The sequence below is a fragment of the Collimonas sp. genome (assembly GCF_039923675.1).
Classification (GTDB): domain Bacteria; phylum Pseudomonadota; class Gammaproteobacteria; order Burkholderiales; family Burkholderiaceae_D; genus Collimonas.
The window spans coordinates 1-230,686 of the sequence record NZ_JBDTCG010000056.1 but is presented as its reverse complement, the minus strand read 5'-3'; the positions used below and the strand labels follow the sequence as shown (position 1 = coordinate 230,686).

Here is a 230,686-nt window from a genome sequence, read left to right as displayed (position 1 = left end):
GCCGCTGGTAGCGGCGAATTTGACGAAGAAACCGTCCGGATCATACTGGTCGCAGGTTTGCGAATACACCATGAACGGCGAGCCGATCGCACCTTGCTGGATTTTTCTATACGCGTCCTGATAACTGGCGTCGAAACGCCGAACAAAACCGATCATCACCTGGAGTTGCGGATGGCGTGCGGCTTCAGCGCTGACGCGGCGGCAATCCTCCAGATCCAGCGACAAGGGTTTTTCACAAAACACGTGCTTGCCAGCCTGCAAGGCCAGGATGATTTGCTGTGGATGCAAAGACGTCGGCGTTACCAAGAATACCGCATCCAGCCCGTCATGCGCCAGCAAGGCGGCATAATCCTCATAGAGATACGGCACTTGCAGTGTATCGCGGGCCCATTCCAGTTCGTTTTGCAACGGACTGCAGGCTGCTACCAGCTTAGCCCCCGGCACCCGCGACATCAGGTTTTCGGCATGACGCCGCCCTAGCCTGCCAAGACCGACGATGCCGACCTTCAATATCGGCGCATGGTTTGATGCATTGCTTGGCGCGTCGCTCATTTTGCCAACTCGATTGTGCGGTTTTCACGCCAGGACAGGGTTGCCGCCTCGGCCAGTTCCAGCGCTTTGACACCGTCTTCAATCGTAGTGCGAACCGCCACTTTATTCACCACGGCATCGAAGAAATGGGCGATCTCGCGGGCATAGGCGGCGCGATAACGCTCCAGGAAAAAGTGTTCCGGCTTGTCGTAGCTGACGCTGTGTCCGCTAGAAGCGACGACTTCGGTCGGCTTGTGGTTTCCCGCTTGCAGCATGCCTTTGCTACCCAGCACTTCAAAACGCTGGTCGTAGCCGTAAGCGGCGCGGCGGCTGGTATTGATCTGGCACAGGCGGCCGCGGCGGCTGCGGATGGTGACGGCGGCGCAATCGATATCGCCGGCCTCGGCAATCGCCGGGTCGGTCAGACAGCTGCCGGTGGCGGAGATGCTGACGGCTTCATCGTCGAGTATCCAGCGGAAAATATCAAAATCGTGGATCAGCATATCCTTGAAAATGCCGCCCGAGCTTTTGATATACGACACCGGCGGCGCGCCCGGGTCACGGCTGGTGACGATCAGCATTTCCGGATCGCCGATTTCACCGGCGGCCAGACGCATCTTGAGCGCATCGAAAGTAGGATCGAAACGGCGCTGGAAGCCGATCATGCAAGTCACCCCGGCGGCGGCAACCGCACTGGCGCAGGTCTTGGCGCGTTCCAGCGTAAGATCGACCGGTTTTTCGCAAAAAATCGCTTTGCCAGCAGCGGCGGCGCGCAAGATCAGGTCGGCATGGGTATCGGTACTGGAGGCAATCAACACTGCGCCGATGCTCGGATCGGCCAAGGCGTTGTCGATGTCGGTCACTTGCGCGCCGTGCTGCGCAGCCAGTTCTTGCGCTGCCTGGGCATTCACATCGCTGACATATTTCAGGTTGGCGCCTGGCTGCAGCGCCAGATTGCCTGCGTGGATCTTGCCGATACGACCGGCGCCGAATACCGCAACATTCATCATGTCTCATCTCCGTTTATGGTGGTGCTTTCAATTTCGCTTTCTCTTATTGTAGACATGAAACGGCTTATTTAGAAACAATTTTTCGTTTATTTTTTTAATCGAATATTTTTTGCATGACAGACATGCCGCATTACCCGTCATGCAATCCGCTAACGCATTTAACGCAAACGCAGCTTGTAACGCGCAGCAAGCGTAGCGATCACGCTCAGTAATGCGCCGCCGATGACATAGAAAGTGACCGCCAGCTTGTTATCGGTCACCGCGATCAGCCAGGTGATTGTCATGCCGGCGAAACCGCCGAAAATCATCACTGCAATGTTGTAACTCAGAGACATGCCTGTGCCACGCGTCTGGACCGGGAAGATGTCCGACAGCAGCGCCGGCATCGCGGCGAAATACATGGTCATCAACAAACCGATCACGCCTTGCACCAGCAGCAGATTGAAAAAACTGGGATTGAACGATAGCCACGAAAACAGCGGATAGGTCAGCAAGACGAATAACACGCTGCTAGCCAGCATGAAAGGCGTGCGGCCATATTTATCGGAAAGCTGGCCAACCAGAGGCGAGAACAGCAGCATGATCAAGCCCGCCAGGACCGTGGCGCTGAAGGAGGCAGTCGATGTCATGCCCAACTGCTTGACCGCGTAGGTCGGCATGTAGACCACAAGGTAAACCGAGACGGTGGCCATGATGACGCTGCCTGAGCCGATCAGCAAACGCAGTTTCTGGTCGCTCATGATGTCGCGCAATGGCGTGCGAGTGGCATCGGCTTGCGCGAACTCGGGCGACTCTTCCAGGTTGCGGCGGATGTAGTAACCGGCCGGTCCGATCAACAGGCCGAACAAAAACGGCAACCGCCAGCCCCAGGATTCCAACTGACCGGTGGAGAGCTGCGACGACAAGATCGCGCCAAACAATGCCGCCAGTACGATGCTCATGCCTTGGCTGGCAACCTGCCAGCTGGAGAAAAAGCCGCGCCGGTGCGGGGCGTGCTCCACCAGGAACGCGGTCGAGCTGCCGAACTCGCCGCCGGCGGAAAAGCCTTGCAGCAAGCGCGCCACGACGATGCCGGCCGGCGCCCACAATCCGATTTGCGCGTAGGTCGGCATGATCGCGATCAGCAAGGTGCCGATCATCATCAGCAAGATGGAGAGCGTCAATGCCGCTTTACGGCCGACGCGGTCGGAATAGGCGCCGATCACTATCGCCCCCAGTGGCCGCATGAAAAACGATACGCCGAACGTGGCGAAGGTAATCAGTAGTGAAACGGTCTGGTTTGCAGTTGGAAAAAACAGTTTGGCGATGGTGACCGCCATGGCGCTGTAGATCAGGACATCGAACCATTCGAGCGCATTGCCGATGGAGGATGAAATGACCGCACGCCAGGTTTGCGGATGCTGCTTGAACGATACTGCTGCGTTATTGCTAGTGCTGCCACTGTTGTCTACCGTGCTCCCCATGCTGCTCATAGTCATATCCTTTTATATTGTTTGACCACTGTAAAATCCTGGCGTCGCCACCAAGCTCATGCTGTGACGAAAAACAAATTACCACCACCTGCAACCACCTGCACCGGGTCTTTTATTTTCAGCCCTTGCACGACACATTACCGCTTGCGCCCCTCTTTCTACGTGTTTTTTTGATCCGGCATGATGTTGCATCACAGCATGAATTAATCTTGCCAGCCGCCCTGCGAGCACGTATAAACCAAATGTAATCGATTACATTTATATTTGCCACAGCATTTACCAACTCAGCCGATCTCATCCCATGCCATCCAAAACCACGCCCGCATCGATTGCCGCCGTCGCCGCCCACGCCGGCGTATCGGTGGCGACGGTGTCGCGTGTGATGAATGACCTGGACGGCGTGCGGCCGCCGACGCGCGACAAAGTACTGGCCTCCGTGACCGCGCTCGGCTACCGCATGAATCACCTGGCGCGCAACCTGCGCACCGCCGCCAGCCGCTTGCTGCTGACCATGGTGCCGGACGTAGGCAATCCGTTCTACTCGGAAATCGTGCGCGGCATCGATAGCGTGGCGCGCGAACACGGTTACTTCGTCATGCTGTGCGATACCGGCGCCGATGAAGGCCGCGAAAGCGCCTATTTCGACCTGCTGCGTACGCACCGCGCCGACGGCGCAATCTGCCTTGATCCCGACACCGTGCAACACGCCCTCGCCAATGAATCTACCGCTTTGCCGTGGGTGGCTTGCTGCGAATTCGATCCCGGCATCGCTGTCCCCTATGTCGGCGTGGATAATTACCGCGCTGCAGGCGACGCGGTGCGGCATTTGATCGAACGCGGCCATCGCCGCATCGGCCTGATTAATTCGGACCAGCGCTATCGCTATGCACGCGAGCGCCAGCGCGGCTATCTCGACGCCCTCCAGGCCGCCGGCCTGCAAGCCCAGGCAGGCTGGCGTCGTCAAGTGGAGAGTCTCGACTACGATGCAGGCAAGCTGGCGACATTGCAGATGATGGCGCAACCGGATGCGCCCACTGCGGTGTTTGCCGTATCGGATACGCTGGCGATCGGCGTTCTCAGCGCCATGCGCCAGCTGAACAAGCGCGTGCCCGAAGACGTCGCCGTGATCGGCTTCGATGATATCTCCCTGGCCGCGCAAAGCTGGCCGCCGCTGACTACCGTCGCCCAACCCATGCGCCTGCTCGGTGAAACCGCCGCCAAGCTGCTGCTGCTAAGGCTGGCCGATCCGGAAGCAACGGTGCGCGGCGTGCTGCTCGATCATCACCTGGTCAAGAGAGAAAGCAGCTAGCCATGAACGTTACGATCCGCTTCGATAATATTCGCAAGGATTTCGGCGCGGTACGTGTGTTGCATGGCGTCAGCTTTGAACTGCAGCCGGGTCTTGAATCTGACAAAACATCTGGCAGCGCATCTGGCAAAACATATGGCTTGCTAGGCGAGAACGGCGCCGGCAAATCAACCTTGATGAAGATACTGGCGGGTTACGAAAGCATTACCGAAGGAGAACTGGTCATCGATGGCGAGAGCCGCCGTTTCAGCGGTTCGCGCCAGGCAGAGACGTGCGGCATTGTGCTGATCCACCAGGAATTCAACCTGGCAGAGCACCTGACCATCGCGCAGAACATTTTCCTGGGACACGAAAAGCGCAAAGGCTGGCTGCTGGACGATGTTGCGATGCGCGCTGAAGCAGCGTCCTATCTGGCGCAGGTCGGCCTGGACGTTAGTCCGGACACCAAGGTCAGCGCCTTGATCGTCGCGGAAAAGCAACTGGTCGAAATCGCCAAGGCCTTGTCGCGCAAGGCACGCTTGCTGATCATGGACGAGCCGAGCGCAACGCTGACTTCCAGCGAAACGCAAAAACTGTTTACGTTGATGGCGCAACTCAAGCAGCAAGGCGTCACCATCATCTACATTTCGCACAAGCTGGATGAAATCGAAAGCAATACCGATGAAGTCATCATCATGCGCGATGGCCGCTTCATCACCCGCGAACCGACCGCCAGCCTGAGCCGCCACCAGATGGCAAACCTGATGGTGGGGCGCGATGTCTCCGACATGTTTCCAGCCAAGGCGATGCTGGCGGCGGATGCGCCGGTGCGGCTCAAGGTGGATCATCTCACCGTGCCTGGCTGGACCAGCGATCTCAATTTTGAAGTAAGGGCCGGCGAAATCCTCGGCTTTGCCGGCCTGGTCGGCGCCGGCCGCACTGAAGCCATGGAAGCTATCATCGGCCTGCGTCCACGCAGCAGCGGCCAGATCGCCATCGACGGCGATCCGCTGGATTTGCGCAATCCGCGCCAAGCCATGCAACACGGCTTGACCTATCTGAGCGAAGACCGCAAGGGTAAAGGCCTGCACGTTGATCTGGGCTTGCGTGAAAACCTGACCATTATGACGCTGGAGCGCTACTGCCACCCTTGGCTTGATCTAAAATCAGAAAAACAAGCGCTCACCCAGGCGCTGCAAGACTTCAACATCCGCGCCGGCAATCCACAAGTGAAGGCCAGCATGCTCTCCGGCGGCAACCAGCAAAAGCTGGCGCTGGCCAAATACCTGCATGCCGGTCCCCGTGTGGTGATCCTGGATGAGCCGACCCGCGGCGTCGATGTCGGCGCCAAACGCGACATCTATTTCCTGATTCACAAGCTCGCTGCCGAAGGCCGGGCAGTCATCGTTATCTCATCCGAACTGATCGAACTTATCGGCCTGTGCCATCGCGTCGCCGTGATGCGCGCCGGCATTTTACAAACCACGCTGGCCAATGACCAACTGAGCGAAGAGGAGTTGATTTCCCATGCTACCGGCACCCGCTGATTCCCGTGCATCTGCCCGGCTTTTGCATTACTTCAATCATCTGAAGGGTTTCGGACCGGTAGTCGGGCTGATCGGCCTGTGCATTGCCGGCACCTTGCTCAACGCTGAGTTTGCCACGGTCGAGAACCTGATGAATGTGCTGACGCGCACCGCCTTCATCGGCATCATCGCGGTCGGCATGACATTCGTGATTATCTCGGGCGGCATCGATCTCTCGGTCGGCTCGATGGCTGCGCTGATTGCAGGCAGCATGATCTATGTCATGAATACCCTGGCTGGCGGCATAGCTGGCATCGCTCTGGGGCCCTTGGCTATCGTGATGACGGGTATCACGATGGCGTTGCTGCTGGGCCTTGGCTTCGGTTTCCTGCACGGCTTGCTGATCACCAAGGGCAAGATCGAAGCATTCATCGTTACGCTCGGCACGCTGGGTATTTTCCGTTCCGTACTGACCTACCTGGCCGACGGCGGCGCGCTGACCCTGGACAACAAGCTTTCCGACCTGTATAGCCCGGTCTACTACACCGCCCTGCTCGGCATCCCGATCCCGATCTGGGTGTTCCTGACGGTAGCGCTGGGCGGCGCGCTGATCTTGAACCGCACCGCTTTCGGCCGCCATGTGCAAGCGATCGGTTCCAATGAACAGGTGGCGCGCTATGCCGCCATCCGCGTCGATTTCGTCAAGACCTGCAGCTACATGCTGCTCGGGGTGTGCGTCGGCATCGCCACCGTGTTGTATGTGCCTCGGCTCGGTTCTGCCTCGCCGACCACCGGCCTGTTGTGGGAACTGGAAGCGATTGCTGCGGTAGTGGTCGGCGGCACCGCGCTCAAAGGCGGTTCGGGCCGCATCGTCGGCACCGTGGTGGGGGCGATCCTGCTTTCTGTCATCAGCAACATTCTTAACCTGACCAGCATCATCAGCGTCTACCTGAACGCAGCAGTACAAGGCGTCGTCATCATCGCAGTGGCGTATTTTCAGCGCGGCCGTCGCTAAGGGTGTTTTCAAAAACCTTGCCTGCGCCATATCGTTTGTGGATTTCATTATTTCAAACCGGACGCCGATAACGGCGCCGTCACCTGGAGGAGATACCATGTATTCGATCAAACAGTTTTTTAGCAGAGGTCTGCTGTCTGCAGCAGCACTGGCATGCTGCACCCTGCCCGCCCATGCGGCCGAAAAGGTGGTGCTCGGCGTCGCCATTCCTACCGCTACCCACAGCTTTACGGCCGGCATCGTCTGGTGGGCCAATCAAGCCAAGAAAGATCTGGAGAAAGCCCATCCGGATCTGAAGATCATCGTCAAGACATCTGCTGCTGCGTCGGAACAAGCCAATCAATTGCAGGACATGCTGACGGTTAACAAGATCAATGCACTGGTGATCTTCCCGCTGGAATCGGCATCCCTGACCCAACCGGTGGCGCAGGTAAAGAACAAGGGTGTGTATGTCACCGTGGTCGACCGCGGCCTGACCAACACCGCGGCGCAAGATGCCTATGTCGCCGGCGACAATACGGCATTCGGCAAGCTGCCTGCACAATACCTGGCAAAACAGTTGAATGGCAAAGGTAACATCGTGGTGTTGCGCGGTATGCCGACCACCCTGGATAACGAACGCTTCGAAGCCTTCAGCGCAGTCATGAAAGAACATCCGGAAATCAAGGTTCTCGACGCCAAATACGGCAACTGGAATCGGGACGACGCCTTCAAGGTGATGCAAGACTATCTGACCCGTTTCCGCCAGATCGATGCAGTGTGGGCGGCGGATGACGATATGGCGGTCGGCGTGCAAAAAGCCATCGACCAGGCCAAGCGCAACGACATCAAGGAAATTTTCGGTGGCGCCGGCGCCAAGGGTGCGGTCAAGAAAATCATGGATGGCGACGACAAGCTGATCAAGGCCGACGTTTCCTATTCGCCGAAATTCATCTATGACGCCATCAAGATGACAGCTGAAGCGCGGCTCAAGGGTGAGAAACTGCCGGCCAACACGATCATTCCATCGGTCCTGATCACCAATCAGAACGCCAAGCAGTTCTACTTCCCTGACTCGCCGTTTTAATTTGCCGTTTTAATGCAACGCGCCGTGCGGCTTGACCCACGGCGCACGGCTAAAGAAAGCCTTGCAAGAAAGGAATTGCAGCGTGAAAACGATACTCGGTCCGGCCCTGTTTCTGGCCCAGTACATGGGCGATAAAGCACCGTTCGACACTTTGGAACATTTGGCCGAATGGGCCGCCCCCCTCGGCTACAAGGCTTTGCAGCTGCCTACCGACGTCCGTCTGTTTGATTTGAAAACAGCAGCGCAAAGCCAGTCGTACTGCGACGACATTGCCGGCATGCTGGCGCAACATGGCCTGCAAATCAGCGAATTGTCTACGCATCTCCAGGGCCAGTTGCTGGCGGTGCACCCTGCCTACGATAGTTTGTTCGACGGCTTCGCGCCGACAGAGATGCGCGGTAATCCGGCGGCACGCAGCGCCTGGGCCAACGATCAACTGCATTGCGCGGCAATCGCCTCGCGCCGTTTGGGCCTGCGGGCGCACGTGACTTTTTCCGGCGCGCTGGCATGGCCCTATCTTTACCCCTGGCCGCAACGTCCGGCAGGCTTGATCGAAACCGCATTCGCCGAACTGGCGCGGCGCTGGCGCCCGGTGCTCGATGCTTTCGATGAGGCTGGCGTTGATCTTTGCTACGAACTGCATCCTGGCGAAGATCTGCACGATGGCGTCGCTTTCGATCGTTTCCTGGAAGCGGTCGATCATCATCCGCGCGCAAATATCCTGTATGACCCCAGCCACTTCCTGCTGCAGCAGCTGGATTACCTGGCGTTCATCGATATCTATCACCAGCGCATCAAGGCTTTCCATGTCAAGGACGCGGAATTTCGTCCGAATGGCCGACAAGGCGTATATGGCGGCTATGCCAGCTGGCAGGATCGCGCCGGACGTTTCCGTTCGCTGGGCGACGGCCAGATCGATTTCAAGGCGATTTTTTCAAAGATGGCGCAGTACGATTTTCCCGGCTGGGCGGTACTGGAATGGGAGTGCGCGCTGAAGCATCCGGAAGACGGCGCCGCCGAGGGCGCTGCATTCATCCGCAGTCATATCATCCGCGTCAGTGAACGCGCTTTTGACGATTTTGCCGGCGGCCAGGTGCAACAAGCGCAGATCGCGCAACTATTGGGATTGGACTAAGCATGGGAATCAATCACGGCAAACAAGACACCAGGCTGCCGCGGCGCCTGCGGCTAGGCATGGTCGGCGGCGGCGATGGGGCTTTCATCGGCGCCGTGCACCGTATGGCGGCACGCCTTGACGATCACTACGAACTAGTCGCCGGCGCCTTGTCCGGCAATCCTTTGCGCGCTGTATCCAGCGCTGCCGCGCTGCGCCTCGAACCAGGCCGCAGCTATACCGATTACCAGGAAATGGCGAAACAGGAAGCTGCCCGTACGGATGCCATCGACGTTGTCGCCATTGTGACGCCGAATTATTTGCATGCGCCGGTCGCTGCGGCATTTCTGGAAGCCGGGATTCACGTTATCTGCGACAAGCCGCTGGCGATTTCCCTGGCGGAAGCACAAGCGCTGGCCGCGCTGGCGCAACGGAAAAACCTGGTGTTCGCACTGACCCATACCTACACCGGATACCCGATGGTGCGCCACGCTAAAGAGCTGGTGGAGTCCGGCGCGCTAGGGGAATTACGGCTGCTGCAGGTGGAATATTCGCAGGACTGGCTAGCCGATGAAATTCCTGCCGCTGCTGCGGCTGCCGCAAGCGGTGCGCAAGATCCAGGTGCTCTGGTCTGGCGCTCCGACCCTGCGCGCAACGGCCCGGCAGGCACTTTGGGCGATGTCGGCAGCCATGCTTATCAACTGGCGCAATATATCAGCGGCGCCACCCCAACGCAGTTGCTGGCCGAACTGCACACCTTTGTGCCGGGACGCCGTCTTGACGACCATGTGCAAGTGATGCTGCGCTATGCCAACGGTGCGCGCGGAACGCTCTGGGCCAGCCAGGTCGCCACCGGCTGCGAGAATGCGCTGAGGCTGCGTATTTACGGCAGCAAAGCCAGCCTGGCGTTTGACCAGGAACAACCGAACCAGCTGTGGTTCACGCCGCAAGGCGGCCTGGCCCAATGCCTGACGCGCGGACGTGTCGCCGGCCAGGCGGCTGCACACGCCACGCGCGTACCGGCAGGGCATCCGGAAGGCTATCTGGAAGCTTTTGCCCAACTCTACGTTGACGCCGCATTACAGATCGCAGCGTTGAACGACGGCCGTCCTGCGCCGGACAGCAGCCGTTTCCTGACCACGGTCAGCGATGGCGTGCAAGGTATGGCGTTTATCGATGCCGTACTGCATAGCCACGCGCAGGATTCCAGTTGGGTCAATCTGCAGCAACAAGCGTAAATTGGCGGCCGCCGAAATGAAAAAGCCTCGTTGCGCTTTGCAACGAGGCTTTTTTTCAAGCGCGGCCGATTATCTCGATACACCCTTTTTACTCCATGCTTCCAGCTGATGCGGACGCAGGCTGTCGTACTCTTCGAACGGCTGGTGGATCCAGGGATTGGTCGGCAGGTAATCGACGTAAAAATCCGGCTTCAACGACGAGCAGGCTTTCCACCAGATTACTGCAGACTTGACCTCGGTCACCGGCGCATAGTTTTCCTTCAGGTGGTGCAGCACTTTATCCAGCGTGACACCGGAATCGACCAGGTCGTCCACTACCAGGACACGGCCGGACAAGGCACCGCGGCTCATGGTGATGTGCTTGCCGATATCCAGTTCACTGCGCACCGTCCCGGCATCTTCGCGATACGAGCTGGTCGAGAGGATCGCCAACGGCACATCGAAAATGCGCGAAAACACGTCGCCCGGACGCAAACCGCCGCGCGCCAGGCATAGCACCTGGTCAAACTGCCAGCCGGAGGCATGGACATTGAGAACCAGTTTTTCGATTACGCTGTGATATTCATCCCAGGAGACCCATAGGTGCTGATCATCTGATTTATTCATATTGTTTTTATTTAAATGGGTGGCGCAAAACGATGGTTTCTTCGCGGTCCGGACCGGTCGAGACCATATCGATAGGCACGCCTACCAGTTCTTCGATACGTTTGATGTAGGCACGGGCGGTGGCCGGCAAGGCATCCATGGATTTGGCGCCGACTGTCGACTCGCTCCAGCCTGGCATTTCTTCATAGATAGGCTGGCACAGCGCCGCTTCTTCAGCGCCGACCGGGAAGATATCCACGGTCTTGCCGTTGAGCGTATAGCCGGTGCACAGCTTCAGCGTTTCCAGGCCATCCAGCACGTCCAGCTTGGTCAGGCACATGCCGGAGACGCCATTGATCTGTACCGAACGCTTCAACAGCGCGGCATCGAACCAGCCGCAACGACGGGCACGGCCGGTGACCGTGCCGAACTCGTGGCCGACGCTGGACAAATGCTTGCCGACGCCTTGGTCGGTCGGCAGTTCCGACGGGAACGGACCGGAACCGACGCGGGTGGTGTAAGCCTTGGTGATGCCCAGGATGTAGTGCAGCATGTTGGGGCCGACACCGCTGCCGGCGGCGGCATTGCCTGCCACGCAGTTGCTCGATGTGACGAACGGGTAAGTGCCGTGGTCGACGTCCAGCAGGCTGCCCTGCGCGCCTTCGAACAACAAGCTGGCGCCGTTGTTGTAGGCTGCGTACAGGTCGCTCGATACATCCGCCACCATCGGCCGCAGGCGTTCGACGGTTGCCAGGGCGTCGTCCAGCGTCTTTTGATAATCGACTGCCGGCGCCTTCAGGTAGTTGGTCAGCACGAAATTGTGGTATTCGAGATTGGCTTTCAGCTTTTCGGCAAAACGCTTCTCGTTGAGCAGGTCGGCCACGCGAATCGCGCGACGGGCAACCTTGTCTTCGTAGGCCGGGCCGATGCCCTTGCCGGTGGTGCCGATCTTGGCGTCGCCGCGCGCCGCTTCCCGCGCCGCATCGAGTGCGGTGTGGTAAGGCAGGATGATCGGACAAGCTTCGGAGATCTTCAGGCGCGACGCGACTTCGACGCCGGCAGCTTGCAATTTATCGATCTCGCGCAACAAATCGGGCACCGACAACACGACGCCGTTACCGATGTAGCAAGCGACGCCTGGGCGCATGATGCCGGACGGGATCAGTTGCAACGCCGTCTTGTGACCGCCGATGACCAATGTGTGGCCAGCGTTATGGCCGCCCTGAAAACGCACAACTGCTTGTGCGTGATCGGTCAGCCAGTCAACGATCTTGCCTTTTCCTTCGTCGCCCCATTGGGTGCCAATCACAACGACGTTTTTTGCGGTGCTTTTCTGTAACATCACTTAGTCCAAATTTTTGATAATCCAGTTTCCATTTTCGAGTACAACCACGCGGTCGCAATCGAATTCGTCTTGATCGTTTTCATGACCGGGCAGACTCTGGATCACAACTTCCCCAGCCTTGCGCAATTCAACGATCTTTTCCTTCAAACCTGCTTCAACGCCCCAAGGCGCATGAATCGCGCGCTTGCGGATTGCTACCGGAATCAGTCTTGCCAGCTCTCGCAAATCCATCGAGAAACCGGTCGCCGGCCGCGAACGGCCGAATGCAGCGCCAACGTCATAGCGCCCGCCACGCAATATTGCGTTCGGCAGACCAGGCACGTAGGCGGCGAAAATCAAACCACTTTCGTAATGATACCCGCGTAAATCAGCTAAATCGACAGTTACACAATCTTTCCCGGCAGCTTCGGCCAGGGTTTCCAGTTCGTCAAGCGCTTTGGCGATGGCTGGCGAGGCTGGCAATTGCTGCCGCGCCTGTTGCAGCACACTGGAGTCGCCGTACAAACCTGGCAACGCCAGCAAGGCGACCCGGGTTTCCGGTTTGTAATTCACGCTGATCGTACGCAAACCGGGCAAATCCTTGGCTTCCAGCAATGCTACCAGCGCACTTTCATCCACTTTGGCCGCTTCATCGCCGCCGACAATGGTGCGCAAGATGCCAACATGGCACAAATCCAGGCGCACTTGCGTGATGCCGGCCAGAGCCAGGGTCGCCAGCGCCAGTTCCTGGATTTCCGCATCGGCTTCGAGGCCCAGATGGCCATAGATTTCAGCGCCGATCTGTAGCGGTTCACGGGTTGCATGCAAGCCGATCTGGCGGGTATGCAAGACGCTGCCGACGTAACACAGGCGGGTCACCGATTCGCGATTCAGCAGATGGGCGTCGATACGCGCCACCTGGGTGGTCATGTCGGCACGAATGCCGAGCGTGCGGCCGGATAGCTGGTCGACCAGCTTGAAGGTGCGCAGATCCGTATCCTGGCCGGCGCCGGCCAGCAAGGATTCCAGATATTCCAGCATCGGCGGCATCACCAGCTCATAGCCGTACAAGCGGAAATTATCCAGTATCAGACGGCGCAAATCTTCAATCTTGCGCGCCTCGGACGGCAGGACGTCGGCGATATTTTCAGGGAGAAGCCAATTTGGCATAGGAAAATGAGTCTTTGGAAGGTTACTTTTCAGCGATTTTCGCGAATCCGAAGATCGGTGAATCGATATTATTCATTGATATTACTTAATTTAATCTGCAGCCGTCGAAAATAAGGAATGGCGCCTCAAGCGAGGGCGCCATTCCCGGACTACATCATCCTTACTACGGCTGGCTTATTTCTTGGTCGGCGCTGCCGCCGCACCGCCTGCCGGACTACGGAAATATTTAAAGAATTCCGAATTCGGATCGATCACCATCAAGTCCTGACGTGTCTTGAAGCTGGCGCGATACGCTTCGAGGCTGCGATAGAACTTGTAGAACTCCGGATTCTGACCGAATGCCTGGGCGTAAACCTGCGAAGCCTTGGCATCGCCCTCGCCGCGCATCTTTTCCGCATCGCGATAAGCTTCCGCCAGGATCACGGTACGTTGCTTGTCGGCATCAGCACGGATCTTCTCGGAATCTGCGGAACCGGTGGAACGCAATTCATTAGCGACCCGTAAACGCTCCGATTTCATGCGGTCGTACACCGAGGCGTTGATCTGGTCGACATAGTCAACCCGCTTCAGGCGTACATCGATGATGTCGACCCCGATCTGCTTGGCTTCTTCCGCCACCTTGGTGCGAATCGAATCCATTACCTTGCCGCGCTGGCCGGAGATGACTTCGCGCACGGTGCGCTTGGTGATTTCATCGTTCAACGCTGCCTTGACGATTTGCGACATGCGGTCTTGCGCACGCTTTTCATCGCCGCCGAAACTGACGAAATACAATTTCGGATCGACAATGCGCCATTTGGTGAAGGCGTCGATCAGGATGTTCATCTTTTCCGCCGTAATGAAACGGTCGGTGTCAGGCGGATCGATAGACAGGATCCGCTTGTCCAGGAACAGCACATTCTGGAACGGCGGCGGCAGCTTGAAATGCAAACCTGGCTGGTTGATCACCTGCTTGACTTCGCCGAAAGCGAACAAAATCGCGTACTGGCGCTGGTCGACCACAAAAATGGTCGAAAACAACAGCCACAGGGCGGCAAAGATAACTACCAGCAACGAGATAAGACGATTCATTATCGGCCCTCCCGATCGCGGGAGTCGCGGCTATCGCGCGAACGATCATCCGACTGCGGCCGCTGCTCTACCGTACTGGCGCCGTCTTTCATGACAGTCGACGGCAACGTGGCAGTGCTGCTTGCGCTGCCCGAAGCGGCGCTGGCTGTAGCGCTCGAAACGGATTGCGAAATCAGTTTATCCAATGGCAAATACAATAAATTACTCCCGCTTTTAGCATCAACCATCACTTTTGTCGTATTCGCAAAAATCTGTTGCATCGTATCCAGGTACATCCGGTCCCGCGTCACGGCAGGCGCTTTCTGGTACTCGGTCAACACTTGTTTGAAACGCGAGGCATCACCTTCGGCATTCGCGGTAACACGGGCGCTGTAGGCTTCCGCTTCCTGCAGCAAGCGCGATGCGGCGCCGCGGGCTTTCGGAATCACATCGTTGGCGTAGGCCTGGCCTTCATTCTTTTGCCGCTCGCGGTCCTGGCTGGCCTTGACTGCATCGTCGAATGCCGCTTGCACCTGCTCCGGCGGTTGTACGCCTTGCATCGTCACATTGGTGATTTGCACACCAACCTTATAGCGGTCCAGGATCTGTTGCATCAGTTGCTGAGTGTCGAGCGCCACTTTTTCGCGGCCTTCGTACAACACAAAATCCATCTTGCTCTTGCCGACCACCTCACGAATCGAGGTTTCCGCCACTTGGCGCACGGTTTCTTCCGGATCGCGCACGTTGAAAATCCAGTCGGACGCGCTCTTCAGCGTGTATTGCACAGCGAACTGGATGTCGATGATGTTTTCATCATCGGTCAGCATCAGGGCTTCTTTCGGTTGCTTGTTCTTGGCATTGGCGCGATAGCCGATTTCCACCGTACGCACCTGCGAAACATTGACGATTTCGTGGCTTTGGATCGGATAAGGCCAGCGCCAGTTGAAACCTGGCGTGGTCGAATGGCTGTACTTGCCGAACGTCATCACAACGCCGGTCTGGCCTTCTTGCACGGTAAAGAAACCGCTTGCCAGCCACAGCAAGGCCACCACCACGGCAATCGCACCAACGCCGACACCGGCGCCCTTCATGCCAGGATTGAAACCACCGCCACTGGAATCGCCGCCTCCACCGCCGCTTTTATTGCCGAGCAGGCGCGTCAGACGCTGGTTGAAGTCTTGCCACAGCTTATCCAGGTCCGGAGGGCCGTTATTCGGCTTTTTGCCGTCGTTGTTTTGCTTGTTGTCATTTTGCGAATTACGACCCCATTGCGGGTCGTTCAGCGAAAATTTCAAGCCAAGTTTTTTAAATAGGGTGCCAAGCATTCGATCGTTATCTTTAAGTAAATAAAACAAATAGGTTGGAATGCTCGTTAGAGGCGTTTAATTCGTTGCGCCGATTACTTTAATTGTTTGATAAGAACTTGTAAGAATTTGTTTAAAACTGCTGCACGCCCGCTATATCTGGTTATTCTCAAGATCCGCGGCAGGAATGACCGAATAGGCTGGCGCAGCCGGATTCAGGGTCACAAATTCTGCAATTGCCTGGCGCAATAAATCCAGACCGATGCCCTTTTGCGCGCTAATGAAAACTCGTTGAATTTTATCATACTCATCACGCTCGACCGAAGGCTCCAGTTCCGCTGCGTCAATCTTGTTCCACACCAGAATCTGCGGAATATGATCGGCGCCGATTTCCTTCAGCACCAGATTCACTTGCTCGATCTGCTCCATGCGCGCCGGACTTGCTGCATCGACCACATGCAATAGCAGATCGGCATGGATGGTTTCTTCCAAGGTGGCCCGGAATGCGGCCACCAGCTGATGCGGCAATTCACGAATGAAACCTACCGTATCGGAAATCACCACACTACCCGCCTCGCCCAGATAGACCCGTCTGGTAGTAGTGTCCAGCGTAGCGAACAGTTGATCCGCTGCATACACGCCGGCTTTGGCCAGCGCATTGAACAAGGTTGATTTGCCAGCGTTGGTATACCCTACCAGCGAAATCGAAATTGTTGCGCTACGTCCGCGCGCCCGCCTTTGGGTTGCGTGCTGCTTGTGCAACTTGTCCAGCCGTGCACGCAAGGCCTTGACCCGGTCGCCGAGCAAACGGCGGTCGGTTTCGAGCTGGGTTTCACCCGGACCGCGCAGGCCGATACCGCCCTTTTGCCGTTCCAAGTGAGTCCAGCCCCGTATCAGCCGCGTCGCCAGATGCTGCAATTGTGCAAGTTCAACCTGCACTTTACCTTCATGGCTTTTGGCTCTTTGGGCAAAGATATCGAGGATGAGACTGGTACGATCCAGCACCCTGACTTTGAGTACACGTTCAAGATTGCGCTGCTGGGCCGGCGACAATGCGTGGTTGAAAATGACGATTTCAAGGCCATCGTCAAACACCGCATCGGCGATTTCCTGGGCTTTGCCGGAACCGACAAACAAGGCGGCGTCCGGGCTGCTGCGTTTGCCGGTAATGGTAACAAACGGCAACGCGCCGGCAGACTTGGCCAGCAGGGAAAGCTCTTCCAGACTCGCGGCAAAGTCACCTTTGCCGAAGTCCACTCCGACTAGCGCTGCGCGCATGGGAACGATCTAGTAGCCGTCCCGCTTTGGGACAAAGCGGCCGGCAAATGGTTATTCTGCTTCAGATTCAAGATTCAGATTGACAGCGCGAGCAGGAACTACGGTTGAGATGGCGTGTTTGTATACCATTTGGGTAACGGTATTACGCAGTAAAACGACGTATTGATCGAAGGATTCGATATGGCCCTGGAGCTTGATGCCGTTGACCAGATAGATCGACACCGGAACATGCTCTTTGCGCAAGGCGTTCAAAAACGGGTCTTGTAACAATTGCCCTTTATTACTCATGGCTACTCCACTGTGTTGTTGTGATTAGAAGTCAAATGCAAAACGCATATAGAACCAAAATGATTCTAAGTGAATGACTCGGTGGGTGTTTTACGAATGTATACGATTTTCAGATTTACTGCTTAGAAAAAAATATTTTTAAAAGATTATTTTTCCTGGCGCGCGTAAGGGTTTCTACTAGATCTGAATTCGATACGTAATGGAGTCCCAACCAGCGAAAAAGTTTCCCGGAAATGTTTTTCCAGATAACGTTTATAGTTATCCTCGATGGATTCCAAGGCATTGCCATGGATGACGACGATAGGCGGGTTCATACCGCCCTGGTGGGCATAACGCAGCTTCGGACGGATCGAACCCTTGCGCCGCGGCTGTTGATGCTCTACCGCTTCGATCAGGGCCCGCGTCAGCTTCGGCGTGGTCAGGTTGGACATCGCTGCCGCATACGCGGAATCGATGGATTTCATCAGCGGCGTGATGCCGGTCGATTTCAATGCAGAAATAAAATGGAATTTGGCGAACGACAGGAAGTTCAGCTTGCGGTCCATGTCTATCTTGATTTCATCGCGACGGTCGCTGGTCAGGCCATCCCACTTGTTGACGCCAACCACCAGTGCGCGGCCGGTTTCAAGCACGAAGCCGGCGATGTGGGCATCCTGCTCGGAGATATCCTGCTGCGCATCGAGCAACAGCAACACCACGTTGGCTTCTGAAATCGACTGCAGCGTCTTGACCACCGAAAACTTCTCGATGGCTTCAAACACCTTGCCGCGGCGGCGGATACCGGCGGTGTCGATCAGGGTATATTTCTTGCCGTCGCGCTCAAACGGAATCTCGATCGAATCGCGGGTTGTACCCGGCATGTCGAACGCAATCACGCGCTCCTCACCCAGCAAAGTATTGACCAGAGTCGACTTGCCGACATTCGGACGGCCGACGATGGCGATCTTGATGCCGCGATCCTTGCTTTCCGGTTCTTCCACTTCCGGCGGACGCTGCGCGAACGCCAGATCCAGCGATTCTTCCACCAAGTCGGCGACACCGTCGCCGTGGGCGGCGGAGATCACATAAGGATCGCCCATGCCCAGTTCGTAGAACTCGGCGGTGACCGAGGTGTACTTCATACCCTCTGATTTGTTCACAACCAGCATCACCGAGCGTCCCGATTTGCGCAGGAAATCGGTGATGGTCTTGTCATGCGGCGTCAGGCCCTGGCGGCCATCGACGATGAAAATCACGATGTCGGCTTCGGCCACTGCCTGTTTGGTCTGCTTGGCCATTTCAAACATGATGCCGTCTTTGGCAACCGGCTCGAAACCGCCCGTGTCAATCACCAGGAATGGCCGCTCGCCGACCCGCCCTTCGCCATAATGGCGATCGCGCGTCAAGCCGGGCAAATCGGCGACCAAGGCATCGCGTGAACGCGTCAGGCGATTAAACAAGGTCGATTTGCCGACATTGGGACGTCCTACAAGTGCAATTACTGGCTTCATTAAAATCTTACTCTGTCGCAATAGCGATCAATGTTCCTGCTTTGGTTTGAAAAATCACATTAGAGCCAGCCACTACCGGATTCGGCAGGACCGGGCTGCTATCTGCACGGATCCGTGCTTTCAGTGCGCCATCTTCACGCGACAAGAAGTGAATATACCCTTCAAAATCACCGACAACGACTGTATTGCCCAATACTACCGGAGTAGTCAGGACGCGATTGGCCAACTGCTTGTTTTGCCATATTACCGTACCACTGTCCTCAGTGAACGCGGATATTGCGCCACGTTCGTCAGCCGCATAGATGTTTTTACCATCGCTACCGACGCCGACATCGCTGGAGAACGGCTTGATCCAATGGGCGTTGCCGCTGCCGGCGTCAAAACAGCCGACCCGGCCTTGATAGGCAACAGCGCAAACATCACGGCCGACGATCACCGGCATGCCGGAAGCATCTGCAACCCGCTCCAGTTCGGTCGTGCCGCGCGGATCGCCGATCGCCATTTCCCACCATGGACCGCCGTTAGTCAGGTTCAACGCTGATAAACGACCACCTGGCAACGACAAAAATGTTGCTTGCGGAACAATCAGAATGCCCGGCGCCGTGCGCAAGGTCAGCGGCGGCAAGGTGCGCAGCACGGTCCAGCGGCGCTCGCCGGTTTCGGCATCGAATGCGGCGATACGGTTATCCTGGCTGCGTACGATGACCAGTCCCTGGCCGACTGCCGGCGCCGACAGGATCTCACTCGTAGTCTGTGCCTGCCAACGCTTCTTGCCCTGTGCGTCAAACGCCAGCAATATACCCTTTTCGCCGGCTACCGCGACAGTCGTACCGTCAGCGCCCACGCCGCCGGTCAGATGGTTGCCTGCACTGATCTTCCAGGTGACCGTACCGGTCGCCGCATTGATGCGGGCCACGGTGCCGTCGGCTGCTGCGGCATACACGCTGTCGCCGGCAACAGCCGGGGTGAACGTGAAGATGTCGGATTTACCCAGCGACAGCGTCCAGGCCGGATGCACTTTGAGGCTTTGCGTGAATTCCACCAAAGCTGCTGGCGGGTTGCTTGGCGCCTTGCCCTTGAACAAGGAGCAGCCACCCAATATCAGCAGAGCGCCGGCACAGACAGAAGCTACCTTCACCGCTCGCATAGTCATTGGTATAGTCATAACGCGCATATTCTTCCTTTTTCGGATGTTCTTGGATTATCAGGCTGCAGCCTTGGCTGGAGCTCCGCCAATCGCATCCAGTTTCAATTGAATCAGTTGTTTGCCGGGATTCTTGCTATCCATCTTGTCCAAAGCGAGCTGGTAAGCGGTGCGCGCTTCGTCCAGCTTGTTTTGCGCGACCAGGATATCGCCCTTGCGGTCGGCGGCAGCGCTGGCGAAAGGCGCAGGCAAATCGGCTGCCAGCACTTTCAAGCCATCGTCATAAGCCTTCTGGTCCAGCAAGATACCGGCCAGCCGGATTCTTGCCAGCGCTTTGTAGTCGTCATCGCTACCGTGATCGACCACCCATTGCAACTGGTCTTTTGCGGCGTTCAGGTCATTGCCGTCGAAGGCAACCTTGGCGGCGGACATGGCCGCCATGGAAGCGTATGCAGTACGGCTGAATTTCTGCTGGATATCCGCGGCGGCGCGCTGCACCTTGGCGCTGTCCTTGGCCGTCACAGCCTTTTGCTGCTCGTCGTAAAGCTGCGACGCCTGGATTGCCTGACTGCGCTGGTAGTAATTCCAGCCGGACCAGCCGGCGTAGGCCGCCAGGGCGATAATCAGCGTCCAGGTGGTCAGGTTGCCGTATTTATTCCACCAGTCCTTAAGCGTTGCCAGTTGTTCCTGTTCGTCGAGATCGAATGCCATATGATTTTTAGTTTTTAGTGTTGATGATAGTGACAGGTGCGCTGCTGATTTCAGTGATGATAATGCACATGATCGCCATGATCGTGGCCGTGGTCATCGCCAGAGCCGACGATCTGGTCAACCAGATAATCGCTTACCGCATCGAAAGGTACGACACTTTGATTGCCGGAACCAGCTTTTTCGCCAGCGACCACATGGTCATGCCCATGCCCCGCGTCATTGTCGGCACGCAGGGTCTTGACGGTAGCGGTATGGTTAGCGACTTCATCGTCGCCGATGATGATGGCGTACGCGGCGCCGCTGGCGTCAGCCCGTTTCATCTGCGACTTGAAACTGCCGCCGGCATTCGACGAGGCGCAATGTAGCACAACATCCAGCCCGGCATTGCGCAAACGCTCCGCCAGCACGAACGACTGCAGCTGCGCTGCCTCGCCCTGATGCACCAGATAAATGTCGCATTCGTTGCGTTGAGCCTGTTCGCCGTTGGCGCGCATCAATTCCAGCAAGCGCTCGACGCCCATCGCAAAACCGCAGGCCGGCGTCGGCTTGCCGCCGAACATTTCCACCAGCGGATCGTAGCGGCCGCCGCCACAGACCGTGCCTTGCGAGCCGAGCTGGTCGGTTACCCACTCGAACACGGTACGGTTGTAATAGTCCATGCCGCGCACCAGGCGCGGATTGATGGTGAACGGGATATTGTTGTGGTTCAGGATCTTTTGCACGCCTTCGAAATGCGCGAGCGATTCCGTACCCAGATACGACAGCAGTTGCGGTGCAGCATCGACCATCGCCTGCATGGCAGGATTCTTGGTATCCAGGATACGCAGCGGATTGGTATGCAAGCGACGCTGTGCATCCGCATCCAGCAACTCCTGATGCTGTTCAAAATAAGCGATCAGGTCAGCGCGGTGACGATTGCGCTCTTCAGCGTCGCCAATCGAGTTCAGTTGCAGCTTGACGTCCTGCAAGCCAAGGTCATCCCACAGCCGCTGACACATCATGATCAGTTCGGCGTCGATATCCGGACCGGTAAAGCCGAGCGCTTCAGCGCCCACTTGGTGGAACTGGCGATAACGCCCGCGCTGCGGCCGCTCGTGGCGGAACATCGGACCGTTATACCAGAGCCGTTTCGGGCCGTCGTAAGTCAGATTATGTTCGATTGCCGCGCGCACCACGCCGGCGGTGCTTTCCGGACGCAAGGTCAGGTTGTCACCATTCATCGAATCGGTGAACGAGTACATTTCCTTTTCGACGATATCGGTGACCGCGCCGAGGCCGCGCGCAAACAAGGCGGTCGGCTCGACGATAGGCGTGCGGATTTTCTGGAAGCCATAGCTCTTCAGCACCGACTCAACCGTGTTTTCAAACAATTCCCACAAGGCCGCATCGGCCGGCAGGACATCGTTCATACCTTTTACGCCGACGATTTTTTCGGCTTTCTTATTTTCTGACATTCTTTTTCAAAGCACCAGTGGTGATTAATAGTGTGATTAATTTTATTCGGATCAGGCTGCCTGCGGGCCGTAATGGCTTTTTACGTAATCCAGCACCACCGCCTGAAATTCTTCGGCAATCCGCTCGCCGCGCAGCGTCAATTTTTTCTCGCCGTCGATGAACACCGGCGCCGCCGGTGATTCGCCGGTGCCAGGCAAACTGATGCCGATATTCGCATGCTTCGATTCCCCTGGGCCATTCACGATGCAGCCCATCACCGCCACATTCATGCCTTCGACGCCGGGATACGCTTTTTTCCAGACCGGCATCTGATCGCGCAAATAGGTCTGGATCTTGTCCGCCAGATCCTGGAACACCGTCGATGTGGTACGACCGCAGCCCGGGCAGGCAATCACCATCGGCGCGAATTTGCGCAAGCCCATGGTTTGCAGAATTTCCTGGCCGACGATCACTTCCCGCGTGCGGTCGCCGCCCGGTTCCGGCGTCAGCGAAATGCGGATGGTGTCGCCAATGCCTTCCTGCAGCAACACCGACAAGGCCGCAGTCGAAGCGACGATACCCTTGCTGCCCATGCCGGCTTCGGTCAATCCCAGGTGCAGCGGATAATCGCAACGTCGCGCCAGTTCGCGATACACCGCGATCAAGTCCTGCACGCCGGAAACCTTGCACGACAAGATAATCCGATCGGCCGCCAACCCCAGTTCTTCCGCTCTTTGCGCGTTTTCAATCGCCGAAGTCACCAGCGCTTCATACATGACTGCCTGCGCCGGCCATGGCTGGCTGCGCGTGGCATTTTCGTCCATGATGCGCGCCAGCAGCGCCTGGTCCAGGCTGCCCCAGTTGACGCCGATGCGCACCGGCTTGTCATACTTGCAGGCGACTTCGATCATTTGCGCATACTGGGTATCACGCTTGGCGCCCTTACCCACATTGCCCGGGTTGATCCGGTATTTCGAGAGGGCCTGGGCACACTCTGGATAATCGTTCAGCAAGGTATGGCCGTTGTAGTGAAAATCTCCCACCAGCGGCACGTCGATGCCCATTTTATCGAGCTGCTCGCGGATCGCCGGCACCGCTGCGGCAGCCTCCGGATTGTTCACTGTAATGCGCACCAGCTCGGAACCGGCGCGCGCCAGGTCCTTGATCTGGATCGCAGTGCCGATGGCGTCGGCGGTATCGGTATTGGTCATCGACTGCACCACCACCGGCGCGCCGCCGCCGACCATGATCTTGCGCTCGCCGTAACTGATCACCGCGCTGCGGCTAAGGCGTCGCGCGCTGGGGCCTGAGCCGATCGGTAGATTCATGGACATCTCTCTTTCAAGCTTATTTCAGGTTCAATCTGGCGACATTGGTCTTGGAGCCGGTCTTCAGATCCAGCGGCGCGCCGCGCAATGTCGCGTCAACGCCTGCCAGATTACCGATAATGATGCTGACCGGCTGCGACATGTCGACCGTTTCCGTGCTGCCGGCTTTCACCAGGCGCGAAATCAGCACGGTGTTGTCGGCGCGCTTGACATCGACCCATGAATCCTGGCGAAAGTTCAGATTCAATTCACCGCCGCTGGCCGCAGCCGGGGCTGTTGCTGCCGAGGTTGTCCCGGCATTGACACCGACTTCGGCAACTGCAGCGCCATTTTTTGCGGGAGTCGCGAGAGTCGCAGTTGGCGCAGCCGTCAACGCGGCATTCGCCTCCTTGTCAGCCGCCTGGATATCGCTACTGGCAGACGAGGCGACTGCTTCTTCGCTAGCCGCCGAAGTAGCCGACGCCGCCGCTTTTTCGGTCAGCGCGTGCAAGGCGTTCTGCACACCCGGCACCACATCAAACCGTATCGCCACTGCCAGCAGCAACAGCAGCACAGCCAGCACCACCAACCATTTATAGGCAAACTTACTGCGCCCCATCAAGCTGAAACGGGATTCCGAAAAAGGCGTCGACAACTGTCCCGGTGCGGCGGCTCTGATCGGTTGCGCGGACACCGCAGGCGAAATGGCGGCCAGCGATGCTGTCACGTCCAGGCCGAGCAATTTTGCATAGGAACGGATAAACCCGCGCGTCATGACCATGGTTGGCAAGGCTGCATAATTATCCGCTTCCATTGCTTCTATCTGACGCGGCGCCAGCTTCAAGTGGCTGGCCACTTCCGCCACCGACCAGCCAAACTGTTCGCGCTTGCCGGCCAGTTGAGCGCCGAGCGTGCTCGGACCCGTGCTTGCGGGAGCTTGCCCTGCCAGATTATCCGGATTGTGGATTTCGCCGACGCTCTCCGACTTCAACTGTTCCGGCTCACTCATTAAACGCCCCGCGCTGATAAGCTGCGAACTCCGGGGAACCGGCAAAACGACGGCGTAATTGCGTCACCAAACTTGTTTCAGCAGCTGTGTCACCCAACTTTCGCTCCACTTTGATTGCTGTCCATAATGCTTCCGCATTTTGCACATCTATTTTTAATACGAGTCCGATATAAAACCGGGCACGTTCATAATCGTTGCGGTCATACGCCAATTGCGCCAGCTTGGCATTGGTCAGCGGGTTGCTGGCATCAAACTGGAAAGCCTGCAGCAGATAACGCTCTGCCGCCTCGGTATCGTTTAACTTGAGACTGCACACGCCGGCGTTGGTCAATGCTTTTGCCGGCGACTGGTAACTGCGGCTTTTCAGCGCAGTCTGGAAATGGACTATCGATTCCTTGGCGCGGCCGTTCTGACACAGGAACCAGCCATAGTTATTGGCGAAATCAGGATTATTCGGATCCAGGCGCAAGGCCCGTTGAAAATTTTCATCGGCCAGCCGGTTCTCGCCCATCTCCATGTAGATCAGGCCGCGTACGCTATAGGCATCGCCCATATCAGGGTCCGAGGCCAGCGCGCGCTTGATCTCGTCCAGCGCCACATCCAGCTGATGCTGCTCGTAATAGCCGACCGCCAGCTGCAAACGGATGCCGGCGCGGCGTTGCGCCTCGGTCTGGTCGGAGCTGGTCGCCAGTTCGCGGCTCGAACCGGCTTCCTGGTCACTGCTGACAGGCGGATTGGCGCAACCGCTCAAACCGGCCAATAACGACAAGGCCGTCGCGGCAAATGCGATACGGCCACTCCAGTTACCCAATTTGCTGCTCATTTGATCTGTCACTCAGACACCTCGATGATGCGGCCAAAATTCTTTCCGAATTTCTGCTGATATTCGGTCATTTTCTGCATACGTTCCTGCACCCGCGTACGGTCTTGTACTTCACCTGCCAGTTGGCCGCAAGCGGCATCGATATCATCGCCGCGCGTCTTGCGCACGGTGGTGACGATGCCCGCGTCGATCAAAATCTGGGCGAAGGCCTTGATGCGCGGATTGTTAGAGCGTTTCAGACCCGATTCCGGGAACGGATTGAACGGGATCAGATTGAATTTGCACGGCACCACCGGGCCGCCTGTGTGGCCTTGCACCAGCGCGATCAGTTCGCGCGCGTGGGCGTCGGTATCGTTGACGTCGTCCAGCATGCAGTATTCAAAGGTGATGAAATCGCGCGGCGCGAATTCCAGATAGCGCTTGCAGGCAGCCATCAGATCGCGCAGCGGATATTTTTTATTCAGTGGCACCAGGCCATCGCGTAAGGTGTCGTTGGAGGCGTGCAAAGAGACCGCCATCGCCACGGCGCAGTCTTGCGACAGCTTGTCGATCATCGGCACCACGCCGCTGGTGGACAAGGTCACGCGGCGGCGCGACAGGCCGTAGGCGTTATCGTCCAGCATCAGCTTCAGCGCCGTCACTGTCGGTTCATAGTTCAGCAAAGGTTCGCCCATGCCCATCATCACCACGTTGGTGATCTGGCGTTCGCCTTTATGGCCGGGTTCGACGCCTTTGGACTTGCGCAACTCGAATTCAGCCATCCACAGCTGGCCGATGATTTCACCGACAGTCAGGTTGCGGCTGAAGCCTTGTTTGCCGGTGGAGCAAAAGCGGCAATTCACCGCGCAGCCGGCCTGCGTCGAAATGCACAGGGTGCCGCGGTTTTCTTCGGGGATAAAAACCGTCTCTACCGCATTGCCTTGGCCGACATCGAGCAGCCACTTGCGGGTGCCGTCGGTCGAGGTGTGATCGCTGATCACAGCGGGAGCGGCGATCATCGCCCGGGTTGCCAGTTTGTCGCGTAATGACTTCGCCAAATCGGTCATTGCGTCGAAATCGTGCGCGCCGAATTGATGTATCCAGCGCAGCAGTTGTTTGGCGCGAAACGGCTTCTCACCCAACTCGCCGCAATAGGCGGTCAGTTGTGCGGGATCCAGATCCAGCAGGTTGGTGAGAGCAGTCATGGCATTTCCAATTTTCTATATTACGCAGGGCAGTTACGGCTTGATGCACAAGCCGCGCCCACCCCGCAACAACAATTTAAGCAGCCAGGGCCGGGAAGAAATAAGCGATTTCAACTTTGCCGGCTTCAACTGCATCCGAACCGTGCACTGCGTTCGCATCGATCGAGTCAGCGAAGTCAGCACGGATGGTGCCTTTTTCTGCCTTCTTAGGATCGGTTGCGCCCATCAGGTCGCGGTGCTTCAACACGGCGTTTTCGCCTTCCAGGGCTTGGATCATGACTGGACCGGAGATCATGAAGTCAACCAGGTCCTTGAAGAAAGGACGTGCGCTGTGAACAGCGTAGAAGCCCTCAGCTTCTGCGCGCGACAGTTGGGTCATGCGGGCAGCAACGATCTTCAAGCCAGCGTTTTCAAAACGGGTGTAGATTTGGCCGATTACGTTTTTTGCTACTGCGTCTGGTTTGATAATCGACAGGGTGCGTTCAATTGCCATCTGAAAAACTCCAATAAAAAGAAAGGGTTAAAGTGTTTTATGAAAGGATTAAATGAGTGACTGGCTAATAGTTCAATCAACCTTTGATTTTAACACGAAACACCCGTATAGAATCGTCACAACTAGCCAAAACGCAAGGTGCTTATCCTATAAAATCGGTAAGAAGCGCCGGGAAAGCGCTTCAAAACCCGTCGAGAACCACTTTGCCGGTTTGCTGTCTGATGTAAAGATGTCGTTAGCAAGTGCTATGATCGCAACAGTTTAATACTTTTGCAATTTCCAAAGGAGTCCTTAATGAACCCAAACCTGCAACCAACCTATTCACCAGGCAGCACTGCGCTCAGCGCGCAACATCGCGTGCTGCGCAACACTTACTGGCTGCTGGCGCTGTCCATGCTGCCGACGATTGCCGGCGCCTGGCTTGGGGTCCAGATGGATTTCACGTTCTTCCGGAACAGCCCGCTGATCGGCTTCATGGCATTCATGGCCGTAGCGTTTGGTTTCTTTTATGCAATTGAAAAGACCAAGAACACCGGCTGGGGCGTACTGCTGCTGCTCGGCTTCACTTTCTTCATGGGCTTGATGCTGTCGCGCCTGATTGGCCATACGCTGGTTGGCTACTCCAATGGCGCAACGCTGATCATGATGGCTTTCGGCGGCACCGCCAGCGTCTTTGTCGTTATGGCAAGTATCGCTACTGTCAGCAAACGTGATTTCTCGAATATGGGAAAATGGCTGTTTGCGGGCGTGGTTGTATTGCTGCTGGCGTCGCTGGCCAATGTTTTCCTGCAAATCCCAGCGCTTTATCTGGCAGTATCGGTCATTGCGATTGCGATTTTCTCGGCTTACATCCTGTATGACGTGCAGCGCATCATCAACGGCGGCGAGACAAATTACATCTCAGCAACCTTGAGCCTGTACCTTGATGTCTACAACATCTTTGTCAATCTGCTTTCCTTGCTGGGTATTTTCGGCGGCAACCGGAATTAAGCAAACCACGATGGATAAAAGAAAACCGGCTCTTTAGCCGGTTTTCTTTATTTATAACCAGGAAACTCAAGCCAGTTCGAACACCGCGATCGATTCCACGTGCGCGGTATGCGGAAACATGTTTACCACCCCTGCCTGGCGCAAACGATAGCCGCCCGCGATCAGCAAACCGGCATCGCGCGCCAGCGTTGAAGGATTGCAGGACACGTAGACAATCCGCCGTGGCATGAAGCTCTTGTCGATGGCGGCCAGGCCGACGATTGCCTCGCACACAGCCGCAGCGCCATCACGCGGTGGATCGATCAGCATGCGGTCGAACTTGCCCAGGGCGATGAAATCTTCAGCCGTCGCCTCAAACAGGTTGCGGCAATAAAAGGTTGTCTTGCCGGCCAGTTGGTTCACGGCGGCGTTCTCGCCGGCGCGGTTGATCAACGCCTGGCTGCCTTCGATGCCCACAACTTCACGCGCCTGCGTCGCCAACGGCAAAGTAAAATTTCCCAACCCGCAAAACAGATCGGCCACGCGATCTTGCGGCTGCACATCCAGCAAACGCAGGGCGCGCGCCACCAGGACGCGATTGATCTGATGATTCACTTGCGTGAAATCGGTCGGCTTGAACGGCATCCGCACGCCGAATTCCGGCAAGGTGTAATACAGCTCACCCTGCGCCGGATAAAACGGATACGCGGTATCAGGGCCGCCTGCTTGCAACCACCAATGCACCTGGTACTGATCGGCGAAGGCTTTCAACTTGGCTTCGTCGTCACCTGCCAACGGCGCCATGATGCGCAGCACCAGTGCGGTAATTTTGCCTTGCGGCCCTTCGCCGACCGCCAGCTCGATCTGTGGAATATCCTCAATCAAGGTCAGGGAAGCAATCAGCCGCCGCAGCGGCAGCAGCATCGCCGAAACATTCGCCGGCAATATGTCGCACTGCTTCATGTCCGTGATGTAGGAGGATTTCCGCTCATGAAAACCGACCAGCACGCCGCCCTTTTTCGGCACGTTACGCACCGAAATACGGGCGCGATAACGGTAACCCCAGGTCGGCCCGTAAATCGGCCGCAGCATCGATTCCGCCTTGACCTTGCCGATATGCCACAGGTTATCTTCCAACACGCGCTGCTTGATCGCGACCTGGGCCGAGGCCTCCAGATGCTGCATGGCGCAACCGCCGCAAACGCCGAACACGGCACATTGCGGCTTGACCCGCATCACCGATTCCTTGTGCAAGGCGGTCATGGTCGCCGCTTCCCATTTGGCTTTCTTGCGATACGACTGGAAGCTGACGCGCTCGCCCGGCAAGGCGCCTTCGACGAAGATCACCTTGCCTTGCGTACCATCTTCATTTTTCAAATGGCCGATCCCGCGCGCGTCCATGTCGAGGGATTTGATATCGATAATGTCTTGTTGCATAGGAGGCAGTAACAGGTCGCCCTATATAGAAATCGGGGACAACCCTGGAAATAGAAAGAAAATAGCTCGAAATTATAGCCTCATGCGAGGCAACACAGATCAGGTTGGCAAGCTAAAACCTGCTTACAGGAACGAATCCTTGCCCACACCCTTGGCGCCCAGCAAGCGTTTCAGCTTGAGCAACGCCTCTTGCTGGATTTGCCGCACCCGCTCGCGCGTGACGCCGATTTCCGCAGCCAGCTCTTCCAGGGTGGACGGATCGTCATTATCCAGCCCGAAGCGACGCATGATCACATTGCGCTGCTTGTCGGTCAGCTTGTCCAGCCAGACCCGCACCAGGATCGAGGTTTCTTGCTGCTCGGCACGGGAATCGGGATTTTCTTCGGTAGCGCTAGGCAACAGATCCATCAGGCTGGCCAGCGGATCCTGGTCTAGCGGCGCATCCAGCGAGGCGGCATGTTCGGACAGCGCCAGCACGTCTTGCACGTCTTCCACCGGCCGGTCGACCAGATGCGCAATATCTTCGGCGCTGGCGTCCTTGCCATCGTGATGCTGGGCTTCCAGGTGATATTTGGCGCGCAGGATCTGGTTCAGCTCGCGCACCATATGGACCGGCAAGCGCACCGTGCGCGCCTGGTTCATGATGGCGCGCTCTATGCTCTGGCGTATCCACCAGGTCGCATAGGTAGAGAAACGGAAACCGCGCTCGGGCTCGAACTTGTCGATGGCCCGCATCAGGCCGAGATTGCCTTCCTCGATCAGATCAAGCAAAGCGACGCCTCGGTTGATGTAATGCTTGGCGATCGACACCACCAGCCGCAGGTTGTGTTCGATCATTTTCTGCCGGGCGTCGAAATTGCCCTGCTTCGCCAAGGTGGCGAAATGGACTTCTTCGGCCACTGTCAACAGCGGCCGCGTGCCGATCTGGTTCAGGTAGTGTTGGGTGGTGTCGGTGGACAGCTCGGCCGCCAACACCTTCTTCAGTTCCTCGACGCCATCAACCACCACCACGACGCCGTCAACCACCACCTCGTCATCGCTATCCCGCTCGGCGGCGACAGCATCGACGTCGTCGTCATCACGCCCATCATCGGCCAGTTGCTCCGATGAGACCTCATGCTCTTCGTCTTGATGATCTGCCGGCCGTTTGCTCATTTAGCGATTTGGTAGGAATTTCGATGGATCGACAGGTTTGCCTTGCTGGCGAATTTCGAAGTGCAACTTGACCACGTCGCTGTCCGAATTTCCCATCTCGGCAATTTTCTGGCCCTTGCTCACAGTCTGGCCTTCCTTCACCAGAATGGTCTTATTATGCGCGTAAGCGGACAACAAGTTATTAGTATGTTTGATGATAACCAAATTACCGTAGCCGCGGATACCGCTACCCGCATACATCACCTTGCCGCCAGCCGCAGCCACCACAGCCTGCCCTGATTTACCGGCAATATCGATACCTTTCTTGCCCTGATCGAAGGCGCCAACCTGCTTGCCTTCGGCCGGCCACATCCAGTCCACTTTATCTTCATCGCCCGACGACGCTGCCGCCGGCGGTGTTGCGGTGCCGGCGGCAGCTACGGCGGCGGCCGGAGCCACTATAGCCGGCACGGAGGCAGCTCTAGGAACATCTGAGAATGACGCGGCATCCGGCTTCTGCAATTCCGCCAACGCCGCATCGGAATACGGCCGTTTATCGCCACGCGGCCCGCTCTTGTTGACGCCATTGCCGCTGCCACTCGAGGCTGCCGATGGCGACGAGCCCAACGACCTTACTTCGACCCCCGAACCGGTTGCCACACTGCCGATCTGGGCACCGCCAGCCGTTCCAGAACCGCTATCTGGCGGCTGCACCCGCAACACTTGGCCGACCTTGATGTCGTTGGCGTTGTCCAGCTTGTTCCAGGCTACGATGTCACGATAACTCTGGCCGAATTCAAGGGCAATCCGGTACAAGGTATCGCCCTGCTTGACGGTGTAAGAACCGCGTCCGTCAGCCGCACGCGGCGTATCAGGTGTGGCTGCGCCGGTGGTGGCGACGCTGCCGCCGGAGCGGCGCTCGACGACCGGAGCGGGGGTACGCGGAGTGGTACATGCTGCCAGCGTACCGATCATTACTCCCAAAGCGATAAAGCGAGTTTTCTTCATTCTCATTACATTAAAATTAGTATGGCGACTTGGTCGCTGATTGTTCGTCAATTTATTCGTCAATATTTTTCGCCAGCTACAGTGCAATTACCGCGCCAACAGACAATTCTCAAGCCGTGCCGGCGCGCAAAGGCACAAAATGACAGTCTTCCAGTGTGGTGCTGGTCCAATCAAACTTACTGGTTCGCTGGATCAGCTGCAGTACTTGATGACGGGAACCGACCGGCGCCACCAGGCGGCCGCCGATCGTCATTTGATCCAATAACGCTTGCGGCACTTCAAGTCCCGCTGCCGCCAGAATGATACCGTCGAACGGCGCCACTTGCGGCAGCCCAAGCATACCATCTCCGTAATGCAAACGGATGTTGGCAATCCGCAGCGGGCGCAAGTTGCTGCGCGCCAGTTCATGCAGCGGCTTGATACGCTCGATCGAATACACTTCCTTAGCCACCAGCGACAGCACGGCCGCCTGATAACCGCAACCGGTGCCGATTTCCAGCACCCGGTTCAAGACCCCGCCGTGCTGGTTGTCGCGCATGATCTCTATCATGCGAGCGACGATATACGGTTGCGAAATGGTCTGATGATGGCCAATCGGCAAAGAAGCATCAATATAGGCCTGACTCGACAAACCCGGCTCCATGAACATATGGCGCGGCACGGTCTCCATCGCCGCCAAGACTTTGACATCGCTCACACCTTGCTTGGCAACGCGCGCCACCATGGCCTTGCGCACGCCCTCGGAAACCATCGAACTGGAACGGTCGACATGACTGGCGGTCTGGCTCGCACGCGCCATCGGCATGCTTGCCGCCGGCTTCGGCGGCGATGAAGCCGGCGAAGCTCCCGATCCGGCGCCGGACCGAGGCGTGTTGCGGGAATTTTCCCAGGCAGCGTTCTTGGTCGCAGTCTGCGGCGTCGCCACGCTGCGGTTACTGCGGTCAGCGTTGGGTTTTTTATCGACTACCGATGACAGCGGCAACGGAAAACGCTTGGCCTTGTCGGTCATGACAAATCTTTCCTCAGCGCATCCAACTGAGCCGCGTGCGTCAAGTCTATTTGCAGAGGCGTAATCGAGACGTGGCCATTGGCCGTGGCATGGAAATCGGTGCCCTCGCCCGCATCGCGCGCGCCGCCCGGCGGCCCGATCCAGTAGATGTCGCGGCCATGTGGATCTTGCGCCTTGATCACCGATTCCGATTCATGCCGCTTGCCGAGCCGGGTCGCCTGCGCCGGCTTCAACTGAGCGTAAGGCAGGTTAGGAATATTCACATTCAACAGATAAGGCTGCGGCAAATTATCAAAGCGCCGCTCGACGATATCGCGCGCCACCATGGCCGCCGCTTCCAGCTCATCCCAGCCTTTGTGCAACTGCGAAAAAGCGATGGCAGGAATCCCGAACAGAAAGCCCTCGGTAGCCGCCGCCACGGTACCTGAATACAGTGTATCGTCGCCCATGTTCTGGCCCTGATTGATGCCGGAAACGATCAGGTCTGGACGAAAATTCAACAAGCCGGTTAACGCCACGTGAACGCAGTCGGATGGCGTGCCGTTAATGAAATAGAAACCGTTTTCGGCGCGCTGGACAGATAAAGGACGATCCAGCGTTAATGAATTGGAAGAGCCGGAACGATTGCTGTCCGGGGCTACCACGACGATTTCGGCAATCGGCGCCAGCGCGTTTGCCAGGGCAATGATACCCGGCGCCAAGTAGCCATCGTCGTTACTGATCAGAATTTTCATACTGGGATTTTACCTGAAGCAATGTTACTGATTTATGAAGATTTGGGAAATTTAACGAACTGCACGAGAGAGACACTTTTCACAGTGTATTAGTTGCTTTTCATATACCAAAACAACGCAATTGCAAAATTATGTTGCGCCGCCGCATAAAATCCACAATGCTTGAATAAAAACAGGTATTGTTAGCGCTATCAAGACTACTCGGATGAGCACACCGGTGTTTGCCGTCGTCAGACCACCAAGGAGTCACCATGAAATCGTATCGCATCCGCAACCCTATCACCGCCAGCCCGGATAGTTCAAGCAACCCCGCCGCCTCCATCAGCGCATGGGCCGACCTGATGTTCAAGGCAGGAGAAATGATGAGCGCGTCGGCCCAGGTAATCGGCCACCGCACCGCACGCATGGCAATGGCCGGCCCCGCGCCAAGCCAGCGCGACCGCAATGAATTCAATCTGATGAGCCAGGAAAAAATCGAAGCGATCACCGAATCCGCCCACGCAATGGCAATCCGGATGATGAGCATGCACCAGGAAACCGCCCGCCTGGCGATCCAGCAAATGCTGAACGGCACCGCCAACCTGATGTCGGTCGCCAGCAGCAACAGCTTGCACCAGTCGGGACATCGCCAAAGCAAACTGGCGCATGACACCATGCTCGATTCTGCTGAGGCAGTCTCGCAGTTCAATACTTCGCTGGCGAATATTGCGCAGACGGGGTTGCAGCCGCTTCATGCACGGGCCACTGCGAATGCTAAGCGGCTGAAGAAACTTTGAGGGCCGGTAGTCGGCAAGAGGGGTATCTCGGCTGTTTATTCATCGCAGATGAGTGACGCAGCTTGAGGATTCTCTCTTTTATACACTACCTGCAAGACCGGATCAAACACTGCTTGGTCAGATGCAATAATTATCGAAAGAATCAAGCATGCCGCCAATACGGCTGGCAACCAATGGTTATGAGTGAAGTTTTTCAACTGGAGCTTCATTTCAGAGGCATGTTGGGAGCAATCCAGCGCTTCCAGCCGGACTGTTGAATTGATTGAAGCAAAGCGTAAAATTTAAGCCGGGCATCGCCATGTAGTACATTGTTCCTAGGAGGCACTGCATCGTCCTCGATGCGCGTGATGCTGCCGAGGCTGAGCTGGCTGCTTTGGTGGTCGCTCTTTAGCTGCGCCTGGATCTTGGAATTGGTGTCGTCCAGGATCAAATGATTTGACCGCCCGCCGGCGCGGTTGCCGCCGTTCGGCGTCAGTTCGCGGCTGCGGATGCCCATCAGCGATTGCTGGGTCGCCAGTTTCCAGGGCGGCATGTTGCGCTGGTTGTAGACGCTGCCTGTGATGATGGGCCGGTCGGGATTACCGTCCAGCCATTGGAGAATCACTTCAGCTCCCACCCGGGGGATTGCCGCTGCACCGAGCTCGCTGCCGGCCCAGCTGGAGGCAACCCTTACAAAGGCTGAGCTCTTCTCATCGTTGTTACCGATGCGGTCCCAGTGGATCTGGACCTTGATGCGGCCATATTCATCCGTGAAAATACTATCCGGACCCGATGGTCCGACCACGGTGGCGGTTTGCGGGCCGAGGATACGGGTGAGATGTGAATGGTACTGGCGGCCAGGATGCCAAGGAATGGTTTTGCGGAGGCAGGTAAAACTGTTGCTGTAGTCGGCCTTCTCGCTGGCTTGCTGCAGATAATTATTGGTAGCGACGTGGCGCACTTCGAGGATCAGGAACTCGCTCTTGGCGGCGTCGTCACGGCCGCCGAAGGGGTTGTAGGCGAAGTGGTTGATCAAGCGGAACCAGCGGCCTGGCAGCAGTGAGCGGTTCTTGCCTTTGGCTTCGAAGTGCTTGCCGGCGGCTTCGATTTCTTCCATGCGCAGCCGCGACAATTTGTCTGCGTCCTACGTGTTCTTGACGCCGTAGGCGCCGGCATATTCGTAGGATTCGACGTTGAGAACGCTACTGCCTTGCACGTTCAACGTGGGTACGCCGGCAGTGATCGGAATGGGACTCTTGAAATTGAAACCGCCCAGGGTGACGCTGCTCGGTACGATCTCGCGTACTGGTGAAAACTCACCGATACCATCTTCCTCTGTTGCGCCGCCATGGCGCTGGAAGCGGATTTCCGGGCCGTTGTCGATCGCTGCGGCTTGCGTCGTGTCGTCGGTCAGGATCAGTTTGTGGCCCTTCTCGGCGTGCTCGTACCAGTACGACCAGCCGATGGCTTCCCAGCGTCTATGGAGATAATTATGGTCCGACTCATCGAACTGGAAAGTGTCGGTCATTGGTAAATCTTCACCGCGTACCTGGACGTCCCAGTCGGGCAGCGTCGAATAGTCGGCGAAGATCAGCTCGGACTGTTCGCGCAGGGTCTTGCCGTGGAAAATGTAGTTATCCCTGCGCAGGCGCAGATAGCGTACCCAGGGACCCAGCTCGGCGTGGTAAAACGCAACGCCACCATCGGTCTTGGCAAGGCGGAACTCGAAGCAATAGCCTGTGAAGTAACGCAGGCTGCCGTCGGCCCGCACCAGTTCCACGCACAGCAGCTTGCCTTGCAGGTCTTTCAATGAAATCTTTGTGTCATCCGGTAGCAGTTCGACGGAAAACGAGAAGTCCCGCGACATGCTCTCGACGGCGTCCAGCTTGTTGACTAGCAGTGACGCTTGCGGACCGTCTCCATGCGGAAAAGATAAACGAAGGATCCGGTTGTTCTGGCGGCCGTTGATGAGGCCCTGCAAAGTCTGGATGGCATTGATGCTCATGCGGTTTTCCTATGACCACACAATATTTCACAGAAGAAATAAACAGTGTGATTTTAGCAAACCAATTCAAGACGGGCATGTTTATGTTGCATCGGCAAACGATATACAACGCCAACGACTTTCAGTTTGGGGGAAATACAGGTGGTGATGTTGAAAACTCAATAATATCGTTTATACAACGACACTGATGGCGGCGCAACGCCGGGGGCCAACTCTTTTACTACGCAGGAGCATATTTACGCTGCCAGCTGTTGTTGCCACATGGCCGGCGTGGGACCGGTCAGACAGATTTGTTCGACCGTAGTCAACGCTTTGCTGCTGCATAAGGAAATTGCGAAACCTTGCTGCGACCAGGTACACGCTTGCCAATCTGATCCTGACTGCAAACGCTCGCCGCCAGCCACCAGTTCGGGCAATGCGGCTTCACTAGCCTGATTGGAGATCAGTTTATACAGCGCCTCTTTGCTGCTCCACAAAGCATAAAAGGCTTCTATCCGATCGGCGGCAATACACCCCGATAGCCAGTCGCTCTCCGCCACAGAAAAAGCGCTGCGAGCGAGCGCCTCGACATCGCGCCCTGCATCCAGTGCCTCGATATCGATTCCCAGAGGCGTATCAGCGCTGGTTGCACACGCGATCCAGCCACGGCTATGGGACAAGCTGAAATGCGGGTTGACCACACAGCTATCTGGCAGTCGCACCAGCGGCGCATGGCCCTCGCGTTCGATGACCTGGACCGTCTCGAAGCCGATTCCGGCGAGGCGCGCAACCGTAAATCGCAGCAGGATCCGCCCCAGCAAAAACTCGCGCTGGCGCAGCGGCCGCACAAAGCGCCGGTAACGCAGCAGTTCAGCTTCACTCAGACAAGCAAGAAATCCATCGAAGTCAGCGTCGTCCAATGCATTCGCATCGAGCAGCCAGATGACAGCGGAGCGCATGAGCGAGATTAATCCAGGCGTTTGAAAATCAGCGAGGTATTGATACCGCCGAACGCAAAATTATTCGACATCACATATTCGCACTCCAGGCTGCGGCCCTGGTCGACAATGTAATCCAGCTCGGCGCACAGCGGATCCAGCTGCTTGAGGTTGATGGTCGGTGCGAACCAGCCGGAACGCATCATTTCGATGCTGACCCAAGCTTCCAACGCACCGCACGCACCCAGGGTGTGGCCGGTGTAGCTCTTCAGCGAACTGATCGCGGTTTGTTGATTGAATACTGCCGCCGTAGCGTGCGATTCAGCGATATCGCCTTGCTCGGTGCCGGTGCCGTGAGCGTTGATATAGCCGATGGCCGAGGCCGGCAGCCCGGCGTCCGCCAGCGCCAGCGTCATCGCTACTTGCATGGTGTCGGCGTTCGGATGAGTAACGTGGCAACCATCGCTGTTGGTGCCGAAGCCGACGATTTCGGCGTATATCCTGGCGCCTCTGGCGCGCGCATGCTCGAAATCTTCCAGGATCAATGTTCCGGCGCCCTCACCAATCACCAGGCCGTCGCGACTGCTGTCGAACGGGCTCGGCGTCATGGCCGGGGTGTCATTGCGGATGCTGGTAGCGAACAAGGTGTCGAACACGGCCGCTTCGGTGGCGCACAGTTCTTCAGCACCGCCGGCGACCATGACTTGCTGGCGGCCGCTGCGGATCGCTTCATAGGCATAACCGATGCCCTGGCTGCCGGAAGTGCAAGCACTAGAGGTGGTTATCACGCGGCCGGTAATGCCGAAAAACACACCGATGTTGACCGGCGCGGTGTGCGCCATCATCTTGATATAGGTGGTGGCGTTGATGCCGCGGGTGCTGCGTTCTTCCATCATGCGGCCGAAATCCCCGATTGCCGCCGGCGTGCCGGCGGAAGAGCCGTAGGCAACCCCGCAGACACCGCTTTTCAGCAAGGGATCGTCGATCAGGCCGGCATCGGCCAAGGCCAGTTCGCTGGCGCGGGTCGCCATCAGCGCCACGCGGCCCATGCTGCGGGTGGTCTTGCGGTTATAGCGCTCAGACAGGGAAAACTCGGCGGCCGGCGCACCCAGCTGGGTGTTCAAACCATCGTAGTCGGCCCACTCATGCATGCGTACGATGGCGTTGCGGTAACTGCCGAGATGGGCGCGGATGGCGTTCCAGTCGTTGCCGATCGGGCTGATGCCGGCCATGCCGGTGACTACCACCCGGCGTCCTGTCGTTGAGTACGTCGAATACGTCATGCCATGCCCCCATTCACCGAAATGACCTGGCGCGTAATATAGGCGGCATCAGGATGCAACAGGAAAGCCACGGTCGACGCCACTTCTTCCGGCTTGCCGACGCGACGCGCCGGAATCATCTTGAGCGCCTCGTCCAAAGGCACCTCATCGATCATGTCGGTTTCTATCAGCCCCGGCGCCACGCAGTTCACCGTGATGTTGCGCTTCGCCAGCTCTATCGCCAGCGCCTTCGTGGCGCCGATGATGCCGGCTTTGGCGGCGCTGTAGTTGACCTGGCCGCGATTGCCGATCAAGCCAGATACCGAAGCCAGGGTGACGATACGGCCAGGCGCACGACGCTGCACCAGCGGCATGACCAGCGGATTGAGTACATTGTAGAAGCCGTCCAGATTGGTCTTCAGCACCAGGTCCCAGTCTTCGCCCGGCATCGCCGGAAACGCATTGTCGCGGGCTACGCCGGCATTGCACACCACGCCGTAATAACAACCGTGCTGCTCGATGTCGGCCAGCAGGATATCGGCAGTGGCCTGGCGCTCGCCTATGTCGAATTGCAATACGCGCGCTTGCGCACCCAGCTCGCGCACGGTCTGTGCCACCGCATCGGCAGCCGCACGCTGATGATGGCAGTGCAAGACGATATCGTAGCCGTCGCGCGCAAGGCGCAAGGCGATGGCCTTGCCGATGCCGCGGCTGGATCCGGTAACCAGCACGGTTTTATTCAGCCGCACGGTTGGCGCGCCCGGCGCGGCGGCAATGTTCAGTTCCGACGTCATGCAGTACTTCCTTCTAGAAAAACAGCCGCATCAGCCGGCTGGAAAACGGTAATCGTGGCGCTGGCCAATGCCAATGCTTGCGCGCCGTCGCGGATGTGGCATTCGAACGATCCGATGCCATTGTCTGCTTGCAGCAGCTTTTTTACGTGCACCTGCAACACGCTGCCGATGGCGAACTCGGCGCAGGCGGCCTCGTAACGCCGGGTGCCCAGCAGAAAGCCGATCCTGACACCCTCCCCCCGTTGTTGCGCCGTATAGCCCGCATACGCTGCGATCGCCTGCGCCATGTATTCGACGCCGACCCAGGCGGGCATGCCGTGCTGTTGGCAAAACAGGCTGCCCGTGCGGATCGTCACCTCTGCTCGCAGCTCTTCGGCGCCGACTTCCAACAGGCGATCCAGCAACACCATCACGCCCGAATGCGGCAGGAAACTACGGATATCCAATTTGTCGAGCGCTATCAATTCACTCATCATTCTCGCTCCAATACCAGGCTGGCATTGGCGCCGCCAAAGGCAAAAGAATTGCTCAAAGCCGAGCGCAAGGGATGCCCCAGCCTGGCGCCAACCGCTTGCAGATTGAGCTGCGGCAGTTGCAGATCTCTGACGCCGTCCCACAAATGCGGCGGCAAATAGCCCTGCGGATTACTGTCCTGCATCGCCAGCCAGCACAAACCTGCTTCCACCGCACCGGCGGCGCCCAAGGCATGCCCGGTGAACGGCTTGGTCGAGCTGAGCGCCACCTGATCACCGAACAAGGCGGCAATCGCGCGCCCTTCCATAGCGTCGTTTTGCTGCGTGGCGGTGCCATGCAGGTTGACGTAATCACATTGACCCGGCTTCAAGCCGGCGCGCGCCAACGCCTGTTCCATGGCGATCCGGGCGCCGTTGCCCGACGGGTCCGGCGCTGAAATATGATAACCGTCCGAGGATTCGCCCCAACCGCGCAAACTGACCGTCGCCTCCGCCCCCGTCATCAAAAACAGCGCCGCGCCTTCGCCGATATTGATGCCATTGCGATTAGCGCTGAAAGGATTGCAACGGGCGGCGCTGACCGATTCCAGCGCGGCAAAACCGGCAATGGTAAACGCACACAAGGAATCGACGCCGCCGGTCAGCACCGCGTCGCAGATGCCCATCTTGAGCAAGCGCGCTGCGCTCGCCATCGCCTTGGCGCTGGAAGCGCAGGCGCTGGAGTGCACATACGACGGGCCGCTGACGCCCAGCTCAGTGGCCAGCATCGCCGTTGGCGACGCCATCTCCTGTTGGGCGTAACTGAAATCCGCCGGCAGTTCTCCGTTTACCAGGCGATAGCGAAATGCTGCCTCGGTCTGGGCAATCCCTGAAGTGCTGGTGCCAAGCACGATCGCCACCCGATTCGCGCCAAAACGCTGGATGGCGGCATCCACCTGCGGCCGGATCTGCGCCAGCGCAGCCAGCGCCAGCTGGTTATTGCGGCTGCGATGCTTGAGCGGCAGGCTCTCGATATCAGGTAGCAAAGACTCTACACAACCCAGCGCCAGTTCCCGCTCGGGCGAGTAACGGCGCGTCATGGCGACGCCGCTGTCGCCTGCAAACAGGCGCCGGCTGATCTCGGCATGGTTATCGCCGAGAGCACAGATCATGCCGAGTTGATTGAGATAAAACATGGTTATGGCGCCGTCGCTGGTACCGCATCAACAGCATCGCTGACGGATTCGATCGTCAGGCGATAGTGATAACGCAGGTTGTTCAACTCCATCTTGCCGCGCCATGGCGCACTCTTGCTATCCGAGCTGTAGGTGATGACCATTACCTGCTCGCCCTGTAGCGACAGGGTACGCGTCAAGCCTTGTTGCCGGATCTCCCAACCGGCCGGCAGCGCCTGGCGGATTGCCGCCAGCGGCCACAAGGTCAGCTGAGTGTCTTCCAGCACATCTTCAACCCGCACCTGGGACGGCAACATCGGATGGCGCCAGGATTGCAGAGTCTGGCCATCATAATGGATGGTCAGGACGCGCTGGCCGAACGCCAGCCCGACCATGTTGAATTGCTGCTGGTCGATTTCCAGCGCGGCATCCAGCTGATCGGTGCGGCCGTTGCGCTCAACCGTCAAATGCTGCTGCAAGCTGATATTGGCGCCAAGCGTCGCCGGCGCCAGTTTCAAACCGAGCCGGGCTGGCGCTTGCGGAGCCGGTGCGGTCGCGCAAGCGGCTATTGCCAGCACGCTCGACAACGCAGCCAGGCGCTGCCAGCGCGCAATCCGCTTCAGCTGCATATTTCCTCCAAGGTGTTCAGGCGGCGCTTGCTTTCCTTGACATACGGATTGCTCTCGTCCCAGGCATAGCCGGCCAGGATAGCGGCGATCATGCGGCGTACTTCAGGTTGCTGTTGTTGGTAGAAAATCACTTTCTGGAAACCGCCTGAATACCAGGATTCGACAAAGGTACGGAAAGCGTCGACGCCTTTTTTCAGCGGCACGGCATATTCGCGCTCCCAGTCGACGGCGTTGCCGGCAAACTGGCGTTGCAAGGCCGCTGCAGCCAGGCTGGCGGATTTGACGGCAATAGTTACGCCGGAAGAAAACACCGGGTCGAGGAATTCGCCGGCGTTGCCGAGCAAAGCGTAGCCTTTGCCCCAGAGCGCTTTGACGTTTGACGAATAACCGACGATCTGGCGCGCCGGCGTATCCCAGCGCGCATTCTTCAACAATTCGCGCGATGCCGGATCCTGCATTACCAGTTCCTGCAGACGCTCGGTTTCGCTACCTTTGAACTGCTCCAGGAACTTGGTTTCCGCCACCACACCGATAGAGCAACGGCCACCGGCAAACGGGATCAGCCAGTACCAGACATCGCAATGTTGCGGATGGACTGTGATGCGGATCTTGTTGCGGTCGAAGCCGGCACCGGCGATACCGTCTTCGATATGGGTGAAAATCGCGCCGCGCACTGGAAAATTCGACGGCATTTCCAGATCCAGCAGGCGCGGTAGCACACGGCCGAAGCCGCTGGCGTCCAGCACAAAACCGGCTTCCACAATGTATTCGCTGCCGTCGGCATGGCGCACCGTGACGCGCGGTGTTGCCGCTTCCTGGTCGAATGCAACGACGGTGTGCTGGTAACGCACTTCCGCGCCCTGGCGTTCGGCTTCATTCGCCAGCACCTGGTCGAAATGGGCGCGCTGGACCTGGTAGGTAGTTCCCCAGCCGGCGGAATGCTTGTCGCGAAAATCGAAGTCCGTGTAGCGATCGCCGCGGACAAACGCGGCGCCGTTCTTGTACTGGAAGCCGGCCTGCACTACCGCCTTCAGCATACCCGCTTCTTCCAGGTATTCCATGCTTTGCGGCAGCAGGCTTTCGCCGATGCTAAACCGTGGAAATTGCTCGCGCTCCAGCACCAGCACTTGCCGGCCTTGCTTCAACAACAATGCTGCCGCTACCGCCCCTGCTGGACCGGCGCCGATCACCAGAACATCGCACTGCTCAACTCTTGCATTCATTATTCTTTTTCTTCCTGTGGATAATCCTGGCTAAAACATGGGGCGATCAGCCAAACGACCGCAATTCCGATCAACATCGTGAATCCGAAGGCATGCAGCGGCGGGGTTCCCGACAACGCCAGTAAACCGAATGACAACAAGGCACTGGCAGCCGACAAGCCGACCGTCAGCCAGGCGAAGCGGTCGCGCTGCATGCTTTGTTCTTGTAGAAAAATGCCGTAGTCGACACCGAGGCCAAGAATCAGCATCAGCGCCAGTACGTGAAATAGCTGTAAAGGCTGGCCGATGATGCCCAGCAAAGCCAGGGTGGCGATGCTGGCCACCGCCGGCGGCGTCAGGACGCGCCAGGCGGCGAACCGGTAACGCGCAAACAGCAGCAGATAGATCGCGGCATAGGCGCCCAGCAAGACCCAGCCCATGTATTGCCGATAGCGTCCCAGCACTGAGGAAATTTCACTGACTTTGTCGACCCACTGCACACCATCCAGCAGCTCGCCAGCCTGCTTCAAAATCGGCAAGTTGGCGTAACTGTTGACGCCACGCAGAGCAACAATGCTGGCGTACACGCTGCCTTGCGGGCTATCCACCTTGCCCAGCCAGAGATGACGCGACGGTTCACTGGCGGCAGTTTTAAGAAATTCGTCAGGCGTCAGAGCGTGCCCGCCGTTGGCGCTGGCGTTGGCAGCGCTGCCGAGAGCACGCTCGCGCATCTGTTGGATCCAGCTATCGTCCTCGCCCAATTGCGTTGCCAGCGCTTTCAACGGCCCGTCCGCAGACAGCAATGCCTTGGTCACCAACCCGCGATTCGCCTCTTGCGCCTGTTTCGATGGCGTCCAGTTAGACATCGCCTGATAGCCGCTGATGATATGGCTGGCTACCAGCGGCTCGAGTTTTTGCTTGAGCGTTTCTTCGCGCTGCAATACCTGCTCTGCGCTGGCGCCGCGCACCAGGTAGAACTGCACCGGGGTCGGCGCATCGAGCAATTTTCCGAGCTTGATCTGATCCGCCAGCAGCGCCTTCGGCGGCGTTTGCAACGAGCGGATATCGTCGTTGGTTTTCAAGCGGACGATGCCGGTCAGCGCAAATGCACCGAATAGCAGAACCGCCAGCAATGTGGCGCGATTCCATTTCAGCAATGGCCAGTGGCGGCGAGTACGGCCAAACCAGGCAGCGAAGCTGGAACTGTTCAAGGTCGACGCACTCAACAACGAAGGGAACCAGAAAATGACTGTGAGCCAGGCAAACAGCAGGCCGATCACGGAAAATAGCGCCATTTGCCGCAAGCCGGGGAACGGCGTCAGTGCCAGGCCGATATAGCCGATCACCGCCGCCGCCAAGGTCAGTATCAAGCCTGGCATCAGCCGTCGTAGCAATTGCCATGAATCCAGCTTGCGGTCGGCCGCAACTCTGCTGCATAGAAAGTAGATGCCATAGTCCTGCGCCACGCCGATCAGACTGGCGCCGAACACCAAAGTCAGCAGATGCACTTGGCCGAACATCAGCCAGCACAGGGAAAACGCCGCCAGGCAACCGACCGAGATCGACAGCATGATCAAGCCTATCGGCCGCAGCGAACGGAAAGTCAGCCACATCAGCAGGATAATGCCCAGCAACGAACCGATGCCGATGGTCGACATTTCACGGCTGGCCTGGGCGCTGCCGGCTCCCGCATGCAAGACCACGCCGGCGCTGACCAGCTCGACCGCCGGCACCGCCTGGCGGGCGGCTGCGCCGGCCTGTTCCAGCAAAGGCAATACGGCGCGCTGGGTCGACATCGAAAACGCCGGCTGGCGCAAGGTCATCAGCAGCACGATATAAGGGCGGCCTTTGTCTTCGACGAACAGATAGCCGTCGCGCGGACGCACCGGGGTTTCCTGCGCGCGCGCCTGCACCCAACCGCTGAACAAACCGAACGGATCGTCTTGCCAGGCGCCCAGCTTGGGTCCCGAAAACGGACTGTAAAGCTGCTGCAAAGCGGTATCGCTCCAGTACTTGGACGGCTGCTCGCGCAGCGCGGTCTGTTGCGCCGGCGTCAGCAAGCTGAGACGCATCTGTTGCGACGGCGCCAGCCAGTCTTGCTGGCTTTGCTCCGACAATTGCATGCCGGTCTGCAGCAACGCCGGATGCTTGGCCAGCACGGCGTTGTAGGCATCGGCTGCACTGCGGGCATGTTCCCAGTCATCGGCGCCGACCAGTACGATCAGGCGTTGCTGGGCAGCGTCGACCATATGAGTAAACGCCTGCTGCAGCACCGGATCGCGCTGCTCCACCGGCAATAGCGCCAGGATGTCGGTATCCGGCACCACGCCCTTGACTAGCCACAGATAGCCGTCATGCGCCAGCAGCAGGCCCACCGCCAGCACCCACATCAGCGCCAGGCGTTTGGGCCAGCTGTGCCAGCTGTATTTCGCGCTCGTACCTGGGCTGGAATTACTCAAGCGCGGCACCTTCTTCCGCCGTCATTGCCTGGTCGCCGCTTTGCAGATTGGAAAAGGTGATTTCCGTACGGTCGCCGCTGGCTTCGCTGATGGTAACTGTCTTCACGTAGGCGCCGCCGGTCAAAGCCAACGTCCCGATCGCCTTGGCCAGCGCCGGCTGGCGCGCTTTCAGCGCCACGTTCCAGCTATTACCCTGGATACTGCCATCCAGTTCAAACAGGGTTTCCAGTTGGCTCAGATCGCCGGCAAGCAATGAAAACAGCACGCCGTTGATCATCCTCACCACCGGTTCCTGCTTGGCATCCATGCGCATGGCGACCCGGTCGCCTTGCATCTGCACGATTTCATCGCGCTTCAAGCGCAGGGTATTGGGAAAAGGCTGCAAGGTACGCCACAGGACGCCCTTTCCATTCACTACGCAAAAACGGCCGTTCGACAGCAGCGGCTTCCTGATGCCGACCAGTTGCTTGCTTTGATCGAAACGACCGCACAGGACCGGCGGTTTCGCCAGCATCGACTGGATTTTCTCTACCGGCCCGGCGGCGTGGGCAGACATTGCCGCGCAAGCCAGGAGAGCGGCAGTGAGGATACGTTTCATCATATTGGTTCAATTCCTAATTTTTGAAATAGCACTGGCGGCGAGGCAAAGCACATCTCGCGCGTCGCGATGTCCACCGCAACCTGGGTGGTAGTGCCGCGAGTCAGGCGCTGGCCGCTGGCGCTGTCGGTAATCACGTATTCGATCCTGAGACGGTTTTCCCATTCGATGATGGCGGCGCGAATCTTGATGCACTGGCCGAAGGTCGCCGGATGTGCATAACGCAAATGCAAATCGATGATCGGCCAGCTGTAGCCGGACGCCAGCATCTGCGGATAGTTATAGTGAATCGTATCCAGCAGCGCGCAACGGGCCACTTCCAGATACTTGACGTAATTGCCATGCCAGACGATTTCCATCGGATCGAGATCGTAGAACTGCACTTGCAATTCCAGTTCGACCGACCAGCGGCTGCGTGGCTTGTCATTGAATGTAGTCATGGTCTTTATTGGTACAACTGCCAGTGCTGCAGGCGAATCCGCTCCAGCAGCAAACGCAGGTCTGGCTCCAGCATGCGGTCCTCCTGTACTACGGCAATGTCGGCCGCCAGCAGTTCCATCATCTGCTGCAGATTCTGTTGCGGCTGCGCTGCGCCGTCCTGCCGGCTTCGCAACCAGACGCCCTGGCGCACGCTGATCAGCAATGCGGCCACCACCTGCTCGGTCAACTGCAGCACGCGCAGGCAATCACGGGCGGCGATGGTGCCCATGCTGACCTTGTCCTGGTTATGGCATTCGGTGGAACGGGAAAATACGGATGCCGGCATGGTCTGCTTGAGCGCTTCGGCGGTCCAGGCGGAGGAACTGATCTGCAACGCCTTCAAGCCATGATTGATGCTGGCGCGCGCGCCGTCGGCGCCGGACAGGTTGGCCGGCAAGCCGTGGTTGTAGCGGCTGTCGACCAGCAAGGCCATCTGGCGGTCAAGCAGGTCGGCGATGTTGGCCACTGCATTTTTCATGCTATCCATGACGAAGGCGATGTGTCCGCCATAGAAATGGCCGCCGTGCAGCACGCGCTCGTTTTCAGCATCGATGATCGGATTGTCGTTGGCGCTGTTCAACTCGTTTTCAATCGATGTGCGCATCCACGGCAAGGCATCCGCCAACACGCCGATCACATGCGGTGCGCAGCGAATCGAATAACGGTCTTGCAGGCGCTTCTGGTTGCGCGGGGCGTCGTCAGTCGGCAGATCCTGGCGCAACCACGCCGCCACCTGTTGCTGGCCGGCGTGCGGTTTGACGGCAAACAGCGTCTCGTCAAAATGATGGGCATTGCCATCCAGCGCAAAGCTGGCCATTGCCGTGATGCGGGTGGCGATGCGTACCAGATATTCCGCACGGTCGTAGGCCAGGCAAGCGAGAGCGGTCATCACTGCGGTGCCGTTCATGATTGCCAGGCCTTCTTTCGGACGCAGGCGCAGCGGCGTGATGCCGGCTGTAGCCAACGCTTCCGCAGCAGCTATCTTGACGCCGTCGCGCCAGACCTCACGCTCACCGCATAACACCGCCGCCAGATAGGACAATGGCGTCAGGTCGCCGCTGGCGCCGACCGAACCTTCCGAGGGAATCAGCGGCAGCAGATCTTCCTTCAGCAGGCGCGTAATCTGCTCCAGCAAACCGACGCTGACGCCGGAATAGCCTTTGCTGAGCGACGCCAGCCGCGTCGCCATGATGGCGCGCGTTTGCGGCGGGCTGAACAACTCGCCCAGGCCGCAGCCGTGATAGGCGTACAAATGATGCGGCAACTCGGGAATCAGTTCGGCGGGGACATTGACGGTGCAAGAATCGCCATAGCCGGTGGTGACGCCGTAAATGGTGCCGTCTTCGCTTAGCAGCCGATCCAGAAAATCGGCGCCGCGGCTGATCGCGGCACGAAAAGCCGGCTGCTCGGACAAAGTCACCTGCGCGGCGCCTGAAGCGATGTCGACGATATCTTCAATCGTCAGGCGGCCCTGGTCGAAACAAACGGTGCGGCGCTGGTCTGCAGCCAACGGCTGCTCAGGGGCGGACAAGTCTTTCAGTTCAGCGAGATGCATCTTTGTACCCAGATAAATGCCAGAAATCGTAAAAATTGAACCATTGCAGCGGAGCTCTCAGGCAAAAGTGCTCCAGCCTTGCCGCATAGGCGGCAGCCAGGTCATTGAGGATTTGGTCGCGATCCTTGCGCGGCAGCCGGATCGTTTCTCGAAACAGTTCGAAATGGCACTCGGAATGGCCATTCTTGGTCATGGAAAACAGCAAATAGACCGGGCACTGGAGCAAGCTCGCCAGCACGTAGGGGCCGACCGGAAATGCGGCGGTTTGCCCGAGAAAGGAAGCGCGCGCGACCCTCGGTGTGGCCGACACCGGAATGCGGTCGCCGGCGATGGCGACAAATTCGCCACGCTCGACCTTTTCCGCCAGGATCATCGCGGTGGCCGGCGTCATCTCGCTGACCTGCATCAGGTTAAGCTGGCTGTCCGGATCGAGCTTCGCGAGCAGGCGATTGAATGCCTGTGCATGTTTGGTATGCACCAGCACCGTGATCCGCAGCGCCTTGCGCTGGCGCGACAGTACCCGGCACAGCTCCAGATTGCCCAGATGCGCGCAGATCAGCAAACCGCCGCGCTGCGCCTGGATATTCTCCAGCATCTGTTCGCGGCCGAAGGACACGACATCGGCGGTCTTGAACATCCCCCCCCACAGCAGCATCTTGTCGAGAATATTTTCAGCGAAAGAAGAAAAATGCTGGAATACTCCACGCAAGCCTGGCCGAATCCGGTTGACCCTGCCGACCACGGGGTCGAACGCGCACAAACGCTGCAAGTAAGTCATCGACGCTTGCCGCGCCGCCGGCTTGCTTAGCAAATACCAGCCCAGCACCGGATACAAAGCGAGGCGAAACGGCCAGCGGCCGGCGATGCGGTAAATCCAGAACAGCAACCGCATGCCGCCGACAAAGCTGGCTTCATTGATCTGCGCCCAGTGATGCTGTTGTGGCTGATCCGTGCTCATGCCGCGCCTCGTTTGGGCAGCAAGCGGCGCGCCAGCAAACGCGGGGCGCGCCACAGCATGCCGAAGAACAGCGTTGCGTGCAGGCGTGAAATCAGCAGGTTGTCGAGGCCGGCGCGAAAATGCGAAATGCCATCCATCGGATAGGCGACCCTGGTCGGCAAGTTGACGATAGAGACGCCATCCCAATACAGACGCACCAATACTTCGATATCGAAATTCATCCGTTCGCCCAGTTTTTTACGCTCCACCAGACGGATCAAGGACGGCAAGGGGTAGACCCGGAAGCCGCACATGGAATCCTTGATATCCAGCGACAAGGTATTAATCCAGACCCAGACATGCGTCAGATAGCGCGCATACAACCGCAAGGAAGGCACGCTGTCGTCGTATTGCGGGCAGCCGGCGATCAGGCTTTGCGGCCGGGCGGCGGCCTGCTGCAGGAAACGGGGAATATCGTCGGTGCAATGCTGGCCATCGGCGTCGATCTGCAGCGCATGGCTGAAGCCGGCCTCGGCAGCATGACGGACGCCGGTCAGCACCGCCCCGCCCTTGCCGCGATTAACGGCATGTCGCAACAAGGTAATCCGGCCAGGATCAGCCGTTGCCAGGGCATCAAGCACCGCCGCGCAAGAGGCGGAACTGGCATCGTCCACCAGCACGCAAGGCAGGTCGCGCGCCAGCACCGCGGCCACCACGGCGCCGATGGCGTGCTCATGGTTATAAACCGGGATCACTGCGCACGGCTTGAATTTGCTTGTGGTAGAGGTAACGCCTGATTCAGTCAACTGCATGGCCGGCTCCAAAAATAATTCGACCACTGGCATGCTGTCCGGCAGCGGAGACCATGCGAAACGTCAGGTTGTTTTTTTGCTGATCGTGCAACAACTCCAGCTGCACCACCATGCCAGGCGTAATCACGCGCTGGAACTTCAATGCCTGCATCCCCATGAATTGCGGCGCCAGGGCGAAATATTCGCGACCGTAATTGATTGCCCAATCGACCTGCACCACACCGGGCAATATCGGCGCACCTTCGAAATGGCCGTCAAAGTACAAAAGATCGGACGGCACCGCCAACTCAAGCAGCACCCGATGCGGCTCTTGTTCGAGCACTTGCCGCAGCGGCCTGGTGGGACGCGCCGCCAGATCGACTGGCGCCGACGGCTCCTGCGGCTCAAGCAATGCCAGCAAGCCTGCCCGGGTGGTCTTGCCTTGGGCATTGAGCGGCAGCGCATCCAGATAGCGCCAGCTACGCGGCAACGCAACCGGTTCGACCGCCTGCGCCATGCCGTCACGCAGCAAGCGATTCAACGTCAGTTTGCCCTGTGCCGACAACATCTGCCGGCCGGCGGCGGAAAGCACGACAAAGGCGGCGATCCGCTGCCTTTGCTGAGATTGAGACTGAGATTCCGATTGTTCCAGCAGCAAAACTCTTGCATCTGCCACCGGGGCCAGTGACTTCAATTGCCGCTCCAGCGCATCCAGGGAAATACGTTTTTCTTCAACCTTCACGATCCGGTCGACTCTTCCTTTCAGGCGAAAGCGTTGCAGATCGAGCGCCTGCACCTGATCGGCCATCGCGTACCACTCGGTATCAGGCAGATGCGGCGAGCGAATTTCCAGCAGTTCGTCGTTGGCCGCCACACGCCATGCGATCGCCGGCATCACCCGCCAGCTGTCATCGGCGCCGGCAAGTCGCTGACGCCAGGCGACGCCTCCGGTTTCCGAGCTGCCGTACACTTCTACCGGGACTGATCCCAGCAGGCGCCCTGCTTCGGCGGCAACCTCCGGCGGCAACGGTCCGCCGGATGAAAATATGCTGCGAATGGTGGAAAACGCTGGCGATGTCTGATGCGGCGACAATTCCGCCGGCAGCCGTTTCAGATGGGCCGGGCTGGAAACCAGTACCACAGGCCGGTCGCCAGGCTGCAGTTCTTCCAGAAAATTGGTTTGCTGCGCATGGATCGCGCGGCCCATGGTGATCGGCCATAGTACTTTGAACAGCAAGCCGTAAATATGCTGGTGCGATACCGTCGCAAAGATCTCAGCATCGCCGACCCTGTCGCCAAACAATTGTTCGAGCGAGGCGACTTCAGTAGCGAGCTGCGACAGGAATTTGGGGACGGCTTGCGGTTCGCCGGTGCTGCCGGAGGTATAGATCACCAGCCCGGGAAAATCAGGCGCCAGCGTTTTGAATCCATGTCCTGCCGGGATATTGTCTGTTGCAGCGACTGTCAATGGCGTGCAGTGGGCAGGGAATTCGCCCAGGTAACCATCCACCAGTGCGCCCAGATTGGCGCAAGTGGCCGGCAACACATCGCCCGGCAAATAAACAGTCTTGCCGGCCTGCCAGGCGCCGAACAGGATGCAGGCAAAGGTCGCGCTATCGCTTGAGTACAAGGCAAAGCGGGTTCCAGCGTGGCGTTCCAGCAAGCTGCGCCAGCCTTCGACTTGCGCCAGAAAATAAGCCAGGCTGAGCGGCCGGCCATCGCGCCAGGCGAATCGCCTCAACTGGTCGCGAGCGGGCAGCTGCTGCAACAGCGTCAGCAAATTACTGGAATCAGACATGCTGCCCGTCCTGTGGCAAGCCGGATTGAGCATCAAGCCGCCGATGATTCCGCCTGACCAGCACGCGCACCAGGTATTCGCCGGCAAACAGGCAACCCATCAGTACGTAGGCGACGACGCCGTTGTATAGCGACCAGACGGCGGCGGAGCAACACAACGCAGTAAACAAAGCCAAGCCGCCATTGATGACGAAAAAGCCGCACCATACTTGGGTAACCCGACGCGTGTAGGCGATCGCATAAACGGGCAAGTCAGGATCGGTCAGGCGTGCCATGCGCTCGATGATCGATGGCGGCGCGTACAAACTGTAGGAAAATACCGCCAGCATGCCGAGATTCACCAGCACCGGATACAGTTTCAACGGCAACAGCGCATTGTTCCAAATCGCCAGCGCCGCCAGCAGCAAGGCGCCTGCCAGCCACCAGCGACTGCTGCGCTTGAGCTTCAGGCTCGGCAAACGTGTGGCAGCCGCCAATACCAGCAGCAAGGCCAACAGGCGCGGCTCTACCCGGCCGTGACCGAGCCAGATCGCGAGCGGATAAAGCAAGGTGACAAGTACGCTCGCTGCGGTCGGTAAAAGGCGCCTGATATTGTGCATCCCGGGTCGTATCCTTGAACGCTTTACTTGCTGTCTTCGGCCAGCAAGGCGGCCAGCGCATCGACCACGTCTTGCACCGTGCGCACCGCCTTGAACACATCCGGCTGCAAACGCTTGCCGGTCAGCTGCTTGAGCTTGACCACCAGGTCGACAGCATCGATGCTATCGATATCCAGATCGGTATACAGATTGGCTTGCGGCGTCACCTTGTCCTTGTCAATCTCGAACATGTCATGCAACACATTCACCAGCCACAGGTAAATTTCTTCCTTGCTCATCGAATTGGTCAGCATCGTCACACCGTCATTTCTTTCTGTTACTGGCGATCATCGCAGCCAGCGTGCGCACCGAAGCGAAATGATTGCGGGTCTCGGCCGAATCCGCCGACAGCGAGATGCCGTAGCGTTTCTGGATCGCGACGCCGAGCTCCAGTGCATCGATCGAGTCGAGGCCGAGGCCGTCGACAAACAGCGGTGCGTCGCTGACGATGTCGGCCGGCGTAATATCTTCCAATTGCAGGACATCGATGATGACCTGCTTTACTTCTTCTTCAAGCTGCTGCATGGACTTGACTTTCTTTCCTAAAATAATCTTGCAGGTACACGGTCAAATGCCTGGCGGCCAATACTTCGCTACCCGATTTTGCAAGAAACGCCTGTACATCGATATCGTCTTTTACTTCAATGCTGAAATGCGCCGCGACCGGCGGCACTTGCCACCATTTGACGCCTTTGCCCAGGGTCGGGGGTAGACAACGGATCACCACCGGCGTCACATTCGACAGGCTGCGCACCGCGATATTGGCGGCGCCGCGCTTCAGATGAATCTGGCCGTCGCCGGCGGTGCGAGTGCCTTCCGGGAAAATGATCAGGTTGCTGCCGCGCCGTAAAGAGCTGATGCAATCTTCAATCAGGCCGCTGCCGTAATCGTTGCTGATATAGCCTGCGGCGCTGACCGGGCCGCGTGTAAACGGGTTATCCCACAGTCGGCCCTTGACGATGCAATCGGCGCGCTTGACGAAAGCCATCAAAAACACCGTGTCGATGAGGGTCGGATGATTAGCCAGGATCAGCAAGCCGCGCCGCTCCAGCCGCTCCAGCCCGCTGATATCGTAGTTCAGCACGCCGAGCCGGCGCATGAATCCGACAAAACCGCGAAACACCCAGCGGATCACGCGGCGCGCTATCAAAATGCGCAGCTGACGCTCCCAGATCAACAAATTTAGCACCGGAAACACTGTGGCCCGTAACAGCAGGCCGCCGAGCGCAAACACCACGAAACTGACCCCGGTCGCCAGCACCCGCCAGTAACGGTTCAAACGCTTCAGCACGATGCCTCCGCAAGGCGCTGCCAGCACCAGCGCTGGCCATCGGCGGCACGCACCAGCTGCGGCTCCTGGCGCAGATAAAAAGCCAACACTTCCAATCCTGCGGGCTGGCGATGGCGATGTGATTCCTGCGGCATGACGGCCATCTCGTCCTCAAGCTCGCCAGCCAAGGACAGCGCCATGACATCACCGGACTCCGTGGTGGCGGGCCGCAATAGCCAGGCCCAGGAAAAAGGCTGCTCCTGGCAATCTTCAAAATCCTGAAACAGTTCCGGCAACATGCCGTCATACACCACCAGCAGAACCTCAGGCGCGCCGTCAGCCAGCAAGCCGCAAGCTTCAATCACCGCATGCTCAACCCCGTGATGCCCGGCCGCCAGCGCCGCATGGCTGGCCTGATCCTGACGGGCGATCGAAAACAGGCCGGCAGCGGCATTGTGAACTGACAAGCTGAAAGAAGCGGGAGATAGAGGCTGCCCCTCTGCGAGATCGGCGAGCAGATCGATCGAACGCATGCATTCGCCATGGCGCGAACAGAATACGGTAGGTACGCCGACCCGGCCATCGAGACAGTGGTAGGCTGTCTCCAGCGCCATTTTGCCGAGAAAACCGGCGCGCCGGCGCAGCATCGCCGGCATCGCGGCAACCGCAGCTTCGCTATTGCCTGCGATGACGAACGGCTCGTCGGCCCATGCCTGCCATGCAGCGGCCGTAGCCAGCCCCGGCGCCCATGCCGCATGCGACGCAATTGAAAACCTCACTCCCGCGAGCCCCATTCATCACTCCCCGATACCCATTAATATGATTTTATTTTTGCCTGCAACCTAGGGAGCTGAATCGACGGCAATTTATCTAATTTGCGCGGCATTATAAACTATATGCCACAGAGAAATGTTGCCAACTGCGCACCATCGCGTTCTTTAACCATTGTTTGCAATTTTCCACGATCCGGCGCGTTTTTACGCCGAAATATACAGTAAGTTACAGTATGTTCGCGCACCACAATACCCAAAAAAACTCGCAAAACTGATCAATTATTATAAATAACCATTAATTTGACGATCAAAAACAACACTATGTTTGTCGTTAGTATCGAAGATGATGAAAGCGCGCCTTTGAGCCTGGTGCCGGCAGCTGTCGCAGGAAGTATCTTCAAGAGGATGATGTGGATAACCGGTTTTCGCTCCCGGCCCATATCTAGGCAAACTCTAGGCAAACAGTTGCATCACCCTTGCCGGCGTGGGTAGCCTTCGGCGGTAATCCGTTCCCAGACCTTGTTTTTTTCTTCGTCGGTCATGAAAACCCAATGGGCTACTTCGTTCACGGTACGACCGCAACCACGGCAGATATCGTCGAAAGTGGTTGAGCAGACCGCTACACAGGGCGTATCGGGACGTTTCGGGGGAGAATCTGACATGCGGGCCTTTTTAAAAAATAGAGCATGGGCGCACTCGTCTTCGGCGCTGCCCGGCCCTGCATTTTATAACAGTGACCACGCGCCTGATCCTGTTTTGGTAGTCCGTGACAGCGAAAACAGGAAGTTTGCGCAGAATAAAATAAATGGTATTACTATCATTTCAGCAATGCAGCTACGACGGCAGGCGCGAAGCAATATACAATCTTTGCTGAGCCAATTTATCAATCTGGTAAGAACGGCATTGCGGACTGAATAGCAGAAAGAAAACAAGTCATGGAGCAAAAGGCGCCACGTCGCACCCGCGAAAAAATCATGGATCTGTCGCTGCGACTCTTCAACGAGTTCGGCGAACCCAATATCACTACCACCATCATCGCCGACGAGATGAAAATCTCGCCGGGAAACCTGTATTACCACTTCCGCAACAAGGACGATATCGTCAATTCGATTTTCGTCACGTTCGAAGAAGAAATCAGCCGCATGCTGGCCATGACGCAAGGACAGCGTCCCACCATGCATGATGTCTGGCATTATTTGCATCACATGTTCCAGCTGATCTGGCGCTACCGCTTCTTTTACCGCGACCTCAATGACCTGCTGTCGCGTAACCGCACACTGGAGCTGCACTTCAAGGAAATCTTCGGCCACAAGATCGCTGTGGTCAGGGAACTGTGCCAGGGCTTGCATGAGGACCATGCGCTGGACGCCAGCCCGGCCGAGATCGACGCCCTGTCGTCGAACATGGTGGTGGTCGCCAGTTATTGGCTGTCTTACCAGTACGTCCTGAATCCGCGCCAGTACACTGAGCAGCCGGTCGTGGACCATGCGCTGGCGAGCGGCTGCTATCAAGTGCTGGCGCTGATGCAGCCGTACCTGCGCGGTGAAACGCTGACGCATTTCGAACAATTGAAAACCAAATATTTGCAAAGCAACGTCTGATTGCCTGCTCTGCAAAACCTGATCTGATGACATCGATGAAATCACTCTGTATCTATTGCGGCTCCTCTCCCGGCGCCACTCCGGTCTATGCGCAAGCGGCGCGCTGCCTGGCGCAAGCCATGGTTGCGCAAAATATTTCACTGGTATATGGCGGCGGCAATGTCGGCCTGATGGGCATCATTGCCGATGAAGTCATCCGCCTGGGCGGCCAGGCTACCGGCGTGATTCCAGAGGCGTTGTTGAATAAGGAACTAGGTCACAAGGGCCTGACGCAACTACATATCGTCAAGGATATGCATGAGCGCAAGGCGATGATGGCGGACTTGTCGGATGGATTCATCGCCATGCCGGGCGGTGTCGGTACGCTGGAAGAACTGTTCGAGGTGGTGACCTGGGCTCAACTGGGCTTTCACCAGAAGCCGATCGGCTTGTTGAATGTGGATGGCTTTTATGACGGCTTGCTGCAGTTTATCCAGCATATGGTGTCGCAACGCTTCCTCAAGGCTGAACAGGCTGAACTGATGATGGCGGAAGCGCAGCCGGCGGACCTGCTGCTGCGTTTCAAATCGTTTGTGCCGCACCATGTGCCGAAATGGCTGGATCGCACTACCATCTGAATACACAAACGGGGCGGATACATAGTATTCGCCCCGCGTCGCTTCCCATCCTGCCTTGGGCCGTATCAGGCCTGCAGCGCTTGCCTGAAATCTTCCACCAGGTCCGCTGTATCTTCAATCCCGATCGATACCCGGATCAACGATTCGCTGATGCCCATCGTAGCGCGGCGTTCTGCGCCCATCTCATAGAAAATGGTATGCGCAACGGCAATCACCAGGGTGCGGTTATCGCCCAGATGCGTGCCGGAGATTGCCAGCTTCAGCCGGTTCAGATAGTCGAAGCAATCGATTTCCGGCTTCAGCTCGAAACTGAACAGGTAGCTGCTGGTGCGGAACAGCTCCCCGGCCAAAGCATGCTGTGGATGCGATTCCAGGCCGGGGTAATGCACCGCAGCCACCCGCGGGTCGGCTTCCAGCATACGCGCGACGGCAAGCGCGCTGGCGCTGCTGCGCTCCATGCGCAAGGCGATGGTCTCGGCGCCGACAGCAATATGATGTGCGGCCTCCGGCCCCAACGACGCGCCGAAATCGCGCAGGCTCTTGGCGCGAATCTGCGCCAGCGCCCACTGTGCTTGCGGATTACGCTTGTAGGCATCGTAGATGTTGGGGAAACTGCTCCAGTCAAACAAACCGGTGTCGGTCAGGGCGCCGCCCAGCGCATTGCCATGGCCACCGATCGATTTGGTCAGGGAGTTGACCACCAGGCCGGCGCCGACCGCTTTGGGCTGGAACAGATAAGGCGAGGTCATGGTGTTATCCACCACGAACAAGATCCCGCGCGCACGGCACAGCTCACCGATGCGCTTGAGATCCGCCACCTGGGTACGCGGATTGGCGATGGTTTCGACGAACACCATGCGCGTCGCCGGCGTCAGCGCCGCTTCGACCTGCGCCACATCGGTGGCGTCAACCATGCTGACCTTGCCGCCCTGCCCGCCAAATGTCTGCCACATGCTGGCTGTGTTACCGAACAAGAATACCGACGACACCACATGATCGCCTTCGCGCAGCAATGCCTGGATCAGCGCGCCGATAGCCGCCATGCCTGAGGCGAAACAGATGGTGGCGAGACCGCCCTCCATCTTGGTGACTTTATCTTCCAAGGCAGTCACAGTCGGATTGCCCTGGCGGCCGTAACGATAGCCGGACTGCTTGCCCTGGAATACTTCGGCCAGCTGGCGCGCATCGCTGTAACCCCAGGTTACCGAGGTATGGATAGGCTTGTGCGGCGCGCCGTGCTCGATGGTTTTCTGGCGATCGCTATGCAGGATAGTGGTGGTGAAGCCGTATTTTTGAGTCATTTTTTTGCGCTTTTACTTGTCAGGTTTTTTTGTCAACGAAAAACAAAAAAAGCACGGAAATATCCGTTAATGAATTGCCTCATCCGGTTTTTCCGTGCTTTCCGCGGGCCAGGTTTTACACCGGACACCGCATACGTTCAAAAAAATCAGTCGACTTGCGCCAGACTCAAATTCAACTGCGAACGCACCGCATCTTCGCTTTCAGGCTTCGGGTTATTACGGGCGAACTCAATACGGTCGAGGTAGTCGCGCGAAATGTCGCCGGTGATGTAGTTGCCGTCAAAGCAGGATGCCTCGAAATTTGTCAGCAACGGGTTGGTGTCGGAAATCGAACGCTTGAGGGCATCGATATCCTGGTACACCAGCGCATCGGCCGTGATTTCGCGGCAGACTTCTTCATCGCTGCGGCCGTAGGCGATCAGCTCGCCGCGGGTCGGCATGTCGATGCCGTAGACATTCGGGAACTTGACCGGCGGCGCGGCCGAGGCGAAGATCACGCGCTTGGCGCCGGAATCGCGCGCCATCTGCACGATCTCGCGGCTGGTGGTGCCACGCACGATCGAGTCGTCGACCAGCAACACGGTCTTGCCCTTGAACTCGGAGCCGATCGCATTCAGCTTCTGGCGTACCGATTTCTTGCGGATTGCTTGTCCCGGCATCAGGAAGGTGCGGCCGATGTAACGGTTCTTGATGAAGCCTTCGCGATACTCGATATTCAGCTTGAGCGCCAGCTGGATGGCGGCAGGACGTGAAGAATCGGGAATCGGCATGACGACGTCGATATCGCCGCTGGAGAATTCGCGCTTGATCTTGTCCGCCAGGTATTCGCCCATTTTCAGGCGCGTGGCGTAAACCGAAGCGCCGTCGATGATTGAATCGGGACGCGCCAGGTAAACGAACTCGAACGCGCATGGATTCAAGGTTGGATTTTCAGCACATTGCTGGTTGTACATCTGGCCATCGATATCGATGAAAATGGCTTCGCCAGGCATGACATCGCGCAGGAAGCGGAAGCCCAAGCCTTCGAGCGCCACCGACTCGCTGGCGATGACGTATTCGGTGCCCTTGTCGGTTTCGTTCATGCCGATGCATAGCGGACGGATGCCGTACGGATCGCGGAACGCCAGCAAACCGTGACCGGCAATCTGCGCCACCACGGCGTAGGAACCGCGCACGCGCTTGTGAACATTGGCGACTGCCTTGAACAGCACGCCCGGATCAAGCGAATAGCCGATCGTGGCTTGCTGGATTTCATGCGCCAATACGTTCAGCAGGACTTCGGTATCGGAATCGGTATTGATGTGCCGGCGATCGTTCTTGAACATCTCGATCTTCAGCTGCTCGGCGTTGGTCAGGTTGCCGTTGTGCGCCAGGATGATGCCGAATGGCGCATTGACATAGAACGGTTGCGCTTCTTCCGCGCTGGCGGTGCCTGCGGTCGGGTAACGCACCTGGCCGATGCCGAAATTGCCCGGCAAGGAGCGCATGTTGCGGGTCCGGAAAACGTCGCGCACCAAGCCGTTGGCCTTGTGCATGAAAAATCCGTTGCCGTGATTGGTTGCGATCCCCGCTGCATCCTGACCGCGATGTTGCAAAAGCAACAAAGCATCATAAATGAGTTGATTGGCGGGGTTCTGGGAAGCGATGCCGACTATGCCACACATGGTGGACTCCTAAACAATAAACAATCCGGTACAGCTCGATGGCGCTTGCGCAAACTTGGGCGCACGTCCATTACAGCAAATTCAAAACTTCAAATGGCTCGCAAACTCCCCCGGCAAATAAGGGATGACAGTCCGCGCGGCGGTTTCCGCCAAGGGGCTCAGCATCGCATCGCGCCAGAAAGGCTGTTGCGGAATTGCCGTAGCACCACATACCAGGACCGCCGCCAGCACAAACACCAAGCCGCGCGCCAGTCCGAACAAGACACCCAGCCCATGATCCACCAGTCCCAAACCGCTGGCCTTGATCACGGCGTTGAGCGCCATGCTCAGCAACATCATTAATAACCTTACGCCAATAAACAGCGCCAGGAAAGCCGCGATTAAGCGCGTTACATTTCCAGGAATCGCATCGGGGAGCAATTTTGCCAGATTTTCGCCATACATGTTGGCTACCACCAAGGCAATCACCCAGCTCGCCAATGACAGGACTTCCTTCACCAAACCGCGCAAAGTGCTGATCACGACTGAGCAAATCAGCACAAACAGGACCAGATAATCGAAAATTGTCACGCGGCTTGTGGGTTTCTGATCAGTAGTCTATATGGCGCAAATGGGGTAAAAATCAAGCCGCGCCTGGTTAACCAGGGATCAAGCTGCCGCTAAGACCCAGCTTGGCCAGCTTGGCACGGGTTTTTTCAGCTTCTTCCTTGCTGCTGAACGGACCGACGCGAATGCGGATGCGTTCACCCGCAGAGGTCGGCACTTTTTGCGTATACGAGCGGATACCCGCCTCTTTCAACTTGCCTTGCAATTCATCGACCTTGTCTTGCGACGCCAGCGCAGCTACCTGCAGCACGAACTTGCCCGGCTTCTTTTCAGGCGCAGCAGCCGGAGCCGCATCGCTGCGGCCATCCAGAATCGCCAGCGCACGCGCCGAATCATCATTCTTGTCGGCAACTGGAGCCGATTCCGGTTTAGGCTTGGATTCAGGCTTAGGTTTGATTTCCGGCTTTGGCTTGGTGGCCGGCGGTACTGCGGCAACCGGAGGCGGTGTCGCTACGCTTGGCATCGGTGGTGTTACAACGTCAGGCGCGGCAGGCTTGCCGGCGGCTGGCGCGTTACCGGCCGCTGCTGGTGGTTTGACCGGCACCGGAGTCGCCGGCGTGCTGCTGGCTGGGTCGACGATTTCTTCTTGCTGATCGAGGCCGCTACTGTTGACTGAGGCTGCAGCGCTGGCTGAGGCGCCGGCTTCAGGTTTGTCGCGCGCCGGGATTTGAATCGCAATATCGTCCGCCAGCGGTTTCGGCTCGGAATCCAGGATCATCGGCAGCACGATCACAACCGCCAACACCAAGGCAACCGCGCCTACCAGGCGTCGGCGGGCGCGTTTTTTTTCCGGCAAGACCGGATCCGCCGCTTCATTCTGCTGATTGACCACCTTGCCGGTCCTGGCCTTGCGCGCACGTAAAGGCAGCTCTGCCTGTTCCGCGTCAGGTCCGATTCCGGTGTCGGCCTTGGAACGATAAACACCCTGGTCAGGGTCGGTTTGCTGCTTGTTTTTACGAAGAAAAGAGAACAAACCCATGCGATGTATTTAGCTAGCAAGTAAGCAGGCGAAAATATCGCCCACAGATCAATCGTCAGTGAAATCCGGACTTTCTCGCCGCCATTACGCCGGCAACAGTCAGGAACGATCCGAAAACCACAATTCTATCATTCTCGCCTGCCCTGCCTAAGGCATTTGCATAGGCTTCAGCGGGAGAATCGAAACAGGCGATGCTGGATTGCGCATCTGCCCCATCCTCTGGATGGACACCCGCCTCCAGCAAACGTTCTTTTATTTGCTCACCGCTGGCCGCGCGCGGCAGCGGCAAAGCAGTCAGGCACCAGTGGTCGATACGAGTTTTCAGTTGCGCGACGATGCCTTCGATATCCTTGTCCAGCATGGCGCCGAACACCGCGTAGGTGTAGGGATGAAAGCCCATGTTGTCGAGATTTTGCGCCAGCGTGGCGGCTGCATGCGGGTTATGCGCCACATCCAGGATCACCAGCGGCTGGCCTGGCAACACTTGGAAGCGGCCCGGCAAATCCATCATCACAAAGCCGCTGCGCACCTCTTGCGCACCGACCGGCAATTCCTGCCGCAGCGCCTCCAGCGCCGCCAGCGCCGCCGAGGCGTTCAGCAGCTGGTTGGCGCCGCGCAAACTGGGGTAAGCCAGCGAATTGCGGCGCTGGCCGCGACCGCCGTAGTTCCACTGCTGCTTGTCGCCGGTGTAGTTGAAGTCGCGGCCTAGCAGCCAGAGATCGGCGCCAATCGCGTTGGCATGGTCGATCAGGGATTGCGGCGGCACCGGATCGCTGCAGATGGCGGTTTTGCCGGGACGGAAAATACCGGCCTTTTCAAAGCCGATTTTTTCGCGGGTGTCGCCCAGGTATTCGATGTGATCGATGTCGACGCTGGTGACGATGGAGACATCGGCATCGACGATATTGACAGCATCCAGGCGGCCGCCAAGGCCAACCTCCAGGATCACCACATCGAGCTTGGCCTCGGCCAGCAAATGCATGATGGCCAAGGTGGTGAATTCAAAATAGGTCAAGGAAATATCGCCGCGCTGCGCTTCCACCGCTTCAAAGCTGGCGATCAGGGCTGCGTCCGAAGCCGACTCGCCGCCAATCCGGGCGCGCTCGTTGAAATCCAGGAAATGCGGCTTGATATACAGGCCGACCTTGTAGCTGGCGCGCAACAGGATCGACTCCAGCATGGCGCAGGTAGAGCCCTTGCCGTTGGTGCCGGCCACCATGATGACCGGGCAGGCAAACTGTAATTGCAGCCTTTCCTTCACCTGCACCACGCGGTCCAGACCCATGTCGATGGTTTTGAAATGGCGCGATTCGAGCAGAGAAAGCCAATCGGCTAGCGTCACTGGCGCGGCGGAAATATTTGACATTTTGACATCCAACTAAAAACAAAAGGCCCGAACCGGCGACAGTTCAGGCCTCGATATGCAAAATCACATCACGCGATGGATTCAGCTGGCTGGTCTTGCAGCAACGCCAACAGACGCGCAATTTCTTCGCGCATCTTGCGACGGTCGACGATCATGTCGACTGCCCCTTTGGTGACCAGGAATTCGGCGCGCTGGAAGCCTTCAGGCAGCTTTTCACGCACAGTGTTTTCAATCACGCGCGGACCGGCAAAACCGATCAGTGCCTTCGGCTCGGCAATCACGACGTCGCCCATGAAGGCGAAGGAAGCGGAAACGCCGCCCATGGTCGGATCGGTCAGGACGCTGATGAATGGCAATTTCTTTTCCGACAACTTGGTCAGCATCGAGGTCGTCTTGGCCATTTGCATCAGGGACAGCAAACCTTCTTGCATCCGTGCGCCGCCGGTGGCGGTGATGCAGATGAACGGTACTTTTTGCTCCAGTGCAACTTGGGCGCCGCGCACAAAGCGTTCGCCGACCACGGAGCCCATCGAACCGCCCATGAATTCGAATTCAAACGCCGCCACGACGACTGGCAGGGTCATGATCGAACCGCCCAGCACGATCAGGGCGTCGGTTTCGCCGGTGGCGTCCATCGCTGCCTTGAGGCGATCCGGGTATTTCTTGCTGTCTTTGAATTTGAGCGTATCGATCGGCAGTGTTTCCTGGCCGATTTCATAGCGGCCGCCGGCATCCAGCAGCGCATCCAGGCGTTCCCGGGCACGTATCCGCATGTGGTGATTGCACTTCGGGCAAACATGGATGTTCGACTCCAGATCGGTGCGATACAGCACTGCTTCGCATGATGGGCACTTTACCCACAGGCCTTCAGGGATGGACTTGCGGGTTGCCGAGTCACTGCGCTGAATACGTGGGGGTAGTAATTTTTCTAGCCAACTCATAGAGCGACCTCCTTCAGATTTTTTTCTTGCCGAATTTTACCTTTATCCCTGCATCAGCGAAATAGCTAATCAAAGATAGATTACATGCCATTACGATATCAAACGACTTCAAAAATCACGCATCCAGCGCTTTTCTGATCCCGGACAGGAAGCTTTCCACAGCCGCCACAGCCTGTTCCTTCGGCGTATTCTCCAGTTCCTGGATAATCCGGCTGCCGATCACAATCGCATCCGATACCTGCGCCACCGCCTTGGCAGTCACCGCATCACGGATGCCAAAACCGACGCCAATTGGCAATTTGACATGCCTGCGTATCGCCGCCACACGGGCTGCGACTTCGGCAGTATCGATATTGGCGGCGCCGGTCACGCCTTTCAAGGACACATAATACGTGAATCCGCTGCCGACCTTGGCGACCTGCTCGATCCGCTGTTCGGTCGAGGTCGGCGCCAGCAGAAAGATCGGATCCATACCGTTGGCCTGCATTTTTTCAGCAAACTCTTCACATTCTTCCGGCGGATAGTCGACCACGATACTGCCGTCGACGCCCGCCTCTTTCGCTGCAGCAATAAAAACATCGATGCCCATCCGCTCCAGCGGATTGGCGTAGCCCATCAGCACCACCGGCGTCGTCGCATTGGTTTTACGGAATTCACGGACATAGCCCAGCACATCATGCAAGCTGACGCCAAACTTGAGCGCGCGTTCACAAGCGCGCTGGATCACAGGGCCTTCCGCCATTGGATCGGAAAAAGGCACGCCCAGTTCCAGGATATCGGCGCCGCCGCGGACCAGCGCATGCATCAGCGGCACGGTCAGCTCCGGCGCCGGATCGCCGGCGGTGATGAAAGGGATCAGGCCTTTTTTATTGTTGGCGGCGAGTGCCGCGAAGGTAGTCTGGATTCGGGACATAAGATCTATCAAAAAGGGTTATGGGGGCTTCGAACAGCCCCCGCCGCGTCATTCCCGCGTTCGCGGGGGATGACAGCGTTTTTTAAAAACTCACCTTAGGCCAGCTTCAAACGCTCGGCAACGGTGTGCATGTCCTTGTCGCCGCGGCCGGACAGGTTGGCCAGGATGATTTTATCCTTGGGCAGGGTCGCCGCCAGCCGGGCCGCATACGCCAGGGCATGGCTGGACTCCAGCGCCGGGATGATCCCTTCGATGCGGCAACAGGTATGGAATGCCGCCAGCGCTTCATCGTCGGTCACGGTTTCGTAGGTGGCGCGGCCGGAATCCTTGAGCCAGGCGTGCTCGGGGCCAACGCCCGGATAATCGAGACCGGCGGATACCGAGTGGGTTTCGATGATCTGGCCGTTATCATCCTGTAGCAGATAGGTGCGGTTGCCGTGCAGCACCCCTGGCGAACCCAAGGTCAGCGAGGCAGAATGCTTGCCGCTCTCCAGTCCCTCGCCCGCCGCCTCAACCCCGATCAGCGCGACATCGTGATGATCGATGTAAGGATAGAAAATCCCCATCGCATTGGAACCACCGCCAACGCAGGCCACCACATAGTCTGGCTGGCGCCCGGTCATTTCCGGCATTTGCGTCAGACACTCATTGCCGATCACCGACTGGAAATCGCGCACCATCATCGGATAAGGATGCGGCCCGGCTACCGTGCCGATGATATAGAAGGTATTTTCGACGTTAGTGACCCAGTCGCGCATGGCTTCGTTCAGCGAATCCTTCAAGGTCTTGGACCCCGATTCGACCGGCACCACCTTGGCGCCCAGCAGGTTCATGCGATAGACGTTTTGCATCTGCCGCTTGACGTCTTCACTGCCCATGTAGACCACGCATTCGAGGCCGAAACGGGCACAAATCGTGGCGGTAGCGACACCATGCTGGCCGGCGCCGGTTTCAGCGATGATGCGCGGCTTGCCCATGCGTTTGGCCAATAAAGCCTGGCCGATGACGTTGTTGATCTTGTGGGCACCGGTGTGGTTCAGATCCTCGCGCTTGAAATAGATCTGCGCGCCGCCCATCTGCTCGGACCAGCGTTTAGCGTGATAGATCGGACTGGGGCGGCCGACGAAATGCTTGAGTTCGCTGTGGAATTCCGCCAGGAATTGCGGTTCGTTCTGGTATTTGGCGTAAGCCTGCTGCAGCTCGCTCAGCGCCAGGGTCAGGGTTTCCGAGACAAAGCTGCCGCCGTACATGCCAAAGTGACCTCTGGCGTCGGGTAAGTTGTATTGCGCACTCTGACGCAAGGTGCTGGAGGCGAGCGGCTGGCGCTCGGCGTGTTGCTCGAACGGGGTGAATTCTTTCATGGTATTTCTCTCTTATTTGTCTGCTGTGCCGGGTTGCCGTCCGAGAGATGCAGCTAACTGCTATCTAGCTACTGCATCTCGCTCGAATCGGCATCCGCCTGCCTTATCGCGGCAATGAATGCGCGAATCTTGGCGGCGTCCTTGATACCCTTGTCTTGTTCGACGCCACTGCTGACGTCGACCGCAAAGGGACGTACGCGTTTTACCGCGTCAGTCGCATTGTGCACGCTCAAGCCACCACTTAAAACGACCTGAGGCGCGAGTTCTTTTGGGATGAGAGACCAATCAAATACCTTTCCACTGCCACCATAAGCTTCTACCAGGGTATCCAGCAGCAATCCAGTATATAAACCGCTGCCGGCACGGTAGGAGTTGGCATATTCTAACAAATCTGCGGCTACCGTAGCGGTTCCGATGCGCATGGCGCGAATAAATGGTCGATTCACGGCTTCTGCCAGCGTGGCGCTGTGCTGCACGGTTTCATCGCCGTGGAACTGTAGCAAGGATACCGGCGCTTCGGCCACGATGTCCTGTAATTGCACCGGCTCGGCGTTGACGAACAGGCCTACGGTGGTGATGAACGGCGGCACCGTGGCGATCAGGGCGGCGGCTTGTCGGGGCGTGACATAGCGCGGGCTTTTCGGATAGAACACGAAACCCAGCGCATCGGCGCCGGCTGCAATGGCAGCTTGGACGTCCTGCTCGCGGGTCAACCCGCAGATTTTGATTCTGGTGCGATGGCTCATAAGGCTGGTCTGATCAAGAAAATGTCCATAGGCGCAATATATCATCTTGACGGCATGATAAATACACAACCACCCAGCATTTACAGCCAGGCCAAGAGCTCTGCCGGCTGCTGCGGCAATTGCCATTTCCGGTCGTAAGCCACCTGCGCCAGATAGAGACCATCCGGCATGAAGGTCGGTGCGGCCTGGCTGCGGTCACGCTGTAACAGCAACTCGGCGATCCATTCCGGCGCCTTGCTGCCGTTGCCGGCGTAAATCAGAGTGCCGACGATGTTGCGCACCATGTGATGCAAGAAGGCATTGGCGCGCAAAGTGAATACGATCAGGTCGCCGCGCCGCTCTATGCCGATCTGATCCATCGTGCGCACCGGTGATTTGGCCTGGCACTCGATGGCGCGGAACGCCGAAAAATCGTGGGTGCCGATCAAGTATGAGGCAGCCTGGCGCATCAGTTCGACATCGAGTGGACGGAATACCCAGCCGGCCTTCCCTTCCAGCAGCGGTGAACGCACCGGGTTGTTGTATAACAGGTAGTGGTAAGTCCTGGACGTAGCGCTGAAACGCGCGTGGAAATCATCCTGCTCCCCGCTCTCGTCAGCTACGGGCAGCTCATGCGCCCAGCGTACCGCGATGGATGATGGCAAAAAGGCATTCAAGCCGCGCACCCAGGAAAATATCTCGCGCGACAAACCGGTGTCAAAATGCACAACCTGCTCCAGCGCATGCACGCCGGAATCGGTGCGGCCGGCGCAAGTGGTGGCGACCTCGCCCTGGGTGAATTTTTGCAAGGCGGCTTCCAGCCGGTCCTGCACGGTCTTGCCGCTAGGCTGGGTCTGCCATCCTTGCCAAGGTGTGCCGTCATACTGCACGCCGAGAACGATACGTTTCAAACCAACTCCCGTTATTTTCGTTATTGCCAATATTGCCTATATTGCCGCTACAAAGGCAAACGGGCGCTAGCATAACGCTGCGCCCGTTCTTTGGCAAAATGCTACGGCGATTTTATCAGTGAGCCGCGTTCCCTGTCAGGAAGCAACGCCTTGATTCAATTCGTGATTACAGCTTTGCGATCAACAGCTTGGCGGCATCTACCTGTTCTGCACTACCGCCCTTCAATACTTCTTCCAGCAACTCGCGGGCGCCTTCCTTGTCGCCGATTTCCTTGTAGGCGACAGCGAGGTCGAGCTTGGTCGCCATTTCAGGGTTGGCGCTGGCCGAGGCTGGCGCCAGCTCTGGCGCTGCGTGGACAGGCGCACTGGCGGCCGCCGGAGCATGTGCCTGGACAGCATTGTCCAGATCCAGGTTCATTCCGGACAAGTTGAATTCCAGCGGCGCCACCATCTGTTCAGCGTGTTGCGCGTAGGAAGGAGCCACAGGCGCCTTCACCACTGGCTTGGTCTCGAAAGGCAGGTCGATATGGGCGTGCGCCGGTTCGTAGTTCGAAGGCTGACCGCCGGCCGGGAAATCCAGTGCATCGAATGCCGCCACTGCCGGCGCGACCTTCTCCACTACCTTTGGCGCCGCAGCAACTGCCGGAGCTGCCGCTTTATGATCCAGTTCGAAATCAAGCGAATCGAGCATCGACTTGCCGGCTTCATGGACCGGCGACAACAATACCGTGTTCTGGTTGGCGGACGACGTGCTGCCAAGTTCTTCCAGATCGAAATCCATGTCGCTGATCTGCGCCTTGGCTGCGGCATTACCTTGCTTGCCTAGTTCATTCTGCGTCAAAGGCGCCAGCAATTCTGTCGGCGCGGTATGCACCAGCTCCGGAATCGGCACAGCTTGCGGCTGGGTCGGCGCTGTCAGTGAGTTGAAATCGAGGCCATCCATAGGCTGGGTCGGCGCCGTGATGGCGTCGGCCTTGGCGATCACCTGATCTTGCAGCTTGCCGCCACCGTACAGTGGATTGGCAGGGTCGACATTCAGGCCCAGCGCAGCGGCTTGTTGCCAATCCTCGCCCTCACCGCGGGTCAGGCTATACAACTCGCTGGCCAGGATTTCGAACGAGCGCGGATCCTTGCGATTGGCATAGATTTCCAACAGCTTGACGCGAATTGCGTTGCGGCTTGGCTGGTTGCGCAGCGCTTCTTTCAGGATTTCTTCGGCTTGGGCATCACGGCCGTAAGCGATATACACGTCCGCCTCGGCGACCGGATCGACATTGGTATCGAGATGGCTGACCGATGGCACGAAATTCGAATTGAAAATACTGTTCTTGGTGTCAACGCTTTGGCCACCGGTCGATCCAAACAGAGAATTACCCTTCAGGCTCGAGTTCGTCATCGGCGCACCGCTGCTATCCAGGAACGCCTGTTGACGCGCCCGGTTGCGGCGATAGCGGAACAGGCCGAGCCCGGCCAGCAAGGCTACCAGAACGCCGCCAACCGGCAGCAGCAATGGATTTTCGGTCAGGCTTGCAATGAAGCCTGGCTCGGGCGGCGGTGGCGCAACCACTTTCGGCTTGACCACAGGCTTGGGTGCTTCGGCCGTTGGCGCTGGTACTTGCGCTGCCGGGGTAGCGGCAGCGGCGGTGGCATCAGTCGCCGCTGAAGTTGCCGGCGCAGCCGCAGCACCGGTGGCGACGATAGCCGCGCCGCCAGCCGGGACGGCATCAACCGACTCAACCTTGGCAGGAGCCGCAGTTGCCGGCGCTGGTGTGGCCGCAACTGGGGCCGGCGTTGCCGGTACCACTGGCGTCACGGCCGCAGGCGCAGCAGGCTTCACGCTGGTTGCCTGATTTTGCAGGTCAGCCAGGTTCTTGTTCTTCAGCTCCAGCGTCTTTTGCAAATCGCTGACATTCTTTTCCAATTCCTTGACGCGCGCCTGGGCTTCAGCCGCGGCTTTTTCACGGGCGATCTTTTCTTCAGTCGCCGCGGTAGCTGTCGCCTTGGCGTCAGCTGCGCCGGCGGCAGCCGCGCCGCGTGACAGTTTCAGCTTGTCGCGGGCTTCGCTGGCTGGCGTGGCTTGTTCTTCCACCTTGGCGGTAATCTTGCCGCCGCTGCTTTGGCGCGATTCTGCCGCAGCAGCCGGCGCTGCCGACTCAACCATGCCGGCCAGTTTGTTGCGATAGCTCTTGAAGTCGCTCGACTGCGCCAGCACCACGCTCTTGGCTTCCGACTTGCCGACGCTGCCTGCGCTGGCGGCATCCGGAATCGACAGGATCTGGCCGGAACGCAGACGGTTCATGTTCTTGCCGACGAATGCGCCTTCGTTGCTGCGGTACAGCGCGACCAGCATCTGGTCCAGCGAGATGCCGGCAGGCAGATTTTCGCTGGCGATACGGGCCAGCGTGTCGCCCCGCTTGACGTGATAGTCGCCGCCCGATGACGCCGCTGCCGGAGCCGCTTGTGCGGCACGCGCGGAGTTGCCGGAGTTGCTTGCACCAGCTGGCTTGCCGCCAGGTGCGCCGGTAGCGCCGCTGGCCACCGCCCGGGTTGCTGCAGCGCGGGTGGCGTCTGTAATGGTGGAACCTGCTACTGTCGGCGACTGCGCGGCCTGACCTTGGCTTGGCGCCGAACGGGCGACAGGTGCGGCGCCGGCGCGCGCAGGAGCGGCCATCTGGGCCGGCTGAGCCTGGCGCTGACCGGCCGGATCCAGCAACAGGGTATATTCACGCACCAGGTGCGACTTGGTGCCGCCGAGTTCCATCAGCATGTCGACAAACGGCTCGTTGATCGGCTGGGTCGACGTCACCCGCACAAAACGGCGATCGCCGCGCTGATCGATGGCGAACTGCAAGGACAACAAGGCTGGATTGAAATCGATATTCGCGTTTTGGTAAGTCTCCGGGCTCGCCAGCTTGGCGACCAGTCCACCCGCCTCATCCTGGCTCACCGAAGTCAGCTCGATTTCCGCACGTAACGGTTGCCCCAGCGAGGACAGCACGGTTAATTTACCCAACCCGGCAGCCTCAACATTAGACACCATCAGCAGGGTAGAAACCACAGCCGCCGTGAGGGTCTTTAAACCGGTGGAAATAAATTTATTCGATGAATTCAGGTGCATGTTGTGTGGCATGAAGGACTATCCGTTAGCGTATAAGGAAACAAATCTTGCTGAAAGCAAATACTGTACCCAGTTTTTTTAAAAATCAATATGCAGATTGACATGCAAGCGCAACTATATGCGGAAAACATGTGCAAATAATAATAAATCCCGGTAGATACCGCTAGATACATCAAACCCGCTAAGACTTTCTTTAGGAAAATACTTAGCGGGCTTTATTGCAAGTCGGCAACAATATCACAACTGCCGCAACAAGTCAGGCTATCAGTGGATCAGTTGTCCAGAACAATCCGCAACATGCGGCGCAACGGTTCTGCCGCCCCCCACAATAGCTGGTCGCCGACAGTAAATGCTGACAAATAATCGCCACCCATCTGCAATTTACGCAGACGACCGACAGGAATTGTCAGGCTGCCAGTCACCGCCGCCGGCGTCAGATCGCGCATTGATGACTCTTTGTCATTAGGCACGACCTTAACCCATTGGTTATTACTGGCGATGATGTCATTGATTTCATCCAGCGGCACATCTTTTTTCAGCTTGATGGTCAATGCCTGGGAATGGCAGCGCATGGCGCCGATGCGGATGCACAGGCCATCCACCGGGATGACCTTGCCGCCATTCTGAAAACCTTCGCCGCGGCCGAGGATCTTGTTGGTTTCCGCGCCGGCTTTCCATTCTTCCTTCGACATGCCATCGCCCAGATCCTTATCGATCCATGGAATCAGGTTGCCGCCCAACGGTACGCCGAACTGTTTGGTTTCATCAGCCGACATCGAATGCTGCTTGGCCAGCACCTTGCGGTCGATTTCCAGGATTGCCGATTTCGGGTCGTCGAGCAGGGCCTTGACTTCGGCGTTGATCGAGCCGAATTGCGTCAGCAGCTCGCGCATGTGCTGGGCGCCGCCGCCGGAAGCCGCCTGGTAGGTCATGGAAGTCATCCACTCGATCATATCGTGCTGGAACAGGCCGCCCAGGCCCATCATCATGCAGGATACGGTGCAATTGCCGCCGATGTAGTTCTTGACGCCGCGCTTCAGACCATCCTTGATGACATCCAGGTTGACCGGATCCAGCACGATGATGGCGTCGTCTTTCATGCGCAGGGTCGATGCCGCGTCAATCCAGTAGCCATTCCAGCCGGCCGCGCGCAGCTGCGGGAAAATCTCGCTGGTGTAGTCGCCGCCTTGGCAGGTAATAATGATGTCGCATTTTTTCAAAGCTTCAATATCGCCGGCATCTTTCAACGTTGTTTCGTTTTTTGCCAGCGCCGGGGCTTTACCGCCGGCGTTTGAAGTTGAGAAAAATACCGGTTCGATATGGGCGAAATCGCCCTCTTCCTGCATACGCTGCAACAAGACCGAACCCACCATGCCACGCCAACCGACTAAACCAACCAGCTTCATTATTGTTCCCCACAATAAACGGGAAAATTCCCGCACTCCATATTAGGGCAGACCACCCGCCAAAATTCTATTACCCAAGTGCCTTAACCACCGCAGCGCCCATTTCCTTGGTGCTGACCTTGGTCGTGCCCGCCTCATAAATATCCGCGGTACGCAGTCCTTGCGCCAGTACTTTCTTGACCGCATTTTCGATGCGGTCGGCCTGCTCCGCCTTGTTCAGCGAGAAGCGCAGCATCATGGCGGCCGACAAGATGGTCGCCAGCGGATTGGCGATGCCTTTGCCGGCGATATCCGGCGCCGAACCGTGCGACGGCTCGTACAAGCCCTTGTTGTTGGCGTCCAGCGAAGCCGATGGCAGCATGCCGATCGAACCGGTCAGCATGGCAGCCTGGTCCGACAGGATGTCGCCGAACATGTTGCCGGTGACGACGACGTCGAATTTCTTCGGCGCGCGCACCAGCTGCATCGCGGCGTTATCGATATACATGTGATCCAACGCAACGTCAGGATATTCCTTGTGAACTTCCGTGACGATGTCTCTCCAGAACTGGAAAGTCTCCAGCACATTGGCCTTGTCGACGCTGGTCAGGCGCTTGTCGCGCTTTTGCGCAGCCTGGAACGCCACATGCGCGACACGGCGGATTTCCGATTCGGCGTAGCGCATGGTGTCGAAACCTTCGCGCTCGCCTTTGAAAGCACCGTCCGGCGCGATGCGGACACCACGCGGCTGGCCAAAGTAGACGTCACCGGTGAGTTCGCGGACCAGCAGGATATCCAGGCCGGAAACCACTTCCGGCTTCAGCGTCGAAGCGCCGGCCAGCTCAGGGTACAGGATTGCCGGACGCAGGTTGGCGAACAGGCCGAGGTTCTTGCGCAGGCCCAGGATCGCCTGCTCCGGACGGAGCGAACGCTCCAGCGTATCGTATTGCCAGTCGCCAACGGCGCCAAACAAGATCGCATCGGCTTCTTTTGCCAGTTTCAGGGTGCCTTCCGGCAGCGGATGACCATGCGCCGCATAGCCGGCGCCGCCGACCGCCGCGGTTTCCATTTCAAACTGTTCGCCAAGCACGTTCAACACATTGACCGCTTGCTCGACGATTTCCGGACCGATGCCATCACCTGGCAAAATTGCTATTTTCATTTTTTCCTGAATTTGAATGATTCAAAAATATCGCTTATGTCGCTTATATCGCTTATATCGCTTGTCAGCCAAGCTTCGGCCGATTAAATGGTATTGCTCAACCACGGCTGGGCAAACAGATGGCGCTCCTCGAAGTCGCGGATCTTGTCCGACTGGCGCAGAGTCAGGCCGATATCGTCAAACCCGTTCAGCAGGCAGTATTTGTGGAATTCGCCGACTTCAAACGGGAAAGCCAGGTTGCCGTTGGCGGTGCTGACCAGTTGCTTTTCCAGATCGATGATCAGCTTGTAACCCGGGAAAGCCTTGACTTCATCAAACAGGCGATCGATCTGCGCCTCCGGCAACACAATCGGCAGCAAGCCGTTCTTGAAGCAGTTATTGAAAAAGATATCGGCGAAACTCGGTGCGATGACAGCCCGGAAACCATACTGGTCCAGCGCCCACGGCGCATGCTCTCGCGATGAACCGCAACCGAAATTCTTGCGGGTCAGCAAAATTGAAGCGCCTTGATAACGCTGCTGGTTAAGCACGAAATCCGGGTTCAGCGGACGCCGCGAATTGTCTACGCCCGGCTCGCCGTGATCCAGATAGCGCCACTCGTCAAACAGGTTGGGACCGAAGCCGGTACGTTGGATCGACTTCAGGAACTGCTTGGGAATAATGGCGTCGGTATCGACGTTAGCGCGATCCAGCGGCGCCACCAAACCGTCCAGCACAGTAAATTTATTCATACATTCATTCCAATAATGGTGCGGCGCCCGGGAGCGCCGTCACATGCAGCAATTACTTGCCTTGAATCTTTTCGCCGACGTGTTCCACATCTTTGCCAAAGCCCTGGAAAGTATTGCAGGCACTCAGCGCATAGACACTAGCCATCAACATACCTAGGGCGACTAATTTCTTCATCATTTTTTTATCCTTCTGTCTTTATTTATAGCTACGGATATCGACGAAATGACCAGCGATACCTGCCGCTGCCGCCATCGCCGGACTGACCAGATGTGTGCGTCCGCCCGCGCCCTGGCGGCCTTCGAAATTACGGTTGGAGGTGGAAGCGCAACGCTCGCCCGGCTCCAGCCGGTCGGCATTCATGGCCAGGCACATCGAGCAGCCCGGCTCGCGCCATTCGAAGCCGGCATCCTTGAAAATCTTGTCCAGGCCTTCGCGCTCGGCTTGTTCCTTGACCAGGCCGGAGCCAGGCACCACCATCGCCAGCTTGACGTTGGAAGCACGGAACTTGCCGCGCACCACTGCCGCCGCGGCACGCAAATCTTCAATCCGCGAGTTGGTGCAGGAACCGATGAACACTTTGTCGATGCGGATATCTTCAATTGCGGTATTCGGCTTCAGCGCCATGTAGGCCAGCGCCTTTTCCATGCCATCGCGCTTGGTAGGGTCTTTTTCCTTGTCGGGATCCGGAATCCGGCCGTCCACCGCAACCACCATTTCAGGCGAGGTGCCCCAGGTCACTTGCGGCTTGATGTCGGCGGCGTTCAGGGTCACCACCATGTCGAATTTGGCGCCGGGATCGGAATGCAGGGTGCGCCAGTATGTCACCGCGCGCTCCCAATGCGGTCCGGCCGGAGAAAACGGCCGGCCCTTGACGTAATTGACAGTGGTGTCATCGACCGCAATCATGCCGGCGCGTGCGCCGGCTTCAATCGCCATGTTGCACACCGTCATACGGCCTTCCATCGACAAGGCGCGAATCGCCGAGCCGGCAAACTCGATCGCATAGCCGGTGCCGCCGGCGGTTCCGATGCGGCCGATCACAGCCAGCACGATATCCTTGGCGGTGACGCCGTTGGAAATCGCGCCGTCGACCTGCACCAGCATGGATTTGGATTTCTTGGTCAGCAAGGTTTGCGTGGCCAGCACATGTTCAACTTCCGAGGTGCCGATACCGTGCGCCAGGCAACCGAAGGCGCCATGGGTGGAGGTATGCGAATCGCCGCAGACCACGGTCATGCCCGGCAAGGTCGCGCCCTGCTCCGGCCCGATCACGTGGACGATGCCTTGGCGGTGGTCGTTCATGCCGAAATAGGTCAGGCCATAGCTTTTGGCGTTGGCGTCCAGCGTTTCGACCTGCAGACGCGATATCGGATCGGCAATCCCGTCGGCGCGGCCGGTAGTCGGCACGTTGTGGTCGGCCACCATCAGGTTGGCCGGCAGCCGCCATGGCTTGCGCCCGGCCAGCTTCAGCCCTTCGAATGCCTGAGGACTGGTGACCTCATGCAAAAGATGTCGATCGATATACAAAATCGCCGTGCCATCCTGTTCGGTATGGACAACGTGGGATTCCCAGAGTTTGTCGTAGAGCGTTTTAAGCATGATTAAGCGTGACCCAGGGCGGTTTGGAGACCGCGCAAAACAGTGAATTTAGCTCTTGATTATGCCATAGAAGCAGCCCGCCAATACGCTAGAACGTCACGAAAGTGCCATACTTGCCCCGGGGCTGTTGCATATATTCACGCATTTGCTCAGCCTGGAGCGCCAAACCGGAAATTATTTAGCCCTTTATTTGCATCGCTCTCCGGTCGCTTGCCTGGCTGTTTATTCGCTTGGTTTGGCGCGTAAATAATTTGACAGATTAAGTTTACCGGTCGCCAATGCCGTTCCCAGCAAGATGATCAGGCAGCCGAAAATCATACCAGGCGTCACCTCTTCTTTCAGGAAGATGGCGCCCCAGATCACCCCGAAGATCGGGATCAGAAAAGTCACCGAGGCGGCATAGGCCGAGCCGACGCGATCCAGCAAACGATAGAAAATCACGTAGGCGACACCGGTGCACAGCACACCCAAGGCCACCACTGAATACCAGGCCGTACCGGATACCGGCGCCGCCGGCCAGTACAGCAATGCCAGCGGCAACAGCACCAGGGTCGCCGCTAACTGACTGCCGCAAGCGACCACAAATGGTGGCACGCCGGCCAGACGGGTCTTTGAATAATTGATTGCGAAACCGTAGGACAAAGTGGCCAGCAGCACCGCCGCCGTCGCCAGCCAAACGCCGGGCCGGCCTTCGCCGATCTTGTCCCATACCAGCACGACCACGCCCGCCATGCCGACCAGCATGCCGATGACTTGCGGCCGGCTCATGGGCGTTTTCAGCCACACGAACGCAATCAAGCCGGTCCACAAAGGCACGGTGGCATTCAAGACCGCGTCGAAACCGGCATTCACATACAAAGTCGAGTAGGCAAACAGCGAAAATGGCAACGCCGAATTGGTGACCCCGACCACCAGCATCGGCCACAACTTGCTGCGTAAGTGATTGCGGGCGACGGCGGAACGCAATACCGGCAACAGCACCAGCGCAGCGATGCCGACGCGCAAGGCAATCAACGGCACCGGCCCGAATTCCGGCGCGCCGATGCGCATGAAGAGGAACGATGCGCCCCAGATGGCCGCGAGAGAAAACAGTTCAACAAAGTTCATGACTGGCTTTTCGATTGGGTTTGAATTGCGCGAAAGCATCCGGTGCCGAGATGCAAATTAACATGCGGCAATATATCTGATTATCGTCGCCGCGTAAAAACTTCGCTCAGCTGATGTAGCCTGCAAATCTCCTGCAATACATCAGATCCACCTCGCCTTGCTCCATACAAATTCCGCTCGACAATCAAACTTTCACAAGTTGTTTCGAGATTTCCACACACAAGATTTTACGCCTTGTCAAAAACGGACATCACGTTTCCGAGATAGTTTTTCCGTGCGCCATTATTCGCAGCGACGCAATTTCGAGCGCTGTGAATGACGTGGATTTTTTTATATTTTTTTGTTAGCGCTCACATGATGCAGCACGGAAAAACACTAGCCAAATCGGCCAACTTATCTGTCCGAAGCTGACAAGGTTTTGTCGTAAACACTTCAACTTGCAATCCTATTATCAGATCAACGCAAACGAGCAGCACTTCTAAACGGAGCGGCAGCCGGAACTATTTACACCATTTCGCATCACGCGCGTCTGTCGAAAAGAGACATCGGCGCTTGTTGCCGGCAGCACAGTTTCAATTTTTCGGATTACGCAATTCTTGTCTATTAATCGGGGCGTATATAGACGAGACAACACGGTGAATGGCGCCCCTACCTTAAGGAGAATCAAAATGTTACGCAAGACAACACTCGCAATCGTGGCTTCCGTGCTTTGTGGTTATGCAGCAATGGCAGGCGCAGTCACCGTAGTCGGTGCCGGCACTGCAGGCAATGCCGGCGCTTCTTCCTCATCGGGTTCAAGTTCCGGGGGTGGATCCGGGGCACTCAGCGTGGGCAATGGCTTCCATGCCGCCACCACTACCAATAGCAGCGGCGGCACGGCAACTTCATCCGCTGTATTTGGCCCAAATGGCGTGGCTACTGGGTCCCAAACCGGCACTTCATCGACAAATACTAGCGCAGCGGGCGGCTTCGGCCATGGCGGTTCGGCTGCCGGCGGCACTTCTGGCTCGAATACCGGCGCAGCAGCAGGCGCCAATACAGCCAGCGGCGCATTCTTCTTCCATTTCTAAAACCGGCGTTACCTGCTACCCAGTCGTAGCTCCAGGCCAACCGTTCGTAAGGGGCGAAAGGAAAGCAATTTCCCGGTAGCCCCGCTAGGAGAAAAAAAATGAAACGCGCATTTAAAGCAACGGCGCTCTTGATCGCTCTCTCGGCGACGAATCTGGCGCTGGCGGATATCATATCCGGCTCTACCTCGGACTCGGGTTCCAATTCAGGCTCGACTTCCACCTCGACTTCCCAAGGTGCCGGCTCAAGCGTCAACACCATCGGCACCAACAGTAATTCATCCAGCGGCTCCACCAGCGGATCCAACGCGTCGGCTATCGGCGGCGGCGCATCGCACTCCACATCGACCGGCGGCAACTCCACCGCAGCCGGCGGCGCTGGCGGCAATTCACGCTCGAACTCGGCTGGCGGCAATTCAACGGTCAGCGTATCCGTATCGTTGCCAAGTACAGCCGCCGGCACCACCAGCGGCGCAACCGGCACCACCGCAGCAGCGGGCGAGCCCGGTAGCAGCCCTAACAACACCATGACCACGGTCGACTACGGCGGAACCTATACCGTCAAGACGGTACCGAATATTGTCGCGCCTTCGCTGACCACCACCTTGTCTGATACTTGCATGGGTTCGGCATCATTCGGCCTGTCGTTCACCGGCTTCGGCGCTACCGGCGGTACTACCATGGTCGACCAGGCCTGCGTGCGGCGGCTGGATTCCAGGGAGTTTCGCGCGATGGGACTGAACGATGTAGCGTTGGCCCTGCTCTGCCAAAGCGAAGCCAATCGCAAGGCGGTCGAATCGACCGGACGCTCCTGCCCAGGCATGGAAAGAGCCGCAGCACCTGGCGCACCAGCCGCGCCTTCGGCAGAAAACAATGCCGTCAGCCAAAACCTGATGAACATCGGCGATCAATATAAAGACCCGTTGATCCGGGCTCGCCTTGGCCTGGATAAGACGTCGGATTTGACCGCGTTAAAAGATCGCTAAACAGAATGCGAGGGAATGCCATGAAGCGTTCGCCATTCTCCAGCGACCAGATCGCTGCGGCCCTGAAGCAGGAGGAACTGGGCATGCCATTGGCAGATGTGATCAAGCAAGCCGGGATTACCGAGCGCACCTTCCACAACTGGAAGAGGCAATACGGCGGCATGCCGGACTATCCGCAAGACTTGAAATGCCTGCAGGAAGAGAACGCCAAGCTGAAACAGATCGTGGCCGAGCTGACGTTGGAGAACGCTCGCCTGCAAGATGCGCTGGATGACAAGAGGAATAAACACGAGCATTACAGCTCATCGAATTGAACGCGTCCAACCCAGAAAACAGTCGTTAAAAAAAGAAGTAAATCATAATATTATTTATACGCAATTGTTTAAAAACGAGTTCCGGTTAAAAAAGTTCCAGATAGAAATTAACATTGGTGGACATACAAAATCCGGATGCATGGTTTTCTGTTGCCATAGAAAATCATGTGTTAACGCGCCACAGATATAACTAAATTTAACAATCGATTACTGGACAATGCGTAATTTTGTAGCAGAATGGGGAATAGTAATTTACCAATAAAAAATTGCGTCAGGGCAATGCACAACGGTAAATTGGCGGCAGGGAGAGTCTCATGGATATCGAGTGCACAAAGACACTTGAGGTGATAGACAACAGCAGCTCAATCAGACATATAGGGATCATCGTTTTTGACGGAGTAGTGCTGGCTGACGTGGTTGGCGCGGCGGATGTTTTCGGGGTCGGCGACAAACTGATTTCGACGGTATTTCCAGGCACCACACGCTATGCAGTATCGATCCTCTCCATCTCGGGCGGCATGGTCATGTCCTCGGCATCGGTGCAGATAATGACTTCTCCGCTAGCATCTTTCGGCAGGAATCATTTTGACACCCTGCTGATCGCCAGCGGCACCGGCAACTTCGATGCCTACCGGGATCCCGTCCTGATCGCCTGGCTGCAGCAGATGCGCAGCAGCGTGCGCCGTATAGCAGCAATCTGCACCGGCGTGTTCGTGATCGGCGCCGCCGGTTTTCTTAACAATCGCCGCGCCACCACGCATTGGGCTTTGCTGGACAAGCTGGCGCGTGAATTTCCCCTCATCAAAATCGACCGCGAAGCGCAGATCAGCGAAGACGACGGCATCTTCACTTCTTGCGACGTCGGCATGGCCACTGATCTGGCGTTGCGCCTGCTGGAAAGCGACCTGGGCCCGGCTGTTGCACGGCGTGTAGCGCAAAGCCTGGTGGTCTGCCAGCGCCGCCGCGACACGCCGCCTGCCAACCAGGCATCGCCAGCCAGTCTGCCGATCAAGACCAGCAAGATCCAGCGTGCCTCGCTTTGGTTTGTCGAACATCTGGCGGATTCCATCAGCGTGGTCGACGCTGCCAATTTCGTCTCCATGAGCGAACGCAATTTCGTGCGCCAATTCAAGCGCGAAACCGGACAGACGCCACATGATTTCCTGCTCAACCTGCGGCTCGAAGCGGTGCGCCAGCAACTGACCGAGACCGACCTGCCGGTAGACAAGATAGCCAGGCGTTGCGGCCTGTTCAGCGGCGAGCATGTCGCTAAATTGTTCCGCAAGCATATGTGGACTTCCCCCACAGAATATCGCAAAGGCATACGGCCAAACTGAGCCATGGACCAGGACGCGCTATTGTCTGGAGCATTGATGAGTCTCCCCACTACAATAGCGCCACGTCAACCGCGTTTTAATCTCGGGCGGCTGCCCATCACTTTTCTGGCGACGCTGTTCGTGGTGCTGGTGTGCGTGTCGCTGCTGACGGTGGAGGCCTGGCGCAGCTGGAATGCGCGCAATGTCGAACTGCAGGAAACTGAAGTTGCAACCACCAACCTGGCCCGTGCTCTGTCAGAACATGCAGGCGATACCATCAAGCAAGCCGATACGGTGTTGGTGGGTGTGGTCGAGCGCCTGGATCTGGATGGCAACAGCACGCCATCGCAGGAACGTTTACACAAACTGCTGATGCAATACATTGCAGAATTACCGCAATTGAATGACATATCTGTTTACGATGAGACCGGGCTGTGGCTGGTCAACGCCCGCAACGGCATGATCCCGGTCGTCAACAATTCCGACCGCCAGTACTTCCGCTATCATCGCAGCCACCTCGAACGCGAAGCCTACATCGGCCCACCAATACGCAGCCGCTCGACAGGCGCCTGGATAGTCACGGTCTCGCGCCGCTACAATCATGCCGACGGCAGTTTCGCCGGCGTTGCGCTGGCCACCATCAACATCACCTACTTCAAGAATTTCTACGACAGCTTTGATATCGGCCGCGCCGGCTCGATCTTTCTCAGCCTGAATGACGGCACGATGCTGGTCAGGAGTCCGATGCTGGACAGCTCCATTGGCAGAAATCTGTCCAACTATCCGATCTATCGCGACTACGCTTCCAAGAATGCGGTCGGCACCGCCGTGATGCGCTCTGGCCAGGACGGCATCGAACGACTGATTGCGTATCGACACCTGGAGCAATACCCGTTGTTCATCACTGTCGCCCGCTCCAAGGATGAAGTGCTGGCAGACTGGCGCTCCGACACCTATCTGCATGTGCTTGGCGCCTTGCTGCTGACATTGGCGCTGGGACTGCTCGGCTGGCGCCTGATCCACCAGATCCAGCTACGCCTGGCAGCGGAGGCCGGTTTGCTGCAAGTGCAAGAATCATTGCGCACCCTCAACCAGCACTTGGAACAGCTTGCGCTGCAAGACGGCTTGACCGGCCTCGCCAATCGTCGCCATTTCGACAGCACGCTTCGCGACGAATTCAGCCGCGCCATGCGCAATGCGAATTCATTGGCACTGGTGATGATCGATGTCGATTATTTTAAACAATACAATGATATCTACGGACATCTGGCCGGCGACGAGTGTTTGCGGCAGATCAGTGAAATCGTCAAAGCCAGTAAAAACCGGCCTGGTGACCTGGCAGCGCGTTACGGCGGCGAGGAACTCGCAGTATTGCTGCCGGATACCAATCTGGCAGGAGCGATAGCAGTAGCGGAAAAAATCCGTCTGGCGATTTACAATCTGCATATGGAACACGCATTTGGCCCGGTCGGCCTGATCACCATCAGCGCCGGCGTCGATGCTTTCGTTCCGATCAGGGATGACAACATTCCTTTTGAATTGATTCAGGCGGCAGATAAAGCGATGTATGCGGCTAAGGCAGCCGGCCGTAATTGCGTGCGCTCCAGCGCTGATTTGCGCTAAACCGCACGTGCTTCATACGCGGCCGCGGCGCCCTCTTTCGTAGACCAGCGAACCCACCGCGATCAACCGGTACAGCTCCTGCTCCGTGAGCTTATAAGACAGTGCGGCAATCTCGCGTGCCAGCATGCCAATCAGCAGATCATTTCCCGGCACCTGTGCCTGCGGGCTGGCGCAGGCGATCAAATCGACTATCTGTTCGGCTCTCATGATCCCACCTCGGAAAGATTAAATATCGGACTTCAGTCTTCGCTTGCCTTGCTTGAAAACCTTGCTGCTCAACGGTGTCCCGGCAGATTCAAAAACGCTTCAACTGCTGGTCTGCTGCTTAAACTGTTGGGGAGTTGGCCTTTGAAGTAGGGTTCAACCTGGAGTCTGTGGTCAAGGCGGCCTTTCGATTTGCGTTCAATGACGAAACCAGCGCTGCATCTCATCAATATGTTCTATTCAACTCTGCGACAAGGAAGCCTGGCCGGCGGCCAATGCTTCCTTGCGACAGAACAGCGTGGCAAGATTACTTCTTACCGGTTCCTCCCAACAAGCCATTCAGCAAGCCGGTCACCGGGGCCAGCGGATCGCCGGTCGTCCCTGTAGCGCCTTTGCCGCCAGTCAAGCCTGCCACCAGGTTGGTAACCGGGGCCAATGGGCTGGCGCCAGCGCCGGCAGTACCGCCGACTGCGCCAGTCAAACTACCCAACAAACCAGTCACTGGAGCCAATATACCGCCACCTGCACCCGTAGCACCGCCGGCAGCGCCAGTCACGCCGCTCAACAAACCAGTCACTGGAGCCAGTGGGCCACCGCCACTGCCGGTTGCACCGCCGACAGCGCCAGTCAAGCCGCCAAGCAAACCGGTTATTGGAGCCAATGGACCGCCACCACCACCAGTTGCGCCACCGACAGCGCCAGTCAGGCCGCCAAGCAAACCGGTTATTGGAGCCAATGGACCGCCACCACCAGTTGCGCCACCGACAGCACCGGTCAAACCGCCTAGCAGTCCGGTCACTGGGGCCAGTGGGCCACCAGCGCCGCCAGTTGAATGGCCGAGAGCGCCGGTCAGACCGCTCAACAGACCTGTTACTGGCGCTAGCGGACCTCCGCTGCCGCCTGCTGCACCGCCGATGCCGCCAACCACGCCGCTTAACACGTTATCCAATGGTTGCAGCAAACCGCCAGTCTTGTTGCCTAGCAGAGGTTGGCCAGTGCCGACCAGTGCGTTGGTGCCAACGCCTGCAACTGTGCCACCCAAATCATTAAGCACGCCACCCAGGCTGCTGACGCCAGGAACTTTTGCGCCGGTCAAGGTATTGCCCAGCGTGTTGACGGTTCCGCCCAAGGCCACCAGCAAGGAATTCACGGGCTGGTTGAGGCCAGTCGCATTGCCGACGGTCTGGGTCAAGGTAGTCACGGTGCTGGTCAACGGCACAATTGCCTGACTGACGGTTTGCGTGATCTGTTGTACGGGCCCGGTGGTCAACAGTGCTGTAACAGGAGCTCCCAATCCGGAAACGGTAGCGCCCACCTGAGTCACCAGATTGCCCACCGGCGTAGTCACCGCTCCCAACGGCGCCAAGGGTCCGGTTCCCAGCCCTGTAACCACTTGCCCCACACCTTGCACGGCATTACCCGCCTGGGTGACGACACCGCCGACGCTGCCGACTGTGGTGCCGAGCGAATTCGGATTGGTACCGATCTGACCCAAACCGTTGGTGACGCCCACGCCCAGTGTGTTGATAATGCCGCTGCCGCTATCCACCACGGTAGCCAGTCCGCCCTTGGATTGCGGCGAAAGCAGCGGCACGTTGTTGATTACGGTATTGCCTATCGCATCCACTGCAGCGCCGGTGCCGGACACCGTGGTACCGACGTTTGAAAGGAAATTGCTGGAAGCGCCGCCTGTACCACCGCCGCCTGTACCACCGCCGCCTGTACCACCGCCACCTGTACCACCGCCACCTGTACCACCGCCACCTGTACCACCGCCACCTGTGCCACCACCACCTGTGCCACCACCACCTGTACCACCGCCACCTGTGCCGCCACCGCCATCACCTGTGCCGCCGCCCGAACCACCACCTGAGCCGGCGCCACCGCCAGTGCCGCCACCGGAGCCGCCACCGGAGCCGCCACCGCCGTCAGTACCGGTTCCTCCACCGGCGCCGGTGCCCGCTCCGGTGCCGCCGGCTCCCTGGGTAGTTCCGGATCCGGAGCCCAATGATTTTCCCAGGTCGCCGCCGCCGCTGGCGCAACCGGCCAGCAAACTTGTCAACAACAACGATGCTGCAACCAGGCCAGTTTTTTGCGATGTGTTCATGATGTTTTTCCCCTTTGTGAAAGTTCGAACCACACGTTCCTGCATGTCTATTCCGCAAAGAACATGCCAGCATGAAAACGTCGAAACAAGGGGCGGGATACGGCGTTGATTTTTTATCAGATATTAAAATAATTCCTTTAAAATCAAATACGTAGGAAATTTAAAAACAAGATAGAAAAATTCGGGATGTGGCGGATCCGGCAATGTTTGATACGTTACATGTAACGTAACGTCCGGTACGACAGCGGCACGACTACTTGTCGTTTAATTACTGAAATTAAAATTTTCAGCGACGCAATTCAATCCGGAAAATGCGTTTTTTTTCGCCCCGCTTGCCAGCCTCATTTACCCGACAGCCCGAATTGCGATATCCTCGGTCTCTAGAAAAAACGGCAACAGGTGGCTTTACAGGCTGGCGGCGATCCGGTCGACGCAACTAGTTACGCCAAACCCGGTCAGAGGATGCACGCCAGGCAAGTCCGGCCTGGCGGCCTTAATTAATCGAAGTCAGATCTATCAGAGGAATAATATTGTTGGTCCAGAACACAGGGACATCCCGCTCGCATCATCCAGACAGCGTCAAGAATTCCCGCCTTTCCCGCACGCTCGCGCGGATTGCGTCTCCTGCGCTTTCGTTAGTCTTCCTGCTAGTCCTGGGTGCCTGCAGCACGCCGTCCGGTCCGAGCGCCGGCGTCCAACCTAGCGGCCCCGGTTACTACACTGTGCAAAAAGGCGACACCCTGTCCAGCATTGCGCGCAAATTCAGGCGCAGCAATAGCGAGATCATTGCCTGGAACAAACTGTCGGATCCGAATGACATCAAGGTGGATCAGGCGCTGCGGATAGCACCGGAAGGCGCACGCGCCGGCGGCAATGCCGTGGCAAGCCGCAATCGCCGTCCAGTTGAAGACGATGGCGCAGATGCCGCTGCGGCAGCCGCCGACCGCAAGGATCCGGTCGACTGGACCTGGCCGGCCAGCGGCCAATCCAGCAGCGGCGCCGGCCAAGGAAAAAAAGGCATCGACATCTTAGGCCAGCTCGGGCAGCCGGTGATGGCGGCCGCCGCCGGCAAGGTGATGTATTCCGGTAGCGGCATACGCGGCTACGGCAACCTGGTGATCGTCAAACATAACAGCAACCTGTTATCGGTCTACGCGCACAACAAGATCATCGTGGTCAAGGAAGGCCAGATGGTCGCCAAGGGCCAGAAAATCGCTGAAATGGGAAAATCCGACAGCAATACGGTCAAACTGTATTTCGAAATCCGTCGCCAGGGAAAAGCGGTAGATCCTTCTCGCTATCTGCCTAGCCGCTAGAGACCCGGCACTGGAATGAAAAAGGGGCGCATCGCTGCGCCCTTTTTGTATCGGTAGAAATCAACCGGTTCGCTGCAGTTTATTTAGTAAGCAACATAAGGTCCGACGGTGCCGGCCGCAGAAACGCCCTCAAGCGCGGTGTACACCGATCTGCCGAAGAAGAATGGCAGGCCCCAGTCAAAAAAGGAAGCGAAAGCCGCGCTGCCGCCCAGATTGTTGAATGCAGTGTTGTTCGGATTCGACTGGAACAACGTGTTGGCGTTGGCTATGTTAATGCTGACAATGTTGCTGCGGCCGTTGAGGCCGGTATTCGTGACATTCCGGGTTACGCTAGATAAAGGACAATAAAACCCGGAGCCGTTGCTACAAGCAGGGATGGTCGAATCGGTAAAGAACAGGCCGTTCGAACCGCTGTCAAAGAAAGCCTGCATGACTTGTCCCTGATACAGCACACTCAGGTTGCCCGAGCTATTGAGCGTGTAGACGCCGGCACTGCCAAGGGCATTGTTGGCTTGCGTACCGATGCCGAAAATCAGCGATCCGGTGACGCCAGCTGCGCCGGTGGCGCCGATGGCCGGCATCTGGATTACCGTGCCGTTATTATCGGTGGTGAAGGCGGCTACCGGATTCGCCACCTGGCTCGACACCGGCAGCGTGGTCGCGGTGCAGTTCGCGCCGCCCGGGCAAGAGTAATACCAACCCTCAAGCGCCTGGCCGGCACAGGCGCTGCCGCAATCCTGGATAAATGTACTGATGCCGATCAAGCCATTGGCGTGGAAAGCAGCCACCGTATTTTCCGCCACCAGGCTGCCGGAACAACCGCTTGGCACCGATGGAAAAGCGCTATCGCCGATGATATGCACCGGAATACTGCTGGCGACTTCGCCTGCGATACGGACATCGGCCTGCTTGACCGAGCCCCAGCTGTAACCATCGGCAAAACGCGCACATTCAGCCAGCGGGTTGCCGCTGGAGGACGTCAGCGCCGGCAGCGTCATGCTACCGGACAAAACCGACGAGATGATGCGCAAACCGCTGGAGCCGGTATCCACCAGGATATGGTCGATGGTCTGGCACTGCGTGGTGCTGCCGGGCTGGCAAATGGTCACGGAGATATAGGGTGAATTGACGGCGTTGACCGATTGCCCGGATGCTGCCAGCGGACCGCTGTCGATCACGATGGCCTGGACATTCTGGGTTGGTTTCGGCGTCGGGGTCGGGGTGTTGTTGTCGGAACCGCCGCCACCGCCACAGGCCAGCAGGAGTGAACTGCTGAGCACACAAAGCAGGTAAGTCAAAGAACGCATGGTCATCCTCCGTTCAGCGAATATCACTAGGGGTCACGCCTTGCGGCAGCAAGGATGGCACATAGGCGCTGCCGGCAAAGGAGCGCATATGACCGCCTGAATGCAATACCAGCTGATCGGACTGAATCGTCACCGCCCGCCGGCCCGCATGGGGGACGCTCGCAGCGCTGACATATTGGTCGGCATAGGTGCCCAGCACTTCCTGCAGATTCGGCATGTCTGGGCCCTGCCAGCTCACCGCAAACACGATGTTGGCAGGTGAAATATATTCCCGCACCGTGGTGCCGGACGGATTGACTGTTTCGCTAACCGTATAGCCGTTGTAGCTGGAAACACGGGCGCTGGCCTTGGCGCGAGCACTGGCAGCCTGTTGCACCGTGCCGTTGGCAGCAGCAGGCCCGGCGGCGGCGCCAAGCGCCGCCAACGCCGGCACAGATTGCGCGAACAGCAATGCGCATACGACAGAAACGGAAAATCTCATATTCATGTCCCACCTCACCTCTGTTCGATTAACAAATGTCTGCTAAATAATAACCGATGCCGCGCAGCAATTTGCAAAGATGTTTTAACACCCCCGCTCTCACATAACAATCAAAATGTGCTAGAGATTTACGTTATTTACAATGATTAACTGTCTCATCGCGCCAGTTTCGTTTAACTTCGCTCAATTTTTACCGAGCAGGCGGGAACGGACGAAGCCGATATGTTCCCGCAACACATAAAACTGGTCGGCAAACGCCAGCGGCATTTTCATCCGGTTAACTCCTTCTTCGATATGATCCAGCCGCTTCAGCAATTCTCCGTGCTCCTCCTCGGTATCGGTGGCGATTGCGCGCTCCAGCGCGATCAGCGCGCCGTACCAGCGATAGATGCGCGACTTGATGCGCCAGCCGTACAGCAGCGGCACCAGCTTGAAACCGGGAATCAGCAGCAGGATGATCGGCAGCAGTACCACCAGGGTCCGGTCCACCAGGCTGGCAAGCCAGAACGGCAAGCCGGAGCGATAGAAGAAACTTTTGCCCGATTTGTAATAGCGCGTGGCGTCTTCGCTGATGGGAAATTCATGGGCCAGCGGCGCCGGGAATTCACCGGCGTGCTGCAGCACGTTGGCGCCACTATGCACTTCCTTGGCGGCGTCGATCAGCATATCGGACAGCGCCGGATGCAGGTCGTCGCGAGCAATCAGCTCAGCGGTGGGAGCAATCAGGTGAATGTCGCGGCTCGGGATGTTCTTGCCGAAATCGAACAAGCCCTTGGGGATCTTCAGCTCGTTCAGGTAGCTGAAACGGCGCGCATAAGCGCCAGCCTGGGAAAAATCGAGCAGATTGATGCCCGGCGTGTGCAGTAGCTTGACCATGGTCGGCGGCGAAGCCGAATCGCCCATCAGGAAGGCGGCGTCGATCTTGCCGTCGGTCAGGGCTTGCGCCGCTTCGTCGCCACCCATGTCCAGCAGCTCGGTGCTGCCACCGAGTTCAATCTCGTTGGCTTTCAGCAGCGTCAGCGCCAGCACCCGCGAACCGCTGCCGGGAGCGCCGATCGCGATCCGTTTGCCACGCAACTCGGACAAACGGTCCAGCCTTTCGGGGTTGGCATGACTAACATGGCTGCCGCGGCTATCTTGGTTACGATAGAACACTGACACCGGCACATAGGAAATGCTGCCCAGCGACACCAGTCCGTCGATCGGCATGTCGCCCGCCACACCGCCCTGGACAAAGCCGACATCGATGCCGGAATGGGGATCGCTCAGTTTTTTCAGGTTATCCAGAGAACCTTCCGAGCTGACGATTTTCAGCTTGATGCCGTTGCGCGCCAGGATAACCCGGTATTTTTCCGCGGTTTTCCAGAAACTGCTGTTCTCGGCGCCGGTGGTGATCGTCAGGGTATTCGGCGGCGCCGGATGGATGAACCTGATCGCCAGCCAGATGGCAAGGATCGCCAGCAAGGCAATCGGCCCGAAGCTGATCGCCAGGTCGCGCCAGGAAATTGCGACGAAACGTGTCTTGATGTTTTTAGCGGATTGTTTCAGGTCGGACGGTTTTAAAGGATTAGCCATGTGCTTGATTCTATCGTTGATGACCTGTGGCAATGGGTTTTATTCAATTTTCTTTGATCACCGCTGGCGCAAAGGTTCCAGCAAATGCGACAAGGCATTGTGATCCAGCTCGTACATCAGCGCCAGCAGGCCGCCCAGTTCTCCTGCAGGAAAACCTTCGCGCGCAAACCAGGCCAGGTAATCGCCCGGCAAATCGGCGATCAGGCGGCCTTTGTATTTCCCGAAAGGCATCTGGCGCGTGACTAATAATTGCAGGTGTTCGGGACTCATGATGGATGGCGGCGGCAATTTTCTTATCGGGGCGGTCGGGACCGAAGCGTAACGTCAGCGCACAGAGTCGGCAGAGGCGCGTATTGTGCCAAAATTTATGCCGCCATGCGATCTTTGCTGAAATAAGATCCGGCGCAGGTCTCCAGGCTTGTCGGCAGATGCACCCGACTACCCGGGTGAAATCATCTACACTGCTAAATATTCTCTCATATCAACGTACTTAACCTGTCCATCCTGCATGCAGACCAATCCGACAACACCCTCTCCCGCCAACGCCATTCCAGCACTGGAATGCCGCGGTCTGCGCAAAACCTACAGCCATGGCCGGGTGGTGATGGCGCATCTCGATTTCAGCCTGGCAGCCGGCGAATACGTCGCCATCATGGGCGACTCGGGGGTTGGCAAATCCACCCTGCTGAACCTGATCGCCGGTCTCGATACCGCCAACGGCGGCGCGATACTGATCGACGGCGTCACCATGTCGAGCCTGGACGACGATGCCGCCACCCGCCTGCGCCGGCAAAAGCTGGGCTTCATCTTCCAGGCTTTCCATATTTTGCCGCATCTGACTTTGCAGCAGAACGTCGCCCTGCCGTTACTGCTGAATGACGCGCCGCAGGAACGCGCTCTGGAGCTGCTGGCGGCGGTCGGCCTGGATGGCCGCGGCAATGACTTTCCACGCCAGCTGTCTGGTGGCGAGCTGCAAAGAGTCGCCATCGCACGGGCACTGGTGCACCGGCCCAAGCTGATCCTGGCCGACGAACCGACCGGCAATCTCGATCCCGACACCGCGCACGAAGTGCTGGCGCTGCTGCGCCAGGAAATCAAGGCCAACGGCGCTTCCGCCATCATGGTCACCCATTCTGCCGCCGCCGCAGCCAGCGCCGACCGTATTCTGATCATGACCGCCGACGGTTTGCGCGCGCTGCCAGAAAACGCGACTCTGCCGCTGCTGCAATGATCCCCGGCGTCCCGGCAACTGCGCGCGCAGTCCGATCAGGCAAGCGGCGGCGTACGCTAGCGCGCTGGCTGTTGCTGGGCGAATGGCGTGCACATCCGGTGCGCGCACTGGTGGCGATTGCCGCCATCGCGCTCGGCGTCGCCCTCGGCTACGCGGTCGACCTGATCAACGATGCCGCCTTCAATGAATTTTCGGCCGCCACCCGCAGCTTGTCCGGCCAGTCCGACCTGCAGGTGCGCGGCGCGCAAGCCTGGCTCGATGAAGGATTGTATCCACAACTGGCGCAGCGGCCGGGAGTCGCCGTAGCCAGTCCGGTGCTGGAACTCAGCGTTACCTTGCCGGGCCGGCAGAGCGCGCTGAAAGTGCTGGGCATCGATGTCTTTCGCGCTTCCCGGATTGCGCCTGACCTGGTCGGTGTGCCGGCTCCAGAGCGGCCATTTGACAGCCTCGCCGACGACGCCATTTTCCTGTCGGCCGCCGCGCAGGAGTGGCTGCAAGTCAAACCGGGCGACCAGCTGGCGCTGCGCAACGGCACCGGCATCGTCCATTTGCGGGTGGCTGGCGGTCTGCTGAGCGCGCGTGCCGGCCAACGGCTTGGGGTCATGGATATCGGCGCTGCGCAATGGCGCTTTGAGCGCATCGGCAAGCTGTCGCGCATCGATCTCAAGTTGCAGCCAGGCGTCAACCGAGAAGCATTCGAGGAAAAGCTGCGGCAACAGCTGCCGGCCGGTGCACAGGTATCGGAAAGCCAGGATCAGGACAGCAGCAACAATAATATGTCACGCGCCTATCGCATCAATCTGAATGTACTGGCGCTGGTGGCTTTGTTTACCGGCGCTTTCCTGGTGTTCTCTACCCAGGCGCTGTCGGTCATCCGCCGTCGTCCGCAGTTCGCCCTGCTGCGCGTGATGGGTTTGCGACGCGCCCAACTGTTGCGCCAGGTGTTGCTGGAAGGTGCGCTACTGGGTTGCCTGGGAGCGTTGCTGGGACTGGCGCTGGGATATGGCCTGGCGGCGACGGCACTGCATTTTTTAGGCGGCGATCTCGGCGGCGGTTATTTCCGCGGAGTCCAGGCCAGCGTCAGTTTCGACTGGCCGGCGGCTCTGGTTTTCTTTGCCCTGGGTAGCGGCATTGCCTTGCTCGGCAGCCTGGCGCCGGCATTGGAGGCGGCCAAGGCACAGCCGGCGGCGGCGCTCAAATCGGGCAGCGAGGAAACCACGTTGGCACGGCTGGCGACGCCGTTGCCGGCGCTTGGCTGTCTGTTACTGGGCGCGCTCCTGACGCAATTGCCGCCACTGTTCAATCTGCCGATCTTCGGCTATCTGGCGGTGGCGCTGCTGCTGATCGGCGGAATTACCTTGATGCCGCGGTTGGCGGCGCTGGCTTTTTCCGCGCTGCAAAAATTCAGCTTGGGACGCCGCACCGGCGTCGTCAGGACGCTGGTACTGGCGCGCCTCGCCAATGTTCCCGGCCAAGCCGCGATCGCGCTGGGCGGCGTACTGTCCAGCTTCAGCCTGATCGTGGCGATGGCCATCATGGTCTCCAGCTTCCGCATCTCGGTCGACGACTGGATGCAGCAGCTGTTGTCGGCGGACTTGTACGTGCGCTCCGCCGGCAGCGGCGAAACCGGCGCCATGCGCGTTTCCGAACAGCGTTTGCTCGCCGCCGCGCCGGGCGTGGCGCGCGCCGACTTCCTGCGCACCTCGCCGCTGGCGCTGGACCCGGCGCGGCCGCCGGTGATCTTGATCGCGCGCGGCATCGACGCCGCAGATCCGGGACGCAGCCTGCCCATGGTCGGCCCGCTGCTGCCACCTGCGACAGTCAGCGCCGCCAACGCAGCCGGTGAATTGCCGGTCTGGATCTCGGAAGCCATGGTTGATCTCTACCACTATCGCCTGGGCCAGCGGCTCATGCTGCCGCTGGCCGGACACCGCTATCCTGCCGTGGTTGCAGGAATCTGGCGTGACTATGCGCGGCAAACCGGCGCCATCCAGTTGCGCCTGGCGGACTATCAGCGCTTGAGCGGCGATACCGAAGTCACCGACGCTGCCCTCAGTGTGCAACGCGGGGTTGATCCGGCGACCGTGATTGCAACGCTGCGCAAGCTGCCGTTCGGCGCGGCGCTGGAATTTTCCCAGCCGGGAGAAATCCGTGCGCTCACCCTGAAGATTTTCGACCGCAGCTTTGCCGTCACTTATCTGCTGGAAATCGTCGCCATCGTGATCGGCTTGTTTGGCGTCGCCGCCACTTTTTCCGCGCAAACCCTGGCGCGCGCCCGCGAATTCGGCATGTTGCGCCACATAGGCGTCACGCGCCGCCAGATCCTGGCCATGCTGGCGCTGGAAGGCGGCCTGCTGACGGCGCTCGGGATGGCGGTGGGTTTCCTGCTGGGCTGGGTGATCAGCCTGATCCTGGTGTTCATCGTCAATCCGCAATCGTTTCACTGGACCATGGATTTGCACGTGCCTTGGCTTGGACTGCTGATTGTGGCGCTGCTACTGCTGGTTTCCGCCAGCGCGACGGCCTTGCTGGCCGGGCTGCGCGCGGTGTCTATCGATGTGTTGCAAGCAGTGCGGGAGGACTGGTGATGTTGCGCGTGATGTTTTACAGATGGAACGAACGGCTGGCAAGTTGCCTGCTAAGCGTAAGCGTCGCGCTGTTGTGGATGCCATCGTCATTTGCCGCGCCGCCCCGGTTTGCGCAGGTAACCCCTGACCACGCGCTGACGCTGCCGCAATATAGCGGCGCTCATCCCGATTTTCGCACCGAATGGTGGTACGCCACCGGCTGGCTGGCCATGCCGGACGGTAAGCCGCTCGGTTTCCAGATCACTTTTTTCCGCTCCGCCACCGAACACGACCGCGCCAACCCCAGCGCCTTCGCGCCGACCCAGCTGATCATCGCCCACGCGGCGTTGTCCGACCCCGGCCTCGGCAAACTGCTGCACGATCAGAAAAGCGCGCGCGCCGGTTTCGACCTGGCTTACGCCAAGACCGGCAACACCGACGTCGCGCTAGACAATTGGCGCTTGCTGCGCAATGCCGATGGCAGTTATCAAGTCAACGCCGCAGCCCGTGACTTTACACTGGAGCTCAATTTGAAGCCGACCCAGCCGCCGCTGCTGCAAGGCGATGGCGGCTATTCCCGCAAAGGTCCGCAGGCGGCGCAAGCCAGCTACTACTACAGTGAACCGCAGCTGCAGGTCAGCGGTAAAGTGAGCCGCAACGGCCAAGCCGGACAACCACAGATAGTCAGTGGCAGCGCCTGGCTCGATCACGAATGGTCGACCAGCGTGCTGGATGCGAATGCAGTCGGCTGGGACTGGCTCGGCGCCAACCTGGACGATGGCTCGGCCTTGATGGCGTTCCAGATCCGCGATCGCAGTGGCAAAAAAATATGGGCGCATGCAGCCCTGCGCGATGCGCGCGGCCAGGTCACCCAGTTCGCACCCGAGCAGGTTAGCTTCGTGCCGCAGCGCAGTTGGCGTTCGCCGCGTACCGACGCCAGCTATCCGGTACAACCCTTATTGCATACCGGCGCGATCACATGGTCGCTGCTGCCGCTGCAAGATGACCAGGAACTCGACTCCCGGCTATCGACGGGATCGGTCTACTGGGAAGGCGCGGTCACCGTAAACCGTGACGGCAAACGCGCCGGCCGCGGCTACCTTGAACTGACCGGCTATCTCAAGGCGCTGACATTCTGAAAGCGGCGCCGTCCCAGCTGAAACAGTGCTTTTATGGTTCAATATGAAGCCGAAAAATCACTCCCAGGAAAAAGCATGATCGACCTCTATTACTGCCCGACCCCGAACGGCCACAAGATGACCGTGTTTCTGGAGGAGGCAGGATTGCCTTACAACCTGATCCCGGTCAACATCAGCGCCGGCGACCAGTTCAAGCCGGAGTTCCTCAGTATTTCACCCAACAACAAAATCCCGGCCATGGTGGACCATGCCCCTGCCGACGGCGGCAAGGCCATATCGCTGTTTGAATCCGGCGCCATGCTGCTGTACCTGGCTGAAAAAACCGGCCGTTTCCTGCCCGCCGACCTGCGCGGCCGCAATGAAGTGATCAAATGGCTGTTCTGGCAAGTCGGCGGACTGGGACCGATGGCCGGACAGAACGGCCACTTCAATGTGTACGCTCCCGAAAAAGTACCCTACGCAATTGCCCGCTACACCAATGAAACCAACCGCCTGTACGGCGTACTGAACCAGCGGCTGGCGGAGCGCGAGTTTTTGGCAGGAGATTATTCGATTGCCGACATGGCCAGTTACCCGTGGATCGTGCCGCATGCATCGCATGGCCAGAACCTGGACGATTTCCCGCATCTGAAACGCTGGCTCGACAGCATCGCCGCCAGGCCGGCCGTGATCAAAGCCTACAACGGCGCCAAGGATGTGTATGCGCGCAATGTGGCGCCGATCTCGGACGATGCCCGCAACGTCTTGTTCGGGCAAACTGCGGCGTCGGTCAAACGCTAAGCCATACACCGCCACGGCGCGCACCCGCGCCGTGCAGTTGCGGTCGCCATCGCCAACTGGGGCGGCGGCATCCTGGAACTCCGCCTGCCGCTCGCCTTCGGAGCCGTTACGCTGTTCGCAACCGCATGGGCATTGTCCCGGGTTTCTATTTTTGCCAGCGCAGGCTACACTTAAAGCCGGGCTCGGCATTGCCAAAAGGTGATACATTTACCTCAGATATTGCATATTCGACTTGATACAATTTTTATTGGGAGACGCATGAAAAGTCCATCGACAGGCCTGTTTATCGCCATCGCCACTATCCTCCTCGCGGGCTGCGTGCTGCAGCCAAACGTGCGCAACTATACGCCGCCGCGCAGTTCTACGCCGCCGCCAGCGGAGGCGCCGGTATCGCTGTCGGAATCGCTCGGCCCGTCGGAACAGATCATCGACATGCCGCAACAAACTCCAGCGCCTAAACGCGGCGAGCTATCCGATGTGGTGGAACGCATGGCGCGCAGGAGCGCATGTGCACCTGCGGCCGGCGCCAAGCTGATCGCCAGGACCAGCGCGGTGGAAACCTATCAGGTCAGCTGCGAAGATGGCCAGCAACAGCTTTACAAGTGTGAACTGCGGCAGTGCCGCTTGATGAACTAAAACCAGACCGACAGGTGGTTTTCATGAAAACTGCACTAGGAGCATTGGGGATACTCTTCTTCATTTCACTATTGACCGGCTGTGCCTATCCGCATTTGAAATGCGACGACCCCGATGCGCGCCCCAGCTGGTGTGACGATACCGGCGGCATGCGCAACGCGACGCACCCGCAATAACGCCGGCGCAATCGCCTAAAGACAGCAGTTACGCTGGCCGGCAGCGATTGCAAGCACAAATCACAACGGCGGCGCGGCAACGAATTCCGCCAGATGTTCAGCCTTTTCAGAAAACGCCTGCAGGGTCGGGTAATCGGCTGCGATGACGATTTCCGGCAGCATCATCTGTGTGAAATTCCAAGCCACCGCAGTGGTCACTCCAGCTTGGTTCATGGTCCGGCTGGTCGCTTCCAACGGTTTTTTACGCAGTTCGCTTTCCAGCGCCTGATAGGCGGAAAACAGCTGGCCCTGGACCCGCTCGACCCACGGCGCATGCTGCTTTTCCGGCGGCCGCAAGTTGCGCTCGTAGACGATCTGCACGCTCTTCTCGCACGCCGCCAACCCTAGCCCGACAATCCGCAGGACATGCAAGCGTTCGCCAATCTCCGCCGGCATCAGGCTCTTGCCCGACGCGGCCAGGGCTTCGGCATATTCCAGGATCAACGAGGAATCCATCAGTACGCCGCCATCGTCGCACACCAGCGACGGCGCCTTGACTACCGGATTAATTTTCCGGAACTGTTCGAAGGTACTGAATACCGAAATCGATTGATGATCGAATGGAATGCCAAGCAGCTGCAGGGAAATCGCGACGCGACGGACATAAGGTGAGTCAAGCATACCAATAAGCTGCATGGTTTCTCCTGTTGAGGACGCTGCGGCAAACGCCGCAGCAAGCGGCCACCCCATGGGGAAGATCGCGTTTATCGGATGGGAATCGTAGCACGAAATAATGCAAAGAGATGCAAGCAAGGGGCGGCGGATCGCGACTGCGGCAGAGCCGCAAAATCCGCAGATTCTCTCAATCGGCAATCCGCTCTAGGATTGCGCATCAATCCAGATTTTTGCCCATTCAATGCCGAGATGTTGTGCATCGGTCTCGCTTGCCGCCGCAATCGGGGGCTTGAAGACCAGTTCAATCGCCCTGTCCGGGCCTGATATCGCTACCATCACAATGAGTACTTCGAAGTTGCCGTTGACAAGTGGATTGATTGTCAGGGAGTACCTGAAATTTCCACGTTCACGCTGTGTTGCGAATAACATAAAATGTAAAACCAGAGAATAAATTCTTTACGCGTTTGATGCCTATCGCTACAACAACGTGCTGAAGCCATTCACATCACGCTTCTTCTACCTCGCGCTTGGCGGGGGTTGCGTAGATATCGATACACTTGAAAGTATCGGCATAACGCTTCGGGTCGCCGCCGGCTTCCAGGCTTTTCTTGAATTCCGCTGCTTCGGCCGTGCTGTCGAATTCGTAGGCAAGCCCTTTAAAAATGACGGTCGCCTCAGTGAGCCTAACCATTACAATCTCCTTCAGTGTGTAGTAAAAGGATGCGCTATCCTAGCATCGCTAAAAGTATCCTTTTGCCCCTTATTGCAAGAAAAGGTAACGACGCTTGTTTGGCCGTTCACGCCCGCCGCCGACGCTCGCCGACCACGCAAATCCGCCGGATACGCAACGCCGCGACAAGAATGCAAAACCGGTGCAGCCGATGCCGGCAGCCCGCTTGCTCAGATTGATATTACGCTTTTGAAGTTCCCTGTTGAACTGTCATTATTGGCAGTGATTTGTATCTGCGCGGCAGATGTCTTCAGACCGGCCGACAAGGTTCCGCGCAACTGCCTCCCTGACCTAATCACTTTCGTCGACGAAACGGCATCTGTCAAACAGCCAAATGTTATTGAATTGTTGAGTTCCATCACAAAAAACTAAAGAGCATCCAGCCGCTCCGGAAAAACACGCGCCGCAAAAGAAAGAGCCCCGACGTCGCCGGGGCTCTTTCTTTACAAATGACGCTTCGCGACCGATACCTGATATCTGCTGCGTCGCAAAAAAACGACTACTGCGTTTTTTCCGGCGTCACCTCGGGTGCGGCGACAGGCGCTGCTTCCGCCTCTTTCGGCTCCGGTTCGTCCGCCACTTGATAGGATGGATCGCGCACCCAGCGGCTCAGGTCCTTGCCAATGGCGGCAGCGCTGCGGTCGAGAATGGTGCAGGTCCCCTTGAAAGCGCCGAACATCCCGCCGACAGACCAGCGGTTGATTTTGGTATGACGCAGTACTTTGCCGCTAGGGTCCAGCAAATCCGCCGTGACCGTAATGGCTTTGGGGCCGCTCCATGCACCGCCGCCAACCCCCAGCACATGGGTAATCTGCAAACGCAGCAAAGTGGCGCCGCCTGTTTCGGCGCCGGTAGAGACTGTACCGTCGCCGCCCTTGTTCAGCTTGGCCAGCACCGGACCGATGCGATGCGACAACATGCTCTCTATCTGGCACTCTTCCTTGACCTTATCTACCACACCGGCGTCCGGGTGATAAGTTACCGGCACCTCCAGCAACGTGCCGCCGGCGCCGGCGAAAGCAGCTGTGCCATAGCTCATCAGAGCAATCAAAAAAAGCTTTTTCATCAATATTTCCTAGGGAGTGAGATAAAAGACAACATCTTATCGAGAATGCACCGCCGGCATTGTACAGTGTTGCAAGATGAACATTTGTTCTCAAAGGAAATAAATTTGCCCGAAGTCCTGGCTTATTGCCGCACCACCGATCGCACCATGTCGGCAAATTGCTGCAGATCAGCGGCAGCCAGATCCGATGCCGTCCAATAATTCATGCCGTCCCAGGTCCAGTGCACCAGATGATAGCCTTGCCGGCTCTGTGACTGCGGCGGCGCATCGCGGTCGGTGGTGGGCCAGATATATAAATTAATCGGATGCTTCGCATGCCGGTACACAAGCGCCGCCACCGGCCGGCCGGCAAGATAATCGAGACGGCCGCCAATTAGCGGAAAGCCTTGAGGCGCCAGATCGACCACCGGCGGCGAAAAATTCAGTTTGCCGTTGAACCAGGGCTTGACCGTGTGCTGGTCGGTGGAGACAACGTCCGACAGATGATCGACCTGAAGTGACCGCACATGACTGGCAATCACTTCTTCGGTGAGCTTGTCCTGATCAGATGGCAGATTGAGATACAGGCCGACGCTCCAGGCCAGCGCCAGCATCGTCGCCATGGCGGCGCCGACATTGCGCCATCTGAAATTGCGCCAGTTCACGTGCCAGAACCTGATGCTGGCCGCATCTTGCGGCAAGGCGGCGATGATGCGCTGCGCCAGATGCGGCGGCGCATCAAAGTAGCCGGCCTCTTTTTTGAACCGCGCGCTGACGATACATTGCGCCGTATACTCGCGCTGGCAATCGGCGCAACCATTTAGGTGACGCTGGATCTCAAGCGTCTCTACTATGCCGAGCTCCTGATCGGCATAGGCGGGCAATAGTTCCTGCACTTCCTGATGGTCCATCATCGCTCCTGCTTGGACGGGGTGGTCGGTGTTGCGATTGCGGGCGCCAGAATCGTCGCCAGCAATTTACGGCCGCGACCGAGGCGCGACATGACAGTGCCGATCGGTATGCCGACAATGGCGGCGATTTGTTTATACGATAATTCTTCCAGTTCACGCATCACCATCACCTCGCGAAATTCCAGCGGCAAGACTTGCAGCGCGCGCTGCAACTGCTGCTCGCTGTCTTTGCGTATCAGCAGCGCCTGCGGATCGTTGTCGGCGGCGGCCTGGCCAATGGCGTCGCCAGCCGCGGTCTGATGCAAGTCTTCGTCAAACGGCGTTTCCTGGTGCTGTTTCCGGTTGTCCTGATGCCAGTTGTAAAAAGTATTGCGCACAATCGTCAGCAGCCATGCGCGGCCGTCTTCGCCATGAAAGCCGTCGAAGAACCTGAAAGCCCGCAGATACGCCTCTTGCACCACATCCTCTGCATCCTGGCGATTGTGCGTGAGCCAGCACGCCAGGTTGAACGCCGAGTTCAGATGTGGCAGCACGACAGCTTGGAACCGCTTCTTTTTTATCAAGTCGCTCATTCACGCGTTTCCAGGGTTCATGCAACACAAGACCGTCAACATGAAGAATATATTCCCGAAAATAGAAATAAAAACGGGAATAAATGACAGGGTACACCGGTATAGGGTTTTGTCGATCAAGTGATCGCCATCAACACGGACCACGGAGGAATCATGAAACCTACCTACACCGGCGTCAATGCCATCAGTCGCCGCAGCTTTCTCAGGCTGGCAGGACTGGGCGGCGCCATCTACGTTTCCGGCCTGAGCGGCTGGGCCAGCGCTGCCGACCAGTCAGGAATGCAGAGCGAAGACTTCTTTTTCATCCAGCTGTCCGATAGCCACTGGGGCTTTGAAGGCGCGCCCAATCCGGATGCCCATGGCACCCTGAAGAAGGCGGTGGCTGCGGTCAACAGCCTGGAACAGATGCCCGATTTCATCGTCTTCACCGGCGATCTGACGCATACCACCGACGATCCGCAAGAACGACGCACGCGGCTGCGCGAGTTCAAGGAGATCGTGGCCGAGCTCAAGGTAAAGACGGTGCATTTCATGCCCGGCGAGCACGACGCCTCGCTTGACCATGGAGAGGCTTATCAGGAATTTTTCGGTAAAACCCACTACAGATTCAACCACAAAGGCGTCAATTTCATCGTCATCGACAACGTCTCGGATCCCACCGGCAGTATCGGCGAGACCCAGCTGGCGTGGCTGGCGGACGAGCTGCGGCAGTTGCCGCCGGAGGCCCGCATCGTGGTCTTCACGCACCGGCCTTTATTCGACCTGTATCCGCAATGGGACTGGGCTACGCGCGATGGCGCCAAGGCCGTCGATCTGCTGCTGACGCATGCCAACGTGACTGTGTTCTACGGCCATATCCACCAGGAGCACCACCACATGACCGGCCATATCGCCCATCATGCGGCGAAATCGCTGATCTTCCCCTTGCCGGCGCCAGGCTCGCAGCCCAAGCGCACGCCGCTGCCATGGGACGAGGCCTATCCCTATCGCGGTCTCGGTTACCGCAAAGTGGAAACGTCGGCGGCGCAGCCGATGAACTACAGGTTGATTGAACTACCGGTACTGAAAGGCTGACCATGAATCACCAACACAAACGCCGGCTGCTGCTGGCCGGTGTCGCGGCCGGCGGCCTTGCCGCCGCCACCGGGCTGGCGCTCGCGCAATCGCAACCCCAAGAACGGGTGATCAAGATCGTCGCCAAAAAGTTCGACTACACGCCGGGCGAAATCCGCTTGAAAAAGAATGTACCGGTAACGCTGGAATTCACCACGCTCGACGTCGTAATGGGCTTCAGCTTGCCAGACTTTGCGCTACGCACGGATATCCTGCCCGGGGCCACCTCGCGCTTGCGCTTCACACCCGACAAGAGCGGCCAGTTTGCCTTCCACTGCGATGTGTTCTGCGGTTCGGGGCACGAAAGCATGACTGGCACCGTGATCATTGCCTGAGCGAATGCTTGATTTGCTTGCCATCAGGGATGCAGTTTCTTCTGTTCGCTCAGCATCCGAGTGAAGGCCGCAATCCGTTTGACTCGGGTTTCGACCTTTTCCGCGGTTTGAATCCTGAACAGAACGGCGTAGCGGTTTTGAGCGTCAAGCAAGGCGAAAAATGCCTGCGCGGCAGCGTTTGCATCGAGCGCCAGCTGGAAATCGTCCGGTATCGTCGCGGTGCGGGCAGAGTCATAGGCGGCCTCCCAGCGGCCGTCGCTTTTTGCACGCTCCACCTCATTGAGCCCGGCCGCTTGCATCTGGCCCGACGCGATCAGGGCCAGCGCTTTATCCCGGTTGATCTTGGACCAGATACTGCGCGCCGAGCGGGGCGTGAATCTTTGTAGCCCGTGATCCACATCGTCGCTCTTCCGCTGGCCGTCTATCCAGCCGTAGCACAAAGCCGATTCCAGCGCCTCCGGATGGGACACAGAGGCGCGCTCCGCATTTTTCTTGGCCAGGCGTAGCCATACGCCTGGCGACTTGCCATGGTTCTTTTTTAGCCACGCCACACAGGCCTTGCGATCGTCAAACCGCAGTATCGAAGCATCTTCAGTTGGCGTGCTATCGCGGCTCATGGTCTGTTCCGGCATGACAGCATGAAAGGGAGTTGTCGGGAATCGCCTATTATTGCATCTATTTTCCAAATGGCAATACGCGATGTATCGGTGCCGACTTTCGATACGCCATACACGAGCAGGCTTAACCATGGTCATCTTAGGCCTTGAAATAATATATCGCAATATGATATATTTTGGATCCTCGTTAAATCCCGCCGACAAAACAGCCATTGTCAGATCCCAATGCCAAGCTCATCACTATCAAAACAAGACTTCGAAGCGTTGTCCGCCTTTCGTTACCAGTTGCGCAAATTTTTGCGCTTCAGCGAAGAAGCGGCGCAGGCCGAAGGCGTCACGCCGCAACAGTATCTGCTGTTGCTGCACGTCAAAGGATCACCCGGCCGCGACTGGGCCAGCGTCGGCGAACTGGCCGAGCGCCTGCAATCGCAGCACCACAGCGTGGTGGCCCTGGTCTCGCGTTGTGAAAAGCTGATGCTGGTGCAACGCCGGACCAGCGAGATTGACCGCCGCCAGGTCAACATCCACCTGCTGCCGGATGGCGAACGCTGCCTGGCCAAACTGGCGAAGCTGCACCACGCCGAACTGAATACCCTGACCGGTATTTTCAGAATTCCTTCCATCAATATCTAAGCCTGAGTATGTCTATGTCCTCCGAGCTGCACTCCCACAAACGCGATTTCGCGGCCAATACCCGGCTGCTGCGCATTGCCATGATCGCAGCCGTGATCGGCGGCTGCGGTACGCTGGCGGCATACGCCCTGCTGAACCTGATCCGGCTGTTCACCAATCTGTTCTTCTATCAGTCGCTCTCTTTCGCCGCCCGTTCGCCGGCCGGCAATCACCTCGGTTTGTGGGTGATTCTGCTGCCGGTCGCGGGCGGCCTGATCGTAGGCCTGATCGCGCGTTTCGGCTCGGAAAAAATTCGCGGCCACGGGATTCCTGAAGCGATCGAGGCCATCTTGTTCGGCAAGAGCAAGATGTCGGCCAAGGTCGCCATTCTCAAACCGCTGTCATCCGGCATCGTCATCGGCAGTGGCGGCCCGTTTGGCGCCGAAGGGCCGATCATCATGACCGGCGGCGCCATCGGTTCGCTGATCGCCCAGCATTTCCATCTGACTGCCGCCGAGCGCAAAACCTTGCTGGTCGGCGGCGCCGCAGCTGGCATGACTGCGGTGTTCGGCACGCCGATAGCAGCGGTGCTGCTGGCTGTCGAATTGCTGTTGTTCGAATTGCGTCCGCGCAGTTTGCTGCCGGTGATCGTGGCGTGCGCCGTCGCCGGCTTCACCCGTCCGCTGTTGCTGGATGCGGGTCCCCTGTTTCCATTGCAGACCTCGGCCATCGGCATCAGCGCCCTGTTCTCCTGCGTGGTCGCAGGCATCCTCGGCGGCGCCTTGTCGGCGCTAATGTCGACCGCCTTGTACCGCGTTGAAGACCTCTTCAGCAAACTGCCGATCCATTGGATGTGGTGGCCGGCGCTGGGAGGCATCGCCGTCGGCATCGGCGGTTATGTCGAGCCGCGCGCGCTTGGCGTCGGCTACGATGTCATCGGCGACCTGCTCAACGGCAACCTGGCCTTGCAGCTGGCCTTGAGCCTGTTGCTGGTTAAGGCCGTAATCTGGGTCATCGCGCTGGGCTCCGGCACTTCCGGCGGCGTCCTGGCGCCGTTGCTGATCATCGGCGCCGGCCTCGGCACCTTGCTGGCGCCGGCGCTGCCAGGCGGCGACGCCCATTTGTGGCCGCTGGTCTGCATGGCTGCGGTGCTGGCCGGCGTGCTGGGCGCGCCGTTGACCGCTGCGGTATTCGCCTTCGGCCTGACGCACGATGCCAATGCCCTGCTGCCGCTGCTGCTGACCACCGGCGTTGCCTACGGCTTTACCGTGCTGACCATGAAACGCTCGATCATGACGGAAAAAATCGCCCGCCGCGGCTACCATATCTATCGTGAATACGGCGTTGATCCGCTGGAGCGCCAGCATGTCGATGAAGTGATGAGCCATGCGGTAGCCGCGATACCGGCCGGTCTCACGATTGCAGAAACCCTGGCACGCTATTTCGGTGCGCGGCAAGTGCATCGCTGCTATCCGGTAGTCGATGACAACCAAGGCTTGATGGGAATGGTCGAGCGCAGCAGCTTCGGTCCGCAAGCCGATGGCGGCAATCCGTTGTCAACCTTGTTCAATCCCGCCCACATGCAAGCCTCGGCCAGCCTGGTCGCCCTGCCTTCCGAAACCTGCCGCATTGCGGCGGCGCGGATGGCGACGCATTATCTGGAACGGCTGCCGGTGGTCAGCGACCTGCACAGCCGGCGCCTGATCGGCATCATCAGCCGCAGCGACCTGATCAAGCCATCGCGCCTGTTCTTCGATGAAGAACAAAAGCGCGAACGGCTGCTGAGTTAAGAGTTTGCAAGACTTAGTCAGACTGCCCGGCCAGCCAATCCGCAAGCTGGTCCAGCCCGGCCACGACATGGTCAGGCGACTGGCCAAGCTCGTCGAAGGTGTTGCCGGCGCGATTGATCCAGCATACCGGGTAGCCGAAATGCCGCGCTCCGGATGCATCCCATGCATTTGAGGAAACGAACAGAATCACCGACCGCTCCAACTGCAACTGATCTTCGGCCAGCTTGTAGACACTGTGGTGCGGCTTGAAGATTTGCGCGCTGTCGGCGCTGATCAGATGCTGAAAGCGATGTTCCAGCCCGGACGCCGTCACCACGCGGCGAATCGAATTGGCGGAACCATTCGACAAGATCGCCAGCGGCAACTGCAGTGCCTGCAACCTACCCAACGCGTCCGGCACCTCCGGATACGGCTTGATTTCCAGGTAGGCATCGCACAGCGCCGTACGCGCGGCATCGTCCAGCGGCAATTTCAGATGCGCGGAAGTAAAAACCAGGGCATCGCGCGTCGCCTGTTCAAAATCCACGTATTGCCCCATCAAACTGCGCAACCAAGTGTATTCAAGTTGTTTTTGCCGCCAGACGGTACTGATTTCAAGCCCGCGACCAGGATGATAGGTGTTGCACAGCCCTGCTACCGAATGAACGTCGTAAAGCGTGCCGTAGAGGTCGAATACGATGGCGTGTATCTTTTTCATTTGTCGTTCCTTGAAAACGGTGAAAACAAGCTGCGTGCATATAAATAATCCAGACTTAATATCGAGAAATCATTGAAATCCGGTAATATCGCGATATCGATTTGTCATGAGCACCATTTGAAAGCCGCTCTTAGCAACGCCACCGCAACCCAGACAGATTAGCAGCAAGTGGAAGCGTTAATTTAACACCGGCTTGAGTTACATGCCTCCTGGTTACAAGCTTCCTATTTTCTGTCAATCCGATTGATACCTGACCCTCAGAGCTGAAATGCGACTTAGCCAATTACCTGCCAGATTCACCCTTTGCCTGTCGGCCTTGACGCTGGCGGCGTGCTGCCGGACCGATCAAAGCACCTCCTGCAACAACACCAGCATCACCACCACGGCCGGCAGCAGCGACGGCAGCGGTAACAATGTCCGCTTCAACCAGCCCACCGGGATTGCGGTCGATGCCGGCGGCAACCTGTTCGTGAGCGATACCGGCAATAACACGGTCCGCAAAATCACCTCTGCCGGCGTCGCCACCACGGTGGCGGGAAGCGCAGGCAATGTCGGCAACAAGGACGGCAATGGGCAGAACGCGCTGTTCAACCAGCCCGGCGGCATTGCGGTCGATGCTTCAGGAAATCTATATGTGGCGGATACGCAAAACAATACCATCCGCAAAATCACCGCCGCCGGCGTGGTGTCGACCCTGGCGGGAAGCGCCGGACAATCGGGGCAAAATGACGGCGTTGCAGGGAATGCCCGTTTCAATCAGCCTTGGGGGGTAGTGCTTGACCTGGCCGGCAATCTGTATGTCGCCGATACCGGTAACGATACGGTGCGCAAGATAACCCCTGCCGGCGTCGTCACGACGCTGGCAGGCGCCGCCGGCACCGTTGGCAGCAGAGACGCCAACGGTAGCAACGCGCAATTCAATCTGCCGGTTGGCATTGCGATCGACAGCGCGACAAATCTGTATATCGGCGATACCGGCAACAACACGATCCGCAAGCTGACCCCGGCCGGCGACGTCAGCACCTTGGCCGGCAGCGCCGGCAATAGCGGCAACAGTGACGGCAGCGGAACGCGCGCCAGCTTCAACCAGCCTAACAGCATCGCGGTGGACAGCTCGGGCAATATCCGTGTGATAGATACCGGCAACCAGCTGCTACGCAATACATCCACGTCTGGCATCGTCAGCACCATCGCCGGTGCGGCTGGAAATGCCGGCTATGCAGACGGCAACGGCAACAACGCCAGGTTCAACCAGCCCAAGGGTATCGCCACCGACGCTGCGAACAATATGTATGTTGCCGACACCGGCAACAACCTGCTGCGCAAGGTGACGCCAGGCGGACAGGTCACTACCCTGCTATCCGGCGGCAACGGCTCTTCGTGTCAGTGCCTTTTCAGTTTTTAATTGCGCGTCCGCATTCCAAGTGCAGAATTGGCTCTTTTAACAGCTGGTTCAGCTTTAGAACGACGCCATGCCTGGCATGCGGATGAACCAACGATCAGCAGAAGGAAGCCCCGATGAATGACAGCCTGATGCCAATCATCGCCATAGGCGCTATTGTTGTTATTGTCGTTCTTGTTCTAGTCAACAAAGGCTATGTAAAACAAGCCGAAAAGACCAATCGTCCGGCAGTTTTCATTAGTCTGGCCATCGTCATTGCGGGCGGCCTGATTGCATTTCTTGGAAAAAAATGATGGCCGAAAAGCACGCACCGGCTCTTATCTTAATAGGCAACAATCAAGCTGGCGCTCCAAGCCGGCGCAATCGTCTTGGCCTTTACAGCGCTTCGTCAATAGCAGCTTATGACAGGTAGCCATATTCTCTATGCACTGCAAACTTTCACAACAAACAATTGATTGCAATAAAAGCATCTCTCCTGTAAATTTGTGCCAAAAACAACAGACTCAACTGGCTGGCGATACGTGAATTGCCTGACTTTCGTTGAGAATGATATAATAATTTCACTGAGGAAACTTATTAATTGCCCGGACGATACAATCGTTTGCAATTGAACATGCCAACTTGCTATAGAGTCAGTGTTGCATAGGCGAATTAAGTAGCTTTTATCCGATGTGCTTATTCCAAAGTTTCAATGGTCATTTCAGTATCTGTATAGTTGTTGCAATCTAGCCTCTGTAAGACAGAACCTTCTGTTTTCATCATGTTTCAATCCGTCTGGCTGCAGCGTGGCCAGCGTTACCTTAGTCTTAACCTACATGTAAGGGAGAATTACCATGGCAATAGACGTATACCTGCAGATTAACGGCATCAAAGGCGAATCGACGGACAGCGCGCATAAAGACTGGATCGAATGCAAATCGGTACAATGGGAAGTGTTGCAGCCAAAGTCGGCTACAGCCTCGACCGGCGGCGGCCACACTGCCGAGCGTTGCGAACACAAGGATATCGTGCTCACCAAGATCGCTGATCTGGCCTCGCCTTTGCTGCTGCAAAACTGCTCTTCCGGTAAAACCATCGACAGCGCAAAGTTCGAATTCCTGCGCGCTGACGGCAAGGGCGACCGCATCAAATATTTCGAAATCACACTGTCGAACGTGCTGATCTCCGACGTGACGCCATCCGTCGCGGAAGGCGATGTTCTCAACGAATCCGTCAGCCTGAAATATTCCAAGGTTCAATGGAAGTACACACAGCAAAAAATCGGCGGCGGCTCCGGCGGCAACACCTCCGGCGGCTGGGATCTGTCGACCAACAAGGTCGCGTAATTTTTGCGGCAATGACGAGAGCCGCGGCATCTTGATGCCGCGGCTCTTTTTGTTTCCGGATACTTGCCAGTTACCGGCGTAATCCTATCGGCCTGATAGTTATCATGCATTTGACAAGCGTCTGCAAACTCCTTAGCATTCCGTGCATGAAATCCACGGACATCCTCTTTTTTACCTCTGCCCTCCCGGCGCGTTGCTCACAACGTTCCGGGCCGCTGAAGTGCGCCCGTTGATCCGCTCGTAATTCATAATCGAGCACTATCGCAAAGGCCCGCTTCGGGCCTTTTTGCTTTTTCAGGCGCCCCATTTTCGCAACACCATCAGAAGTATCGTTCAGGAGCATATATATCATGAAGCAAGTCGACGTAGAACGCGCGCGGGGCCACGAACAATAGGTGGTCGCATGGCTCCCGCGGCGCTGTCCCCAAGACAATCCACGACCGCCTGCCATGCTTGAAAGTACCATCATGACTGCTACAACCACTCTGTATTCCAAATCGCGCAACTTCGGCATCATCGCCCACATTGACGCCGGCAAGACCACCCTCTCCGAACGTATCCTGCTGAAGACCGGCGAGATTCATCGCGCCGGCGAAGTCCATGACGGCGCCGCCACCATGGACCATATGGACCTGGAAAAGGAACGCGGCATCACGATCGGCGCAGCGGCCACGCGCGCCGTCTGGAACGGCCATGCCTTCACATTGATCGACACGCCCGGCCACATCGATTTCGCCATCGAGGTGGAACGTTCGCTGCGCGTGCTTGACGGCGCCATCACGGTATTGAGCGGCGTCGAAGGCATCCAGCCGCAGACCGAAACCGTCTGGCGCCAGGCGCAAAAGCATGCAGTGCCGATGATCGTGTTCGTCAACAAGATGGATCGCGTCGGCGCTGATTTCGACCGCGTGACCGGCCAGATACGAGACCGCCTGGGCGCTCTCCCCGTGCCGCTGATCATCCCGGTTGGCGCCGCAGACACGTTTGCCGGCGCGATAGACGTGCTCGGCCAGAGATTGCTGTCGTGGGACGCGAACGGCCTGATGACGTCGTCCTCATTGCCGTCAGATCTGGTCGCGACTGCACAAGCTGCCTATGCGCATGCCGCAGCTGCGGCTGCCGACGCCAGCGATGCCTTGACCAACGCCTATCTCGACAACGATAGCCTGTCTGTCACCGAGATTGCAACCGGACTGCGCGCCATGACCATCGCGCGTCGTGCGGTGCCTGTGTTCGCCGGCTCGGCGTATAAAAACGCCGGCATCGAACCGCTGCTCGACGCCATCATTGATTGGCTGCCGTCGCCCGAAGAACGCGCGGCGCCAACCGGTTCGCTGGCAGGCGCCGGCGTCACTGTGGGAACCGCGCCATCGGATCCGCTCGCCGCCTTGGTATTCAAGGTGGTCCATGACGACCATGGATCGTTGTCGTTCGTACGGATCTACGGCGGCACGATGCGCGAAGGCGATACGGTGTGGAATGCGACACTAGGCTCGACTGTGCGAATCGGCCGCTTGTATGTCGTGCACGCCGATCAACGCGTCGGCGTCGCAGAAGCGTCCGCCGGCAGCATCATTGCCATCGCGGGGCTGAAGGACGCACTGACGGGGCAAACGCTGTCGACCAAGGCGCTGCCGCTCACTCTGGAAACGATTCAGGCCGGCGAGCCGGTGGTTGCGCTTGCCGTTGAACCAGCCAATGGCGGCGATCGTTCCAGGATGATCGCCGCGCTGGACCGCTTCCGCCGCGAAGATCCGTCGCTGCGCCTGGAAAGCAATCCGGAGACCGGTGAAACGGTGCTATGGGGCCAAGGTGAATTGCATCTCGACGTGGTGCTGGAACGCGTCCGGCGCGAAGCCGGCGTCGACGTCAAAGCCGGCGCGCCGCATGTGGCCTATAAGGAAACCATCGATGGCCAGGCGGTAGAAGTCGAAGGCAAGGTCTCGAAACAGAACGGCGGCAAAGGCATGTATGCGCGCGTCGTGCTACGCGTGGAACCGTTTGACGGCGCGTTTGCATTTGAAAATGCGGTAAAAGGCGGCGTCGTTCCCTCGGCTTTCTTCCCTGCCGTGGAAAAAGGCGTACGGCAAGCAATGGCGCAAGGCCCTCTGGGCCAGGCCGTGACCGGCGTCAAGGTCACTTTGCTGGATGGTGATTACCACGCAGTCGACAGCAACGACATGGCGTTCATGGTCGCGGCCAAGGACGGCGTGCTGGCAGGCCTGAAACGGGCGCATCCAGTGCTGCTGGAACCGCTGATGACGGTCACGGTCGATGCGCCGGCCGCCAACGCCGGCGATGTGATCGGTGATTTGCAACGACGCAGCGGCCGCGTGCTTGGCATTGAAGATCACGCCGGCCGTGTCGAGGTCGTAGCCGAAGTGCCGCTGGCGAACCTGTTCGGCCATACGACCGATCTCCGTTCGCTGTCACAAGGCCGGGCGTTTGCCAGCGCCGTGTATGCGCGCCATGCGGCAAGCGCCAATCCGCGTGCGGAAGCTATTGCGGCGTAAGCAAGGATGGCGGCAAATCCGGGGTTACCGGATTTGCCGCCGTTTATCCTGCTGTAATACCTGGCATCGCCGGTTTATCAATAAATGCCTGCAAACGCCGGTAGCAATATGCCAGGGGGATACAAAGCAAGATAGCCAGAACTGTACTGGCGACGCTCCAGCCCAAGGCGTAATTGTAGTCTTTCGGGATGATATGCAATGATGTCGCCATGCCGCGCACCAGACTCAGAAAAACGAAGTGCGCCGGAAAAATAATCAGTGTATTGGCTGAAAACCAGCGGCCTACCCCACATGCCGGCAACAACCCCGAGACGGATAAAGTGGCAACAATTCCCAACAATGAAGTCAGCAGATAGAGCTCCGGCCGCATGCCGAAAACCATGTTCGCCAGATCGACCTTGTCGTTGAATGATCCTGTGTATAACAATAGCGCCGACGACAAAGAAAAAATCAGGAGCAGATGAATCGTCCTCAGGTTTTCCAACAGCCTTTTATCGCGGACGAACTGCCCGATCGTATAGAACGATAACGCAATCCACATGCTGTCCATGCCGAGCGGAAGCCTGAAAGCGGCATATTTCCAGGTCATCGTCACGGCAAATGCAATAGCCGCAAACAACCATGTCGAAGCCGGTACCGCCATGAATTTGCGCGAAACCTGATACAGGATCGCCGTCATGATCAAGCAAGGAAAGAACCAAAGCGGCGGATCCACATACAGATCCGGCTCCAGGCCGGTAAATAATCCGGTCACTGGTTCATACCACGCCTGGCCGGCAAAAAGCACAGCTTTCGTCCCGACATGACGCGTGACAAGCCAATACGCAAATGCGAACAGGAAAAAAAGCAGGTAAGGGATGGCCAGCGCCCGCAATGTTTTTATGACATTACGGGAAACGGTCGCCTCCAATTTGCTTGTCTTGAGCAAAAACCCGGAAAGAAAAAAGAACAGGGGGACGTGGAAGCTGAAGATGACCCGCGACAGATAGTCTGGCACCCCCCTGCTATGTCCAAGTACAACCAGTATGATGCCGATCGCCTTGGCATTGTCGATCAGGCCAAAGCGGTCCGTTAGCGCAGAGCTACGCTGCAAGCCATGATGCGTCAAGGACGAACCCATCTATTTGGCGTTTGAAAAAGGCAGCAGTGCATCAGGCTTTGCGGCCAGGATCACGCGCCCGAATTCCGCCTGGATGTGCGCCAGCGTTTGCGCCGACTCCGCCTCAAACCGCATCACCACCACCGGCGTGGTATTGGATGACCGCGCCAGGCCGAAGCCGCCCGGATACTCGACCCGCAGACCATCAATCTTGATGATTTCGTCAGCTCCCGGAAACTTTGCTTCGCGTTGCAGTGTGTCGATCAACGTGAAATTTTCTCCTTCGTTCAGCTGAAGCTGCAATTCCGGCGTACTGACAGACTGCGGCAATGCATTCAGCAGCGCCGACGGATCGCTTTCACGGCTAAGCAATTCCAGCAAGCGCGCGCCTGCGTACAGGCCGTCATCGAAGCCGTACCAGCGGTCCTTGAAGAAGACATGCCCGCTCATCTCACCGCCCAGCGGGGCGCCGGTTTCGCGCATCTTGGCCTTGACCAGCGAGTGCCCGGTCTTCCACATCAGGGGCTTGCCGCCGTGCTTGGTTATCCAAGGCGACAGATGACGGGTGCATTTGACGTCATACAAAATTTCACGTCCGGGATGACGCATCAGCACGTCGGCTGCAAACAGCATCAGTTGACGGTCCGGGTAAATGATCTGGCCGTCCTTGGTCACCACGCCAAGGCGGTCGCCATCGCCATCGAAGGCCAGCCCCAGTTCAGCGTCGGAATTCTGCAAGGCGCGGATCACGTCTTGCAGGTTTTCCGGATGCGCGGGGTCGGGATGATGGTTGGGAAAAGTGCCATCCACATCACAGAACAGTTCCTGCACCTCGCAACCGAGCGCGCGATACAGTTCACCGGCAAATGCGCCGGCGACGCCGTTGCCGCAGTCGGCCACGATCTTCATCGGCCGCGCCAGCTTGATATCGCCGACAATACGCTGCAGATAAGCCTGCTTGATATCGTGCCGGCGATGGCCGCCGGTTGGCGCCGCCACTGTATCTTTCACGCTGCCGCCGGCAATCGCCTGGTATAGCTGCTGAATGGCGTCGCCATAAATCGCCTCGCCGGCCAGCACCATTTTGAAGCCGTTGTAATCCGGCGGATTATGGCTGCCGGTGACCATGATGCCGGATTCCGCGCCCAGTACGTGCGTCGCGAAATACACCATCGGCGTCACCACCACGCCCAGGTCGATCACATCCACGCCGGCATCTTGCAAGCCGGTCGCCAAGGCTGCCGTAAGTTCCGGCCCGGACAAACGGCCGTCGCGGCCCACAATCACTTCCTTTTGGCCTTTGGCGCGCGCTGCCTGGCCGAAAGCCAGGCCTATCTGGCGCGCCACGCCGGCATCCAACGTGGCGCCGACTATGCCGCGAATGTCATAGGCTTTGAATATCGATTTTTGAATTGGCAACATGGTTGATCTCGATACAGGTTAACTACGTTTATAGATATCGTCGAAACGAACGATGTCGTCTTCGCCAAGGTAACTGCCGGACTGCACTTCTATCAAGTGCAGCGGCAACTTCCCCGGATTTTCCAGCCTGTGCTTGACGCCGATAGGAATATAGGTCGACTCATTCTCGGTGAGAAATTTTTCCTCGTCGCCACGGACAATGCGCGCCGTCCCGCTCACCACTACCCAATGTTCCGCGCGATGATGGTGCATCTGCAAGGAAAGCTTACCGCCGGGAGCGACGGTAATCCGCTTGACCTGGAAACGCTCGCCCATGTCAATCCCTTCATAACTGCCCCAGGGCCGGTAAACGCGGATATGGTTCATGTGTTCGGTGCGGCTGTTCTTCTTGAGGTCTTCGACGATTTTCTTGACGCCTTGCACCTGATCCTTGTGCACCACCAGCACGGCATCCTTGGTTTCCACGACCACCACGTCCTGGACCCCGACCACCGCCACAAAGCGGCTTTCAGCGCGAATCAGCGAATCCCGCACATCGTCCGTATACACGTCGCCACGCAGCACATTGCCGTTTTCATCGCCCTTCTGGACCTCCCACAGCGCCGACCAGGAACCGATATCGTTCCAACCGATTTCGGCAGGAATCACCACCGCTTGCCGGGTATGTTCCATCACTGCATAGTCGATGGATTCCGCTGGACAGGCAGCGAAAGACGCCTCATCCAGGCGGCAAAAATCCAGATCGCGATAGGCGCCGTCGAAAGCCTTTTGGCAGCTCTCCGCGATAAGCGGCCGAAACTCGCGCAACTCCTCCAGATATCGCTGCGGCTGGAATAAAAACATGCCGCTATTCCAGCTGTACACCTCATCCTTGACAAAGATCTCCGCCGTCGCCCTGTCCGGCTTTTCAACGAACCGTTCGACTGCGTAACAACCTTCCGCACCAGGCAAAGCCGTCTTGGCCCGACGGATATAGCCGTAGCCGGTTTCCGCGGCAGACGGCACGATGCCGAATGTCGCCAGCGCCCCTTTTTCCGCCACCAATGCGGCACGCCGGATGGCGGCATGGAAGGCTTCCGGATCGCTGATCATGTGATCGGCCGGCAGCACCAGCATCAGCACGTCTTCATTGCCCTCTTTCGCATGCTGCAACAGATAATGCGCCGCCACCGCAACCGTAGGCGCCGTATTCCTGCCTTCCGGCTCCAGCAAGATGCCGAGCGGAGCAATCCCGATTGCACGCAATTGCTCCGCCACCAGGAAACGATGTTCGTTGCCGCAGGTGAGCAGAGGCGGCATCAATTCCGGCCACTCTGCCAAGCGCAGCAAGGTTTCCTGCAGCATGGAATGCCTGGAGCACAGCGGCAGCAGCTGCTTGGGCAACGCTTCACGCGACAACGGCCATAAGCGTGTGCCGGAACCTCCGGCAAGGATGACTGGATATATTTTCATAGCTCGCCCAGCGCCAGATCACTTGTAGTTTCCAATGCACGGTCACGCGCATCGCCCCAGTCCTGGACATCGCTCTCCTGCAGGCGGCGCATGTCGCCGGCGCGGTTTACGCTGTATTCCTTGAACACAATCACTTCGTCCAGCTGCGCGCCGGAGAGTATCCGGGTATATTCAAACAGCACGCTGCGCACCACTTGGGCGCCGGCACAGATATGGCTGCCATGTCCGATCCATGCCGGACCGACAATCTTGCAGCCGGCCTCGATACGGCAGCCCGAGCCGATATACACCGGCCCTTCGATGGTAGTGCCTTCCCAGTCGATGCTGGTGTTGAGGCCGACCCACAAGCCATCGGCGATTTGCTCTCCGGGGATTTCCAGCTGCGCTACCTCGCCCTGCAACACGCTCTGCGAGACGCTCCAGAAATCGGTTACGCTACCGATATCCACCCAGTTGAAAAATCGCTGCTGCGCATAGAACGGCAAGCCATTTTGCGCCATCAGCGGAAACAGCTCGGAACCGATGTCGAACACGGTGTCGGCAGGAATCAGATCGATCGCCGCCGGTTCAAAGATGTAAATGCCGGTGCTGGCGAAGTTGGACAGGGCTTCCTCTTGCTTCGGCTTTTCCTGGAACGACTGCACCCGGCCATCCTTATCCATGACGACCACACCATAGTTGTTCACCTTATCCCATGGCACTTCCTTGGTAATGACGCTGGCCAGCGCGCCCTTGCGCTTGTGTTCGAACAACGCGGAGCTAAGATCGAGATCGATCAGGGCGTCGCCGCATATCACGATGGTGGTGTCATCGAAAAAGTGCGCAAATTCCTGGATCTTCTTGATGCCGCCGGCCGAGCCCAGGGGCTCCGGCACCACTTCACCGTCCTGGTTGACGTAGCCTTCGAAGGAATACCCTATCTGTACCCCGAACTGTTTTCCATCGCCGAAATACTCTTCGATTTTATGATGCAGATAACTGACATTGACCATGATGTCCTTGACGCCATAACTGGCAAGGTACTCAACCAGGTAAGCCATTACGGGTTTTCCCAGAATCGGAATCATCGGCTTGGGGAGATCGTAGGTCAGCGGGCGTACCCGGGTACCTTTTCCAGCAGCTAGAATCATTGCTTTCATTGGTGTCACCTCATGCGAGTTGGTAAAAGATATGTTGCGTTTCCATTTGCAGCCGTTCTTCCTGCATGCGTGAAAACGGAAGTCATGTCTGCGAATTTTCGCCGCTATACTTGCGGCACAAAAACAGGAATTTCATGATGTCGACGGTATAGCGGCGCACCAGCCGCCGCGGCTCGATGCATAGCCGATACAGCCATTCAAGGTGTAACTGCTGCACCAGGCGCGGCGCGCGCGGCTTGTCGCCGCTCCAGAAATCGAACAAGGCGCCGACGCCAATCACCACATTGGCATTCAGCGCATGCCGATTGACAAGAATCCATTCTTCCTGCATCGGATTGCCCAACGCCACCAGCACCACTTCTGCCCTCGCTCGGTTGATCAGATCAACCAGGATGGCGCGATCCTTCGCCAGTCCGCCATAGCCGTCGCAGGTGCCGACCACGTCCTGCTTCAACGTGGTGCGTACGTACTCGGCAGCCTTGTCCAGCATTTCCGGCTTTCCTCCCAGCATGAACACACGCAGAGAGATGTTGGCGCCGGCAAGAAAATGCGGAATGAAATCCGTGCCGTTCAAGTTTTCCTTGAATGCTTCGCGACGAAACAGATAGGCCGCGATATCCATGCCGACGCCGTCATTGACGATCGTCACCGACATGCTTTTCATCTTGTCCAACAAGTGACGACATTGAACAATGAAATTAGTATTGGCAAAAAACAAGGTCATTTTTTTGTTGACCCACATCGTCCGCAGCAAATATCTGGACAATACGGGCGTAGTGGTTTTGACAACCGGAAAACCGGCGATGGGAATAATGTTCTTGTCAGTCACGGAAAACTCCTTCATTTACAAGATCAACAATTGAGCGGGCATGCGAATATTTCAGCCAGTGCATTGCCGGTTCGCGCTATCGGCTGCGGCGCAGCCGCATGGCCGATTGCAGCAACTCGTGCCAGGAAGCGTTAACCGCCCGGATACGCCAACCCGTCACGGCGACCATGAGCGGATACAACAGGCAGGCGACCGCAATACCGCCACCTACCAGAGTCACGTTGGTGAAGCGTTGCGGCATCAGCGCAAGATAGGCAGCCAGTCCCAGGAACAGGATGACGCTCCCCACCAGCGGCGGCGCCAGCGCGTACCAGACCATGCGTGCATCCAGGCCAAGTTCACGGTTCAAAAGCCATTGCGAAATCGGAAACACCACCAGGTAGGCGCCGCAAAACGACAAGCTCATGCCGAGCAGACCGAATTGATAAAAACCGGAGGCTAGTGCGGTTGCCAACAGTAGCTGCGCAATACCGAGCAATACCGGCAGCCGGTTCTTTCCCAATGCAAAAAACATGTAGTCATTCAGATGAACGACTGACGACACCATATACAGCAGCGCCAGGACGCCCACTATCGGCGCCGCAGGCAGCCATTTCACACCGAACACGGCCACCACCAGTGGCTCTGCCAGCACCCCCTGGAAGCACAGCAAGGGAGCGATACAGAACACGGTGATGCCGATGATCTTCAGATAGCCGCGCCGCAACGCGGCCTGGTCGGTCCCGGCATCGGAAAACACCGGCAACGCGACTCTTTGCATGGAACTGGAAATCACCAGGTACACCGCCGACGTAACGCGCTTGGCCAGGTTGTACAAGCCGGTGGCGTAAGGCCCAAGGAAAATGCCGACCAGCAGGGAATCGCCATTGGTGTTGGCAAAGCTCAGCGCGCCGGTCATCCCGACCTGGCGGATATCGTTCCAGTATTTACCGTTCAGCGCACGGTCGAAGACCAGCGACGGCAGCCACCGGCTTTGCGCCACCACCAGCACCAGGCCCAGGCCGGAGGCTGTGACTTGCTGTACCACCAGCGACATCGCGCCCCAGCCGCTGGCGGCTAGCCCGATACCGATGCCGCCGCCGATCATCACCGAAGCCATCGAGCGGATCGCAAGCTGCCGGAACATCATGTTGCGCACCAGCCTGGCTTCGTAGGCGCGCACCAGGCCAAAGAAGAAAATCGAGACACTCATCCCTTGCAGCACGACTTTCAGATCGGGTGTGCGAAACAGGGAAGAAATCAAACCGGCTGAAAAGAACATCATCGCGGTCAGCAACAGGCCGGCAATCGAACAGCAAGTGAAGACCCAGGAATACAATCTGTCGTTCGGCGTAATGGCGCGCACGATGGGCATCGCGATAGCATCGAACACGACCAGCCGCGTAAACAAGATGAAAAGATGGGCGACCGTCAGCAAGCCGAAGGCATCCGGCGCAAGAAAGCGCGCCAACACGGCAAAGACCAGAAACGACAGCAACTGCTGCGCGAGGTTATCCACGATCGACCAGATCGAGTCGGACGCCAGCTTGCCGCTCATACTTTTCTGCTTTGTCACACTCATGTCCGCCATCCCTGCACGCGCGCCAGTACGCTGACGTACTTGAAGCGCGCTTTTGGAAAATTGCCGCTGGCTATGGCCAGCAGGACGCCGCAACAGGTACGCAGGCAGGCGCCGGGGAAATACCAGAACGGATAATCGTTAATCCGCATTACACGGCCGATGCCTGCTTCATATTTCTTCTGGCGGCTGCAGGCGCTATCGTCGAAATTGGCGGTTTTCACCGGATGATGCAAAATCATTTCGGTCAGATACTTCAGCTTGAAACCTTGCCGCAAACAGCGCAGCAGATAATCGGTCCCCTCTGCCGCACCCCAGGCGGTGCCGGCGCCGACACCCAGCGATTCATCGAACTGCCCGACCGCCTCGACCACCCGACGCCGCAGGAAAATGCTGAATTCAATCGCGCCGCGCCAGACGTTATAACGATCCAACAGCATGCTGCTAGCCAGCCAGCGTCCTTCTGTGCGGCCGCTGCCGTCAGTGAAACGTCCGGTAATCCCATCCAGCTCCTGATGTTTGCTCAAGACAGCTACCACCTGCTCCAGCAAGCCTGCCGGGTACCAGCAATCATCGTCGGGAAAGGCAATCACGTCGCCAGTCGCTAGCGCCAGGCCGGCGTTGCGCGCACGCGACGCTCCGCGTTGGGTCGAGCGTATATGCAGGACCGGAAACTTCCTGTCATATAGCGTCAATAGTGGAATCAGTCTGTCGTCGTCGTTCTGGTCGACCACGATCAGTTCGAAATTCCGATAGTCTTGCGCGTCCAGCGACTCCAGAAGCCGTGCGACTTCTTCCGAGCGCCCCAGCGTGGCTAGCACCAATGAAAATTTCATGTCGTTCCCTTTGTCAGTCTTGTGCATAGGCGGTACATCATTCGGTGCTTCGGGTGCATTGCCTATTGGCCGGTTTTCAGAATGCGCATCTGCGGTTTGTCGCCGTTGCTATCGGGTTCCACGCTGAACGGATAATTGCCGAGCCATTTGCCGGTGGACCAATAAGTCCAGCCACCCCAGGCGGCGTTGCCTTTCATGCCATCCATGATGGCGGTCAGCGCTTGCAGGCATTGCTCGTTGACAGGCACGCCGAACTCACCAAGAAACAGGCGGCGCCTGGTTGAATTTGCCCATACCGTGATATCGGCCATGATTGCTCTCAAGCGGGCTGGATCGACGCAGGTGTTATTGGTGCCGGAAAAATCCGCATCCGCGTATTGATGCACTTCGATCATGTAGTTGTCGGCAGGATCGTGAAACTTGCGGAACGCGTCAGCGTTCGATACCCCGTTGTCTTTCGCAAACCAGGAATGGGCGCCGCTCCAGCTACCGCCGGGAACCAGGATCAAATGGCGCGAGCCTTTTTTTCGCAAGATGCTCAGGGTTTCCTGCGCCACCACCGCCCATTCGGCGATTGGCAATTTGCTGGGCTCGTTCATCAAGCCGAAAGCGGTGTTCTCGGGATCTTTGAAGCGCGCCAGCAGCCGGGTCCACAAGTCGAGCAATGCCGTGCGCGGCACCTCGGCAGAGCCGATCGGCTTGCCGCGATATTCGCCATAGTTGTGAACATCGAGAACCACGCAGGTCCCCAGCGAGCGCGCAGTGGCCACGGTGTCTTCTATCCGCTGCACTTCGGCTTCATCGAGCGGACCGAATAACTGTGGCTGTATCCGTTCCCACAGGAACGGCAAGCGAAAGGTGTTCATGCCCAAGGATTGAAAATGGCGCATGTCTCCCGGGTCGGGATAGACGTAATCCTTAAAGACCGTTCCAGGCAATTTGTCTGGCGCGAATTCGGCCCCGCTCAGATTGACCCCGGCCATACGGTTGCCGTCCAGGCAGCCGGCGGTTGCCAGCTGGCAGAAAAAAATACACATGGCAGCCAGCGCCAGGCCGACCATGCGCCGTCCTGTCACGGAGAAGTGCCATGAGCGGTCATGCGCTGTGATTGGTAATGGCTTTATCATCTGATCTCGCTTTCAGTGGGTACGGATGGTGAATTGCTTGTCTGCGCAAGTAGCGGAACGACTTTCCGTTTGAAGGCACTCCCCATGGATTTGATGACCCGCGCTCCGGGCTTCTCGACGAGCTGGTGGTTAAGCCAGGAAAGCAGCAATACGAGACCGGCGACGGGAAGCAGCAACATCAGCTGAAGCGCGAGTTGCAACGGTTCTGGATGCCATTGATGAAACAGGTAAACCACCGGCATATGCAGCAGATAGATGGAGAAACTGCATTCCCCGCACAAGACGATGAATTTATTTTCAAAAACAACAGCGCCGAGCGCGGATGAAAATGACAGGCTGAACACCAGCAAGGCGCCAAAAATCGCGGTCAGGATGCTGTCATATAAATCGTTGTTGCTGGAAAACGGCAGCGGTAGCCAGCCGCCGAGCACCAATATCATCGATACGATCAGCAAGCCATGCAGCAAAGTCAGCGATCTCGGGCCTTGCTTCTCGGGCTTGATTTTCGAACGGATGATTCCGGCGATGGCGCCGAACAGGAAATAATGCAGTTTTGAACCGATGAACGTGCCTGGAAAAGAAGCCCGGTACGACAACAGAATCATGCAGCACAGCGCCAGGAACAGCAGACCGAGGATATCCAGCCGGTTCAGGTAGCGGCTGGCTGCGGCCCAAGCCAGCAAAAATAGGAAATAGAACTCGACTTCCGGCGTGATGCTCCAGAACACAGACACATTGCCCGAGAACAGGAGATGACGCAGGATGTTCTGGTCTGATATGCCGTAGACGAAATGCGGATCGATCTTTGTGTAGATAAAAAAGGACAGCAACAAGATAAACAGATAGGCCGGCGCAATTCTGGAGAACCTGGATATCGCATAGTCGGTGACGCTCAGGAGCGAGAACTGCTTGCCCAGATAAAGATAAGCCATGAGAAAGCCGCTGAGCGAGAAGAAAATCATTACGCCGATTTCTCCGGAAAAATGATTTTTCCAAGGAAGAGAAAACCATTCCACCGAATGGCCGTACACCACCAGCAGCGCAGCCATGCCGCGCAAGCCGGTGATCGCGTCGATTCTTGTCCGGTTCATGGTTGGCGCCGTCAATTCATCAACTCTTTGTAGACGTCGACATACTTGTCCGCTATGTGCCGCCAGTTGTAGCGTTCGGCAAACAGCTGCACTTGCGCCCGCCTGTACGCATAATCGGACGCCATACCTTCGTGCAGCCTGAATATTTGCGTTGCATTGGCGTCTACGCCTCCGGGCGTAAGCAACAAGCCGATACGGGATTGTTCGACCAGATGGCGAAACGGCGGGATATCGCTCAATATCGGCGTCAAGCCGGCGCTCATTGCCTCAATCGGCGCAATGCCAAAACCTTCATGACGGGACAGGCAGATGAAATAACTGGATTGGCCGATCAAGACCGCCAATTCATGATCGGAAGGATTCGCGACAATTTGCACCGATCCGGTCAACTGCTGCTGTTCCACCACGGCCTGCAATTGCGCAGCGCTGTGATCGTATTCGCGACCGGCGATGATCAGTTTCCAGCCCAGTTCGCTGGTAGCCAGTTGCTTGAACAAGGCCAGCGTTTCCAGCAACCCCTTGTTGACAGACCAGCGGCCGAAATAGATCAGCGTACGGGTCAAGGCCGTTGCCGACTGATCGCTGTATTTTTCGACATTGACGCCGTTTTCGATCACAGCCAGTTTCGGCGGCTTGACGATTTTCCTGAAGATATCGCCATCGTTGTCGCTGGTAGCGATGATCTTGTCGTAAGCGATGCAGGAAGCGCGCGTGACGCTATTGAAATAGATTTTCTTGAGCCGGGATGCAAACCTGGTATGGAAAAATCCGCCATGCGTGGAAGCTACCAGCGGCCGCTTGTGCACGAGTTTGGTTGCGGCGAGGAAGTCGAAAAAGAAATCGACGCCATGTACATGAATCACGTCGGCGTCTTCCAGGTGATGCAACACCTGCGGACACAAGGGATATCTGCTGGTACCGTGAAACGGCAGCCGTATCACGCCGACGCCGTTGATCAGCGCTTCCGGCTCGAGAAACTCGGCGGAGTTCCTGAACAGGCGGTTGAGCGTGACGATCTTGGGAAGCTGTCCGTGTTGCTCGCGCTGCTGCCTGGCGATATTTTGGACCACGTCTTCCATGCCGCCGATGGACGGCGCGTATTGGCGCACGATGTGCGTAACTTTAATAGGCATGTCGATTTTCCTTTTCATCACTCTGGCGGCTTGCCATGCAGCCGACCAGGAACCACAAGATACCCGCGGTTTTCAACGCAAACAGAGAAGTACCGCTGACACACAAAATCAGGGACATATACAGGGTGATATAGGCGCGCAGGCGTTCACCACGTTCGTCTTCCATTTTGATCAGCCAGAGCGCGCCCCATAGAAACAGACATAGCAAAGCACCCAGCCGCGTGAGCAGCGACGGGTAGCCCATGTCACCGAAGCCGAGGTTGAATCCATCCAGGCCGAAAATCATTCCCAGGTCCAGATTCAGCAAGGTGCGGCCACTGACGTACAGGCGGCCCAGGACGTTGTCACTGTACTGGCCGCCAAAAAATCCCGCCAGCAGGAGCAGCATGGCGACGCACAGCAATGGCAATAGCATCGTCCATGCATGGTGCTTCCCTAGCGGCAGGCAACGCAGCAGCACCAGAGCGGCGACCGTGATCATGCCGTAGCGCGAATCGCTCAAGGCAATCATGACGACGGCAGCCAGCACGAAGAAAACCATTTGTTTGATCTCTTCGCGACCCTTGGCCAGACCCCAGGCGGCGATGATGACGGCAAAATTTCCGAGCGAAACAGGCTCCAGGAAAATCGAAGAAATGCGGTGGTTGCCGAGCAAGGACGGCAAGATGGTGCGGCCGATTCCTTCGGGCCGCATGCCGTTCAATCCGAGCACGCTGTCCTTGGCCCAGTTGGAGCCTGCAGCCAGGCCGCCCTGGTTCACGTAATAGGAAAAAATATTGAAAATGCGAGAAAACCAGTCCAGCAAAAACAATTCAAAAAAGCCGAACGCCAACACCACCGCAACCATCAGTTTCAGTATACGGTCAGCGTATTTCACGCTGCCGACCTGCCGCCCCAGGCCAAAGAACAGGATGGGAATCATCACATCGCGGAATCCCTTCGGATCCAGCTGGTTGCGCAAGATCGCCAGCAGTAACAGATAGGCCACCGCCAGGCTGGCGACGGCCAGCAGTTCGAGCCGGATATGCCTGGCCAGAACGATGATGCAGGCCAGATAGATGGCCGCTTCGGCGAGCGCCACATCCGCCATGGAGATGCTGTGCAAGTTCGTATGAATCGCGCAAAGGACGGCCTGGTACGCCAGCGCACTCATCAATATCCAGAATGCCAGCCGGCCAGCCGGCGCCGCCACTGCGGCCTGGTCCTGGCTACCCGCCATTCGGCCTGGCTGCATAAACTGGCTGCTCATCAGAAACTCACCATCACCGAGCCGACGATTTCGGTGCCGCTGCGCCGCAGCTGATCGCTAAAATCAGCAAGGTCGGCTACCCGCGTATGATCTTTGCGGACCACTAGCAACACTCCGCCGGCGCGGGCAGCGACGGTCAAGGCATCGGCCGAACTCAAGAAGGCCGGTGTATCGTACAAAACGATGTCGAAACGATCGCACAAGGTTTGATTGAGTACGCCGAAGCTGGCGCGATTGAACAATTCCTGAGGATTGGGAACCGGCGAGCCGGCCGGCAGCAGCGACAGGTCGGCGAATGAATCAATCATCGCCACCATGTCCAGGCCGCAGCGTCCAGCTAATACATCGGCCAGTCCGCGCTCGGCGGGCAGATTGAAAATCTGGTGCTGGCGCGGGGCGCGCAAGTTCGCATCGACCAGCAGCGTCTGTTCGCCCAGTTGCGAAAATACGACGGCAAGGTTGGCGGCCAGCAAACTGGTGCCGTCGCCCGGATTGACGCCGGCGATCGCCAGTTTCTTGCGGCCGGCGGTGAACCAGCGCAACATCAGCTGGCTGCGTATCGAGCGTAGCATCTCTACCTCCGCGCTGAACGGCTGGTAGGCCGCCATCAGCGTCGACGGATAGTTGCCGCTGCCGTCTTGCAGATAGGGATAGTCGAACTGCCGTGACAGCACCTGCTGGATATCGGCGTCGCTTACCAGGCCGAGGCGCTTTGCCGCTTCGCCGAAACGCAAGCCCTCCTGTTTCTGCAACATCCGCACTTTTTCTACCTGCTCAAGCGTCAGCTTGCCCTGCTCGACCAGCATGCGGCCTATGTGCGCGTCCTTGCGCGGCGGCGTTGCCGCGGCAGCGCTCAGTATGGAACTTACCGGCTTGTTCATTTCGGCTCCCTTTTCAGTTTGCATATGAGCATCACGGTCATTGCGATAAAAACAGACTGGAAAAACCAGATCTGCGCGCGGGTTTTCCCCACGCGATGGTTCCCAGCATCGGCGCCTGCAGCACCTTCAACAGGTCGTTGCTGGATCTCACCCGTCGGTTGGCCAGTTCCGCCAGGATCGCCAGCGCCAGGCCGAGCGTCGCGCCTAGCAGTATCGACAACACTATATTGAGCAAGACATTCGGGCTGGCGGGACGCATCGGTGTCGCAGCCGGGTTGAGCACCGAGACATCGGACTGGTTGGCGTTGCCTTCGAGTTCGGTCTGCGACAGGCGCAGCATGGCGGCGTCGTAGGCATGCTGCGCGCTCTCCACATCCTTGCCGAGCACCGACAATTCGTCGCGCGCCCGGTTCAGTTGCAGCACCTTGGCTGTTTGCGCGCCCACCGCAGCGCGCACTTCTGCTTCGCGCTGGCGCAAGATGCGGCCGTTATTGGCCACGCTGTTATTGGTCGAACTGATGCTGTTGTTCAGTTCGCTGCGCAATCTGTCGACTTCGGCCTTGGCTGCCTGGTACTGCGGATGATTGCGGTCCAGATTCTGCGACAGCATCGCGAATTTCGCTTCCGCCGTCGCCAAAGAGGCTTTCAGGCTCTGGATCAGCATGTTCGATGTCACGTCCGGCGAATCACGGCCGCCGTTGCCCATGGCTTGGCTGCCGCGCGACGAAGCTTCTATCGATTGACCCTGAGCCTGGACCAGTTGCGTCGACAAGTCATTCAGGCGCGCAGTCTCGACATCCAGATTCTTGTCGGTGCTGACGATGCCATGATCTTGCTGGTACTTGGAGAGTTTGTTCTCTGCCTCTTCAAGGCCGGCGCGCAGCGTCTTGACTTCGCCGGAAAAATATTGCGAAGCCTGATGCAGGGGTTCTACCTTGATCTGCAAGTTAAGCTGCTGATAGGCGGCAGCAAAGGCGTTCGCAACTTTGGCGGTGAACGCCGGATCGCTGCCTTTGGCGATGATTTCAATCACGCTGCTTTCCCGTGAAGGCGCCACTTCCACCATTTTCAACAGGGAATCGGCCAGCCAGTCCCGCATCGAGCCGTTGCCATTGGCGGCTTTCTGAAAGCGTTGCCTGAAGGCGGGATCGTCAACCAGGCCGAGCGTATCGACCGCTTTCAAGGCCACGCTCCTGCTGGTGACGATATCCATCTGGGTAGCCATGTATCCGGATACCAGCTGCGCCGCCAGGACATGGCCGGAGACCGGATCCGTGCCCTTGTAGTTGAGCAGCAGCGTAGTGGATGTCCGGTAAGTCTTGGGCAGCGCCAGACTGACCGCAACGGTAGCCGTTATCACGATCAGCAAGGTCGTCAGGATGACCTTGTAGCGCGCTCGCAGAATGGTCAGAAGTTGAGAAAAAGTCATGGCAGTTCCTCCCGCAGACTGGCTGGAAAATGGCGGAAAACAGGCGTATGAACAGGTGTATGGATCGCGCCGCAAATCAAAACAGGCTCTCTTTCACGTACACCACGTCGTCTGTCTGCAGCACCTCATTGTTTTTTGCATCGATCATCTGCAGGTTGCCGCTGGCGTCGCGGCGCTTGATGCGCAGGCCCCGCTCGGTGCCGCGCGAGGTCAGTCCGCCCCCAACAGACAAGGCTTGGATCACTGTCATGTTGGCTTCCAGCCGGTAGCCGCCGGGGTGCTGCACTTCACCGTAGATATAGAATTTCGGCGCGCGGTCCACGTACACCATGTCGCCGCTGCTCAGCTCCAGATCCGACTTCATGTCGGCTGAATGAATCATCTCGACCAGGTTGACCACTTGCTTGCTGGTTTTGCCATTGCGGACACGAATCACGGTAGCGGTATCGCCGCCTTCCGGACCGACGCCGCCGGCCACTGCCAGCATGTCGGTCACGCTGCGCTTGCCGCTGACCGCATAGCGTCCCGGACGCAAGACCTGGCCAAGCACCGACACCATCTGGCTTTGCATTTCCGTGACCAGAATATTCACTTCCGCTTTGCGCAAGAAGCCGCCATCGGTCAGCATCGAGGATATTTTCTTTTCAGCGTCAGAAGCAGACAGGCCGCCGACGCCGACATTGCCGATCAGGGGAAAAGTAATGTTGCCGGCATCGCTGACCTTGGTTTCCAGGCTCAGATCGGGATTGCCGAACACCGAGATTTTCACGGCATCGCCGGCTCCCAGCGGCGTATCCGCCGCAAACACGGCAGCGGGAGCGATGCAAAGAACCAGCAGCAAAGCCAGTATCGATTGATAGAATCGGAGTTTCATCATGTTCACCCTGTGAGTTATGTTCTGGTTTCGTTTGCTCATTTGAGTCCGGCCATATCGTGTTCAGCATGCGTGTCGTGTACGCCATCCCTGGCTGCGACCGCCTTCTTGCCAGGCAGCGTCGCCGTCAAGGCCGGCCCTTTCTCTGCAACCATTGCGGCAGGCTTGTCGACGTATTCGAGCTTCGTCAAAGAGCGCAACCGCGCAATTTCCCCCGCTGCGACTTCCTGCATTCTTTTATTCAGCAGATAACGTTCGATCTGTGCGACCGCCACCTCCTCGGTGACAGGACTTTCCTTCAATTCCGTCAGGGCGCACAGCTGGTCTTGCTGCCCGTCTTTCATGACAAACAAGCGGTTACGGTCCAGTTTCTGGAGTTTTCCGGCGATCTCTGGCGGCAGCTCGGCGCTGGTGTATGACAGCCTGGCTTTGCCATATGGGATACCGTTTTTTTCCAGCCAGACCGCCACCTGCCCCAGGGATTTTGCCGAGTCCATCATGGCCTTGAGCGATGGGCTAAGATCTTGATCGGCAATACTCAACTGCTGGACGCTGAATATTTTCCGGTGTGCAAACAGTTCTGGATGCGCTTGAAAATAGGCATCGATTTCCGCTTTGGAAGGTTTGCCCCAGCTTGCTCCTATCGACTCCAGATAGGCCTGGACAATTGCCTGGGTCCTGAAGCGATCGATGACTTGCATCAATTTCGGATCGCGGTCGAGCTTGTTGCGCAAGGCTTCATCCAGCAGGATCTGGCGATCGATCAATGCTTCCAGAGCCTGTTCGCGCAACGGTTGCTGCTGCCCGGCGCCCTTCGCGTCGTTCGCATAATCCAGCTCGGCTTCAAGCTGGAGCGCAGTGATCGGCTCGCCATTGACACGGGCCAGCACCTTGCCGGTCTTTTTTTTCTGATCGCTGCAAGCGGACAAGCTCATGACAGCCAGCAATAGCAAGACGCCAACTGCTTTAATTTGCGAAGAAGCAGTTTTCATTTTTTCCATCGGGTAAAAAGCAAGGGCTGGCATGAGGTCACGCAACGCCTGGTGAAGTTGGCGTTGTCGCTGGAGGAAAGCCGATCGACGTACGCATGGGGCGACGACGGACCTGATACAGCAGGAAGCAAAGCCCGACCAGCAACATGCTCCAGCGCGCAGGTTTTTGCAGTGGCCGTGCCTTGAAATTCCTCAGAAAATAAAACAGCGAGTCGTCCGCAATCTCCAGGCGCGACACCACCGCTCCCGGCCAGCGCCGGCTATCGATATCAGGTGAATACGCAGCAGGAATAACGTTGCCGCTCGGCCGTACGTCGTTAGAAATTCCGGCTTCGCTAAAAACCATTGAAGCGGCGGAGACCTGCCCTGCCGGAAGCGAAGCAGCACTGGTCGGGATTGCCTGCAGCGAGCTGATTCTGCCGGATGGGTAAGCGTCGATTGCCTGCACAGACGCAGCCCTACCTTGCTGCGCATCGAGTTGAAAAACCGGCGTCGCCGCCAAGGCGGAACCGCAAGAAACGGTGAATAACAAAGTCGTCAACAACTTGGCTCTTTGCATGGTCCTTCTCCTGATAAAAATTTCATCGCATATGGAATTGTTTCCAGCTCCGCACAAGGCGTCAGCCGTGTCTCCATTGATCCTGCTTTTGCAGCGCATCAGTAGGCGCTGTCTTTTTTCAAGACTTCTTTGACGGTACGAACGATGATCCACAAATCCAGCGCCAGCGACCAATTGCGCAGGTACTCGAGATCGAACTCGATCCGCGACCGCATTTTGTCCAAGGTGTCTGTTTCTCCGCGAAAGCCGTTCACCTGGGCCCAGCCGGTAATGCCGGGCTTTACCTTGTGCCGCAGCATGTAGCCGCTGATCAGCTTGCGATACAGTTCGTTATGCGCGACTGCGTGCGGGCGCGGCCCGACAATGCTCATACGGCCCTGCAGCACATTAAAAAACTGCGGTAGTTCGTCGAGTGATGTTCGCCGTAAAAAACTGCCGAAGCGGGTAACCCGCACATCGTTCTTCTTGGCCTGGTCGACCTTGGCTCCGTCTTCGGCAACGGTCATGGAACGGAATTTATAGACCACGATTTCTTCGCCATTCAAGCCATAACGGCGCTGCGCAAAAATGATTTTTCCGGGAGAGGAAAGTTTTACGCCGAATGCTATCGCTAACATAATCGGCAGCAACATGATCTGGATCAGCAATGCCAACACGATATCGCTACCGCGCTTGACCACGCCGCGCAGGCCGGTGAACGGCGTCTCCCAGATGCCGATGACCGGGACGCCGCCGACATGGTCGAGACGTGCCTGTATGAAACCGTGGGTATAGATGTCTGGCACCAGATAGACCGACGCAGTCGTGTCGCGCAATTCTTCCATCAACGCCAGCACCCTGGCCTGTTCCGACATGGGCAGGCAGATAAAGATGGTCCGGATCTTGTTCGCAAGAACATAAGAACGGACGTTGGCGATGGCCCCGAGGTATGGCGCATGCATACCGGGTGATTCACTGGCATCATCAAAAAAGCCGCGGATGTCGACGCCCGCATTGCCCTGCGACGCCAAACGGCTGAGAATGCCGCCGCCGGGATCGTTGGCACCAACAATTACCGCTGACCGTACTTCCGGATTCTTGCCGAAGTTGAATACCAGCATATACGCCGTCAGACGGCTGAGCAGCAGCGCGAAAGGCGCGATCACAAACCATGTGCCGATGACGCGATCGGAAAAATCATAGCGCAACCCGGTACCTTGTCCTATCAGACTCAGGACGGCGACGATGATCGCCCATCCCAGGAAAATATCGACGGCATACGCAAGCTGTTTTCCGATATGCAGGGTGCGGTACAGGTCGATCTGTTCGTAGATATAGGAAGAAATGAAAAAAACGATAATCATCAGCACCAGATAGCTGCCGGTGAATACTTCGTCCTGCACCAGGATGATCAGGTACAAGGAACCGAGAATAATCAGCGGATCAAGCAGACGCTTGAAAAAGGAAACCAGCGGAATGTCATTCTCAGTCATTTTCTGCCACCTTAAAACGCATAACGCGTGTTCAGCATCACGCCATTGCTTACATAGCCGCCGGGAGCATTCTGGAGGGTCTGGGTACTGCGGGTGCCTGACAGCTGGAGACGCCAATGCAGCGTCGGGTTATAGATCACGCTCAACGCCATATTGCGCAGGGCATCGTTTTGATTGATGGCGCCGATGGTGCCGTCCGCCGACGATTGGCCGAAATCTCTTTTTTCATATTTGTACTGCGCCACCAGGCTGACTTTTTCAGAATATTGCCAAGCCGAAGCAATGCTGGCGCCGTGATTCAGGGAATAGACGGTAGACAGATCGTCCACCGCGCCGATTTCCCGCCAGCCGGCAATGGAGACGTCGATTTTGCCGGTTGGCGACCAGTCGGCGGAGACACGTGTATTGATGCCGCTAAAATCGCGGGCGGAAAATGCATCCTGTTTCCGGCTTACCCAGCCACCCAGGAAATGCAGCGTGGTCTTGCCGGTTAACAGCCAATCGACCTTGCCCTTGAGTTCGTCCTGGTTATAGCCGTTAAATACCTGTATGCCGTTGTCCAATTCGGGATTCGGATAATCGGCACGCGTATGGCGCAGCTGCAGGCCGATGGTGCTGCCGCTGGCGGCCAGATAATCCAGCCCCAGCTCCTCCTGATTCTGCGAGTTGTCTCCCGTCAGCTGCGAATCGAGGTCGTACCATAGCTTGCTGTGCGCCACTCCCGCCCGCAAACGCCAGCTGGGATGGAACAGCCATGCGCCGTCTGCGTAGACATTCTCTTGGGTGCGCAGATTACGTTCCAACAAATGGAAATCGATGAAAGGGGTCAGCCCCTGTGAATAGGTGACGCCGACATTTCCCTGAAACTGGTCGCCGGCGTGCCAGTTCCAGTTGGCGGCCAAATTCTTGTCGAGATGATCGAGCTGATCGAATCTGTCGTAATCGACTTTGGCGACGCTCATGTTCGCCGTCAGATGCTGCCGGCTCAGGGTCTTGTCGATTGCCAGGCCGAACAGCGCCGTGCGCGTGGTATCGGACAAACCGCTACCTATCCCCATGGCCTGCGCCGACGCCGCACCAGGCAATCTCAGCAGATTGTTGTCATAGCTGACGCCATAGCCTGCATACGGAGTGACTGCATCCGGCGGAGGAATAATGATGTCGGGCGTGGGAATGACATCGGTCGGCACCAGGTCGCCGGCAATCGACGGCGCCGCTACGCAGGAGCATATCGGTATCAAGAAAACGATACGCAACGGCAGGCGGCAAAACACAACACGACTTCGGATACGTCTGTTCATCAAACACCTTCCTGGCGCAACCAACTGCGCCAAATTGCATTACTCCGACACCAACGACCATTTGCCATGACTTATTGCGTGGCAAAAAAGCGGCAGCAACAACCATCGATAGATAGCCTCGAATTTGCCAAAGGGCGACAAGAGACCGTGGCGCCTCATCGTTCAACCGATTCAGGCCAGGACCAATTGCCTCAGAAAAATTCCCGGTATCGGCATTGCACACGCAAGCCGGATCCGCGGTTATCGCTTTGCGTAAAAATTCGCTAAAGGCAAAAATTCAGGTTGAAAAACAATAGATGGAAATGCACAGGAGATTTGCGGCGTAGACTGCTTTCGTGCGTTGTTTGATACAGGTTTGTTTGATGCGAGACGGCTCGATACGAGCACATCGACAAGAGTATGGTTTTCCAGAAAACCCTTTGGGTTCGTATCAGCTGCATAGGCGCTTATTGCGACGGAACTGTCATTGAAGACTGGCTCTCGGCACAACAGCGGAACGTTTGTTTGCATGGTATTTCCTTCAACAGAATACTTAACGAGCGTAGCTGCGGCTCATACAAGAAATTGAGTAAAGTCAGCACTGCCATCCATTGCCTTACGTTCTAAAGACGATGAAAAAAGAAAATTGCCGGCTCGGACTGCACATCAGATACATCGCCCTAGCCATGTTGCAGGACAACATAAAGACCTTTGTAAAACATTGTTAGTTCATGTTTGAAACGATTTGTTACACATTCTTTTTTGCATTTCGCATGACAAGAATTTGCGCGTTGACTGTTTGAAAATACATAAAAACATTTAAATTTCAATCTGACAAATAATTGGCAACACCACCAAAACCTTTTAAAAATAAGGCTCTCCAGCAATTAAGAAAATTGATTCTGGGTCCTCAGCATAATTTCCTCTGTGCGGCAGCGGACATAGCGAAGGGTTATTTTCAGGCTGTGCGAGCGATCCAAAAAATCGAAATTTAACGTGTTTTTTCGTCACAATATTTAATTGTGCGTAGCACAATTAAATATCAATAAATTGCGAATGAAAGAGAAATTCCCATACATGGTTTTTTGCTAGCCGTTTTGTCGGCGCCGAGGACGATCAAGCTGGCAACAATTGTGCAAATTCAAATCACCGCTGAGTGGCGTGCAAGAAACGCTGAAAAAATATGCAGGAACGCGGTATATTCCCCAGATGCCGGAGTCGCGTATTGCGGCAGGTTGCTGGAGAGGCGGATGGGTGGGATGTGGAACAATGAGGTAAATATTACAGTGATGAATTGGCTTAGCCAATTTACGGCGATGTCCGCGCCTTTTAATCAGATTGTCCACTACGTCGCCGGTTCGAACCTGTTCAAAGGCTTCCCTGTCATGGGACTGATCTGGTATTTCTGGTTCAGGGATACGGATCCGAAATCAGGTACCAGGCGCATCATCATTGCGACATTGCTGGGATGCGTGATCGCCGTATTTATCGCCCGGGTAGCCAACAATCTGGGGCCGTATCAGCCGCGACCTTTTGCAAACCCGGCACTTGCCCATCACGTATTTATCGGACTGCCGGCGCCGGAAAGCCAGGCCTTGTATATCTGGAGCTCCTTCCCCAGCGACCACGCCGCCTTGTTTTTCAGTCTCGCCACCGGGATCTTCTTGATTTCGAGAACAGCGGGACTGCTGACCTATTTGTATGTACTGATCTTCATTGCGCTGCCAAGGGTATATCTTGGCTTGCACTACCCAACCGATATTTTCGCGGGCGGGGTTTTGGGCATCATATGCGTCGCGTTCAGCACTCGCGCTCATGTGACCCGCCTGTTTGAAGGTCACTGCACAACGCTGATGGATAGATATCCCGCCGCTTTTCAGACGGCGCTGTTCATCATCAGCACGGAAATTGGCGTGATGTTCGGTGACGTCCGATTGCTGGTTGAAGGAATAGTGAAATATTTTCCGAAATAGCCGGCTTCCCCAGAATATGGCGGCATTTCTTGATAAGCGCGAAGCGGCCGTTGGCGAAGGACTTTGCATACGCCTGGCCGTAAGCAAGCATGACAATCCGATGACTATCGCCCCAAATAACCAAAGCGGCCGTTTTCACGTTCGCGAACCGAGCGCGCAACGTCGGATCCTGCATGTTCCGCTTACCAGCATAAATGGCGAGCGTCGCGAAATTGGCGGCCATGCCGGCTTTCATCAAGAAGCACGACGCGGCGTACCGATGCGGCGGAAGTTGTAGTGCTCATGCCCAGTGGGATGCGTTGCAGGAGATCGGCAACCGTCCCGAGTCGTCCTCGCACAAGCTAGCCAGCCTGACATTCCAGACCGATCAATTTTTTGGCGCGCTGGCGATCCGGATAGCTGACCGTGGGCTGATCCCGCGCACCGCAGGCACAGGCAAGGCGCTGCTGCACCACCTCACGCCGGTTGGCGAGTCGATGCTGCGCAATGGACATATCGTGGTGAACAAGGTATTGGCCGATTCGCTCGCGCCGTTGACGGCAGCCGAGCGACAGCAGTTGCAGGCATTGCTGAGCCGCTTGCTGGACTAGGCGCCAAGCCGGATAAATAACCGGCACTCGAGATACCTGCCAGGAAAGCGGTATGTTGATTGAACAACCGCTAAGTGCCAGGAAAATTCCAGGCGACTCAAACGGCGCAATGAATCAGCCTAATAGATCTCCGGCACGATGATTTCCAAGGGCACCGGATGCCGCACGTAATCTTCGTGATGCTCGCGCTGCGGCAGCGCAATCGAGGGATGCATCACCTCTTCGTATGGCATCAGGCCAAGCAAGTGATTGATGCAATTGAGCCGGGCCTTTTTCTTGTCGACTGCCTGCACTACCCACCACGGCGCTTCCTGGATGTGGGTACGCTCGAGCATGATTTCCTTGGCCTTCGTGTATTCCTCCCACCGGCGGCGCGATTCCAGATCCATCGGGCTCAACTTCCACTGCTTGAGCGGGTCGTTGATGCGGCCTAAAAAGCGCAAATGCTGCTCTTCATCGGAAATGGAAAACCAGTACTTGATCAATTGAATACCCGAACGCACCAGCATTCTTTCAAACTCAGGAACGGTACGGAAAAATTCTTCGTACTGATCGTCGCTGCAAAAATTCATCACGCGTTCGACCCCGGCCCGGTTATACCAACTGCGGTCAAACAGCACAATTTCACCGGCTGCCGGCAAATGCGACGCATAGCGCTGAAAATACCACTGCGTGCGCTCGCGGTCGTTCGGCGCCGGTAGTGCCGCCACGCGGCAGACGCGGGGATTGAGACGCTGGGTGATACGCTTGATGACGCCGCCTTTTCCGGCAGCGTCCCGCCCTTCGAACAAGATGACGACCTTATGCCCGGTGTGCACCACCCAATCTTGCAGCTTGACCAGTTCGCCCTGTAATCGAAACAGTTCCCGGAAGTAGCGGCGCCGATACTGCTCCTCGCTACTGCCATCCAGTGCATGTTCCTGGAACAGCTCCAAGGGACGGTCTTCCATTTCCAACTCAAGCTCTTCATCGTAGCTATCGACGAGATCGCGATGCATATGGCTGATAACTTTGGGGGCGTTCACGTTCACGGCGATTACCTTGTTTGAATGGACATTGATCAAAACAGATGGGAAAACAGCCAGTACAGAGAACCGGAAAGCAGGATCGCCACCGGCAGGGTCAACACCCAGGCCGCCACCAGGTTGCGGACAGTCGACATTTGCAGGCCCGAGCCGTTCGCGGCCATGGTCCCGGCAACACCCGACGACAGTACGTGGGTGGTGGATACCGGCAGGCCAAACGCATCGGCCGCACCGATGGTCAGCATCGCGACCATTTCGGCGGAGGCGCCCTGCGCATAGGTCAAATGCGTCTTGCCGATTTTCTCGCCCACGGTAACTACGATGCGCTTCCACCCCACCATCGTACCGAGGCCCAGTGCGATCGCGACCGCAATCTTGACCCACAGCGGAATGAATTTGGTGGCGTCGTCAATTTGCTTCTTGAACGTCTTGAGATTGGCCTTGGTGTCGGCATCGAATGCGGGGCTCTTACTCTTGTCCAGCGAGCGTATTGTTTCAGCCACCAGATACATGTCATTACGGATGTTGGCGACGGTGCGCGAAGGCACCTCGGCGAGGGAGTCGTGTTCTTTGATGCGGGTACCGATAACGCCAGTCAGGGCCGCCAATGCCGGCACCACGTCCGGGCTCAGCTCCTTGGTACGCACGTAGTCGGACAGCGTTTTGCGTGGATTGGCTGGTGTCAGGGTGCCTGGTGGAATAGTTTTTTGCAGCGATTGCCGGGTTACCTGGGCAACCGCTACAAATTGCGTCACTTCACTGACCGGCATGGCCCGGTTCAGCGCAAACGCGATCGGCACGGTGCCGACCAGTATCAGCATGATCAAACCCATGCCCTTTTGGCCGTCATTGGAGCCATGCGCGAAAGACACGCCGGTACAGGTCAGGATCAGCAACCCGCGTATCCACCATGGCGGTGGCGCGTTGCCTTCAGGGGCTTCGTACAATTCCTTGTTCTTGACCAAGGCGCGCAATGCCAGCAACAGCAGCGCCGAGCAGGCAAACCCGACGATCGGCGACAGCAGCAGCGAGTAGCCGACATTGGCGGCCTGCCCCCAATCCACGCCACTGGTCCCGTTGCGGCCGTTCATCAACGCATTCGCGACCCCGACGCCGAGTATCGAACCGATCATGGTATGGGAGGAAGACGCGGGCAAGCCTAACCACCAAGTGCCCAGGTTCCAGAGGATTGCGGCAATCAACAACGCGAATACCATCGCGAAACCGGATCCCGATCCGACCTGCAGGATCAACTCAACCGGGAGCAGCGAGATGATACCGAAGGCCACCGCTCCGCTGGACAGCAGCACGCCAAGGAAATTAAAACAGCCTGACCACATCACCGCAAAATTCGGCGGCAACGAGTTGGTGTAAATGACGGTCGCGACAGCATTGGCCGTATCGTGAAAACCATTCACGAACTCGAATCCAAGGGCGATCAACAGTGCAACGACCAGCAGAAAATAAGACCACCAATTCGAGGTTTCCGCGCCCGTGTTGATGACTGCAGACGTCAGGCTCAAACCGCTAAAGACCAGTCCTGCGATGAGAAGGCTGATGAAGATGATAGCTGTTACCGGCCCGGTTTTCTGGTCGACGTAGCGGCGCGAAGGTTTAGCTACGGACGGCGCCCCTCCGGCCAAGGACTGTTCGTTGAATTCCACGATAAATTTCCTTCAGGAAATAATGAAACCGGTGATGCGCTGGTTCATGAAATTTACCTTTGAAATGTTACCGGCCTGTGACGACAGGCCAGCCGCTGGCAGCACCGCTTATCCCCTGGCGGTAGCGTGCGCCGGCCCTTGTCGGCAACGAGATGGCATTGCCCCATAGCACGGCATTATTGTCGTTTCTCTGCATTTATTTCCAACAAATTGCGAGCGTGAAATAGCGACGTCACATTAAACCGTTATGGTTGAAATATTCGACTTCAAGGAAATATTCTTATGGCAACGTCTGGACTTCTTTCCGGTTCTTCCGTATTTGCCAAAACAGGAAAAGGACGCGATGAAATCGCCCGACGTTGTTTCGGTTTGCCCCCACGGCAGCGCCGTGTACTGATCGTGATGGATGGAACAAAAGATCTTGCGACGATAGCCGAAGCCATATCCAGGGATGAACTCGCACAAGCAGTTCTCTTTTTGAACGAACAGGGATTTATCGCATTGACATCCAGTGATGCAAAAATGGCGGAATCCGGCGCAAACAGGCCGCGACAGAAGGATCCGGCGGCAACGCCTGAACTGACTACCTCACGTACGTCACTCATTCAGAAGCAAGCCGTGCCGCCGGCCGCAACCGACAATGCACAGGCCCTGGATGCGCCAACATTACGGGAAGTCAAAGATTTCATGACAACGACAGCGCAAACCTATCTTGGCTTGTTGGCCGCCGACCTTATCCAGCGCATTGAGCGGACAAAAAATCAAGAAGGGTTGAAGTCGATCGTCGGACAGTGGCACATGGCATTACGTGACTCCAAGCACGGCGCCCGCTTCGCCAGCTCGTATCTTGATCAGGTGACGGCAACCTTGTCCGGTAACGCGCCTGAGCTGAGCCGGAACCACGTTTGATCTGGAGTGCCCCTCGAGCTGGGCAAAGTGAATTGGTAATTTAAGCTAACCTGGCACTTGCAAAGATGCGAAAACGATCGCTTTGCACCTGAGATTATCAGAAAAGCAAAACGGCCCGTAAAGGGCCGTTTTGCTTGGGATCTGGCGGAAGCGGTGAGATTCGAACTCACGAACGGGATAAACCGTCGCTAGTTTTCAAGACTAGTGCCTTCAACCACTCGGCCACACTTCCGGAAAGGTCGTAATTATACCCAATTTGCAACAATTTAACGATACCCGGTGAGCATTTTATTAAAAATCTTTCGGTTCAACCGAAACACTAGCTCAATCCAGCAAAAACATTTGCTGCAAATCATTCAAGAACCGCTGCCCCAGCGCAGTCGGTCGGATCACCTTGTGATCACGATACAACAGGCCTTTGGCTTCTGCCTGGTTCAGTGATTTCTCTATGGTGTTGAGCGCCAGCCCGGTCCGTTCGCTGAACAAGTTGACCTCAAAACCGTGATTCAGCCGCAGCGCATTCAGCATGAACTCGAAACCGAGATCATCGCGGCCGATTTCCACTTCTTCCTGCACCACATTACCCAGCCGACTGTGTTCCAGATAAGCCTTGGGCTGCTTGTAGCGCATTTGCCGGATCACGCGGTGCGGGAACGACAGCTTGGTGTGGGCGCCGGCGCCGATGCCGAGATAGTCGCCGAATTGCCAGTAATTCAGATTGTGGCGCGCCTGGCGTCCGGGCTGGGCGTAGGCCGACACTTCATAATGGCCGTAACCGGCGGCGCTGGTGCGGTCGCTGATCATGTCTTGCATTTCGGCGCTGGCGTCGTCGTCCGGTATTGCCGGCGGATACTTGGCGAAGTAGGTGTTCGGTTCCAGCGTCAAGTGGTACAGCGACAGGTGCGGCGGCGCAAAGCCGATGGCCGTGGCTATATCTTGCTGCGCCTCTTCCATGGTTTGCGAGGGCAGCGCATACATCAGGTCGAGATTGAAATTATCGAAAGTCGCATGGGCGATCTCGACTGCCCGGCGCGCTTCGCCGTCGTCGTGGATCCGCCCCAGCGCTTGCAGATGGCGGCCGTTGAAACTCTGGATGCCAATCGACAGGCGGTTGATGCCGCTGTTGCGGTAGGACTTGAATTTTTCGACTTCGAAGGTGCCGGGATTGGCTTCCATCGTGATTTCTGCTGCCCCGTCCAACGGCAGCAGCGAGCGCACGTCGGACATCAAACGATCCAGTCCGGCTGCCGACATCAAACTGGGCGTGCCGCCGCCGATGAAGATCGTATGGATCTTGCGGCCCCAGATCAGCGGCAGCGCAGCTTCCAGATCGGCGCGCAAGGCGGTCAGGTATTCTTCTTCCGGAAAACCACCGGTGGCTTCATGCGAATTGAAATCGCAATACGGGCACTTCTTTACGCACCAAGGAAAATGGATATACAGCGATAGCGGCGGTAAGGCGCTCAGGCTGAGCGCGCCTGGCTGCAGATAAGCCAGCGCGGCCTGGGCGGCTGCGGATGGCTTGTCGGCAAGCGCGCTTTTGGCTTGCCCTGGCATGCCGATGGGCTTGATCGGGATCATCGCAGTTTCTCTACCAGTGCGCGCAAGGCTTGGCCGCGGTGCGAGATTGCATTTTTCTCGGCAGCGGTAAATTCCGCCGCAGTCTTGTTGTGCTCGGAGATCAAAAAGTACGGGTCGTAGCCAAAGCCGCCGGCGCCGCGCGCTTCGCTGATGATCTGGCCGTTCCAGCGACCATCGGCGATCACCGGCTGCGGATCGTCGGCATGGCGTACAAACACCAGCACGCAATAATAATAGGCCGATTTATCGGTATGCCGGGCCAGATCGGCGATCAGCTTGCGATTGTTTTCGGCGTCGGATTTCGGTTCGCCGGCGTAACGCGCCGACAATACACCGGGCGCACCGCCCAGGGCATTGACGCAAACGCCGGAATCGTCGGCCAAGGCCGGCAGCCCGGTCAAGCGCGATGCGTGGCGGGCCTTGGTGAGCGCGTTTTCGACAAACGTCAGATACGGCTCTCCCGCTTCGGGAACGTCGAATTCGCCTTGAGGGCGAACGTCGAAATCGATCTGCGCCAGCAATTGGCTGAATTCTTTTAATTTACCGGCGTTATTGGAGGCCAGAACCAGGGTGCGCGACATGGGCTACTCGAAACAAAGGGAGGGAAAAGCGCTATTTTACAGTGCGCAGGGGGGCGGCCTGTTGGCAGCGCCGGTTGATGACTTAAAAACATGATCAATGAAAAGCACCAAAGACACGGAAAAGTACCTTAAGAGGAGCTTTTCGTGCCTTTCCTATTTTTCGCGGATAAGAATCCTGGCGAACGACTAACCGTCAAAGTCGCCAAAACACCCGATCAGGCGACGCGCTTGCCCAAGATCACAAGATCACGCTCGATGCCATCCAGCGTGGCGACACGCGGCATGTTGGCCCAGCGTTCAAAACCAAACGCATCGAACAACTTCAGGCTCGGCTGGTTATGGCCGAACACGAAACCCAGCAAGGTATGCACGCCGATGCTCGGGGCGTGCTCAATGGCCTTCCCCAGCAGATAGCGGCCCATGCCTTTGCCGCGCGCATCTTCGTGAATGTAGATGGACAGTTCGGCAGTGCCGGCATACGCCGGACGGCCGTAGAAATCGGAATACGACAACCAACCTAGCAACGCCGTCTGGCCGTCCGCACCCTGTTGCTCCACCACCCACAGCGGGCGGCGCTCCGGATTGTGGTGATCGAACCAGGCCTGGCGCGAGGCCACGGTGACAGGTTCGGTATCGGCGGTGACTTCGCGTGAGGCGACGGTGCTGTTGTAGATGGCGACGATGGCCGGCAAGTCCTGCTGGACTGCTAATCTGAAGCTGTAATCCATGTGATTCATTTCGATGCGGTTATGGCGGTTATCGCGGTTATTTAATACGTGTGGGTCGGGCGGGCTGATCCTAGCGCTGAACCCAGCACCTCTTCAATCCGCTTGCGCAAACGCTGGCCGCTGTCGTCGTCGGGAAAATGCACGCCGACCCCTTGCGCCTTGTTGTTATTCGCATTCTTCGGCGTAATCCACGCCACCTTGGCGGCGATAGGGTACTTGGTGCCGTCGTCCATCAGGCTCAGGATCAAATAGATTTCATCGCCGAGGTGATAGGCCTTGTTGGTCGGCACAAAGATGCCGCCATTGGTCAGGAACGGCATGTACGCGGCGTACAGCGCCGATTTTTCCTTGATTACCAGCGACAATACCGACGGCCGGGATAATTTGACCGGCTCGGCCGGGATTATGGTGTTCTCTGCCATCTCGATCCTATCAATAAATTCAAGCAAACATGGTGGCGTAATCCAGCAGCATCTCTTCGATGAAGAGGCGCGCCGAGAGCGGGTGTTCTGCGATCGCGCGGCGCTCGTTGCTGCTTTTCAACGCACGCAGCAAGGCGCCGGTATCCACTTTGGCGGCCAGCGCGGCAAGCGCCTTTTCATAACGAGGATAATACCGGATTGTGCCGCATAATTTAAGCGAAAACAGGTCGTACAGCCAGCGTTGTTGCCACGCTACCAGCTCGGCCACCGGGGTTTTCTGCAGGTGTTCGGCGCATTTCAGGGCGCCGTCGATACCGGGACGGGTCAGGTGCTGCAAAAACGCGTCGATCAGTTCGCGCCCTTCGCTTTGCGACTGCGCGTAGGCGGTCAGCGGTGCGCCGCCCTGCTCGGCCAGCCAGACATCGGCATCCTTGACGTCTTGCTGGCGCAGCCAGGCCAGCGCCTGCTCGCGCGAAGGCAGCGGCATTGCGAATTTACGGCAGCGCGAAAGAATCGTCGGCAGCAAGCGGTCCAGGCTGTTGGAACTCAGCAGGAACACAGTATTCGGTGGCGGTTCTTCCAGGGTTTTCAGCAAGGCGTTGGCAGCGGCGGTATTCAGCGCTTCGGCCGGATACAGCAACACCACCCGCCGCCCCTGGCGATGGGTGGAAATGTTCATGAAGCCGGACAAGGCGCGAATCTGGTCGATCTTGATTTCCTTGGACGGCGCCTTGGCTGACTTGGCGGTCTTTTTACCGTCGCCGGCTTCGCCATCGGCGCCATCGCCCTCGCCCGCCTCGTCGCCGTCCAGGATTTCCGGTCGCACGCGCCGGTAATCGGGATGGTTGTATTGCGTGAACCAGCCGCAAGAGCCGCATACTCCACAAGCATGGCCGTCCGCTTGCGGCGTCTCACACAGCAGCGATTGCGCGAACTGTTCGGCAAACACGGTTTTGCCTATGCCTTCGGCGCCATGGAACAGGATCGCGTGCGGCAAGCGCGCCCGCATCTGCTGCAATTGCTGCCAGACGTCGCCCTGCCATGGGAACAAGGCGTTGCTCATGTTTCGGCTTTACACAGGCCGGCGATGATGTGCGTCAGCGTTTGCTGGATCTCGGCAATCGTCCGGGTGGCGTCGATGATCTGGAAACGTGCCGGGAACTGCGCAGCGCGGCGCAGATATTCCGCACGGGTGGCGGCGAAGAAATCGGCCTTTTCCTGTTCGAATTTATCCAGCGTGCGGGTGGCGTCCAGACGGCTCCGCGCCACTTCCAGCGGCACGTCGAACAACAAGGTCAGGTCCGGCTGCAAATGCGGATGCACCCACTGCTCCAGCGCTTCCAGCTTGGCCAGTGGCAATTGCCGGCCGCCGCCCTGATAAGCGAAGGTAGCGTCGCTGAAACGGTCCGAAATCACCCAGTCGCCGCGCGCCAGCGCGGGCTCGATAACCTGCGCCAGATGTTCGCGGCGGGCGGCGAACATCAGCATGGCTTCGGTTTCCAGATGCATTTTCTGGTGCAGCAAGACTTCGCGCAGCGCTTCGCCCAGTTCGGTGCCGCCCGGTTCGCGCGTGGTGACCACAACCAGGCCGTGCTGGCGCAGCAACTCCGCAACGAAACCGATATGGGTCGATTTGCCGGCGCCGTCTATGCCTTCAAATGTGATGAATTTTCCTGATGCCATTATTTTTAACCTGCGTCTTTAAGCTGTATTGCAAGCGGTGTTGATATTGTCTTGCCATTATCGCCCATCGCCACAAGATCTAGCGCTGATATTGATTGACCGCCTGGTTGTGCTCGCCCAGGTTGCTGGAAAAATGGCTGCTGCCATCGCCTCGGGCGACAAAGTACAAGGCATCGGTTTGCGCCGGATGCAGCGCGGCGGCAATCGATTCGGCGCCGGGCAAGGCGATCGGCGTCGGCGGCAGGCCGGCGCGGGTGTAGGTATTGTACGGGGTGTCGGTGGTCAGGTCGCGTTTGCGGATGATCCCTTGGTACTGGTCCCCCATGCCATAAATCACGGTCGGATCGGTTTGCAGCAGCATGCCGATCTTGAGACGATTGACGAAGACGCCGGCAATCGTGCTGCGATCGGCGCGGCGGCCGGTTTCCTTTTCAACGATCGACGCCATGATCAGGGCATCGTAAGGCGTCTTATAGGGTAGCGAAGCATCGCGTCCTTCCCAAGCCTGGCTAAGGCGCTTGAGCAGCAAGGCATGCGCCTGTTTATAGACTTGCAGGTCGCTCGACCCTTTGGCGAACAAATAAGTGTCCGGGAAAAACAAACCTTCCGGCATGACATAGTCTGGCGTGATCTTGGCCAGCAGTTCGGCATCGGATAGCGCTGCGGTATCGTGTTTTAACGCGGCCTGCGCGGCCACCGCCTGCCGCATCTGGCGGAAGGTCCAGCCTTCGATCACGGTCAACGATTCCTGCGCAAATTCGCCGCGCACCAGTTGCGTCAGCAAACGCAGCGGCGTGGCGCCGGGTTTCAACTCGTAGCTGCCTGCCTTCAGCTTGCCACCCTTGCCGGTGATGCGCGCCAGCAACTCCAGCAATTGGGGATTCACCCCCACCCCGGCGGCGTCGATCTGCTCCACTGAACTTGCCAAAGTACTACCGGGTTTAATGGTGAACGGGCGTACCGGACCCTCTTCAAAAACCGGCTGCCGGGACCAGTAAACCATCCCTCCCGCAGCCAGAACACCTAGCAAGATCACCCACAACAATAGTTTTTTAAACAACACCGGTCGCTCCGAATGGTTTTCATGCATCGTCCAAAAACGGCCAACTCCAACGCCTTTTTTGTGACATCACTATAATCAACCCAATATGATAATCGCTGTTTTGGGAATGCCATCAATTTATGAATGAAATAACAAGTAACTGGCCGGAATTTTTACAGCAACAAGCACTGCCGACCCTGCCGACGGCCGGCGTCGCCAACGCTTCTTTTTTTGCGCCACTGCCTGACCTGGGTTTGATCGCCCTCGCAGGGGAAGACGCCGCTAGCTTCCTGCATACCCAGCTCACCAACGACGTCCAGAATCTGAATGCTGCACAGGCGCGGCTGGCGGGCTATTGTTCGCCCAAGGGGCGCTTACTGGCGACTTTCCTGATGTGGAAGAGCGGCGACAGCATCTTGCTGCAATTGCCCCGCAACATGCAGGCCGCAATCCAAAAGCGGTTGCAGATGTTTGTCATGCGCGCCAAGGCAAAGCTGGCGGATGTCTCGGATGCGCAAATTGCACTCGGCCTGGCCGGCGATGCGGCCGGGGCGGCGTTGGCCTCGTGGTTCCCGGTTTTGCCGGATGCGCCTTACGCCAAGATCGATAATGAATACGGCAGCCTGATACGCTTGGCCGACGCCAATGCCGCGCCGCGATATCAATGGATCACCAACCCCGAGACCGCAATCGCTGCCTGGCCGTCGTTGAGCGGCAGCCTGCAGGCGCTTGACGCACAGGCATGGCGCTTGAGCGAGATCCAGGCTGGCATCCCGCAGGTTACCCTGGCCACGCAGGAACAGTTCGTGCCGCAGATGATCAATTTTGAAGTGATCGGCGGCGTCAATTTCAAGAAAGGCTGTTATCCGGGGCAGGAAATCGTCGCCCGCAGCCAGTACTTGGGCAAGCTCAAGCGCCGCGCGGCGCTGGCCACGGTGGAGGCGATCGGCGTCGCCGCAGCCACTGAAGTGTTTTCCAGCAACGATCCGGAACAGCCTTGCGGCATGATCGTCAATGCCGAAGCGAACAGCGCGCATGGGAGCAGCTGCCTGCTGGAGATCAAGCTGGCCGTGCTGGAAAGCGGCGGCACGATACATCTGGGCTCGGTGAACGGCGCGCAGTTGCATATCCAGACGCTACCCTACTCGATCATCGATGTGACCGACTCTGAACTGTCGGCCTGAGCTAAAGATGAGCACCAATCTCTATATCTATTATAAGGTCGCCGCCGTCCACGCCCAGGAATTCGACGGCGTGGCGGCAAAGATGCAGGCCGAGCTGTCGCTGCAGCATCAGGTCAATACGGCGCTCAAACGCAGCGCCGAAATTAAAGACGAACACCATACCTGGATGGAAGTGTATTCTTCGGTGCCGCCGGATTTTGCGCAAGTGATTGATGAAGCGGTAGCCCGGCATGGTCTCGCCGCCTTCATCGAAGGCCCTCGTCACCCTGAATTTTTTGTGAATATTTCATCATGTGCTTGATTGTTTTTGCGTGGCAAGTGATTCCTGGCTCACCCCTGATAGCCGCCGCCAACCGCGATGAATTTTATGCGCGCCCGACCGCCGCCGCCAGCTGGTGGGAAGACCAGCCCGACATCTACGCCGGCCGTGACCTGAAAGACGGCGGCACCTGGATCGGCATTACCCGCGGCGGCCGCTTTGCCGCCATCACCAATGTCCGCGCGCCCTCGGAACGGCGACCCGATGCGCCCAGCCGTGGCGCGCTGGTATCGGACTTCCTGAGCAGTAGAAAAACGGCGGCTGACTATGTCGCTGAAATCGCTGTGGATGCTGGCCGTTTCAACGGCTTCAACCTGCTGGTCGGCGACGGCAGCCAGCTGATCTGGTATTCCAACAAGGGCGAAGCCGATGCCCGCAACGGCCAGCCTTTGGCGCCTGGCGTCTATGGTTTGTCGAACGCCACCTTGGACATCTGCTGGCCCAAGGTGGTGCGCACCAAAGCGCAATTTTCCAGCCTGTTGTGCCAGGGCGCGCCCGATGCCTGCTTCTTTGACATGCTGAGCGACACCACCCGTTCCGGCGATTGCCGCTTGCCATCCACCGGCGTCGACATCGAAACCGAACGCATGCTGTCCGCGGTATTCATCGAATCGCCGGACTATGGCACCCGCGCCACCACGCTGGTCAAGCTCAAGGCTAACGGCAGCGCCATGCTGCATGAGAGAGTTGCCACGCCGTCCGGGGTACCTTGCCGGACCCATGCGCCGTCCAAATCGGCGGGCCGCTGCACGCGCTAGCGGCTGTTTTCAGGCAAACACATTGCGCATGCAGACATGCGCAATCCCGGCCTCGTAAAACTCCTCGCCGTCACGGATAAAACCGTGGCGGCCGTAGAATGCTTCGGCCTGGGTTTGCGCGTTCAACACTACCTCACGGTCGCCCCGCTGGCGCGCTTGTGCCATCAAGGCTTCCAGGATGGCCGCGCCAATTCCTTTGCCGCGCCCCGCTGAACGCACCGCCATGCGGCCGATATGGCCGTCCGGCAGCAAGCGCCCGGTGCCGATGGCCTGACCGGCTTCGTCATAGGCGACGGCATGCACGCAATGCGCGTCCATATCGTCCCACTCCAGTTCGACCGGGATTTTCTGCTCGATCACGAAGACGTCGAAGCGCACTGCGCGGGCGTCGGTTTTCTGTACTGCCCAGTTATCGACTGTCAGATGAAATTTCATGGTTTTACTCGTCCAAGTGTGTGTACTGTTTCAGCCCGGCTTGATCTTCAGCGCCGCCCGGTGGTGCCTGAGATATTTGAACGTGCCCATCGCCTTGGCCACCAGGTGATCACCGTGCCATAGCTCGGCATCGCAAAAACACATGGTGGTGGATTGATGAAAAGCGCGACCCTTGGCGATGATACGGGCTCCGGTCTGGCCGGCCGGTTGCAGGAAACTGGTTTTCATTTCAACCGTGACTGCCGCTTCGGCTTGCGGATAAAGTGAACGGCCGGCCAGCGCCATGACCACATCCAGCATGGTCATCGAGACGCCGCCATGGGTCACCTGCCAGCTGTTCATGTGATGCGGCTGCAAGGTCAGGGCCAGCTCGGCTGCGCCCTCGCCCATCTCGACGAATTCAACCCCGAGATAACTCAGGAAGGGATTGTCGATCGGGAAAACATGGGAAGGAAACATGGCGTCGTTCAGCTCAGATAGTCCATGCAATGGCGCGATTCGCGCACCGCGCCGACGAAAGGTTTGATCGCCTCATGGGTTGGATGTTTTTGATAAGCTTCCAGCGCCGCCACCGATACAAACTCTGAATTGAGCGCCACATCACAGGTCGCATCCAGGCCCGGCTGCGCAATCACCGCCTCAAACTTCAATATGCCTGGCACGATGCCGGCGCAGCCGTCCAGCAAGGCTTTCACTTTCAATGCATTGGCGGCCTTGTCCGCGCCTTCGGCATACTCTTTCAATTTCCAGAATACGATGTGTTTTACAGTTTTGCTCATGGGACCTGCTCTCCGATGTAAAGGGGTGAAGCGATAGCTTCAGGATTCACGCGCCATTTTACCCGCCTGCCTTATTCGTTCAGCAATTTATAGCCAATCGTCCACATGGTGATGCCGACCGCCACCTCCAGTATGCGCCAGGACAAGGGCTTGGCGAAGATGGGCCGCAGCAGGGCCGCGCCATAACCGAGCGAAAAGAAGAAAACTAGCGACGCCAGCATGGCGCCGGCGGCAAACTCGGCTTGCCGGCCTGGGAATTGCGTCGAAATGGAGCCGATCAACAATACCGTATCGAGATAGACGTGCGGATTAAGCCAGGTCAGCGCGGCGCAAACCAGCAGGGTCGGCAGCAAGTCGGTTTGGGTATCTCCCGCTTGCGTCAGCACTGCCGACGATTTCCACGCCGTGATGAAACTGCGGGCGCCATACAAGAACAGGAAAGCCGCGCCGCCGTAGCGCATCACGCTGGCCAGCCATGGCGCCCGGGCGATCACGACCGACAAGCCCAACACCCCCAGCAATATCAAGATGGCGTCAGACAAAGCGCAGACCAGGCATACCCAAAACACATGTTCGCGCTTGAGCCCTTGTTTGAGAACAAAGGCATTTTGCGAACCGATGGCGAGAATCAACGAAAGGGAAAGCGTGAAACCTGAGATGGCAGCGGTCATGAATATCTAGAGCATGTTTTCGGCAAATAACGGTCGCCGGGAAGGTTGTAGCACTGACGCAGCCGGGAGCGCAATTGGGCGAGCCCGGCAGCTTTCTCAATGCAAATTAGAGGGCAACCGGCCCTCGCTTTCAGGGTTGCCGCCGTTACGGCGCTCCGCGACAAAGCGTGCAACGTCCGGGTCGGTAATGAAACTGGCCGCTGAACGGGCCAGCAGGATGGCATCGGGGGATTGTGGCTTGGCCACGATAAAACCCTGCACGTAATCAACGCCAAACTTGGCCAGCGCTTCGATCATTGCACAGTCTTCCACCCACTCGGCAATACTCTTCATGCCAAGGTTGCGCGCCAGCTCGACAATCGCTTCGACGATCGCCTCATTGGCGGGATGCTTGCTCATGCTTTGAATGAATGCGCCATCAATTTTCAAGGCATCCGCCGACAGGCTCTTCAGGTAGGTAAACGAGGTATAGCCGGCGCCGAAATCATCCAATGCCACCTTGGCGCCGAGCGCTTGCAAACGCTCGATAATGCGGCTGGTATGTTCAAGATCGTGCAGCGCCACGCTTTCCGTGACCTCGATGCACAGCAACGGCACTACCTGCAAGTGCTTGCCCAAAATCACAAAAAGATCCTGGATGAATTTTTCATCATTGAGTGAAGCTCCACTCAAATTCACGCAAACAAACTTGGTCAACGGTAGCTGCGCCTGATGCGCATCCAGCCACTCCAGCACCGTCGTCATGACCCAGCGGTCAATCATCGCAATGCTGCCATTTTCTTCCGCCGCTGCAATCACCCTGGTTGCCGGCACAACTTTATTGTCGGCATCGCGCAGCCTTAGCAGCACTTCAAAATTGAGCGAGGCCTCCGGTTCTTTCAGCGACATGATCGGCTGCATTTCAACGAACAGGCCAGCCGGCAAGAATTCCCCTCCTAGTCTTTCGATCAGGCTGAGTTCCTCCATCCGTTCACGGAATACCGACGCATTCTTGTGATACACCACGATATGCTCGTCGTGGGCCTTCTTGGCTTCCCGGCAGGCGCGATCGGCGGCTGAAATGGCGTCTTGCACCCGCATCCCGGCCGCCACTTCGATCAGGCCGATGGAGCCCTTGACCTGAAATGCGCGCGCGCCTATGTGATAAGACTGATAGCTGATTCGTTGGATGATGGCCGAACAAATTTCCGTGGCGGCGCCAATCTGCACATCCTGGAACAGGATAATGAATTCGTCGCCGCCAATACGGCCGATATGGTTGCCCTCGCCCAGCAATAGCTCGACGCGTTCACACAGTTGCTTCAATACTTCGTCGCCGGATTGATGACCGAACAAATCGTTGATCAGCTTGAAGCGATCCAGGTCAAGATAAGCCAAGGCCAGAGGTCGGTCGTCGCATTGGCGCTCGATAGCTTGTTCCAGCAGGATCTCAATGCCGCGTCGGTTCAATACGCCGGTCAGCGGGTCATGCTCGGCCAGGAAACGCAAACGCTCGACTGCGTGCGAACGATCGGTGATGTCTTGCAGCGAGCCTTCGATGCGGCCATTGGCAAACGTCACAGTGACCAGATAGGTGCTGGCGTTGCCGTCGGCACCGGCAATCCCGTGCAGCTCGGCCTCATTGCCGCTGTTGCCGGAAACGATCTTCCAAAGCTTGTCATGGGCGCCCGGCTCGAAATAGTCGTCCCATTTCTTTAGCCACTGCGCACCGGGATCATGTCCCAGGATTTTTTCCAGAGCAGGATTGGTGCGTACAAAACTGCCGTCGGCGGAAAGCGTAAACAAACCGATCGGCGTAACCTCATAGGTAGTGCGTAATTCGGCCTGGACCATCGCCAATTCGCGTTTTCCGGCGCGCATTTGTTCGGCAAAGGCAAACGACGCCATGAGGCTCGACAGCAATGCCACAATCACATTGTTGGGGACCTCGTCCAGTGTCTTGATGCCAAATGCTGCTGCGACCACTTCGTCCACTCGCGTGAACAACACGACAAACATGGACGCGCAGTACCAGAGCACGGCCCGGGTGCGGGCTTTCCACACGATGCGGGCCAGCAAGAAAATCAATATGAGTATGCCGGTGACAGTCCAGCACCATAACATCGGAAGAAAATGCTGGTACGACAGGAATAAGGCGGCGACCAACAAGACTGCGCCTAGCCAACGCAAAACATTTTGCAGGAACACAAAGCCGATCTGCTTCAACTCATTCTGGAACAATCTGCCGAACAAGGTAAACGTCACGATGTAATAGATGGCAAAAGTCAATTTGCGCAGCCATGGCAACCACTGGTTCGGGATCGTCCATATCAGCCAATGGGCATCCCATCCCATCGCATTGGCGCCGAGACGAAGATTACCCAGCAGCCATATGGCAAACAAGACATACATCCATTCGCGATTGATTAAAGCGGCTACCAGCACAAACAGCGTCAAGGTCAGCAGACCTCCCTCCATCAGGCCTATGCCGCGATAGAACTCCTTCTGTGATTGCGCGAAATCCAGGTTGCTCCACTGGCGCACGGTAATCCGTGCCGGGCCGGAAAAAAAGCCCTTGCACAGCACTTCCACAGATGCGGGATGCGCCGCAATCGATAAAATGAATCCGGTTTTTTCTGACTTGACCTGGCCATCGACCTTGTAGCGGCTACCCGTTCCAAGCAGGCGCCGACCACCTTCATCCCAGCAACTCAACTGCTGCGCATGGCGCGATGGCAGTTCGACCTCCGCAGCGCCGGAATCAGTGGTCGCCGGCACCAGAAAAGAAAACCAGAATGGCGTCTCTTGCAATTGCGTGTTGTAGTAGGGCTGTAGCGATGTGCCGGCCAGCTTCTGAAATGCCTGCTCCGGCTGCAGACGCTGCTCCGGGTCGCTCAGCACATGAAACGGCGACGAGCTTGGTTCGCTATGCCCGAAGCGGCTGTCAAGGGTGGCGAATGCAAGGATCGTAAATGCAATAACCAAAGCTGGCACCACCACAACCGAAAAATAAAACACCGCCCAGTCTTGCGGCTTAAGGTTTTTAGTGAGATTTTTCGGCGTGTCGGCATGGAATAGCCACATAAACATCGCGTCCGTAGAGTGAGAGGGTTCTACTGTACTGTAAAAAAAGCACCATGATGTTCTTTTACGACAATATCGCCCTCTCGACGCCTTAATTTAAAAATATGAATTGAATCGCTAACCCAAGGGCTTGTCCATCTGTTGGTCCCCTTCTTGATTATTACGGCTCCTGGATGCGCCATGCCGGACCGTTAACAAATTGTGAGATTGGTCCAGAATCAAATCAGCATGATGCACTTCAAACATCAAGGCAAACAACGGATGTGCGGCGGCGGCCCAGCGCGTTCTGGCGGTCGCCACTTCAAACGCCATGACACGATGAGGCAACATGCCGACATGCTGCATAGGGATGAACTGCCCGCCGGAAAATACATCTTGGAACAGCAGAGCATCGTATTGCCGATCTAGCGGCGAGCGCGCTGTAATCACCATCCAGTCAATTCCGTTTTCCACGCAATATAAAAAATAGGCTTTGAAAAGCAAGGTCTTTACCATCTTGCCGATTTGACCAGACGTCACGCCCAAGCGGGTAGCCTCCGCCAATCGGCATCCCTGCAACCACGCCGGCAAGGTTACCGATTGCTCCAGCACTAATGGTTGATCATAATTTGTTTGAATACGCATCGTACCCAAAGATGAACCGTCAAGCTTGGACTCGGCTAACAGTATGATCGTGTCTTGTGCGATATCTGCCAGCTCGAATTCCCTCAGGTTTTGCGCCAGCTCCGGCAAATGGCGGCTATACGCGGCATGGCGAATTCCAACGGCTTTTTGCAAAGCCTGTTCGTCATTCACTATCCGGATAGTGAATGGCAAGCGTTGCTCACGCAACGCTGCCACAGCGTTTGTTGCCGACAAGGATAGGGCTGCGCTGTCGTCGTAGATAGCGTGACCGGATGTGACTACTGAATGGTCTTGTTTCATGTCGAATGCTCCAGTGAAGAAAACATGGTTGGCCGCTATATGCATACATTGCATTACGGTATTGCCAGATTCTCACGTTCGGAGCACGGAAGAAAACTAAACCCTGTTCACATCTTGAACATTAGTGACATATAACTCACACAAAACGATTGTTCGCTCAAAATGATTTCCACTTAACAATATTTTGCACCTAATCAGTGCTGGCTACCGCCCAGATACGCCGCCTTCACCGCCGGATCATTTTTCAATTTCTCCGCAGGTCCGTGTACTGAAATCCGCCCGTTTTCCAGCACGTAACCATAATCCGCGACATTCAGGGCCGCGGCAGCGAATTGCTCGACCAGCAACATCGTCACTCCCTCGGCCTTGAGCCGGGAAATGATGCGGAACACTTCTTCCACCAGGATCGGCGCCAGCCCCATCGAGGGCTCGTCGAGCAAAATCACTTCCGGATTAAGCATCACGGCGCGCGCCATGGCCAGCATCTGTTGCTCACCGCCGGACAAGGTGCCGGCCAGCTGGCTTTGCCGCTCTTTCAGGCGTGGAAATAATTCCAGCGCGCGTTCAAGATCCAGCTTGATGTCGCCGCGCGGACGCATGCGGGTAAAGCGAGGAAATGCGCCGAGCAGCAGATTATCGACCACGCTCATGGTGGCAAACACGCGCCGCCCTTCAGGCGAGTGCGCAAGCCCGGCGCGCGCAATCTTGTGCGAAGCCATGCCGGTGACATCGACACCAGCCAGCGTAACGCTGCCGGCTTTGGCTTTGATCATGCCGGAGATGGCGCGCATGGTGGTGGTCTTGCCGGCGCCGTTGGAACCGATCAGCGTCACCACCTTGCCTTTCGGTACGTCTAGCGAAATACCGTGCAACACTTCAACCTTGCCATACGCGGCATGCAAATTGGAAATCGAAAGCATCTTATGACCCCGCTGCGTTGGAAGTGGATGGCGCGCTGATTTCTGCTTCGCCCGCGCTGCCGCCAAGATACGCTTCAATCACCTTGGGATCATTTTGCACCGCGGCCGGTTTGCCTTCAGCGATTTTCTGGCCAAAATCCAGCACCGTCACGGTATCGGAAATCGACATCACGACATCCATGTGATGTTCGATCAGGATAATCGTGACGCCGTGTTCGCGGATCTTGTGGATGATCGCAATCAGCTCCTTGATGTCCGGCGCCGTCAGTCCGGCTGCAGGTTCATCCAGCAGCAGCAGCTCCGGATTCAAGCCCAGCGCGCGGCCGATTTCCAGCAAGCGCTGCTTGCCATATGGCAGGTTGCGCGCCTCCTCGCCGGCCAGACCGTCGAGCCCGACGAATTTCAGAATGCTTGCCGCGCGCTCTCTGGCGCGTTGCTCTTCGCGCCGGTAACGCGGCGTATTGAAGATCACGTCCAGCACGTTGCTGCGGAAAGTGTGATGCAAGCCGACCAGCACGTTTTCCGTGGCCGTCATTTCGCCGAATAACTGCACGTTCTGGAAAGTACGGGCGACCCCACCCAGGGCGATAGCCGATGGCGTCGAGCCGGAAATCGTCTTGCCGTTGAATTCCACCTTGCCGGCGGTCGGCTTGTAGATGCCGGTGAGGACGTTCATCATGGTGCTCTTGCCCGAGCCGTTCGGCCCGATCAGGCCGTGCACGCTGCCTTTGACGATGTCCAGGTTGACTTCATTCAAGGCTTTGAGGCCGCCGAACTGCATCAGGATTTTCTGGCCGCTCAGCAGTGTGCCGCCGACGGCGACGCTGCCCCCGCTTGTCGCCCAGGCCTGTTCAGGGCTGGCCGCAACGCCAACCGGTTTATCGCTCGCGTTCAGTTTGCGGCCAAACATGTTGCGGGCGAAACCGACAATCCCGTCCTGCAGGTAATACACCACGAACAATGTCATCAAACCGAATATCGTCAACCGCCAGTCAGTGATATTTTCCAGCTTATAGGAAAATATCGCCATGCCGACGGTAGCGACCAGCGGCACCGCCAATTCCCGCGCAGTCTTGCGCTTTTTCCATAACAGGAAAGCCGCCGCCAGTACGCCAATCATCGCCGCCGTGGTGGCGATCTGCCGAAACAGCTCGATATCTGCCAGCAAGCTCGGCAGCAAGACCACAATCAGGGCGCCGAGCAGCGAACCGATACGGCTTTTGCGGCCGCCCATGATGACCGCCAGCAGGAACAGGATGGTCAGCTCGAAGTTGTAGGTATTCGGCGAAATATATTCTTCGGAATAGGCATACAGGCTGCCCGCCAACCCTGCCAGCGCGGCGCTGATGACGAACGCCACCACTTTGTAGCGGTATACCGAAACACCCATGCAATCTGACGCAATCGGGCTATCGCGCAGCGCCTGGAAGGCACGTCCCAGATACGATTTGACGATCCGGTGGACCACGATCAGCGACAGCACCATCAAGGCCGCCACCAGATAAAAATATTCCACTTCATCCAGGCGATGGCCGAAAAAAGCTGGCTTGACCAGCTTGATCCCCATCGGCCCTTCCGTCAGGAAACTCATTTCATTGATCAGGATCTGAATGATGGTGCCGAACGCCAGCGTCACCATGGCCAGGTAGGGGCCGGTCACCCGCAACGCGGGCAAAGCCAGGATGGCGCCGAAGCCGGCGGTGACCACCAGGCTGGCCGGCGCGGCAATCAGGATCGGCCAGCCAAGCTTGAACACCAGTACGCCGGTGGTGTACGAGCCGATGCCGAACAACCCGGCATGCCCGAGCGACACCTGGCCGGTATAGCCGACCACGATGTCCAGTCCGAACAGCAGGATGGCGTAGATCAGGACGGTTTCGGCCAGGTGGATGTAATACGGATTCGGAACAATCTGCGGAAACGCCAGCAGCAGCAAGATCCCGACGATAGACAGTGCGAATAATTTTTTATTCATATTCACACCTTCTTGATCGCTGTCTTGCCGAACAGGCCCGCCGGCTTGATCGCCAGCACCAGCAGCAACAGCACCAGGCCGGGCACTTCCTTGTAGCCGGTGGAAATATAGAAGCCGGTCAATGTCTCGGCGATTCCCAGAATCAGGCCGCCGACAATCGCCCCCATGCCGGATGTCAGGCCACCGATAATCGCCACCGCGAAAGCCTTCAGGCCGAGCGAGGTACCCATGGTGGCGCCGGTCAGCGTCAGCGGCGCCACCAGTACGCCGGCGAAAGCGGCGGTGGCCGACGACAAGGCATACGAAAACGTGATCACCATGCTGGTGTTGATGCCCATCAGTCCGGCCGCATCGCGATCATTCGAGGTGGCGACCACCGCCTTGCCATAGATCGATTTACGATTGAACAGCTCGACCGCCAGCATCATCGCCAGCGCGCCCAGCACCACCACCACCTGCATCGGCTGGACATTGGCGCCGAATACCTGGAACGGCGTGGAAGACAGCGGCGACGGAAAAGTCAGGTCGTCCTTGCCCCAGATGTTTTCAGCGACGTTCTTGAAGATAATCGCCAACGCGATGGTCGACATGATCCAGCCGAATTCCGATTTGATCTTGAGCGCCGGACGCACGCCGATCCACTCGACCACTGCGCCTTGCAGCGCGCCGAACACGATCACCACCGGAATCATCAGCCAGTAGTTCAGATAAGGGCCGCCATGGATATTGCCGACCAGGCTAAGACCGACCAGGGCGCCTAGCATCAAGGCTTCGCCCTGGCCGAAATTGAGGGTGCCGGAAGTGGCGAATGTGAGTTGATAACCGAAAGCGATCACCGCGTAGATCATGCCAAGCGCGATGCCGCTGAAGACGAGTTGCAGCAGAATTTCCATGATGGGTCCGAGAGAATGCGCCAAGTAGAGCAAAAAAAGCAACGACCGCGCTATGGCAAAGCGGCGCTAGCGTTTGACGAAACAAATCCAGCCCGCAAGCAGCACAGGCTGGAACATAAACGCATCAGACAGATTATTTGCCGGCCGCCGCCATCGCGGCACGCCGGCCTCCTGTCACTTGGCTAACACTACGCGGCCATTCCTGACCTCGCCGATCACCACCATGCTTGGCTTGATCGCTTCATGTTCGTCGCGGGTGTACGGCTTGTTATAGGTTGTCACCACTCCCTCGACCGCGCCATTCAGGCTTTCCAGCGCCTCACGCACCTTGACGCCGTCGGTGCTGCCGGCTTGCTTGATTGCAGCAACCAGCAGGTAGACAGAGTCGTACCCTTGAGCCGCAGAAACCGGCGATGGAATGCGGTCCACCTTGTAGGCTTTTTGATAGGCATCGATGAAAGCCTTGCGTTTAGGCGTGCTGGGATCCTGGATAAAGGTTTGCGGCATGCGCGCGCCTTCTCCATTCTTGCCGGCATTGTCGATGAAATTTCCCATCGATAATGTCCAGCTGCCGATGATAGGCACTTTCCAGTTGAGTTTTTCCATGCCGTTGGCAATCTGCGCCAACTCAGGGCCGATGCCATAGGTCAGCACCACTTCGGCGCCGCCCTGCTTCGCCTTCAGCAGCTGGGCCGTCATGTCGACGTCTTTCAGATTGTATTTCTCGACGGCGACCGGCTTGATGCCCTTGGCGGCCAGCGCGCGCTCCAGGTCTTCCCGCCCGAGCTGACCGTAGTTGGTCGAGTCAGCCAGAATCGCGACTTTGGTGTGCTTTTGGCGAATCACCGCTTCATCGACAATCATCGCCGACTGGATGCTGTCGTTGGCGGCATTACGGAACACGTAGTTATCCTTGTACTCCGGCGCGACAAATTGCTTGGTGACGATGGTGCCGGTGGCAACGTTATCCATGACAGGAATCTTGGCTTCCTGGTAGAAACGCTGCGAAGCCAGGGCGACGCCGGTATTGATGAAGCCAACCGTGCCAACCACTTTTTCCTTATTGATCAATTCCTGGGCAATCTGGACGCCGCGTTCGTTCTTGGCTTCGTCATCACGCTCGATCAGTTGCAATTGGCGCCCCAACACCCCGCCCTTGGCGTTGATATCGGCTACCGCCAGCTTGACGCCGTCGCGCATGGAAACACCCATCGGCGCCGAACCGCCGGTGAAAGGCCCGCTGACGCCAATCTTGATAGGATCCGCCGCCATCGTCGCCAACGACCAACTCATCAGCGCTGCCGCCACACACGCTTTGCCTATGGTGTTCATGTTCTCTCCTCGATATTTTTTATAAGATAAGCGCCGGCACACATCGATACCGAAGCACTCGGTTAAGGTAAAACATCATCCAGCTTACTGTAAAAAATTGCCATCTGTATACAGACTTCTCCAGCATTTCAGGCCACGCTTACAGCTTCCTGACAACTGCCAGTCTTTGATGTCTTATAGTGCCTGTTGCCGCCTGCATTGCGATGGGTATCGGGGGACATATCGAAAGGGATTTTGGCAGGAATATCGAGAAAAGTATCGCGATATTCCATGGGAACATTACGGTTAAGGATGACGGCCAGGGATGACAGCCAAGCATTGCGATTGCTACAGACGAAAAAAATCCCCGGCGAACCGGGGATTTTTGCGATGCTGATTCAGCGACTAAATTTAATTAGATGGCTTGAATGTTCGAAGCTTGCTTACCCTTTGGGCCAGCAGTAACTTCGAAAGAAACGCGTTGGTTCTCTTGCAGCGACTTGAAGCCGGAAGAATTGATTGCGGAGAAGTGAGCGAACAGATCTTCACCACCTTCGTCAGGAGTAATAAAGCCAAAACCCTTCGAATCATTGAACCACTTTACGATACCAGTTGCCATTACATTTCCTATTTCAGTTAAGTTGGGCTGTCGCCCGTTAGATCGTTTGAAGCAAGAAAGAAATGACAGACTAATACTGCACTACTAGCTCGAATCTTAAACGATGTCTCATTATAACCGATAATTTTATTAAAAGCACAGGGTAAGCAAATAAAAGTTGCGTCGAGAGAAAGAGTTGCATTTTCGATTGCAATCCTCGGACACGTTTAACCTTGCTGCGCCGATCTTCGGCCGAGCCTTGGCGGCATGCCTTATATAACTAAAACACATAACAAAAAGAAATTATTGTGTTTTGATAATTATATTAGCCACCATAGAATGGGGGGACCGCTTTAATTCATCACGATTGGGAGATCGCATGCTTCAGCTTTACAGAAAAAAAGTCCTCGTCCTGGCTTTTGCCGGCCTGAGCGCACTGGCCTCTTTGGGCCCTGCGGCCAGCTACGCCGCAGATCTGAAGATCGGATTATATGCCGATGTGTCCACCCTGGACCCGCATTTCAATAATATAGCGCCGAATATCTCGCTTTCGTCGCATTTGTTCGATGCCTTGGTGAATGTCGACGCCAACGGCCAGCTGATTCCGGGTCTTGCCATTTCCTGGAAAGCCATCGATCCGCTGACCTGGGAATTCAAGCTGCGCCATGGCGTCAAATTCAGCGACGGCTCCGACCTGACCGCGGAAGACGTTGTATTTTCGCTGGACCGCCCGGCCACCCTGACCACCAGCCCCGGACCATTTACCAGCTACACCAAGCAAATTGTCAGTAAGCAGGTAGTCGACCCGTATACAGTGCGCCTGAAAACCGCCACGCCTTATGGCCCGCTGGCGCTGGATGTCAGCACGATTTTCATCGTCTCCAAGCAAGCTGCGCAAAACGCCACGACCGAGGATTTCAACAGTGGCAAGGCGCTCGTGGGCACCGGCCCGTTTAAATTTTCCAGCTTCAAACGCGGCGACCGTATCGAACTGGTCCGCAACGATGCTTATTGGGGCGAGAAACCGGTATGGGACAAGGTCACGTTCCGCATCCTGACCTCCGATGGCGCGCGCCTGGCAGCCTTGCTGGCAGGTGAAGTCGACGCCATCGAAAACGTGCCGCCTGCCGACCTGGCCAAGCTGAAGACCAATCCGAAATTCACACTGGCGCAAAAAATATCCTGGCGCACCATCTTCTGGACCCTGGACCAGTCGCGCGACAAGTCGCCTGACGTTACCGATAAAGATGGCAAACCGTTGGACAAGAACCCGCTGAAAGACGTACGCGTGCGGCAAGCGATTTCCAAGGCCATCAACCGCCAGGCGCTGGTCGACCGCACCCTGGAAGGACTGGCGGTGCCGGCCTCGAATATCGTCGCCCCCGGCATCCTGGGTTATGCCGAGGCGCTCAAGGTAGAAAAATACGATCCCGAAGGCGCCAAGAAACTGCTGGCGGCGGCCGGCTACCCCAACGGCTTCGGCATCACGCTGCATGGCCCCAACAACCGTTACATCAATGACGAACGCGTGGTGCAGACGGTGGCGCAATTCCTGAACCGGGTCGGCATCCAGGCCAAGGTGGAAACGCTGCCGCTGGCGGTCTACTTCGGCAAGGCGCGCGCCGGCGACTACAGCGCCGCGCTGCTGGGCTGGGGCACGCTGGCCGGCGACTTCGGCTTGCGCACTCTGCTCGGCACCACCAATCCGGATACTGGCTGGGGCTCCTGGAACTGGGGCAAATACAGTAATCCGAAGCTAGACCAGCTGGTGCAATCCTCGTTAGCCTCGGTCGACCAGAAGCAACGCCAGGATTTTGCGCGCCAGGGCGCCGTGCTAGCGCTCAACGACTACGCGCTGATTCCCCTGTATCACCAATACGCTACCTGGGCGCTGCGCAAGGGCTTGAAGTACACGCCGCGCACGGATGAATTTACATTTGCCCACCAATTTCACCCCGAATAGCCACACACCAGAAAAAAGCCGCTGAAGACAGCGGCTTTTTTTATCGGATCGGCATATCCTATGCCCTCTCCTCGCACCGACACTGCTACCGTTACCGAACAATGACCGCCCCCGCTGCTGCCCCAGACCCCGCCCCTGAAACCGAATCCGTCCTGCGCCATCGCCCGTTTACCCTGTTCTGGGGCGCACGCGTTGCTTCCACTGTCGCCAACCAGATGCAGATCGTTGCGGTCGGCTGGCAGGTTTATCAACTGACGCATAGCGCCTTCGATCTCGGCATGGTCGGGCTGGTACAGTTTCTGCCAGCCCTGTTCCTGGCGCTGGTGGTCGGCCATGTCGCCGACCGCTACGACCGCCGCAAGATTGCCCGTATCTGCCTGTTTATCGAAGGCCTGGCTGCCGCCGCGCTGGCCATCGGCAGTTACCATGGCTGGCTGACCAAGGAAGCGATCTTTGCGATTGTGTTCGTGATCGGCGCCACCCGCGCTTTTGAATCGCCCACCTTGCAGGCGCTGGTGCCTGGCCTGGTGCCGCCAAGATTGCTGCCGCGCGCCATCGCCTGGTCGGCATCGGCCACGCAAACCGCGGTGATCATCGGCCCGGCGCTGGGCGGCTTCATGTATGTACTCGGACCAAGCGCGGTGTATACCAGTAGCAGCGTCCTGTTCATCGGCGCCAGCCTGCTGGTATCGCTGATCCGGATTGAAAGCGTCTTGCCACGGCGCGAACCCGCCACCGTCAAATCCTTGCTGGCGGGGATTGCCTTCATTAAAAGCAGGCCGGCGATTCTCGGCGCCATTTCGCTGGATTTGTTCGCCGTGCTGCTCGGCGGCGCCACCGCATTGCTGCCGATTTATGCGCACGACATTCTCGCCACCGGCCCGCTAGGCCTGGGCCTGCTGCGTTCAGCGCCGGCGGTAGGCGCCCTGTCTACCGCGATTTTCCTGGCGCGCCGACCGCTGAGCCGGCGTGTCGGCCGCACCATGTTTACCGCGGTCGCCATTTTCGGCCTGGCGACCATGGTGTTTGCGCTGTCGCACTGGTTTATCTTGTCGCTGGCGGCGCTGGCGGTGCTCGGCGCTTCCGACATGATCAGCGTAGTGGTGCGCTCTTCCTTCGTCCAACTGGAAACGCCGGATCATATGCGCGGCCGCGTCAGCGCGGTCAATTCGGTGTTCATCGGTACCTCGAATCAGCTTGGCGAATTTGAATCCGGCGTTACCGCTGCCTGGCTCGGTCCGGTGCATGCGGTTCTGCTCGGCGGCATCGGCACCATCGTGGTAGTGGTGCTTTGGATACGGCTGTTTCCGACCTTGTTCGGTCTGGACCGGTTGCCGAATCCGCATGCGGCAACCAATACTGCCCCCGCCGCGCCAGCCGCCGTCGCGACCAAAACCAGCTGACCCGAGGCCTGCAGCCAGAGGCGCTTGCGCGCTATACTGCATATCCCCGTCAGAGTAAGGCGCGCGGCCCGGTTGTTACGATTATTGCGCCAGGCGGCCACTGATGCCGGTAGTAGATGCACTACCCCGCATTTTCGCAAACCATTCAATTATTTTTCTGCCCGCAGCAAAGGAAGCATCAATGCAATATCGTGAACTCGGACACAGTAATCTTAACGTCAGCCTGATAACGCTAGGCACCATGACCTGGGGCGAACAAAACAACGAAGCGGAAGCCCATGCGCAAATCGACCTGGCGCTGGCGCACGGCGTCAACCTGATCGATACCGCGGAAATGTATCCGGTGCCGCCGCGCGCAGAGACGCAAGGCTCGACCGAACGCTATGTCGGCAGCTGGCTGAAAAAATCCGGCAAGCGCGACCAGGTAATGATTGCCACCAAGGCAACCGGACCGGCACGCAAGCCGCACAATCCGCGCCATGTGCGCGGCGGCGTCAACAATTTCGACCGCAAGGGATTGACTGAAGCGCTGAATGGCAGCCTGGAACGGCTGCAGACGGATTACGTCGATCTCTACCAATTGCATTGGCCGGACCGTAGCGTCAATTGCTTCGGCACACAGAACTACACGCACATTGCCGATGAAGACACGGTGCCGATCGAGGAAACGCTGACCATCCTGGCCGATTTCATCAAGGCCGGCAAGGTGCGCCATATCGGGATTTCGAATGAAACGCCGTGGGGGATTGCGCAGTTTCTGAGAGCATCTGAAAAATTCGACTTGCCGCGCGTGGTCAGCATTCAAAACCCGTACAGCCTGCTCAATCGGACTTTTGAAATCGGTCACTCGGAATTTTCATACCGCGAGCAAATCGGCCTGCTGGCTTATTCGCCGCTCGCCTTTGGCGTGCTGTCGGGGAAATATCTGGATGGCGCCAAGCCGGCTGCCGGCCGCCTGACTTTATTCGAGCGCTTCAGCCGCTATACCAATCCCCAAGTCAACCGGGTGATCGGCGACTATGTCGCGCTGGCGAAAAAGCACGGCCTTGATCCGGCGCAAATGGCGCTGGCTTTCGTCAACAGCCGCGGTTTCTTGACCAGCAATATCATTGGCGCGACGACGATGGCGCAGCTACAGAGCAACCTGGACAGCGTGAACCTCACACTGGATGAAGAAATCTTGCGCGCGATTGAAGCGATTCATGCGCGCCAACCCAACCCCGCTCCGTAAGCTGTAGATTTCAATGTCAGCACCCGCCGAAAGAACACAGCATCCGTCCGACGCTGTGTTCTTCCGGCCTGTTTCAATCTTCCGGGCTGACGTCGGACCACACAGGTCCCGGACCCGCCGCCATTATTTCTACCGGACGGCTGGCGTAACGCTTCGCCAGCACGGCGCAGACCATCAATTGAATCTGGTGGAACAGCATCAACGGCAACACGATCATACCGACGGTATGTCCCGCAAACAAGACCTTTGCCATCGGCACGCCGCTCGCCAGGCTTTTCTTCGAGCCGCAAAACACAATCGTGATTTCATCTTCCTTGTTGAAACCCATGCGCCGGCTGGCGAAGGTGGCGATGGTCAGCATCGCGAACAACAGCAGCGACACCACCACGATCAAGCCAAGCAGTGAAACCGGCGGCAATTGCTGCCACAATCCCTGCACCACCGCTTCGCTGAAGGCCGTGTAGACCACCAGCAGGATCGAGCCCTGGTCGACTATCTTCAATATGATTTTATGCTTTTCGAGCCAGCCGCTGATCCAGCGCCGCGCAATCTGGCCGGCGATAAAAGGCACCAGCAACTGCAACACGATATTCATGATGGAATCGAACGAGCCCTTGCCCTGCCCATGCGCCACCACCACCAGCCCGACCAGCACCGGCGTCAGGAAAATACCCAGCAGATTCGAGGCCGAGGCGCTGCAGACCGCGGCAGGCACGTTGCCGCGCGCGACCGAGGTAAAGGCGATCGACGATTGCACGGTCGACGGCAAAGTGCATAAGAACAGGATGCCCAGATACAGGTCGGGCGTCACCAACGGCAGCAATGCCGGCTTGAGCACCAGCCCCAGCAGCGGGAATAGAACGAAAGTGGCGAGCAGCACCGTCAGATGCAGACGCCAATGCAATGCGCCCTGCACCACCGCCTCGCGCGACAATTTGGCGCCATGCAGGAAAAACAGCAGACCGATGGCCAGCGTGGTGATCAGATTGAAGGACACCGCGACCTGGCCCCTGCAAGGGACGAGACTGGCGATAAGAACGGTGGTAACCAGCAACAACGTGAAGTTGTCAGGTAAAAAGCGTGGGCGAACCATGATAGAGGAAACGTGAGCCAAAGTTGAAAAAGCGGTTCCCGGATGGCGACGGCATGCTCTCCTTATTGATCCGGAGAGCATACCGACGCGCCAAATGTGGACGGGACAACAACCACATTTTACGCACTAACCACGGCAAACACTGAAGATTGTTGGTTTTGGTACTGGTAACGATGGGGATTTACCACAGCCAGAACATCAGCAGCCACGCAAAGTCGACCAGAGCCAAACCGGCGATGACTGGCGTCATGCTGAATAAGCGGCGGCCGAACGATGTCGTATAACGCCCGGTAACGCGCCAGGCCAGCCATACGCTCCATAAGGTGGTGGCGATCAGCAGGATGGCTCGCAAGTCGTTGGCCCAGAATATCGGCAGATGCTCGCCGCGCAGCAAACTGACCGTGGTGGCCGACAAGCCGACGAACACGCCGCAGCCGGCCAGCGGGATCGTGGCTTGCACCAGATGATTGAAACGCGCGCGGTCCCAGCCGCCGAGCACGCGGCTGCTCAGTGCGAACAGCACGGTGAGCGCGGTGCCAAGCACCAGGCCGGTAGTCAGGATATAAGCAATCACCAGCCCGCCGTCGAGCCAGCTGAAAACATCGTTCTGCGCCGGATAATTGGTAAACACCCACCACGGCGCATGCGTGTCGAAAGGCCACATGATGTCGCGGTCGATCAGCCAGGCCGCAATGGCTTGCTTGATCTGCACAAACCAGGGGCTGGCCGACCAGTGGAAGGCGCCAATGGCGATTCCCATCAGGCCGTACAAGGCTAAAGCGCTTTCCCACAGGCTGTTTTGCTGCTCGCCATGCCGGACGATTTCCTCGGTAGGCGCGCGCCAGGTCAGTTCGATGGCGTCGCGGTGACCGCTGCAACGGCCGCACATATGGCAATCCGCGGCGCCCTTCATGGCCCGCAACGGTACCAGTGGCGCGCAATTGACCGGAATGATCGTGCGGCCGCCAGTATGGCTTTGCGTGCCATACGAAGCGCGCCATGCCGTTTCATTGACCTTGTAGTGAAACGGCGCCAGCTTCGCCAGCAAGCCGAACACGCCATTCACCGGGCACAGGTATTTGCACCAGACCCGTTTGTCGCGGCCATACAGGTAACCGACGACGATGGCGCCGGCGGTAGAGCCGCCCAGCACCAGCAGCACGGCTTTAGGATATTGATAGACGCTGACCATCTGGCCGTAAATGGTTGTCAGCGCGAACGCCACGAACGGCCAGCCGCCCCAGCGCATCCAGTGGGGAATCGCCTTGCCCAGGCCGTGGCGGCTGGCGAACTCGGTCAACGCCCCTTCGGGACACAGCACCCCGCACCAGACGCGCCCCATCAGCACCATGCTGATCAGCACGAACGGCCACCAGATACCCCAGAAGGCAAATTGCGCGATCAGGGTCAGGTTCGACCAGATATGTGCAGTCTCATCCGGCAGCGGCAGAAAGATCGGCACCAGGATCAGGAAGCCGTAGAGCAGCACAATCCCCCACTGCACCCAGCGAATCAGTTTCGCATGATCCCGCATCCAGTCAGCCGTACGGGAGAGTCGCGTTTGAGGAATTGCACAAGTAGTCATCAGATCATTTCGCGGGGGTTGCCCGGGGCCGGGCGCGCTTCAGGAACAACAGGACTGCCACCCAATAAGCCGCGTACACCAACAGGCTCATCAACGCCGGTTGTGCGCGGTAGCCGGTCAGGGTGGATACCAGGTTGCCGAATGTCGTCGTATCGTCGAGCAAGCGCGAACTGTCCCAGACCGGATCGATCAGTGTCGGAATAATATCCAGCGACATCAGACGTTCGATGCCGGTCAGCAACAGGCCGGCAGCCAGGAACAACAAGATGATTTCAGTAACTTGGAAGAAGCGGCGCCAAGAAAAAATTCTACCACCGAGCTGCAACAGATAGAAGGTCAGGAACGCCAGCGCAAAGCCGAGCACCGCCGCCAGCAACATGGAACCGGCACCCTCGCTCTGTTGCGCCAAGCCGAGGCCGTACAGGAAAATCACGGTTTCGCTGCCCTCGCGCGCAATTGCCAGCGCCGCCAGCGTAAACACGCCCCACCAGCTGGCTTTCTGCATGTTTTCGCTGAGCGAGGATTCCATATCGCGCTTCAACGTGCGGCCATGCTTGCGCATCCAGAACACCATCTGCACGATCAGTATCGCCGCCAGGATCACCATGACGATCTGGAAATAATCCTGCGCATCGCCCGACAACAATTCGCTAAAGCCCAGTAACGCTGCGCCGAGGCCGATCGCGGCCAGGATGCCGACGCCGACGCCGCTCCACAGATAAGGCAAGCCGCGGCGCGCGTCCTCGCCTCCGTTTTTCAGCCACGCATGCAAAATACCTACTACCAGCAAGGCCTCGACGCTCTCGCGCCAGACGATGAATAATACCTGGCCCATCCCGAATCTCCAGTCAGTTGAGGACAGGACAGTTCGCCACCCGGCTTAGCCGGCAACTCCTGCATCCTGTCCCGCAATATCTACAAACACAAACGGCCCCTGCTTACAGCGGCTTTTATATAACAGGCTTTACTTGGCGACGATCACGCCCTGCGCAGTCGCATGAAAATCATCGAAAAACTTGTACTCGCCCGGCGACAGCGGTGCAATCACGACGAACGATTCCGCGCCGGGCGCCAACACTTTTTCCTTGCGTAGCTGGACGCTTTCAAATTCCACCGCCGACTTGCCGAGATTATGGATTTCGATTTTGATTTTCTTACCGGCCGGGACTTCAATCCGCGCCGGATTCAACATACCATCCTTCATTTCCAGTCTGAAGGTCGGCAAGTCGGCAGCGATTGCAACAGCCGCAGTAAAAAACAGGCCAAGACCCAACAAGCCGCGCACTTTAACAAACACCATGGCCATGCTCTCCGATCGAAATTTCACGAGAGGTTTCATGAGAGATTAGTACCCGCCCTTTTTACCAACGCCGGCAAAGACGAAATCGTTGTCCACTTCAAACGGCTTGAACCAGGCGCCGACGCCGGTTTCCTTGTCGACATGGCGGCCAAAGTGCGCGCCGGCATTCGCCGACGGCGGCGAGATGATCATCTTCAACGTGTATTTGCCCGGCCCCGCCAGTTTGACGTTGTCGCCGTAATGCGGACCATCGCTGGCCACCATCGGCATCATGTCGCCCTTGATGACTTGGGGCGAGCCGGCTTTGACGAATTCGTAAGAAATGACCAGGTCGGGCATCCAGTCGCCTTCGGCAAAACCGTTGGGATTATTCTTCACTGCATGAATGTCGGCTTCGAGATGGATGTCCGACAGTTCCGCCTTGCGCATCATGCCTTCCGGCTCCATTTTGATCGGCTGAAGATAAACAGCGGCAACCTCAAGACCGTTCATGATTTGCTGCTTGCCGATCGGATATTCGGCAGCTGTTGCAGCGCCTGCAATACCAAGGGATAACAGCACGGCTGCAGTGATTATTTTTACCTTCATGTGATCGACCCTCTTTTAAAACAACAAATGATAATGATTATTGTTTAATTATAGCACTCGACGACTTTGCTTATTGCCCCGGCGCCGAAGGCTGTCCATAGCAGGAAATCGGAAATAAAAAGACGGCAAATTCAAAATAAAGCTTCCCATTTTGCAACGATTCAGGCATAGTAACGGACTTGGTTGAGCGCAAGCAGAAAAAAAGGTTTCCTCTGCAATCGATTGAAAATATGGCATTTTTAAATATTTTTTCTCTTCCAAATTAAACAAAGCTAATATATAATTTTGTTTTTCGCGGCTGTAGCTCAGCTGGATAGAGTACTTGGCTACGAACCAAGGGGTCGTGGGTTCGATTCCTGCCAGCCGCACCAGCAATTCCGAGGGGTTGCAAGAGAAATCTTGCAACCCCTTTCTCAATATAAGTATAAGAATACAAGTAGTGGATTTTAGTTTTTGCGGCTGTAGCTCAGCTGGATAGAGTACTTGGCTACGAACCAAGGGGTCGTGGGTTCGATTCCTGCCAGCCGCACCAGTAGTACAAGGGGTTGCAAGAGAGATCTTGCAACCCCTTTCTGGTTTACATCGCGTTTTTTCTACCTGCTCGCAGCCGTCCGGGCATGCCTATACCTGGTCGGCAAGCACCAGAGTCAGGGTTCGCTCGCTTCCCTTGCCGCCGCTGCCCTTCACACCGAGGACAAATTTTGTGCCAGGCGCACTTTTGAATTCCTCGCGCAGATCGTAAAGGGCCGTGTCTTTTGCCGGCTTGCCGTTGACACTGGCAATTTCATCCCCCACCGCAAGGCCGATACGCGCTGCCGCACTCTGGCCGGCGACATCGCCCACCATGATGTCGCCGCCCTCGGCCCTCGAGATCCACAAGCCGGAGCGATCAAAAGCTTGCGGCTTGCCAGCCAACTGGTTGGGTTGCAGCCAAATGTTCTGGTGAGCGTAGTCGAAAGTCACGGTGAACTGCTTGAGCAGATCGCCGCCGATATTGCCCGCAGTGCGCGTGGCGTTCGCAGCGCCGCCCTTATCCGCGATGAGTTCCGTCACCGGCGCTTCGATCGCAACCGGCCCCAGCGTAAGTTTGCCGGCTCTCGCCAACAGTGCCTTGGACGGACCGCCAACGCCATAACCTACGGTCGCCTTGCGGGTCGCGTGGTATTTGTCCACCAGTCCGTTGGCGTCGGCGAATGCGCGCATGACAATGAGTGCGCCGCGCGAACCTGTGTCGATCTCGAACTCCCCGGGGAATCCGTCCAGCGTGCCCGCCACCATTGGTATATGGCCGTCAAAAGTAAAGGCGATCACCGGTACATCCTTCGGCGGATGAAACACCTCTTGTTTGGTGAAGGTCAGGGTGCGCTTCGCGTAGTCGATCGTGAGCACCGCGCGTTTCACGAATTCATAGCCCAGCAGCCCTGCCGATTTGATCCCTTCGATCGCACCCCACCCGGTTGAATTTTCAGTGCCAAAGACCTGATCCGGAAGCGTCAATCCGCCCAGCGAAACGCTGTTAACCTTGGCCAGACCGAAATCCTCGATCTTGTCGCCGAAGCCGCCGCCAGGCAATGCACCCTCGACTGCAATGCCCAGCCCCTTGGCAGCACCGGTGTCGAGCATATTGGTGGCGCCAGTGTCGAAGACAAACAGTTGCGGGGCCGCGCCGTTGATGGAGGCTTCGACGTAGATGTGATTGTTCAGCAGGCGGAATGGCAAGGTCACGGAATCCTGCCCGGCCGGCCATTGCGCCGAATTCTTTGGCGGCGGTGGCGGCGCGTAACGGCTCTCCTGCCGCGCAGCCCCGAGAGTGATGGCGGCAACTTCGCCTACAGCGTCATATTTGGGATCGTTGCCGGTTCTTTGAATGGTTTTCCTTGGCAGCAGAATGCCGTCGGCCTTGGCAAAATCTGAAAAAATGTAGGCCACCGGCTGCACCCCGGTAAGCTGGATTTCACGCGCGACCAGATGGGTCGCAGGATCAAACCAGATTTCGAAAGGTTCCGCCCCTTTGGGCGTGAATTTCACCGACTCGTAGGTCTTGCCATCGGCCTGCCGGCTGCCGCTATAGGCCGCCGTGCCAGGAAAACGATTGGGAAACAGAAAGGCATAGCCGCCGCGATAAGCATCCTGGATTGCTATCGCGCTCGCCTCGGCGCTGCTCTCGACGCGGACCTCCTTGGTGGCGTCGGTGGTCCATGCCTGCTTGCCATCCCAGCCATTGCTGCCTGATGTCGGTCCGAGCACATAACTGCCGGTATTATGCAGCGAGCCGAGATCTTCCCAGGTTTCATAATTGCCGCTCAGGCCGCCGACCGAAATCTTGCCGGTTTCGTGCCACACCGCCGCCTTGTCCCACGCTTCGGCGCTACCCATGGCATCCCTTGCCGCCGTGATCAGGGTCTCGGCCTTGGATGGTTCCGCGACGACGTTGGCCGACGCCAGGACGGCCGCAACGGCAAATACAGGAGAAAGAAACACTAAACGGTTCATGTAATGCTCCAAAGAGATTGAAGTAAAAACCAGCCTTGTTTCATAAACAATTTACAGAGCAAGCCAAACGAATCATTGAAGCATCATTGCCATCAACATCGCCATCACTAACTCACGCCACCGCAATATTTGAGGACGGTAGCCGCCGTTTGCATGATAAAGTTGCCCGTGAGCACCAAATACCATTGAAAGATGGCCCTGTGTCGTAGCGCCGTATTTCAGAAAGAAAAGCTTTCATGCAAATCTTTTATTCGATTTCCGCTACTACCGAGTGCAATTGAACGCGTTGATGCGGAAGCCGCACAAAATGGCAGGCAATAAAAAACCGGCGATTCTCATCTCCGGTTCGTTGTGTCACATTTGCCGGCGTTCATCGCCGTACAGCATCAGCGCCGCTGCGGATAAATGTCGCGGCCCGCACGATCGATTTGCTGGCGCAACGCGCGCCGCTCATCCGGCGACATGCGGTTGCGTGCACTACCTTCGCCTTGTTCAGCATTACGCCCGCGATTTTGCCACTGCTCATCTGGCGCTGGGCCACGCCGTGGTTCATACTGAGATGGCGGCATACGACGCTCGCCACGCTCCTCAGGCACTCGGTCGGAACGTGCAGAGGCGCTCATTATTGCCGACAGCAACAATAAACAAACACTGATTTTCCGAAACATCATCATCATATGGACTTCTTCTGTGTATTCAGCTTCTGTGTATTCAAGCTAACGGTTAAGATTTAATCGTCACAAATTAAGTGTAAGCTCCCCCATTAATCGGCATAAGACGTTTTTGGTAAAGTTTGTAACACTTTGTAATCCATGGCTCCTAACTGTATTTTTGATGCGCACTCTGACGTTACCATATGACCATGACTACGATCAACACCCCGACACAAACACCCAACGCCCACCAACATAAAATTTTGGTGGTTGACGACGATATTCGATTGCGCGATCTGCTGCGACGCTATCTGACGGAGCAAGGCTTCCAGGTGGTCACAGCGGAGAACGCCCAAGCCATGAACAAGCTGTGGATACGCGAGCGCTACGATCTGCTCGTGCTTGACCTGATGCTGCCGGGCGAAGACGGCCTGGCGATCTGCCGCCGTTTGCGTGGCGCCGGCGACCAGACGCCGATCATCATGCTCACCGCCAAAGGCGAGGACGTGGACCGCATCGTCGGCCTGGAAATGGGCGCGGACGATTATCTGCCAAAACCATTCAATCCGCGCGAACTGGTTGCGCGTATCGGCGCCGTGCTGCGCCGCAAGGGTCCGGATGAACTGCCCGGCGCGCCATCGGAAACGCCGCAATCCTTCGAGTTCGGCGAATTCATCCTCGATCTCGGCACCCGCACCCTGAAAAAGAATGGCGAATCGATTCCCCTGACCACCGGCGAATTCTCGGTGCTCAAGGTGTTTGCGCGCCATGCACGGCAACCGTTGTCGCGTGAGAAGCTGATGGAGCTGGCACGCGGCCGCGAATACGAAGTATTCGACCGCAGCCTGGATGTGCAAATCTCGCGTCTGCGCAAACTGATCGAGCCGGATCCGGCCAGCCCGCTCTACATCCAGACGGTGTGGGGACTGGGTTATGTCTTCATTCCGGAAGGCCAGCCGCGTTGATGCCTGTTTGCGTAGCAAGGTCATCCAACAAGCGTTACCACGGGTGGCCTTGTGGCAGGAACTAACCGCTTGGCGTGGCTGAAAAGCGGTTTGCTGTGGCGGACCTTTTTCATGCTGGCATTCCTGATCACGGTCAGCATGGTGACCTGGATCGCCAGTTTCCGCATCGTCGAGCGCGGTCCGCGCGCACAGCAGCTGGCGGCGCAGATTATCTCGATCGTCACCATCACCCGCGCCGCCCTGACCCACTCCGCACCCGACTTGCGGCGCGAGCTGCTGTTCGACCTCGCCAGCAACGAGGGCATCCGCGTCTATCCGCTGGAAGACACCGACCAGATCGATCCCCCGACCGACGACGCCTTGATGCCCGACCTGGAAAAAGAAGTTCGCTCCAAGCTCGGCAACCAGACCCGTTTCTCTTCCAAGGTCAACGATATCAGCGGCTTCTGGGTCAGCTTCAAGATCGACGGCGATGAATACTGGCTGGTGCTCGATCGCGACCGGGTGGAACGCGGTTCCGGCGTGCAATGGCTGCAGTGGGCCAGCGTGGCGCTGATCCTGTCGCTGCTGGGAGCGATGTTTATTTCGACCCTGATCAACCAGCCGCTATCGCGCCTTACCGCCGCCACCCGGGCGGTCGCCAAAGGCTTGCAGCCCGAACCGCTGCCGGAAACCGGGCCGACCGAAATAGAAGAGGCCAACCGCAGCTTCAACCAGATGGTCAGCGACTTGCAGCGTATCGAATCCGACCGCGCGATCATCCTGGCCGGCATCTCGCATGATCTGCGCACGCCGCTGGCGCGCATGCTGCTGGAAGTGGAAATGGCGAACCTGTCGGACGATGCACGCACAGGCATGCAATCCGACCTGGCGCAAATGGACGGCATCATCGGCCAGTTCCTGCATTATGCCAAACCGACCGATACCAGCAGCTTTGAGAAGATCAACCTGAGCGAGCTGATCGACAACGTGGTGCAAACGGCGGAGCGCCAGGCTGACATCCGGATCAAGACCGATATCGCCCCCGGCATCCATATCTCCGGCAATGAAACCGAACTGCGGCGCGTGTTCAACAATGTCATCGAAAATTCCCGCCGCTACGGAAAAAAAGATGGCGACAACTGCGTCGATATCGATATCAGTTGCCAGCTGCGGCAAGATCGCGCAATCGTGAACATTGCTGATCACGGCCCGGGCATTCCAGACGGTGAAATAGACCGCTTGTTGCGGCCCTTCACCCGCCTCGACGTCGCCCGCGGGCAGGCCAACGGCTCAGGCCTGGGGCTGGCGATTGTCAGCCGCATCGTCAAGCAGCACGGCGGAAAATTGCGCGTCAGCAACCGTGAAGGCGGCGGGTTGAATACCCAGATTGAATTGCAGTTGAAAGCGTAAGGTTACAGCGGGAACAGCAACGCCACAGCCTCTGCAGCGATGCCTTCTTCCCGCCCCAGATAGCCCAGCTTCTCATTGGTCTTGGCCTTGACATTGACCTGGTTGACCGCAATACCGCAATCTTCAGCGATATGCGCCACCATTTGCGGAATATGCGGCGCCATTTTCGGCGCCTGGGCGATGATGGTTGAATCTATATTGCCGACCACATAGCCGGCGGCGGCGATCAAACGCACCGCCTCGCGCAGCAATTTGCGCGAATCGGCGCCGGCAAACCGCGCATCGGTGTCGGAAAAATGGCGGCCGATATCACCCAGCGCAGCCGCACCGAACAAGGCGTCGATAATCGCGTGCAACAAGACGTCGGCATCGGAATGCCCCAGCAAACCGGTTTTATGCGGAATCGTCACGCCGCCGATAATCAGCGGCCGTCCGGCTTGCAAAGCGTGGCAGTCATAACCCTGGCCGATGCGAAACTGTTGGTTCATAGGTTTTCCTTTAAATGCGTTTCCTTTAAAAACATCTCAGCCAACGCAACGTCGTGCGGCAGAGTCACCTTGAAATTACGCGGGCTGCCCTCGACCAGGCGCGGCTGCAGGCCCAGCAGCTCGACGGCGCCGGCTTCATCGGTCACCGCTTCGGCCAGGGTCAAGGCGCGCGTCAGCAGGCTGTAACGGAACATTTGCGGCGTTTGCGCCGCCCACAGCGCGCTGCGTTCGACGGTTTGCGCCACGCGGGCATTCTGGTCGCCGCGCTTCAAGGTATCGACCACCGGCAGCGCCAGCAATCCGCCCACCAAATCATCGCCCAGCGTCGTGATCAAATGTTCGATCAAGCCTTGGGTCAGGCCTGGCCGGGCAGCGTCGTGCACCAGCATCCAGTCTTCTTCACCTACCTGTTCCCGGATGGCCCGCAAACCGTTCAAGACGGAATCCCGGCGGCTGGCGCCGCCGTGAAACAGTACCGTCACCCGTCCCTGCAACTGCGGCGCCGCTGCCATCAGGTCGGCGATATAGCCATCATCAACGCTCACCACCACGAATACATGGCTAATCATGCTGGCCGCGGCAAAAGTGGTCAATACGTGCGTCAGCATCGCTTGTCCTGCCAGCGGCATATATTGCTTGGGAACAGCGGCCCCTAACCGGGCGCCAACGCCGGCGGCGGGAATCAGGGCAAAATAGCGAGGTAAATAGCGGGGTACATTCATGCGCAAGCTCAGGGGAATCGGCATTCAGGCTGGTGGTTTATAATGCGGCTCTGAATTTTAACTGTCAAATCAGGCACGTTGTGGCTTTTTTTGACCAGGCAAGACGACCGATATGCACCGATAAGCGCGCGTTCGCTTCATCCTTTGTTTCAAGTTAACAGGCTCTAATGTCCCTTGATCTAGAAAAATTGCTGCCCAAGCCGGCCACCCGCTTTGCCCTACCGGCCCTGCACGGCTCGGCCGACGCCTTTGCATTGGCGCAGGCCGCGTTGGCGCTCAAGCTGCAACAGCGGATGCTGGTGGTGGTAGTGGCCGACGCCACCGACGGCCAGCGCCTGCGGACCGAAATACCCTGGTTCCAGACTGACGGCGAGCAATCCAACGGTTTGCGCTGCCATTTGCTGCCGGACTGGGAAACCCTGCCCTACGACGCCTTCTCCCCGCATCAGGACCTGGTATCCGAGCGCCTGGCGACCCTGTACGAGGTGCAGAGCGGCCATTGCGACGTCTTGCTGGTGCCTGCCACCACCGCGCTGGTCAGAATGGCGCCACCGTCCTTCCTGGCCGGCTACACCTTCTTTTTCAAACAGGGCGAGACGCTGGATGAAGCGCGCCTGAAAACCCAGCTGACGCTAGCCGGCTACAGCCATGTCAACCAGGTCATGTCGCCCGGCGAATATTCGGTGCGCGGCGGCCTGATCGATATTTTTCCGATGGGTTCGGTCCTGCCCTACCGGCTCGACCTGTTTGGCGACGCCATCGAAACCATTCGCACTTTCGACGCCGATACCCAGCGTTCGCTGTATCCGGTCAAGGAAGTACGTTTGCTGCCCGGCCGCGAGTTCCCGATGGACGAGGCCGCCCGCTCGTCTTTCCGCAGCCGCTGGCGCGAAGTATTCGAAGGCGATCCTTCGCGTTCGGCGATCTACAAGGATATCGGCAACGGCATCGCCTCGGCCGGTATCGAATACTATCTACCGCTGTTCTTTGAAGACACCGCGACGCTGTTCGACTATCTGCCGGCAAATGCGGTCTTTGCCCTGGTCGGCGATATCGACGGCGCCATCCAGCGGTTCTGGGGCGATACCCAGTCGCGTTATAAATTCCTGAAGTCGGACCGCGAACGGCCTTTGCTGGCGCCGGAAGCCTTGTTTCTGACCGATGAAATTTTCTTCGGCCTGGCCAAACCCTTCGGCCGCTGGGTGATCCAGCAGAGCGACGCCGCCTCCGACTTGTCGGCGCCGATTCCCAACATCGCCGTCAACCGCCGCATCGACGATCCGCTGACCAACCTGCGCGCCTATCTGCTGCAAACCGGGCGCCGCGTGATGATCTGCGCCGAAACCAACGGCCGCCGCGAAACCTTGCAGCAGTATTTCAACGAATACGACCTGCCGCTGGCTTTGTGCGACGGCTATGCCGATTTTCTTGGTTCAACCCAAAAACTGATGCTGGGCGTGGCGCCGTTGCATACCGGCTTCGAGCTGCCGCAGCACGCTTTCATCACCGAAACCGAGCTCTACGCCGGCTCCGGCCGCAGGATCGGCAAGAAGAAGCAGGAAGGCGCAACCCAGGTCGAATCGATGGTGCGCGACCTGTCCGAGCTCAAGATCGGCGATCCGGTAGTGCATATCAACCATGGCATCGGCCGCTATATGGGCTTGCTCAGCATGGATTTGGGCGAAGGCGAAACAGAGTTCTTGCACCTGGAATACGCCAAGGATACCAAACTGTACGTGCCTGTATCGCAGCTGCATGTGATTTCGCGCTACTCCGGCGCTTCGCCGGAAGACGCGCCGCTGCATGCGCTCGGCTCCGGCCAATGGGAAAAAGCCAAGCGCCGCGCCGCGCAGCAAGTACGCGACACTGCGGCCGAACTGCTCAACCTGTACGCCCGCCGTGCGGTACGCCAAGGCCATGCTTTCGAGTATTCCGCCCACGATTACGAAGCCTTCTCCGAAAGCTTCGGTTTTGAAGAAACCGCCGACCAGGCCGCCGCCATCACCGCCGTCATCAAGGACATGACCAGCGGCAAACCGATGGACCGGCTGATTTGCGGCGATGTCGGCTTCGGCAAGACCGAGGTCGCCCTGCGCGCCGCTTTTGTCGCGGTCCTGGGTGGCAAACAGGTCGCAATCCTGGCGCCGACCACCTTGCTGGCGGAACAGCATGCGCAAACCTTCGCCGACCGCTTTGCCGACTGGCCGGTGAAAATCGCCGAGCTGTCGCGCTTCCGCTCCGGCAAGGAAATCACCCAAGCCATCAAGGGCATGGCCGACGGCACGCTGGATATCGTGATCGGTACTCACAAACTGCTGTCTGGCGATATCAAGTTTTCGCGGCTGGGCCTGGTGATCATCGATGAAGAACACCGCTTCGGCGTCCGTCAAAAAGAAGCGCTCAAGGCTTTGCGCTCCGAAGTCGACGTGCTGACGCTGACCGCAACGCCGATCCCTCGTACGCTGGGCATGGCGCTGGAAGGCCTGCGCGAATTTTCGATCATCGCGACGGCGCCGCAAAAGCGTCTGGCGATCAAGACTTTCGTCCGCAGCGAAGGCGAATCAACCATCCGCGAAGCCTGCCTGCGCGAACTGAAACGCGGCGGCCAGGTCTATTTCCTGCACAACGAAGTGGAAACCATCCAGAACCGCAAGGCGATGCTGGAAGCCTTGCTGCCGGAAGCCCGCATCGCCGTCGCCCACGGCCAGATGCATGAGCGCGACCTGGAAAAAGTCATGCGCGATTTCGTCGCCCAGCGCTTCAACATTCTGCTATGCACGACGATTATCGAAACCGGCATCGACGTCCCGACCGCCAACACTATCATCATGCACCGCGCTGATAAATTCGGCCTGGCGCAACTGCACCAGCTACGTGGCCGCGTCGGCCGCTCGCATCACCAGGCTTATGCCTACCTGCTGGTGCATGACGTGCAAGGCTTGACCAAGCTCGCACAACGGCGCCTGGACGCAATCCAGCAAATGGAAGAGCTCGGCAGCGGCTTCTATCTGGCCATGCACGACCTGGAAATCCGCGGCGCCGGCGAGGTGCTGGGCGATAACCAGTCCGGCGAAATGCACGAGATCGGCTTCCAGCTGTACTCCGACATGTTGAATGAAGCGGTGCGCGCGCTCAAGAACGGGCAGGAGCCGGATCTGGCGGCGCCGTTGTCGACCACCACCGAAATCAACCTGCACGTCCCCGCCCTGCTGCCGAACGATTACTGCGGCGATGTGCATGAACGTTTGTCGATCTACAAGCGGCTGGCGAATTGCAATGCGCAAGACAAGATCGACGACCTGCAGGAAGAACTGATCGATCGCTTCGGCAAGTTGCCGGATCCCGCCAAGGCGCTGATCGAGACACACAGATTGCGGATTTCCGCCAAGTCGATCGGCATCGTCAAGATCGATGCGCATACGGATTCGGCGTTGCTGCAGTTCGTGCCGAACCCGCCGATAGACGCCATGCGTATCATCGAGCTGATCCAAAAGAATCGCCATATCAAGCTGAACGGCCAGGACAAATTGCGCATCACCGTCAACATGCCGGACCTGGCGGCGCGCCTGACGCAGGTCAAGGCGACGATCAAGGCTTTGGCCGGATAAGCCGGGCTGCAAATAATCACTGACATTTTCACGAAACCGATACCGACACATGAACCTGATCCTGCAAAGCCTGAGCGCAGAGCGCAACGCCATCGACCACATCGCCGCCCTGGCTGGCGTTGCCGCGGTCGATATTTCCAGCGCTGGCCGCCATGCCTGGCGCTGCGACAATGTCACCTTGTCCGACGCTTTGAAAGCGCAGCTCGACGCGGCTTGCTACAGCGCCAGGATCGATTATGCATTGCTGCCATCGGCGTCCAAGCTGAGCGATTTCAAATTGCTGGCGATGGACATGGACTCGACCCTGATCACCATCGAATGCATCGATGAAATCGCCGACATGCAAGGCCTGAAACCGCAAGTCTCGGAGATCACCGAAGCGGCGATGCGCGGCGAACTCGAGTTCAACGAAAGCCTGACGCGGCGCGTCGCCTTGCTCAAAGGCCTGGATGCAGGGGCGCTGCAACGGGTGTATGACGAGCGGCTGCAGTTGTCGCCAGGCGCGGGGGAAATGCTGGCGGCGGTCAAGGCTGCCGGTATCAAAACCTTGCTGGTTTCAGGCGGCTTCACCTTCTTCACCGACCGCATGAAAACCTCGCTCGGCCTCGACTATGCACACTCCAACGTGCTTGAAATCATCAACGGCAAGCTGACCGGCAAAGTGGTGGGCAGCATCGTCAACGCCGATGAAAAGCAGCGCACGGTCGAGCGCGTCTGCGCCGAGTTGAATATCACCCCTGGCCAGGCGATTGTCATGGGCGACGGCGCCAACGACCTCAACATGATGAACGTCGCCGGCCTCTCGGTCGCCTTCCGCGCCAAGCCGGTGGTGCGTAAAAAAGCCGGCGTGGCCTTGAATTTTGTCGGTTTGGATGGCATCTTGCCTATATTGGCTTGATTTCTGCTGAAATCGACGCTTGGGGATATCGTTAAATCATCAACCTGGAAGGAAAAACATGGCGAATGAACTGGTTTTCGATAGCAAGCTGCATTCCGAGAAGAACCTGGCCTGGTGGCTCTACCTGTTTCACGCCGCAAGCCTGCTGTTCTCGCTCGGTGCATTTTCCTGGATTCCGCTGATTATCAACTATGTAAAACGGCAAGATGCGGCCGACACTTACGTATATAGCCATCACAACTGGCAAATCCGCTCGTTCTGGTGGTATCTGCTGTGGATGTTCGTCGGCGGCGCGCTGTTCCTGACTGTGATCGGGATTCCACTGGCATTTGTGGTGTGGGGCCTGGCGTGGCTATGGAAAGCCTATCGCCTGCTGAAAGGCTTGATCGATTTGAATGACAACAAGGCGATGCCTGCTTAAGCTCGCCATGCGACAGCCTGCGAATGCAGGCTGTCGCAGCATTGCATCATCACTCTCTACCACACATCTTCAAGGCATGCGCAACAACCCCACCTCGCCTGCCGTTCGCGCCATGCGTGACACCGACATCGCGGCCGTCATGCGGATTCAAGCTGAATGCTATCCAACGTCCATGCTGGAATCGGAAGAGGTATTGCGCGCCCGCCTTGCACTGGCGCCGGCGACTTGCTGGATCTGGTCGTCAACCCAGCAAAGCGCGGCCGCCTATCTATTCAGCTATCCGTCAAACAAGGATGCGATCACTGCGCTGGGTGGCCAGTTCAAGCTCGCGGCGACGCCGGATTGTTTGTATCTGCACGACTTGGCGGTTGCACCGAGCGCCCGTGGCCGGCGCGCGGCCAATGCGCTGGTAGCGGCTGCCTTGGCCCATGCCCGGGTAACGGGTCTGGCATGGAGTGCACTGGTGTCGGTGCAACAATCGCAAACGTTCTGGGTCACGCTCGGCTACGCATCGGTGGAAGTCACCCACTCTCCGGCCAAGAAAAACCTTGGCAGTTATCACGTAGCCGACAGCCAAAGCACCCCGATTTACATGCTACAGCGGGTGATTTAGCGGCTGCAAATCGATCTGTTATGATGATCCGTAAAAATGGCCCGCAACTCTCGGACATTGATGACATGGAGGCTGGGTATGCATGCTTACGTTTCTTTTATGAGTGAAAAAAATATCAACCACTTTAAAGGAACGCGCCGCCATGGCCACTTCTGTTTTTGCACAAGATCAATTCAAGTACACCACCATCGCCCATAGCGGGCACCATTACTGCAGTCCGCTTTCTCCAGACAAAGCCGCCGAACTACTAGCGGCACTGCAGCTGCCACTTGACGCCCTGGTATTGGATGCCGGCTGCGGTAAAGCCGGGCTGTTACGTGATTTATTGAAATCGCAACCGGTGCGCGGCGTCGGCGTCGACATCAATCCACATTTCCTGGCCGAAGCTGCAGATGCCTGGGCAGCAAGCAATCCGGGCGATGAGCGCCTGACACTGATCGACAGCAAGGCCGAACATCATTCGCTTCCCGCCAACGGCTATGACGCCATTCTGTGTGTTGGATCGACGCATGCGCTTGGCGGATTTGAACGCTGCCTCGCTATCTTCAAACAATGGCTCAAACCGGGCGGCACGCTGCTGATGGGCGAAGGTTACTGGAAACAAGGTCCCTCAGATAAGTATCTGGCGGTACTCGGCGCCACGGAAGATGAACTGACCAGCCACGCGGAAAACGCCGAGCGCGCTGTCGCACATGGCTATAGACTCCGCGCAATGGCGGCAAGCGGCGACAATGAGTGGGACCAGTAGAGAACATGTACTTCTCGGCGGTCATGCATCATGTAGCGGCGCATCCGGAAGACCCTGACGCTGCAGCCTTTGCCGACAGGGCCAGACAATGGCACGACAACTATCTCGTATGGGGTAGATCAACGCTGGGATTCGGCTACTATCTGCTGCAAAAGAACTGACTGGTCGCAAGCGCGTAACAAAACCGACCATGCAGGTCGGTTTTTTTGTGATCATGCGGTGGCCAAATCCGGTGTCTGTCTTTACATGGCAGCGAAGGCTTGTTCGATATCAGCGATCAGATCCTGCGGATCTTCCAGACCGATATTGAAGCGCACCAGGATGCCGTTGCCTTGCCAGTTGTTGCGCATGCTCTGAATCCGGTAAGGCACGCACAGGCTGTTGGCGCCGCCCCAGCTATAGCCGATCTTGAACAGTTGCAGGTTGTCGACGAAGCGGTCGGTCTGTTCTTCGCTGTAGCGGTCATCGAAAATCACCGAAAACAAACCCGCCGCGCCAGTGAAATCGCGCTTCCAGATGTCATGTCCCGGACAATCCGGAAATGCCGGGTGCAGCACGCTGCTGATCTCGGGGCGCAGCTTGAGCCACGCGGCGATTTTGCGTGCAGCGGCGTCATGCGCTTCAAAGCGCATTTTCATGGTCGGCAAGCTGCGCAACACCAGATATGCGTCATCCATGCCGACGCCAAAACCCAGCCGCATGTGCGTTGCCTGCAGGCGTTGGTTGAGGGCGGCATCACGCGTGATCACAGCGCCCATCAGGATGTCCGAACCGCCCGACTGGTATTTTGTCAGGGCTTGCATCACGATATCTACGCCGAGATCGAAAGCGCGCAAAGCCAGGCCGGCTGACCAGGTATTGTCGATCGCCACCAGCGCGCCGTTGGCATGCGCCGCCTGGCAAATGGCCGGGATGTCCGGCATCTCCATCGACACCGACCCCGGCGCCTCGGTCCAGATCAGGCGTGTATTCGGCTGGATCAGATCAGCGATGCCGGCGCCGACCAAAGGATCGTAATAACGCGCGGTGATGCCGAAATCACGGGCCAGCCAGTTGCCCAGGTCGCGGTTCGGGTTATACACGTTATCGGGCAACAACACGTCGTCGCCGCTCTTCAGCAAGGCCAGGTCGACCATGGTGATTGCCGCCAGGCCGCTAGGCGCCAGCAGGCAATGCTGGCCGCCTTCGATTTCCGCCAGCCGCGCTTCCAAGGTGAATGAAGTCGGTGTGCCGTGCAGGCCGTAGGTATAGCTATTCTTTTCTTGCCAGTTACGGGCACGCATCGCGGCGACATTCTTGAACAGCACCGTGGAAGCGTGATGTATGGCGACCGGAAATGCGCCGAAACCATCGGGCGCCTGATAATCGCTATGGATGATCGCGGTTTGAAGCTGCTTTTTTGCCATATTCTTTTGAAGAATTATTTGACTGGCCTGGCGCTTTGCGCCGGGCCTTGAACCGTCAACACAAATGGTTTTGTCACTGCATCATCGGTGGTCGACCAAGTACCAGTGAAGTTGTTGCCAACCAGCGTTCCGGCCCACTCGCCGGAAACATCCTTGCCATTGACCGACTCTTCCATGATGACATCGGTATTTTCCGACTCGCCGGCCAGCAGAATCTTGCTAGTCTGCCCGGCAATCGTATAGGTACCCTGGATGCCTTCTGTAGGATCAGACTTCAATTGCAGATGCATCTCGATCTTGGCGTCGCCCAGCGTGCCGCGCAAGGTCAGCGGCTTGACAAACAGATTTGATGCAACGGGCGTGGCAGCAACTGCTGCGCCATTATCGCCATCTGCAAAGGTCAAGCCAGAACCAAGAGCCAACACCAGCGCCAACGACACTGCAAACTTCCCTGCCATCATGCAGCTGCCCACAAATCATGCGCATCAGATGCAGTGATGGTGACATCGACGAACTCGCCGACCACCAGTTTCTTGTGCGGCTCGTAAGGTGGTTTGACATATACCACGCCGTCGATTTCCGGCGCATCGGCGCTGGAACGGCCGATGCCGCCGCTGCGATCGACTGAGTCGATCAACACACGCATGGTCTTGCCGACCTTGGCTTGCAAGCGTTTCTTGGAAATCTCTTCCTGCAATTGCATGACGCGGCCGCGACGCTCTTCGCGCAGTTCTTCCGGCACCGGATTGTCCAGCGCGTTGGCGGTTGCGCCTTCTACAGGAGAATAGGCAAAGCAACCGAGGCGGTCGATTTCTGCCTCTTTCAGGAAGTCCAGCAGGTAGTCGAATTCAGCTTCGGTCTCGCCAGGGAACCCGGCGATAAACGTCGAGCGGATCGTCAGGTCCGGACACATTGCGCGCCAGGCCTGGATCCGTTCGATATTCTTTTCACCGCTGGCCGGGCGCTTCATGCGCTTCAACACATCGGGATGCGCATGCTGCAGCGGCACGTCCAGGTATGGCAGCACTTTGCCTTCGGCCATCAACGGGATGATCTGGTCGACGTGCGGATAAGGATAAACATAGTGCAGGCGCACCCAGGCGCCGTATTGGGCAGCGATTTCACCGAGGGCAGTCACCAGTTGCGTCATGTGGGTCTTGACCGGCTTGCCGTTCCAGAAGCCCATGCGGAACTTGACGTCGACGCCGTAGGCGCTGGTGTCTTGCGAAATCACCAGCAGCTCTTTGACGCCGGCCTTGAACAGGTTTTCGGCTTCCATCATGATGTCGGCGATCGGACGCGACACCAGGTCGCCGCGCATCGACGGGATGATGCAAAAACTGCAACGATGGTTACAGCCTTCCGATATTTTCAGATAAGCGAAATGCTTGGGCGTCAGCTTGATGCCTTGCGGCGGCAGCAAGTCGAGGAACGGCGCATGCGGCTTCGGCAAATGCTTGTGAACCGCAAACATGACTTCACCGACAGCATGCGGGCCGGTCACTTCCAGCACTTTCGGGTGGATCTTTTGAATGATGTCGTCGCCATTGGCGTCTTTTTTCGCACCCAGGCAACCAGTGACGATGACCTTGCCGTTTTCGCTCAGCGCTTCGCCGATGGCGTCCAGCGATTCCTGAACGGCGGCGTCGATAAAGCCGCAAGTGTTGACGATGACCAGGTCGGCGCCCTCGTAAGACTTGGCAGTTTCATAACCTTCCGCACGCAATTGGGTGAGGATTTGTTCGGAATCGACCAGTGCCTTGGGGCAACCAAGGGAGACGAAACCGACTTTGGGGGCGGCTAGTACTGTTGCAGGCACCGATGGCGCTGCTGGAATGACGTTGGACATGACGGAGTGGGGTCAAAGCAAAGTCGCTATTGTACCCCTTCCACTGCCATGGTTACCCGCAACGGGCGCTAAAAACCTGTCGCAGGATCAAGAACCCGCGGGCTTGATTATTTTTTTGTCTTGTCGACCGGTGGTGGCGGTGCAAACGGGAAGGTGCCAAACATGTTCTTGGTCTGGTTTTGCATCTGTTCCTGCATCTGGATAAACAACCCTTTGCTCTGCTCGATGTAGTTGCTCATCATGCCTTGCATCATCGGTCCCTGGACATTCATGAACTGAGTCCACATTTCAGGGCTGAACGGCTTGCCTTCATACATGCCCTTGGAATTTTCAGCGAGCTTGTTCTGGATATCGATAAAGGCCTGGATATTTTTTTCCAGATAGTTGCCCATCATTCCTTGCATGGCATGGCCGTAGTAGCGAATGATTTGCGACAGCGCCGCGCTGGAAAACATGGGCGTGCCATTGGACTCTTCTTCCAGAATAATCTGCAACAAAATGCTGCGCGTCAGATCGTCTTCGGTCTTGGCATCCAGCACCACGAATTCTTCATTGTCCAACACCAGCTGCTTGACGTCAGTCAGGGTGATGTAGGAGCTGGTTTGCGTATCGTACAGGCGACGATTCGGATATTTCTTGATCAAGCGTTCAGACGTCTTTTTTGTAGTAGTCATTTCTGTCCCAGGTTACTGCGCCATATCGTGTTTTAACTACGCTGCGCCGTGCATCGATTTGCCGCTGCACTTCACGCAATACTTCACTGCAGTACTTCATTATATTGCGCAAAACATGTACAACTCGCTTTATAGGGAGATTTATTGCGTTGCAATATAAGCAAGGAAACCATGCAAGGAATCCGATCGCCCGCGTGAGGCGGCGATGCGCTCCACGCGGGACGGCAAACAGGCTGGCTTAGCCCATATGCAAACCGCCATTCAAGGAGAAGTCAGAGCCCGTCGCATAGCCGCCTTCATCCGACACGATCCAGGAAATGATGGAAGCGATTTCCTCCGGCTCGCCCAGACGTTTGACCGGAATTCCGGCAACGATCTTTTCCAGCACATCAGGCCGGATCGAACGCACCATATCGGTCCCGACATAGCCCGGCGAGACAGTATTGACAGTCACGCCCTTGGTCGCCACTTCTTGCGCCAGCGCCATGGTAAAACCATGAATCCCGGCTTTGGCGGTCGAGTAGTTGGTCTGGCCGAACTGGCCTTTCTGTCCATTGACCGATGAAATATTGACAATCCGGCCCCAGCCGCGGTCCGCCATGCCATCGATGACCTGTTTGGTCACGTTGAACAGCGAATTCAGGTTGGTGTCGATCACCGCATCCCAGTCAGCCTTGGACATCTTGCGGAACTGGCCGTCGCGTGTGATGCCGGCGTTGTTGACCAGGATATCGATCTCGCCGATCTCTGCCTTGACCTTCTCGAAAGCCGCCTTGCAAGATTCCCAGCTGGAGACATTGCCTTCCGAGGCGTGAATATCAAAGCCCTTGGCGCGCATGTCAGCCAGCCATTTATCCTTGCGCGTCGAATTCGGACCGCAACCGGCGACCACCGTAAAGCCATCTGTGCAAAGACGAGTACAAATTGGGGTACCGATGCCGCCCATTCCCCCTGTCACATAAACGATTCGCTTTGCCATCTTTTGTCTCCTTCAAAAAAACAATTCAAAAAATCGATCTGCCATCTACTTACTGACTTACTGCTTGCCCTGCTGTCTTCCGCACTTTGAGGTGTCTTGTTTTCTTACCCGGTATTTACCCTGCATCCCACATTCACTCTGCCCTGACTTTGACATAGCTTCCCGGCGCCGGTTCGATGACGTCGTGCTTAGTATTTCCTAATTTGCGCGGCGCTGCTACTTGTTTTCCCGCATGGCCGGATAAAAATTCCGCCCACCCGGTCCACCAGCTGCCCGGATGTTCAGCCGCACCGGCGAGCCAGGCATCGGCGTCTGCCGGCGTTTGCTTGCCGGCGCCGTCGTTGGTCCAGTAGCTGCGCTTGTTCTTGGCCGGCGGGTTGATCACGCCCGCAATATGGCCGGAAGCGCCCAGCACGAAGCGGTTCTGCTTCGGCTTCTTGGGATTCAACAAGGGGAGCGAAGCATAGGCCGAGGTCCAGGGCACGATGTGATCATCGCGCGAGGCGTAGATGAAGGTCGGCGCATCAATCTTGCCGAGGTCGATCTTCTGTCCGCTCACCGATAACTTGCCGGCATCCTTCAGCGAATTATCCAGGTACATATTGCGCAGGTAATAACAAAACATCGGCCCCGGCAAATTGGTGCTGTCTGCATTCCAGTAGAGCAGATCGAAGGAGCTCGGCTGTTCGCCCTTGAGGTAATTCGATTCGACGTAATTCCATAGCAGGTCATTCGGCCGCAGGCTGGAAAACGCCGAGCCGAATTCGCGCCCCGGCATCAAGCCGCCCTGGCCGATCGCCTGCTCGCGCATGCGTATCTGCATATCGTCTATATAAACATCGAGGATACCGGTATCGCTGAAGTCCAGGAAAGCTGTCAACAATGTCAGGCTGGCAACCGGATTGACCTTGGTCGCCGCCAGTTTCGCCAGCGCTGTCGACAAGATCGTGCCGCCGACGCAAAAGCCGAGCGCGTTGATCTTGTCCTGGCCGGAAATCTCCTGCACCAGTTCGATCGCCTGGATCGCACCGTCATCGATGTACTGGTCCCAGGTGGCATGCGCCAGCGACTCGTCGGCATTACGCCAGGAAATCAGGAACACGCTGTGTCCTTGCTCCACCGCGTAACGCACCAGCGAGTTTTGCGGCTGCAGGTCGAGGATATAAAATTTGTTGATGCAAGGCGGCACGATCAGCAGCGGCCGCTGGAATACCTTGGCTGTCAGCGGCTTGTACTGGATCAACTGGAACAAATCATTTTCAAACACCACCGCGCCTTCGGTCGTCGCCACATCCTTGCCGACTTCAAAGGCCGACTCATCGGTTTGCGATACCCGCCCCTTGTGCATGTCCGCGATCATCTGCGCGATGCCCTTGGTCAGGCTTTCGCCATTGGTCTCGACGATTTTCTGCTGGGCCGCCGGATTGGTCGCCAGGAAATTCGACGGCGCCATGGCGTCGATCATCTGCTGCACCGTAAAGCCGATCTTGCGCTTGATCTTCGGCGGCGCATCGAGCGCGTCGACCATCGCTGTCAAGAATTGCGCATTCAGCAAATACGCCGCTGCATTGAATGCATACAACGGATTGCCGTGCCAGGCCGCGGCGCTGAAACGACGGTCCGCGATGGCGGGAAGGCGCGCCGCCAGCATGTCTTGCCACAAGGCCGAGAGCTGTTGCGTGTACTGCGCCTGCAACTTCTCCAGCACCGCCGGATCAAGCGAGATGCCGAGCTCGCCCAGCCCAGCGGCGACTGTCGCGCTCTGGGTATGCGCAGAGGTATTCAGCGCGCCCAGGAACATGTCGGGATCGCCGATCTTGCTCAGCTGCTGCAGGAATTGTGGATTGAAAGCTTGATTGAATTGCTGCGAGAGTTGCAGCAACGCGGCTGGATCGAAAACAGAAAAATTAGGCGTATTCATGCTGTGACCGTTGTTTTGGCGTATTTTCGTGTATCTTTTATCGGATTGACTCTAAAGCAGGAACCATAATGTACATCGTCGCCATCGCCTGGATCTACGTCGTCTTCATGATGGCCATTACGGAAGCTAACGCGGTTGCCGGAGTAATGACATTTTTGCTGTACGGTGTTTTTCCTTTGACAATTGTTTTATACCTGATGGGCACGCCGCAACGCAAGAGAAATCGACAGCGCGCTGAAAATTCCGCCCGGCTGGCGGCCCAGGAAAAATCCGCGTCAGCCGCCACCACGGCCGATCGACCGCCGACTCTTGCCGAAAAACAGAAGTGATAAAAACCGCCGCTCACTTCAGCCAGATCAGCGACGCCATGCGGCCGGTTACCCGGTCGCGGCGATAAGAATAACAATTTTTGTCTGTCACCGTACACAAACCGCCGCCATAAATTTGAGACACGTCCGCCTGCTGCAAGGCGATCCGCGCCAGCTGATAAATATCGGCCAGATATTTACCGGGCCGTTGCGCAATTGGCGTAAAGCATGCCTGGATTTGCACCAGGCGCACTGCAGAATCTGTATCGGAGGCCGCATCGACAAATGCCTGAAGCACATCGGCGCCGACTTCAAATTTTTCAGGACCTATGGCTGTCCCCAACCAGGCCACAATCGGACCGGCGCCGGCAGCCCGCATACGCGCCGCCGTGTTCTGCAATACCCCGCCCAGCAAACCACGCCAGCCGGCATGCGCCGCGCCGACCACGCGGCCGCCGACATCGGCGAACAAGACCGGCAGGCAATCGGCCGTCTGAATCGCGCAGACCACACCGGGGCGGGTAGCAATCGCGGCGTCCGCCTCGACATCCGCAACTGCATTATCGACTGTACCTGCATCCACTACATCATGACCGTGCACCTGCGTCAGCCACAGCGGCGAGGCTGGCAGCAAGGTCTGCAGCAGCGCACGATTCTGCGCCACTGCTTGCGGCGCATCCTCGACATGCGCGCCCAGATTAAGTCCGCCGCCGCCGTTGCCGTCGTCGTAAGGTCCCTGACTGACGCCACCGCTGCGCAAGGTAGCGCAAGCACCGATATTGGCCGGCACGCCGGCCCAGTTCGGAATAATCAGATGCATGTGCTTATTCCGGCACGCTCATGCCGGCTTTGGTCAGCAGTTCGGCGAAATCCTGCGGCAATGGCGCAAACCATTCGCAAGGCTTGCCGGTGGTCGGATGGATCAGCCCCAGACGCGAAGCCTGCAAGGCCTGGCGTGAAAATGCCGGCATCAGATGTTGCTTGCCGTACAAAGCATCGCCCACCAGGGAAAAGCCGAGCGACTGCATGTGCACGCGAATCTGGTGCGTACGCCCGGTTTCCAGACGACAACCCATCAGGCTGACCGGACGCCGGTCCAGCAAACCTGTTCCCAGTCGCTGGTAATGCGTGATCGCCGGCTTGGCGATCAGGCTGTCGGAGACTGCCATCTTGATACGGTCGCGCGGATGGCGCGCCATCGGGCTGTCGACGGTGCCGCTCAACTGCGGCGTGCCCCACACCAGCGCCAGGTACTGGCGCTTGACGGTGCGTGCCTGCAATTGGCGCACCAGGTCGGTCTGCGCTTCCAGCGTCTTGGCGACCACCATCAAACCGCTGGTATCCTTATCCAGGCGATGCACGATGCCGGCGCGCGGCACCCCGACCAGCGAAGGCCAGCGGAACAGCAAACCGTTCAGCAACGTGCCCGACCAGTTGCCGGCGGCAGGATGGACCACCAGGCCGGCCGGCTTGTCGATCACAATGATCGCCGCATCTTCATAAACCACTGAAAGCGGCATGTCTTCCGGCGTAAACGCCTGTTCGTCAGGCGCCGGTTGCGGCAGCACCACTACGGTTTCGTCGCCGTAGGTGGTGAGTTTGGTAGTGGTGCAGATTTTGCCGTCCACGGTCACATGGCCGGCTTCGATCCATTGCTGGATGCGGCTGCGTGAATATTGCGGCACCATGCTCGAAACCACCTTATCCAGACGCGTTCCACACACATCTGGCGTCAATTGCAATACTATCGGCGCGGTAGCCGTGGCGACGTCGCCATCATCGTTGGCTTCGTCAAGGTCATCGATATTGACCTCTAAATCGGCGTCTGGCAGACTTTCAGCCAAATTTGGCTTGGTAAATGACATCAGAGGAAGTCCCATCGGCTATAATCAGTGAATCGTTAAGTTATTACGCTAACCAATGTGGCTGAAACGCGCAATTACAGGTAAACATACGCAATCTTGCAAAAAACTATGCAAAAAAGACTCTTAAAACTAGCTGCTGCTGCATTCGTTATCTCCTTGTCCGCGTGTGGCTTACTGCCAGACAAAGTCGATGAAACCGCAAACTGGTCCGCGCCCCGATTATACTCGGAGGCCAAGGACGAAATGAACAGCGGTGGCTACGATAAGGCAATTAAGTACTTTGAAAAGCTGGAATCGCGCTATCCGTTCGGTACCTACGCGCAACAAGCGCAAATGGATATCGCCTACGCCCACTACCGCCAAGGCGAACAGCCTGAAGCGCTGGCAGCCATCGACCGCTTCATCAAGCTGCACCCGAACCACCCCAACGTCGACTATATGTATTACCTGCGCGGCCTGGTCAACTTCAACGACAAAGTCAGCATTTTCGACTTCCTGTCCAGCGAAGACGCCACCGAACGCGATCCGAAAGCTGCGCGCGACGCATTCGATGCATTCAAGCAAGTCGTGGTGCGCTACCCGGACAGCACCTATGCGCCCGATTCACTGGACCGCATGAAGTACCTGGTGAATGCGCTGGCACAGTATGACGTCCACGTCGCCGGCTACTATTATCGCCGCGGCGCTTATGTCGCGGCCGCCAATCGCGCCCAAAGCGCGATCCAGGAATACCGCGATGCGCCGGCAGTGGAAGAAGCGCTGCATATCATGGTGCAATCGTATGGCGGCTTGGGCCTGACGCAGTTGCATGACGATTCCGAACGCGTGCTGAAGAAGACTTATCCGAACAGCATCTATGTTGGCGGCACCGGCACCAATGGCAGCAAAGTGGCGGCCAAAGAACATTGGTGGAAATTCTGGTAATAGCCTGGGCAACCATGCCGACTGAGTAAAAAGCCTCGCACCGCGAGGCTTTTTTAATGACTACAGGCCGGAAGCCGGTCGCGATTGACCTGTCACCAGTTTCTTGGGACGCACCTTCGCTCCCTGGATCTGATACAGATGATGCTGGAACTGCTGGGTCGCCGCTTCCCACGAATACTCCAGCGCATGCCGCCGCACCTCGCGCCGGTCCAGACTGAGCGCCAACAAGCAGGCCGAAGTCAGGTCCTCATCCAGTATCCCCGAACGGCCATGCGCCACTACATCGACCGGGCCCGCGACCGGATAAGCGGCGATCGGCACGCCGCAAGCCATCGCTTCCACCATGACCAGGCCGAAGGTATCGGTATGACTGGGGAAGACCATGACGTCGGCGCAGTTGTAATAAGAAGTCAGTTCGTGATGCGCCTTGGCGCCCAGGAATTGCACTTGCGGATAACGCTGCTGCAACTCCTCCCGCAACGGACCGTCGCCGATCACCCATTTGGTGCCCGGCAAATCAACCTGCAAGAAGGCTTCGATATTCTTTTCCACGGCGACCCGGCCGACATACAGGTATAGCGGGCGGGCGATGCATGCGTGATCTTCGTCGACCGGCTTGAAGCGCTCCGTGTCCACTCCCCGCCCCCACAGCACCAGCCGCCGGAAGCCGCGCTGCTCAAGCTCTTTCATCACATGCGGCGTCGGCACCATAACCGCCTTGGAGGGGCCATGGAACCAGCGCAGCCAGCGATAAGTGATGGCCTTGGGCAGGATATTGCGCGCGCTCAGGTATTCGGGAAAACGGGTGTGATAGGCAGTGGTGAAACCAATTCCCTGGCGCAGGCAGAAGCGCCGCGCGGCCAGACCCATCGGTCCTTCCGTCGATATGTGGATGCAATCCGGCGCAAACGCTTTCAGGCTGGCGGCGACCCGGGCATAGGGCTTGTGCGCAAGGCGGATCTCCGGATAGGTCGGGCAGGCAAAAGTCGGGCAGCCGTCGGTGCTGAGCAGCAAGACTTCATGGCCGTTATTGCGCAGGCAGGCAGTGGTGGCGCGCAGCGTGTTTACCACACCGTTGATTTGTGATTGATCGGCGTCCGTTACGATGGCAATTCGCATAATTCTCTAGTCTGTTTGCTGGATGCGGCGCTCTTCTGTTGCTTGCTCATTTGCATAATCTCTTGCCAGGTCACCAGCCGCAGTTCGCCGCTGGCTTCTTCCACCAATGCCGACAGGCTTTCAACCCAGTCGCCATCGTTGCAATAGGTGATGCCGTTGATGTCGCGGATTTCCGGCTTGTGGATGTGGCCGCAAATGACGCCATCCAGGCCTTTCTTTTGCGCCTCGGCCGCCAGCGCATCTTCAAATGACGAGATGTAGTTGACAGCGTTTTTTACCTTGAGCTTCAGGTATTGCGACAGCGACCAGTAAGGCAGGCCGGCACGTGCGCGCCAGCCGTTGAACCACTGGTTGAATTTCAAGATCACCGTGTATAAACCGTCGCCGACATACGCCAGCCACTTGGCGCAGGCGATCACGCCGTCGAAACGATCGCCGTGCAGCACCAGCATGCGCTTGCCGTTGGCGGTGGTATGCACCAGCTCGTCGCGGATGCGGATGCCGCCGAAATCGAGATCGATGAACTGACGCACCGCTTCGTCGTGGTTGCCCGGCACGAAAATCACTTCGGTGCCCTTGCGGGCTTTTTTCAGGACCGTCTGCACCACGTTGTTATGGACCTGATCCCAGTACCAGCGGCGCTTCAGTTGCCAGCCGTCGATAATGTCGCCGACCAGATACAAGGTATCCGATTCGGTGGCGCGCAAGAATTCCAGCAGGCGAGCAGCCTGGCAGCCGGTGGTTCCCAAATGGACATCGGAAATCCAGATCGTGCGAAAGCGGACCGGCTCGCGCTTCGATGCGGGTCCGGCGCCGGCATTGCTATTGGCGCCGAACAAGGCAGCTTCCAGAAACTGTTCGCCAGGTTTCATGTCGTCCTCGATTCTTTCAAGTAGTGACGTGCGTAGCGGCCGTCCAGTTTGGACAGGGGTAACAACAGGAAAAAATCGGCGGAATGAAAGTCGGGATCCCAGGCCGGATCGCCACAGACCCAGGCGCCGCTGCGCAGATACCCCTTCAACAGCGGCGGCATTTGCGCCACGTGACCGGATTCACGTTCATAGACCGGAAACGGCACATGCGGCGTCACCCGATACTCGGCGGGCGAGAAACTGTTTTGATCCAGCGCGTGGTACAGGGCGGCGGCGTTATGGCCGCCGTCGGCCAGGCTGACGCTGGCGCAACCCATCAGGTAATCGCAACGCTCGCGCCGCATGAATGCCGCCAGGCCGGCCCACAGCAGCATGATGACGCTGCCGCTGCGGTAGTCGGGATCGATGCAGGCGCGCCCGGCTTCGGCGATGCTGCTGCGCAGATTGTCGAGCCGGCCGATATCGAATTCCTGCTCGGAATAATAGCGGCCCATGCGCCGTGCGGCATGCGGGCTCATGACGCGATAGGTGCCAACCACCCGCAGCGTCTTGGTGTCACGTACGATCAGGTGATCGCAATAAGCGTCGAACTCGTCGCTGTCCAGGCCGTCGGCATTGGCGAGGGCAGACAGACCCATCGCTTCGATAAAAACTTTGTATCGCAGGCGCTGCACTTCGCGCACCTCTTCCTGCGTACTGGCCAGACTAACCGTCAACTTGGCTTCACTTGAGCTCGCTGCGCCAGCATGAGTTAGGAGTTGCATTCATCGTCCTTTCAGATTGTGACGATGACAAGCCTAACTGCCGATTACTTCAAGAAAATGACAAGTTTATTTCGGTTTTATGACATTGCAACAGTGACTAAAATACAATTTTCATCCATAGAAAACACGAAAAGCACGAAAATACTCCAAGGAATATTTCGTGCTTTTCGTGTTTTTGACGGACAGTCTTTACGCAAATCGCAGCAGAAGCCACGACTATCGAAGCCTCACGCCACGCCCAGGCCTATTTTTCTTTTTTCGGACGGCCGGCCTTCACTGGCGGCAAACTTGCCACTGCCAGCTTCAGGTTTGCCAGATCCAGTTCGCGGATCAGGGCAACGCCGACGCGCAGCAATTCGCTCTTCTTCACTTCCAGACCAGCCTTCAGGAAAGTCTTCTTGACGTCGGCCAGGACCTGATACTCGTCGGCCGGCATGGTGAAACTGTCACGCACCAGCTTGGCTTTTTTGACTTTGGCCTTGGCATCCGGCAAAGACTTCAGGCTTGGCGCCGGTTTGACGGCGAGTGGCTTGGTGGCGATCAACGGCTTTGGAATCGCCTTCAGTTCCGGCTGGGCTGGCAACTTAGGCGCCGGCTTCGGCCCCCGCTTGGCTGGCACTTTCACCGCAGGCTTTACTGCGGCCTTGACTGCTGGCGCCGCCTTCGGGCTGGCTTTGACTGCAGGCCGCGCCGCCGGTTTGGCTTTGGCAGCCGCTCTGACTGCAACTACAGGTTTTTTCACTGCACGTTTCACAATTTTACTGGCAACCATTCAATTCTCCATTAATAAATCGTATAAATAATATATACAATTCTTTGTGTTTCAGCAAGAGCAGCTTGATTAACAATGTAACCAAGAGTGACATTTTCAGGCCAGCCAACACGACAATTTCATCAAGCTGTCATATTAAACAAGGACACTGCGACTCCTCCGCCACCATATTTCCACTTTTTTGATGAACTTAAACTTGAAACGCATTTTGCGCAAGTGCCTGGCTGGTTTTGTCTTGTGCCTGCCGCTGCTGACGCATGCCGCCGCCGATGAAATCGTGGTCGGCCAGGCCATCGACCTGTCCGGACCGAATGCCGACCTGGGGCGCGATTACGCAGCGGGGATCAAGACCTATTTCGACGTCCTGAATACAAAAGGCGGCATCAACGGCCGCCGCATCCAGTATCTGGTGCGCGACGATCGCGGCCAGGCCGACCAGTCAGTCAAGGCGGTGGCCGAGCTGATCGGGCAGGCCCACGTTTCTTATCTTTTCGGCGGCGTCGGCGACGAAGTCACCCGGGCGGTGCTGAATTCAGGCGATTTCAAGCGCAGCGGTTTGACCCTGTACGCGCCGCTGGCCGGCGCCGATTATCAGAAAGACGCCAAAATTCTTTTCTGGCGGCCTAGCTATCAGCAAGAAATCCGTCATATATTTTCCCACTTCGACAAACTCGGGATCAAGGATATCGGGATTGTCTACCAGGAGTCGGCCGGCACCGCCGATGCTTACCAGCGCCTGCTGGAACAGATGAAGGAAAGCGGCATCAAGCTCAGCGGCACCGTGCACCTGACCAATGACCAGAAACAACTCAGCCGTGAAACTGCGGCCTTGGCTGCGGCCAAGCCAGGCTTTGTAATCATGGTTGCCGACACCGTGAACGCCGGGGTGTTCCTGAAAGAATTCCGCAAGCTGGCGCCGCAGACTTTTGTCGCCGGCTCTTCCCTCACCAACCTGACGACCTTGCGCCAGCTGGCCGGCGGCAAAGCGGTCGAGTGGACCGTGTTTTCGCAAGTGGTGCCGAATCCCGGCCTCGGCAGCTCGCCGATCCAGTTGGAACACCTGAACATGATGCGTAAATATCGCGACGAGCCGGTATCGGCCTTGACGCTGGAAGGCTTTGCGGCAGCCAAATCCTGGGTCCGCCTGCTGCAGCCGGGAAAACGTGTGGCAGGCCAGCCGGAATACGCCATTCCCGGCGGCGGCTTCGATATCGGCGGCTATATGGTCGGCGAAACTGCCAACAGCAATCACCTTTCCAACTATGTCGACATCGCCCTGTTCAACAAAGCCAGCGGACTGACCTACTAAATATATATCCTGGTCATAGATGCGGTCAGCGGCAAGTGTAGCCGCCATCGACCGGCAGGCAGACGCCGCTGATCATCGAAGCTGCCGCGCTCAGCAGGAACATCACCGGCCAGGCCACCTCCTCCGGCCTGGCAAAACGGCGCAAGGGGATCGCTTGCAACACCGGCCCGCTTTTTTCCGGATCGCCCCAGGCTTGCGCCGCCATCGGCGTCAAGGTCACTGTCGGATTGACGCTGTTGACTCTTATGCCCAGCGGCCCCAGTTCCAGGCACATGGCGCGTGTGATGGCGTCCAGCGCAGCTTTGGAGGCGCAATAGGCCAGATGATCTTCTAGCGCCACCAGCGAAGCCTGGCTGGACACATTGACGATGCTGCCTTGACGTCGCTCCGCAATCATGTGCTGCGCCACGTAACGCGAGACCATCGCGGCGCCACGCGCATTGACCGCCATCACGCGATCGAAGCTGTCGGCATTCAGCGCCAGACAGGATTCGAGGATCGAGATGCCAGAACAGTTGACCAGCCCGTCCAGGCCGTGGGACGAGGCCAATTCCTTTTCCACCGCAGCACTATCGGCGACATCCAGCGCTAAAGCTACGCAGCCATGGAGAGTGACGAGCTGATCCAGCTTGTTCCGGTTCTGCCCAATCGCCAGCACCTGCGCGCCGCAGCGGCGCAATAATTGTGCGATGACTTCACCGATGCCGCTGGTGGCGCCGGTCACCATGATTTTTTTGCCGCCCAGTTCGTAAGGAGTTGAATGCATTTTCATGAGTGATAAAAGTTAACCGGCTTGCAATTTATGCATGATCGGCTTCAGCGCCGGATACAGCGCACGATAGATTTCAAAGCGGTCGGCATAGCGCTGCCGGTTTTCCGGCTTGGGACTGGCGCGCGGGACAAGCGTGACCCAGCCGCGCTCGATCTCGGCGCCGCCGATCAGGCCCGCGCCGAATGCTGCCAGCATGGCCGCGCCCAGCGCGGCTTCGACGTTTTCTTCGATGGTGAACACCGGGTAGCCGGTCACGTCCGCGATAATCTGCATCCACAGATCGGAATGGCTGGCGCCGCCCACCACCACCAGCCGCCCATCGAGAAACCGAGCGCCCTTGGCGCCGGCGTCCATATTGTGCTTGAGCGCGAAGCTCACGCCCTCCAGCACGGCGCGATACAGATGTGCCCTGCTGTGATACAGGCTCAGGCCGACAAAGGCGCCGCTGGCGGCGGCATCCCATACCGGACTACGCTCGCCCATCAGATACGGCAAAAACAGGACGCCATCGCAGCCGGCGGCAATGTCGGCCGCACGCTTCTCCAGCAGCTGATGCGGATCGATTTGCTGGCAGCCGGCTTCGGCGATCTCGGCCTGGCAAAATTGCTCGCGAAACCAGCTGACCGAAGCGCCGGCGGTAATGGCGCCGCCAAAAATATAGTTATCCTGCAAGCCGTTGAACACGTGCGGCATGCTGATCAGGCCGTGGCCGGGGTCGCATTGCTGGTTGAGGTAGCCCCAGCACATGCTGGTGCCTATCATCGCCACGTGATTGCCCTCCTTGACCGCGCCGGCCGCCAGCGTCGCCACCGCAGCATCGACGCCGCCAGCGATCACCGCGGTACCGGGCGACAGGCCGAATTCTTGCCCCCATTCGGCCAGCAAACCGCCCACCACCTCACTCGATTGCAGCAAGCGCGGCGGCATCATTGCCGGCGGGATGCCGAGCATCTCCAGCGTCTCCGGGCACCAGCGGCGCGCGGCGATATCGTAGACGCCGCCGATGTTGCCGGCGGAGCTATGGTCGACCGCAATTTCCCCGGTCAGCAAATAATTGACGTAACTGTTGGGTGGCAAAAAATAGCGGGTTTTGGCCCAGACCTCGGGCCGCTGGCGTTTGATCCAGAGCATCTTGGTATAGCCGTAATAACTGTCGATGCCGTTGCCGCTAAGGGTGCGTAAACGGTCGACATCGAGATTGGCGTTGATCCAGGCAACCTCCTCGCCGGCGCGCCGGTCCATCCAGATCAGGCATGGATGCAAGGGCTGCATGTCGGTATCGACCGCGATGCCGGAGCCGCCGTACAGGCTGCTCACACATACGGCGGCCACATCTTGCGCGGCAAAATCCAGCGCCGCCGCCTGCTGCACACACCGCGCGATGCATGCGCGTACCGCGTCAAACCAGACTGCCGGCCATTGCTCGGCCCACAGAGGCTTGGGTGTATCGACCTGGTAGCTGCGGCTGTGCTGCGCAATAATCCGTCCGTTCGCATCCACCAGCAACGCTTTGGTGCTTTGCGTGCCGATGTCGACGCCGATGACATATTTCATGGTGACCTCAACGCTCCGTTTCTGTCTCTGCGGGCTTCAACAGCACTTTGATCGAGTCTACAGAATTCGCCAGCGCGAAGGCTTCTTCCCATTTCTCCAGCGGGAAATCGTGGGTAACGATGCCTTTCGATGTCACCAGCCCGCGCGCCAGCAGATCGATGGCGATCGGATAGCAGTATGGTCCAAGATGGGCACCGCGCACGTCCAGCTCCTTGCGGTCGCCGATGATCGACCAGTCGGCGCTGGTTTCCTTGCCGAAGACGCTGAACTCGACAAAGCGTCCGAGTTTGCGGATCAGGTGCAAGCCTTGCGTCACGCCCATCGGCACGCCGGTGGTTTCGATATAGACATCGCAGCCATAGCCTCCTGTCAGCGCATCCACCACTGCCTTGGCATCTTCCCTGGCGGGATCGATCGCCACATCCGCGCCCATCTTCAGCGCCAGTTCCAGACGCTCCGGGACCAGGTCGATCACTACCAGCTTCTTCGGCGTCTTCAGCTTCGCCACCTGCACCATGAACAAGCCGAGCGGACCGGCGCCGGCGATCACCACCACATCATCCAACTGTACTTCGCCGCGATTGACCGTATGAATCGCGCACGACAGCGGCTCGATAATGGCAGCATCTTCCAGCGTGATGCCGTCCGGGATCTTGTGCACTATGGCGTTTGACGGGATGCGCATGTATTCCGCCATGCCGCCATCCGCCACTTCGCGCTGGAAGCCGAAGATGTTGTGGACTTCGCACATCCAGTATTTGCCGGAGGTGCAAAAACGGCACTTCCCGCAAGGGACGATCTGTTCAGCGATGACCCTGTCGCCGACCTTGACGCCGAAATGTTCGTCCGCGCCCTCGCCCACTTCAGCCACATAGCCAAAGAATTCATGGCCCGCCACCACCGGCGGCTTGACCCAGGATTCCTGACCCTCGCCGCCCCAGAACATGGCGGCGCCGGAGTGGCATTTGCAGTCGCTGGCGCAGATGCCGCACGCGGCGATCTTGATCACCAGCTCGTTGCGCCGGGCCAGCGGCCGTGCGATGTTTTGCAAGCGGTAATCTTTCGGACCGTGGCAGACCACGGCTTGCATGTCCAGTTTGGCGTATTGCATGGGGTTCCTTTTTTAGTCAATGAAACAATGTCGAATGCTACGACCGGGCGTACGCCTCCCGCCGGGACGGCGCGATGCAGGCCCGGTTCGCTGCGGAATGGTGAATATTCGTTGCTAGCCGCTGCGACCCCGCTCGCGGCTGATATAAATCGCTAGCAAGATGATTACGCCCTTGACGATGTTTTGCAGATACGGCGAGACGCCCATCATGTTCAGGCCGTTGTTCAGCACGCCCAGCATCAGTGCGCCAATCAGGGTGCCGATAATCGAGCCGCGGCCGCCGGCAATCGAAGTGCCTCCCATCACCACCGCGGCAATTGCGTCCAGCTCGAATGAAATGCCGGAGTTCGGCTGGCCGCTCATCAGGCGCGAGGTCAGCACCAGCCCGGCCACCGCCGCGGTGAAACCGCTGATCGCATACACCAGCAGCTTGTAGCGCGCGATCCGGATTCCGCTCAGGCGAGTGGCTTCTTCATTGCCGCCGATGGCATAGATATAGCGCCCGATCGGGGTGCGGTCGAGCAAGACATAGGCGATCGCGAACACCAGCAGCATCACCACGATCGGTGTTTGCATGCCGAGCACATGGCCGCGTCCGAAAATCTCGAACCAGTCCGGCAAGCCGTCGATCGGATAACCACCGGTGTAGATCAGCGCCATGCCGCGCGCAATGCCCATGGTGGCCAGGGTGACGATAATCGGCGGCATCTTGGTATAGGCGACAAAGAAACCGTTGGCGACGCCGCACGCCACTCCGGCCAGCAGTCCCAGCAAGATTGCCAGCGGCGCCGGCACGCCGGCGATCATCAGACCCGCGATCAGGGTGCCGGACAGCGCCATCACCGAGCCCACCGACAGGTCGATGCCGCCGCTCAGGATCACGCAGGTCATGCCGACCGCGATAATGGCGTTGATCGATACCTGGCGGCCGACATTGACCAGGTTGTCGACCGACAGAAAGGTATCGGTGGTGACGATCATGGCAAGACAAACCACGATCAGGCCGATCAGCGGAAACAGTATCGGCCCCGGCAGAAAGCGCGACAAGACCAGCCTGAAGCGGCTACCCGCCCTAGGCAGCTGCATGTTTTGGACTAGTGGTTGCATGTCGCATTACCTCATTCGCGTTAATTGCACTGTCTTCAAGAATGGCCACGATCGCGCCCTGGCAGAACACCGCCACCCGGTCGCACATGCCGACAATTTCCGGCAACTCGGACGAAATCATGATGATCGCGTAGCCGCCGGCGGTCAGTTCGCGCATCAGGCTATAGATTTCCGCCTTGGCGCCGACGTCGATGCCGCGCGTCGGTTCATCGAAAATAAGGATCTTGCAATGATGATTCAGCCAGCGCGCCAGCACCACTTTCTGCTGGTTACCGCCACTGAGGTTGCCGACACGGGTCAAGGCATCCGGGGTCTTGACGCCGACCTTGCGGATCATCTGGTTGGAGGTTTTCAATTCCTCCATGCGGTTGATCCATGCACCGCCGCTGCCGGTGTACTTACCGAGATTATTGATTGACATATTGTCCTTGACGCTGAAATCCAGGATCAGCCCTTCGGTCTTGCGGCTCTCCGGCAGCAACCCGATTCCTAGCGCCAGCGCGTCGGCGGTATCGCGCAACCGGGCCGCTACGCCGTTCACTTTGACCTCCTTGCGATAACTGGGATTGGCGCCGATGACCGCCAGCGCCAGCTCGGTACGGCCGGAACCTACCAGCCCGGCAAAGCCGAGAATTTCGCCAGCGCGCAAATCAAAGCTGTTCAGCGAGCCATGGCGGCTGATCTGGATTGCCGCCACTTCCAGCACAATCTGGCCGGCCGCCGTTGATGCCCGCGCCGGTTTCGGCGGGAAATTGTGTTCCAGCTTGCGTCCCACCATCATTTCCACCAAGGCGGCTTCTGTCACCACATCCGCCCGCGCCTCGCCGGCATTGGCGCCGTCGCGCAATACCGTGATGCGGTCGCATACCTGGAAGATTTCTTCCATGTGATGCGAGATGAAAATCATCGCCACATCGCGCTGACGCAGATCGCGCATGATCTTGAACAGGTGTTCGGCTTCGTTTGGCGTCAGGGTTGCGGTCGGCTCGTCCAGGATCAGGATGCGGGCGTCCAGCAACAGGGCTTTGCCGATTTCGACAAACTGCTGCTGCGCCGAGGTCAGCCGGCTGACTTCCAGCGACAGGTCGATCCCGATCTCCAGCTTGTCGAAAATATCTTGCGCCTTTCTTTTCATTGCGCTTTTCGACAACAGGCCGAAACGGTTGGTCATTTCCCTTCCCAGGAAGATATTCTCGACGGCGTTCAGGTAAGGAATCAGATTGAATTCCTGGAAGATAATGGCGATGCCTGCGGCAACCGCATCGTTATAGCCGGCGAACCGGCGTTCCTCGCCATCGATAACGATGCGGCCGCTGTCGGGACGGTGAACGCCGCTCAGGATTTTCATCAAGGTCGATTTACCGGCGCCGTTTTCGCCCAGCAGCGCGTGGATTTCACCGCGTTCCACCGACAGGTCGATATTGCTCAAGGCATTGACCACGCCAAATTTCTTGGAGATGCCTTCCAGCTGCAAGAGTGTTTTCATAATTCCCCGACATTCGTGGATGCAGGTCCTGCGACCTGCATCTTTTAATCCAGACCTACCAGCTGAAACCCGATGCCAGTTTTTTGTCGATCAGCTTGACGTCGACCGGAATCGTCGCCGGCACGTTGGCGCCCCACTTCTTCGCCAGCGCCACGCCCAGCGCCAGCCGTATCTGGTCGCGCGGGTACTGGGCCGCGGTGGCGATGAATTTCGAGTCTTTCTTGAGGATCGCCTTGATCGCATCCGGCGCACCGTCCACGCTCACCAGCTTGACATCCTTGCCGGAAGATTCGATGGCCGACAAGGCGCCGAGGGAGCCGGTGTCGTTGACGCTGAACATGCCTTTGAGTTTGGGATTGGCTTGCAAAATGTTTTCCGTCACGGTCAAAGCCTGGTCGCGCTCCTGCTTGCCGTTTTGGGTAGTGACGATCTTGATTCCCGGGAATTTTGCCAGCGCATCCTTGCAGCCACGCACCCGCTCCAGGATCGGCACCACCGCGATGCCATCCAGGATCGCCACATCGCCCTGGCCTTTCAAGTCATTCGCCAGGTAAGTGCACGCCAATTGGCCGGCATCGAAATTCTTCGAACCCACGAAGGAATCCACCGGCCCTTGCGCGTTGGCGTCGACCGTGACCACCACCACGCCTTTGGCCTTGGCGGACTTGACGGCGGACTGGATCCCCACCGAGTCGGTAGGGTTGAGCAGCAAGATATCGATTTTCTTTTGCACCATGTCTTCAACGTCGCTGGTCTGTTTCGAGACATCGTGACGGGCGTCGGTCACGATGACGGTCGCGCCTATCGATGCCGCCGCCTCTTCCAGAGCTTGCTTCATCGTGACGAAATACGGGTTGTTGATTTCCTGGAACGACATGCCTATCTTCAGCGGCGCTGCCTGCGCCATGCCGGCCAATAAGGTGGCGCCGAGAATGCAGGCGGCGAAGCGGGCTATCTTGAACTGATCAATCATTGTTATCTCCATGGTTTTTTATTTGGACGAAACTATCCCTCGGCTAACAGCCGACTACAACTTGCTACCGGTGAAACATTGAAATTTTCTATGCGGGGACGCTCATCGCCTGATCCGTCGCTGTCATGTTGCGCGAGGACATATTGAGCTCCTGGTATTTCCGGAACCTGGACGGCGACACCCCTTTTTGCTCCAGGAACTGGCGATTGAAATTGGAGACGTTGTTAAAGCCGACCAGGAAGCAGATATCGGTAATGCCGGCGTCGCCATCTATCAGCATTTCGCAGGCGACGTTGATGCGCAGCCGGTTCACGTACTGCACGAAGGACATGCCGGTGTGCTTGCGGAATGCGCGCGAAAAAGTGCTCACGCTGTGCTTGCACAGCTCTGCCAGGGTGGCTTCGCGCAAGTCGGTCGCCAGGTTTTCGCCGATGTAAGCCAGCACATGGTTAAAGGTCGAGGACATGTAGGCCAGGGCATCAGGCATGTAGCCGGGACTGGCCAGCTGGCTGCGCTCGCCGTCCTTGACCAGGCAATCCAGCAGGGACAGGAACAACCGGACCCGGCGGAATCCCCTGGCGTTCAACAGCTCGCGGAATATCGGCGCCACCAGCTGTCCGGCGGCCGCAGAAAACAACTGACCGCCCTGCGCTTCCGCCAGCAGGTTCTGCAGGGATTTCAACTTGGGAAAGGCGCGCATGGTGTTGGCAATGAAATCGGCGGAAAACTGGATGATCAGTCCACGCTCAGCCACGGATTCATCCTGCGCCATCTCGCTGACCCAGTTGTGTGGCAGGTTCGGGCCCAGCAGCACCAGATTGCCCGGCTCGAAATTGCCGATGAAATCGCCGACAAAATATTTGCCGGAGGTAGCCGTGATCAACTGGATCTCATATTCGGGATGGAAATGCCAGCGCACCGTGCGGTAAGGATAGCCATGCGACCAGACCGTAAAGGACTCGTCCTGGCGAACGTCGACCAGCTCCAGATCGGGATTGTGAATCATGTGCCTTGTCTCCTTTTTGTTGTTCTTGGCAAGCGGGTCGGGACTTGGCGCAAACGCCCGTCTGCTCCTTCGTCATCTCGCAGTAACAACTTTATGTGTTTCTGGTTTTGATCAATATAGGTGCTGGCAGAAATGGCCGCCACTACAAATACCGAGGTAAACCGATACTTTTTTGCTTTTAATTGTTATAAATATGCCCAAAAAAGTCCAGAATACCGCGTCGCAGCATGCGGTTTTACAAGGGAAATTTAACGGGATGGGCAATTCGTGCTGCAACACAGCACAAGACAAGACAAGACAAGACACAGCACAAACCTGCGCACGCGAATTTGCGGCACGAAATTCAGCTCAGGTTGCGAAATAAGATGAAAACAGGATCAGAAAAAGACAACGCCGGCTCTGATGAAGCCGGCGTAATTGATGGTTGTAACAACGCATAGAGGAAAGAGATAAGCGCTCAGGTCCTGCGGATGGCAAATTCGACGCCAATCTCGCGCCACCAGTCCTGCTCCTTGGTCATCCAGTAGGTTGCGGTAGGATGATCCTCGATCCAGTCGCGTTTGATGTCGAGCTCGATCTTGCTCTTCATTTTCAGGCGCAGCTCATCCAGATCGATTTCTATGCGCGAATGCAGGAACATGACGGCCAGGCGCAGGGCCAGCACCGCCTTCGAGAAATCCGGATCGAGCAAGGCATCGCTGATCTTGCGCAGGTTACCTTTCTGGCCAAGGATCAGCATGCTCATCGCCCGTTGTTCACGCGTGGTGAAACCGGACAGGTCGGCATTTTCGATCAGGTAGGCGGCATGCTTGTGATAGCCGCTTTGCGACACCACCAGCCCGACTTCGTGCAGCAAGGCGCTCCAGTGCAAATACTGGCTCAAGCCGTCGTTGGTCGGCTTGAGCATTTCGAATAATGAGGTTGCCGTTTCGGCAACCCGGCTGGCGCGCAGCTGGTCGACGTGAAAGCGCTGCGAGAAATCGTGCACCGACTGGTCGCGCCGGTCCAGCCGCGTACCGCGCAGTTGCAAGTCCCACATAACGCCCATGCGCAAGCCGGCTTCGATCGGCTGGATCACTTCGATGCCCAGCTCTTGCATCAGGCCGATCAGCACCGCCAGGCCGCCGACCATGACCGCGGCGCGATCCGGCTTCATGCCGAGCAGGTCGATGCGGCTGACATGGCCGAACTCGACGAAGCGCGCGCGCAAGGCTTCCATGCTGGTATATGACAGGCGATGGTCGCCCAGGTTGTTTTTTTCGATGGTTTCGGCAATCGCCCGGATAGTGCCGGAAGAGCCGTAGGCGTGACTCCAGTTCTGCGGCCGGTACGGCGGCGCAGCGTCTTCGAAATGGCTGCGAGCGGACAGCACCGCAGCATCGTAGGCTTCGGCGGTAATCTGGCCGTCGGCGAAAAACGCCAGGCTCTGGTTGACGGTGCCGATACCGAACGATTCCACCCGTTCGATCTGCTGGCCGCGGCCCAGGATCAGCTCAGTGGAACCGCCGCCGATGTCCAGCACCAGCCGCTTTTCGTTGGGCAGGCGCAGCATGCTGGCGACGCCCATGTAGATCAGGCGGCCTTCTTCTTCGCCTGAAATGATTTCAATCGGGTAGCCGATCACCTGTTCGGCGATGGGCAGGAATTCGGCGGCGTTCTTGGCCACCCGTAGCGTATTGGTGGCGACCACGCGCACCGCTTCCAGTTGATAGTCAGCCAGGATACTGCGGAAGCGCGCCAATGAATCGAGCGCGACCTGCATCGCCTGTTCAGTAAGGTAACCCTTGCTGTCGAGCCCGGCAGCCAGGCGGATCGGGTCGCGCGCACTCTTGATGACGCGAATCGCATCACCATTGTATTTGCCGATATGCAAACGAAAACTGTTGGACCCCAAATCCACTGCTGCAAACATTGCTTACCTTTATCCAAACGAACGTTCGACAAAAACCGGCTCGACTGTCGGGCACGGCGCTTCCCAGTGTAAATCACCACACTAAATGCAAGCTGCGACAATAGAGACGGATTATTACATGTTGATGACAAGCCGCAGAGGCCGTACTCAGCCCAGCTTAGCCGATCAGCCGTGATCGCGCCAGCATCGATAATGCCAGTTATCCGGCAACTTATTCGGCAACGGCGTCTCCATGCCAGAAAGCCTTCACTGCTTCCAGCTCGCGGGTGCGCTTGAATGGCGGCAGGCTCTGCCAGATGCGGCGGCCGTAGCCCTTGGAAATCAAGCGCGGATCGCAAATCATCAGGACCCCGCGATCGCTTTCATCGCGGATCAGACGTCCGGCGCCCTGCTTGAGATTGATGATGGCGGCTGGCAGTTGATGATGCATGAAGCCGTTCATGCCCTTGGATTCCAGCGCTTCGATGCGGGCCGCCAGCACCGGATCATCCGGCGGCGAGAATGGCAGCTTGTCGATAATTACCAGCGACAAGGCTTCGCCGCGCACATCGACGCCTTCCCAGAAACTCTGGCTGCCGATCAGCACCGCATTGCCGGCGGCGCGGAAGCGGTCCAGCAACTCGGTGCGGCCGGCTTCGCCTTGCACCATCAAGGGAAAATCCAGATGGCGCGCTTCGAATTCGGCGCGCAAGCGTTCCGCCGCACGGTTCACCGCGCGGATGGTCGTGCACAGCAGGAAAGCACGGCCGCCCGAGGCTTCGATCACCGGCAGCGCCGCATCGATCACGGCATCGGTATAGTCCGGCGAATTCGGCTGTGGCAGGTTCTGCGGTACGTACAGCAGCCCTTGCTCACCGTAATCGAAGGGACTAGGCCAGGATTGCGCCGGCTCGTCGCCCAGGCCCATTTGCGCCGCGTAGTGCTGGAAATCGTTCTTTACCGCCAGCGTCGCCGAGGTAAAGATCCATGAGCGCGCCACGCCTTCGCGCTGCTTGTTGAAAATCGGTGCGATCGACAAAGGCGTCTGGTGCAGTTGCAGCGAGGATGAAAAGGCTTCCACCCACAACACGCTGCCTTCATCCTCGTCCGGCGTCACCGCTTTGCCGGGCTTCTTGGCGACGCCCGGCGCGCTGTTCCAGCCGTCCAGCTTGTAGCCGAGCTCAACCGCGCGGGTGCGGCATTGCTCGATGGTTTCGGCCCGCTCCGCCGATTTTTCCAGGACTGCAATCATGCCGTGCAACTGGGTGCGCAGGGTTTCCAGGGCCGGGAAAAAGATACTGGAGGAAGCGATCTGGTTGACCGACAAGCGCACTACGTCTTGCGGAAATGCCAGGCGCAGGTCGCGCGCGGCTTTTTCGACCGGCAACACGACTTGCCCCCAGTCGGCGCCGTCACGCGCGTGCGACAAGCCTTCCGCCAGCACGTCGCGGCATAGCTCCAGTATCTGCGAGGTGGAGATGGTATTGCCAAAGAACAAAGTGGCGACTTCGGGCAACTGGTGCGCTTCATCGAAGATGATGGTGTTGGCCGACGGCAGCAATTCGGCGACGCCGGTATCCTTCAGCGCTACGTCGGCGAAGAACAGGTGATGGTTGACCACCACCACGTCGGCCTGCTGCGCTTCCTTGCGCGCCTTCATGACGAAACAATCCTGGTAGTACTGGCACTCGGCGCCCATGCAGGTGTCGCGGGTCGAGGTCACCAGGTTCCAGATCGGCGCGGTTTCCGGCACCAGCGACAACTCTGCCTTGTCGCCGGAGGAAGTGGTTTTCATGAAGCGCGAAATCTCGCGCAGGTAACCGACATCCTCGCGCGAGGTCATGCGGCCGTTCTGCAGCGTGCGCTCCAGATGGAAATGGCAGACATAGTTGGCGCGGCCCTTGAGCAGCGCTATCGAGACCGGTGCGCTGAGCGCCTTGCGCACGGTCGGGATATCGCGCAAGAACAGCTGGTCCTGCAGGTTCTTGGTGCCGGTCGAGACAATCACCTTGCCGCCCCACAGCAAGGCCGGTACCAGATAGGCGAAGGTCTTGCCGGTGCCGGTGCCGGCTTCCGCAATCAGGGTGCGTTGCTGGGCGATGGCCTCGGCGATGGCTTTCGCCATCTCGGTCTGCGCCTGGCGCGGACGAAAGCCGCCGACCGCCTGCCCCAGCGGGCCGGTACTGGCGAACAAGCGGTCAAGGTCTGCATCGTGGATGCCGGGCGCCGGGATATTGATTGCGGCGGCAACGGCGATTTCGGCAGCAAGGGGGGATGGTTCTTCGGTCAAGGTAACTTACTTAAATAAAGCGGTGGCTGGGTTGGATGGCGATATCGACGGACTAGACGGACTTACATGTATCGTACCAGCCTTAGAGTGAGCTTTCAGGCAGGGATGTCCGGAATTAATTGCATTCTTAACAGCGTGATCTGGTCTTTAAGTTGTAATTTGCGCTTTTTCAGGCGCCGCAACTGCAATTCCTCATGCAAGACCTGTTGCGTCATGGTATGAATGGCGGCATCGAGATCGCGATGTTCGACTTCGAGTTCTATAATGCGGCGAAGGATGTCTTCTCGATCGATCATGGTCAGCTTCTGGCGTTGGAAAATGTTAACATATGGAAACACCTTGAAAATCATTCCTGCGTATAATATTTCCCATCAACTTCTTACTGCTTGCATACTGAACTGGTAAGCGAGTGGTGATGAACAACGATCAGCGACGCATTAACGCCGGATCAAGGCCCGGCCAATCCGGAATTACCTAGAACAGGATGCAGTTTAATCTACCCAGACGAATGAGCCAATACAAGATCGAAGCCGGCACCGGCCAGCACATCGGTGACCGCCAGGAACAGCAGGACCGTGCAGCATTATTTACCGCCCCCAAAGCACCGGGTTACATGATGGCGGTGCTGGCGGACGGCATGGGTGGCCGCAGCGGCGGCGCCCTTGCCGCCGAGCAGGTAATTTGCACCGCCAAGCAGATATTCGAGGGTTTCTCGCCGCTGATCGACAGTGTCGAAGCCATGTTGCATAACATCGCGCTGGAAACCCATACCGTCATCAAGCTGAGCGGCTTCTCCAACGACAAGGATCCGCATACCACGATGGTGATCCTGGTGTTATCGCCGGATGGCACGGCAACCTGGGGCCACGTCGGCGATTCGCGCCTGTACCGTTTCGACGGTCCGAATTTTGCCGAGCACACCATCGACCATTCGTATGTCGAAAAACTGGTGGCCGAAGGCAAGTTGTCGCGCAACGAAGCGAAATCGCACAACCTGTCCAATATCCTGCTCAACGCCCTGGGTTCCAGCACCGACACGCCGAAAGTAAGCATCAGCCGCCATACCGGCCTCAAGGCCGGCGACGCCTTCCTGCTGTGCTCGGACGGGTTGTGGCATTACTTCACCGAAGATGAACTGGGTGCGGCGATCGCCATGAACAAGCCGCGCGATGCGGCTGAAATGCTGATCAACAAAACCCGCAAGCGCGCCGAAGGCCACGCTGCCGACAATTGCACGTTCGCCATCGTCAAGCTGGTGGCGCTGCCTAAGGAAGCGCAGAGCTACACCGTCAAGAAGATGCGCCGCGCGGTGTAAAGTTCAGGCATCTCTTACGGCGCTTCGTCATCCCCGCGAACGCGGGGATCCATTCTAGAGAGCAAGTTGGATTCCCGCATTCGCGGGAATGGCCCGGTCGAAAATGACTCGGTCAGAAATAGCGCCGTGGAAAAATGGATTATGGCTGGGAAGCAGGCGCGCTAGCCGGAGGCGCCGGTGGCGTTACAACTGGCACTGTAGTTGCAGGCACTCCTTTTTCAGCCGCCTTCTTGTCCGCCAGATCCTTGGCCTTGGCGGCCTTGTTGGCTGCGACTTCCTTCTGCCGCGCCGCCGAATCTTGTGCCTTTTTCTCGAACGACGCTACATTGGCTGTACGTTGGGAGGCCTTGGCGGCTTCATCCTGCTGGCCCTTCAGTACGCGTGCGTTGTGGTCTGCCACGCGCTTGTCAGCCTCGCCCAGATGCTTGCGGGTATTGGCTTCCACTTCTTTGTCTTTGGCAGCGCCCTGCTTGACCTTGTCGGCGTTGCTCAATTCTTTTTCCTTCTGGTCTTGGGCTTTCTGCGCGGCTTCGGCCGGATGCTGGGCATCTTGCACCGCCAGCGCCTTGTCGCGCTCATCGGCGCGATCCTTGCGCAAGAAGGCGTTAGCTGTAATGTCGACCGGACGGATGGCCTTCAGCGCCAGCCGGCGCTGTTCCTTGGCGGCGTCGAGGCAGTGATTGACAAAAAACTTGGCGTAGCAGACACGCCGTTGTTCCAGATCACGCGCAGCCACTTCGGCCTTGGCATCGGCGACATCGGTCAGCGCCTTGTTCGCGACGTCCACGGATGTGAGCGACTCAAGCGGATAACGCGCCGTCAATTCTGAGGCCGGTTCGGCGACCGATTTGAGCGGGACGGCATCCGCCGCCTGCGCACCGGCGCACCAGGTCGACAGCGCGGCGGCAAGCGCCAGCACCAGCATCAAATGGCGCGGGGCCGGCGAAGGTGGCCGGGGAGCCAAAATCAAAGAGGCAAATTCCACTAGAACCTATCCATTTCTATACATTGTTTAGACACTGCTGTTCAGACACCGCTGCGCTCAGACGATGGAATCGGCTTCGGCACGCCGTTCGCTATCCATATACTCACGCGACTGCATCTCCATGATACGCGACACGGTGCGGTGAAACTCATTTGCCAGCATGCCCTGGGTGTAGAGCTCGTCCGGCGCCACGGCAGCCGACATGATCAGCTTGATCTTGTGATCATAGAACACATCGATCAACCAGGTAAACCGGCGCGCTTCCGACGACATTGCCGCCGACATCTGCGGGATACCGGACAATATCACCGTATGGAAGCGGCTGGCAATTTCGAGATAATCATTTTGCGAGCGCGGGCCGCCGCACAAGGTGTTGAAATCGAACCAGATCACGCCGCCGGCACGGCGCAGGGACTTTATTTTACGCGCTTCGATGTCCACCATCGGATCTTCGTCGGCGGTCTCGGCGACGCCGGCAAACGCGTGGCGCAGGGCGCGGTCGGTATCGGCGTTGAGCGGCGAATGATAGCTCTCCACCTGCTCCAGCGCGCGCTTGCGATAATCGATGCCGGCGTCGATGTTCATGACGTCCAGGTTATCCCGCAACAGCTTGATGGTCGGCAGCATGCGGTCGCGGTGCAAGCCGTCCGGATACAAGGTGCCGGGCTCGTAGTTGGAAGTCATGACGAACGACACGCCGTTGTCGAACAAGGCTTTCAGCAGGTTGTAGAGAATCATGGCGTCGGCGATATCGGACACATGGAACTCGTCAAAACAGATCAGGCGATATTTCTTGGCGACCCGCTTGGCGACTTCATCGAGCGGGTCGGCTACGCCTTTGAGTTCGTCCAGCTGGCGATGCACGGCGCGCATGAATTCATGGAAGTGCAAGCGGGTTTTACGCACCACCGGCACCACGGAATAGAAGCTGTCCATCAAAAACGATTTGCCACGCCCTACGCCGCCCCACATGTAGACGCCGCGCGGCACGTCCGGCCGGTGGATCAGGCGCTTGAAAGAATTGGAACGCTGCGCCTTATAGTCAACCCATTCATCGTAAGACTGCTGCAGGCGATCGACAGCGCGCCGTTGCGCGTCGTCGGCCTGGAAGCCGCGCTGGGTCAGCGCCTGTTCGTAAAACTCTAATACATTCATGGCAATATCGCTTGGAAATTCAGTTCAAATTCAGTTCGAAAATTCGCAGAGCGGATCAGAGAAGCGCAATCCGTTCTGTGTTGCCGCCTTGGCGGCGATAACATTAACAGAAAAATAATATTCGTGATTCCAGACGGAACGAAGCAGCGGCGGAAATAAAAATGGGCGAGCTTTCGCTCACCCACCTCACCAAGCAATCTCGCAAGCAACATCCCAAGCAACTATGATCGCCCCATCTCTACCAGCACCCGGCTCGGATAGGCTTTTTCCTTGCCGCCAAAGCTGAGCGGTAGATTGGCTCCCAAGCCGATGCCGGAGGCGCCGATGCCGCCGCTGCCACCCGAAGCGCCAATCCCGACGCTAGGGGAATTCAGGCCGGGCGGCGCACGGTACACGACTTCCGAGGTACGGTAGCCAGGCTTGTCGCACACCACGTGCAAGTCGCCGTCTGCGGTCACGATCAAGACATCGCCCGGCGTGACCACATTCCAGCGACTGCTGTCGGTTTTGACAATACAGCGCGCGCCTGACAACTGCTGGCTGTCAGAGGTGGCTTCGATCAGCACGTGACCGTTCTCCGACGCTATGGAGGCGCAGCCGGATAGTGCAACGCCTAACATCAGAGTCAGCGACGGGAACAGAACGCGCATGTTGCTTCTTTCTTAAAAGTTCAGGGACCGCTTGTCGACCGCCAGCGCAGCTTCCTTGGTCGCTTCCGACAAGGATGGATGCGCATGGCAGATACGCGCGATATCTTCCGCAGAGGCGCGGAATTCCATCGCGACCACGGCTTCGGAAATCAATTCCGATGCCATTGGACCAACAATGTGGACGCCAAGGATCTCGTCAGTCTTGGCATCCGCCAGGAACTTGACCATACCCGAAGTATCGCCCAAGGCACGCGCCCGGCCATTTGCCAGGAACGGGAAGGTGCCAGCCTTGTATGCTACCCCATCTGCCTTCAATTGTTGTTCTGTCTTGCCAACCCAGGCGATCTCAGGTGAAGTATAAATCACCCAAGGAATCGTGTTGAAGTTGACATGGCCATGCTGCCCGGCAATACGCTCGGCAACCGCAACGCCTTCTTCCTCAGCCTTGTGCGCCAGCATCGGGCCGCGCACCACATCGCCCACCGCCCACACGTTCGGCAGGTTGGTCTTGCAATCGCCGTCGACCGCGATGAAACCGCGTTCGTCCAGTTGCAAGCCGACTGCTTCGCCATTCAGGCCGATCGTGTTGGGCGTACGACCGATCGAAATGATCAGCTTGTCGTAGACGGCTTTTTGTGCCGCGCCGGTGGCGTCGACATATTCAACCGTGACGTCATTTTTGCCAGTCGTGATGGAGCCGATCTTGACGCCCAGGCTGACCTTCAAACCTTGCTTGGTGAACAGCTTGCCGGCTTCCTTGGCGATCTGTTCATCGACTGCGCCGAGGAAAGTCGGCAATGCTTCCAGTACGCTGACTTCAGAACCCAGGCGACGCCAGACGCTACCCATTTCGAGGCCGATGACGCCGGCGCCGATAACACCCAGTTTAGCCGGAACAGCATCAATTGCCAGCGCGCCGGTATTCGACAGGATCAGTTTTTCATCAAACGGCGCGCCTGGCAGTTCACGGGCGTTGGAACCGGTCGCCAGCACGATGTGCTTGGCAGTAATGGTTTCTTCCGTTGCGCCTGCAACCTTGATTTCATAAGCGTTGGCATCGCCCTTGACGAAGGAACCGCGGCCGTGAAAAAAAGTTACCTTGTTCTTCTTGAACAGGTACAGGATACCTTCGTTGTTCTGCTTGACCACGCCATCCTTGCGCGCCAGCATCTGTCCCAGGTTCAGTTCCAAACCCTTGACATTGATGCCGTGCTCGGCGAACGAATGGCCGGCATGTTCGAAATGCTCGGACGATTGCAGCAGCGCCTTGGAAGGAATGCAACCGACGTTGGTGCAAGTGCCGCCCGGTGCAGGACCGTTCTTGGCGTTTTTCCATTCATCGATACATGCTGTACTGAAACCCAGTTGTGCGGCACGAATTGCTGCAATATAACCGCCGGGACCGCCACCGATCACAACGACATCAAATTGTTTGCTCATTTTCCATCCTTAGCGTTATCGCCTTGTCGGTTCATCATCGGTTTTGCCTGCGCGCATCGGAAAATCCTGTGCGGCGAAGACAAACAATGACGGCAAGGCGCTCATCATTAACCTAGCCACCGAAGCGACGCGCCCTGCCCCGTTTTTTGCGCCGTCAAATGGGCAAAAAACAGAATCAGGGCGCGCGCGTCAGGCGGGTTTACAGCTTACAGATCCAGCAACAGACGGGCCGGATCTTCCAGCGCTTCTTTCATCGCAACCAATGCCAGCACTGCTTCACGACCGTCGATGATACGGTGATCGTAAGACATGGCTAGATAGTTCATCGGACGCACCACGATCTGGCCGTTTTCGACCACTGCACGGTCCTTGGTCGCATGCACGCCCAGGATCGCCGATTGTGGCGGGTTGATGATCGGCGTCGACAGCATCGAACCGAAAGTACCACCGTTGGAGATCGAGAAAGTACCGCCGGACAGGTCGTCCAGGGTCAGCTTGCCATCCTTGGCCTTGGCGCCGAATTCGCCGATTTTCTTTTCGATGTCGGCGATCGACATCTGGTCGGCGTCACGCAACACCGGCACTACCAGGCCGCGCGGCGAACCGACAGCGATGCCGATATCGAAATAGCCGTGGTAGACGATGTCGTTGCCATCCACCGAAGCGTTGACGATCGGGTATTTCTTCAGTGCCGCAACCGCAGCCTTGACGAAGAACGACATGAAACCCAGCTTGACGCCGTGTTCTTTTTCGAACTTGTCTTTGTACTTGGTGCGCAGGTCCATGACCGGCTGCATGTTGACTTCATTGAATGTCGTCAAGATGGCGTTGGTCGATTGCGATTGCACCAGGCGCTCGGCGATACGGGCGCGCAGGCGGCTCATCGGCACGCGCTCTTGCGGACGGTCGTCCAGGTTAGCTTTGGTCGGCGCTGCAACTTGTTGCAGGAGCGGCTTGGCTGGCGCTGCCGCCAGCGGCGCCGGCGCAGGTACTGGTGGCTTGGCCAATGCACCCAGGACGTCGCCCTTGGTGACGCGGCCATCTTTGCCGCTGCCGTCGACTTGCGCCGCCGACAGATTGTTTTCCGCCAGCAGTTTCGCTGCGGCAGGCATGGCGATGCCGGCTGCCGATTTCGATTGCAGTTCAGGCGCGGCGATCGGGGTTGGCGCGTGGCCGGCTTGCGGCACCGGCACAGCGGCGACTTCCATCGGACTGACCTTGGCCGAAGCGTCGGTATCGATGATGGCGATGATTTGATCGGCCACCACGGTGGCGCCATCAGGCTGGATCAGTTGAACGATGACGCCATCAGTTGGCGCAGGCAATTCCAGTACCACTTTATCTGTTTCGATATCGATCAGGTTTTCGTCGCGCTTGACTGCATCGCCGACCTTTTTATGCCATGTCAACAAAGTCGCTTCAGCGACGGATTCCGACAATTGCGGAACTTTTACTTCAAGAAGTGCCATTTAATTCTCCGTAAGATGGTGCGGCATCGGGCAGCTCTTTGCAAAGCTGCCCGGTCGTCAATTATTTAGTAAGAACAAAGCCTTTGAGCTTGGAAAATGCGGTATCCAGCAATGCTTTTTGCTGCGCATAGTGCTTGTCGTAGTAACCGACAGCAGGTGATGCGCTGGCTGGACGGCCTGCATACGCAAGCTTTTGACCATCTTCCAGGTTTTCAAAGATATTGTGCTGGATCTGCAACCACGCGCCCTGGTTTTGCGGCTCGTCCTGGGTCCACACCAGCTCGTTGAAGTTCGGGAACTGCTTCAACTCGGCAGCGAACGCCTTGTGCGGGAATGGATACAGTTGTTCCAGACGGATAATTGCGACATCAGTCTGACCGCGCTCTTTACGTGCATTGACCAGATCGTAGTAAACCTTGCCCGAGCAAGCGACGATCCGCTTGACCTTCTTAGGATCGATCTTGTCATCGACTTCGCCGATCACGGTCTGGAAGCTGCCCTTGCTGAAATCAGCCAATGGCGAACCGGCATCCTTGTTACGCAACAGGGACTTCGGCGTCATGATGACTAGCGGCTTGCGGAACAAGCGGATCATCTGGCGGCGCAGCAGATGGAAAATCTGCGCTGCGGTCGTCGGCTGCACCACTTGCATGTTGTTGTCTGCACACAGTTGCAGATAGCGTTCCAGGCGTGCCGACGAGTGTTCCGGTCCTTGGCCTTCGTAACCGTGCGGCAGCATCATGACCAGGCCAGAAGCACGGCCCCACTTCACTTCGCCGGAGCTGATGAACTGGTCGATCACGACTTGCGCGCCGTTGGCGAAATCGCCGAACTGGGCTTCCCAGATGGTCAGCGTGTTTGGCTCTGCGGTGGAGTAACCGTATTCGAAACCGAGTACGGCTTCTTCCGACAATACCGAGTCGATCACCTTGAACGGCGCTTGCTGTTCGGAGATGTTTTGCAGCGGAATGTAGCTGCCGGCATCCCAACGTTCACGGTTCTGGTCATGCAGCACGGCGTGACGGTGAACGAAGGTGCCGCGGCCTGCATCCTGGCCGGTCAGGCGGATTGCATAACCCGACGATACCAATGACGCGTAAGCCAGATGTTCGCCCATGCCCCAGTCGAGATTGAGTTCGCCACGGCCCATTGCGGCGCGGTCGTTCAATACTTTTTCGACCAGTGCGTGGACCTTGAAGTTTTCCGGCACGGTGGTAATACGTGTGGCCAGGCGCTTCAATTCAGTGACCGGCACCGAGGTATCGGCGGCGTCAGTCCACTTGCGGTTCAGGAACGGCAGCCAGTCGACTGCATATTTGCTCTTGAAGTTGGTGATGACCGGATCGATGGTGTGCTTGCCGGCGTCCATCGCATCGCGGAAAGCCTTGACCATGGCGTCGCCATCGTCAGTTGCGATGGTGCCTTGGGCAGCCAGCTTGTCCGCGTACAGCTTGCGGGTACCTGGATGCTGGCCGATTTTCTTGTACATCAGCGGCTGCGTCAGCGCTGGCGTATCTTGCTCGTTGTGGCCCAGCTTGCGGAAGCAGATGATATCGACCACGATATCCTTCTTGAATTCCATGCGGTAGTCGAGCGCGATCTGGGTGGCGTACACCACCGCTTCAGGATCATCGCCGTTGACGTGCAATACCGGCGCTTCGATCATCTTGACGACGTCCGAGCAGTACAGGGTCGAACGGGAATCGCGCGGATCGGAAGTGGTGAAGCCGATCTGGTTGTTGATCACGATATGCACGGTGCCGCCTGTGCCGTAACCACGCGTTTGCGCCAGGTTCAGGGTTTCCATCACTACGCCCTGGCCGGCGAAAGCCGCATCGCCGTGCACCAGGATCGGCAGCACTTGCGAACCGTCGCTATCGCCGCGGCGTTCCATACGCGCCTTGACCGAACCTTCAACCACCGGGTTGACGATTTCCAGATGCGATGGATTGAACGCCAGCGACAGATGTACCGGGCCGCCCGGGCTGGTGATGTCTGACGAGAAGCCTTGATGGTACTTGACGTCGCCGGCCGGCAGGTCGTCGGCGTGCTTGCCTTCGAATTCTGCGAACAGTTCTTGCGGCATCTTGCCCAAGGTATTGACCAGCACGTTCAGGCGGCCACGGTGGGCCATGCCGATAACGATTTCCTGGACACCCTTTTCACCGGCGCGCTGGATGGTTTCATCCAGGGAGACGATGAAGCTTTCGCCGCCTTCCAACGAGAAGCGCTTCTGCCCGACATAACGGGTATGCAGGTAGCGCTCCAGGCCTTCAGCCGCGGTCAGGCGGTCGAGGATGTGTTTTTTCTTTTCTGCGGTGAACACCGGCGCGGAGCGTGTGGATTCGAGACGCTCTTGCATCCAGCGCTTTTCGGTCGGATCGCTGATGTACATGTATTCGGTGCCGATCGACCGGCAATACGTCTCGCGCAATGCATTCAGCAGATCGCGCAAGGTCGCTGTTTCCGGGCCGAAGTAGGTATTGCTTATGTTGAACACGATGTCCATGTCGGCATCGGTGAAGCCATAGAAGCTTGGTTGCAGTTCGGGCAGTTCCGAACGTTCCTGGCGTTGCAGCGGATCCAGATTGGCCCAGCGCGAACCGAGATAACGGTAGGCAGCGATCAATTGCGTTGCAGCAACGCGCTTGAAGCCCATTTCAGCATCGGCTGAAGCGGAGATGGTACGGATCGGGCCTTGCTTGGCGCGCTCGGCGAACGAGGCGATGACGGATGCGTGACCTACGTCAGGCTTGTCGGAGCCGTCGACTGCAGGCACGTGTTGCATGGCGTCAAAGTATGCGCGCCAGTTATCGGCAACTGAACCGGGATTGTCGAGGTATGACTCGTACAGCTCTTCAATGTACGGTGCATTACCTCCGAAGAGATAAGAATTAGAGCGGTATTGTTGCATCATCTTGCTCACCTTTCTTCGCGTTTCGCGAGATTAGCGGGTTAACATAACCTTCCGCGACACGGCCTGACCGGTTAGCGGATTGCACATCAAGTTGTGGGGAAGGGCTCTATTACTGTGTTCTTTTTACTACTTTTTTTCAATTCGGGTATTGCTTTGCAACTACGCTTGCCTGCCCTTCAAAACACGCTCACCACATGTTCCTGCTGCACTGTGGCCTGTTATAAATCGGCACAGAATAAGAGCATAGCATAACCTGCAGAAATGCAAACAGCGAATCCTCGGATTCGCTGTCTTTGTGTTGCTATTACATACTCACGCCGGCTGCTGAATTAGCCGCGCTTGTCGATCGATGGCACATCACGGGTTGGCGACCCAACGAACAACTGACGTGGACGGCCGATTTTTTGTTCTGGATCGGAAATCATTTCATTCCATTGCGCGATCCAGCCGACGGTACGCGCCATGGCGAATATACCGGTGAACAGCGAGACAGGGATGCCCAGCGCCGACTGCACGATGCCGGAGTAGAAATCGACGTTCGGATAGAGTTTGCGGGACACGAAATATTCGTCTTCCAGCGCCACTTTTTCCAAGGCCATCGCCAGCTTGAACAATGGATCGTCGTGCAGGCCCAGCTCGTTCAGCACTTCGTAGCAGGTTTCACGCATCAGCTTGGCGCGCGGATCGAAGTTCTTGTAGACCCGGTGACCGAAGCCCATCAGCTTGACGCCGGAGTTCTTGTCTTTCACCTTGGCGATGAATTCAGGAATATTATCGACCGAACCGATTTCCTTCAGCATGTTGAGCGCAGCTTCGTTGGCGCCGCCGTGTGCAGGGCCCCACAGGCAGGCGATGCCGGCAGCGATACAGGCAAACGGATTGGCGCCGCTGGAGCCAGCCAGGCGCACGGTCGAGGTCGAGGCGTTTTGCTCGTGATCGGCATGCAAGGTCAGGATACGGTCCAGCGCGCGCACCAGCACGTCGTTGACCTTGTATTCTTCGCACGGGGTCGAAAACATCATGTGCATGAAATTCGCGCTGTACGACAGATCGTTGCGTGGATAGACGAAAGGCTGGCCGACGTTGTACTTGTAGGCCATGGCCACCAGTGTCGGCAGCTTGGCGATCAAGCGGATCGCCGACACTTCGCGGTGACGCGGATTGGTGATGTCCAGCGAGTCATGGTAGAACGACGACAAGGCGCCGACGGTGCCGACCAGCACGGCCATCGGATGCGCATCGCGGCGGAAACCGCGGAAGAAGAATTGCATCTGCTCGTGCACCATGGTGTGCTGGGTCACGGTGGCGTCAAAGGTTTCTTTTTGCTTGGCGGTCGGCAGTTCGCCGTTCAGCAGCAGGTAGCAGGTATCCAGGAAGTCGCAATTGACTGCCAGCTGCTCGATCGGGTAGCCGCGATATTGCAACTCGCCCTTGTCGCCGTCGATGTAGGTGATCGACGAATTACAGGCCGCCGTGGACATGAAGCCCGGGTCGTAAGTGAACTTGCCGGTAGCGCCGTACAGCTTGCGGATATCGATGACTTCAGGGCCGACAGTGCCCTTGTAAATAGGAAATTCTACGGATGGGCTGCCATCGGAGAACGATAGCGTGGCTTTAGTATCAGCATTGGTCATGGCACTTCCCTCACAAAAAATTACTCTAAATCAAAAAACAAAAACGCGCTTGCGGGCTGTTCAACATGTGCGGCGACCGCATCGCTGCAATCGCGGCAGAGCGCCAAGGCGGCGCCAGCTTCAGGCAATGCGTATTCTGGCTAACAGGGCATGCATTTGCGGCAGATCCAGCAATCCGTCCGGCTCTTTACGGACCAGCAGCAAATCCATTAGTTCATTGTCGGACAGTTCCATCAGACGCGAAAAAGCGTCGACATCGTCGTCCGTCATGGTGGCTTCGTGGGCATCCAGGAAACGGGTCAGTATCAAATCGTTTTCAAGCAGGCCACGCCGCGCACGCCAGCGCAGGCGGGCTCGGTTGGCGGGGTCGGCTTGATGGATGATAGGCATGGAAACCACTTATTCTATTTGAATTCGCTGTCCGGCGTGTTTGACGAACAGTTCTAAAACCACTACAAAAACAAGGGAGAAAAAAGATTTCTCCCTTCTTAGGCTGACCGGCAGCTCTAAGACCCGTCGCGAGCGGTTCAAGGTCTGGTCGAGAAGCGGAGCTGTACGAATGTACAGCGAGCATCGCAGACCAGAGATTGAACCGCGCAGTAGGGTATTAGAGCCGCCTACTATACCGCGCGACGCACCATCAGTTCCTTGATCTTGCCGATTGCCGCATTCGGGTTCAAACCCTTAGGACAGACATCGACGCAATTCATGATCGAACGGCAGCGGAACAGGCGATACGGATCTTCCAGGTTGTCCAGGCGCGCGCCGGTCGCTTCGTCGCGGCTGTCGGCGATGAAACGGTAGGCTTGCAGCAGGCCGGCGGGGCCGACGAACTTGTCCGGATTCCACCAGAACGACGGGCAGGAAGTCGAGCAGCAGGCGCACAAGATGCACTCGTACAGGCCATCCAGCTCTTCGCGTTGCTCCGGCGATTGCAGGCGCTCTTTTTCCGGCGGGATGTTGTCGTTGATCAGGAACGGCTTGATCGACTCGTATTGCTTGAAAAACTGCGTCATGTCGACGATCAGGTCGCGGATCACCGGCAAGCCTGGCAACGGCTTGAGGATGATCGGCTCGCTCAGCTCGTTCAGGTTGGTGGTGCACGCCAGACCGTTCTTGCCGTTGATGTTCATGGCGTCGGAACCGCACACGCCTTCGCGGCATGAACGGCGCAGGGCCAGCGAATCATCGACATCGGCCTTGATGCGTTGCAAAGCATCCAGCAGCATCTTGTCGGTTGGCAGCAGCTCGACCGTCAGGTCCTGCATGTAAGGCTTGGCATCCTTATCGGGATCGTAACGGTAGATTTTGAATTTCAAAGTACGTGATGACATGGCTATACCTTTTTTATTAATTGCGCGGCAGGGTCAAGGGCCACCATCTGGTGGCGCACTGCCCTGCCGCGGCAAATCAGAATGTACGTGGCTTTGGCTTGAACGTATCGACTGTCAACGGCTTGGTGATAACAGGCTTGTAGTCGAGACGATTGCCTTCGGAATACCACAAGCTGTGCTTCATCCAGTTTTCGTCATCACGATGTTCGTAATCGCGATGCGCGTGGGCGCCGCGCGATTCTTTACGGGCTGCCGCTGCAGTGATGGTGGCCTTGGCGGTTTCGATCATGTTATCCAGTTCCAGCGCCTCAACCCGCGCTGTATTGAACACTTTCGACTTGTCCTTGAACGCCACATGCTTGCGGCGCTCATCCAGCACCATGATTTCCTTGTAGCCCTGTTGCAGCAACTCGTCGGTACGGAACACGCCACAATACTGCTGCATGGTCTTGCGGATATCGCCTGCCACGTCTTGCACGCGCTCGGAGCCGGTGCTGTTTTCCAGCTTGGCCAGACGCGCCAGGGCGAAGTCGGTGGCATCTGCCGGCAACGGCTTGTTGCTACGATCCTTGAGCTTGCTGTCGACAATGTGATTGCCGGCAGCACGGCCGAACACCACCAGATCCAGCAGCGAATTGGTGCCCAGGCGATTGGCGCCATGCACCGATACGCAGGCGCATTCGCCAATCGCGTACAAGCCGTTCACCACCGCATTCGGGATACCATTCTTCGGCACTACCACCTGGCCGTAGACGTTGGTCGGAATACCGCCCATCTGATAATGGATGGTCGGCACGACCGGAATCGGCTCTTTCAAGGCGTCGACGTTAGCGAACTTGTGGCCGATTTCCAGAATCGACGGCAGACGCTTCATGATGGTTTCGGCACCGATATGGCGCAGATCCAGCATGACGTGATCCTTGTTAGGACCGCAACCACGGCCTTCCTTGATTTCCTGGTCCATCGACCGCGAAACGAAGTCACGCGGCGCCAGATCTTTCAGGGTCGGCGCATAGCGCTCCATGAAACGCTCGCCATTGGCGTTGATCAGAATCCCGCCCTCGCCACGCACGCCTTCGGTAATCAGCACGCCAGCACCGGCTACGCCAGTCGGGTGGAATTGCCAGAATTCCATGTCTTCCAGCGGAATGCCTGCACGCGCCGCCATACCCATACCGTCACCGGTATTGATAAAAGCATTGGTGGAAGCAGCCCAGATACGTCCTGCGCCGCCGGTCGCCATGACCGTGGTCTTGGCTTCCAGCATCATGACCTCGCCGGTTTCCATTTCCAGCGCGACGACGCCGATGACATCGCCTTCGGCATCGCGCACCAGATCGATCGCCATCCACTCAACGAAGAAGTGGGTTTTGGCACGCACGTTACGCTGATACAGCGTGTGCAGCAGCGCATGGCCGGTACGATCGGCAGCGGCGCAAGCGCGTGCTACCGGCTTTTCGCCGAAGTTGGCCGAGTGGCCGCCGAACGGACGCTGGTAAATCGTGCCGTCGGCGTTACGGTCGAACGGCATGCCGAAATGCTCCAGCTCATACACAGCCTTAGGCGCTTCGCGACACATGAATTCGATCGCATCCTGGTCACCCAGGTAATCCGAGCCCTTGATGGTGTCAAACATGTGCCAGTACCAGCTGTCCTCGGACATGTTACCGAGGGAAGCACCGATACCGCCCTGCGCCGCTACCGTGTGCGAACGGGTAGGAAACACCTTCGACAGGACCGCAACGTTCAAACCAGCTTCCGCCAATTGCAGCGAAGCACGCATGCCCGAACCACCGGCACCAACGATTACCGCATCAAAGCGGCGTGTAGGAATTGTGGATTTGATTGCTGACACGATTACACTCTCCACAAAATCTGCGCCGCCCATCCGGCACAACCGACCAACCACAGGATTGTGGCAACTTGCAAGACCAGCCGCAGAGCGACCGGCTTGACGTAATCCATCCAGATATCACGCACGCCAATCCATGCATGAAAAAACAGCGCCATCAGCGCTACGAAAGTCGCCAGCTTGAACCACTGGTGAGAAAACAAGCCCGCCCAGCCCTCATAGGTGAAGTTGCTGGCAGTCAGAAAAGAAACCAGCAAGATGACGGTATAGACTGCCATCACAACCGCTGTTGCGCGCTGCGCCAACCAGTCGCGCAGACCGTAATGTGCGCCGACGACCAGACGCTTGCCACCGATATTATTATCTGCCATCAGAATGCTCCGAACAGTTTCAATGCAACGATCAGCGCCAGCGGCAGGCTGATCACCAATACGCTTGCGGCCGATTTGCGTGCGCTATCCTTGCTCAAGCCGATGTGGTTATCCATGACGAGGTGGCGAATGCCGGCGCAGAAATGGTGCAGGTAAGCCCAGGACAGGGCCAGGATGACGAGCTTGACGAACCAGCCCGACGTAAAGCCTTTGAAATATTCGAAAGAGGTTTCAGACACCAGGCTCTTATCCAGCAGGAACAAGATAAAAGGCAGCAACAGAAACATCAACAAGCCACTAATGCGATGCAAAATCGAAATAATGCCTGCCAGCGGCAAGCGGTAACCCACAATTTGTGTAATGTTTATATTACGAAACTGTGGCCGATTGGGTTTCGCGGCTTCAGACATAACAGGGTTCTCCTCAGTTTAAAATTTTGATGCTTTTCTTGACGCTTTTTTTGACACTTTTTTTCACACGCTAAGCAATCCCGCAATTTTCGCCGATTTTTGTGCAGCACACCAATATTTATTATTCGTTATTGCGCAATTCCTTATTGCGAATTGCTGTTAGTACAAACCGGAGCTTCGCCATTCTGCCACCACTCGGCCGCGCTCACACGCAACCGGCACTTCTGCCCACAGGATCACAGAACCTGTCAGACCTGCCCGCCAACTCAGCTCAGCTCATTCTGATAATGATGGCGATTGGTAACGTAAAAACCGCGCCGCACTTCCACCGGCTTGTCGCCGTAAGTAAAAGACACGCGCTCGACACACAGCAATGGCGATAATTTTTCCACGGCCAGCAACTCGGCGGCATCGGCATCCGCGCTCGCAGCGCGAATCTGTTCTGTCGCACGAATCATGCGCGTCCCGAATTCGGTTTCAAACAGGCCGTACATCGGCCCCTTGTATTCAGCCAGGCGCTCCAGCGTCAGCGCCTTGAACAATGCACCCGGCAACCATAACTCTTCGAGTATCGTCGGCACGCCGTCAAACGCCAGCACACGTTTGACATACACGACAGAGTCGCCCGATTTCATGCCCAATTGGCGTGCAATCTCCGCCGGTGCGCGCAAACGCTTCAGCTCGATGACTTTTTTATCGGTAACTTGCGGCTCGTCGCTATCCGGCATCAGGCGCAGGAAACGGAATTGAGAACGGGCTTCGTGATGGGTGGCGACGAAAGTCCCCTTGCCCTGGCGCCGCACCAGCAGGTTTTCCGCCGCCAGCTCGTCGATCGCCTTGCGCACGGTCCCCTGGCTTACCTTGAAACGGTTGCCAAGCTCGACTTCGCTGGGGATCAATTCGCCGGATTTCCACTCGCCGGACTGCAGGCGCTGCATGATCAGCGCCTTGATTTGCTGATAGAGCGGACTGAAAGTCGGGGAGCTTGCCGAGGAAACTGCCGGAGATGCTCCGGGGGCAGCAGCACTCGGGCTGGCAGGGTCACTACTCTGATTGGACGGGATGGAGCTCATAACCTTGGATTTCACCATGAAACAGCCATTGTCGTCCAGAAAAAAATATACAATTATATGTCTTATATAAGACATAAGATATTGATTGACATACCATGTTGCCGGGCCTAAACTCGCGGGCATCAGTGCTATTCAACGATCGCCGTAGCACTCGGATTGGTTTAATGCCTTGCTTTATTGCTCCGGATATAAGTTGCAATCAAGTTCTCGGGTTCAGCTCGGGTTCTGCTCAGATTCTGATTACAAGCTACAATTTCCGGCCGCCTGCGCAACGCGAAACAAACTGACGGACATGGCTTTCGCCGGTATTATTAGAGGTTGCGCAGTATCGCTGCGGTTTTATCCGCAGTATTTGCTCAACGCTTACCCGTATTCCGTATTATCAGACATCGCTTTCTATCACCTATCTGGAGATTCAACATGGCTAAGTCCCCTCTGCGTGTTGCCGTTACCGGCGCCGCTGGTCAAATCGGTTATTCCCTGTTGTTCCGCATCGCCAATGGCGACCTGCTCGGCAAAGACCAACCGGTCATTCTGCAATTGCTGGAAATCCCTGACGAAAAAGCACAAAAAGCGCTGAAAGGCGTGATCATGGAAGTCGACGATTGCGCCTTCCCGCTGCTGGCCGGCATCACCGCTCACAGCGATCCGCTGACCGCATTCAAGGATGTCGACGTTGCCCTGCTGGTCGGCGCCCGTCCACGCGGCCCAGGCATGGAACGCAAAGACCTGCTGGAAGCCAATGCACAGATTTTCACAGTGCAAGGCAAGGCGCTGGATGCCGTCGCTTCGCGCAATGTCAAGGTGCTGGTGGTTGGCAATCCAGCCAACACCAACGCTTACATCGCCATGAAATCGGCGCCTAACCTGCCAGCCAAGAACTTCACAGCAATGCTGCGCCTGGACCACAACCGCGCTTTGTCGCAAGTTGCGGCCAAGATCGGCAAGCCGGTGTCGTCTATCGAAAAACTGTTCGTCTGGGGTAACCACTCGCCAACCATGTACGCCGACTATCGCTACGCGACAGCCGACGGCGCATTGGTCAAGGACCTGATCAACGATCAAGTCTGGAACAAGGACGTATTCCTGCCGACAGTCGGCAAGCGCGGCGCAGCGATCATTGAAGCACGCGGCCTGTCGTCGGCAGCGTCTGCAGCTAACGCAGCTATCGACCATGTACGCGACTGGGTGCTGGGCACCAATGGCAAGTGGACCACCATGGGCGTGCCATCCGATGGCTCCTATGGCATTCCAGAAGGCACCATGTTCGGCTTCCCTGTCACCACCGAAAACGGCGAATACAAAATCGTTCAAGGTCTGGAAATCGACGCCTTCTCGCAAGAACGCATCAACCTCACGCTGAAAGAACTGCAAGAAGAGCGTGATGGCGTGAAACACCTGGTCGGCTAAACCCGGCCTGGATTCACACTAGCAATACCTGCATGGCGACACAGCCATCGCCATGCAGCGCCTGATTTTGTTTGTCCGCAACTTTAAGAATATTTCGCAATGCACCCTACCCAGGTCTTATTCCTAGGCAAGCAACAGCCGGTCTCGCTACCGGTCTGCGATCATTACGCAGGCGCTGAAAAGCTCATGCGTAAATCGGTCGACCTGCAACAGGAACTGGGCCCGGTCTTCGACATCACTCTGGATTGCGAAGACGGCGCCAGCGCCGGTCACGAAGCAGTCCATGCGCAACTGGTCGCCGGCGTCATTGCCGGCGCCGACAACCGCTTCGAGCGCATAGGCGCTCGCGTACACGATAGCGGCAACACTTTTTTCGAACAAGATATCAAGATCATCTGCCAGGGCGCCGCCAACCGGCTGGCTTACCTGATGCTGCCTAAAGCCGAAAGCGTGGCTGAAGTCAAAGCCGCCATCGACCTGATCCGGCACCACAGCAGCCGCGCCGGCCGGGAAGACCTGCCGGTCCACATCTTGATAGAAACCCACGGCGCGTTAGCTGACGTATTCGCCATCGCCGCCCTGCCGCAAGTCGAATCGCTGTCTTTCGGCATCATGGATTTCGTCTCCTCCCATTATGGTGCGATTCCGAGCGCGGCGATGCGCTCCCCCGGTCAGTTCAGCCATCCCCTGGTAGCCCGCGCCAAGCTGGAAATTGCGGCGGCCTGCCATGCGCACGGCAAAGTGCCGTCGCATAACGTCACCACCGACATCAAGGACAGCGCCAGCGTCGCTGCCGATGCCGGCCGCGCCCGGGCAGAGTTCGGCTACACCCGGATGTGGAGCATCCATCCGCAGCAGATCAAGCCGATATTGAACGCATTTACCCCGCCGCAATCTGAAATAGCCGTTGCGGCACAGATTCTGCTTGCAGCCCAGCAGGCGGAATGGGGACCGATACAACACGAGGGCACGCTGCATGACCGCGCCAGTTACCGGTATTACTGGAGCGTGCTGCAGCGGGCAAAAAATAGCGGCGCCGCATTACCTGAAACCACAAGTACCTTGTTATAACCGCGTCCTGCCGTTACTGAAATAAACGGTGGATTGCATTACGGAGCAATGAAATGAGAAAGAGCTTGTCAACGAGTTTGTCCGCCCTGATGTTGCTGTGCGCTAGCCTGGCAGTGGTAGCGCCGCAAGTGCAAGCCCAAACCAGCACGACCGCCAAGAAGACCACCAAGAAAGCAGTCAAGAAGCCGGCCGCAAAGGCCGCGCCCGCCGAAGTCGATGACGGCGAGGACGAAGGCACGCCGGATGTGAAGACCGCCGTTTCGGTCGACTACAAATGTGAACTCGGCAACAGCCTGACCATTTACACCAACGCCGACGACGACAAACATATCGCGCTGCGCTGGGGCAAAACCTTGCATCGCCTGACCCGCGTGCCGACCACTACCGGCGCCAACCGCTTTGAAAACCGCAAATACGGCCTGCTCTGGATCGGCATCCCGGCCAAGGGCATTTTGCTTGATTCAAAATCCGGCCATCAATTGGCCAACGAATGCAAATCGGCAGCGCAAGAAGAAATGCCAGCCCCGGCCCCGGCTGATCCGGCAAACAGTTTGTAATTTAGTTGTAACCTCAGGAGATATCATGTCCCGTAATACGTTGAACACACTCAAGGAATTCAAGATTTCCGATTCCAAGAAAGGCAAATTCTATTCCTTGCCTGCCCTGGAGAAAAAACTCGGCGTCAACATCTCGCGCTTGCCAGTCTCGATCCGCGTCGTGCTGGAATCCGTACTGCGTAACTGCGACGGCAAGAAAGTCACCGAAGAACACGTCAAGCAGCTCGCCAACTGGAGCGCGACTGCCGCCCGCACCGACGAAATCCCGTTCGTCGTGGCGCGCGTAGTACTGCAAGATTTTACCGGCGTACCGCTGCTGGCCGACCTGGCCGCAATGCGCAACGTCGCCGCCAGCCTGGGCAAGAACGCCAAGAACATCGAACCGCTGGTGCCGGTTGACCTGGTGGTCGACCACTCGGTGCAGATCGACCATTTCCGTGAAAAGAAAGCGCTCGACCTCAACATGAAACTGGAATTCCAGCGCAACAACGAGCGCTACCAGTTCATGAAATGGGGCATGCAGGCATTCGACACCTTCGGTGTGGTGCCACCAGGCTTCGGCATTGTCCACCAGGTCAACCTGGAATACCTGGCGCGCGGCGTTCACAAGAAGGATTCAGTCTATTATCCGGACACGCTGGTCGGTACCGACTCGCACACCACAATGATCAATGGCATCGGCGTGGTCGGCTGGGGCGTGGGCGGCATCGAAGCGGAAGCCGGCATGCTGGGCCAACCGGTTTACTTCCTGACACCAGACGTCGTCGGCGTCAACCTGACCGGCCAGTTGCGTGAAGGCGTTACCGCCACCGATCTGGTGCTGACCATTACCGAACTGCTGCGCAAGGCTAAAGTGGTCGGCAAGTTCGTCGAATTCTTCGGCGAAGGCACTTCCTCGCTGAGCCTGACCGACCGTGCGACCATCGCCAACATGGCGCCTGAATACGGCGCCACCATGGGCTTCTTCCCGGTTGACGATGCGACCATCGAATACTTCCAGGGCACGGGCCGCAGCAAAGCGGAAATCGACGCTTTCGCCAGCTACTTCAAGGCACAAAACCTGTACGGCATTCCAAAGGCCGGCGACATCGACTACACCACCGTCGTCGAACTCGACCTGGCTACCGTTGCGCCATCGCTGGCAGGTCCGAAGCGTCCGCAAGACCGTATCGAAATCGGCAATGTCAAAGCCAACTTCGCTGAACTGTTCAGCAAGCCGATCGCAGAAAACGGCTTCAACAAGAAAATCGAAGACCTGGATGCGACCTACGTCAATACCGACGGCGTCAATCTGCAAAACGGCGACGTACTGATCGCTGCCATCACGTCTTGCACCAACACTTCCAACCCGAGCGTCATGCTGGCGGCTGGTTTGCTGGCCAAGAAAGCGGTCGAGGCAGGCCTCAAGGTATCGCCGCACATCAAGACATCGCTGGCTCCTGGCTCGCGCGTCGTTACCGAGTACCTGGAAGCGGCCGGCCTGCTGCCGTACCTGGAAAAACTCGGCTTCGGCGTCACTGCCTACGGTTGCACTACTTGTATCGGTAACGCCGGCGACCTGACCCCGGCAATGAACGAAGCCATCGTCAAAAACGACGTGGTGGCCTCGGCTGTGCTGTCCGGTAACCGTAACTTTGAAGCGCGGATCCATCCGAACATTCGCTCCAACTTCCTGGCCTCGCCACCGCTGGTCGTCGCTTACGCGATCGCCGGCAACATGACGCGCGACCTGATGACCGAGCCAGTCGGCAAGGGCAAGGGTGGTAAGGACATCTATCTGGGCGACATTTGGCCAACTTCGCAAGAAGTCGCCAAGCTGATGAAGTTTGCGATGAATGCAAAGACCTTCAAGACCAACTACGCCGACGTCAAGGGCGCACCAGGCAAGCTGTGGGAAGCCATCAAGGGCGTCGCCGGCGGCGAAGTCTACAACTGGCCGAAATCGACCTACATCGCGGAACCACCGTTCTTCCAGGATTTCACCATGATCCCGAAGCCCGCTGCGACCGGCATCAGCGGCGCCCGTGCACTGGGCGTGTTCGGCGATTCGATCACCACCGACCACATCTCGCCAGCCGGTTCCATCAAGGAATCCAGCCCGGCCGGCAAGTGGCTGACCGCCAACGGCGTGTTGAAGGCTGACTTCAACTCCTACGGTTCGCGTCGCGGCAATCACGAAATCATGATGCGCGGTACTTTCGCCAACGTCCGCATCAAGAACCTGATGATTCCTGCAACACCGGACGGCTCGCGGATTGAAGGTGGCATCACCCTGTTCCAGCCTACCGGCGAAGAAACCTCGATCTACGACGCAGCGATGCAATACGTCAAAGACGGCGTGCCGACCATGGTCTTCGCAGGCGAAGAATACGGTACAGGTTCGTCGCGTGACTGGGCAGCCAAAGGTACGCAGCTGCTGGGCGTGAAAGCCGTGTTTGCCCGCTCGTTCGAACGCATCCACCGCTCCAACCTGGTCGGCATGGGCGTCTTGCCGCTGCAATTCATCGGTACCGACAGCGTTCAAACCCTGGGCATCACCGGCAACGAGACTTTCGACCTGAAGGGTATCGACGGCGAAATCAAGCCACAGCAAGATGCTACCCTGGTGATCTATCGCGCCAACGGCGACACCAAGGAAGTCAAGGTTCTGCTGCGCATCGATACGCCAATCGAAGTCGACTACTACAAACACGGCGGCATCCTGCCATTCGTGTTGCGTCAGTTGCTGGCGGTATAAAAGAAGCTAGCGACAATAAACTGTAGTTGGTTTTAACAACAAACGCCGGCGATGCCGGCGTTTGTCATTTTCGCCATAAATTTCTTCCTGTAATCTCGTAGCGTAGTTTTATTCAACACACGGTTAAATCCACTACAATAGGATCTTGCAGTCTTCCTGCCTCAGAGTCCTCGAAAACTCTCAGCAAGCGGTCGTAGGCCAGAAGGCAGCACAGAAAAGCGGCGCATATTTGTCGATGCATTTATCAATGAGTATGTGAGCGTCTCTTTGCCCGCTGGCGCCATTGGATGTGAAAAAAGCATCCGTTACGGCCGCGCAGTAAGATATTGACTATGTTGTCAGCTCCTTACCTTATCTACTATGCGCCGTCCGTCAAAAAAACCTTCCCGTAAATTTTCCGCCGACAGCCACCGTTTGGCCGAGTTGGCGCAAGCATTGATCCAAGCCTCCAGCCGTCTTGAGGAGCGCGCATGGGAGCGCGATATTGAAGTGCTGCTCAATAAGCATTTCAAAGCGCAGCATCAGGAACCGATCGACGGCGCCCTGGAGCAACTGTTCCCGGTCGAGCCCGACGCCTATGACGCCCTGATGGATGTGGTTGAAGCCTGCAGCGAATCCAGCAGCATCGAGTACCAGGGCAAGCAGTACGACTGCCTGCTGATCGGCATCCCGCTGCTGGCATGGACCCGTTTCTCGATCGGATCGGGACCGGTTGCAGCCGGCGTCATGCTGACCATCAGCGCCCACCTGCACGCTCACATCCTGGCGCCGGAAGTGCAGACCGCCATTGTGCCTTCGTTGTACGCCATCGATCAGCTGCCGCGCAGCCACGCCGACACCTTCGCCTTGCTGCAGCAGCTGTCGCAAGCGGCGTTAAGCGCAACACCGGTGCGCAGCCCGGCCAACCCGCCGCAAACTGCGCCCTACCTGGCCGATACCCGTTATCTGCTGGCCGCCCTGGTGGTGCCGAGCGGCATGCCGCTATTCCGCTGGCAAGTGACGGCCGGCCAAGCCGGACGCATTGCCGCCAGCAAGGAGCAAGCGTTGGAACAGTGGCGCAACCAGGTCGCGCCCAACATGACGCGTCTGCTACCCGGCTGCGGCATCCAACTGCTGTTGCCGGAGGCTTACTATGCCGCCTGCCGCGAAGCCGACTTGCAGATACGCCCTGCCTCCTTGCGCGCCGCCAGCTATTATCTGTCGCACACGCTGGACATTGCGTCGAAAGATCTGCACGCCAGCATCGGCCGCTTCAGCGAGCAGCCGGAAAGTGGCCGCGTCGACGAATACCGCATCGGCTTTTCCGTGGGCCAGACCAACGAGATCATCTACGGCGTAGTGTGGCCGCTGTATGGGCCGGAAGAAGCCAACGAAGAAATCATTACGCGCTCCAGCGACAGCGACGCCGCTGCGGCAGAACCGGAAACCCCGCTGGAACAGATCCTGAGCCTATTGCGCGAATGCGGCATCGACGACATCCAGCGGCATACGGACTTGTTTGAAATGGAATTTTGCGATGATTGCGGCACGCCGTTTTACCCGGATCGCGAAGGCGAGCTGGTGCATCCGGAGACGCCTGAGGATACGCCAAGCGGCTCAGCGCATTTTCATTGAGGGCAATCTGTAGAAAACAGGCACAGACGCCACTATCGTAGTCCCCGCGAACGCGGGGATCCATGGCGGCGCCGAGCCTTTACGTGGCTAATTGAACATGGATTCCCGCGTTCGCGGGAATGACCAGCTCAGAAATGCAGCTGCTTGATTTGAACCGCGCTGATTCACGCATTGACGGCAGATTACCAGATTTGTACTCATCGACGGGCAGCTACCAACAACATCATCGGCCGCTCTTTTTCTTCCGCCAATTCAGGCCGTGCGGCCAGCTGTTCAGCGCTCGGCCCCCATTCATTAACATGGGTAATGGTAAAGCCGGCAGCGATCAGCAAGTTGAGCGACGTACCGGTGGTACGATGCTGTTTGACCACCCCGTCGCCAGCCAGTTGGTGGTACGCGGCCCTTCGGCCTGATAACTGTCGACCGGCCAGGTCTTGCGCCCCTGCCCGTCCAGCACCCAGCCGGGATGCATGGGCGCCATATAAATCGGGTGCTCGATCGAGAAAATCAGATGGCCACCTGGCGCTAATGCGCGGTGCACATTCGTCAGCAAAGCGGCCAGATCCTTGATGTAATGCAAAGTGAGCGAACTGTAGGCCAGATCGAAACTTCCTTGCGCAAGATCTAGCTGTTCGAGGTCGGCCCGACCGTAGGTTACTGCGCCGACAGGAGTCGACGCGATCGCCCGTTCCAGCATTTTTCCCGAAACGTCGAGGCCGAGAACCTGGGCAGCGCCCTGCTCCTGCGCCCAGCGGCAAAACCAACCGTAACCGCAACCAAGATCCACCACCCGCAGGCCTTGCACCTTGGGTGGCATCGCTTGCAACGCCGGCCACTCCGCCGCGCCGGCCAGGCCATCAACCGAACGGCCCAGCCGGCTATAACCTTCAAAGAAGGCCGGGTCGTCATAGATATTTTGCGTCATCGATAAAACGGATTCTTTCTCAAAACTTGGCCATTTGAATTGTCGGAGCGGAAGCTGCAATGCAGCTTCCGCTCCGGCATATTGCTATTACTCGAACGCCCGCAAGATCGGCTGCAATACGACCTCGCCCAGACGAGCGCTGCGCGCGCCATCCCAGCCAACTTGGACATCCGGCAGATTGGCGTTGTCTTTGAACGGTAACTCCAATGTCAACGATACGCACTTGAAAGTGTGGCCGATATATTTGGACGCCAGCGTCAATACATCGCTACTGTATTTGCTAGCCGCATAGCCAAATTCAGTCTGGAAATCCGGGCTGGCGCGCTGAAAGTCATCAATGAATTTTTGCTGTTCCACCGCTTGCTGCGGGCTGAAATCCTCCAGCATTTCCGAACCGGCCACGAAGATATACGGCAAGGCTTCATCGCCATGCACATCGAGGAACAGATCGCAGCCGATTTCATGGATCTTGTTCTTCACCGCAAACACTTCCGGGCTGCGCTCCAGCGACGGCGTCATCCATTCGCGATTCAGATTGGCGCCTGCCGCATTGGTGCGCAAGTTACCGCGCACCGAACCGTCCGGATTCATGTTCGGCACAATGTAAAACACGGCATGCTGCAATACTTTGGTCGCCAGCGGATTGGCGCTATCCAGCAAGGCGTCGACCATGCCCTCGACAAACCATTCCGCCATGGTTTCACCCGGATGCTGACGCGCGATGACCCATACCTTCTTGGCGGCGTCAGGATCGCCGATCACCAGCACGTTCATGTCGCGGCCATCGACGGTGCTACCGATATCCAGCACCCGTGCCAGCGGCGATCGCTCCGCCTGCCCCAGCAGCGCCAGGTGACGCTCCCAGGAATACGGCTCGAAATAAGCGTAATAGACGCTATCGTAATCCGGCGTATGGCTGATGGTCATGACCTGGCCGTCGAAGCTGGTCGGTACCCGGAACCAATTCTCGCGATCATAACTAGCCACCGCCTGGTAATTTTCCCAACCCTTTGGATAGGTAGTGGCGCCGGCGTTCAGGAAGCGGATAGTGCAATCCTCATCGCGTGCGCCCTGCAAGCGGAAATAAAACCACTGCGTGAAATCGGCATGCGAATCGCTGCGGATTTTCAATTCGATCTGCTGAGGACTATCCGCGCGCACGACTTCAATCGCTGCGGCGTCAAACTGCTGGCTAATTTTTATTGACATAAGATTATTTCAAAGAGGATTGCCGTCCACACGAGCTGAGCGATCACTGCCAATAGCTTCACAATAATCGACGCCGGCGCGGGTCAGGCAGTCGGTGGAAAATTTTCAAATATTCTTTGTATTCCGTTG

General features: G+C 57.7%; 215 protein-coding genes, 3 tRNA genes and 2 pseudogenes (1 of these 220 cut by a window edge). 58 read left to right on the top strand and 162 right to left on the bottom strand.

From position 1 onward, the window contains the following. The 3 genes from ABI171_RS12430 to ABI171_RS12420 form a co-directional block, all read right to left on the bottom strand. Window positions 1-552 carry the 5' portion of a Gfo/Idh/MocA family oxidoreductase gene (locus ABI171_RS12430; RefSeq protein ID WP_348092864.1) on the bottom strand. The gene continues 498 nt to the left of window position 1, outside the view, so only the first 552 of its 1,050 coding nucleotides appear in the window; it begins with the start codon at window positions 550-552; its stop codon lies beyond the left edge, outside the window. Then, window positions 549-1,541, bottom strand: coding sequence for an inositol 2-dehydrogenase (gene iolG / locus ABI171_RS12425; protein WP_348092863.1), 993 nt, complete (start codon window positions 1,539-1,541; stop codon window positions 549-551). Before iolG ends, ABI171_RS12430 begins: the two co-directional genes overlap by 4 nt. Before the next feature lie 158 nt (window positions 1,542-1,699). Continuing rightward, window positions 1,700-3,019: an MFS transporter gene (locus ABI171_RS12420; RefSeq protein ID WP_348092862.1), complete on the bottom strand. Its 1,320-nt coding sequence runs from the start codon at window positions 3,017-3,019 to the stop codon at window positions 1,700-1,702. A gap of 295 nt (window positions 3,020-3,314) precedes the next feature. On the opposite strand from ABI171_RS12420, the gene ABI171_RS12415 reads away from it, so the two are divergent. From ABI171_RS12415 to ABI171_RS12390, 6 genes are all read left to right on the top strand, one after another. Next, complete coding sequence (locus ABI171_RS12415; protein WP_348092861.1) at window positions 3,315-4,322, top strand: LacI family DNA-binding transcriptional regulator; 1,008 nt, start codon at window positions 3,315-3,317, stop codon at window positions 4,320-4,322. 2 nt (window positions 4,323-4,324) lie between these two features. Next, the gene (locus ABI171_RS12410; RefSeq protein ID WP_348092860.1) at window positions 4,325-5,848 is read left to right on the top strand and encodes a sugar ABC transporter ATP-binding protein; all 1,524 of its coding nucleotides are present in this window, start codon (window positions 4,325-4,327) and stop codon (window positions 5,846-5,848) included. Further along, complete coding sequence (locus tag ABI171_RS12405; protein WP_348092859.1) at window positions 5,829-6,842, top strand: ABC transporter permease; 1,014 nt, start codon at window positions 5,829-5,831, stop codon at window positions 6,840-6,842. Before ABI171_RS12410 ends, ABI171_RS12405 begins: the two co-directional genes overlap by 20 nt. Before the next feature lie 97 nt (window positions 6,843-6,939). Beyond that, window positions 6,940-7,908 carry a substrate-binding domain-containing protein gene (locus ABI171_RS12400; protein WP_348092858.1) on the top strand — a complete coding sequence of 323 codons (969 nt, stop codon included), beginning with the start codon at window positions 6,940-6,942 and terminating at the stop codon, window positions 7,906-7,908. 82 nt (window positions 7,909-7,990) lie between these two features. Next, window positions 7,991-9,043 carry a sugar phosphate isomerase/epimerase gene (locus ABI171_RS12395; RefSeq protein ID WP_348092857.1) on the top strand — a complete coding sequence of 351 codons (1,053 nt, stop codon included), beginning with the start codon at window positions 7,991-7,993 and terminating at the stop codon, window positions 9,041-9,043. Window positions 9,044-9,045: 2 nt separating this feature from the next. Further along, a complete protein-coding gene (locus ABI171_RS12390) occupies window positions 9,046-10,260 on the top strand; it encodes a Gfo/Idh/MocA family oxidoreductase (RefSeq protein WP_348092856.1) in 1,215 nt (404 codons plus the stop codon). Window positions 10,261-10,329: 69 nt separating this feature from the next. On the opposite strand, the gene ABI171_RS12385 is transcribed toward ABI171_RS12390, so the two are convergent. The 16 genes from ABI171_RS12385 to ndk form a co-directional block, all read right to left on the bottom strand. Beyond that, complete coding sequence (locus ABI171_RS12385; protein ID WP_348092855.1) at window positions 10,330-10,866, bottom strand: phosphoribosyltransferase family protein; 537 nt, start codon at window positions 10,864-10,866, stop codon at window positions 10,330-10,332. A 7-nt stretch (window positions 10,867-10,873) separates the two neighbouring features. Beyond that, complete coding sequence (locus ABI171_RS12380; protein ID WP_348092854.1) at window positions 10,874-12,187, bottom strand: adenylosuccinate synthase; 1,314 nt, start codon at window positions 12,185-12,187, stop codon at window positions 10,874-10,876. Between the two features lie 3 nt (window positions 12,188-12,190). Then, entirely contained in the window at window positions 12,191-13,339 is a 1,149-nt protein-coding gene (locus ABI171_RS12375) for an ATP phosphoribosyltransferase regulatory subunit (RefSeq protein ID WP_348092853.1), read from the bottom strand. Between the two features lie 174 nt (window positions 13,340-13,513). Further along, entirely contained in the window at window positions 13,514-14,410 is an 897-nt protein-coding gene (hflC, locus tag ABI171_RS12370; protein WP_348092852.1) for a protease modulator HflC, read from the bottom strand. Continuing rightward, window positions 14,410-15,714 (bottom strand): FtsH protease activity modulator HflK, encoded by a 1,305-nt coding sequence (gene hflK / locus ABI171_RS12365; protein ID WP_348092851.1) that lies wholly within the window; start codon window positions 15,712-15,714, stop codon window positions 14,410-14,412. The genes hflC and hflK overlap by 1 nt, the downstream gene beginning before the upstream one ends. A 132-nt stretch (window positions 15,715-15,846) precedes the next feature. After that, window positions 15,847-16,971 carry a GTPase HflX gene (gene hflX, locus ABI171_RS12360; RefSeq protein WP_348092850.1) on the bottom strand — a complete coding sequence of 375 codons (1,125 nt, stop codon included), beginning with the start codon at window positions 16,969-16,971 and terminating at the stop codon, window positions 15,847-15,849. Between the two features lie 51 nt (window positions 16,972-17,022). Further along, a complete protein-coding gene (hfq, locus tag ABI171_RS12355) occupies window positions 17,023-17,259 on the bottom strand; it encodes an RNA chaperone Hfq (protein WP_019141241.1) in 237 nt (78 codons plus the stop codon). 146 nt (window positions 17,260-17,405) lie between these two features. After that, a complete protein-coding gene (gene der / locus ABI171_RS12350) occupies window positions 17,406-18,749 on the bottom strand; it encodes a ribosome biogenesis GTPase Der (protein ID WP_348092849.1) in 1,344 nt (447 codons plus the stop codon). Window positions 18,750-18,756: 7 nt separating this feature from the next. Continuing rightward, window positions 18,757-19,914 (bottom strand): outer membrane protein assembly factor BamB, encoded by a 1,158-nt coding sequence (bamB, locus tag ABI171_RS12345; protein WP_348099298.1) that lies wholly within the window; start codon window positions 19,912-19,914, stop codon window positions 18,757-18,759. 39 nt (window positions 19,915-19,953) lie between these two features. Beyond that, the gene (locus tag ABI171_RS12340; protein ID WP_348092847.1) at window positions 19,954-20,604 is read right to left on the bottom strand and encodes a tetratricopeptide repeat protein; all 651 of its coding nucleotides are present in this window, start codon (window positions 20,602-20,604) and stop codon (window positions 19,954-19,956) included. A gap of 50 nt (window positions 20,605-20,654) precedes the next feature. Then, window positions 20,655-22,058, bottom strand: a complete 1,404-nt coding sequence (gene hisS / locus ABI171_RS12335) for a histidine--tRNA ligase (protein ID WP_348092846.1) — start codon at window positions 22,056-22,058, stop codon at window positions 20,655-20,657. A 51-nt stretch (window positions 22,059-22,109) separates the two neighbouring features. Then, window positions 22,110-23,372: a flavodoxin-dependent (E)-4-hydroxy-3-methylbut-2-enyl-diphosphate synthase gene (gene ispG / locus ABI171_RS12330; RefSeq protein WP_348092845.1), complete on the bottom strand. Its 1,263-nt coding sequence runs from the start codon at window positions 23,370-23,372 to the stop codon at window positions 22,110-22,112. Window positions 23,373-23,385: 13 nt separating this feature from the next. Beyond that, window positions 23,386-24,354, bottom strand: a complete 969-nt coding sequence (locus tag ABI171_RS12325) for a RodZ domain-containing protein (RefSeq protein WP_348092844.1) — start codon at window positions 24,352-24,354, stop codon at window positions 23,386-23,388. After that, on the bottom strand, window positions 24,347-25,177 hold the full coding sequence (pilW, locus tag ABI171_RS12320; protein WP_348092843.1) for a type IV pilus biogenesis/stability protein PilW: 831 nt from the start codon (window positions 25,175-25,177) through the stop codon (window positions 24,347-24,349). The genes ABI171_RS12325 and pilW overlap by 8 nt, the downstream gene beginning before the upstream one ends. 8 nt (window positions 25,178-25,185) lie before the next feature. Further along, on the bottom strand, window positions 25,186-26,361 hold the full coding sequence (gene rlmN / locus ABI171_RS12315) for a 23S rRNA (adenine(2503)-C(2))-methyltransferase RlmN (protein WP_348092842.1): 1,176 nt from the start codon (window positions 26,359-26,361) through the stop codon (window positions 25,186-25,188). A gap of 76 nt (window positions 26,362-26,437) precedes the next feature. After that, window positions 26,438-26,854, bottom strand: coding sequence for a nucleoside-diphosphate kinase (gene ndk / locus ABI171_RS12310; protein WP_348092841.1), 417 nt, complete (start codon window positions 26,852-26,854; stop codon window positions 26,438-26,440). 294 nt (window positions 26,855-27,148) lie between these two features. Between ndk and ABI171_RS12305 the strand changes: the two genes are divergently transcribed. After that, window positions 27,149-27,844, top strand: coding sequence for a Bax inhibitor-1/YccA family protein (locus ABI171_RS12305; protein ID WP_348092840.1), 696 nt, complete (start codon window positions 27,149-27,151; stop codon window positions 27,842-27,844). Window positions 27,845-27,910: 66 nt separating this feature from the next. Here ABI171_RS12305 and rlmD read toward each other — a convergent pair whose 3' ends face one another. From rlmD to surE, 5 genes are all read right to left on the bottom strand, one after another. Beyond that, the gene (rlmD, locus tag ABI171_RS12300) at window positions 27,911-29,260 is read right to left on the bottom strand and encodes a 23S rRNA (uracil(1939)-C(5))-methyltransferase RlmD (RefSeq protein ID WP_348092839.1); all 1,350 of its coding nucleotides are present in this window, start codon (window positions 29,258-29,260) and stop codon (window positions 27,911-27,913) included. 123 nt (window positions 29,261-29,383) lie between these two features. After that, window positions 29,384-30,415 carry an RNA polymerase sigma factor RpoS gene (rpoS, locus tag ABI171_RS12295; RefSeq protein ID WP_348092838.1) on the bottom strand — a complete coding sequence of 344 codons (1,032 nt, stop codon included), beginning with the start codon at window positions 30,413-30,415 and terminating at the stop codon, window positions 29,384-29,386. Next, window positions 30,416-31,402, bottom strand: a complete 987-nt coding sequence (locus ABI171_RS12290; RefSeq protein WP_348092837.1) for a peptidoglycan DD-metalloendopeptidase family protein — start codon at window positions 31,400-31,402, stop codon at window positions 30,416-30,418. A 109-nt stretch (window positions 31,403-31,511) separates the two neighbouring features. Next, on the bottom strand, window positions 31,512-32,411 hold the full coding sequence (locus ABI171_RS12285; protein ID WP_348092836.1) for a protein-L-isoaspartate(D-aspartate) O-methyltransferase: 900 nt from the start codon (window positions 32,409-32,411) through the stop codon (window positions 31,512-31,514). After that, a complete protein-coding gene (gene surE / locus ABI171_RS12280) occupies window positions 32,408-33,145 on the bottom strand; it encodes a 5'/3'-nucleotidase SurE (RefSeq protein ID WP_348092835.1) in 738 nt (245 codons plus the stop codon). The genes ABI171_RS12285 and surE overlap by 4 nt, the downstream gene beginning before the upstream one ends. Window positions 33,146-33,396: 251 nt before the next feature. Here surE and ABI171_RS12275 point away from each other — a divergent pair, with 251 nt between their 5' ends. Then, window positions 33,397-33,921 (top strand): polyhydroxyalkanoate granule-associated phasin, encoded by a 525-nt coding sequence (locus ABI171_RS12275; protein WP_348092834.1) that lies wholly within the window; start codon window positions 33,397-33,399, stop codon window positions 33,919-33,921. 331 nt (window positions 33,922-34,252) lie between these two features. Here ABI171_RS12275 and ABI171_RS12270 read toward each other — a convergent pair. From ABI171_RS12270 to ABI171_RS12170, 21 genes and pseudogenes are all read right to left on the bottom strand, one after another. Then, window positions 34,253-35,905, bottom strand: a pseudogene (locus ABI171_RS12270) (type VI secretion system Vgr family protein); the annotation flags it as partial. A gap of 236 nt (window positions 35,906-36,141) precedes the next feature. After that, window positions 36,142-36,843: a 4'-phosphopantetheinyl transferase superfamily protein gene (locus ABI171_RS12265; protein ID WP_348092833.1), complete on the bottom strand. Its 702-nt coding sequence runs from the start codon at window positions 36,841-36,843 to the stop codon at window positions 36,142-36,144. A gap of 8 nt (window positions 36,844-36,851) precedes the next feature. Continuing rightward, window positions 36,852-38,105, bottom strand: coding sequence for a beta-ketoacyl-ACP synthase (locus ABI171_RS12260; RefSeq protein ID WP_348092832.1), 1,254 nt, complete (start codon window positions 38,103-38,105; stop codon window positions 36,852-36,854). After that, on the bottom strand, window positions 38,102-38,878 hold the full coding sequence (gene fabG, locus ABI171_RS12255; RefSeq protein ID WP_348092831.1) for a 3-oxoacyl-ACP reductase FabG: 777 nt from the start codon (window positions 38,876-38,878) through the stop codon (window positions 38,102-38,104). The genes ABI171_RS12260 and fabG overlap by 4 nt, the downstream gene beginning before the upstream one ends. After that, on the bottom strand, window positions 38,875-39,354 hold the full coding sequence (locus ABI171_RS12250) for a hotdog family protein (protein ID WP_348092830.1): 480 nt from the start codon (window positions 39,352-39,354) through the stop codon (window positions 38,875-38,877). The genes fabG and ABI171_RS12250 overlap by 4 nt, the downstream gene beginning before the upstream one ends. Continuing rightward, entirely contained in the window at window positions 39,351-40,526 is a 1,176-nt protein-coding gene (locus ABI171_RS12245) for a beta-ketoacyl-ACP synthase (protein ID WP_348092829.1), read from the bottom strand. Before ABI171_RS12245 ends, ABI171_RS12250 begins: the two co-directional genes overlap by 4 nt. Before the next feature lie 2 nt (window positions 40,527-40,528). Continuing rightward, window positions 40,529-41,134 carry a DUF3261 domain-containing protein gene (locus ABI171_RS12240; protein WP_348092828.1) on the bottom strand — a complete coding sequence of 202 codons (606 nt, stop codon included), beginning with the start codon at window positions 41,132-41,134 and terminating at the stop codon, window positions 40,529-40,531. After that, a complete protein-coding gene (locus tag ABI171_RS12235) occupies window positions 41,125-42,357 on the bottom strand; it encodes an FAD-dependent oxidoreductase (RefSeq protein WP_348092827.1) in 1,233 nt (410 codons plus the stop codon). Before ABI171_RS12235 ends, ABI171_RS12240 begins: the two co-directional genes overlap by 10 nt. Then, window positions 42,357-44,726 (bottom strand): MMPL family transporter, encoded by a 2,370-nt coding sequence (locus tag ABI171_RS12230; protein WP_348092972.1) that lies wholly within the window; start codon window positions 44,724-44,726, stop codon window positions 42,357-42,359. Before ABI171_RS12230 ends, ABI171_RS12235 begins: the two co-directional genes overlap by 1 nt. 61 nt (window positions 44,727-44,787) lie before the next feature. Then, on the bottom strand, window positions 44,788-45,393 hold the full coding sequence (locus ABI171_RS12225) for an outer membrane lipoprotein carrier protein LolA (RefSeq protein ID WP_348092971.1): 606 nt from the start codon (window positions 45,391-45,393) through the stop codon (window positions 44,788-44,790). Then, window positions 45,393-45,833, bottom strand: coding sequence for an acyl-CoA thioesterase (locus ABI171_RS12220; protein ID WP_348092826.1), 441 nt, complete (start codon window positions 45,831-45,833; stop codon window positions 45,393-45,395). Before ABI171_RS12220 ends, ABI171_RS12225 begins: the two co-directional genes overlap by 1 nt. A 5-nt stretch (window positions 45,834-45,838) precedes the next feature. Then, window positions 45,839-47,428 (bottom strand): aromatic amino acid ammonia-lyase, encoded by a 1,590-nt coding sequence (locus tag ABI171_RS12215; RefSeq protein WP_348092825.1) that lies wholly within the window; start codon window positions 47,426-47,428, stop codon window positions 45,839-45,841. Then, complete coding sequence (locus ABI171_RS12210) at window positions 47,415-48,386, bottom strand: acyltransferase (RefSeq protein WP_348092824.1); 972 nt, start codon at window positions 48,384-48,386, stop codon at window positions 47,415-47,417. The genes ABI171_RS12215 and ABI171_RS12210 overlap by 14 nt, the downstream gene beginning before the upstream one ends. Then, complete coding sequence (locus tag ABI171_RS12205; protein WP_348092823.1) at window positions 48,383-49,177, bottom strand: glycosyltransferase family 2 protein; 795 nt, start codon at window positions 49,175-49,177, stop codon at window positions 48,383-48,385. The genes ABI171_RS12210 and ABI171_RS12205 overlap by 4 nt, the downstream gene beginning before the upstream one ends. Beyond that, window positions 49,164-50,954 carry an AMP-binding protein gene (locus ABI171_RS12200; protein WP_348092822.1) on the bottom strand — a complete coding sequence of 597 codons (1,791 nt, stop codon included), beginning with the start codon at window positions 50,952-50,954 and terminating at the stop codon, window positions 49,164-49,166. Before ABI171_RS12200 ends, ABI171_RS12205 begins: the two co-directional genes overlap by 14 nt. Next, window positions 50,947-51,552, bottom strand: coding sequence for a hypothetical protein (locus tag ABI171_RS12195; protein ID WP_348092821.1), 606 nt, complete (start codon window positions 51,550-51,552; stop codon window positions 50,947-50,949). Before ABI171_RS12195 ends, ABI171_RS12200 begins: the two co-directional genes overlap by 8 nt. A gap of 23 nt (window positions 51,553-51,575) precedes the next feature. After that, the gene (locus ABI171_RS12190; protein WP_348092970.1) at window positions 51,576-51,830 is read right to left on the bottom strand and encodes an acyl carrier protein; all 255 of its coding nucleotides are present in this window, start codon (window positions 51,828-51,830) and stop codon (window positions 51,576-51,578) included. Window positions 51,831-51,855: 25 nt separating this feature from the next. Beyond that, window positions 51,856-52,116, bottom strand: a complete 261-nt coding sequence (locus tag ABI171_RS12185) for a phosphopantetheine-binding protein (RefSeq protein WP_038489570.1) — start codon at window positions 52,114-52,116, stop codon at window positions 51,856-51,858. Continuing rightward, window positions 52,103-52,882, bottom strand: a complete 780-nt coding sequence (locus ABI171_RS12180; RefSeq protein ID WP_348092820.1) for a lysophospholipid acyltransferase family protein — start codon at window positions 52,880-52,882, stop codon at window positions 52,103-52,105. Before ABI171_RS12180 ends, ABI171_RS12185 begins: the two co-directional genes overlap by 14 nt. Further along, entirely contained in the window at window positions 52,876-53,655 is a 780-nt protein-coding gene (locus ABI171_RS12175; RefSeq protein WP_348092819.1) for a beta-ketoacyl synthase chain length factor, read from the bottom strand. Before ABI171_RS12175 ends, ABI171_RS12180 begins: the two co-directional genes overlap by 7 nt. Window positions 53,656-54,104: 449 nt before the next feature. Continuing rightward, window positions 54,105-54,296: a DUF1289 domain-containing protein gene (locus ABI171_RS12170; RefSeq protein WP_348092818.1), complete on the bottom strand. Its 192-nt coding sequence runs from the start codon at window positions 54,294-54,296 to the stop codon at window positions 54,105-54,107. A gap of 273 nt (window positions 54,297-54,569) precedes the next feature. Here ABI171_RS12170 and ABI171_RS12165 point away from each other — a divergent pair, with 273 nt between their 5' ends. Together ABI171_RS12165 and ABI171_RS12160 are read left to right on the top strand one after the other, a co-directional pair. Continuing rightward, on the top strand, window positions 54,570-55,235 hold the full coding sequence (locus ABI171_RS12165; RefSeq protein WP_038489578.1) for a TetR/AcrR family transcriptional regulator: 666 nt from the start codon (window positions 54,570-54,572) through the stop codon (window positions 55,233-55,235). Window positions 55,236-55,270: 35 nt separating this feature from the next. Continuing rightward, entirely contained in the window at window positions 55,271-55,852 is a 582-nt protein-coding gene (locus ABI171_RS12160; protein WP_348092817.1) for a TIGR00730 family Rossman fold protein, read from the top strand. 65 nt (window positions 55,853-55,917) lie between these two features. On the opposite strand, the gene ABI171_RS12155 is transcribed toward ABI171_RS12160, so the two are convergent. The 17 genes from ABI171_RS12155 to ABI171_RS12075 form a co-directional block, all read right to left on the bottom strand. Further along, on the bottom strand, window positions 55,918-57,153 hold the full coding sequence (locus ABI171_RS12155) for a cystathionine gamma-synthase family protein (protein ID WP_348092816.1): 1,236 nt from the start codon (window positions 57,151-57,153) through the stop codon (window positions 55,918-55,920). Between the two features lie 146 nt (window positions 57,154-57,299). Continuing rightward, complete coding sequence (purF, locus tag ABI171_RS12150; protein WP_348092815.1) at window positions 57,300-58,817, bottom strand: amidophosphoribosyltransferase; 1,518 nt, start codon at window positions 58,815-58,817, stop codon at window positions 57,300-57,302. Between the two features lie 81 nt (window positions 58,818-58,898). Continuing rightward, window positions 58,899-59,387, bottom strand: coding sequence for a CvpA family protein (locus tag ABI171_RS12145; RefSeq protein WP_348092814.1), 489 nt, complete (start codon window positions 59,385-59,387; stop codon window positions 58,899-58,901). 67 nt (window positions 59,388-59,454) lie between these two features. Further along, window positions 59,455-60,402, bottom strand: a complete 948-nt coding sequence (locus ABI171_RS12140; RefSeq protein WP_348092813.1) for an SPOR domain-containing protein — start codon at window positions 60,400-60,402, stop codon at window positions 59,455-59,457. A gap of 55 nt (window positions 60,403-60,457) precedes the next feature. Continuing rightward, on the bottom strand, window positions 60,458-61,768 hold the full coding sequence (gene folC, locus ABI171_RS12135; RefSeq protein ID WP_348092812.1) for a bifunctional tetrahydrofolate synthase/dihydrofolate synthase: 1,311 nt from the start codon (window positions 61,766-61,768) through the stop codon (window positions 60,458-60,460). A gap of 68 nt (window positions 61,769-61,836) precedes the next feature. Beyond that, the gene (gene accD, locus ABI171_RS12130) at window positions 61,837-62,709 is read right to left on the bottom strand and encodes an acetyl-CoA carboxylase, carboxyltransferase subunit beta (RefSeq protein WP_038489592.1); all 873 of its coding nucleotides are present in this window, start codon (window positions 62,707-62,709) and stop codon (window positions 61,837-61,839) included. A 115-nt stretch (window positions 62,710-62,824) separates the two neighbouring features. Continuing rightward, entirely contained in the window at window positions 62,825-63,622 is a 798-nt protein-coding gene (gene trpA, locus ABI171_RS12125) for a tryptophan synthase subunit alpha (RefSeq protein WP_348092811.1), read from the bottom strand. A 95-nt stretch (window positions 63,623-63,717) separates the two neighbouring features. Then, a complete protein-coding gene (trpB, locus tag ABI171_RS12120) occupies window positions 63,718-64,983 on the bottom strand; it encodes a tryptophan synthase subunit beta (RefSeq protein ID WP_348092810.1) in 1,266 nt (421 codons plus the stop codon). Window positions 64,984-65,051: 68 nt separating this feature from the next. Continuing rightward, on the bottom strand, window positions 65,052-65,729 hold the full coding sequence (locus tag ABI171_RS12115; RefSeq protein WP_348092969.1) for a phosphoribosylanthranilate isomerase: 678 nt from the start codon (window positions 65,727-65,729) through the stop codon (window positions 65,052-65,054). A gap of 80 nt (window positions 65,730-65,809) precedes the next feature. After that, window positions 65,810-66,619, bottom strand: coding sequence for a tRNA pseudouridine(38-40) synthase TruA (gene truA / locus ABI171_RS12110; RefSeq protein ID WP_348092809.1), 810 nt, complete (start codon window positions 66,617-66,619; stop codon window positions 65,810-65,812). Window positions 66,620-66,785: 166 nt separating this feature from the next. Next, complete coding sequence (locus ABI171_RS12105) at window positions 66,786-69,749, bottom strand: FimV/HubP family polar landmark protein (protein WP_348092808.1); 2,964 nt, start codon at window positions 69,747-69,749, stop codon at window positions 66,786-66,788. 260 nt (window positions 69,750-70,009) lie between these two features. Further along, the gene (gene asd, locus ABI171_RS12100) at window positions 70,010-71,143 is read right to left on the bottom strand and encodes an aspartate-semialdehyde dehydrogenase (protein ID WP_348092807.1); all 1,134 of its coding nucleotides are present in this window, start codon (window positions 71,141-71,143) and stop codon (window positions 70,010-70,012) included. Window positions 71,144-71,213: 70 nt separating this feature from the next. Then, window positions 71,214-72,284 (bottom strand): 3-isopropylmalate dehydrogenase, encoded by a 1,071-nt coding sequence (leuB, locus tag ABI171_RS12095; protein ID WP_348092806.1) that lies wholly within the window; start codon window positions 72,282-72,284, stop codon window positions 71,214-71,216. A gap of 83 nt (window positions 72,285-72,367) precedes the next feature. After that, window positions 72,368-73,015 (bottom strand): 3-isopropylmalate dehydratase small subunit, encoded by a 648-nt coding sequence (gene leuD, locus ABI171_RS12090; protein ID WP_348092805.1) that lies wholly within the window; start codon window positions 73,013-73,015, stop codon window positions 72,368-72,370. 52 nt (window positions 73,016-73,067) lie between these two features. Beyond that, a complete protein-coding gene (locus tag ABI171_RS12085) occupies window positions 73,068-73,193 on the bottom strand; it encodes an entericidin A/B family lipoprotein (RefSeq protein ID WP_348092804.1) in 126 nt (41 codons plus the stop codon). A gap of 18 nt (window positions 73,194-73,211) precedes the next feature. After that, a complete protein-coding gene (gene leuC / locus ABI171_RS12080) occupies window positions 73,212-74,615 on the bottom strand; it encodes a 3-isopropylmalate dehydratase large subunit (RefSeq protein ID WP_348092803.1) in 1,404 nt (467 codons plus the stop codon). Between the two features lie 222 nt (window positions 74,616-74,837). Next, on the bottom strand, window positions 74,838-75,722 hold the full coding sequence (locus ABI171_RS12075; protein ID WP_348092802.1) for a DMT family transporter: 885 nt from the start codon (window positions 75,720-75,722) through the stop codon (window positions 74,838-74,840). 668 nt (window positions 75,723-76,390) lie between these two features. Between ABI171_RS12075 and ABI171_RS12070 the strand changes: the two genes are divergently transcribed. The 5 genes from ABI171_RS12070 to ABI171_RS12050 all read left to right on the top strand — a co-directional run bounded on the left by ABI171_RS12070 (window position 76,391) and on the right by ABI171_RS12050 (window position 81,028). After that, on the top strand, window positions 76,391-76,792 hold the full coding sequence (locus tag ABI171_RS12070) for a hypothetical protein (protein WP_348092801.1): 402 nt from the start codon (window positions 76,391-76,393) through the stop codon (window positions 76,790-76,792). A gap of 98 nt (window positions 76,793-76,890) precedes the next feature. Continuing rightward, window positions 76,891-77,775 carry a hypothetical protein gene (locus ABI171_RS12065; RefSeq protein ID WP_348092800.1) on the top strand — a complete coding sequence of 295 codons (885 nt, stop codon included), beginning with the start codon at window positions 76,891-76,893 and terminating at the stop codon, window positions 77,773-77,775. Window positions 77,776-77,795: 20 nt separating this feature from the next. Beyond that, window positions 77,796-78,089: a transposase gene (locus ABI171_RS12060; RefSeq protein ID WP_348092799.1), complete on the top strand. Its 294-nt coding sequence runs from the start codon at window positions 77,796-77,798 to the stop codon at window positions 78,087-78,089. 314 nt (window positions 78,090-78,403) lie between these two features. After that, the gene (locus ABI171_RS12055) at window positions 78,404-79,426 is read left to right on the top strand and encodes a helix-turn-helix domain-containing protein (RefSeq protein ID WP_348092798.1); all 1,023 of its coding nucleotides are present in this window, start codon (window positions 78,404-78,406) and stop codon (window positions 79,424-79,426) included. A 36-nt stretch (window positions 79,427-79,462) separates the two neighbouring features. After that, window positions 79,463-81,028, top strand: coding sequence for a diguanylate cyclase (locus ABI171_RS12050; protein WP_348092797.1), 1,566 nt, complete (start codon window positions 79,463-79,465; stop codon window positions 81,026-81,028). A gap of 12 nt (window positions 81,029-81,040) precedes the next feature. Here ABI171_RS12050 and ABI171_RS12045 read toward each other — a convergent pair whose 3' ends face one another. Both ABI171_RS12045 and ABI171_RS12040 read right to left on the bottom strand, forming a co-directional pair. Next, on the bottom strand, window positions 81,041-81,235 hold the full coding sequence (locus ABI171_RS12045; RefSeq protein ID WP_014005844.1) for a hypothetical protein: 195 nt from the start codon (window positions 81,233-81,235) through the stop codon (window positions 81,041-81,043). 304 nt (window positions 81,236-81,539) lie between these two features. Beyond that, a complete protein-coding gene (locus ABI171_RS12040) occupies window positions 81,540-83,339 on the bottom strand; it encodes a collagen-like triple helix repeat-containing protein (protein ID WP_348092796.1) in 1,800 nt (599 codons plus the stop codon). Window positions 83,340-83,872: 533 nt separating this feature from the next. Here ABI171_RS12040 and ABI171_RS12035 point away from each other — a divergent pair. Next, on the top strand, window positions 83,873-84,655 hold the full coding sequence (locus ABI171_RS12035) for a peptidoglycan DD-metalloendopeptidase family protein (RefSeq protein WP_348092795.1): 783 nt from the start codon (window positions 83,873-83,875) through the stop codon (window positions 84,653-84,655). Between the two features lie 83 nt (window positions 84,656-84,738). Here ABI171_RS12035 and ABI171_RS12030 read toward each other — a convergent pair whose 3' ends face one another. The 4 genes from ABI171_RS12030 to ABI171_RS12015 form a co-directional block, all read right to left on the bottom strand. Continuing rightward, entirely contained in the window at window positions 84,739-85,962 is a 1,224-nt protein-coding gene (locus ABI171_RS12030) for a DUF3443 domain-containing protein (RefSeq protein ID WP_348092794.1), read from the bottom strand. 13 nt (window positions 85,963-85,975) lie between these two features. Then, window positions 85,976-86,443: a DUF2844 domain-containing protein gene (locus tag ABI171_RS12025; protein WP_348092793.1), complete on the bottom strand. Its 468-nt coding sequence runs from the start codon at window positions 86,441-86,443 to the stop codon at window positions 85,976-85,978. Between the two features lie 183 nt (window positions 86,444-86,626). Next, window positions 86,627-88,018 carry a TAXI family TRAP transporter solute-binding subunit gene (locus ABI171_RS12020; RefSeq protein ID WP_348092792.1) on the bottom strand — a complete coding sequence of 464 codons (1,392 nt, stop codon included), beginning with the start codon at window positions 88,016-88,018 and terminating at the stop codon, window positions 86,627-86,629. Between the two features lie 57 nt (window positions 88,019-88,075). After that, entirely contained in the window at window positions 88,076-88,288 is a 213-nt protein-coding gene (locus tag ABI171_RS12015; RefSeq protein WP_348092791.1) for a DUF3820 family protein, read from the bottom strand. 238 nt (window positions 88,289-88,526) lie between these two features. On the opposite strand from ABI171_RS12015, the gene ABI171_RS12010 reads away from it, so the two are divergent. The 6 genes from ABI171_RS12010 to ABI171_RS11985 all read left to right on the top strand — a co-directional run bounded on the left by ABI171_RS12010 (window position 88,527) and on the right by ABI171_RS11985 (window position 94,547). Beyond that, window positions 88,527-89,249 carry an ABC transporter ATP-binding protein gene (locus ABI171_RS12010; protein WP_348092790.1) on the top strand — a complete coding sequence of 241 codons (723 nt, stop codon included), beginning with the start codon at window positions 88,527-88,529 and terminating at the stop codon, window positions 89,247-89,249. Further along, window positions 89,246-91,837, top strand: a complete 2,592-nt coding sequence (locus tag ABI171_RS12005) for an ABC transporter permease (RefSeq protein WP_348092789.1) — start codon at window positions 89,246-89,248, stop codon at window positions 91,835-91,837. Before ABI171_RS12010 ends, ABI171_RS12005 begins: the two co-directional genes overlap by 4 nt. A 77-nt stretch (window positions 91,838-91,914) precedes the next feature. After that, a complete protein-coding gene (locus tag ABI171_RS12000; protein ID WP_348092968.1) occupies window positions 91,915-92,955 on the top strand; it encodes a carotenoid 1,2-hydratase in 1,041 nt (346 codons plus the stop codon). Between the two features lie 75 nt (window positions 92,956-93,030). Beyond that, window positions 93,031-93,735 carry a glutathione S-transferase N-terminal domain-containing protein gene (locus tag ABI171_RS11995; protein WP_348092788.1) on the top strand — a complete coding sequence of 235 codons (705 nt, stop codon included), beginning with the start codon at window positions 93,031-93,033 and terminating at the stop codon, window positions 93,733-93,735. A 258-nt stretch (window positions 93,736-93,993) separates the two neighbouring features. Continuing rightward, window positions 93,994-94,371 (top strand): hypothetical protein, encoded by a 378-nt coding sequence (locus ABI171_RS11990; RefSeq protein ID WP_348092787.1) that lies wholly within the window; start codon window positions 93,994-93,996, stop codon window positions 94,369-94,371. A gap of 23 nt (window positions 94,372-94,394) precedes the next feature. Next, a complete protein-coding gene (locus tag ABI171_RS11985; RefSeq protein WP_348092786.1) occupies window positions 94,395-94,547 on the top strand; it encodes a hypothetical protein in 153 nt (50 codons plus the stop codon). Between the two features lie 60 nt (window positions 94,548-94,607). On the opposite strand, the gene ABI171_RS11980 is transcribed toward ABI171_RS11985, so the two are convergent. The 6 genes from ABI171_RS11980 to ABI171_RS11955 form a co-directional block, all read right to left on the bottom strand. Beyond that, the gene (locus tag ABI171_RS11980) at window positions 94,608-95,222 is read right to left on the bottom strand and encodes a glutathione S-transferase (RefSeq protein WP_348092785.1); all 615 of its coding nucleotides are present in this window, start codon (window positions 95,220-95,222) and stop codon (window positions 94,608-94,610) included. A 183-nt stretch (window positions 95,223-95,405) separates the two neighbouring features. Beyond that, window positions 95,406-95,630 (bottom strand): hypothetical protein, encoded by a 225-nt coding sequence (locus ABI171_RS11975; protein WP_348092784.1) that lies wholly within the window; start codon window positions 95,628-95,630, stop codon window positions 95,406-95,408. Between the two features lie 76 nt (window positions 95,631-95,706). After that, on the bottom strand, window positions 95,707-95,892 hold the full coding sequence (locus ABI171_RS11970; RefSeq protein ID WP_348092783.1) for a hypothetical protein: 186 nt from the start codon (window positions 95,890-95,892) through the stop codon (window positions 95,707-95,709). A gap of 538 nt (window positions 95,893-96,430) precedes the next feature. After that, window positions 96,431-96,997 (bottom strand): hypothetical protein, encoded by a 567-nt coding sequence (locus ABI171_RS11965; RefSeq protein WP_348092781.1) that lies wholly within the window; start codon window positions 96,995-96,997, stop codon window positions 96,431-96,433. 122 nt (window positions 96,998-97,119) lie between these two features. Then, window positions 97,120-97,890: an anti-sigma factor gene (locus ABI171_RS11960; RefSeq protein WP_348092780.1), complete on the bottom strand. Its 771-nt coding sequence runs from the start codon at window positions 97,888-97,890 to the stop codon at window positions 97,120-97,122. Beyond that, on the bottom strand, window positions 97,887-98,459 hold the full coding sequence (locus ABI171_RS11955; RefSeq protein WP_348092779.1) for a sigma-70 family RNA polymerase sigma factor: 573 nt from the start codon (window positions 98,457-98,459) through the stop codon (window positions 97,887-97,889). The genes ABI171_RS11960 and ABI171_RS11955 overlap by 4 nt, the downstream gene beginning before the upstream one ends. A gap of 153 nt (window positions 98,460-98,612) precedes the next feature. Between ABI171_RS11955 and ABI171_RS11950 the strand changes: the two genes are divergently transcribed. Both ABI171_RS11950 and ABI171_RS11945 read left to right on the top strand, forming a co-directional pair. After that, entirely contained in the window at window positions 98,613-99,533 is a 921-nt protein-coding gene (locus ABI171_RS11950; protein WP_348092778.1) for a metallophosphoesterase, read from the top strand. A gap of 2 nt (window positions 99,534-99,535) precedes the next feature. Beyond that, window positions 99,536-99,907 carry a cupredoxin domain-containing protein gene (locus ABI171_RS11945; RefSeq protein ID WP_348092777.1) on the top strand — a complete coding sequence of 124 codons (372 nt, stop codon included), beginning with the start codon at window positions 99,536-99,538 and terminating at the stop codon, window positions 99,905-99,907. A gap of 23 nt (window positions 99,908-99,930) precedes the next feature. Here the strand turns inward: ABI171_RS11945 and ABI171_RS11940 are convergent, their stop codons facing one another. After that, complete coding sequence (locus tag ABI171_RS11940; protein WP_348092776.1) at window positions 99,931-100,524, bottom strand: YdeI/OmpD-associated family protein; 594 nt, start codon at window positions 100,522-100,524, stop codon at window positions 99,931-99,933. 225 nt (window positions 100,525-100,749) lie between these two features. Between ABI171_RS11940 and ABI171_RS11935 the strand changes: the two genes are divergently transcribed. After that, on the top strand, window positions 100,750-101,157 hold the full coding sequence (locus ABI171_RS11935; protein WP_348092775.1) for a MarR family transcriptional regulator: 408 nt from the start codon (window positions 100,750-100,752) through the stop codon (window positions 101,155-101,157). A gap of 14 nt (window positions 101,158-101,171) precedes the next feature. After that, complete coding sequence (locus tag ABI171_RS11930; protein WP_348092774.1) at window positions 101,172-102,926, top strand: chloride channel protein; 1,755 nt, start codon at window positions 101,172-101,174, stop codon at window positions 102,924-102,926. 13 nt (window positions 102,927-102,939) lie between these two features. Here the strand turns inward: ABI171_RS11930 and ABI171_RS11925 are convergent, their stop codons facing one another. Continuing rightward, a complete protein-coding gene (locus ABI171_RS11925) occupies window positions 102,940-103,623 on the bottom strand; it encodes a haloacid dehalogenase type II (RefSeq protein WP_348092773.1) in 684 nt (227 codons plus the stop codon). Between the two features lie 268 nt (window positions 103,624-103,891). Here ABI171_RS11925 and ABI171_RS11920 point away from each other — a divergent pair, with 268 nt between their 5' ends. From ABI171_RS11920 to fusA, 4 genes are all read left to right on the top strand, one after another. Beyond that, on the top strand, window positions 103,892-105,028 hold the full coding sequence (locus tag ABI171_RS11920) for an NHL repeat-containing protein (protein ID WP_348092772.1): 1,137 nt from the start codon (window positions 103,892-103,894) through the stop codon (window positions 105,026-105,028). A gap of 113 nt (window positions 105,029-105,141) precedes the next feature. Beyond that, on the top strand, window positions 105,142-105,318 hold the full coding sequence (locus tag ABI171_RS11915) for a hypothetical protein (RefSeq protein WP_348092771.1): 177 nt from the start codon (window positions 105,142-105,144) through the stop codon (window positions 105,316-105,318). A 540-nt stretch (window positions 105,319-105,858) separates the two neighbouring features. Continuing rightward, a complete protein-coding gene (locus ABI171_RS11910) occupies window positions 105,859-106,350 on the top strand; it encodes a type VI secretion system tube protein Hcp (protein WP_348092770.1) in 492 nt (163 codons plus the stop codon). A gap of 467 nt (window positions 106,351-106,817) precedes the next feature. After that, window positions 106,818-108,863, top strand: coding sequence for an elongation factor G (fusA, locus tag ABI171_RS11905; RefSeq protein ID WP_348092769.1), 2,046 nt, complete (start codon window positions 106,818-106,820; stop codon window positions 108,861-108,863). Between the two features lie 43 nt (window positions 108,864-108,906). On the opposite strand, the gene ABI171_RS11900 is transcribed toward fusA, so the two are convergent. The 19 genes from ABI171_RS11900 to ABI171_RS11810 form a co-directional block, all read right to left on the bottom strand. Continuing rightward, window positions 108,907-109,971: an acyltransferase family protein gene (locus tag ABI171_RS11900; RefSeq protein WP_348092768.1), complete on the bottom strand. Its 1,065-nt coding sequence runs from the start codon at window positions 109,969-109,971 to the stop codon at window positions 108,907-108,909. A gap of 12 nt (window positions 109,972-109,983) precedes the next feature. Beyond that, a complete protein-coding gene (locus ABI171_RS11895) occupies window positions 109,984-111,384 on the bottom strand; it encodes a phosphomannomutase/phosphoglucomutase (protein ID WP_348092767.1) in 1,401 nt (466 codons plus the stop codon). An 18-nt stretch (window positions 111,385-111,402) separates the two neighbouring features. Continuing rightward, window positions 111,403-112,836: a mannose-1-phosphate guanylyltransferase/mannose-6-phosphate isomerase gene (locus ABI171_RS11890; protein WP_348092766.1), complete on the bottom strand. Its 1,434-nt coding sequence runs from the start codon at window positions 112,834-112,836 to the stop codon at window positions 111,403-111,405. Continuing rightward, window positions 112,833-113,966, bottom strand: a complete 1,134-nt coding sequence (locus ABI171_RS11885) for an NDP-sugar synthase (RefSeq protein WP_348092967.1) — start codon at window positions 113,964-113,966, stop codon at window positions 112,833-112,835. Before ABI171_RS11885 ends, ABI171_RS11890 begins: the two co-directional genes overlap by 4 nt. A 91-nt stretch (window positions 113,967-114,057) precedes the next feature. Next, a complete protein-coding gene (locus ABI171_RS11880; protein ID WP_348092765.1) occupies window positions 114,058-114,804 on the bottom strand; it encodes a WecB/TagA/CpsF family glycosyltransferase in 747 nt (248 codons plus the stop codon). 76 nt (window positions 114,805-114,880) lie between these two features. Beyond that, window positions 114,881-116,359: a lipopolysaccharide biosynthesis protein gene (locus ABI171_RS11875; RefSeq protein ID WP_348092764.1), complete on the bottom strand. Its 1,479-nt coding sequence runs from the start codon at window positions 116,357-116,359 to the stop codon at window positions 114,881-114,883. A 2-nt stretch (window positions 116,360-116,361) separates the two neighbouring features. Continuing rightward, window positions 116,362-117,198, bottom strand: a complete 837-nt coding sequence (locus ABI171_RS11870; protein ID WP_348092763.1) for a glycosyltransferase family A protein — start codon at window positions 117,196-117,198, stop codon at window positions 116,362-116,364. A gap of 62 nt (window positions 117,199-117,260) precedes the next feature. Next, on the bottom strand, window positions 117,261-118,325 hold the full coding sequence (locus tag ABI171_RS11865; RefSeq protein WP_348092762.1) for a glycoside hydrolase family 5 protein: 1,065 nt from the start codon (window positions 118,323-118,325) through the stop codon (window positions 117,261-117,263). Continuing rightward, window positions 118,322-119,416: an acyltransferase gene (locus ABI171_RS11860; RefSeq protein ID WP_348092761.1), complete on the bottom strand. Its 1,095-nt coding sequence runs from the start codon at window positions 119,414-119,416 to the stop codon at window positions 118,322-118,324. The genes ABI171_RS11865 and ABI171_RS11860 overlap by 4 nt, the downstream gene beginning before the upstream one ends. An 11-nt stretch (window positions 119,417-119,427) precedes the next feature. Continuing rightward, the gene (locus tag ABI171_RS11855; RefSeq protein ID WP_348092760.1) at window positions 119,428-120,549 is read right to left on the bottom strand and encodes a glycosyltransferase family 4 protein; all 1,122 of its coding nucleotides are present in this window, start codon (window positions 120,547-120,549) and stop codon (window positions 119,428-119,430) included. Next, window positions 120,539-121,783, bottom strand: a complete 1,245-nt coding sequence (locus ABI171_RS11850; protein ID WP_348092759.1) for a polysaccharide polymerase — start codon at window positions 121,781-121,783, stop codon at window positions 120,539-120,541. Before ABI171_RS11850 ends, ABI171_RS11855 begins: the two co-directional genes overlap by 11 nt. A gap of 14 nt (window positions 121,784-121,797) precedes the next feature. Next, window positions 121,798-122,679 (bottom strand): chain length determinant protein tyrosine kinase EpsG, encoded by an 882-nt coding sequence (epsG, locus tag ABI171_RS11845; protein WP_348092758.1) that lies wholly within the window; start codon window positions 122,677-122,679, stop codon window positions 121,798-121,800. Window positions 122,680-122,716: 37 nt separating this feature from the next. Next, window positions 122,717-124,108 carry a chain length determinant protein EpsF gene (gene epsF / locus ABI171_RS11840; RefSeq protein WP_348092757.1) on the bottom strand — a complete coding sequence of 464 codons (1,392 nt, stop codon included), beginning with the start codon at window positions 124,106-124,108 and terminating at the stop codon, window positions 122,717-122,719. A 76-nt stretch (window positions 124,109-124,184) separates the two neighbouring features. Continuing rightward, the gene (epsE, locus tag ABI171_RS11835) at window positions 124,185-124,985 is read right to left on the bottom strand and encodes a polysaccharide export protein EpsE (protein ID WP_348092756.1); all 801 of its coding nucleotides are present in this window, start codon (window positions 124,983-124,985) and stop codon (window positions 124,185-124,187) included. Window positions 124,986-125,020: 35 nt separating this feature from the next. Then, window positions 125,021-125,974: an EpsD family peptidyl-prolyl cis-trans isomerase gene (locus tag ABI171_RS11830; protein WP_348092755.1), complete on the bottom strand. Its 954-nt coding sequence runs from the start codon at window positions 125,972-125,974 to the stop codon at window positions 125,021-125,023. A 37-nt stretch (window positions 125,975-126,011) separates the two neighbouring features. Then, a complete protein-coding gene (locus ABI171_RS11825; RefSeq protein ID WP_348092754.1) occupies window positions 126,012-126,533 on the bottom strand; it encodes a hypothetical protein in 522 nt (173 codons plus the stop codon). 98 nt (window positions 126,534-126,631) lie between these two features. Further along, window positions 126,632-128,005, bottom strand: a complete 1,374-nt coding sequence (locus tag ABI171_RS11820) for an undecaprenyl-phosphate glucose phosphotransferase (protein ID WP_348092753.1) — start codon at window positions 128,003-128,005, stop codon at window positions 126,632-126,634. 11 nt (window positions 128,006-128,016) lie between these two features. Continuing rightward, a complete protein-coding gene (gene epsL / locus ABI171_RS11815; RefSeq protein WP_348092752.1) occupies window positions 128,017-129,306 on the bottom strand; it encodes an XrtB/PEP-CTERM-associated polysaccharide biosynthesis outer membrane protein EpsL in 1,290 nt (429 codons plus the stop codon). Window positions 129,307-129,546: 240 nt separating this feature from the next. Beyond that, a complete protein-coding gene (locus tag ABI171_RS11810; RefSeq protein ID WP_348092751.1) occupies window positions 129,547-129,816 on the bottom strand; it encodes a hypothetical protein in 270 nt (89 codons plus the stop codon). A 602-nt stretch (window positions 129,817-130,418) separates the two neighbouring features. Between ABI171_RS11810 and ABI171_RS11805 the strand changes: the two genes are divergently transcribed. Next, entirely contained in the window at window positions 130,419-131,258 is an 840-nt protein-coding gene (locus tag ABI171_RS11805; RefSeq protein WP_348092750.1) for a phosphatase PAP2 family protein, read from the top strand. 194 nt (window positions 131,259-131,452) lie between these two features. After that, on the top strand, window positions 131,453-131,848 hold the full coding sequence (locus tag ABI171_RS11800; RefSeq protein WP_348092749.1) for a MarR family winged helix-turn-helix transcriptional regulator: 396 nt from the start codon (window positions 131,453-131,455) through the stop codon (window positions 131,846-131,848). A 119-nt stretch (window positions 131,849-131,967) separates the two neighbouring features. Here the strand turns inward: ABI171_RS11800 and ppk2 are convergent, their stop codons facing one another. Next, entirely contained in the window at window positions 131,968-132,846 is an 879-nt protein-coding gene (gene ppk2 / locus ABI171_RS11795; protein WP_348092748.1) for a polyphosphate kinase 2, read from the bottom strand. Between the two features lie 62 nt (window positions 132,847-132,908). Continuing rightward, a complete protein-coding gene (locus ABI171_RS11790; RefSeq protein ID WP_348092966.1) occupies window positions 132,909-134,516 on the bottom strand; it encodes an inorganic phosphate transporter in 1,608 nt (535 codons plus the stop codon). 303 nt (window positions 134,517-134,819) lie between these two features. Between ABI171_RS11790 and ABI171_RS11785 the strand changes: the two genes are divergently transcribed. Next, window positions 134,820-135,446, top strand: coding sequence for a hypothetical protein (locus tag ABI171_RS11785; protein WP_348092747.1), 627 nt, complete (start codon window positions 134,820-134,822; stop codon window positions 135,444-135,446). A gap of 142 nt (window positions 135,447-135,588) precedes the next feature. Here ABI171_RS11785 and ABI171_RS11780 read toward each other — a convergent pair. The 8 genes from ABI171_RS11780 to mltG all read right to left on the bottom strand — a co-directional run bounded on the left by ABI171_RS11780 (window position 135,589) and on the right by mltG (window position 141,444). Beyond that, window positions 135,589-135,678, bottom strand: a tRNA-Ser gene (locus ABI171_RS11780). A gap of 92 nt (window positions 135,679-135,770) precedes the next feature. Beyond that, window positions 135,771-137,027: a radical SAM family heme chaperone HemW gene (gene hemW / locus ABI171_RS11775; RefSeq protein ID WP_348092746.1), complete on the bottom strand. Its 1,257-nt coding sequence runs from the start codon at window positions 137,025-137,027 to the stop codon at window positions 135,771-135,773. Then, entirely contained in the window at window positions 137,024-137,608 is a 585-nt protein-coding gene (gene rdgB / locus ABI171_RS11770; protein ID WP_348092745.1) for an RdgB/HAM1 family non-canonical purine NTP pyrophosphatase, read from the bottom strand. Before rdgB ends, hemW begins: the two co-directional genes overlap by 4 nt. A gap of 215 nt (window positions 137,609-137,823) precedes the next feature. Further along, window positions 137,824-138,336: an N-acetyltransferase family protein gene (locus ABI171_RS11765; protein WP_348092744.1), complete on the bottom strand. Its 513-nt coding sequence runs from the start codon at window positions 138,334-138,336 to the stop codon at window positions 137,824-137,826. Window positions 138,337-138,377: 41 nt separating this feature from the next. Beyond that, entirely contained in the window at window positions 138,378-138,758 is a 381-nt protein-coding gene (locus ABI171_RS11760) for a PilZ domain-containing protein (protein ID WP_348092743.1), read from the bottom strand. A 19-nt stretch (window positions 138,759-138,777) separates the two neighbouring features. Beyond that, on the bottom strand, window positions 138,778-139,821 hold the full coding sequence (locus ABI171_RS11755) for a DNA polymerase III subunit delta' (RefSeq protein ID WP_348092742.1): 1,044 nt from the start codon (window positions 139,819-139,821) through the stop codon (window positions 138,778-138,780). After that, window positions 139,818-140,441, bottom strand: a complete 624-nt coding sequence (tmk, locus tag ABI171_RS11750) for a dTMP kinase (protein ID WP_348092741.1) — start codon at window positions 140,439-140,441, stop codon at window positions 139,818-139,820. Before tmk ends, ABI171_RS11755 begins: the two co-directional genes overlap by 4 nt. Window positions 140,442-140,520: 79 nt before the next feature. Further along, window positions 140,521-141,444, bottom strand: a complete 924-nt coding sequence (gene mltG / locus ABI171_RS11745; RefSeq protein ID WP_348092965.1) for an endolytic transglycosylase MltG — start codon at window positions 141,442-141,444, stop codon at window positions 140,521-140,523. A gap of 179 nt (window positions 141,445-141,623) precedes the next feature. Between mltG and ABI171_RS11740 the strand changes: the two genes are divergently transcribed. From ABI171_RS11740 to ABI171_RS11730, 3 genes are read left to right on the top strand one after another with little or no spacing between them, the layout of a single operon-like run. Continuing rightward, complete coding sequence (locus ABI171_RS11740) at window positions 141,624-142,667, top strand: folate-binding protein (RefSeq protein WP_348092740.1); 1,044 nt, start codon at window positions 141,624-141,626, stop codon at window positions 142,665-142,667. Between the two features lie 7 nt (window positions 142,668-142,674). Then, complete coding sequence (locus ABI171_RS11735; protein ID WP_348092739.1) at window positions 142,675-142,968, top strand: DUF4936 family protein; 294 nt, start codon at window positions 142,675-142,677, stop codon at window positions 142,966-142,968. Next, a complete protein-coding gene (locus ABI171_RS11730) occupies window positions 142,959-143,744 on the top strand; it encodes an NRDE family protein (RefSeq protein WP_348092738.1) in 786 nt (261 codons plus the stop codon). The genes ABI171_RS11735 and ABI171_RS11730 overlap by 10 nt, the downstream gene beginning before the upstream one ends. A 9-nt stretch (window positions 143,745-143,753) precedes the next feature. Here the strand turns inward: ABI171_RS11730 and ABI171_RS11725 are convergent, their stop codons facing one another. The 11 genes from ABI171_RS11725 to ABI171_RS11675 form a co-directional block, all read right to left on the bottom strand. Continuing rightward, on the bottom strand, window positions 143,754-144,179 hold the full coding sequence (locus ABI171_RS11725) for a GNAT family N-acetyltransferase (protein WP_348092737.1): 426 nt from the start codon (window positions 144,177-144,179) through the stop codon (window positions 143,754-143,756). A 30-nt stretch (window positions 144,180-144,209) separates the two neighbouring features. Beyond that, window positions 144,210-144,638 carry a PaaI family thioesterase gene (locus ABI171_RS11720; protein ID WP_348092736.1) on the bottom strand — a complete coding sequence of 143 codons (429 nt, stop codon included), beginning with the start codon at window positions 144,636-144,638 and terminating at the stop codon, window positions 144,210-144,212. A gap of 8 nt (window positions 144,639-144,646) precedes the next feature. Then, window positions 144,647-144,958 (bottom strand): Dabb family protein, encoded by a 312-nt coding sequence (locus tag ABI171_RS11715; RefSeq protein WP_348092735.1) that lies wholly within the window; start codon window positions 144,956-144,958, stop codon window positions 144,647-144,649. 71 nt (window positions 144,959-145,029) lie between these two features. Next, window positions 145,030-145,629 carry a LysE/ArgO family amino acid transporter gene (locus ABI171_RS11710; RefSeq protein WP_348092734.1) on the bottom strand — a complete coding sequence of 200 codons (600 nt, stop codon included), beginning with the start codon at window positions 145,627-145,629 and terminating at the stop codon, window positions 145,030-145,032. 96 nt (window positions 145,630-145,725) lie between these two features. Beyond that, entirely contained in the window at window positions 145,726-148,692 is a 2,967-nt protein-coding gene (locus tag ABI171_RS11705) for an EAL domain-containing protein (protein WP_348092733.1), read from the bottom strand. A 117-nt stretch (window positions 148,693-148,809) separates the two neighbouring features. Then, entirely contained in the window at window positions 148,810-149,616 is an 807-nt protein-coding gene (locus tag ABI171_RS11700; RefSeq protein ID WP_348092732.1) for a hypothetical protein, read from the bottom strand. Between the two features lie 194 nt (window positions 149,617-149,810). Beyond that, the gene (locus ABI171_RS11695; RefSeq protein WP_348092731.1) at window positions 149,811-150,536 is read right to left on the bottom strand and encodes an ABC transporter ATP-binding protein; all 726 of its coding nucleotides are present in this window, start codon (window positions 150,534-150,536) and stop codon (window positions 149,811-149,813) included. A 1-nt stretch (window position 150,537) separates the two neighbouring features. Next, window positions 150,538-152,511: a branched-chain amino acid ABC transporter ATP-binding protein/permease gene (locus ABI171_RS11690; protein WP_348092730.1), complete on the bottom strand. Its 1,974-nt coding sequence runs from the start codon at window positions 152,509-152,511 to the stop codon at window positions 150,538-150,540. A gap of 2 nt (window positions 152,512-152,513) precedes the next feature. Further along, window positions 152,514-153,404 (bottom strand): branched-chain amino acid ABC transporter permease, encoded by an 891-nt coding sequence (locus tag ABI171_RS11685; protein WP_348092729.1) that lies wholly within the window; start codon window positions 153,402-153,404, stop codon window positions 152,514-152,516. A gap of 174 nt (window positions 153,405-153,578) precedes the next feature. Continuing rightward, window positions 153,579-154,736, bottom strand: a complete 1,158-nt coding sequence (locus ABI171_RS11680) for an ABC transporter substrate-binding protein (RefSeq protein WP_348092728.1) — start codon at window positions 154,734-154,736, stop codon at window positions 153,579-153,581. A 394-nt stretch (window positions 154,737-155,130) separates the two neighbouring features. Continuing rightward, the gene (locus tag ABI171_RS11675; protein ID WP_014005790.1) at window positions 155,131-155,334 is read right to left on the bottom strand and encodes a cold-shock protein; all 204 of its coding nucleotides are present in this window, start codon (window positions 155,332-155,334) and stop codon (window positions 155,131-155,133) included. A gap of 358 nt (window positions 155,335-155,692) precedes the next feature. On the opposite strand from ABI171_RS11675, the gene ABI171_RS11670 reads away from it, so the two are divergent. The 3 genes from ABI171_RS11670 (at window position 155,693) to ABI171_RS11660 (ending at window position 159,910) form a co-directional block, all read left to right on the top strand. Continuing rightward, a complete protein-coding gene (locus ABI171_RS11670) occupies window positions 155,693-157,276 on the top strand; it encodes an ABC transporter substrate-binding protein (RefSeq protein WP_348092727.1) in 1,584 nt (527 codons plus the stop codon). Between the two features lie 101 nt (window positions 157,277-157,377). Next, complete coding sequence (locus ABI171_RS11665) at window positions 157,378-158,679, top strand: MFS transporter (RefSeq protein ID WP_348092726.1); 1,302 nt, start codon at window positions 157,378-157,380, stop codon at window positions 158,677-158,679. Window positions 158,680-158,860: 181 nt separating this feature from the next. After that, window positions 158,861-159,910, top strand: coding sequence for an NADP(H)-dependent aldo-keto reductase (locus ABI171_RS11660; protein WP_348092725.1), 1,050 nt, complete (start codon window positions 158,861-158,863; stop codon window positions 159,908-159,910). A 73-nt stretch (window positions 159,911-159,983) separates the two neighbouring features. Here ABI171_RS11660 and ABI171_RS11655 read toward each other — a convergent pair whose 3' ends face one another. The 5 genes from ABI171_RS11655 to ABI171_RS11635 form a co-directional block, all read right to left on the bottom strand. Beyond that, window positions 159,984-161,003, bottom strand: coding sequence for a bile acid:sodium symporter family protein (locus ABI171_RS11655; RefSeq protein ID WP_348092724.1), 1,020 nt, complete (start codon window positions 161,001-161,003; stop codon window positions 159,984-159,986). 181 nt (window positions 161,004-161,184) lie between these two features. Next, the gene (locus tag ABI171_RS11650; RefSeq protein ID WP_348092723.1) at window positions 161,185-162,537 is read right to left on the bottom strand and encodes a 4Fe-4S binding protein; all 1,353 of its coding nucleotides are present in this window, start codon (window positions 162,535-162,537) and stop codon (window positions 161,185-161,187) included. A 55-nt stretch (window positions 162,538-162,592) separates the two neighbouring features. Further along, window positions 162,593-163,423: an FTR1 family protein gene (locus ABI171_RS11645; RefSeq protein ID WP_348092722.1), complete on the bottom strand. Its 831-nt coding sequence runs from the start codon at window positions 163,421-163,423 to the stop codon at window positions 162,593-162,595. A 129-nt stretch (window positions 163,424-163,552) separates the two neighbouring features. After that, entirely contained in the window at window positions 163,553-163,888 is a 336-nt protein-coding gene (locus tag ABI171_RS11640; protein ID WP_348092964.1) for a cupredoxin domain-containing protein, read from the bottom strand. 45 nt (window positions 163,889-163,933) lie between these two features. Continuing rightward, the gene (locus ABI171_RS11635; RefSeq protein ID WP_348092721.1) at window positions 163,934-164,476 is read right to left on the bottom strand and encodes an iron transporter; all 543 of its coding nucleotides are present in this window, start codon (window positions 164,474-164,476) and stop codon (window positions 163,934-163,936) included. A gap of 294 nt (window positions 164,477-164,770) precedes the next feature. On the opposite strand from ABI171_RS11635, the gene ABI171_RS11630 reads away from it, so the two are divergent. Both ABI171_RS11630 and ABI171_RS11625 read left to right on the top strand, forming a co-directional pair. Continuing rightward, a tRNA-Arg gene (locus ABI171_RS11630) sits at window positions 164,771-164,847 on the top strand. 84 nt (window positions 164,848-164,931) lie between these two features. Beyond that, a tRNA-Arg gene (locus tag ABI171_RS11625) sits at window positions 164,932-165,008 on the top strand. Between the two features lie 89 nt (window positions 165,009-165,097). Here ABI171_RS11625 and ABI171_RS11620 read toward each other — a convergent pair. Next, complete coding sequence (locus ABI171_RS11620) at window positions 165,098-166,969, bottom strand: aspartyl protease family protein (protein WP_348092720.1); 1,872 nt, start codon at window positions 166,967-166,969, stop codon at window positions 165,098-165,100. Window positions 166,970-167,355: 386 nt separating this feature from the next. Beyond that, window positions 167,356-167,646: a hypothetical protein gene (locus ABI171_RS11615; protein WP_348092719.1), complete on the bottom strand. Its 291-nt coding sequence runs from the start codon at window positions 167,644-167,646 to the stop codon at window positions 167,356-167,358. A gap of 185 nt (window positions 167,647-167,831) precedes the next feature. Here ABI171_RS11615 and ompR point away from each other — a divergent pair, with 185 nt between their 5' ends. Together ompR and ABI171_RS11605 are read left to right on the top strand one after the other, a co-directional pair. Next, window positions 167,832-168,587 (top strand): two-component system response regulator OmpR, encoded by a 756-nt coding sequence (ompR, locus tag ABI171_RS11610; protein ID WP_348092718.1) that lies wholly within the window; start codon window positions 167,832-167,834, stop codon window positions 168,585-168,587. A 111-nt stretch (window positions 168,588-168,698) separates the two neighbouring features. After that, complete coding sequence (locus ABI171_RS11605; RefSeq protein ID WP_348092963.1) at window positions 168,699-169,979, top strand: ATP-binding protein; 1,281 nt, start codon at window positions 168,699-168,701, stop codon at window positions 169,977-169,979. Window positions 169,980-169,981: 2 nt separating this feature from the next. Here the strand turns inward: ABI171_RS11605 and ispF are convergent, their stop codons facing one another. Then, complete coding sequence (gene ispF / locus ABI171_RS11600) at window positions 169,982-170,467, bottom strand: 2-C-methyl-D-erythritol 2,4-cyclodiphosphate synthase (RefSeq protein ID WP_348092717.1); 486 nt, start codon at window positions 170,465-170,467, stop codon at window positions 169,982-169,984. Then, window positions 170,464-171,189 carry a 2-C-methyl-D-erythritol 4-phosphate cytidylyltransferase gene (gene ispD, locus ABI171_RS11595; RefSeq protein ID WP_348092716.1) on the bottom strand — a complete coding sequence of 242 codons (726 nt, stop codon included), beginning with the start codon at window positions 171,187-171,189 and terminating at the stop codon, window positions 170,464-170,466. Before ispD ends, ispF begins: the two co-directional genes overlap by 4 nt. Before the next feature lie 167 nt (window positions 171,190-171,356). On the opposite strand from ispD, the gene mfd reads away from it, so the two are divergent. The 6 genes from mfd to ABI171_RS11565 all read left to right on the top strand — a co-directional run bounded on the left by mfd (window position 171,357) and on the right by ABI171_RS11565 (window position 177,638). Beyond that, entirely contained in the window at window positions 171,357-174,797 is a 3,441-nt protein-coding gene (gene mfd / locus ABI171_RS11590) for a transcription-repair coupling factor (RefSeq protein ID WP_348092715.1), read from the top strand. A 49-nt stretch (window positions 174,798-174,846) separates the two neighbouring features. Next, window positions 174,847-175,695: a phosphoserine phosphatase SerB gene (gene serB / locus ABI171_RS11585; protein WP_348092714.1), complete on the top strand. Its 849-nt coding sequence runs from the start codon at window positions 174,847-174,849 to the stop codon at window positions 175,693-175,695. Window positions 175,696-175,753: 58 nt separating this feature from the next. Next, on the top strand, window positions 175,754-176,116 hold the full coding sequence (locus ABI171_RS11580; protein ID WP_348092713.1) for a DUF4870 domain-containing protein: 363 nt from the start codon (window positions 175,754-175,756) through the stop codon (window positions 176,114-176,116). A 112-nt stretch (window positions 176,117-176,228) separates the two neighbouring features. Next, window positions 176,229-176,729: a GNAT family N-acetyltransferase gene (locus ABI171_RS11575; RefSeq protein WP_348092712.1), complete on the top strand. Its 501-nt coding sequence runs from the start codon at window positions 176,229-176,231 to the stop codon at window positions 176,727-176,729. Between the two features lie 142 nt (window positions 176,730-176,871). After that, window positions 176,872-177,477, top strand: coding sequence for a class I SAM-dependent methyltransferase (locus ABI171_RS11570; protein ID WP_348092711.1), 606 nt, complete (start codon window positions 176,872-176,874; stop codon window positions 177,475-177,477). Window positions 177,478-177,482: 5 nt separating this feature from the next. Next, complete coding sequence (locus ABI171_RS11565) at window positions 177,483-177,638, top strand: hypothetical protein (protein ID WP_348092710.1); 156 nt, start codon at window positions 177,483-177,485, stop codon at window positions 177,636-177,638. 81 nt (window positions 177,639-177,719) lie between these two features. Here the strand turns inward: ABI171_RS11565 and ABI171_RS11560 are convergent, their stop codons facing one another. The 6 genes from ABI171_RS11560 to phaC all read right to left on the bottom strand — a co-directional run bounded on the left by ABI171_RS11560 (window position 177,720) and on the right by phaC (window position 184,306). Next, the gene (locus tag ABI171_RS11560; RefSeq protein ID WP_348092709.1) at window positions 177,720-178,883 is read right to left on the bottom strand and encodes a cystathionine beta-lyase; all 1,164 of its coding nucleotides are present in this window, start codon (window positions 178,881-178,883) and stop codon (window positions 177,720-177,722) included. 14 nt (window positions 178,884-178,897) lie between these two features. After that, window positions 178,898-179,344 carry a hypothetical protein gene (locus tag ABI171_RS11555; protein ID WP_348092708.1) on the bottom strand — a complete coding sequence of 149 codons (447 nt, stop codon included), beginning with the start codon at window positions 179,342-179,344 and terminating at the stop codon, window positions 178,898-178,900. Then, window positions 179,341-180,732 (bottom strand): 30S ribosomal protein S12 methylthiotransferase RimO, encoded by a 1,392-nt coding sequence (gene rimO / locus ABI171_RS11550; RefSeq protein ID WP_348092707.1) that lies wholly within the window; start codon window positions 180,730-180,732, stop codon window positions 179,341-179,343. Before rimO ends, ABI171_RS11555 begins: the two co-directional genes overlap by 4 nt. A gap of 107 nt (window positions 180,733-180,839) precedes the next feature. After that, window positions 180,840-181,406, bottom strand: a complete 567-nt coding sequence (gene phaR / locus ABI171_RS11545) for a polyhydroxyalkanoate synthesis repressor PhaR (RefSeq protein ID WP_348092706.1) — start codon at window positions 181,404-181,406, stop codon at window positions 180,840-180,842. 238 nt (window positions 181,407-181,644) lie between these two features. After that, complete coding sequence (locus ABI171_RS11540) at window positions 181,645-182,385, bottom strand: 3-ketoacyl-ACP reductase (RefSeq protein ID WP_348092705.1); 741 nt, start codon at window positions 182,383-182,385, stop codon at window positions 181,645-181,647. Window positions 182,386-182,518: 133 nt separating this feature from the next. Further along, complete coding sequence (gene phaC / locus ABI171_RS11535; protein ID WP_348092704.1) at window positions 182,519-184,306, bottom strand: class I poly(R)-hydroxyalkanoic acid synthase; 1,788 nt, start codon at window positions 184,304-184,306, stop codon at window positions 182,519-182,521. Window positions 184,307-184,374: 68 nt separating this feature from the next. Here phaC and ABI171_RS11530 point away from each other — a divergent pair, with 68 nt between their 5' ends. Further along, the gene (locus tag ABI171_RS11530) at window positions 184,375-184,635 is read left to right on the top strand and encodes a hypothetical protein (protein ID WP_348092703.1); all 261 of its coding nucleotides are present in this window, start codon (window positions 184,375-184,377) and stop codon (window positions 184,633-184,635) included. Between the two features lie 13 nt (window positions 184,636-184,648). Here ABI171_RS11530 and pgeF read toward each other — a convergent pair whose 3' ends face one another. Next, the gene (pgeF, locus tag ABI171_RS11525; RefSeq protein WP_348092702.1) at window positions 184,649-185,434 is read right to left on the bottom strand and encodes a peptidoglycan editing factor PgeF; all 786 of its coding nucleotides are present in this window, start codon (window positions 185,432-185,434) and stop codon (window positions 184,649-184,651) included. Between the two features lie 4 nt (window positions 185,435-185,438). After that, window positions 185,439-186,479, bottom strand: a complete 1,041-nt coding sequence (locus ABI171_RS11520) for an RluA family pseudouridine synthase (protein ID WP_348092701.1) — start codon at window positions 186,477-186,479, stop codon at window positions 185,439-185,441. A 108-nt stretch (window positions 186,480-186,587) separates the two neighbouring features. Here ABI171_RS11520 and ABI171_RS11515 point away from each other — a divergent pair, with 108 nt between their 5' ends. Continuing rightward, window positions 186,588-187,403: an outer membrane protein assembly factor BamD gene (locus tag ABI171_RS11515; protein WP_348092700.1), complete on the top strand. Its 816-nt coding sequence runs from the start codon at window positions 186,588-186,590 to the stop codon at window positions 187,401-187,403. Between the two features lie 60 nt (window positions 187,404-187,463). On the opposite strand, the gene ABI171_RS11510 is transcribed toward ABI171_RS11515, so the two are convergent. The 4 genes from ABI171_RS11510 to ABI171_RS11495 form a co-directional block, all read right to left on the bottom strand. After that, a complete protein-coding gene (locus ABI171_RS11510) occupies window positions 187,464-188,522 on the bottom strand; it encodes a glycosyltransferase family 1 protein (protein WP_348092699.1) in 1,059 nt (352 codons plus the stop codon). After that, window positions 188,504-189,394 (bottom strand): UDP-2,3-diacylglucosamine diphosphatase, encoded by an 891-nt coding sequence (locus ABI171_RS11505; protein WP_348092698.1) that lies wholly within the window; start codon window positions 189,392-189,394, stop codon window positions 188,504-188,506. Before ABI171_RS11505 ends, ABI171_RS11510 begins: the two co-directional genes overlap by 19 nt. After that, window positions 189,391-190,158, bottom strand: coding sequence for a GNAT family N-acyltransferase (locus ABI171_RS11500; RefSeq protein ID WP_348092697.1), 768 nt, complete (start codon window positions 190,156-190,158; stop codon window positions 189,391-189,393). Before ABI171_RS11500 ends, ABI171_RS11505 begins: the two co-directional genes overlap by 4 nt. A 244-nt stretch (window positions 190,159-190,402) precedes the next feature. Further along, complete coding sequence (locus ABI171_RS11495) at window positions 190,403-190,930, bottom strand: hypothetical protein (protein WP_348092696.1); 528 nt, start codon at window positions 190,928-190,930, stop codon at window positions 190,403-190,405. 196 nt (window positions 190,931-191,126) lie between these two features. Between ABI171_RS11495 and ABI171_RS11490 the strand changes: the two genes are divergently transcribed. After that, window positions 191,127-192,239 carry an ABC transporter substrate-binding protein gene (locus tag ABI171_RS11490; RefSeq protein ID WP_348092695.1) on the top strand — a complete coding sequence of 371 codons (1,113 nt, stop codon included), beginning with the start codon at window positions 191,127-191,129 and terminating at the stop codon, window positions 192,237-192,239. A 25-nt stretch (window positions 192,240-192,264) separates the two neighbouring features. On the opposite strand, the gene ABI171_RS11485 is transcribed toward ABI171_RS11490, so the two are convergent. The 10 genes from ABI171_RS11485 to ABI171_RS11440 form a co-directional block, all read right to left on the bottom strand. Beyond that, a complete protein-coding gene (locus ABI171_RS11485; protein WP_348092962.1) occupies window positions 192,265-193,005 on the bottom strand; it encodes an SDR family oxidoreductase in 741 nt (246 codons plus the stop codon). Window positions 193,006-193,023: 18 nt separating this feature from the next. Next, window positions 193,024-194,565, bottom strand: a complete 1,542-nt coding sequence (locus ABI171_RS11480; protein WP_348092694.1) for an FGGY-family carbohydrate kinase — start codon at window positions 194,563-194,565, stop codon at window positions 193,024-193,026. A 7-nt stretch (window positions 194,566-194,572) separates the two neighbouring features. Then, the gene (locus ABI171_RS11475) at window positions 194,573-195,676 is read right to left on the bottom strand and encodes an alcohol dehydrogenase catalytic domain-containing protein (RefSeq protein WP_348092693.1); all 1,104 of its coding nucleotides are present in this window, start codon (window positions 195,674-195,676) and stop codon (window positions 194,573-194,575) included. Window positions 195,677-195,790: 114 nt separating this feature from the next. Then, window positions 195,791-196,783: a ribose ABC transporter permease gene (locus tag ABI171_RS11470; protein ID WP_348092692.1), complete on the bottom strand. Its 993-nt coding sequence runs from the start codon at window positions 196,781-196,783 to the stop codon at window positions 195,791-195,793. Beyond that, on the bottom strand, window positions 196,749-198,269 hold the full coding sequence (locus tag ABI171_RS11465; protein ID WP_348092691.1) for a sugar ABC transporter ATP-binding protein: 1,521 nt from the start codon (window positions 198,267-198,269) through the stop codon (window positions 196,749-196,751). Before ABI171_RS11465 ends, ABI171_RS11470 begins: the two co-directional genes overlap by 35 nt. Window positions 198,270-198,324: 55 nt before the next feature. Next, the gene (locus tag ABI171_RS11460) at window positions 198,325-199,242 is read right to left on the bottom strand and encodes an ABC transporter substrate-binding protein (protein ID WP_348092690.1); all 918 of its coding nucleotides are present in this window, start codon (window positions 199,240-199,242) and stop codon (window positions 198,325-198,327) included. An 88-nt stretch (window positions 199,243-199,330) separates the two neighbouring features. Then, window positions 199,331-200,248 (bottom strand): AraC family transcriptional regulator, encoded by a 918-nt coding sequence (locus tag ABI171_RS11455; RefSeq protein ID WP_348092689.1) that lies wholly within the window; start codon window positions 200,246-200,248, stop codon window positions 199,331-199,333. A 457-nt stretch (window positions 200,249-200,705) separates the two neighbouring features. Next, a complete protein-coding gene (locus tag ABI171_RS11450) occupies window positions 200,706-202,160 on the bottom strand; it encodes a Ppx/GppA phosphatase family protein (protein WP_348092688.1) in 1,455 nt (484 codons plus the stop codon). Between the two features lie 211 nt (window positions 202,161-202,371). Beyond that, window positions 202,372-204,396 (bottom strand): ATP-dependent DNA helicase, encoded by a 2,025-nt coding sequence (locus ABI171_RS11445; RefSeq protein ID WP_348092961.1) that lies wholly within the window; start codon window positions 204,394-204,396, stop codon window positions 202,372-202,374. A 128-nt stretch (window positions 204,397-204,524) separates the two neighbouring features. Beyond that, window positions 204,525-204,725, bottom strand: coding sequence for a DUF465 domain-containing protein (locus ABI171_RS11440; protein WP_348092687.1), 201 nt, complete (start codon window positions 204,723-204,725; stop codon window positions 204,525-204,527). 212 nt (window positions 204,726-204,937) lie between these two features. On the opposite strand from ABI171_RS11440, the gene ABI171_RS11435 reads away from it, so the two are divergent. Then, complete coding sequence (locus ABI171_RS11435) at window positions 204,938-205,744, top strand: protein phosphatase 2C domain-containing protein (RefSeq protein WP_348092686.1); 807 nt, start codon at window positions 204,938-204,940, stop codon at window positions 205,742-205,744. Window positions 205,745-205,883: 139 nt separating this feature from the next. Here ABI171_RS11435 and ABI171_RS11430 read toward each other — a convergent pair whose 3' ends face one another. The 13 genes from ABI171_RS11430 to ABI171_RS11370 all read right to left on the bottom strand — a co-directional run bounded on the left by ABI171_RS11430 (window position 205,884) and on the right by ABI171_RS11370 (window position 221,034). Then, the gene (locus tag ABI171_RS11430; RefSeq protein WP_348092685.1) at window positions 205,884-206,729 is read right to left on the bottom strand and encodes a hypothetical protein; all 846 of its coding nucleotides are present in this window, start codon (window positions 206,727-206,729) and stop codon (window positions 205,884-205,886) included. Between the two features lie 57 nt (window positions 206,730-206,786). Beyond that, window positions 206,787-207,884: a cell division protein ZapE gene (gene zapE / locus ABI171_RS11425; protein ID WP_348092684.1), complete on the bottom strand. Its 1,098-nt coding sequence runs from the start codon at window positions 207,882-207,884 to the stop codon at window positions 206,787-206,789. Window positions 207,885-208,105: 221 nt separating this feature from the next. Then, entirely contained in the window at window positions 208,106-208,534 is a 429-nt protein-coding gene (locus ABI171_RS11420) for a hypothetical protein (protein WP_348092683.1), read from the bottom strand. A 12-nt stretch (window positions 208,535-208,546) separates the two neighbouring features. Continuing rightward, the gene (gene lpdA / locus ABI171_RS11415) at window positions 208,547-209,974 is read right to left on the bottom strand and encodes a dihydrolipoyl dehydrogenase (RefSeq protein ID WP_348092682.1); all 1,428 of its coding nucleotides are present in this window, start codon (window positions 209,972-209,974) and stop codon (window positions 208,547-208,549) included. Between the two features lie 206 nt (window positions 209,975-210,180). Further along, window positions 210,181-211,443, bottom strand: coding sequence for a 2-oxoglutarate dehydrogenase complex dihydrolipoyllysine-residue succinyltransferase (gene odhB, locus ABI171_RS11410; protein ID WP_348092681.1), 1,263 nt, complete (start codon window positions 211,441-211,443; stop codon window positions 210,181-210,183). Between the two features lie 61 nt (window positions 211,444-211,504). Next, complete coding sequence (locus ABI171_RS11405) at window positions 211,505-214,360, bottom strand: 2-oxoglutarate dehydrogenase E1 component (protein ID WP_348092680.1); 2,856 nt, start codon at window positions 214,358-214,360, stop codon at window positions 211,505-211,507. Window positions 214,361-214,689: 329 nt separating this feature from the next. Next, window positions 214,690-215,994: a citrate synthase gene (gltA, locus tag ABI171_RS11400; RefSeq protein ID WP_348092679.1), complete on the bottom strand. Its 1,305-nt coding sequence runs from the start codon at window positions 215,992-215,994 to the stop codon at window positions 214,690-214,692. Window positions 215,995-216,114: 120 nt separating this feature from the next. Then, entirely contained in the window at window positions 216,115-216,384 is a 270-nt protein-coding gene (locus ABI171_RS11395; protein ID WP_348092678.1) for a succinate dehydrogenase assembly factor 2, read from the bottom strand. 230 nt (window positions 216,385-216,614) lie between these two features. Beyond that, window positions 216,615-217,328: a succinate dehydrogenase iron-sulfur subunit gene (locus ABI171_RS11390; RefSeq protein WP_038489897.1), complete on the bottom strand. Its 714-nt coding sequence runs from the start codon at window positions 217,326-217,328 to the stop codon at window positions 216,615-216,617. Between the two features lie 76 nt (window positions 217,329-217,404). Continuing rightward, entirely contained in the window at window positions 217,405-219,183 is a 1,779-nt protein-coding gene (sdhA, locus tag ABI171_RS11385) for a succinate dehydrogenase flavoprotein subunit (protein WP_348092677.1), read from the bottom strand. 2 nt (window positions 219,184-219,185) lie between these two features. Next, window positions 219,186-219,551 (bottom strand): succinate dehydrogenase, hydrophobic membrane anchor protein, encoded by a 366-nt coding sequence (gene sdhD / locus ABI171_RS11380; RefSeq protein WP_348092676.1) that lies wholly within the window; start codon window positions 219,549-219,551, stop codon window positions 219,186-219,188. Next, a complete protein-coding gene (gene sdhC / locus ABI171_RS11375; RefSeq protein ID WP_348092675.1) occupies window positions 219,551-219,961 on the bottom strand; it encodes a succinate dehydrogenase, cytochrome b556 subunit in 411 nt (136 codons plus the stop codon). Before sdhC ends, sdhD begins: the two co-directional genes overlap by 1 nt. A 266-nt stretch (window positions 219,962-220,227) precedes the next feature. Further along, window positions 220,228-221,034, bottom strand: a complete 807-nt coding sequence (locus tag ABI171_RS11370; RefSeq protein WP_348092674.1) for a GntR family transcriptional regulator — start codon at window positions 221,032-221,034, stop codon at window positions 220,228-220,230. A 420-nt stretch (window positions 221,035-221,454) separates the two neighbouring features. Here ABI171_RS11370 and ABI171_RS11365 point away from each other — a divergent pair, with 420 nt between their 5' ends. The 5 genes from ABI171_RS11365 (at window position 221,455) to ABI171_RS11345 (ending at window position 228,423) form a co-directional block, all read left to right on the top strand. Next, window positions 221,455-222,444, top strand: coding sequence for a malate dehydrogenase (locus ABI171_RS11365; RefSeq protein ID WP_348092673.1), 990 nt, complete (start codon window positions 221,455-221,457; stop codon window positions 222,442-222,444). Window positions 222,445-222,543: 99 nt separating this feature from the next. Further along, entirely contained in the window at window positions 222,544-223,515 is a 972-nt protein-coding gene (locus ABI171_RS11360) for an aldolase/citrate lyase family protein (RefSeq protein WP_348092672.1), read from the top strand. Window positions 223,516-223,568: 53 nt separating this feature from the next. Next, complete coding sequence (locus tag ABI171_RS11355) at window positions 223,569-224,072, top strand: hypothetical protein (RefSeq protein ID WP_348092671.1); 504 nt, start codon at window positions 223,569-223,571, stop codon at window positions 224,070-224,072. Between the two features lie 25 nt (window positions 224,073-224,097). Next, window positions 224,098-226,809 carry an aconitate hydratase AcnA gene (gene acnA / locus ABI171_RS11350; protein WP_348092670.1) on the top strand — a complete coding sequence of 904 codons (2,712 nt, stop codon included), beginning with the start codon at window positions 224,098-224,100 and terminating at the stop codon, window positions 226,807-226,809. Between the two features lie 360 nt (window positions 226,810-227,169). Continuing rightward, window positions 227,170-228,423 (top strand): DUF2863 family protein, encoded by a 1,254-nt coding sequence (locus ABI171_RS11345; protein ID WP_348092669.1) that lies wholly within the window; start codon window positions 227,170-227,172, stop codon window positions 228,421-228,423. A gap of 197 nt (window positions 228,424-228,620) precedes the next feature. Here ABI171_RS11345 and ABI171_RS11340 read toward each other — a convergent pair. Further along, window positions 228,621-229,348: pseudogene (locus tag ABI171_RS11340) on the bottom strand (class I SAM-dependent methyltransferase). An 87-nt stretch (window positions 229,349-229,435) separates the two neighbouring features. Further along, complete coding sequence (locus ABI171_RS11335) at window positions 229,436-230,557, bottom strand: M14-type cytosolic carboxypeptidase (protein ID WP_348092668.1); 1,122 nt, start codon at window positions 230,555-230,557, stop codon at window positions 229,436-229,438. Window positions 230,558-230,686: the final 129 nt, after the last annotated feature.

Excerpts from the sequence above, each read along its gene's own strand:
- iolG (WP_348092863.1), bottom strand. The coding sequence starts at position 1,541 with ATGATGAATGTTGCGGTATTCGGCGCCGGTCGTATCGGCAAGATCCAC.
- ABI171_RS12420 (WP_348092862.1), bottom strand. The coding sequence starts at position 3,019 with ATGACTATGAGCAGCATGGGGAGCACGGTAGACAACAGTGGCAGCACT.
- ABI171_RS12415 (WP_348092861.1), top strand. The coding sequence starts at position 3,315 with ATGCCATCCAAAACCACGCCCGCATCGATTGCCGCCGTCGCCGCCCAC.
- ABI171_RS12410 (WP_348092860.1), top strand. The coding sequence starts at position 4,325 with ATGAACGTTACGATCCGCTTCGATAATATTCGCAAGGATTTCGGCGCG.
- ABI171_RS12405 (WP_348092859.1), top strand. The coding sequence starts at position 5,829 with ATGCTACCGGCACCCGCTGATTCCCGTGCATCTGCCCGGCTTTTGCAT.
- ABI171_RS12400 (WP_348092858.1), top strand. The coding sequence starts at position 6,940 with ATGTATTCGATCAAACAGTTTTTTAGCAGAGGTCTGCTGTCTGCAGCA.
- ABI171_RS12390 (WP_348092856.1), top strand. The coding sequence starts at position 9,046 with ATGGGAATCAATCACGGCAAACAAGACACCAGGCTGCCGCGGCGCCTG.
- ABI171_RS12385 (WP_348092855.1), bottom strand. The coding sequence starts at position 10,866 with ATGAATAAATCAGATGATCAGCACCTATGGGTCTCCTGGGATGAATAT.
- ABI171_RS12380 (WP_348092854.1), bottom strand. The coding sequence starts at position 12,187 with ATGTTACAGAAAAGCACCGCAAAAAACGTCGTTGTGATTGGCACCCAA.
- ABI171_RS12375 (WP_348092853.1), bottom strand. The coding sequence starts at position 13,339 with ATGCCAAATTGGCTTCTCCCTGAAAATATCGCCGACGTCCTGCCGTCC.
- hflC (WP_348092852.1), bottom strand. The coding sequence starts at position 14,410 with ATGAATCGTCTTATCTCGTTGCTGGTAGTTATCTTTGCCGCCCTGTGG.
- hflK (WP_348092851.1), bottom strand. The coding sequence starts at position 15,714 with ATGCTTGGCACCCTATTTAAAAAACTTGGCTTGAAATTTTCGCTGAAC.
- hflX (WP_348092850.1), bottom strand. The coding sequence starts at position 16,971 with ATGCGCGCAGCGCTAGTCGGAGTGGACTTCGGCAAAGGTGACTTTGCC.
- hfq (WP_019141241.1), bottom strand. The coding sequence starts at position 17,259 with ATGAGTAATAAAGGGCAATTGTTACAAGACCCGTTTTTGAACGCCTTG.
- der (WP_348092849.1), bottom strand. The coding sequence starts at position 18,749 with ATGAAGCCAGTAATTGCACTTGTAGGACGTCCCAATGTCGGCAAATCG.
- bamB (WP_348099298.1), bottom strand. The coding sequence starts at position 19,914 with ATGACTATACCAATGACTATGCGAGCGGTGAAGGTAGCTTCTGTCTGT.
- ABI171_RS12340 (WP_348092847.1), bottom strand. The coding sequence starts at position 20,604 with ATGGCATTCGATCTCGACGAACAGGAACAACTGGCAACGCTTAAGGAC.
- hisS (WP_348092846.1), bottom strand. The coding sequence starts at position 22,058 with ATGTCAGAAAATAAGAAAGCCGAAAAAATCGTCGGCGTAAAAGGTATG.
- ispG (WP_348092845.1), bottom strand. The coding sequence starts at position 23,372 with ATGTCCATGAATCTACCGATCGGCTCAGGCCCCAGCGCGCGACGCCTT.
- ABI171_RS12325 (WP_348092844.1), bottom strand. The coding sequence starts at position 24,354 with ATGAGTGAGCCGGAACAGTTGAAGTCGGAGAGCGTCGGCGAAATCCAC.
- pilW (WP_348092843.1), bottom strand. The coding sequence starts at position 25,177 with ATGAGCAGCAAATTGGGTAACTGGAGTGGCCGTATCGCATTTGCCGCG.
- rlmN (WP_348092842.1), bottom strand. The coding sequence starts at position 26,361 with ATGACTGCTCTCACCAACCTGCTGGATCTGGATCCCGCACAACTGACC.
- ndk (WP_348092841.1), bottom strand. The coding sequence starts at position 26,854 with ATGGCAATTGAACGCACCCTGTCGATTATCAAACCAGACGCAGTAGCA.
- ABI171_RS12305 (WP_348092840.1), top strand. The coding sequence starts at position 27,149 with ATGAACCCAAACCTGCAACCAACCTATTCACCAGGCAGCACTGCGCTC.
- rlmD (WP_348092839.1), bottom strand. The coding sequence starts at position 29,260 with ATGCAACAAGACATTATCGATATCAAATCCCTCGACATGGACGCGCGC.
- rpoS (WP_348092838.1), bottom strand. The coding sequence starts at position 30,415 with ATGAGCAAACGGCCGGCAGATCATCAAGACGAAGAGCATGAGGTCTCA.
- ABI171_RS12290 (WP_348092837.1), bottom strand. The coding sequence starts at position 31,402 with ATGAAGAAAACTCGCTTTATCGCTTTGGGAGTAATGATCGGTACGCTG.
- ABI171_RS12285 (WP_348092836.1), bottom strand. The coding sequence starts at position 32,411 with ATGACCGACAAGGCCAAGCGTTTTCCGTTGCCGCTGTCATCGGTAGTC.
- surE (WP_348092835.1), bottom strand. The coding sequence starts at position 33,145 with ATGAAAATTCTGATCAGTAACGACGATGGCTACTTGGCGCCGGGTATC.
- ABI171_RS12275 (WP_348092834.1), top strand. The coding sequence starts at position 33,397 with ATGAAATCGTATCGCATCCGCAACCCTATCACCGCCAGCCCGGATAGT.
- ABI171_RS12265 (WP_348092833.1), bottom strand. The coding sequence starts at position 36,843 with ATGCGCTCCGCTGTCATCTGGCTGCTCGATGCGAATGCATTGGACGAC.
- ABI171_RS12260 (WP_348092832.1), bottom strand. The coding sequence starts at position 38,105 with ATGACGTATTCGACGTACTCAACGACAGGACGCCGGGTGGTAGTCACC.
- fabG (WP_348092831.1), bottom strand. The coding sequence starts at position 38,878 with ATGACGTCGGAACTGAACATTGCCGCCGCGCCGGGCGCGCCAACCGTG.
- ABI171_RS12250 (WP_348092830.1), bottom strand. The coding sequence starts at position 39,354 with ATGATGAGTGAATTGATAGCGCTCGACAAATTGGATATCCGTAGTTTC.
- ABI171_RS12245 (WP_348092829.1), bottom strand. The coding sequence starts at position 40,526 with ATGTTTTATCTCAATCAACTCGGCATGATCTGTGCTCTCGGCGATAAC.
- ABI171_RS12240 (WP_348092828.1), bottom strand. The coding sequence starts at position 41,134 with ATGCAGCTGAAGCGGATTGCGCGCTGGCAGCGCCTGGCTGCGTTGTCG.
- ABI171_RS12235 (WP_348092827.1), bottom strand. The coding sequence starts at position 42,357 with ATGAATGCAAGAGTTGAGCAGTGCGATGTTCTGGTGATCGGCGCCGGT.
- ABI171_RS12230 (WP_348092972.1), bottom strand. The coding sequence starts at position 44,726 with ATGTGGGTGCTGGCGGTGGGCCTGCTGCTGGCGCATGACGGCTATCTG.
- ABI171_RS12225 (WP_348092971.1), bottom strand. The coding sequence starts at position 45,393 with ATGAAACGTATCCTCACTGCCGCTCTCCTGGCTTGCGCGGCAATGTCT.
- ABI171_RS12220 (WP_348092826.1), bottom strand. The coding sequence starts at position 45,833 with ATGACTACATTCAATGACAAGCCACGCAGCCGCTGGTCGGTCGAACTG.
- ABI171_RS12215 (WP_348092825.1), bottom strand. The coding sequence starts at position 47,428 with ATGCATCTCGCTGAACTGAAAGACTTGTCCGCCCCTGAGCAGCCGTTG.
- ABI171_RS12210 (WP_348092824.1), bottom strand. The coding sequence starts at position 48,386 with ATGAGCACGGATCAGCCACAACAGCATCACTGGGCGCAGATCAATGAA.
- ABI171_RS12205 (WP_348092823.1), bottom strand. The coding sequence starts at position 49,177 with ATGCAGTTGACTGAATCAGGCGTTACCTCTACCACAAGCAAATTCAAG.
- ABI171_RS12200 (WP_348092822.1), bottom strand. The coding sequence starts at position 50,954 with ATGTCTGATTCCAGTAATTTGCTGACGCTGTTGCAGCAGCTGCCCGCT.
- ABI171_RS12195 (WP_348092821.1), bottom strand. The coding sequence starts at position 51,552 with ATGCACAATATCAGGCGCCTTTTACCGACCGCAGCGAGCGTACTTGTC.
- ABI171_RS12190 (WP_348092970.1), bottom strand. The coding sequence starts at position 51,830 with ATGAGCAAGGAAGAAATTTACCTGTGGCTGGTGAATGTGTTGCATGAC.
- ABI171_RS12185 (WP_038489570.1), bottom strand. The coding sequence starts at position 52,116 with ATGCAGCAGCTTGAAGAAGAAGTAAAGCAGGTCATCATCGATGTCCTG.
- ABI171_RS12175 (WP_348092819.1), bottom strand. The coding sequence starts at position 53,655 with ATGGGGCTCGCGGGAGTGAGGTTTTCAATTGCGTCGCATGCGGCATGG.
- ABI171_RS12170 (WP_348092818.1), bottom strand. The coding sequence starts at position 54,296 with ATGTCAGATTCTCCCCCGAAACGTCCCGATACGCCCTGTGTAGCGGTC.
- ABI171_RS12165 (WP_038489578.1), top strand. The coding sequence starts at position 54,570 with ATGGAGCAAAAGGCGCCACGTCGCACCCGCGAAAAAATCATGGATCTG.
- ABI171_RS12160 (WP_348092817.1), top strand. The coding sequence starts at position 55,271 with ATGAAATCACTCTGTATCTATTGCGGCTCCTCTCCCGGCGCCACTCCG.
- ABI171_RS12155 (WP_348092816.1), bottom strand. The coding sequence starts at position 57,153 with ATGACTCAAAAATACGGCTTCACCACCACTATCCTGCATAGCGATCGC.
- purF (WP_348092815.1), bottom strand. The coding sequence starts at position 58,817 with ATGTGTGGCATAGTCGGCATCGCTTCCCAGAACCCCGCCAATCAACTC.
- ABI171_RS12140 (WP_348092813.1), bottom strand. The coding sequence starts at position 60,402 with ATGGGTTTGTTCTCTTTTCTTCGTAAAAACAAGCAGCAAACCGACCCT.
- folC (WP_348092812.1), bottom strand. The coding sequence starts at position 61,768 with ATGTCAAATATTTCCGCCGCGCCAGTGACGCTAGCCGATTGGCTTTCT.
- accD (WP_038489592.1), bottom strand. The coding sequence starts at position 62,709 with ATGAGTTGGCTAGAAAAATTACTACCCCCACGTATTCAGCGCAGTGAC.
- trpA (WP_348092811.1), bottom strand. The coding sequence starts at position 63,622 with ATGTCCCGAATCCAGACTACCTTCGCGGCACTCGCCGCCAACAATAAA.
- trpB (WP_348092810.1), bottom strand. The coding sequence starts at position 64,983 with ATGAAAGAATTCACCCCGTTCGAGCAACACGCCGAGCGCCAGCCGCTC.
- ABI171_RS12115 (WP_348092969.1), bottom strand. The coding sequence starts at position 65,729 with ATGAGCCATCGCACCAGAATCAAAATCTGCGGGTTGACCCGCGAGCAG.
- ABI171_RS12105 (WP_348092808.1), bottom strand. The coding sequence starts at position 69,749 with ATGCCACACAACATGCACCTGAATTCATCGAATAAATTTATTTCCACC.
- asd (WP_348092807.1), bottom strand. The coding sequence starts at position 71,143 with ATGAAGCTGGTTGGTTTAGTCGGTTGGCGTGGCATGGTGGGTTCGGTC.
- leuB (WP_348092806.1), bottom strand. The coding sequence starts at position 72,284 with ATGAAAATAGCAATTTTGCCAGGTGATGGCATCGGTCCGGAAATCGTC.
- leuD (WP_348092805.1), bottom strand. The coding sequence starts at position 73,015 with ATGAATAAATTTACTGTGCTGGACGGTTTGGTGGCGCCGCTGGATCGC.
- ABI171_RS12085 (WP_348092804.1), bottom strand. The coding sequence starts at position 73,193 with ATGATGAAGAAATTAGTCGCCCTAGGTATGTTGATGGCTAGTGTCTAT.
- leuC (WP_348092803.1), bottom strand. The coding sequence starts at position 74,615 with ATGCTTAAAACGCTCTACGACAAACTCTGGGAATCCCACGTTGTCCAT.
- ABI171_RS12075 (WP_348092802.1), bottom strand. The coding sequence starts at position 75,722 with ATGAACTTTGTTGAACTGTTTTCTCTCGCGGCCATCTGGGGCGCATCG.
- ABI171_RS12070 (WP_348092801.1), top strand. The coding sequence starts at position 76,391 with ATGTTACGCAAGACAACACTCGCAATCGTGGCTTCCGTGCTTTGTGGT.
- ABI171_RS12065 (WP_348092800.1), top strand. The coding sequence starts at position 76,891 with ATGAAACGCGCATTTAAAGCAACGGCGCTCTTGATCGCTCTCTCGGCG.
- ABI171_RS12060 (WP_348092799.1), top strand. The coding sequence starts at position 77,796 with ATGAAGCGTTCGCCATTCTCCAGCGACCAGATCGCTGCGGCCCTGAAG.
- ABI171_RS12055 (WP_348092798.1), top strand. The coding sequence starts at position 78,404 with ATGGATATCGAGTGCACAAAGACACTTGAGGTGATAGACAACAGCAGC.
- ABI171_RS12050 (WP_348092797.1), top strand. The coding sequence starts at position 79,463 with ATGAGTCTCCCCACTACAATAGCGCCACGTCAACCGCGTTTTAATCTC.
- ABI171_RS12045 (WP_014005844.1), bottom strand. The coding sequence starts at position 81,235 with ATGAGAGCCGAACAGATAGTCGATTTGATCGCCTGCGCCAGCCCGCAG.
- ABI171_RS12040 (WP_348092796.1), bottom strand. The coding sequence starts at position 83,339 with ATGAACACATCGCAAAAAACTGGCCTGGTTGCAGCATCGTTGTTGTTG.
- ABI171_RS12030 (WP_348092794.1), bottom strand. The coding sequence starts at position 85,962 with ATGCGTTCTTTGACTTACCTGCTTTGTGTGCTCAGCAGTTCACTCCTG.
- ABI171_RS12025 (WP_348092793.1), bottom strand. The coding sequence starts at position 86,443 with ATGAGATTTTCCGTTTCTGTCGTATGCGCATTGCTGTTCGCGCAATCT.
- ABI171_RS12020 (WP_348092792.1), bottom strand. The coding sequence starts at position 88,018 with ATGGCTAATCCTTTAAAACCGTCCGACCTGAAACAATCCGCTAAAAAC.
- ABI171_RS12015 (WP_348092791.1), bottom strand. The coding sequence starts at position 88,288 with ATGAGTCCCGAACACCTGCAATTATTAGTCACGCGCCAGATGCCTTTC.
- ABI171_RS12010 (WP_348092790.1), top strand. The coding sequence starts at position 88,527 with ATGCAGACCAATCCGACAACACCCTCTCCCGCCAACGCCATTCCAGCA.
- ABI171_RS12005 (WP_348092789.1), top strand. The coding sequence starts at position 89,246 with ATGATCCCCGGCGTCCCGGCAACTGCGCGCGCAGTCCGATCAGGCAAG.
- ABI171_RS12000 (WP_348092968.1), top strand. The coding sequence starts at position 91,915 with ATGCCATCGTCATTTGCCGCGCCGCCCCGGTTTGCGCAGGTAACCCCT.
- ABI171_RS11995 (WP_348092788.1), top strand. The coding sequence starts at position 93,031 with ATGATCGACCTCTATTACTGCCCGACCCCGAACGGCCACAAGATGACC.
- ABI171_RS11990 (WP_348092787.1), top strand. The coding sequence starts at position 93,994 with ATGAAAAGTCCATCGACAGGCCTGTTTATCGCCATCGCCACTATCCTC.
- ABI171_RS11985 (WP_348092786.1), top strand. The coding sequence starts at position 94,395 with ATGAAAACTGCACTAGGAGCATTGGGGATACTCTTCTTCATTTCACTA.
- ABI171_RS11980 (WP_348092785.1), bottom strand. The coding sequence starts at position 95,222 with ATGCAGCTTATTGGTATGCTTGACTCACCTTATGTCCGTCGCGTCGCG.
- ABI171_RS11975 (WP_348092784.1), bottom strand. The coding sequence starts at position 95,630 with ATGTTATTCGCAACACAGCGTGAACGTGGAAATTTCAGGTACTCCCTG.
- ABI171_RS11970 (WP_348092783.1), bottom strand. The coding sequence starts at position 95,892 with ATGGTTAGGCTCACTGAGGCGACCGTCATTTTTAAAGGGCTTGCCTAC.
- ABI171_RS11965 (WP_348092781.1), bottom strand. The coding sequence starts at position 96,997 with ATGAAAAAGCTTTTTTTGATTGCTCTGATGAGCTATGGCACAGCTGCT.
- ABI171_RS11960 (WP_348092780.1), bottom strand. The coding sequence starts at position 97,890 with ATGATGGACCATCAGGAAGTGCAGGAACTATTGCCCGCCTATGCCGAT.
- ABI171_RS11955 (WP_348092779.1), bottom strand. The coding sequence starts at position 98,459 with ATGAGCGACTTGATAAAAAAGAAGCGGTTCCAAGCTGTCGTGCTGCCA.
- ABI171_RS11950 (WP_348092778.1), top strand. The coding sequence starts at position 98,613 with ATGAAACCTACCTACACCGGCGTCAATGCCATCAGTCGCCGCAGCTTT.
- ABI171_RS11945 (WP_348092777.1), top strand. The coding sequence starts at position 99,536 with ATGAATCACCAACACAAACGCCGGCTGCTGCTGGCCGGTGTCGCGGCC.
- ABI171_RS11940 (WP_348092776.1), bottom strand. The coding sequence starts at position 100,524 with ATGAGCCGCGATAGCACGCCAACTGAAGATGCTTCGATACTGCGGTTT.
- ABI171_RS11935 (WP_348092775.1), top strand. The coding sequence starts at position 100,750 with ATGCCAAGCTCATCACTATCAAAACAAGACTTCGAAGCGTTGTCCGCC.
- ABI171_RS11930 (WP_348092774.1), top strand. The coding sequence starts at position 101,172 with ATGTCCTCCGAGCTGCACTCCCACAAACGCGATTTCGCGGCCAATACC.
- ABI171_RS11925 (WP_348092773.1), bottom strand. The coding sequence starts at position 103,623 with ATGAAAAAGATACACGCCATCGTATTCGACCTCTACGGCACGCTTTAC.
- ABI171_RS11920 (WP_348092772.1), top strand. The coding sequence starts at position 103,892 with ATGCGACTTAGCCAATTACCTGCCAGATTCACCCTTTGCCTGTCGGCC.
- ABI171_RS11915 (WP_348092771.1), top strand. The coding sequence starts at position 105,142 with ATGAATGACAGCCTGATGCCAATCATCGCCATAGGCGCTATTGTTGTT.
- ABI171_RS11910 (WP_348092770.1), top strand. The coding sequence starts at position 105,859 with ATGGCAATAGACGTATACCTGCAGATTAACGGCATCAAAGGCGAATCG.
- fusA (WP_348092769.1), top strand. The coding sequence starts at position 106,818 with ATGACTGCTACAACCACTCTGTATTCCAAATCGCGCAACTTCGGCATC.
- ABI171_RS11895 (WP_348092767.1), bottom strand. The coding sequence starts at position 111,384 with ATGTTGCCAATTCAAAAATCGATATTCAAAGCCTATGACATTCGCGGC.
- ABI171_RS11890 (WP_348092766.1), bottom strand. The coding sequence starts at position 112,836 with ATGAAAATATATCCAGTCATCCTTGCCGGAGGTTCCGGCACACGCTTA.
- ABI171_RS11885 (WP_348092967.1), bottom strand. The coding sequence starts at position 113,966 with ATGATTCTAGCTGCTGGAAAAGGTACCCGGGTACGCCCGCTGACCTAC.
- ABI171_RS11870 (WP_348092763.1), bottom strand. The coding sequence starts at position 117,198 with ATGAAATTTTCATTGGTGCTAGCCACGCTGGGGCGCTCGGAAGAAGTC.
- ABI171_RS11865 (WP_348092762.1), bottom strand. The coding sequence starts at position 118,325 with ATGATAAAGCCATTACCAATCACAGCGCATGACCGCTCATGGCACTTC.
- ABI171_RS11860 (WP_348092761.1), bottom strand. The coding sequence starts at position 119,416 with ATGAACCGGACAAGAATCGACGCGATCACCGGCTTGCGCGGCATGGCT.
- ABI171_RS11855 (WP_348092760.1), bottom strand. The coding sequence starts at position 120,549 with ATGCCTATTAAAGTTACGCACATCGTGCGCCAATACGCGCCGTCCATC.
- ABI171_RS11850 (WP_348092759.1), bottom strand. The coding sequence starts at position 121,783 with ATGCAGCCAGGCCGAATGGCGGGTAGCCAGGACCAGGCCGCAGTGGCG.
- epsG (WP_348092758.1), bottom strand. The coding sequence starts at position 122,679 with ATGAACAAGCCGGTAAGTTCCATACTGAGCGCTGCCGCGGCAACGCCG.
- epsF (WP_348092757.1), bottom strand. The coding sequence starts at position 124,108 with ATGACTTTTTCTCAACTTCTGACCATTCTGCGAGCGCGCTACAAGGTC.
- epsE (WP_348092756.1), bottom strand. The coding sequence starts at position 124,985 with ATGATGAAACTCCGATTCTATCAATCGATACTGGCTTTGCTGCTGGTT.
- ABI171_RS11830 (WP_348092755.1), bottom strand. The coding sequence starts at position 125,974 with ATGAAAACTGCTTCTTCGCAAATTAAAGCAGTTGGCGTCTTGCTATTG.
- ABI171_RS11825 (WP_348092754.1), bottom strand. The coding sequence starts at position 126,533 with ATGCAAAGAGCCAAGTTGTTGACGACTTTGTTATTCACCGTTTCTTGC.
- ABI171_RS11820 (WP_348092753.1), bottom strand. The coding sequence starts at position 128,005 with ATGACTGAGAATGACATTCCGCTGGTTTCCTTTTTCAAGCGTCTGCTT.
- epsL (WP_348092752.1), bottom strand. The coding sequence starts at position 129,306 with ATGAACAGACGTATCCGAAGTCGTGTTGTGTTTTGCCGCCTGCCGTTG.
- ABI171_RS11810 (WP_348092751.1), bottom strand. The coding sequence starts at position 129,816 with ATGCAAACAAACGTTCCGCTGTTGTGCCGAGAGCCAGTCTTCAATGAC.
- ABI171_RS11800 (WP_348092749.1), top strand. The coding sequence starts at position 131,453 with ATGGCGAGCGTCGCGAAATTGGCGGCCATGCCGGCTTTCATCAAGAAG.
- ppk2 (WP_348092748.1), bottom strand. The coding sequence starts at position 132,846 with ATGCATCGCGATCTCGTCGATAGCTACGATGAAGAGCTTGAGTTGGAA.
- ABI171_RS11785 (WP_348092747.1), top strand. The coding sequence starts at position 134,820 with ATGGCAACGTCTGGACTTCTTTCCGGTTCTTCCGTATTTGCCAAAACA.
- hemW (WP_348092746.1), bottom strand. The coding sequence starts at position 137,027 with ATGATCCCGATCAAGCCCATCGGCATGCCAGGGCAAGCCAAAAGCGCG.
- rdgB (WP_348092745.1), bottom strand. The coding sequence starts at position 137,608 with ATGTCGCGCACCCTGGTTCTGGCCTCCAATAACGCCGGTAAATTAAAA.
- ABI171_RS11765 (WP_348092744.1), bottom strand. The coding sequence starts at position 138,336 with ATGGATTACAGCTTCAGATTAGCAGTCCAGCAGGACTTGCCGGCCATC.
- ABI171_RS11760 (WP_348092743.1), bottom strand. The coding sequence starts at position 138,758 with ATGGCAGAGAACACCATAATCCCGGCCGAGCCGGTCAAATTATCCCGG.
- ABI171_RS11755 (WP_348092742.1), bottom strand. The coding sequence starts at position 139,821 with ATGAGCAACGCCTTGTTCCCATGGCAGGGCGACGTCTGGCAGCAATTG.
- tmk (WP_348092741.1), bottom strand. The coding sequence starts at position 140,441 with ATGGCATCAGGAAAATTCATCACATTTGAAGGCATAGACGGCGCCGGC.
- mltG (WP_348092965.1), bottom strand. The coding sequence starts at position 141,444 with ATGGTTTACTGGTCCCGGCAGCCGGTTTTTGAAGAGGGTCCGGTACGC.
- ABI171_RS11740 (WP_348092740.1), top strand. The coding sequence starts at position 141,624 with ATGAATGAAATAACAAGTAACTGGCCGGAATTTTTACAGCAACAAGCA.
- ABI171_RS11735 (WP_348092739.1), top strand. The coding sequence starts at position 142,675 with ATGAGCACCAATCTCTATATCTATTATAAGGTCGCCGCCGTCCACGCC.
- ABI171_RS11730 (WP_348092738.1), top strand. The coding sequence starts at position 142,959 with ATGTGCTTGATTGTTTTTGCGTGGCAAGTGATTCCTGGCTCACCCCTG.
- ABI171_RS11725 (WP_348092737.1), bottom strand. The coding sequence starts at position 144,179 with ATGAAATTTCATCTGACAGTCGATAACTGGGCAGTACAGAAAACCGAC.
- ABI171_RS11720 (WP_348092736.1), bottom strand. The coding sequence starts at position 144,638 with ATGTTTCCTTCCCATGTTTTCCCGATCGACAATCCCTTCCTGAGTTAT.
- ABI171_RS11715 (WP_348092735.1), bottom strand. The coding sequence starts at position 144,958 with ATGAGCAAAACTGTAAAACACATCGTATTCTGGAAATTGAAAGAGTAT.
- ABI171_RS11710 (WP_348092734.1), bottom strand. The coding sequence starts at position 145,629 with ATGACCGCTGCCATCTCAGGTTTCACGCTTTCCCTTTCGTTGATTCTC.
- ABI171_RS11705 (WP_348092733.1), bottom strand. The coding sequence starts at position 148,692 with ATGTGGCTATTCCATGCCGACACGCCGAAAAATCTCACTAAAAACCTT.
- ABI171_RS11700 (WP_348092732.1), bottom strand. The coding sequence starts at position 149,616 with ATGAAACAAGACCATTCAGTAGTCACATCCGGTCACGCTATCTACGAC.
- ABI171_RS11695 (WP_348092731.1), bottom strand. The coding sequence starts at position 150,536 with ATGCTTTCGATTTCCAATTTGCATGCCGCGTATGGCAAGGTTGAAGTG.
- ABI171_RS11690 (WP_348092730.1), bottom strand. The coding sequence starts at position 152,511 with ATGAATAAAAAATTATTCGCACTGTCTATCGTCGGGATCTTGCTGCTG.
- ABI171_RS11685 (WP_348092729.1), bottom strand. The coding sequence starts at position 153,404 with ATGGAAATTCTGCTGCAACTCGTCTTCAGCGGCATCGCGCTTGGCATG.
- ABI171_RS11680 (WP_348092728.1), bottom strand. The coding sequence starts at position 154,736 with ATGAACACCATAGGCAAAGCGTGTGTGGCGGCAGCGCTGATGAGTTGG.
- ABI171_RS11675 (WP_014005790.1), bottom strand. The coding sequence starts at position 155,334 with ATGGCAACTGGTATCGTAAAGTGGTTCAATGATTCGAAGGGTTTTGGC.
- ABI171_RS11670 (WP_348092727.1), top strand. The coding sequence starts at position 155,693 with ATGCTTCAGCTTTACAGAAAAAAAGTCCTCGTCCTGGCTTTTGCCGGC.
- ABI171_RS11665 (WP_348092726.1), top strand. The coding sequence starts at position 157,378 with ATGACCGCCCCCGCTGCTGCCCCAGACCCCGCCCCTGAAACCGAATCC.
- ABI171_RS11660 (WP_348092725.1), top strand. The coding sequence starts at position 158,861 with ATGCAATATCGTGAACTCGGACACAGTAATCTTAACGTCAGCCTGATA.
- ABI171_RS11655 (WP_348092724.1), bottom strand. The coding sequence starts at position 161,003 with ATGGTTCGCCCACGCTTTTTACCTGACAACTTCACGTTGTTGCTGGTT.
- ABI171_RS11650 (WP_348092723.1), bottom strand. The coding sequence starts at position 162,537 with ATGCGGGATCATGCGAAACTGATTCGCTGGGTGCAGTGGGGGATTGTG.
- ABI171_RS11645 (WP_348092722.1), bottom strand. The coding sequence starts at position 163,423 with ATGGGCCAGGTATTATTCATCGTCTGGCGCGAGAGCGTCGAGGCCTTG.
- ABI171_RS11640 (WP_348092964.1), bottom strand. The coding sequence starts at position 163,888 with ATGGTGTTTGTTAAAGTGCGCGGCTTGTTGGGTCTTGGCCTGTTTTTT.
- ABI171_RS11635 (WP_348092721.1), bottom strand. The coding sequence starts at position 164,476 with ATGAAGGTAAAAATAATCACTGCAGCCGTGCTGTTATCCCTTGGTATT.
- ABI171_RS11620 (WP_348092720.1), bottom strand. The coding sequence starts at position 166,969 with ATGAACCGTTTAGTGTTTCTTTCTCCTGTATTTGCCGTTGCGGCCGTC.
- ABI171_RS11615 (WP_348092719.1), bottom strand. The coding sequence starts at position 167,646 with ATGATGATGATGTTTCGGAAAATCAGTGTTTGTTTATTGTTGCTGTCG.
- ompR (WP_348092718.1), top strand. The coding sequence starts at position 167,832 with ATGACTACGATCAACACCCCGACACAAACACCCAACGCCCACCAACAT.
- ABI171_RS11605 (WP_348092963.1), top strand. The coding sequence starts at position 168,699 with ATGCTGGCATTCCTGATCACGGTCAGCATGGTGACCTGGATCGCCAGT.
- ispF (WP_348092717.1), bottom strand. The coding sequence starts at position 170,467 with ATGAACCAACAGTTTCGCATCGGCCAGGGTTATGACTGCCACGCTTTG.
- ispD (WP_348092716.1), bottom strand. The coding sequence starts at position 171,189 with ATGAATGTACCCCGCTATTTACCTCGCTATTTTGCCCTGATTCCCGCC.
- mfd (WP_348092715.1), top strand. The coding sequence starts at position 171,357 with ATGTCCCTTGATCTAGAAAAATTGCTGCCCAAGCCGGCCACCCGCTTT.
- serB (WP_348092714.1), top strand. The coding sequence starts at position 174,847 with ATGAACCTGATCCTGCAAAGCCTGAGCGCAGAGCGCAACGCCATCGAC.
- ABI171_RS11580 (WP_348092713.1), top strand. The coding sequence starts at position 175,754 with ATGGCGAATGAACTGGTTTTCGATAGCAAGCTGCATTCCGAGAAGAAC.
- ABI171_RS11575 (WP_348092712.1), top strand. The coding sequence starts at position 176,229 with ATGCGTGACACCGACATCGCGGCCGTCATGCGGATTCAAGCTGAATGC.
- ABI171_RS11570 (WP_348092711.1), top strand. The coding sequence starts at position 176,872 with ATGGCCACTTCTGTTTTTGCACAAGATCAATTCAAGTACACCACCATC.
- ABI171_RS11565 (WP_348092710.1), top strand. The coding sequence starts at position 177,483 with ATGTACTTCTCGGCGGTCATGCATCATGTAGCGGCGCATCCGGAAGAC.
- ABI171_RS11560 (WP_348092709.1), bottom strand. The coding sequence starts at position 178,883 with ATGGCAAAAAAGCAGCTTCAAACCGCGATCATCCATAGCGATTATCAG.
- ABI171_RS11555 (WP_348092708.1), bottom strand. The coding sequence starts at position 179,344 with ATGATGGCAGGGAAGTTTGCAGTGTCGTTGGCGCTGGTGTTGGCTCTT.
- rimO (WP_348092707.1), bottom strand. The coding sequence starts at position 180,732 with ATGTCCAACGTCATTCCAGCAGCGCCATCGGTGCCTGCAACAGTACTA.
- phaR (WP_348092706.1), bottom strand. The coding sequence starts at position 181,406 with ATGACTACTACAAAAAAGACGTCTGAACGCTTGATCAAGAAATATCCG.
- ABI171_RS11540 (WP_348092705.1), bottom strand. The coding sequence starts at position 182,385 with ATGGCAAAGCGAATCGTTTATGTGACAGGGGGAATGGGCGGCATCGGT.
- phaC (WP_348092704.1), bottom strand. The coding sequence starts at position 184,306 with ATGAATACGCCTAATTTTTCTGTTTTCGATCCAGCCGCGTTGCTGCAA.
- ABI171_RS11530 (WP_348092703.1), top strand. The coding sequence starts at position 184,375 with ATGTACATCGTCGCCATCGCCTGGATCTACGTCGTCTTCATGATGGCC.
- pgeF (WP_348092702.1), bottom strand. The coding sequence starts at position 185,434 with ATGCATCTGATTATTCCGAACTGGGCCGGCGTGCCGGCCAATATCGGT.
- ABI171_RS11520 (WP_348092701.1), bottom strand. The coding sequence starts at position 186,479 with ATGTCATTTACCAAGCCAAATTTGGCTGAAAGTCTGCCAGACGCCGAT.
- ABI171_RS11515 (WP_348092700.1), top strand. The coding sequence starts at position 186,588 with ATGCAAAAAAGACTCTTAAAACTAGCTGCTGCTGCATTCGTTATCTCC.
- ABI171_RS11510 (WP_348092699.1), bottom strand. The coding sequence starts at position 188,522 with ATGCGAATTGCCATCGTAACGGACGCCGATCAATCACAAATCAACGGT.
- ABI171_RS11505 (WP_348092698.1), bottom strand. The coding sequence starts at position 189,394 with ATGAAACCTGGCGAACAGTTTCTGGAAGCTGCCTTGTTCGGCGCCAAT.
- ABI171_RS11500 (WP_348092697.1), bottom strand. The coding sequence starts at position 190,158 with ATGCAACTCCTAACTCATGCTGGCGCAGCGAGCTCAAGTGAAGCCAAG.
- ABI171_RS11495 (WP_348092696.1), bottom strand. The coding sequence starts at position 190,930 with ATGGTTGCCAGTAAAATTGTGAAACGTGCAGTGAAAAAACCTGTAGTT.
- ABI171_RS11485 (WP_348092962.1), bottom strand. The coding sequence starts at position 193,005 with ATGCATTCAACTCCTTACGAACTGGGCGGCAAAAAAATCATGGTGACC.
- ABI171_RS11480 (WP_348092694.1), bottom strand. The coding sequence starts at position 194,565 with ATGAAATATGTCATCGGCGTCGACATCGGCACGCAAAGCACCAAAGCG.
- ABI171_RS11475 (WP_348092693.1), bottom strand. The coding sequence starts at position 195,676 with ATGCAATACGCCAAACTGGACATGCAAGCCGTGGTCTGCCACGGTCCG.
- ABI171_RS11470 (WP_348092692.1), bottom strand. The coding sequence starts at position 196,783 with ATGCAACCACTAGTCCAAAACATGCAGCTGCCTAGGGCGGGTAGCCGC.
- ABI171_RS11465 (WP_348092691.1), bottom strand. The coding sequence starts at position 198,269 with ATGAAAACACTCTTGCAGCTGGAAGGCATCTCCAAGAAATTTGGCGTG.
- ABI171_RS11460 (WP_348092690.1), bottom strand. The coding sequence starts at position 199,242 with ATGATTGATCAGTTCAAGATAGCCCGCTTCGCCGCCTGCATTCTCGGC.
- ABI171_RS11455 (WP_348092689.1), bottom strand. The coding sequence starts at position 200,248 with ATGATTCACAATCCCGATCTGGAGCTGGTCGACGTTCGCCAGGACGAG.
- ABI171_RS11450 (WP_348092688.1), bottom strand. The coding sequence starts at position 202,160 with ATGTTTGCAGCAGTGGATTTGGGGTCCAACAGTTTTCGTTTGCATATC.
- ABI171_RS11440 (WP_348092687.1), bottom strand. The coding sequence starts at position 204,725 with ATGATCGATCGAGAAGACATCCTTCGCCGCATTATAGAACTCGAAGTC.
- ABI171_RS11435 (WP_348092686.1), top strand. The coding sequence starts at position 204,938 with ATGAGCCAATACAAGATCGAAGCCGGCACCGGCCAGCACATCGGTGAC.
- zapE (WP_348092684.1), bottom strand. The coding sequence starts at position 207,884 with ATGAATGTATTAGAGTTTTACGAACAGGCGCTGACCCAGCGCGGCTTC.
- ABI171_RS11420 (WP_348092683.1), bottom strand. The coding sequence starts at position 208,534 with ATGCGCGTTCTGTTCCCGTCGCTGACTCTGATGTTAGGCGTTGCACTA.
- lpdA (WP_348092682.1), bottom strand. The coding sequence starts at position 209,974 with ATGAGCAAACAATTTGATGTCGTTGTGATCGGTGGCGGTCCCGGCGGT.
- odhB (WP_348092681.1), bottom strand. The coding sequence starts at position 211,443 with ATGGCACTTCTTGAAGTAAAAGTTCCGCAATTGTCGGAATCCGTCGCT.
- ABI171_RS11405 (WP_348092680.1), bottom strand. The coding sequence starts at position 214,360 with ATGATGCAACAATACCGCTCTAATTCTTATCTCTTCGGAGGTAATGCA.
- gltA (WP_348092679.1), bottom strand. The coding sequence starts at position 215,994 with ATGACCAATGCTGATACTAAAGCCACGCTATCGTTCTCCGATGGCAGC.
- ABI171_RS11395 (WP_348092678.1), bottom strand. The coding sequence starts at position 216,384 with ATGCCTATCATCCATCAAGCCGACCCCGCCAACCGAGCCCGCCTGCGC.
- ABI171_RS11390 (WP_038489897.1), bottom strand. The coding sequence starts at position 217,328 with ATGTCATCACGTACTTTGAAATTCAAAATCTACCGTTACGATCCCGAT.
- sdhD (WP_348092676.1), bottom strand. The coding sequence starts at position 219,551 with ATGGCAGATAATAATATCGGTGGCAAGCGTCTGGTCGTCGGCGCACAT.
- sdhC (WP_348092675.1), bottom strand. The coding sequence starts at position 219,961 with ATGTCTGAAGCCGCGAAACCCAATCGGCCACAGTTTCGTAATATAAAC.
- ABI171_RS11370 (WP_348092674.1), bottom strand. The coding sequence starts at position 221,034 with ATGAGCTCCATCCCGTCCAATCAGAGTAGTGACCCTGCCAGCCCGAGT.
- ABI171_RS11365 (WP_348092673.1), top strand. The coding sequence starts at position 221,455 with ATGGCTAAGTCCCCTCTGCGTGTTGCCGTTACCGGCGCCGCTGGTCAA.
- ABI171_RS11360 (WP_348092672.1), top strand. The coding sequence starts at position 222,544 with ATGCACCCTACCCAGGTCTTATTCCTAGGCAAGCAACAGCCGGTCTCG.
- ABI171_RS11355 (WP_348092671.1), top strand. The coding sequence starts at position 223,569 with ATGAGAAAGAGCTTGTCAACGAGTTTGTCCGCCCTGATGTTGCTGTGC.
- acnA (WP_348092670.1), top strand. The coding sequence starts at position 224,098 with ATGTCCCGTAATACGTTGAACACACTCAAGGAATTCAAGATTTCCGAT.
- ABI171_RS11345 (WP_348092669.1), top strand. The coding sequence starts at position 227,170 with ATGCGCCGTCCGTCAAAAAAACCTTCCCGTAAATTTTCCGCCGACAGC.
- ABI171_RS11335 (WP_348092668.1), bottom strand. The coding sequence starts at position 230,557 with ATGTCAATAAAAATTAGCCAGCAGTTTGACGCCGCAGCGATTGAAGTC.